Below are 222,150 nucleotides of genomic sequence, written 5' to 3' on the forward strand. Positions count from 1 at the left end.
GTTATCGGCAGCTGACAAGGCTTAATCATAAAAAACTTACCAACCGCTCACTTTTCAAACCAAATGGGCTAAAAACGCTATTTTTTGCCTGGTTTATAAACAAAAATGGGCCCGAAGGCCCATTTTTTTATAACGCCGGCTTACTGATGCGCGGTAATGACGCCATCCTTCACGTCCATTTCTATCGTTTTACCCGGCACAAGCGCGCCAGAGAGGATTTGCTGCGCCAGCGGGTTTTCAATCTGCTGCTGGATTGCCCGTTTCAACGGCCTTGCGCCATATACCGGATCATAGCCGTTCTGACCAAGCAGCTGTAAAGCGGCTTCCGAAATGTGCAGCTGGTAACCGCGATCTTCCAGGCGGTCGTAAAGCCGCTGCAGCTGGATTTTAGCAATTGAAGCAATGTGCTGTTCACCCAGCGGATGGAAGACCACCAGCTCATCAATACGATTAATGAACTCAGGGCGGAAATGCTGTCCCACCACGGTCATCACCACTTCTTTCATTTCCGCATAGCTGAGGACACCAAAACGCTCCTGAATCAGATCCGAGCCAAGGTTCGACGTCATAATGATTACCGTATTGCGGAAATCCACGGTTCGACCCTGTCCATCAGTCAGGCGACCATCGTCCAGCACCTGCAACAGGATATTGAATACGTCCGGATGCGCCTTCTCAATCTCATCCAGCAATATCACAGAATAAGGACGACGACGGACAGCCTCCGTCAGATAACCGCCTTCTTCATAACCGACATAGCCGGGAGGCGCGCCGACGAGACGTGATACCGAATGTTTCTCCATGAATTCGGACATATCAAGCCGGACCATCGCATCGTCACTGTCGAACATAAAGTTCGCGAGCGCTTTACAGAGTTCGGTCTTACCAACCCCTGTTGGCCCCAGGAACAAAAACGACCCGATAGGTCTGTTTGGATCGGCCAGACCGGCGCGGCTGCGGCGAATCGCATTCGATACGGCTTCTACCGATTCATCCTGGCCAATCACGCGCTGATGCAGCTCCTGTTCCATCCGCAGCAGCTTGTCACGTTCACCTTCCATCATGCGGTCGACAGGAATACCTGTCCAGCGGGCCAGCACATCGGCGATTTCAACATCGGTTACCCGGTTACGCAGCAGCCGCATGGTTTTTCCTTCCGACTGCGTGGCCAGGGCGAGCTGTTTTTCCAGCGCTGGAATTTTCCCGTACTGCAGTTCAGACATCTGGGCCAGGTCGCCTGAACGGCGTGCCTGCTCCATCGCCAGCTTCGCCTGTTCCAGCTCAGCTTTCACCGTCTGGGTGCCGGAGAGCGAGGCTTTTTCTGCCTTCCACTCCTCTTCCAGCTCAGAGTATTCACGCTCTTTCTGCCCCAGCTCCTCTTCCAGCATGTCGAGACGTTTGATACTGGCATCATCAGCCTCTTTTTTCAGCGCCTGCTGTTCCAGCTTCAGCTGGATGATCCGGCGCTCGAGGCGGTCGAGCGATTCGGGTTTGGAGTCGATCTGCATACGAATGCTGGATGCCGCCTCGTCAATCAGGTCAATCGCTTTGTCCGGCAGCTGGCGATCGGCGATATAACGATGCGATAACGTTGCCGCTGCGACAATAGCCGGATCGGTGATCTGCACATGGTGATGCAGCTCGTAACGTTCCTTCAGGCCACGGAGGATGGCAATAGTATCTTCCACGCTCGGTTCAGCCACATAGACTTTCTGGAAACGGCGCTCAAGTGCGGCATCTTTTTCAATATACTGACGATACTCATCCAGGGTAGTGGCCCCTACGCAGTGCAACTCACCGCGTGCCAGCGCAGGTTTGAGCATATTACCGGCGTCCATTGCGCCATCGGCTTTACCTGCCCCGACCATGGTGTGCAATTCGTCAATAAACAGAATGACATTGCCTTCCTGTTTGGAAAGATCGTTAAGCACTCCTTTCAACCGCTCTTCAAACTCGCCGCGATATTTCGCGCCTGCCACCAGAGAACCCATATCCAGCGCCAGTACCCGACGCCCTTTCAGCCCTTCCGGCACTTCGCCATTAATAATACGCTGTGCGAGTCCTTCAACAATCGCGGTTTTACCCACCCCTGGCTCACCAATCAGAACAGGGTTGTTTTTCGTCCGGCGTTGCAGCACCTGAATAGTGCGGCGGATCTCTTCATCACGGCCAATCACTGGATCGAGTTTTCCCTGTTCGGCGCGTTCAGTCAGATCAATGGTGTATTTCTTTAAAGCCTGGCGCTGATCTTCCGCCCCTTGATCGTTCACGGTTTCTCCTCCACGCATCTGGTCAATCGCCTTCGTCAGCTTTTCACTGGTCGCGCCAGCAGACTTTAGTAAGTCCGCCAGCGAACCGCGAGAGTCGAGCGCGGCGAGGACAAAGAGTTCAGATGAAATGAAATTATCGGCGCGCTTCTGCGCCAGTTTGTCGCACAGATTCAGTACCCGCACGAGATCGGCAGAAGGCTGAACGTCGCCGTCGGTGCCCTCCACCTGCGGCAAGCGGCCGATCGCCTGCTCCACGCCATTACGCAAAGTGGCAACATCCACACCGGCGGTGGTCAGTAAAGGACGCACGGAACCGCCTTCCTGATTGAGCAAGGCGCTCATCAGATGCAGAGGTTCGATAAATTGATTGTCGCGTCCCAGTGCGGAAGACTGGGCATCGGCGAGAGCAAGCTGGAATTTGTTAGTAAGACGATCCAGACGCATAATTCCCCCTTTCAGGTCAAATTGCTACTGGAGATTAAATGAGGTCATACCTCAAATTTTCAAGTTTAATGACCCAAAATATTTGGTGAAATATACATCAACCTGGATCGTCTTATGCCGCTAGGTTATATCAGCCAGATCAAACTTGCCATACGTCCCGTTGCAGGTTCGCGCCGGTAAGAGAAGAATTGTTCTGGTTCAGAAAAGGTACATAGCCCGCCGCCCGTGATGTGGCGTACGCCTTTTTGCCTCAGGCGCCGCTGGGCCAGCTGCCAGATATCGGCAAAATATTTTTCTCCTGCCGGTCGAAAAGCATTGCAATCATGCTGGTCCACCGCCAAAAAGGCCTCTCTGACTTCGGGACCCACTTCAAAAGCAGCGGGTCCTATAGCGGGCCCCAGCCAGACCAGAATCTCTTCTGGCGGGACGATGAAAGCTTCAAGCGTCGCTTCAAGAACGCCTGCGCACAGTCCACGCCATCCGGCATGGGCCGCCGCCACTTCCTGACCATCAAGCGAAGCAAACAGCACCGGCAAACAGTCAGCGGTCATCACCGCGCAGACCTTACCCCGCTGGCGCGTGTAGGCCGCATCAGCCCGCAAAGAGAGTGGCGTTTTACCGGTCAGATGAAGCACCTCGGTACCATGAACCTGATCCAGCCAGCAAGGCGGAGAAGGCATGCCGGCCAGCGCAACCAGATGGTCGCGATTCGCCTGCACGCTTTCCGGAGAATCTCCGACATGCGTCCCGAGATTCAGCGAATCCCAGGGCGCCCGGCTGAAGCCTCCCCGGCGCGTTGTGGAGCAGGCCTTGACGCCAGCCGGAGCAGCCCACTGCGGCGTAATAAGACTCATTACCAGTCCATCTGCTCTTTAAACTCTTCCGTATCCACCTTCAGGGCGTTGATCAAATCAACCATGTCCTGTGGTAAAGGCGCATGCCACTCCATCTCTATGCCGGTGATCGGATGGTAGAGACGAAGCATGGTGGCATGAAGAGCCTGGCGATCAAATTTACGCAGTGTGCCAATGAAGGCTTCAGAAGCCCCTTTAGGTGGACGCGGCCGACCGCCATAAAGCTGGTCGCCCACCAGCGGATGAGCAATGTGGGACATATGCACACGGATCTGGTGGGTACGACCGGTTTCAAGACGCAAACGCAGGCGGGTGTGGGCGCGAAAATGCTCCATGATCCGGTAGTGCGTGGTTGCAGGTTTCCCCATAGGGTGGACGGCCATATGGGTACGCTTAGTCGAGTGACGACTAATAGGTTCATCTACCGTTCCGCCCGCCGTCATCCGGCCAATGGCGACAGCTTCATATTCACGCGTGATTTCCCGCAGTTGCAGGGATTCCACCAGGTGAGTCTGGGCGGGAACGGTTTTGGCGACCACCATCAGACCAGTGGTGTCTTTATCCAGGCGGTGTACAATTCCCGCCCGGGGCACATCAGCGATAGCAGGGAAATAATGCAGTAGGGCATTCAGCACCGTGCCATCAGGGTTGCCAGCACCGGGATGCACAACCAGGTCGCGCGGTTTATTGATCACCAGGATATCGTCATCCTCATAAACAATCGTCAGAGGAATATCCTGCGCTTCCCAGCGCGCTTCCTCTTCAATTTCCGCGTCGATAGCGATTTGTTCGCCGCCGAGGACTTTTTCTTTGGGTTTGTCGATGATTACGCCATTTACGCTGGCGCGACGGTCGAGAATCCACTCTTTTATACGAGATCGGGAATAATCAGGGAACAATTCGGCCAAAGCCTGATCTAAGCGTTGTCCGAGTTGCGATTCGGAGACCGTTGCGTTGAGTTTTACTTGTTGTGCCATAAACAGCTTCTTCGTTAACGTTGGGTTTTCACGGCGATGCCGTTTAATATAATGTGCTATTGTACCTGGTCACTATCGGGGGCTACATGGACAGCTTCCTGAATAACACTCTGAGGATAATCAAATCGTCATGACGCGTATGAAATATCTGGTGGCTGCAGCCACGTTGAGCCTGGCATTAGCGGGTTGTTCCGGCTCGAAGGATACGGTGCCCGATAGCCCGCCTTCTGAGATCTATGCCACAGCCCAGCAAAAACTGCAGGACGGTAACTTTAAAGGAGCGATAACGCAACTGGAAGCGCTTGATAATCGCTACCCGTTCGGGCCTTACTCCCAGCAAGTTCAGCTGGACCTGATCTACGCTTACTATAAAAATGCCGATTTGCCGCTGGCGCAGGCTGCCATCGACCGTTTTATGCGTCTGAATCCCACCCATCCGAACATTGATTACGTCATTTATATGCGTGGTCTGACGGATATGGCACTGGATGACAGCGCGCTGCAGGGCTTCTTCGGCATCGATCGTTCCGATCGCGATCCGACACATGCGCGCGATGCCTTCCACGACTTCTCTCAGCTACTGCGCGGTTACCCGAACAGCCAGTATGCCACCGATGCCAGAAAGCGTCTGGTGTACCTGAAAGATCGTCTGGCGAAATATGAACTCGCCGTGGCGCAATTCTACACTAAGCGCGAAGCTTATGTCGCAGTAGTTAACCGCGTTGAGCAAATGATGAAAGACTACCCGGATACGCAGGCGACCCGCACGGCGCTGCCGCTGATGGAAAACGCCTACCGTAAGCTACAGCTGAATGCGCAGGCCGATAAAGTCGCGAAGATCATCGCGACCAATCAGGCTTAAGCGTCAGAAACAAAAAATGGCAGCCTTAAAAGGGCTGCCATTTTTTTTGCATCGCTTTCTACCAGTATCTGTTACTGCGTTAACTTATCAATCCTGCCCGGCTCAGAACAACTTCTCAACCCCTGAATGCCGGATTATCAGGCTGCCTCACAGAATTTTCAAACCTGACAAAAAGTGACAAAAAAACATGACCTGAATCACGCAATCCCCCCCTTTTCAGGGTATGCTGAACTTACACTCGACGGAAATGACTAGAGGTAAATACTATGGTTATCAACATTACCAGTAAGCACATGGAGATCACCCCGGCTATCCGCCAACATGTCGAAGACCGTCTCGCCAAACTGGAAAAGTGGCAAACCCATCTGATTAATCCTCATATTGTTCTCTCCAGAGAACCGAAAGAATTCGTTGCCGATGCGACTATCAACACGCCCAATGGCCCTCTGATTGCCAGCGCGAAACACGATGATATGTATGCGGCCATAAACGAACTGATTAACAAGCTTGAGCGCCAGCTGAACAAGGTTCAGCACAAGGGCGAAGCCCGCCGCGCTAACGCCAGCGTCAAAGACTTCAGCATTGTCGATGAAGAGCTATGACCGATATGAACGCGCCTCAGGGCGCGTTTTTTATTGACAGAAAGAAATTAGCGGTTACTTTAACCTCTTCCCGGTTACGGACATCATCATGAAAAAACGGCTGTTCTTCTTCGCATTCTTTTTTACCTTCCCCTGAACGGGAGGCCATTCGTCGTGAAAGAATAAATGCGAAGACGAACAATAAAGCCTCCCCAGCGGGAGGCTTTTTTTTATGGACATCTGACAGGTAGAACTATGACCGCTGAAAATCCACTGCTGAGCCTGCGCCACAAAATCAGTGCTCTGGACGAAGAACTGCTGGGCCTGCTGGCGCAGCGCAGGGCGCTGGCGATAGAAGTTGCCACGGCAAAAATGGCAACGCACCGCCCCGTCCGCGACATCGATCGCGAGCGCGATTTGCTTGAACATCTCATCACGCTTGGGAAAAATCACAAGCTGGATGCCCATTACATCACCCGCCTTTTTCAGCTGATTATTGAAGACTCCGTGCTGACTCAGCAGGCGCTGCTGCAAAAACATCTTAATCAAACCAGTGCACAGTCGGCCCGCGTTGCCTTTCTGGGGCCAAAAGGCTCCTACTCTCACCTCGCTGCACGACATTATGCCGCCCGCCACTTCGATACCTTTATTGAAAGCGGCTGCCTGAAATTTCAGGAAATTTTTAATCAGGTGGAAACCGGCCAGGCCGATTATGCCGTGCTGCCGATTGAGAATACCAGCTCGGGCTCCATCAACGACGTTTACGATCTCCTTCAGCAAACCAGCCTGTCGGTTGTAGGCGAGATGACCATTCCGATCGATCACTGTGTACTGGTAACGGGAAGTACCGATCTGCAGCAGGTCGAAACGGTCTACAGCCATCCTCAGCCTTTCCAGCAGTGCAGCCAGTTTATTAACCGCTTCCCACACTGGAAAATTGAGTATACCGAAAGCACCGCAGCAGCGATGGAGAAGGTCGCGGCCCTTAATTCACCGAAAGCGGCGGCGCTCGGCAGCGAGGCAGGCGGTGAACTTTACGGTCTTCAGGTGCTGGAGCGTAACCTGGCGAATCAGCAGCAGAATATCACCCGCTTTATTATTCTGGCCCGTAAACCGGTTGAGGTGTCGCTGCAGGTCCCGGCCAAAACCACCCTGATTATGGCCACCGGACAGCAGGCTGGTGCGCTGGTAGAAGCGCTGTTAGTACTGCGTCAGCACAATCTGGTGATGAGCAAGCTGGAATCGCGCCCTATTAACGGCAATCCATGGGAAGAGATGTTTTACATCGATTTTCAGGGCAACCTTCGCTCGGAAGAGGTGCAGCAGGCGCTGCGCGAACTGACGCCTATCACCCGCTCGCTGAAGGTGCTCGGCTGCTACCCAAGCGAAAATATCGTGCCGGTTATGCCTGAGTAATTCATCACCACGCCAGCCATCTTAGCGGATGGCTGTTTCCTGCCCTTTCCTCTGTTTCCTTCCCCTCTGCCGGAAGCCTCAGGCTGGTCTGGCCATCATTGATGACCACTTTCGCAGAACGGTTCCCTATTCTGGCGCAGCCGCTGGCGGCGTTTTTACTTTCAGCAAGGGCGCAGGAGATCCTTCAGGAAGAGGGGTTCAGCCACTAAGAAAGGCCGTTGCCGGCCTTTCAGATGCTCTGTTACTGGCGATTATCGTTCGCCTGGCGCAGCAGCGTACGGCTTTCCAGCATAAAGCGCTGGGCGTAGTCACCAAACCAGTGCTCCACTTTGCGGAAGCTGTCGATAAAGGCCTGTTTATCTCCCTGCTCAAGCAGTTTGATTGCCTCACCGAAGCGCTGGTAATAGCGCTTAATCAGCGCCACATTACTTTCTGAAGACATAATAATGTCTGCATATAACTGTGGATCCTGAGCAAACAGGCGACCGACCATGGCGAGTTCCAGCCGGTAAATAGGCGATGAAAGCGCCAGCAGCTGGTCCAGCTGCACGTTCTCCTCTGCCAGATGCAACCCATAGGCGAAGGTGGCAAAGTGGCGCAGCGCCTGGATAAAGGCCATATTCTGGTCGTGCTCAACCGCGCTGGTGCGGTGCAGACGCGCACCCCATACCTGAATCTGTTCAAGGAACCACTGATAGGCTTCCGGCTGCCGCCCGTCACACCAGACGACCACCTGCTTCGCCAGGCTGCCGCTGTCCGGGCCAAACATTGGATGGAGGCCCAGCACCGGCCCGCTGTGCGCGGCCAGCATCGCCTGCAGCGGGCTGTTTTTCACCGAGGATAAATCTACCAGAATGCAGTCTTCCGGCAGCGACGGCAGTTCAGCAATCACCTCTTCGGTCAGATGAATAGGCACACTGATAATCACCATACCGGCATCTGATAACAGGCTTTCAGACTGTGGCCACTCCTCCTTGTCGAGGATTCTGACCTGATAGCCTGAGAGCGTGAGCATTTTTTCAAACAGGCGGCCCATCTGCCCTTTACCGCCAACGATCACCACCGGACGCAGCGTCGGACAGAGCGTTTTAAAGCCTTTGTCATTCTCACTCGAATAGGACTCACGCATCACGCGGCGCAGGATGTCCTCTATCAGATCCGGCGGCACGCCGAGCCGCTCAGCCTCCTGACGCCTTGAGGCCAGCATTGAGGTTTCGCGTTCCGGCACATAAATAGGCAGGCCATACCGGCTTTTTACTTCACCCACTTCAGCAACCAGATCCAGTCGCTTAGCCAGCAGATCGAGCAGCGCTTTATCTACCTCATCAATTTTATCGCGTAGCGCCGTCAGTTCAGCGACCATAATTAATCCTCTTGTGACAGACGCGCCGTCAGCACGCCGTCTAAATCCCGATGCATTTCACGCAGCAGTTCTTCCGTCGTTTCCCAGTTAATGCAGGCATCGGTCACGGAGACGCCGTAGCGCATTTCACTGCGGGGCTGCTCGGAAGACTGATTGCCTTCATGAAGATGGCTTTCCAGCATCAGCCCAATAATGGAGCGGTTACCGTCTTTAATCTGCGCAACGGCCGATTCGGCCACGCCAGACTGACGACGGAAGTCCTTGTTCGAATTGCCATGACTGCAATCTATCATCAGGGAGGGGCGGAGTCCTGCCTGTTGCATCTCTTTTTCACACTGCGCGACGTCTTCCGGGCCGTAGTTAGGTTTTTTCCCGCCGCGCAGAATGACGTGGCCATCCGGGTTACCCTGCGTTTGCAGCAGGCAGACCTGGCCGCTCTGGTTGATCCCTACGAAGCGGTGCGGCATCGCTGCCGCGCGCATGGCGTTAATCGCCGTGCCCAGGCTGCCATCCGTGCCGTTTTTAAAGCCGACCGGCATGGAGAGGCCGGAGGCCATTTCGCGGTGGGTCTGCGATTCGGTAGTGCGGGCACCAATGGCGGACCAGCTGAACAGATCGCCGAGATATTGCGGACTGTTAGGATCCAGCGCTTCCGTAGCCAGCGGCAATCCCATCCCGGCCAGATCGAGCAGCAGACGACGCGCAATATGCAGCCCGGCTTCCATATCGAAAGAGTTGTCCATGTAGGGATCGTTGATTAATCCCTTCCAGCCGACGGTGGTGCGAGGTTTTTCAAAATAGACGCGCATAACGATATACAGCTGATCCTTCAGCTGCTCAGAGAGCGTTTTCAGGTGACGGGCATAATCGAGCGCGGCTTCGGTATCATGGATTGAACAGGGGCCGCACACCACCAGCAGACGGTGATCTTTACCGCTGATAATATCGGAAATTGTCTGGCGGGAAGCGGCGATCTGGCTCTCAAGCGCTTCCGTCAGCGGGAACTGTTTTTTCAGCTCTTCCGGGGTAATTAAGATCTGTTCGTCGGCGATATGGACGTTGTTCAGCGCGTCTTTTTGCATGGTCGTTATCCTGTTTGTTTCGCTATGCGTCGGTCACTGCTCAAGAAGTAACGGTTAATGTATCAGATTAGGTACATAACTCAATGCCAACATGTACACTTTATATTACTACTCTCCATCAATACTCAGAAATAAAGATATAATCAATTGATTTATAATGAAATATAAAACCAAATGCCCCACGCTACAGCAAACCTGATTGTAATCATAACTTTACAGTACTGAGTGTTCATTCTTATTATGCTGGTCCGGTTTACTGAATTGTGCGCTGTTATAAACGCCTGTGCATAAGCATCTTTATTCAGCACGCCCATTGCCTATGCACAGCCCGGGATGACAGGGCCCTTTCTCATGTTTTCCTTTTTCTCCATGAGCAGGATTATCCTGCCCCCGCCTGTCAGGCTATCTGCCGCCTGGTGATTCTGGATATCTGTCTCAGCGGCTGGCTGCTGACTGAGGCCGCCAGCGCTGTCCGGTTTCGCCATCCATTCTTAAAAAGCGTTTTATCAACGTTCCGGCTTAGGTTATACAGAAAAGAGACAACCTTAACCGCCCTGACAGGATGATAAGGAGAGTGACGTTGGATATGCAGTTTCGCCCTTTCAGAAAAGAAGATGCTCCGGCTTTTGCCGCCGCAGTAAACAACTCCCTGGACACCCTTTTGCCCTGGCTGACATGGCCCCATGCGGGATTTAGCGAGGAGGAAGCCCGTGGCTGGTTTGCCGTGACTCACCTGATGCGGGAGAAAGGCAGCGCAAATGAACTGGGGATTTTTGCCGGAGATGGTCGCCTGCTCGGCGGTGCCGGACTGCGCTACTCCAGCGAACAAAGCAATCTCTGCTCCATTGGCTACTGGGTGCCGACCTGCGAGCAGCGTCAGGGGGTTGCCAGCCAGGCAGTACGCTATTTTCTTGAAATGGCCTGGCAAAGCCCGGAAAGAGATACGGTGGAAATTCTGGCCGTCGAAGATAATATCGCCAGCCGGAGTGTGGCAATGCGCTGCGGGGCTGAGTTCAAGGGGATTCAGTACGGTCTGGTGGTGCTGGATAGTGGACCAGTTAATACGGCGGTTTATCATTTTTACCGACCTTAACCGCGAATATTAACGACCCGTGCTTAACAGCATAAACGTCATACTTCTGACACTGTCGCACCGTTGCTGCGGTGTAACTTCGCGGCTGTCCCACCTCAACAGATTGTTGCCGCAATGTTATTTTTGCTATAGCCTCTTCCTTTCCCTGCAAAGGATGCCGCTATGAAATCCCCTGTCCGTATTGCGCTGGTGGGTGATTATCGCCCCACAGCTGTTGCTCATCAGGCCATTCCTCCCGCTATCGACCTTGCCGCTGCTTCACTGAATCTGCCGGTGACTGCTGAATGGGTGGCGACCGATACCCTGACCCATCCCGCCTTATTGGAAAATTTCGATGCTATCTGGGTGGTTCCCGGAAGCCCCTACAAAAACGATCGGGGTGCCTGGCTGGCTATCACTTATGCGCGCCAAAATAATCTGCCGTTTCTCGGCTCCTGTGGCGGCTTTCAGTATGCCCTGATTGAGTATGCCCGTAACGTCATGGGCTGGAGCGATGCTGCTCATGCTGAAACGGATACCAGCGGCCGTATGGTAATAGCACCGCTCAGCTGCTCGCTGCTCGAAAAGATGGGCGATATCGTGCTTGAGCCTGGCTCGCTTATCGCCAGCGCCTATGGCAGGCTGGAAACGCACGAAGGCTATCACTGTAATTTTGGCGTTAACCCGGACTTTGTTCAGGCACTTTCTGATTTCCCACTGCGCATTACGGCATGGGATCGGGAAGGGGACGTGCGGGGTGTGGAGCTGCCCGGGCATAAGTTCTTTATCGCCACGCTATTCCAGTCAGAGCGCGCTGCATTGCGCAATGCCCTTTCGCCGCTGGTTGTGGCGCTAATCAACGCTGCCCGGCGCTAACCGCAGGCAAAAAAAAGGGCCGACCTTCCGGTCAGCCCCTTGTTCACTATTAACTTAGGATGCTGCTTTAGCGCCCAGACGTTCTTTGATACGTGCAGACTTACCGGTACGCTCACGCAGGTAGTACAGTTTGGCTTTACGCACGGCGCCACGGCGTTTCACAGCAATGCTGTCAATAACAGGTGAGTGAGTCTGGAATACACGCTCAACACCTTCGCCGTTAGAAATTTTACGAACAGTGAATGCAGAGTGCAGACCGCGGTTACGAATTGCGATAACCACGCCCTCGAATGCCTGCAGACGTTTCTTTGAACCTTCAACGACCCATACTTTCACTTCCACGGAATCACCCGGACGGAATGAAGGTACGTCCTGTTTCATCTGCTCTTCTTCGATTTGCTTGATAATGTTGCTCATAATTAAATCTCTTATCCTGGGTAAACTGATATTCAGGCGCTGCGGCTTCCGCCAGCATGCCCATCATCGTTATGTTGCTGGGCGAAGTCCTTTTGGAACTCCTTCAGCAACTTTGCTTGCTCTTCAGTCAGAGCCAGGTTTTCCAGAAGTTCAGGTCTTCTTAGCCAGGTACGGCCCAGCGACTGTTTCAGGCGCCACCGGCGAATCTCGGCATGGTTGCCCGACAGTAATACTGGCGGCACTTCCATCCCTTCTAACACTTCAGGTCGGGTATAGTGCGGGCAGTCCAGCAGGCCATCAGAGAACGAATCCTCATCGGCCGACGCCTGCTTTCCCAGTACGCCGGGTATAAACCGGGCGACTGAGTCAATCAGCGTCATTGCTGGCAGCTCCCCACCGCTGAGAACATAATCGCCAATCGACCATTCTTCGTCGATTTCGGTTTTGATTACGCGCTCATCAATCCCTTCATAGCGACCGCAAACCAGAATTAACTTCTCGTTTGTTGCCAGCTCGCAAACTCCATCTTGATCGAGTTTGCGCCCCTGAGGTGAAAGATAAATCACCTTTGCGCCCTCTCCCGCCGCTGCTTTCGCTGCGTGGATGGCGTCCCGTAAGGGCTGAACCATCATCAGCATTCCCGGTCCGCCGCCGTAAGGACGTTCGTCCACGGTACGGTGCCGGTCATGAGCAAAGTCACGAGGACTCCAGCTCTGAATGCTGAGCAGGCCGTTTTTTACTGCCCGGCCGGTTACTCCATAATCGGTAATCGCGTTAAACATCTCAGGGAACAGGCTGATTATGCCAATCCACATCGACTGCGCAGGCGTTTTACCGTCTCGTACGGAGCTCAAAAACCAGGATCCCAATCGACTTCAATCTTGCCGGTAGTGAGATCGACATTCTTGATAACCTGTCCATCAAGGAACGGAATCAGCCGCTCCTTCGCACCAAATGCATCCTTCAGGTTTGCTTTCACGACGAGAACGTCGTTCGAACCGGTTTCCATCAGCTCTGTGACTTTGCCCAGTTCGTAGCCCTGAGTGGTAACCACCTGGCAACCGATAAGGTCTTTCCAGTAGTAGTCACCGCTTTCAAGCTCCGGCAGCTGCCCGGGATCCACGACAATTTCGCAATTAGTCAGTAAACCTGCAGCATCACGATCGTCAATGCCTTTGACTTTGATGATCATGTCCTGATTGTGGCGCTTCCAGCCTTCCAGCTCGATAAGCTGCCATTGACCCGCCCGCTGGATAAACCACGGCTGATAGTCAAAAATGCTTTCGGCATCTTCGGTGGAGGAAAACACTTTGAGCCAACCACGGATACCATAGGCCGACCCCATCTTACCCAGTATTAATGGGTTTGCTGGGGGCTGCGCGGCGAGTTGCTTGCTCATGTTGACCACCGTGACAGATTAAGCTGCTTTCTTAGCTTCTTTGATCAGCGCACCAACGCGATCGGAAACAGTCGCGCCCTGGCCAACCCAGTGCTCAATGCGGTCCAGATCCAGACGCAGTGCTTCAGCCTGACCAGATGCGATCGGGTTGAAGAAACCAACGCGCTCGATGAAGCGACCGTTGCGAGCATTACGGCTGTCAGTAACGACTACCTGATAGAACGGACGCTTTTTAGCGCCGTGACGTGCCAAACGAATTGTTACCATAACATCCTCTTTAGTGAATAAAACAACCGGGCCCCATTGAGGGAACGGGGCCCGGGTGCAATATAAAAAGCCCGAAAATTTTACTCATTTTGGCGCAAAAAGCAATCTAATTCGCCCGAGTCTCTTTCCGGCTGATTTAGCGACCTGGGAAGCCCGGCGGCATCATACCTTTCATGCCGCGCATCATCTTCGCCATTCCGCCCTTTTTCATCTTCTTCATCATGCGCTGCATGTCGTCAAACTGCTTCAGCAAGCGGTTAACGTCCTGCACCTGCATACCTGAACCTGTTGCAATACGGCGTTTGCGGGAACCCTTAATGATTTCCGGCTTTTCGCGCTCTTTGCGCGTCATGGAGTTGATCATCGCCTCCATCCGCACCAGCACTTTGTCATCCATCTGCGACTTCACGTTATCCGGCAGCTGGCCCATGCCGGGCAGCTTACCCATCAGGCTGGCCATGCCGCCCATATTACGCATCTGCTTAAGCTGATCGAGGAAGTCGTTCAGATCGAAGCCGTCGCCTTTCTTCATTTTGGTGGCCAGCTTTTCAGCCTGCGCACGGTCAACTTTGCTTTCGATATCCTCAATCAGCGACAGCACGTCGCCCATACCCAGAATACGCGAGGCGATGCGCTCCGGGTAAAATGGTTCCAGCGCCTCGGTCTTCTCACCGACACCCATGAACTTGATAGGCTTACCGGTGATATGACGAATCGACAGCGCCGCGCCGCCGCGCGCATCACCATCCACTTTGGTCAGGACCACGCCGGTCAGCGGCAACGCTTCGTTAAACGCCTTCGCGGTGTTGGCGGCATCCTGGCCCGTCATCGCATCGACCACAAACAGGGTTTCTACCGGATTAATCGCGGCGTGAATCTGTTTGATCTCGTCCATCATCGCTTCGTCAACGTGCAAACGGCCGGCGGTATCCACCAGCAGCACATCGTAGAATTTCAGCTTCGCCTGCTGGAGAGCATTATTGACGATATCGACCGGTTTCTGGCTGAGATCGGAAGGGCAGAAATCAACGCCAACCTGCTCGGCCAGCGTCTCCAGCTGCCTGATCGCCGCCGGACGATAAACGTCAGCCGAGACGACCAGCACTTTTTTCTTGTGCTTTTCGCGCAGGAATTTACCCAGCTTACCGACGCTGGTGGTTTTACCCGCACCTTGCAGGCCAGCCATTAACACCACGGCCGGCGGCTGGGCCGCCAGGTTGAGGGTATTATTCTCTGCCCCCATCGCGGTAACCAGTTCGCCCTGCACTATTTTGACGAACTCCTGACCCGGCGTCAGGCTTTTATTAACATCATGTCCTACCGCCCGCTCTTTAACGCGGCTGATAAAATCACGCACTACCGGCAGCGCAACGTCCGCTTCAAGCAGTGCCATGCGCACTTCGCGCAGGGTATCTTTAATATTGTCTTCGGTCAGCCGTCCACGGCCGCTGATATTGCGCAGGGTTTGCGACAATCTGTCGGTTAAATTATCAAACATCGTCTCTCGCTCGCGTAATGAGAGGTCGCCAGGCGACACAATTGCGCGGATTATAACATGAAGCTGTGGCGATCTCAGCCATCAGCGATGAGATCGTTTGGAGCCAGAAGCCGCTGGCGCTATACTGGTTTTTTTCTTATCTGGTCGGTACCTGACACTTCTTATGTCCGTTTTTTCGATTCTGGCGCTTCTCGCCTACTCTTGCAGCCTTGCACTGATCGTTCCGAGCCTGTTACGCAAGCAGAGCGGCTGGCGACGGCTGGCGGTTATGTCGGCAATCGTTGCGCTGGTTTGTCACGCTGTTGCCCTGCAGCAGCGCATTTTTGCCTTCGACGACGGCCAGAACCTGAGCCTGCTGAATATCGGCTCGCTGGTCAGCCTGCTGATTTGCGCCATTATGACCCTTGTCGCCTCCCGCAACCGTGGCTGGATCCTGCTGCCGATTGTTTACAGCTTCGCGCTGATCAATCTCGCCTTCGCGACCTTCGTCCCTAATGCATTTATCACGCATCTGGAAACGACGCCGGGCATGATGGTGCATATCGGCCTGGCGCTGTTTGCCTATGCTACGCTGATTATTGCCGCGCTTTATGCGCTACAACTGGCGTGGATCGACTATCTTCTTAAGAATAAGAAGCTGGCATTCAGTCAGGATATTCCTCCGCTGATGACCATCGAACGTAAAATGTTCCATATTACGCAGGTTGGCGTCGTCCTTCTGACGCTGGTACTCTGCACCGGATTGTTTTATATGGATAACTTATTCAGCCGCGAGAATATTGATAAGGCCGTTCTCTCTATTCTTGCCTGGTTTGTCTATATCGTTCTGCTCTGGGGTCACTATCATGAAGGCTGGCGGGGACGCCGCGTCGCCTGGTTCAACTGCGGCGGAGCCTTTTTGCTGACCATGGCCTACTTTGGTAGCCGGATGCTGCAGCACTTTCTGACCACCTGATCCTAAACTTTAAGGAATTCCCTCGTTGGAACAAGTTTCGACCACCACGCTTATCATTACGCTGGTTATCATGATTGTGGTTTCCGCCTACTTCTCAGGCTCGGAAACCGGCATGATGACGCTCAACCGCTACAAACTGCGGCACCTCGCCAAAAACGGCAATCGCGGCGCCCGTCGCGTTGAAAAACTGCTGCGCCGTCCTGACCGGCTGATAAGCCTGGTGCTGATTGGTAATAACCTGGTCAATATCCTGGCGTCGGCGCTGGCGACAATTGTCGGCATGCGCCTCTATGGCGATGCGGGTGTGGCGATAGCGACCGGTATTCTGACTTTTGTCGTGCTGATTTTTGCTGAGGTGCTGCCTAAAACCATCGCCGCGCTCTATCCGGAAAAAGTCGCCTTCCCGAGCAGCGTCTTATTGGCCCCGCTGCAAATTGTGATGATGCCGCTGGTCTGGCTGCTGAATACCATCACCCGCCTTTTAATGCGTATGGTGGGGATTCAGGCCGATGGCGCAATGAGCGCTGCGCTGAGCAAGGAGGAGCTGCGCACTATCGTTTACGAGTCCCGCTCGCTGATGTCACGCCGCAACCAGGACATGCTGCTGTCGGTACTCGATCTGGAAAAGGTCAACGTTGACGATATTATGGTGCCGCGTAACGAAATCGTCGGCATCAACATCAACGACGACTGGAAGTCGATCGTACGTCAGCTGACCCACTCTCCTCATGGCCGCATCGTGCTCTATCGCGACTCGCTTGATGACACCATCAGCATGCTGCGCTTGCGGGAAGCCTACCGGTTGATGACCGAGAAGAAAGAGTTCACCAAAGAGGTAATGCTCCGCGCGGCGGACGAAATTTACTATGTGCCTGAAGGCACACCGCTTAACGTGCAGCTGATAAAATTCCAGCGCAACAAAAAGAAAGTGGGCCTGGTTGTTGACGAGTACGGCGATATTAAAGGGCTGATCACCATTGAGGACATTCTCGAAGAGATCGTCGGTGACTTTACCACTTCCATGTCCCCTTCTCTGGCGGAAGAAGTGATGCCTCAGAATGATGGCTCAGTGCTGATTGAGGGTAGTGCTAACGTGCGTGAACTGAATAAAGCGTTCAACTGGACGCTGCCTGAAGAGGAGGCGCGCACGGTTAACGGTATGGTGCTGGAAGCGCTGGAAGATATTCCCCTGCCGGAGACAACGGTGCAGATTGGCAACTATGCGATAGATATTCTCGACGTGCAGGAGAACATGATCAAGCAGGTCAGAATCCGTCCGCAGCAGTCGTTAAAGGAATCGGTAGGATCCTAGAAACAGACAGGGGCGGAAAATATTCCGCCCCTGCGTCGCGCAACGTCCTGGGGCATCAGCAGCGCCCCGCCCGGACTAGATATGCAGCTCTTTCAGCTTTTCTTTCGGCAGTGCCAGTTCGTCGTTATGGTTAACGCGAATATCATTCTCAATGATGTGGCGCGCAATGTCCTGCGCCTCGTCCAGCGAGTGCATTTCATAGGTGCCGCACTGATACTCGTTCAGCTCCGGGATGGTACGCTGGTCGGTCACTTTCAGTACGTCCTGCATGGCGGCTTTCCACGCAGTTGCCACACGCTGCTCATCCGGCGCGCCAATCAGGCTCATATAGAAACCGGTGCGGCAGCCCATCGGGGAGATATCAATGATCTCCACGCCATCACCATTCAGGTGATTACGCATAAACCCGGCGAAGAGGTGCTCCAGCGTATGGATTCCGCGCTCCGGCATCACCTCTTTATTCGGCTTGCAGAAGCGCAGGTCGAACACGGTCAGCGTATCGCCATGAGGTGTGGTCATGGTTTTGGCAACGCGTACCGCAGGTGCCGCCATAATCGTATGATCGACGGTAAAGCTATCCAACAATGGCATATTGTTACCTCAACTGATGAAATTATTTATAGAACGTTGAAACTTTCTCTGTCGTACCCGGTCTTAATCTGTGAAAGACGCGCATTTTGTTATCATCATCCCTGACAACAGAGATGTTATTTTGGCCACAGTGATGTGGCCTTTTTCTTTGGTGCTAACTGCGGCTCTTCAGAAAATCCTCAAAGCTAAGCGTATCACTTTCTTCGATTTCCTGCTGGCTAACCTGCGAACGCGCAGCTTCCTCTGCAAAGCGATCTTCGCTCAGGATGGCCAGAGGCTCCTCTGCCAGCTGATGGCGATACTGTTCCGCCAGCGCCAGCCCCGTTCCGCTGATGCCGTTCTCTTTCATCGTTTTCAGAATGCGGGCCGAGTAGGTCAGCTCCGGATCGTCAAAACAGGCGACCAGACGATCGCAAACTTCCTGATACTGATGATTGCCGTGCTGGCTGTCCAGCGTCTGCGCCACGCGGCGAAGATCGCTGAAAAGCGTTTTGCCAACTTCCGCCAGCGGGCTTTGCGCTTCGCCGCAGCCAATGCCCAGCATCAGGCCCGGCTTGCGCCCTTCCAGAATCACCCGGTTCCAGTTTGCCCGCGTGCACTGCAGCTCATCGCTGCTCATCTCTGGCGCTTCCGCCAGCGTGCACCAGATCAGGAAAAGATCGAGGAAGCGGACCTGGTTGGCATCCACGCCGGTTGGCGAGAATGGGTTAATATCCAGCGAGCGCACTTCAATATATTCAATACCGCCGCGCAGCAGGGCATCAGAGGGATTTTCGCCGGGGCGCGTCACGCGCTTAGGACGAATGGGCGCATACAGCTCATTCTCAATTTGCAGAACGTTAGTGTTGAGCTGAAGCCAGTTGCCCTGCTCATCCTTCGTTCCCATCCGCGCATACTCTTCTGAAGGCGTTTTAATCGCCGCCTTCAGCGCTTTCACATAATCGGGCAGATTATTGAAGGTGATGCCCAGTCCGCTCTGAGACTTATTGGTATAGCCCAGATCGCTCAGCCGTAACGAGGTCGCATAAGGCAGATAAAGCATTCCTTTGTCGGTACGCTCAAAAGGCAGCTTCGTCTCTTTTCCCTGCAGGAAAGAGGAGCAGATCGCCGGCGAAGCGCCAAACAGGAAAGGAATGATCCAGCCAAACCGATAATAGTTACGGATCAGGCGCAGATAACCGTCTGAAATCGCCTCATGACCGCTCTGCTCATCCACAACCCCCGCTCTCGCCTGCCAGAAGCTCATCGGCAGAGAGAAGTTGTAATGAACGCCTGAAATTACCTGCATCAGGGCGCCATAGCGATTTTTCAGTCCCTGACGGTAGAGCGTTTTCATCCGGCCAATGTTGGAAGTGCCGTACTGAGCCAGTTCTATCTCACTACTGTCTTCAATCAGGCACGGCATACTCATTGGCCACATGCGCTCCTCGCCTAAGTCGCGGGCGACGTGGCGATGAATGTCACGCAGAAAAGCCAGCAGACGATCGATATCGTCATGCACCGGCGTAATAAATTCCAGCAGCGTTTCCGCAAAGTCAGTGGTAATCCACTTATGCGTTAAAGCGGAGCCAAGAGATTGGGGGTGCCCGGTAGTGGCCAGGTGCCCATCGGGTCTGACGCGTAGCGTCTCGCGTTCAATACCGCGACCAATGCCTTTGAGTGCGTCAGGATGAGCTTCCAGCCAGGAAAGCGCCTGTGATACATCCGGGATCAAATTGACCTCCCGCTCGGAGAAATTTTTATTGTTTAGCATAATGTTAACCGCAGCGCCGATTATTCGCGAATCAGTGCCACCATTCCATGCCCTGTAATGTTGCGAAAGCCAGCGCAACGTAACGTAAGGTCTTGCCGACGGCGAGAAAAATCACCGAAGGTAGCCAGGCGAAACGAAGCCAGCCGGCGAGAACGCACAGCAGGTCGCCCATTACGGGTAACCAGCTGAGGAGTAATGCAGCAGGCCCCCATCGGTGCAGCCACGCTGTTGCTGTGTCATGCCATCGCCCCTGCCCTTTTACCGGCAGACAGCGACCAAGGATAATATTTGTCAGGCCACCAAGTGTATTACCAAGTGCGGCAATCAGGATAATGGCGCTGATTGAGACTTTTCCGTTTATCAGCAGGCCCGCCAGCAGCACTTCCGAACTGCCAGGCAGCAGCGTGGCGCTCAGGAAACTGCTGGCGAACATTGAACCGTAGGTCAGCCACTCGCTCACAGCAGACGAACGTCAACAAAATCCATCCCCGCCGCCTTCGCCGCCTGAATGCCGAAATCAGCATCTTCAAAAACGACGCAGCGAGTAGGCTCCACGTTCATCAACTCGGCGCAGCGCAGAAAAGTATCAGGTTCCGGTTTGTGGCGGGTGACATCATCTGCCCCGACGATGGCATCAAAATAGTCACGCAGCCCCAGATGCTGGAGAAGCGCTTCCGCCATGGCATGTTCGCTGCCCGTGCCCACGGCCATAGGACGCTGCCCTTTCCAGGCCTTAACCACCTCAATCAGCGGTAGCGGACGAACGGTATCGAACAGCATCGTCCTGAGCGCGGCGGTTTTCTCTTGTGCCAGGGTAACAGGATCGAGATCGCTCTGATGGCTGGCGATAATGACCTCCGCGATACGCCAGCTGGGCGAGCCGTTGAGGCCCGTTATCGTGCGCTCGTCAAAGGTCAGCCCGTGACGGGCCAGAACGGTTTGCCAGGCTTTACGGTGCGTCGGTTCAGTATCCAGAATGGTGCCATCCATATCGAATATCAAACCTTCATATTGACCGTACATACTCACCCCTAACCCCGATTAACCGAACGGTTACTTTAGCGCAAAGCTCTCTACTTGTCGCTGTCGGCATGGATCCGCAAATGCCTTGAAATAATTGAGGATTTTCATTATCAGAATTTGTCGTTGGGGAAAATCCAGCCGGCTGAACGTTATAAAAACTGGATAATCAGCGAGATAAGCGAAAATCAGATGACAGAAGCCTTTATCTGCAATGGTCACGTTACCGAAACGAGTAAAATGGTAAGCGCTGAACGCGATAAAGATTAACGGGATAAGTAACAGGGATGGTAAGCGTAACGACGGGAAGTGGTGAAGCAGAAATGGTGCATCCGGGAGGATTCGAACCTCCGACCGCTCGGTTCGTAGCCGAGTACTCTATCCAGCTGAGCTACGGATGCATCGGGTAATACAGGGGAACTGCCGCATCGAGGCGTTAAAGACCCAACTCAGTGCGTTTTGAATAATGGTGCATCCGGGAGGATTCGAACCTCCGACCGCTCGGTTCGTAGCCGAGTACTCTATCCAGCTGAGCTACGGATGCATCGGATAATACAGGGGGAGATAACGTGACAAGCCTGAGGAGATACTGAAGAAACTGACACTCCACTTTACGCCGTACGGGGATAAGCCCTTTCGGTATAAAATGGTGCATCCGGGAGGATTCGAACCTCCGACCGCTCGGTTCGTAGCCGAGTACTCTATCCAGCTGAGCTACGGATGCATTGCAAATTCTGGTATAACGCAGGGTGCTAACGACTCACCTTGATACAGGCTGCTAACACCGTATCCTGAAACTAAAACAGGTTGTGTCCGTTCTGAACGAGAAGGCTTAACATCTCCATCTTCATTCCTGTTCTGCCTGGGCCAGTGCTGCAGCTGACAGTTCAGTGGAACAACATGCTCTTCTAAAGTGGTGCATCCGGGAGGATTCGAACCTCCGACCGCTCGGTTCGTAGCCGAGTACTCTATCCAGCTGAGCTACGGATGCAAATGGCGGTGAGGCGGGGATTCGAACCCCGGATGCAGCTTTTGACCGCATACTCCCTTAGCAGGGGAGCGCCTTCAGCCTCTCGGCCACCTCACCATACGCACTCTTGCGAGTTGTGCTTCAGAACGTTGTATCTGCTCATCGGCACTGCGTGGCGCACATATTACTTTGGCGGACTTATAAGTCAAACAATTTTTCCCCTTCCGTGTTTAATTGCACAATTCCCACGCAATAAGGGCATTTTGACGGCAAAAAGAGTGAATTATCAACAAAGAGGATATTGCCGCGCGCTAAAAAAACGGCATAAGCAAATCAGAGGGAAAAGAAAGAAAAGGAAAGGCTGAGGGAGGAAAGCGTGAAGAAACCGGTAGCGCCTCGCTGCAGATAGCGAGGCGCTGGATCCGTTAGTAACTCGTTTGCTGAGTTTTTTCGGCCTGGATACGCTGATAGATCTCTTCACGATGGACCGATACTTCTTTAGGGGCGTTCACACCGATGCGAACCTGGTTCCCTTTCACTCCCAGCACCGTTACAGTCACCTCATCGCCAATCATGAGGGTTTCACCAACTCGACGAGTTAGAATAAGCATTCTTTGCTCCTTGAAAGATTAAAAGAGTCGGGTCAACTGTCTCCCGGCATATCCATCGTATTACGCTAAATGTAGACCATGACAAATACATCACAAGCACATCATCATACCAATACATTCTGCTGATACTAAGTTTAGCCGAAATACACGCTATCAACCCGACTTTATGATTTTATGGGCGCACCTGACAGAAAACGCTGCCTCAACCTGCCACAACGCTTTCTGAGATGCATTTTTTTAAGGGCTTACAGTTTTTCTGCAACCCATGATTCAACGCCACCCAGCGCAGCAGGCAGCGCCTGAGCGTCCGTGCCTCCAGCCTGAGCCATATCCGGTCGTCCGCCACCTTTACCGCCAACCTGCTGAGCCAGGGTGCCCACCAGCTCGCCAGCCTTGACGCGGTCAGTCAGATCTTTGGTCACCCCGGCGATCAGGGAGACTTTGCCATCGGAAACCGTTGCCAGCACGATAATCGCGGATTTGAGCTGATTTTTCAGCTCGTCAACCATCGTACGCAGCATTTTGGGCTCCACGTTAGCCAATTCGCTTACCAGCAGCTTCGCCCCTTTCACATCAATGGCCTTGCTGCTCAGCGAGGCGCTTTCCTGGGCCGCCTGCTGATCTTTCAACTGCTGTAGTTCCCGTTCCAGCGCGCGCGCATGATCGATCACCCCACGCACTTTCTCACTCAGATTACTGCTGTTCGCCTTCACCAGCTGAGCAATATCCTGCAGCTGCTCACTCTGTGCATAAACCTGATTCAGCGCCCTCTCGCCGGTAACCGCCTCAATACGGCGAATGCCTGCGGCGGTGCCGGACTCAGTGAGAATGCGGAACAGGCCAATATCGCCCGTGCGGCTGGCGTGTGTCCCGCCGCACAGCTCGGTAGAGAAGTCGCCCATCGACAATACGCGCACGCGATCGTCATATTTCTCGCCGAACAGCGCCATTGCGCCGTGCGCTTTGGCTGCCTCAAGATCCATAATGTTGGTCTCAATGGCCAGATTGCGGCGCACCTGAGCATTGACGATCTCTTCAACCTGGCGGATTTCCTGCGGCTTCATCGCCTCAAAATGAGAGAAGTCGAAGCGCAGATATTTATCATTAACCAGTGAGCCCTTCTGCGCCACATGATGGCCCAGAACCTGACGCAGCGCAGCATGAAGCAGGTGCGTTGCCGAATGGTTCAGGCGAATGCGGGCACGGCGCGCCTCATCCACGTGGGCAGCCAGACGGTCCCCTACGCGCACCTGGCCCGAGGCCAGCTTGCCGATATGACCAATCGCCTGACCATATTTCTGGGTGTCGGTGACGGCAAACAGCGCGGCATCGCTTTTCAGCTCGCCGGTATCGCCGACCTGGCCGCCAGACTCACCGTAGAACGGCGTCTCGTCCAGAACAATCACCCCTTCCTGGCCTGCGGTAATGGCCGTGGCGGGCTGACCGTCCACGAAAATCGCCTTAACGGCGGCGCTCAGCGCCAGCTGCTCGTAGCCTTTGAAGCTTGAGGCTTCATCAATGCGGATCACATTGTTGTAATCGGTGCCGAAACCACTGGCTTCACGGGCACGCTGACGCTGCTGCTCCATCGCCCGCTCAAAGCCAGCTTCATCGATTTTCAGATTACGCTCACGGCAGACATCCGCCGTCAGATCGACCGGGAAGCCGAAGGTGTCGTAAAGGCGGAAGACCGTTTCGCCATCCAGCGTATCGCCCTGCACTTTTTCCAGCTCTTCATCCAGCAGCGCCAGCCCACGCTCAAGCGTTTTGGCAAACTGCTCTTCTTCGGTTCGCAGGATCTGCTCGACCTGTGCCTGCTGCTCCGCCAGCGCCTCACCTGCCGCGCCCATCACCTCAATCAGGGGCGCAACCAGCTTCCAGAAGAAGGTGCCCTGCGCGCCCAGCATATTGCCGTGACGGACAGCGCGACGAATAATGCGGCGCAGCACGTAGCCACGGTTTTCGTTAGAAGGTGTGACGCCGTCAGAGACGAGGAAGGCACAGGAGCGGATATGGTCAGCAATCACGCGCAGTGATTTACTGGAGAGATCGGTAGCGCCCGTCACTTCCGCAACGGATTTGATCAGCTTCTGGAACAGATCGATTTCGTAGTTGGAATTCACATGCTGCAGAACGGCCGTAATACGCTCAAGTCCCATGCCGGTATCGACGGAAGGTTTCGGCAGCGGCAGCATGGTACCGTCAGACTGGCGGTTGAACTGCATAAAGACGATGTTCCAGATTTCGATAAAACGATCGCCATCTTCTTCCGGGCTTCCCGGCGGGCCACCCCAGATATGCTCGCCATGATCGAAGAAAATCTCCGAGCAAGGGCCGCACGGGCCGGTATCACCCATCTGCCAGAAGTTATCTGACGCATAAGCGCTGCCCTTGTTATCCCCGATGCGGATGATGCGCTCACGCGGCACCCCCACTTCTTTTTCCCAGATATCGAAGGCTTCGTCGTCAGTCTCGTAAACGGTGACCCACAGCTTCTCTTTCGGCAGGTTAAACCACTGCTCGCCGGTAAGGAGTTCCCAGGCAAAGCCGATCGCTTCGCGCTTGAAGTAATCACCAAAGCTGAAGTTGCCCAGCATTTCAAAGAAAGTGTGGTGACGCGCCGTGTAGCCCACGTTTTCTAAATCGTTGTGCTTGCCGCCCGCACGCACGCAGCGCTGGGAGGTGGTGGCGCGGGAATAGTTGCGCTTATCCCCGCCCAGGAAAACGTCTTTGAACTGGTTCATGCCGGCGTTGGTAAAAAGCAGCGTCGGGTCATTGGTCGGAACAAGGGAGCTGCTGGCTACAACCTGATGTCCCTTGCTCTGGAAAAAGTCGAGAAACGCCTGGCGAATCTCCGCAGTGCTCTTGCTCATAATTATCCTGGAATCACGCTTGCGAATATTTCGTGGGTTGTTTCACCGGCAGGGAGGCCCTTTTCCCGGCAACGCACGAACAAAAAGTGATGAATAAGATAAATTTTCTTCGGGGGGAAGTAAAATCCCATCGCAGGTCATTCGTCAAAATTAGAGAAAATCCCACGAATATCTTCTGAAAAGAAGCCTTTGGTCATCAGATAGCGCTGTACTTTGGCTTTTTCCTTCCAGTCGGTGGGCAGTGGCAGACCAAACTTGCGTACCGCCACTTCATAAGCCTCTCTTTGCCAGTCGATATCGGCTCCGGCGAGCGCTTCATCCGTCAGGGATTTATCCACGCCCTTCTGCCCCAGCTCCATGCGGATACGCTGCGGGCCATAGCCTTTCCGGCTGCGGCTCGCCACGAAGCGCCCGGCAAAGTGGGCATCATCCAGATAGCGATTCTCATAACACCAGGCCACCACGCGGTCGATCTGCTCCGGCGTGATAATTTCCGGCTCCTGGGCTTTATTTTTAGCAAACATGGCTGCGCGTTCAGCCGACAGCGACAGCTTGCGGCGTAATTCCGTCTCGCTGTGGTCGCGCATCGCCAGGATGCGCATCGCCCTGTCAAGCAGGCGCGTAAACTGGTTACGTTCAGTGGCGTCAGACATCTTACTCCACGGGGTTTTCAGGTAAATGGTGCGGTCAGGCTAAGGGTAGCGGTGAACGTGCAAAGAAACAAAGGTGTTTAGCGGAGGCATCGGGAGGTAAAGCTTAAGCATAAAAAAAGAGCGGCTGTTAAGCCGCTCTTAGATGTTCAGTCTGGCCCCGGTAGAAAATATACCGCCGGGAGCTGAGGATCAGAATTTCTCGCTGGCTTCGCTGGCATCGTCAGCTTCCGCTGCCGTTGGCGTAAAATCAGGCTTGTCGTCCGGATTGCTCAGCAGCGTGGCACGCAGCTTCGCATCAATCTCGTTAGCAATGGCCGGGTTTTCCTTCAGAAAGTTACCGGCGTTCGCTTTACCCTGACCAATTTTATCGCCGTTATAGCTGTACCAGGCACCCGCTTTTTCGATCAGCTTGTGCTTCACGCCCAGGTCAACCAGCTCGCCGTAAATGTTGATGCCTTCGCCATACATAATCTGGAACTCGGCCTGCTTGAACGGGGCGGCAACTTTGTTTTTCACCACCTTCACGCGGGTTTCACTCCCGACCACTTCATCGCCCTCTTTGATGGCGCCGATGCGGCGGATGTCCAGGCGAACAGAGGCATAGAACTTCAGCGCGTTACCGCCGGTCGTGGTTTCGGGGTTACCGAACATCACGCCGATTTTCATACGGATCTGGTTGATGAAGATCAGCAGGGTGCCGGAGTTTTTCAGGTTGCCTGCCAGCTTACGCATCGCCTGACTCATCATACGCGCCGCCAGGCCCATGTGAGAATCACCGATTTCACCTTCGATCTCCGCTTTCGGCGTCAGTGCCGCCACGGAGTCAACGATGATGACGTCAACCGCACCGGAACGCGCCAGCGCATCGCAGATTTCCAGCGCCTGCTCACCGGTATCCGGCTGCGAGCAGAGCAGATTATCGATATCCACGCCCAGCTTTTTCGCATAGACCGGATCAAGGGCGTGTTCCGCATCGATAAAGGCACAGGTTTTTCCTTTGCGCTGTGCAGAGGCAATCACCTGCAGCGTCAGCGTGGTTTTCCCTGAGGATTCTGGTCCGTAAATTTCGACAATACGTCCCATTGGCAGACCGCCCGCGCCCAGCGCGATATCCAGCGACAGGGAACCGGTAGAGATGGTTTCCACGTCCATGGTACGGTCTTCACCCAGGCGCATGATGGAGCCTTTACCAAACTGTTTTTCAATCTGGCCCAGCGCTGCTGCCAGTGCTTTTTGTTTGTTTTCGTCAATAGCCATTTCAACTCCTAATCATGCGGGGTAAAGACGCGCTTGGCGGCTTTGCTCATGTTCAATACGGGGATAATTATACTGTATAGTCATACAGTATCAAGTTTATTTTTTGAGAAAATACGTACGGAGGTTCAGCAGCGCGCAGGCCGTGGCCTGACGACGAACGGCCTCGCGATCGCCGCTAAAAACCTCCCGCAGCGCCAGCGTCGGCTCTCCCTGGGCGGCGAAGCCGAACCAGACAGTACCCACCGGTTTTTCATCGGAACCGCCGTCAGGCCCGGCAATACCGCTTACGGAAAGGGCGAATTGCGCCTTCGCTGCTGCTCTTGCCCCTTCAGCCATCTCTTTGACCACCTGCTCGCTGACGGCGCCCGCCTGCTCAAGCGACGCCGTCGTGACGCCCACCAGCTCCTGTTTCGCCTCGTTGCTGTAGGTTACAAAGCCGCGTTCAAACCACTGCGAGCTACCGGCGATATCGGTCAGCACTTTTGCTATCCAGCCGCCGGTGCAGGACTCCGCCGTGGTCAGGGTGGCGCCAAGATCCCTCAGGCGCTCGCCCACATCGGCGCTCAACTGCGCCAGTTCCTTATCCGTCATCATCATTCAGAGGCTCCCTTAGCGAAATGATCGTCAGATTAACATTATTCCAGGTCGTCACGCTCGGAAATGGCCGGCTATGCGATCGCCTTTCCAGTCGCAGCGGCGGCTTGCGAAACCGTCACCGGCGTTCAGCTTTTCTTCGCCACCATAAACAGCCGCGGATAGGGCATCAGCACGCTACCATCCTGGCGGGGCTGATAAGCGGCCGTAAGTTCTGCGAGGTAGTGCGCAAGATAGGCCGCCTGTTCCTCTTCTTGCAGCGGCGAAAGAAAAGGCCGCAGCCCGGTGGATCTTAGCCACTCAACCATCGCAGAATGAGAAGACATGACGTGATAGTAGGTGGTTCGCCAGATATCCACCGTGCAACCCGCCGAACTCAGCAAATCATAGTAGGCTTCCGTCGTTAGCAGGCGTTTCCGGTGGCCAGGATCGTGATTAATTTTATCCTGCCAGGGTCCGTTTTCAGCCACTTTGCGCATCAGGCTATGGGTGGGTTGATCGAGGTTATCCGGCATCTGCACCGCCAGCACGCCCCCTTTGGCCAGTTGTTCAACCAGTGACGGCAGCAGCGTGTCATGATCGCTCAGCCACTGTAATGATGCGTTGGCATAAATAAGGTCCTGCGGCGAACTGGCTTGCCAGGCCTGGATATCCGCCTGCTCGAACCGACAGTCGGGAAGACGCTGAAGCGCCTGTTCCAGCATAGCCTGCGAACTGTCCAGGCCGGTGATGCGCGCCTGCGGCCAGGTCTGATGAAGCAGCGCGGTACTGTTGCCCGGGCCACAGCCCAGATCGGTGATATGCTGTACGTCACGTAGCGGGATCCGGGTAACTAGCTCTTTTGCCGGCCGGGTCCGCTCAGCTTCAAACTGCCGGTAGAGATCGGGGTTCCAGTCTGTCATCTTTTTCTCTTATTTAAGATCGACTCTGCCTGATTAACTTTAGAAGCTCTTTGCGTCAGGGCAAAGGCGCAATTACCGCAGAACGCCTTTTCATCACGCTGAGCGGGCCCAGCCCACTTCAGATTCACGCATTACTGGAACAGGGAAATGCAGGAAAATGCGTACGGCCTCACTCTATTTTTCTTTTTTGATCATGCTGATGCTGGCAGGTTGCTCCGGCTCTCCGCCAGCATTACCGCCCTCCGGCCAGATCACTTTCGCGCAATATCAGCATGACATCACGAGCTGGGTGCAGCAGCACAGACAGTTTCAGAGCCAGGACAGGCAAACGGAACTTCGCTGGAACACGCCACAGGAGTGGCGCCCGGACGGCCCGGCGAAAAAGGGCATACTGCTGATCCACGGTCTGGGCGACGCCCCCGGTTCCTTTACGGATATTGCGCCCGAACTGGCAAAGCAGGGTTTTCTGGTACGCAGCGTACTGTTGCCCGGACATGGCACGCAGCCAAAAGATTTGAGCGCCATCTCCGTGAATGACTGGCGACGCGTGGTCAATGAGCAGGCGGCGATTCTGCAAAAGGATTCAGGTAAAATCTGGCTGGGCGGTTTTTCCACCGGGGCTAATCTGGCGATTGAATATGCCTACCGTAATCCTGAGGTTCAGGGGATGGTTCTGTTTTCCCCCGCCGTCAGGGCCAACGAACCGCTGGTCGCTCTGACGCCTTTCATCGTGCCTTTCCGTCAGTGGCTGAAGGCGCCACGCGACGGTTACCCTCAACAGCGCGCCACGCGCTATATGAGGGTGCCGACCAACGGGTTTGCCCAGTTCTGGTACTCCAGCCGTGCAGCGCAGGCGGTGCTGAACCGTCATGCTTATGATAAACCGGTGCTGATGGTCATGACTGAACATGATTCGGTGCTGGATACGCCGGGACTGCTGAAAGATTTTGACCGCCAGTTTACCTCGCCGCGAAGCCGCCTGATCTGGTACGGCAATCCCCAACCCGAGCGGGTGCTGTCACGGCGGGTGCTGGTGCGGCCGGATACCCTCCCCCGTCAGCACATCAGTCAGTTTTCGCATATGTCGGTGCTGTTTTCTCCGCAAAACCCGGTTTACGGCATTAGCGGAAGCGATCGGATGTGTGAGAATGGGCAGCGCGACGAGGATTATCTTGCCTGTCGTCAGGGGGCGGAAGTGTGGTTTTCGGCCTGGGGCTATCGGGAAAGCGGGAAAATTCACGCCCGGCTGACCTGGAACCCCTGGTTTAGCTGGCAAAACGGCGTAATGGACCAGGTCGTGAACGGAGAAGAGGCTAAGCCGGATGCAGAATAGCTCGCTGTGAAAAAGACCGGCCTGGCTGGCCGGTCACTGTAGCGACGACAACGGCCGTAAAGCCGTTACAGACCGCCTCTGGCATCGCGTACCGCCAGGCCCAGCTGCCAGACGGCCATTGCGTAATGGGTACTGTGGTTATAGCGGGTAATGGTGTAGAAGTTCGGCAGACCGAACCAGTACTGATAGCTTTTACCCATATCAAACCGCAGCAGGCTCACCTGCTGGTTATCATCCAGCCGGACTTCCGACCTGTAGCCCGCCGCAGCGAGGAATGAGACAGAGTAACGGGCGTTAAAGCCGGTCTTCAGTTCGCTGTCGCTCTCGCTGACCGGCAGCGCTACCGTGCCATCCTTCAGCCAGCCATGCGCGCTGAAATAGTGCGCGACGCTGCCGATAGCATCGACCGGATCCCAGAGGTTGATGTGCCCATCACCGTTAAAATCCACCGCGTAACTTTTGAACGAGGAGGGCATAAACTGGCCGTAGCCCATCGCGCCGGCATAAGAGCCCCGCAGATCCAGCGGATCGTCACCTTCCTCACGCGCCATCAGCAGAAAGGTTTCCAGCTCGCTGCTGAAAAAGGCGGCCCGGCGCGGATAGTTAAACGCCAGCGTGGCGAGCGCATCAATAATACGCGTTTTACCCATCACGCGTCCCCAGCGGGTCTCCACGCCGATAATGCCCACAATGATTTCCGGCGGTACGCCGTAGGTTTGATAAGCACGCTGAAGCGCGTCCTGGTACTGATTCCAGAATGCCACACCGTTCTGCACGTTCGAGGGCGTGATGAATTTCGCACGGTAGCGTATCCAGGCACCGTTAGGCCCGGTGGGGCCCTGCGTTGTTGGTGCCTGGCGATCCATCAGCCGGATCACCCAGTCCAGATTTTTGGTCTGCGCCAGCACGTTATGCAGCTGCTGACGGTCAAAGTTATGTTCGCGCACCATTTTATCGATAAACGCCTGCGCGGCCGGACTGGTGGCAAAGTCGCCATTCAGCGGAGCCACATTGTGCGAAGGGTCTAACAGGAAACGGTCGCCGCCCTGAAAAGGGTTGCCGTGCGGTTCAGGCGGCGGCGCTTTGCTGCTACAGGCGGACAACAGAAGCAGCGCAGGTAAAAATGTGGCCAGATGACGCATTCAATATCCAGTTTGGAGAGCGGAACAGTAGCACTTATGTTAGAGCATCGCCCTCAAACTTGAAAACAGATGTTATGTAAATCTCCCCCTGCATTTGCCCTTTGTTTGGATCGCTTTCACGGCCAGAAACCCATTGACACTCTAAAAATAAAACGCTATTTCATTTATTGGGAAATTTGCGTTTAATCAGGAGGAGTAATGAGCAAACAGGCTGCTGTGCTGCTGGCCCCGGGCTTTGAAGAGGCGGAGGCATTTATTCTGATCGACGTGCTGAACCGTCTGCACGTTAAGGTAACGACCGTTGCCTGCCACGATTCCCGCGAGGTGCTCAGCTACCATGCCGTACCGGTGGTAGCCGATGTGCTGCTGGCGGGGCTGGAGCGGGAATTTGATGCCGTGGTCATCCCTGGCGGCCCGGAAGGGACCGTCAACCTGGCGGCGAACCCGCTGGTCACTGACTTTATTCGTCGACACGACGAGGCGGGAAAATGGATCGCGCCCATCTGTTCCGCAGCGGCCCGCGTGCTGGGCGGCCATCACCTGCTGAAAGGACGCCGCTATACCTGTTCCGGCGACCTTTATAAAGGCGTCAGCGATGGCGTCTACACCGGCGAAGATGTGGCGGAGGAGGGTAATCTGATCAGCGGAAAAGGCCTGGGGGTAACCTTTGACTTTGCCTTCCAGCTCGCCTGGCGGCTGACCGGCGACACGGCGACCGCCGATTTCCAGGCAGAGCATATCTATTACGATAACTGGCGCTCCGACAGCGGTATCAACGCCCGGTAGTTATGCCGTCGGCAGGGCTGCCCCGCCGACGCACTTCCTACACCGGAACCAGCGAATCACGGCTGATGTCGGCCACCGATTTGGCACCGGTCAGGGTCATCGCCACGCGCATCTCCTTCTCAATAAGCGTCAGCAAATTCACTACCCCCGCTTCACCCGCCGCCGCTAAAGCGTAAACAAAGGCCCTGCCCAGCAGCACGCTGTCAGCGCCCAGCGCGATCATCCGCACCACGTCCAGTCCGGTACGAATGCCGGAATCCGCCAGAATGGCGATATCGCCTTTTACCGCATCGGCAATGGCGGGCAGCGCGCGGGCGCTCGAGAGCACCCCATCCAGCTGACGACCGCCGTGGTTGGAGACCACAATGCCGTCTGCGCCAAAGCTCACGGCATCCTTCGCATCCTGAGGATCAAGGATGCCTTTGATGATCATCGGGCCTTTCCAGAACTCGCGGATCCACTCAAGATCTTTCCAGGAGATGGAAGGATCGAAGTTGGCGCCCAGCCAGCCGATATAATCTTCCAGCGTGGTGGGCTTACCGCGATAGGCGGAAACGTTGCCCAGATCGTGAGGTTTGCCGTTCAGCCCGACGTCCCAGGCCCACTGCGGATGCATCATCGCCTGAACCATACGCCGCGACGCCGCTTTCGGTCCGCTCATGCCGGAGTGCGCATCACGGTAGCGTGCGCCGGGAACCGGCATATCGACCGTGAAGATCAATGTTTTCACGCCGGCAGCCTGCGCCCGCTCCAGCGCGTTACGCATAAAACCGCGATCTTTCAGCACGTAGAGCTGGAACCACATTGGCCGGTCAATGGCCGGGGCCACCTCTTCGATCGGGCAAACGGAAACGGTAGAAAGGGTAAAAGGGATACCTTTACTGGCGGCGGCGCGGGCCGCCTGCACCTCACCCCGCCGGGCATACATGCCGGTCAGGCCGACCGGTGCCAGGATCACCGGCATCGCCAGTTCTTCGCCGAACAGCGTGGTGTTCAGGCTCAGCTCAGACATGTTTTTCAGGATGCGCTGGCGTAGCGCGATATCGGCGAGGTCGCCGGTATTACGCCACAGGGTATGTTCTCCATAGGCTCCACCATCAATATAGTGAAACAAAAAGGGGGGCAGCCTGCGCTGCGCTGCCGCCCGATAGTCCGTTGATGCAGATATGATCATCTACTCTCCTGCCTGTTAGTGATGCGCTCGCTGCCGGAGTCCGTAAGCCAGTACCACAGCGAAACAAAGTAAGGGTAAAGCATAGGCGACTGCGGTACTGTACCGGTCCGCGACAGCGCCCATCAGGTAAGGCATGATCGCGCCCCCCACAATCGCCATAATCATCAGCGAGCTGGCGCGCTTTGTCTGTTTGCCCATGTTTTTGACACCCATGGCGAACAGCGTGGGGAACATAATCGACATAAAGAAAAATACCGCGACCAGCGCAATCACCGACAGGGTCTCCACCCCCGAGACCACGACGGCGCAGAGCAGAATATTGATGGCGGCGTAGACCACCAGCAGCGTGGCCGGACGCACGCGTCCCATCAGCCAGGTGCTGAAAAAGCGCCCAACCATAAAACTAATCATCGCAACCGAGAGCAGATAAGAGGCGTTCTGGTTAGAGAGGCTCTGCCAGTGCTCGGTAGTGTAGTTGATAAAAAAGGCGCCTACGCCGACCTGGGCCGCAACATAAAAAAATTGTGCGATCACGCCGCCGGTAAAATGGCCATGCTGCCAGAGGCTTTTGCTCTCTCCGCTGCTCTCCTCCGCCTCCTGCGCACGAATATCCGGCAGGCGCGTACGGCCAAACACAAAGGCAATCACCAGCACCAGTACGGCGATGACCACATAGGTGGTTTTTACCGAGGCCAGTCCTTCTGTGGTGGTCCCCTGGGTGGCGGAAAAGAACAGCGAGCCGCCGATCACCGGCCCGATAAACTGCCCCAGGCCGTTAAAAGATTGCGCCAGGTTCAGACGCCGCTCTGCGCCGGAAGGATCGCCCAGCACCGTGGCATAGGGGTTTGCTGCCGTCTCAAGGCATCCGAGGCCGAGTGCGATGACAAACAGCGCTAACAAAAACAGCGTAAAGCTGGCCGCCGCCGCCGCAGGGACAAACAGCAGCGCGCCCAGCGCATAGAGGCAAAGCCCCACCAGCACGCCCGCCTTATAACCGTAACGGTCCATAAAGAAGCCAGCCGGCAGCGCGATCACAAAATAAGCGCCAAAGTAGGCCGCCTGCAGCAGCCCGGACTGCGCCTTGGTGACGTGAAGGACCTCCTGAAAATGTTTATTCAGCACGTCCAGCAGGCCGTAAGATAGCCCCCACAGGAAAAACAGGACGGTGACCAGGGTAAAGGCTACCCGGTAGTTTGAGACGGCGTTCTGCCCGCGCCATGCCGGTGCAGTCGTTTTATTAACGAGCATATTTCGTTCCTCGGTAGCTGTTGCCAGTACAGCGAAAAACACCGGCAGAGAGATTAGGGTTTCTGCACAACGCAGCGATTCAGTAGTCGGACCGGTCCTGCTCCCTGAGGCAAAATATTTTCTCCATCGCCCGCCATTTTTCCCCCGGCGGCGTCCAGGGAGTGGGACGCTGGTACTTCCACATCAGCGCCTCCCACTCGCACACTTTTGGGTCGCGCTCGCTTGCACGGGCGAAGCGTTCGCTGTCGAAACCGGCGGCGGTTTCCATCACCATCACCAGCCGGTTGCCCAGCAGATAAATCTCCATATCGACGATGCCATACTGCCGCAGATGCTGCGTAATCTCGGGCCAGATACGGCGATGATGCTGGCGGTATTCCGCTATCAGCTGCGCATCATCGGCCAGATCCAGCGCCTGGCAATAGCGCCGCCCGCCCTTCACGTTAAGGCCCTGTCGAGGTGGGTGTAGCCGCCGTCAACCATCAGCCACTGCCCGGTGGTATGGGATGCCCGTGCCGAGAGCAGGAAAACGGCGGTATCGGCAATTTCACGCGGCGTGGTCATCCTTCTGCCCAGCGGGATCTGGCTGGCGATCTGCCGCAGCTTCTCATCCGGGCGGTCGAAGCTTTTGATCCAGTTTTCGTAAAGCGGCGTCATCACCTCCGCCGGGATCACCGCGTTAACGCGTATCCCATCCTGAAGCAGCGAGGCGGCCCATTCGCGCGTCAGCGCCAGCACGCCGCCTTTGGCAGAGGCGTAGCCGCTGGTATTGCCCTGCCCGGTCAGCGCCGTTTTCGAACTGATATTGACGATGGCCCCTTTGCTGGCCCGCAGGCTATTAAGGCAGAGATGGGCCATCAGGTAGTAATGCACCAGATTTTTCTCCAGTGAATGCACAAAGGCCTCACGTCCGGCCTCAAGCCCGACGCCATCGTTTACCCCCGCGTTATTGACCAGGCCGTCGATGCGGCCAAACTGCGCCAGTACGGCGTTTACCGCGCTGACGCAGCTGCTTTCGTCCTGTAACTCGGCCAGATGAAACAGCGCGGCGGGCTGCTTTTCGCGCAGCTGTGCCATCAGCTCAGCGGCGGGTTCGCTGTTGCTGACGATGACCGGTATCGCCCCCTCTTCCGCCAGCGTGAGCGAAATCGCCGCGCCGATGCCGGAACCGCCGCCGGTCACGATAAAAACTTTATTCTCAAGATGAAGGTTCATGCCGTTACTCCGTTTATCCCGTAGATGCGGCAGGCATTTTCGCCGAGAATGGCCGCCCGCTCGCTGGCAGAGAGATCCGTAAAAGCCTGTTCGCCAGACTGCCATGCCGCCTCATAGCTTTCCGCCAGCAAACAGACCGGCCAGTCCGACCCCATTAACAAACGCTCGCTGCCGAAGGCCGTCAGCGCGGCATCAATAAAAGGCCGCAGATCGCCAGCGCCACAGCCGGGCGGTCTGGGTTCGGTCAGCAGGCCGGAGATTTTACAGCTGACGTGCGGCAACGCGGCCAGCGGGGCAATCTGCGCAGCCCAGGCTTTCGCGCCTGCGGCAATATTGGGTTTGCCCAGATGATCAAGCACTACCGGCGCGCTGTCGTGGCGCGCGGCAAAGCGCGCGGCTTCAGCCAGATGGCGGTGCGTGACCAGCAGATCGTAAACGTAACCCTGCGTCTGAACCTGTTGCAGCCCGGCGTTCACCTCATCCAGCCTCATCCATCCGTCAGGATCGACCTCATCCTGGATCAGATGGCGAAAGCCGCGCAGCAGCGGTTCCTGTTGGTACGCATCCAGCTGCTGCGGCAGGTCGCGCGCCGTCAGCGCCACCCAGCCCACCACGGCGCGTACCTGCTCACCCCCTTTTGCCTGACCGAGCAGCCAGGCCGTTTCCTCAGCCGTCTGTCTCGCCTGTACCAGCACGGTGCCGTCAATCTGCTGTGCCGCCAGCTGTCCCGTCAGCTGCTCCGGCAAAAAATCGTGCTTCAGTGCCGGCATCTCATCGCTTATCCAGCGATAGTCTTCCGGGCTGTAGCGCCAGAAATGGTGGTGGGCGTCAATTTTCAGCGTCATCAGAGCGGCGCCTGAGTGACAAACCGGTATTGTTCAATCGAGGCCGGGAACATCTCGATGGAGAAACCGGGATGCTCAGGCGGCATGTAGGCCGCGTCTTTGATGACGCACGGATGAATAAAGTGTTCGTGCAGATGGTCGACATATTCAGTCACCCGCCCTTCATGCGTGCCGGCGATGCAGAGATAGTCGATCATCGACAGATGCTGAACGTATTCGCAAAGGCCAACGCCGCCCGCATGTGGGCAGACCGGCAAATCATATTTTGCCGCCATCAGCATGACCGCCAGGATTTCATTGACGCCGCCCATGCGGCAGGCATCTATCTGCACCACGTCAATGGCTTCCCGCATAATGAACTGCTTGAACATGATGCGGTTCTGGCACATCTCCCCGGTAGCCACCTTGACCGGCGCGATATTCTCGCGGATGCGCCGGTGGCCCTCAATATCGTCCGGGCTGGTGGGCTCCTCAATAAACCAGGGCCTGGCAAAGGCCAGCTTATTGACCCAGGCAATCGCCTCACCGGTTTCCCAGACCTGATTGGCATCAATCATCAGCTTGCGATCCGGCCCAATGACTTCGCGGGCGATGGTGACCCGGCGGATATCATCTTCCAGATCCCGGCCCACCTTCAGCTTCAGGTAGTCGAATCCGGCATCCACCGCCTGCTGGCAAAGGTGGCGGAGTTTATCGTCCGGATAGCCCAGCCAGCCCGCTGAGGTGGTGTAGCAGGGATAGCCTTCCTCCAGCAGCGAGGCGAGACGCTGAGCTTTATTATCCGCGCGCTGTTGCAGCAGCGTCAGCGCCTCCTCCGGCGTAATGCAGTCGGTGATGTAGCGGAAATCGACGCAGCGCACCAGCTCTTCGGGGGACATATCCGCCACCAGCCGCCACAGCGGTTTGCCCTCCGCCTTGCTCCATAAGTCCCAGACGGCATTGATCACCGCGCCGGTAGCCAGATGAATAGCCCCTTTATCAGGGCCAATCCAGCGCAGCTGGCTGTCACTGGTAAAATCACGCCAGAACGCGCCCATATTCGCCGCAATGTCCGCCAGGTTACGCCCCACAACCTGATGCGTCAGCGCGCGGATTGCAGCGCAGCAAATATCATTGCCGCGCCCGATGGTAAAGGTCAGGCCATGTCCGCTCAGGGTCGGATTGTCGGTTTCCAGAATCACATAGGCCGCTGAATAGTCGGGATCGGGGTTCATGGCGTCGGAACCATCCAGCGACAGGGAAGTGGGAAAACGCACGTCTTCGACGCGCAGTGCCGTGATCGTTGTCATGAGAGCTTCCTTTAGGGCGGATTCAGGCCTGTCTGGTTAACTGGTGCTGCTCACCCAGTCCTTCGATGCCGAGGCGCATTTCCTGACCGGCGCGCAGATAGACCGGCGGCTTCTGTCCCATTCCGACGCCCGGCGGCGTACCGGTTGAGATGACATCGCCCGGCTGCAGGCTCATAAAGCGGCTGAGATAGCTGATAATTTCCGGAACCTTAAACACCATCGTGCTGGTGTTGCCGTTCTGATAGCGTTTGCCATCGACTTCCAGCCACAGATTCAGGTTGTGCGGATCGGGGATCTCATCCGTGGTCACCAGCCAGGGGCCGAGCGGACCGAAGGTATCGCAGCCTTTGCCCTTATCCCAGGTGCCGCCCCGCTCAATCTGAAACTCACGTTCTGAAACGTCATTGATTACGCAGTAACCGGCAACGTGCGACAGCGCATCGGCCTCGCTGATGTAGCGGCCACCGGTGCCAATCACCACGCCCAGCTCCACTTCCCAGTCGGTTTTCACCGAGTCGCGCGGGATCTCGACCGCATCGTTCGGCCCGACGATAGCGCTGGTCCACTTGCTGAAAATAACCGGTTCTTTCGGGATTTCCGCTCCGGTTTCAGCGGCGTGGTCAGCATAGTTAAGGCCAATGCAGATAAACTTACCGACCTGCCCCACGCAGGCACCGATACGCGGCGAACCGTCCACCAGCGGCAGCGTGTCGGGCGCAATCTGACGAAGTTTATCCAGTGACGCGGGCAGCAGCGCGCCCCCGGCCAGATCGTCAATCACATCTGACAAATCGCGCAGCCTGCCCTGTGCATCAAGCATCGCCGGACGTTCCTGACCAGGCTGGCCGTAGCGTAATAATTTCATGACTTCTCCTCAGATCGGTAAAAGGCTAAAAGGCGGATTAATTGCTCCAGCCGCCGTCAATGATGTGCACCGCACCGGTGGTGTAAGCGCTGGCATCCGAGGCGAGATAGCGGGCAAGTTCGGCGATCTCTTCGGTTCTGCCGATGCGGCCAATCGGCTGCCTCGCCACAAACGCCTGGTAAACTTCTTCTTCGCTGCGCCCTTCCGCCGCCGCCTGCGCCGCGATGCGCTGCTGAAGCGAGGGCGATTCGACCGTACCGGGACAGATCGCGTTACAGCGGATACCCCGGCTGACATAGTCGGCGGCGACCGAGCGCGTCAGGCCGATCACGGCGGCTTTCGAGGTGCTGTAGGCGAAGCGGTTAGGTACCCCTTTTACGCTGGACGCCACCGAAGACATATTGATGATGGAGCCGCTTTGCTGCGCCAGCATGCCGGGGAGAAACGCCCTGATGGTATGGAACATCGCCGTTACGTTCAGATCGAGTGCGAACTGCCACTCCTCTTCTTTGCAGCTAAGAATGTCGCCGCTGTGCACTACGCCGGCACAGTTGAACAGCACATCTATGGTGCCCACTTCTTCAGCCAGCGCCCGGATGGCGGCACTGTCGGTGACGTCCAGCACTCTGCCGGTGATGCCCTGAATATCAGTAAGACGTGAAATATTGATGTCCGTCGCGATAACGTCGGCACCGGAGCGGGCAAATAAAATAGCCGTGTTCAGGCCTATTCCCTGCCCCGCAGCGGTGATAACGACTTTCTTACCTTGAAGATCCATACTGTTTCCTTGCGTTAAAGGACTAATGGTCAGGCCATTAAGGGCGCAAAAAAGCGCTTTAAAGATTGCCCTTTTGCTACGATCATGGGCATATACAGACTTAAAACGCGTTTTATTTAACTAATTCTTCACATTTTAAAAACAAAGCGGCAAGGAAATTTTCCGGTAAATGCTGGCTGAATCGCTTAACTAAAATATCCGCTGGTGGGCTATGCCAATAAAAAAATTAGAGAATCCAAGGATCTACCGACAAATTGCCGATCAGCTTAAACGGCTGATCGAAAGCGGCGAATTCCCGCCCGGCAGTCGCCTGCCCGCCGAGCGCGATCTGGCGAGCCAGCTTCAGGTCAGCCGCGCCTCGGTGCGGGAAGCGCTGATTGCGCTGGAGGTCATCGGCCTGGTTGACGTGCGTGTAGGGAATGGGGTGATTGTCAGGCCACAGCCTGCCAGCCCCACCTCCGGGGAGCCGGTGATGGCGCAGGCAGGGCGTAATCAGTGGGCCGATGTGGATGATGAACTGGCTATTCAGCTCGACTTCAGCGCCGAGCTTCCCCCGTTTTCCCTGCTGCAAACGCGAAGGCTGATCGAGCCTGAAACGGCTGCGCTGGCGGCCCGCTACGCGTCGGATGAAGAACTTGCGCTGATCGTGCAGGCTTTTGAGCAGAACTGTCGTGATAACCGGCAAGGTTCCGCGACGCATCCCGGCGATCGGCTGTTTCATATCCGCATCGCTCAGGCCAGCGGCAATCCGGCCTATGCTTTTATCATCGCCCACCTACTGGGCCACCGTTACGGCACGATGTTTCGCAGCCTGCAACAGTATTATACGCCGCAGGATATGCCCCACCGGTCGGAATCTGAACACCTTGCCATACTGAATGCGCTGCAAGCCCGCGATCCCCGCGCGGCGAAAAAAGCGATGAAGACCCATCTGGATTCGGTGATCGCCATCTTTGGCAGAGGTTGAAACGGAAGCGACGGAAAGCTGGGTGGAAATACGGCGGGCGCGGGGAGATGCCATGCCTGCACTGGGCTGGGCTGGGCTGGGCTGGGCTGGACTGGACTGGACTGGACTGGACAAGTTTACAGGAGCGCTGCTGCAAGCGCGTTTTTTTTCGCTCAACGTACGGGTTTTCTTTCAGTAAGCGGGAAACAAAATAGAGCTATATAGAGCTATCAGGCAGAAAAAAGGCCGGAATATCCGGCCTCAGACTGCTGACAAAAGTAAAGCGAAGGGAACAGGGACGGGGAGTAAAGCGTCCCGCGCCATGGACGGCGCGGGCCGAGCTATCAGGGACGATGCTTTTTGCGTCTTTACAAGCAGGCCCTGTTCCCGGAGCCAGCACTTAGTCATTAGCCTACGGCGCCTCGCTGGAGGTTATCCGCTAGCGACGGTTACGCACCAGCTGATAGCGACGGGTAAGATACTCTACCGGCGCGCTCCAGATATGCACCAGGCGGCAGAACGGGAACAGCAGGAACAGCGTCATGCCCAGCACCATATGCAGGCGGAAAATCGGTGCCACGCCCTCAAGATGCGCTGAGGCGTTCCCCTGGAATGTGACCACGGCCTGCGCCCAGCCCACCAGCTTCATCATCTCACTGCCGTCCATATGCTGGGCGGAGAACGGGATTGTCAGCAGACCCAGGCACACCTGCACCACCAGCAGCGTGATGATCATGATATCGCCAAAGCTGCTGGTGGCCCGCACGCGGGGATTGGTCAGACGGCGTTTAAGCAGCAGCCCGCCGCCCACCAGCGTCATCAGCCCGAAGATCCCTCCGGCAATCATCGCCAGCTTCTGCTTCACGTCGATCGGCAGGAAGGATTCGTACATCCAGTGCGGCGTCAGCATGCCGACGATATGGCCGAAAAAGATGCCGATGATACCGATATGGAACAGGTTAGAGGCCAGACGCATGCCTTTTTTATCGAGCATCTGGCTCGATCCTGCCCGCCAGCTGTACTGACCGTAGTCATAGCGCAGCCAGCTGCCCACCAGGAATACCGTACCGGCAATATAGGGATAAATATCAAAAAAGAACTGTGATAAGAATTGCATGATTAGCTTCCTGTGGATCGCGTTGTGGCCTGGGCCACGTCCAGATACTGAGGCGCAACCGCTCCGGCAAAGCGACGCTGATGCGCGGCCTGCTGCGCCGACGCGCAGCCCTGCTCACCGAGGAACTTAATCTGCTCCTCTTCCCAGACGGCATCCAGCGCTGCCGGGGTGTCATCACGGGCCTCTTTCTCTACCTGCGTTTGCAGGCTCTCCGTCGCCACGTCCGCTCCCGACAGAGAGAGCAGCGCATCAAACAGCACTGCGTACGGGCTTTCACGCTGTTGCAGCCTTGCGGCGAGCAGCGCCAGAATCGGCACGATGTCATTCAGACCTTCGCGCGCGCGGTCAGCGCTGCCGTTCGCCAGATATTCCAGATAGAGCGGCAGGAAATCCGGCAGCTCTCTGGAATCCAGCTCCAGGCCATCAGCGCGGTACTGCTCCAGCAAATCAACCATCGCCTGACCGCGATCGCGCGACTCGCCGTGAACGTGTTCAAACAGCAGCAGCGAGGTGGCCCTGCCGCGATCGAACAGCTCGCAGTATTCGGCCTGCACGTCCAGCAGCGGCCGGGAACAGAGCGTCTGGATAAAAATCACCAGGCGGGCGCTGTGCCGCAGGTTCATTTCGCTTGCCGGCTCCAGCGCTGCAATCAGTTCGGCACGGTGGTTAAATAACGCCTCGTCCGGATAGTCCAGCAGGCGGGCAATCACGCGAAGGGCAATCATGAGGCATCCTCCCGGCGCGCCGTTTTCTGCGATACGTCGATCGCATCGATGCGGCGGCTGTTAAACAGGTTGAACTTGCCGTCGCTGCCGTGGCAGCCGTCGCCGAAGCTGAAACCGCAGCCTTTACTTTCAGGGAAGGCTTCACGCGCCAGCTCGCGGTGGCTGGAAGGGACCACGAAGCGATCCTCGTAGTTGGCGATAGCGAGATAACGGTACATCTCCTGCGCCTGCGCTTCGGTCAGACCCACCTGCTCCAGCGCACGGGTATCGACTTTCCCCTCTACCGTTTCGGCACGCTTATAGTGGCGCATCGCCAGCATACGCTTCAGCGCCAGCAGCACCGGAGCGGTATCGCCAGCGGTCAGCAGGTTAGCGAGATACTTAACCGGAATACGCAGGCTTTCCACATCCGGCAGCACGCCGGTATGGGCCAGCGCGCCAGCATCTGCAGCAGACTGAATCGGCGACAGCGGCGGCACATACCAGACCATCGGCAGCGTGCGGTATTCCGGGTGCAGCGGCAGCGCCAGCTTCCATTCCATCGCCATTTTATAGACCGGCGAACGCTGCGCGGCGTCGATCACGCTCTGCGGAATGCCCGCTTTAAGCGCCTCTTCGATCACCGCTGGATCGTTGGGATCGAGGAAGATATCCATCTGACGCTGGTAAAGATCTTTTTCATGCTCCGTTGATGCCGCTTCTTCAATGCGATCGGCGTCATAGAGCATCACGCCCAGGTAACGGATACGGCCCACGCAGGTTTCCGAGCAGACGGTCGGCTGCCCCGCCTCGATGCGCGGATAGCAGAAGATGCATTTTTCGGACTTGCCGCTTTTCCAGTTAAAGTAGATTTTTTTGTAAGGACAGCCGGTCAGGCACATGCGCCAGCCGCGACATTTATCCTGGTCGATCAGCACGATGCCATCTTCGCCGCGCTTGTAGATCGCCCCGCTCGGACAGGTCGCCACGCACGCCGGATTCAGGCAGTGCTCACACAGGCGCGGCAGATACATCATGAAGGTGTTTTCAAACTGGCCGTACATCTCTTTCTGGATATGATCGAAGTTTTTATCCTTGCTGCGCTTTTCAAACTCGCCGCCGAGGATCTCTTCCCAGTTCGGGCCATTTTCAATCTTTTTCATCCGCTGACCGGTGATCAGCGAGCGTGGACGGGCGATCGGCTGGTGCTTACCCGCCGGGGCGGTGTGCAGATGCTGATAGTCGAAGTCAAACGGCTCGTAGTAGTCATCCAGCGCCGGAACATCCGGGTTGGCAAAAATCTTCGACAGCAGACCCACGCGGTTGCCCATACGCGGTTCCAGCTTACCGTTGATTTTACGGATCCAGCCGCCCTTCCACTTCTCCTGATCTTCCCAGGCCTGGGGATAGCCCACGCCTGGCTTACTTTCAACGTTGTTAAACCAGGCGTACTCCATCCCTTCCCGGCTGGTCCAGACGTTTTTACAGGTAACCGAACAGGTATGGCATCCGATGCATTTGTCCAGGTTCAGCACCATGCCGACTTGCGAACGAATTTTCATTGCTTTTTCTCCTGCTGGCTGCCCTGGCAATCGTCGTTACCTTCGCCGTCTAACCAGTTAATGTTGTTCATCTTTCTGACCACCACGAACTCATCACGGTTAGAGCCGACGGTGCCGTAGTAATTAAAGCCATAGGAAAGCTGCGCGTAGCCGCCGATCATATGGGTCGGTTTCGGACAGGCTCGCGTCACCGAGTTGTGTATCCCGCCACGCTGGCTGGTGATCTCAGAGCCGGGGATATTCACAATGCGTTCCTGGGCGTGATACATCATGGTCATGCCGGCTGGAATACGCTGGCTGACCACTGCGCGGGCGGTCAGCGCGCCGTTGGCGTTGAACGCTTCGATCCAGTCGTTATCCACGATGCCCAGCTCTTTCGCGTCATCTTCACTCATCCAGACGATAGGACCGCCGCGCGACAGCGTCAGCATCAGCAGGTTATCACTGTAGGTGGAGTGGATGCCCCATTTCTGGTGCGGCGTCAGGAAGTTAAGCGCCTTCTCCGGGTTGCCGTTCGGCTTTTTATTCAGCAGCGGTTTGGCCGCATGGGTATCGATCGGCGGACGGTAAACCAGCAGGCTTTCACCAAAGGCGCGCATCCATTCGTGATCCTGATAGATCTGCTGGCGGCCGCTGAGGGTTCGCCACGGGATCAGCTCATGAACGTTGGTATAACAGGCGTTGTAGGAGACATGTTCATCTTCCAGACCTGACCATGTTGGGCTGGAGATAATCTTGCGCGGCTGCGCCTGAATATCGCGGAAGCGGATCTTCTCATCTTCTTTATTCAGCGCCAGGTGAGAGTGATCGCGACCGGTGATGTCACTCAGCGCCTGCCAGGCTTTCACCGCGACCTGACCGTTGGTTTCGGGCGCCAGCGCCAGGATCATCTCCGCCGCATCAATGGCGGTATCGATGTTCGGGCGACCTGCCGCCGGGCCGTCCGCCTTGACGTAGTTAAGTTTTTTCAGGAAATCGACTTCGGTCTGGGTATTCCAGCTGATGCCTTTGCCGCCGTTGCCCAGCTTATCCAGCAGGGGGCCGACGGAGGTAAATCGCTCCCAGGTCGCCGGATAGTCACGCTCCACCGCGATAATGTGCGGCGCGGTTTTACCGGGGATCAGATCGCATTCGCCTTTTTTCCAGTCTTTAACGTCGAACGGCTGCGCCAGCTCTGCCGGTGAATCGTGCTGAACCGGCAGCGTAACGATATCGGTCTCCTGACCGAGGTGGCCCACGCAGACTTCCGAGAAGGCTTTGGCGATACCTTTATAAATTTCCCAGTCGCTTTTCGATTCCCAGGCGGGATCGACGGCTGCGGAAAGCGGATGAATAAACGGATGCATATCCGAGGTATTCATATCGTCCTTCTCATACCAGGTCGCCGTCGGCAGCACGATATCGGAATAGAGGCAGGTGCTGGACATGCGGAAATCGAGCGTCACCACCAGATCCAGCTTGCCTTCGCCGCCGTTATCCAGCCATTCCACCTCTTCCGGCATCACGCCGCCCTGTACGCCCAGATCTTTACCCTGAATGCCGTGCTCGGTGCCCAGCAGGTATTTCAGCATGTACTCATGCCCTTTACCGGAGGAGCCCAGCAGGTTGGAGCGCCAGACAAAGAGGTTACGCGGGAAGTTCTGCGGGTCATCAGGCTGTTCAGCCGCGAAACGAAGCGTGCCCTGCTTCAGGCTTTCAACGGTAAAGTCGACCGGCGACTGACCGGCGGCTTTCGCCTGTGCGGCCAGATGCAGCGGGTTGGTATTAAGCTGAGGCGCAGATGGCAGCCAGCCCATCCGTTCGGAACGCACGTTGAAGTCGATCAGGCTGCCGGTAAAGCGGGTTTTATCCGCCAGCGGCGAGAGCAGATCGCGGGTGGCTACCGTTTCATAGCGCCACTGGCTGGAGTGGTTATAGAAGAATGAGGTGCTGTTCATATGGCGTGGCGGACGCTGCCAGTCCAGGGCAAACGCCAGCGGGGTCCAGCCGGTTTGCGGACGCAGCTTTTCCTGCCCCACATAGTGCGCCCAGCCGCCGCCGCTCTGACCGACGCAGCCGCAGAAGATCAGCATATTGATCAGGCCGCGGTAGTTCATATCCATGTGATACCAGTGGTTCATACCGGCACCAACGATGATCATGGAGCGACCGTGGGTTTTCTCCGCATTTTCCGCAAATTCGCGGGCGATGCGGATAATATTCTGTCGCGATACGCCGGTGATCTGCTCCGCCCAGGCGGGGCTGTAGGCCTTCACATCGTCATAGCTGCCTGCGCAGTTCGCATCATCCAGACCGCGCTCGAGGCCGTAGTTTGCCAGCGTCAGGTCATAAATGCTGGCGACCAGCGCTTCGCTACCGTCAGCAAGCTGGAGCCGTTTAACCGGCAGCTTATGCAGCAGGATCTCTTCCAGCGCCACGCTGTTAAAGTTTTCACTTTCCGTGCCGCCAAAGTAGGGGAAGCCGACGTCGGCGACCGCATCGTGGCTGCCCAGCAGGCTGAGCTGCAGCTCCACTTCCTGCTGCGATTTACCCTCGCGCTGCTCAAGGTTCCATTTGCCCTTCTCACCCCAGCGATAGCCGATGGACCCCTGCGGCGCAACCAGCTCACCATCGGCCTGATTGATGGCGATGGTTTTCCATTCCGGATTATTTTCCTGGCCCAGATTACCGACCAGATCGCTGGCGCGCAGCATACGGCCTGCGGCGTAATGACCGCCTTCACGCGGCTCCAGCAGCACCAGCATCGGCATATCGGTGTAGCGGCGTACGTAGTCGCGGAAATAGCTCACTTCACGATCGAGATGAAACTCTTTCAGCATAACGTGGCCCATCGCCAGCGCCATTGCGCTGTCCGTCCCCTGTTTCGGGTTCAGCCACTGATCGCACAGCTTGGCGACTTCCGCATAGTCTGGCGTGACCGCCACGGTTTTGGTGCCTTTATAACGCACCTCCGTGAAGAAATGGGCATCCGGCGTACGGGTCTGCGGCACGTTAGAGCCCCAAGCCATAATGTAAGAGGAGTTATACCAGTCGGCGGATTCCGGTACGTCAGTCTGTTCGCCCCAGGTCATCGGCGAGGCGGGAGGCAGGTCACAGTACCAGTCATAGAAGCTGAGGCAGGTTCCGCCAATCAGGGAAAGGTAACGTGCCCCGGCGGCGTAGGAGACCATCGACATTGCCGGAATAGGCGAGAAGCCCATAATGCGGTCCGGGCCGAAGGTTTTTGCCGTATAGACGTTGGACGCGGCAATCAGCTCATTCACCTCCTGCCAGCTTGAACGCACGAAGCCGCCGCGCCCGCGGGCGATTTTGTAGCTTTTGGCCTTTTCAGAATCGCTGACGATAGAACCCCAGGCGTCAACAGGATCGCTATGCTGCGCCTTTGCTTCACGCCAGAGCTTAATCAGACGCTTACGCATCAGAGGATACTTCAGGCGGTTGGCGCTGTAGAGGTACCAGGAGTAGCTGGCGCCGCGTGGGCAGCCGCGTGGCTCATGGTTAGGCAGATCGGGGCGGGTACGCGGATAGTCGGTTTGCTGAGTTTCCCAGGTTACCAGGCCGTTTTTTACATAAATCTTCCAGCTGCACGATCCGGTACAGTTCACACCGTGAGTCGAGCGGACAATTTTATCGTGCTGCCAGCGGCTGCGGTAACCATCTTCCCAGTCACGGTTGGCATTAAGGGTCTGGCCATGATTGCCAGAAAAGGGTTCCGCTAACTGTTTGAAATAGCGAAACCGATCGAGAAATTTGCTCATCCGGAATTCTCCTGAAGGCCCTGTAGTGACAGGGATACTCAAATGACATTGCTTAATCTGTGGGCAAGCGTACTGGTCGTGCAGAAGCGGCAGATTGATAGGGATCAACAGAAACCAGAGGAAAAACCGAGGATTTTAGTCAGGATACCACTAAAGAGTTAGCGTAAATCACCCTGTCAATTTACTGATATATAAAACAAAAATCGCTAAACTATCGGTTTCTCAATTACGCCGCGCCACCACCGGCTATTTAGGAGTAGTAGCCATCCGGCGCGCTGCTGAAGCTCAGGCCAGCGCGCCGGTCACGGTCATCAGGCGGCTTTTTTACGTCCGTAAACCAGCCAGGTGATCGCCACACAAACGACGTAGAAAACCAGGAAGACTTTCATGGCGTTAGCCGGAGAACCGGTCATGGCCAGCGACATGCCAAAGGTCTGCGGAATAAAGAATCCCCCCAGCGCGCCAATGGCAGAGATGAAACCCAGCGCCGCAGAGGTTTCCGTCACCGCTTCACGCTGCGCTTTGTCATCGCTGCCGCCTTCAGCCTTCACGCGTTCAAGAGTTTGCTTACGGAAGATCACCGCAATCATCTGGAACGTGGAGCCGCTACCCAGCCCGGCGTTGATAAACAGCACCATAAAGACGGCATAAAAGGCGATAAAGGAGCCAGGCTGACTGCCGTCCGGCAGCGTGAAGAACAGCAGCGCGGTAAAAATGGCCATCACGATAAAATTGAGCAGCGTGACGCGAATCCCGCCGAACTTGTCGGACAGCATTCCCCCCGCCGAGCGGGCCAGCGCCCCCAGCAGCGGACCAAAAAAGGCGTAGCGCAGGATCACCACATCAGGAAACTGGGTTTTTGAGAGCATCGCAAAACCGGCGGAGAAGCCGATAAACGAGCCGAACGTCGCCAGATAAAGCAGGGCCATCACCCACAGATGAGGGCGCTTCAGCACCGGCAGCTGCTCTTTGAGCGACGATTTAGCCGCCGTAAGATCGTTCATACCGAACCAGGCCGCCAGGGTGGCGACCACCAGGAAAGGTACCCACATCCAGGCCGCATTTTCCAGCCAGAGCATCTCACCGTTACCGGCCTGCTGGGCACCGCCGCCGAAGAAGCTGAAAATGCCAAACGAAATCGCCAGCGGCGCGAAGAACTGCATCACGCTGACGCCAAGGTTCCCCAGGCCGCCGTTGATGCCAAGCGCCCCGCCCTGCCGCGCTTTCGGAAAGAAAAAGCTGATGTTGCCCATACTGGAGGCGAAGTTCGCACCGGCAAAACCACACAGAAGCGCAATCAGAATGAAGGTGAAATAAGAGGTGTCGGGATTCTGTACGGCAAAACCGAGCCACAGGCAGGGGATCAGCAGAATACCGGTACTGAAGGCCGTCCAGCGACGCCCCCCGAAAAGGGGAATCACAAAGGAGTAAGGGACACGCAGCAGCGCACCGGAGACGGCAGGCAGCGCGGTCAGCAGGAAGAGCTGGTCTGTTGTAAAATTAAAACCGACCTTATTAAGATTAACGGCCACGGCGCTGAACAACATCCAGACGCAGAATGAAAGCAGCAGGCAGTAGACGGAAATCCAGAGGTTACGGTTGGCAATGCGTTTACCGTATTTTTCCCAGAACTCCGGATTATCGGGTTGCCAGTCCTCAATCACCGGACCGCTGTGCTTAGTGGGTGAAGATGAAATTTGCGACATAATTTTCTCACAGACAAGGTAATATCGCCTCACATCCTGCGCACCGCACCACACCAGCAGGTTGACGTACATCAACGAGACGGCGGGTAATTTAGCGCCATAAATCTTACCCACACCCTTAGTGAGTAGTTGGCACTGTGAATTAAAGACATGCCGCATCAAAGGGTTAAAAACAAAACCTCTTTTATAGCTTCAGCATAACGCCAGTAATGGAAATTGATGATTACCTCTTTAGTAGTATGGGGTTAGCGGGAACAACAGGTAAAATAGCGCTAAATCTGAGTAATTCCTGCCCGGTAAGCCGCGGCACCGACCAAATGGGACCGATCCAAGTGAGAGAAGAAGCCGCCTCCATATTACTGATTGACGATCACCCGATGCTGCGTAACGGCGTAAAACAGCTGATCGGACTGGATGACCGTCTGCAAGTCGTGGCCGAAGCCAGTAATGGCGTACAGGGCGTGGAGCTGGCCGGCCTGCACGATCCCGATCTGATACTGCTTGATTTGAATATGCCCGGGATGAACGGGCTGGATACGCTGGTTCAGCTGCGCACCATCGACCTTTCTGGCCGGATTGTAGTGTTCAGCGTTTCTAATCATGAGGATGACGTAGTGAATGCCCTCAAGCGCGGCGCGGATGGCTACCTGTTGAAGGATATGGAACCGGAAGAGCTGCTGAAGTCACTTCATCAGGCAGCGGCGGGACAGATGGTGCTGAGCGAAACGCTGACCAACGTGCTGGTGGCAAGCCTGCGCGAAAACCGCCCAGCCGAAGAGCGTGATATTGAGCAGCTGACCCGCCGCGAGCGCGACATCCTTAAGCTCATCACGCTGGGGATGACCAATAAAGCGATCGCCCGCAAGCTGTCGATAACGGAAAGTACCGTTAAGGTTCACGTTAAGCATCTGCTGAAGAAGATGAAGCTGAAATCGCGGGTGGAGGCGGCGGTATGGGCGCTACAGAGTGGTCAGGCGTAGATGAAACGGTAATTCGCTGTCTGGCCCAGGCGAGCCAGACAGCGTCAGACATTTATTCCTTCACGGCCTCGACTTTCTGACCGCCACGCAGGTATTCCTGCAGAATGTTGTGTTTCACAATCAGGTAGAAAATCCCCGTACAGATAAACACTTCGGCGATGACCATCGACCATGCTGCGCCGATCGCGCCGTACTGCCAGGCCAGGAAGCAGCAAACGGGAATATTCAGCAGGCCAGCGGCGACGATAATCACCGTACGCTGACGCGACAGCCCGTGCGGGATCAGGATCTGCAGCCCTGCCGGATAGGCGATATTGCCGAACAGGAAGCAAAGCACCAGCACTTTCAGGACGTCCACCGACGGCAGAAAATCTTTGCCCAGCAGGATACGGACAATCTCATCGGCAAAGCACCAGGTAAAGATAACGATAGCCAGGCTCAGCAGGAACGACAGGCTCAGACTCTTGCGGCTGGCGGCGATCGCCGCATTTTTATCACGGCCAAAGAGATAGCTGACGCGCGGGAAAAAGGCGTTGCCGATCTGCTCCGGTACCGAATTTGCCGCTTTGCGCAGCCTGTCCGCTCCGTTGTAAATACCGATAGCATAGTGCGAAGTAAAGATCGCCAGAATCAGTACGTTAATGCTGTTAAACAGATTGGCACCGGCAATGGCGATAAAGATATCGGTACTTTCCGACAGGCGTTTGCGGATTTCAGCAAACTGGAACCGGTAGCGGCCAATAACCTTCATATCGACCACGAATTTCAGCGTGATCAGCGCGCTGATTACCGACGTCAGGCCCGGGATCAGCGCGGCCAGCCAGGTATCTTCCGGACCGTGCACCAGCAGAAAAGTCAGCGGGATGGCGCAGAAATTGCCCAGCGTGGAGATCGTCGCCGTTTTACCCAGCTTTTCGTAGCCCTGCATCAGCCAGCCGAATGAGAACAGCGAGCCAATCAGCGTGGTCGCGTTCGCCAGCACCACCCAGAACAGATAATGCCAGTCAGGGTTAAACCAGGTTACCGCCAGCAGGACGCCGGCCGTCAGCGTAATCAGCATCAGCTTGGCGTTAAACGTCGACCAGAAAATGTTCGTCACCTGCTCTTTATCATCGCGGTAATGAGCAATGCTCTTGGTGGTAAAGACGTTAAAGCCCCAGTCTGCAATCGTACTGCAATAGAGGACGCAGGCAATCGCCAGCGCCAGTACGCCCATCTGGCTGACGCCGAGCGTTCGGGCCAGATAGGGCAGCGTAAGCAGCGGGAACAACATGGAAGTCCCGCGATAGGCTAATAATGAAAATATGTTGATAAGTAAGGACTTATCGAGAACTCTTGCCACATAAACCTCAACGTTAATTTTTTAAGCAGTCAGTAACCCAGGCCGGCTCAGGCGGTCGCCGTGCGTCTCATTTCATTAGCGGTTTTAATTTTCTGTAGCAAAATAAATTGCTTCGGATGCCGTAAAAGAAGCCTCTCTTTCAGATTTTCAGGACGGATATTACGGCCCAGAACGCGAATCGCATCGATCACCGGAGGCGGCACATCGGTACGGTTGTACATCGAGATATAGATCATCAGCCGGAACGAATGCAGCAGATAGTTTCTGCGGATGCGCTGTGACAGCGGGCTGTTGTCCGTGTTGGCGCTCAGCACATCGAGAGATTGGGTAAAGGCATCATAGCGCGCCTGAAAATAGTGGTCCGGTTTATGGCTGTTGGTCAGGGAACCGTTGCGGATACGCTGCCTGTAGTAGGTTTCCTTACTCACCCATGCCTGGCCGGCGTGCAGAAATGCGCCGAGCGTAAAGCAGTGATCCTCATGAACCCGATCGTGGAAGCTCAGCTGATGCTTAATAACCAGCGCTTTTCTGACGATATAGTTCCATGCCGCAGAAGTGTAGCGACCGCTTGCCAGCAGGGAGGAAAGCACCTCGCGGGCCTGCGTCAACCCTGACAGCGTATGCCTGACCTTAAACTGGGTTCTTTCAGGCTGCTCTTCAACGAAGGTTATTGAGTTAAAGCAAAACAGGTCCGTTTCAGGATGGGCGTTGATAACGTCGCTAAACTCGCTGAACATCCCCTCGCACACAATGTCGTCCGGATCGCAGAAAAAGAGATAGTCTCCCTTTGCCGCTGCGATACCAGTATCTCTGGCTAAACCCGCGCCCTGATTCTGGGTGGTGATAACGGTAACCGAGTCGTTAGCGGCGTAATGCTGCTCAACAAGCGTCCCGGTGCCATCCGTGGAACCATCGTTAACCACGATGATTTCGTAAGGAATGGAAACCTGCTCTGTCAGTGAGTCGATACATTCAATTATATACTCACGCACATTGAATGCCGGTATGATCACCGATAACAAGATGGAATTCATTGGCTTACCCTTGATTTCTTAATATAAAGCATAAAATAGATTATCCACTGAAAATGGGAAGTGAAATGAAAAACGTCACTCATGATGGCGAGCAGGAAACCGGCAGCACTATAGGAATATTCTCACCAATGCGCATCCTGCTTACATCATTTACTGAATCAATGAACGCCTTTTCGCGTTTTCACTTCCCCTCGTAAAAAAATCGCTTTTTAACAGAAGCGTTTTGTTATGGTCATAAAAGCACGTATCGTAAATACTCTTTTACTTATGCTGTCGCTTCTGCTTGGTTAAGCTTCCCACGTTGTTCAGGATGCTGCTTCTGACAACCTTAAAAAGGCAGCCTACAGGATCTGCCGATACGTTATTTACTGATAGCGGGAGAAGTCTTAAAAACGGGTTTATGGCCACACCTTTTAAGGCGGTTTTACTCAACCGGGCGAAGCCTGTCCGCTTCCTGAACAAAAGATCGGCATTGGGAGTGCGACTTTTCTTAATACACCTACGCGGCGTCCACGTTGACGCTGGCTGAATTCTGCGTAATGCAATCAATAAAGAATAGTTTTTGATAACAATGGCAGCATTTCTTTCAGGATGAATAGCCGGACATTTGCAGGAAAAATAGCGCCTCCCGTCAAGAATAAAGAATATTCTGATTGCTCTGGCCGCGCTCATTTTTTGGTTTGATACAGATAATTCACCGCTTCCCGCACCGGGAACCCGAGGTATGATATTTGCGGTTTGAATTTTTCTTGCCGCAGGTCCGCTCTCGCAAACGCCAATTATCATATTGCCACCATTTTAATCAGTGTCGCAGTCAGGCCAGTCTTCAGGATACTATGAAAAAGTACCGCAATTATTTGGTGAGGTCTAGCACAATAATTTGAGCCATGCCTTTTAAGAAAAATCTCAGGGCGAGATATTTATAATATATATTTCTATCAGGCTATATCGGATAACTATTTATTCCAAAAATAAACCCTTAAAAAAATTAATTAAAACACTTCACAGTGAATGACATTATTCACGCCACTCCTGTTACGACCTGCCCTGCTGTAAGAACAGCGGCAGACAGGCTTCCGCTCCAAAAACGCCGCCCGGATAACGCCTACCCTACCTATAAATCAGAAAACATAATAAAGTTAATACGATGAAAATCGTAAATTCCGGATTGAAGATATAAACAATGGGCAAACCTTATGTAGCAAGAATTTACAAGCAACTTTTACACAGATATTCCCCTAAATAGCCGATTTGTTATTTAGGAGGTTGCGTTATAAATGCGGCATGGCTCGGTTTTTAAAGAAAAAATAAGACTATAGAAATACGCAGGCCGCTCAGTAGCGGGTAAACTGATGCCACGATCGCGACAGCAGGAAAAAGCGGCGTCTGCGCTGTCGAACTGGCAACTGTAGTGGTATGGCCCATCGGCCGTGAAGTTTACAGGAAATCTCTTTTTACCTGTGACAGCCCGTTACTCGCCAGGCTAATATAGCGGGAGAAAATGCCTGACGCTCCTGCCGGGTAAGCCCCGGCCTTCACCGACGTCTGCGTCCGTCGCCCTCTTTTCTTCTCCCCGGATGACGAGGATTTGCCAGACCCTTTCGCTGTCTGACAGGCGCCTTTCAGGCTACCAGCTGATTAATCAAGCTACAGCCACCCTGCTGCGCTAAATCGACCTGATGTCTGGTGAGAATGATAACATTCATATTTAATTTAAAATTCAATGGACTGGAGAGCTCGACCCGATGAACAACACCGAAAAGCTATCCTCACACACTCCAATGATGCAGCAGTATCTGCGCCTGAAGGCCGAGCATCCGGAAATCCTGCTGTTTTATCGTATGGGGGATTTCTATGAGCTGTTTTACGATGATGCCAAACGTGCTTCTCAGCTGCTTGATATCTCGCTGACTAAACGCGGCGCTTCCGCCGGTGAGCCAATACCGATGGCGGGCGTCCCACATCATGCCGTAGAGAACTATCTTGCCAGGCTGGTCAACCTGGGCGAGTCGGTGGCGATCTGTGAACAGATTGGCGATCCGGCGCTCAGTAAAGGGCCGGTTGAGCGTAAGGTGGTGCGCATCGTGACGCCTGGCACCATCAGCGATGAAGCGCTGCTTCAGGAGCGCCAGGATAATCTGCTGGCGGCGATCTGGCAGGATTCACGCGGCTTTGGCTACGCGACTCTGGATATCAGCTCCGGCCGCTTCCGCCTCGCGGAACCTGGCGACCTTGAAACCATGGCCGCCGAGCTACAGCGTACTAACCCGGCTGAACTGCTCTATGCGGAAGATTTCCCGGCGATGTCGCTGATTGAGAATCGCCGCGGCCTGCGCCGGCGTCCGCTGTGGGAGTTTGAAATTGATACCGCCCGGCAGCAGCTGAATATGCAGTTTGGCACCCGGGATCTGCGCGGCTTTGGCGTTGAAAAGGCGGAGCTGGCGCTGCGGGCAGCGGGCTGTCTGCTGCAATATGCCAAAGACACTCAGCGTACCTCACTGCCCCATATCCGTTCGCTGATGATGGATCGCCAGCAGGACAGCATCATTATGGATGCTGCCACCCGGCGCAACCTGGAGCTTACCCAGAACCTGGCGGGCGGCACGGAGAATACGCTCGCCTCGGTGCTGGACAGAACCGTCACGCCGATGGGCAGCCGTATGCTGAAGCGCTGGCTGCATATGCCGGTTCGCCATCAGGAAACCCTGACGCACCGTCAGCAAAGTATCGGCGCGCTGCAGGATATTTCCGCCGAGCTTGCGCCTCTGCTGCGCCAGGTGGGCGATCTTGAACGTATTCTTGCCAGGCTGGCGCTGCGTACCGCCCGGCCACGCGATCTGGCCCGGATGCGCCATGCCTTCCAGCAGCTGCCTCAGCTCGACGGCCTGCTGGCCGATGCAGAAACGCCGCATCTGCAAAGCCTGCGCAGGCAGATGGGGCAGTTCGACGAACTGCGCGATCTGCTGGAAAAAGCGGTCATTGAAGCACCGCCGGTGCTGGTACGCGACGGCGGCGTAATTGCGCCTGGCTACAATGCAGAGCTGGATGAGTGGCGCGCGCTGGCCGATGGCGCGACGGATTATCTCGATAAATTGGAAATTCGCGAACGCGAGAAGCTGGGGCTGGATACCCTGAAGGTGGGCTTCAACGCCGTACATGGCTACTACATTCAGGTCAGCCGCGGACAGAGCCATCTGGTGCCGATCAATTACGTTCGCCGCCAGACGCTGAAAAATGCCGAGCGCTACATTATTCCCGAGCTGAAAGAGTATGAAGATAAGGTACTGACCTCCAAAGGCAAGGCGCTGTCGCTGGAAAAAGCGCTCTATGAAGAGCTGTTCGACCTCCTGCTGCCACACCTGGAGGCGCTACAGCTTAGCGCCGCTGCCCTTGCGGAACTGGACGTGCTGGCGAACCTCGCCGAACGCGCCTGGACGCTGAACTACACCTGTCCGACGCTGACCGATAAACCGGGCATTAAGCTGACCGGTGGCCGCCATCCGGTGGTTGAACAGGTGCTGAAAGAGCCGTTTATTGCAAACCCGCTCTCGCTCTCGCCTCAGCGACGTATGCTGGTGATCACCGGCCCGAATATGGGCGGCAAAAGCACCTATATGCGTCAGGCGGCGCTGATCGCGCTGATGGCCTATATTGGCAGCTATGTGCCTGCTGAGCAGGCCGTTATCGGGCCGGTCGATCGCATCTTCACCCGCGTGGGAGCCGCAGACGATCTCGCCTCCGGTCGTTCAACCTTTATGGTGGAGATGACCGAAACCGCCAATATTCTGCACAATGCCACCGAGCACAGTCTGGTGCTGATGGATGAAATAGGTCGGGGCACCTCCACTTATGACGGCCTTTCGCTGGCCTGGGCCTGCGCCGAAAGTCTGGCAAACCGCATTAAAGCGATGACGCTCTTTGCCACCCACTATTTTGAACTGACCACCCTGCCGGATAAGATGGAAGGCGTGGCGAATGTGCATCTGGACGCCATCGAGCACGGTGACACCATCGCCTTTATGCACAGCGTGCAGGACGGCGCCGCGAGCAAAAGCTATGGCCTGGCGGTGGCCGCGCTGGCGGGCGTACCTAAAGAGGTGATCAAACGGGCGCGCCAGAAGCTGAAAGAGCTGGAAGCGATGTCGGGTAGTGCTGCGGCAACTCAGGCCGATGGCCCACAGCTGCCCTTGCTGGTAGAGGAAACCTCTCCTGCCGTAGAGGCGCTGGAAGCGCTGGACCCGGATTCGCTCTCTCCACGCCAGGCGCTGGAGTGGATCTACCGGCTCAAATCGCTGGTTTAAAACGCCCCACAGGCCCGTGGAGAGCAGCGGGCCTGCCCTCACTCAATTCAGTTTTTTGCCGTACGTTTACCCTCAGGAAGGTAAAGATCGCTGGCTGGCTGGCTGGCTGGCTGGGACAATATAAAGGGAAGATTCCGGGAACGACAGGCAATAAAAAAGCGGTGGTTTGCACCACCGCTTTTCGCATTAACTACCGAAGTATCTGACGTTTACTCGCGAAACAGGGCTTCAATATTCAGACCCTGCGCCTGGAGGATTTCACGCAGACGACGCAGGCCTTCAACCTGAATCTGACGGACACGTTCGCGGGTCAGACCAATTTCGCGACCCACATCTTCTAACGTGGCCGCTTCATAGCCTAACAGGCCAAAGCGACGAGCCAGTACTTCACGCTGTTTGGCGTTCAGTTCGAACAGCCATTTGACGATGCTCTGCTTCATGTCATCGTCCTGTGTGGTATCTTCCGGACCGTTGTCTTTCTCATCGGCCAGAATATCCAACAGCGCTTTCTCAGAATCCCCGCCCAGCGGCGTATCTACTGAGGTAATGCGTTCGTTGAGGCGCAGCATGCGGCTGACGTCGTCAACAGGCTTATCGAGTTGTTCTGCAATTTCTTCCGCACTGGGTTCATGATCCAGCTTGTGCGCCAGTTCACGTGCGGTGCGCAGATAAACGTTCAGTTCTTTAACAATGTGAATCGGCAGGCGAATGGTACGGGTTTGGTTCATAATAGCCCGTTCAATCGTCTGACGAATCCACCAGGTAGCGTAGGTGGAGAAGCGGAACCCTCTTTCCGGGTCAAACTTTTCTACCGCACGGATTAACCCGAGGTTACCTTCTTCAATCAGATCCAGCAAAGCCAGACCGCGATTGCTGTAACGACGGGCGATCTTCACTACCAGACGCAAGTTACTTTCGATCATGCGGCGGCGTGATGGTACATCACCACGGAGTGCACGACGAGCGAAGAACACTTCTTCCTCTGCCGTTAACAGGGGAGAATAACCGATCTCTCCCAGGTAGAGCTGCGTCGCGTCCAGCACGCGTTGCGTTGCGCCTTGTGACAGCAGCTCTTCTTCAGCTAATTCATTATCAGCAGGTTCATTTCCGACAAGAGCCTTCTCATCAAAAATCTCAGCTCCGTTTTCGTCGAATTCCGCGTCTTCATGTAACTCGTTCACTTTCAGCGTATTCTGGCTCATAAGCGGCTCCTACCCGTGATCCCAGGGCAGAACACCAGGGTTCTGCCGGTTTATCGCTGCGGTAAATAACGCAACGGGTTTACGGATTTCCCCTTGTAACGAATTTCAAAATGCAATCTAACAGAACTTGTTCCTGTGCTCCCCATCGTTGCGATTTTTTGACCCGCTTTGACTTCCTGCTGTTCGCGGACCAACATCGTATCGTTGTGAGCATAGGCACTCAGGTAGTCATCATTATGCTTAATGATGATCAGATTACCGTAACCGCGTAGGGCATTACCGGCATAAACAACCCGCCCGGAAGCGGTTGAGATGACAGCCTGACCTCGCGACCCCGCGATATCAATCCCTTTGTTGCCTCCTTCAGAAGCAGAAAAGTTATCGATAATCTTACCGCTAGTTGGCCAGAGCCAGCTCCCCACCGGGGCTGAACTGGTCGTTGTGCTGCTAACGGTCGGAGCGGTAACCGGCGCTGTTGTCGTCGCAACAGTATTTGTACCGGATGAAGGCAACATCTTGCCCCCACTTGATTTACCTGAATTTCCAGAATACGTAATAACTGGCTGCTGTGCAACCGTTCCGCCTTTAATTTGTGCGCTTCCAGGAGTAGTCGGAACGCCGCCTGCCGAATCATCCGCCGCGGTAATGGCATTGCCACCGGTGAGGGTGCCACCTGAGCTGTTACTAACCTGCAACTGCTGGCCCACATTCAATTCATAAGGCGCAGGAATGTTGTTTCGCTGCGCTAAATCGCGGAAATCATTGCCGGTAATCCAGGCAATATAAAACAGCGTATCGCCGCGTTTGACGGTATAGGACTGACCGCTGTAGCTACCTTTAGGAATATTCCCATACGAACGATTGTAAACAATACGCCCATTTTGCGTCACGACGTTCCCATTCGTTCCCGTACTGCTTGCGGAAGAAGCGTTACCGGAAATGGAGGTGGGGCGATTAATCAAGCCGCCGCCGTTTCCCGCAGTCGCGTCGCTGCGGCTGCCTACGGCGCTGATGGGTGCCTGTGCGTTGTCTGTGCTGGAACAGCCAGCAAGCCAAAAACCAACAAGTGAAACGGCCGCAATCCGGCTCAAATTGAATACTGGGCTTCCCGTGCTCATTTATATCCCCCGCTACGGCAAAACGTTGGCGACTGACCGTGACAAGCGCTGCCGGTCAGTCACCGATGATAACTGATAAAACTAAATGGAGATGGTAACAATATCGCTGACCAGGTGCCATTAACAGATGTATGTAAATGCGTATGGTGCTGGGCGCGGCAAGTCAGGCCAGATCGCCTTTCACCAGCGGCACAAAGCGCACCGGCTCCACCGTTTCGACGCAAAATTCGCCGGCCCGGCGGCGTATACGCTTGAGCTGCTGCTGCTCTTCACCCACCGGCAGCACCAGAATGCCCCCTTCATCCAGCTGGGACATTAGCTCAACCGGGATTTCCGGCGGCGCGGCGGTGACGATAATGGCATCAAAAGGCCCGCGCGACGGCCAGCCCTGCCACCCGTCGCCGTGGCGCGTAGAAACGTTATGCAGATCCAGCTGCTTCAGACGGCGTTTCGCCTGCCACTGTAGTCCCTTGATGCGCTCAACAGAATAGACGTGCTCGACCAGGTGCGCCAGTATCGCGGTTTGATAGCCAGACCCCGTACCAATCTCCAGCACGCGTGAGGCGGGCGTCAGCTCCAGCAGTGAGGTCATTTTTGCCACCATATATGGCTGGGAAATGGTCTGGCCCGAGCCAATTGGCAAAGCCATATTATCCCAGGCTTTGTGCTCAAATGCTTCATCGACGAAACGCTCGCGCGGCACCTCTTCAATGGCTTGCAGCAACTTCTCGTCATTAATGCCCTGCTGGCGAAGCTGCGCCAGAAGCGTATCAATACGTCGGGTTATCATTCGCAGCTGACTCCGGCGCTGGTCAGCCAGTCTGCGACCACAGTTTGTGCGGCGTGCGCCGTCAAATCCACATGCAGCGCCGTCACCGAAACGTAGCCTTCATCAACGGCGGCGAAATCAGTATCGGGACCGGCATCCAGCTTCTCGCCGGGCGGTCCAATCCAGTACATCATATTACCGCGGGGATCCTGCTGAGGAATCACCTGATCGCTGGGATGGCGGCTGCCACAGCGGGTGACCCGGATCCCTTTAATTTCAGAGAGCGGCAGATCGGGCACGTTGATATTGAGGATGCGGCCGGTGCGTAACGGCTCACGCTGAAGCCCACGCAGGATAGAACAGGTTATCGCCGCCGCGGTGTCGTAGTGCTTATGTCCATCCAGCGAGACGGCAAGCGCGGGCAGCCCAAGGTGACGCCCTTCCATTGCCGCCGCCACCGTACCGGAGTAGATAACGTCATCGCCCAGGTTTGGTCCGGCGTTAATACCTGAAACCACGATATCCGGCCCCGGCCGCATCAGCGAATTCACGCCCAGATAGACGCAGTCGGTTGGCGTACCCATCTGCACGGCAATATCGCCGCCGGGGTAGCTGAACGTCCGCAGCGGCGTCTCCAGCGTCAGAGAATTAGAGGCGCCGCTGCGATTGCGATCGGGGGCAACTACCTGCACCTCAGCAAATTCCCGCAGCGCCGCCGCCAGCGTCTGAATGCCTGGCGCATGAATACCGTCATCGTTACTCAGCAATATTCGCATTTTTATCGTAACCCATTGAATATGTTAGAGCAGCCATGATAACCGATAATTTCTTGTCCTGCTGGTTATCCTGTTTTAAGTTTGCTGCTCCGTTTTTGCGATCATCGGCAGCTTTTGAATGGGGGTATTCTAGCCGCTGGGTGGGGTTAGTGGTAGAGGGAAATTCTTTACCTTATATTGTTGGCCGGCCATCAAACACCTGGATGGTTTTCAGCACAACCTTACCGAGGATGATCACCTCGTTCATCAGATCCCCTTCAATGACCTCTCCGTCCGGCGTAACGATGCACCCACCCATAATCTTCCCGAGCTGCTGTTCTCCAAATAACTCGAAGCACATCTCCTGCCCCTGCCCTGGCTGAACCGAAGCATCAACAAAATAGCGCGTGTCGCCATCTTCAAACATCGAGGTGGCGGAAGGGTGCCGGATGAACAGCTCGTTCAGATCCAGGCGAGTTTCCACGTAATCCGTGGCCGATGACGGGAACCCCATATCAGTATCCCCCATTATTCGGGTTAATGAGCATGAACGTCCGCCGCTCTCCCTCTTCGGTCGAAACGTCTTTAAATGATGACTGGTAATGCTCTACCCAGCGGTTAGCCTCCTTCAGCCCCCACTCATGCCCGTACAGTGACAGGTTACGCACGAAATCAGCCGTGCTGACCGTACGCCAACCCTTCTCGCTTATCCTGATGCTCGCCCTGAATGCCGCCGGTATATCGTCTCTGCGCCCCATAATCACCTCCTGTTTTACTGTTTTTATATACAGTATTTTAAGCTGTGGGTTTTATCAAGGCAGCATTGCTTTGGTGGAGCGACAGAGATAGTTTATGATGTGTAAAACTTCCCAGATAAAGGATTGTTATCATGGATAAATTTGAATTACTACGACGCTCGATAGTCATTATTCCAGACGCAGAAATAAAGAAGGAAATATCAAAATTACGATCGGCGTTTCACCGGATAACCAAAGCCCCCAGTACATACACTGAAGGTGGGGATGCCGGATTTTTTGGTGGAAGCTTCTATGAAACAAGCTCCGTATCTGCGGTAACAAAACAACCTGCCTGTGCTTCATTCTCTTTTGTATTCACAGTGTTAAATTCCAGTGATTCACCTCTGTACAATTTCACCGTGCCGATGCAGATCAGAAAGGCTAGCTCTGGAAATGAAGTTTCGGTGAGCGGAATGGATTACCGGAATACAAACGATAAAGAATATGAATATTCCATTATTGATGACATCGTTAGCTTCGCCCTGAAGCAGTGCTGAATAAAAAGGCGGAGTTAACCGCCTAATGTTATGAGTTTTAATTCAGGCCTTTTCAGCCTTACCACTGCTTGCTTTGATGATAATTTGTGAAATTATTTTTTTTAGTTTATCTCTGAGGTGGAACTCTGAATATCGCGATATCAAAAAAGCAATAGCGTTACACATTATAAAAGAAAAAAGGAATCCAATATATTTATTCTGAAAATCACAGGTCCTGACTATAAAGTCAATTATAGAGTAGTGCACAAGATAAAGTGTAAATGAGTAGCTGGCTATAATTCTTATTGATTTATCAAAAACATCAATTCTTATGTAGTTGCACATATTAACAAATGAAACTATTGAGACAGCAACAAGTAATGCGAACTTAAAATCATAGCCATTTATTACGCCAGACTGGACATACACGCATGATAGCAAGGCTGAAGCAAGTATAATGGAATTGCCAGCAAACCCTTTGATAGTCTCCTTGTAGCTAGAATAGCAAAGCATCAACGCCATGCCAAACGTCCAATAGATAGTTAAATGGCCGCCGCGAGATCCGTACAGGTAATGAGCGACAACAAAGCATGAAATTAGAAATAGACCGATATTCGCAAAGGAAAGCTTTTCTTTTTTTATGAGACTAAAGAACAGGACACCAAAAAACATGTATATCCACCACTCTACTGAGATGGTCCAGAAAATTCTGGCAGACCCAAAAGAAGTGTGATTTAGACTTTCAATGCCTATCAGGCTCCATAATGGATAGTCCTGTAGCATTAATATATTATGGAAAAGAGTAGCCAAGTTGAAGGCTGCCTTATAAGCATATCCATCTGCATTAATATAAACAGAGAGGCTATCCAATAAAATAACAAACAAAATAGCTACAAGGTAAGCTGAAAATATTCTGGAGAAACGGTCTGAGAAGAAAGCAGAAAACCCGTAACCAACAGTGGCTGATTTTAGTTTTGTGCTATATGTAATGACAAACCCTGAAAGGATGAAAAAAACAACAACGGCAATATTTTGCATCCATGGGATGTTTGGCTGATGCAAAAATTTAAAAATACCGAAATAACTGATCCCATGCCCTATCACAACAGCCAGTGAGGCAAGAGCCCTGATAAAATCAAGGCCCAAGGACTCTCTTTTGCTCAATTTCATAACATGCCCACAATGCCATCCTTAAAGGTTGGACATAGTATAACATGGGAAATGTTAATCAAGCTTTCCACTGAAACGATATCCGCGTTTTGTGCTTCGGACCTATTCCCCGGCGATATATGTGATAATGGCCTGTATCCTGTCACCTGACAGTGTGGCATTTGTAAGCTGTCCAACCCCAGCAAAAAACCTTGCAGTTTTACCTGATGAACTCACAACCCCCCTGTTCAGGGATAGCTCTGAACTTAACGCGATCAAGATGCCCCCAACAACAGATGAGCTGGAGGCGGAGGTGAAAGGAAGCCCGCTAACCTGGGCAAGGCCTGCACCTGATGTGCTGGGATAAGTTATATCTAAAATGCAGGTGACCACATCCCCGTTTCGGGTATATGTCTGGCTTCCGTTTAGCGTTAATGGAAGGGAGTCAACTGATGAATCAACTGGCGTCCATGTTCCCTGAGCATCATACCGCCTCGCAACACCTGCACTATTCCCGGAATCAAACAGATTTTTAAATTTCCGCCAGCCAGTACGAAGGCCGGTTTCCTGGTTAATTATTTCTGCTAATGCTGAGTTGCTTGCCCCTGCCGCTGGATCACAAATTCCGGCGAGCGTGGCCACACTGAAATTCAGAGTACATTCTATCTTGTGGTTGCCGAACTGAGCGCCGCTCACTCCTTTAAAAATGTAGTCAAGGTTGGCCTGGCATTCGATATCGGAAGTTATATCAGAAACGTGCTCAGCATTGGACGGTGAACCAAACCCGACTGGAGTATGGTCAATAATAGAGACCGCTGAGGAGGTATAAAGTCTCGCTTTATATACCCTCACCCCAAACATAGAGCCGCGGAAAAATGAACCGATTGAGTTATATGACAGGTCATTAGCAACAAAAATACCGTTTACTACTAGACCGCCCCCCCTGTCTGAGCAAATTATCCCTCCAGCCGTTGCCGAACCGAATCCGCTAACAGCTCCGCAGTTGTGCGCCACCACATCCGATGCAAATATGCTCATGGTGGTGGGGTTATTGGTTTCAGGATTATTGTATTGCGCGTACAGCATGAAAGGGATGTTAACGTTTTCGAATTTCGGAGATATCAATTGAATCCATGCGCTGACCTTAGAGCCATTAGGTGCACCCTGCGCCGCAAATCCTATCGATGAGTTTCTGATGACTGGATTTTTTACGATGATATCTTTTGCAATATTCCCTTCGAAATGAAACCCCTTACCACCACCGTTTTCAGATGTGTAAACGCAGTTTTCCATTATCGGGCTGTCTATAACTAAACGCTGAACACCTATGCCGCTAAATGCATTCTCCCCCACAAGAGAAGAGCAGTTCAATTGGGGCCTGATCAAAGATATGTCGGTGACATTTGCAGTATTTAAATCTTTGTCATACCCGCAAAATAGAAACCCACCTACGGCCACCATAGGATTTGATGGCTTATACGTATTGTGGGTTAGTACGAATTTTGCATTGTATGAAAACTCAATGGCAAGATTAGACACTCCAATACAAATGCAGTTATCAAACTCATAGACACCATCTGGCACGTATAATGTTTTGCCAGACGCTGCACATACTGCCATCGCCGTGTGAATGTTCTCGCGGTTTTCTGTTGCGCTGGCACCATCCATGCCGACATATTTCAGCCCCAGATCGAGAGCGCTGATCCGCTCTGCATTAACATCATGCTGAGTGCGCGGAAGGGAACCGGAAACAGGCTGCTTTACGCCTATCAGCGCGTCGCCATCTCCGTCCTCGGTACTGCTTAATCGCCGATCCAGTCGGGCTGGGTCATAATTCAGCACGTTGGGAAAGTAGTGCTCCAGTGACCCATAGGCATCATATACAGCCATGGCGTGGCCGGAAACGGTCACTAGCTTAACGATTTGCCCGCCATATACCGGAAAACCTGCCGCATTGATAATGATGGGCTGAGCAATTGGTACATTACCTCCATCCTCATTTTCAATATAAACCTGAATCTGGTTGGCCGGAATGGTTGGGTCTTTATCGATTACTCCAATAAAGATACGACCATTTGCGAGCGCCTTAAACGATCGCGAAGCAGTAAAGAGCTGTGAAGGCATTGAAACGACAACGTTTGCAGTAATATCTGCCATTATTTTCTCCGTGCAAAAAAATGCCCGCGCAGTGGCGGGCTATGTTTGTGTTTTCCGCGTATTACTGTGAAGCGTTTTCCCTTGCGCCCTGCAATACAGGCAGAGAAATATCATTTACCCGCTGTAGCTGCTGCTCAAACTGCGTTGATCCGGCTGGCGTACCGCTGAGGCGGATTATGGCATTCCTGACTGGCTTACTTTCATAGAGACGCGTCAGTGCGCCGTAACTCAGTGCTGCAGCTGTTCCAGCCCCTCCGGTGCCAATGACGTCGCCCGCCACAGCTGCCGGAGCCGCAAGCTGGAAAAGCTCCTGTCCGTTAGCATTGAGCACTCCGGCTGTTGAAGCCCGTCGCGTTGCTTCCAGATAGTTAGTCAGGCCGTTCAGATACTGCCTGTCGGCACCTTTAAACAAAATTCCGGTCTGAGACGACATGCGGTTAATCTCATTCAGGAATTTATCCGGGCTGCCGCCGGCTTTCTCGTATGCCTTCCCAATCACGGCTGCTCGTGCGGCGTTGCGACCGCGCTGATCTAGGGATGAATACAGTTGCCTCACTTCGCTGGGCTTATTGCTGAACAGCAGGTTATTAGCCACCTCGGGTGTGAGGTCGCCTTTTTGGAGTATGGTTTTCAGCCGGGTGTTGTTAATGGTTTGAGCCTCATTAGCATACGCAGCATTGGCCTGTCGGTAGCGCCGGGCAGTTTCCTCGCCGAGGTTATCCTTAACTGCACTGTCAAGATCATTGGTCAAGGATGAGTAAACGCGATTTACTGATGCCTGAGACTGACTTGGCCACACAACCCGCTCACCTTTGACGTCCTGCCGGAACTGAGTTCGAAGGTCTCGCAGTAAGCCATAATCTGCGCCGCCTGCGAGTTCAGTGCGATAGGCTTCAAGCTTGCTTATCGTCTGTCTGTCAGCCGCCCCTCCCAGCCGGGACAGCCTGTTTATTTCGCTATCGATGGTTGCTATAGCATTAGTAGGTGTGATCGGGCCTGCCGGTTCCATGGCGGAGTTTATTTGCTGCAGTCGCTGCCCTGCCGCATTTTTCACGCGGCTATTAGTACGCTGTAAACTCTGGACGATTTCCTCTGGTGCCGGCGCTGAAAATCTCTCTGAATACTGCTGAACAAGTGCGCTGCGCGCTTCCTGCTGTGCACGTCGAGGTGAGCCGGTGCCCGTCAATGGAATTTTCTCGCCCGCCGCCTGCGCAGACTTACCTACAAACGAGCCCGGCTGAACGACATCACTTGTCATCAAGGGTACGTCATTCTGTTCAGCAAACCGGGACAACTCCGCACCACCTGCCCCAGGAGTGCCACGCAGGCCGCGATAGACAGCGCCAGCCCCCGCAGTTAACCCCCTCACAGCTCCGCTTGTCGCTGCGCCAGCTGCCAGATCTGTTGCCAGATCCTGCGGACTTGAGTTAGTGCCACTATTACTTGCCAGAGCGCCCACGGCATTTTCCGCAACCAATCCGGCCGCACGCGCACCTAATCCAGTAGCCGCCCTACCCGCCGCCGCTGCGGGGTTTGCGAAATACGGAATGGCCTCTGCGGCTACCTGCCCCGCCGTGGTTTTAGGCTGCCAGCTCTCAGGTAATTCAAGGCGTGGCGCGGGATTATAAGTTCCATCGCCCAGCCCTAATTTCTCGCCCGCCCACGTCCCGGCACTGGTTAAAGCGTCTGCCACTGTCGGAACAATATTGCCGATGTTCACTCCGGCCTGAGCGGCGGCCCTACCAGCCTCAGCGACACCCATTGCCGCCTGGTTCAGAAAACCTTCATCACCCGCTGAGTCGGCCTGTGCCGGTAAAGGATAAGCTGAATAAAACGCCTGACGAGCCTGCTCTGCCTGACTGCCAGCCTGTGGAGCCACAACCTCACTGAAATACTGCTGTTGTGCTGCTGCCTGCTGTTCCGGAGGGAGCGCCTGATATTGTGGCGAGGCGATTACCTCGCGCCACGGCTTAGCCATTAATCACCCCATAAATTAGAGAAGCTACCGCCAGCTGCCGTCGTGGGTTGCTGGGCTGGAGTCACGTTCGTGGACTGGCTGGGCGCTTGACTGCTGACGCCGCCGGTTATGTCCCTCTCGTTGGTCTTCATAAAGCGCTTGGCTGCCTGGTTGAATGACTCCCCTTTCTGGATATCCATGCCGAGGATGCTCGTCTCTTTCCGGGACTGGCCGGGGTTACCATTTGCGCTTAGCCATTCGGCTTTGAAATCGTTAAACGCCGCCGCTCTTTTCTCTGTACGTGACATAGCATCAAGCCAGCGGGCAACAACTTCAGGGTTGTCGAATTTGCTTGGGGCGCCCTGCCTTGCAATTTCAATATCGCGATCGGTTGCAGGGCCGGGCGGCAGGAACTTCAGAACCTGAGAGTTAATGAGCGCATTCTGTCGGATCCGCAAATCACGCAGCGTTGAATCTGAGCCCGTAAGCTCCGACATGCGGGTTTGCAGGTTTCCGAATATGCCTGCCGTTGGTTTCTGCGTCCGGAACTGTTCTGCCAGCGCACCCATTGAGGTAGCGCTATTTCGGCTTGAGGTGGCGTCGGTCATGGCCTGATCAATACTTTTTTCCATGTTCACCGATAACTTTGGCGCGCCTTCTATCAGCTGCTGCGCCTTCTGCTGGGCTACCTGCATATCAAGGCCGAACTTATCCTTATCCAGTGCAAGGCGCTGTGAAGCGATATTGTGACCGGTCATTGATGAAGAGTAAGACATATCCTGACCGCGCCGCGTAGTGGCCGCCGATACATCCTGCCCACGCACCTGAATGGCCTCGCCAGCCTGGTTGCTACGGATCGCCTCCTGAAGACGTCCGGCGTCAATCTGTCTTCCCTGCTGCTTATCAACCGTGTCGAAGTAGTCCTTTCCACCCAATGAAGACATTCCGAGGGTGTCAACAAACTGCTGCGCCTGCTGCGGATCGCTAACCCCCATCTGCAAAACAGTATTCGGGTCAGCGCCAACGCGATTCAGGCTGCTGGCATTTTCGTTCACAAACTTACTGAACGCCTGCGGGCCCTGGGAAAGAGATACGCGCATCCCGGCGGCAAGGTTGCCAATGTCAGCTCGCTGCTGCTCATCCAGGTGGGATACAGCCTGCTGAGCCTGCTGTACAAATGCTGGGTTGCTCACCGAAAACTGGCGCAGCTTGTCAGTATTACCCGTCGCCCATGCCTCTGCATGCGCCTGATTGAAAGCTTTTTGCGCATCCTGTTGAGCTGACTGCTGATATGCCTGAGCAATACCACCAATCCCTTGCAGCGCCTGAAGTCCAATATTGTTCGCTCCACTGCGCTCAATGTCGTTATTGTTGCGAATAAGGGCCAGAGCGCCGTTAGCATCATTTACCTGCGGGGCATTGGCATTCATTCCGCCGACCCCCGCCAGCAGGCCGCCAGAGTTTCCCTGCTGCCATGTAGCCATAAGCCCTCCTTAAAAAAGTGAACCAAGAATGCCGAGCCCGCCGCCAATAGCAGCGCCCCACGGGCCACCCAGAGACATTCCCGTGCTTGCGCCGCCCATTCCGCCCGAGATGGCACTGGAAAAACCGGATGGCTGATTTGAGTTAGCTGCTGCCAGGTTGGCCTGTTGCTGATAGAGGGCCCCGGCGTTATTGGCATAGGTCTGCCCGGCGTTAGCCTGGCCCTGCAAAGCACCCAGCCCAATATTCGCCAGGTTCTGTGAGTTTTGCATTTGACCGGAAAGCCAGTTCTGACCCAGAGTCGGAGCGATTGTTGCCAACTGATTGCTGGTCGCTGTTGAACCCAGTCCGCCCGTAGCCTCTGCACCTGCCAGTGACTGATAGCGAGCCTGATTAGCCAGCTGCTTGTACTGGTCAGATCCGTAATAGCTATTGAGTGCTGAATTCTGGCCCTCGAGCGAAGACAGCCCCTGAAGTTGAGACACGTACTGCTGTGCAAGGGGGGTGAATGGGGCCAGGTTATTCATGACCGTCTGCCACTGCTGCTTCTGTAGCTCAGTTGATTTATTCATTGCATCGGCCTGAGCGCCAGCGCCATTATCACCGCCCTTTCCGCCCCCACCCTCTGGATATAAGGGCTCCTCTCTGCGCAGTTTCCTGCCCAGCTTCATTGCATAAAACATGGTTATCTCCCGCGATTCAGGAATTCAGTTAAATCCTGCCGGGTGGCAGAGTAGAAAGTGACGTCATCAACGCCTTTGAAGTATTTCCGAATGGTTCCCACACGCTGAAGGCCGATCATCGCGCAATACATCTGGCCGTGACGAAATTTGCGGGCGGCAAACGAGGTAACGCATTGCACATTGGTGGTTGAAAGGAGCAAGCGCCAGAAGGCCAGGCCAATTTCTTTACTGAATCCACGTATCTCAGGCAAATACATCGCGTGGCAGTCAAAGCTCATTGGCTGGATTTCTTGGTAATAAACGATGCCGCCAAATTCACCATGCACACTGACCTCGAAATAGAGGCATTCAGGCCGGTAATCGTAACCATCGCCGTTATTGCTTCCAGCTATGATTTCTGGGTGATTTCCAACGCCCTCAATCAGGTCGATGTTTCTCGTGGGCTTGAAAGTAATCATCAGTTAATCAACCCGTGCGCCCGTAACGCATCCTCAAGTGCTTTAACGCGCTGCCTCGTTGCTCTCAGGTCATTAGCTATGGCCTGAACTTGTGACTGCGTATAGGTGGCCGAAACGGAGTAGGATGTGTCTGCATTGAAGCCACCTTTATTTGCCGCTCCGGTAGCGGCGGTGAAGCCTGTTTGCCGGGCACCAACCACTTTCGTCCCATTAACTGAAAGAGATGTCTGGATATTAATAGCAGATGAGAGAGACTGACTTTCGCTGGCGCTTTTGGATACATAGTCCCCTTGCAGGGATGTAATAACTCCTTCCGCCGATGACAGCCTTACTTCCTGTGAAGATATGGCGCCTTCTGCAGATTCAAGCCTGGTATTCAGCGCTCCTATTTCTTCACCGTTGGCGATTATCCTTATCTCGTGATCGTCAACTTCTAACCTCAGGGAAACAATTCGGCCTTCATGATCATCAAGGATTAAATCCTGCTCCTGGTTCCTGATGGTCGCCTGATATGCAAGGTCATTCGCGTTATTGGATGCATCCGCAATGTTCTGCATGTCAGTTGTCTGCTGAATCACATAGAGCTTGTATGCCAGCGTGAAGCCTGGCGGAAGGATGGTTGTGTCAATCCTGTTTGATTGCACTATGACTTTTTGTGGTTCAGCCATCATTCAATCCTTATCTGGCAGCCAGAAAGCGTGACAGGCGCAGAGGTAATTACCCGCAACTTGAAACCGATGTTTTTCCTGATGCGCCCAATGCGTCGCCAGAGCACCCTTCGATCGTAAGCAAACGGCTCGTCGCGACTTACCATCTGCTCCCGTCCATAGTTAATTCCATCTGCGGTGGCAGAGATAAATAGCCGGTCAGCCACCTGAACCAACCCCGACGAGGATTCAATCTCAAAATCGAACACGCGGGCGTTATCGGCTTTAAACATTGGCGTGTACAGTAGGTGCTCCTGCTCTTCGCCATATTGTGCCGATGAGGACATGGTGAGGGTACCGGTCGCCGGTGACGACTTATCGCCACAGGTTATGGCACTCCCTTCGTAAATCAGGTCAATACCCCGCCAGGCATTATCAGCCAGGCCTGTTTTCAATATCGACCACTGCGGACCGGACTGAGAAACGGAGCCATCATAGACAAGGACGTGACGCACCAGGTGTATCAGCAGCAGTTCATGAGCCTCAAACCGGGTTGTCTCCATTACTCCGGCGGCCAATTCATCCGCTGTATAGCTCTGGAGTATCCGCTCAACTGATGCAGTAGCAATGGGTGTGGCCTGACCGGAGTTAATGAGGTAGACCGATGGCGCACCGGTTGCAGGGTGACTGATGATTGCATGAGAATCTGCAAATTTGGTCTTGCAGTACGTCCCAGCGATACCCTTTTGAACCATCATTGACGGTTGGGCCGTGTAAAGCGCAGCCCCTACAGCAGTGGATGCCCCCGTGAGTGAGAAATACTCAATGGTGGTGGCACCGAAGCAGATAACGAAGTCTCGCCAGTTATCAATGCCAACAATGCCATCCGGCTGGCTCTCAGCGCGATACTGTGCGCTGTAACGGTCGGGTTTGGACTCATCCTCCAAATCGCTTACGAAGAAAGAATCCGTTCCGTCCTTGCTCCACACATATCTAGATCGGTTTCTGCACAGGTCCCTGAGCCTTCCCAGATCGTACTGAATGTATCCGGTGGATTGGTCCCAGTTAGACAGAGATTTAGTAGTGTTGTCATAGCGGAACAGCATCATTGTGCCGTTTGCGCCCACAGCCTGGCTGTTGTAACTGCATGCCATGCTGACTCGTTTGTTGCCAGAGACTGATCCTATAACCTCTTCACCACGATAAAGCTTTTCGCCACATACGCGATATACCACGCTCTGATTCGAATTGAACATACCCCCTCGTGACGGGCCATCCACTTCCAATTTCTTAGCAATACCGGGGAATGAACGCAGGTATCCATTTGCCCCAAGGACTTCCTTTGGTGTCGCCAGCATGTTTACGGGCAGCAGGTCCACGTAGTCAGTATTTCGGAAATCCTTACCCGTTCCCTTCATCAGGGGTAGTTGCTGAATCGGCATCAGGTATTTCTCCGGGGTAAAAATGAATTTCGTTCAGTGTGACAGCGCGATTACCGCTACCGATTGGCATGCGTGATGGATATGGCGACCGCCGGGCCCGGCCAATCGCGGATGATTTATAAAGCAGTTCTTTGCCATGTCGCGCAGCGAAAACCACTTTAGCCGCGGGCTCTACGGTGTAATCAGGTGCAATACGGACAGCCAGGTTATGCATCACCGCACTGATGGAGCTCGTTCGCATGCCATGCGCATCACCATCAGAAGGCGGAGTATCGAGATCTGAAAACGTGTAACCCGTCAGGATGCCTTTCCCGTCCTGATACCATTCGGCCATCATCATCTCAAGGTCTTCCACTGCATCCTGCACTGACTGCGGCTCTACGTCAGTCAGTGTTGCGTCCGATGCTACGCCCAGCTTTCGCAACGCAGCCCGGACAATGTCACCCTTCGTTGTCAGATTCATCGCTTACCTCTTCTTGAGGTTCTTCCGCCGCCTCTGCGCTGGTTTTGCGCGTACGCTTGATCTTTGCGGTTTCTACTGGCTTTGCATCAACCTCATCTGGGTGCTTGCACCAGCCATCCGCAAGATATGACGCAATATCACTCTCACTCACAACCGTGGTTTTATACTGCTTTCCCCAGACGCGAGTGCCTTTCCCTTCTCTGTAGAGCATTACGCCCATAGTTACCTCCTGCAAAGGTGGGGCCGAAGCCCCAGCCTTATTAGCCTTCGATAGCGGTCGCTACGTCCTGATTAGCCAGGCCAACGCCGATTGCCTCAGGGCGAACAGCTGTTGCTGCATACCACAGAGCAATACGGCACTTGCCGCCCAGAATGTCGATATCACCCTGGAAGGCGATAACGCCATTGAGGCCAGTACCCGGCACACTGAAGCTTTGTGACTTCATGCCCGCAAAGAGATCGTGGTTTAGTGGGATCGGCTGTGACAGCAGGCGGATAGAGTCATCAGCCCAGAACACGTTGGTTGGTGCGGTATCGGTGTTCAGCACGCTGATAGCGGCACCGTCTGCCAGTGAGGTGTTCACGTTTGCATACGCACGTTGCTCAGCGGTCAGGGCTGTGTCATCCAGCGCAACCGGCTTAGGCGTGATTGTCAGGCTGTCACCGTTCACCGCAACCACTGAGAACGTGGCATCCTGTACCAGTACGTTTTTAGCCATCTGAGACAGGAATTTGACGCCCGCAAAGCTGATTTTATCACCGCGTTTGAAGCCAGCACCTGCACTGACCGTCACGGTAGCAAAGCGGTTATCGACGTTTTCACGGTTGCCATCGTTATCTAGTCTCCATGCCTCGGGCTTGAACTTCTGAGCGCCGGCGACAGTGACTCCAGTGACAGAGGAACCAACCAGAGTTGGAAGCTTCGGAGAGCGCAGGACATCATTGAATCCCGCGACCTGCTTCTGAATAACGCCCTTGGAGTAGGCATCATCCTGAATGCGGCCGTAGAAGTCCTTACCAGCCAGATCACGGCCGGCGCCGCGGTAGTCGTTGGCGTTGAAGAAGAATGACAGGCCAGCATCACGATTAAGCTCGCGAGCGAACATCAGGGATTCCGCTTCTGAGATGAAATCCCAGCCGGTATTGGCGTTGCCGATCGGACCGGTACTGGTGACTACCAGAGAGCCCATTTCAGCGGCCTGGCGGGCGATTTCCATTTCAACGTTGTTAGCCAGCTTTTTGGCTGACGCCTGAATGCGGCGGCGGTAAGAGGTTTCATCACGAACGTCATCGGCACGCAGCGCGAAGAAGTCGTTATCCGGCTCATTCATGTTGACCTTGACTGACAGCTCAAGGATATCTGTTTCCTTGTCAGTCAGGTCCCAACCGCGCTGGGTTGGTGCCTCCTGCTCCAGCGGCATCCATACGGTGTTGCCTGAGCGCTGCATAGATGCGCCTGGCGGAGTGTATTTATCAACACGCTCAGCCATAGGGGTGAGGTTCTGAATTGTTTCGATCACTTCGTCTACTGCGTAGGTGACCAACTGACCTTCTGAAAGTGCCATTATTTGATTCCTTGAATTTGTGCTTTAAGTTTGCGGTAGGTTTCCGTGTCGCCTTTGGCGGCCGCCGCTTCCATCTTCTTCTGCAATGAAGCGATGTTCGCCGCTACAACACTGCCCTGCACCGGTTCATCTACCGGCGGGGCTGCTGACACGGATTTGCCGCGAGGCTTGAGAGTTAAACGGTCTGAGAGGCGGGTTAATTCGATAATTACCTGCTGCTCATTCATTGACATCAGCTGTCGGACTTTCTCCGGGTTGCTACCCAGGTGGTAAATCATCGGTGCCGACTTCTCAGGGAAGAGGTTCATAATGGCAACATCCACACCGGCCGGAACCAGTTCGCGGAAAGCGTCCTCTTTGTCCTGATAGTCAGGCAGGTTGAGTTTTTCAGCGGCGTCATAGTGTTTGCGAGCCGCCTCGACATGCTGAGTTGATTGTCGGGTATAGTCCTGAGTCTTCCGGCCCTGCTCCGCCACAGCGTTGCTACGGGCATCCATAGCCTTCATCTGCCATTCGGTATTGGCAGAATTAAAAGCCGCCAGTGCGCGATTGGTGTCGTAATCAAACTTGGCGAGAGCCTCATCTGACAGATACTCATTCACGTCTGGCTGTTTTGGAAGCTCAGGGCTTACCCTGAGGTTTTCCGGAAGCTCACCACGCTGCACCGCTTCCATCTGCTGCTCCAGTTCACGCTGGCGCTTACGCGCAATGCGACGGGCTGCATGCTTGGCATTGGTTTCGTGATCTTGCTTCTGGGTTGTCTCATCGTCGTTCAGGACTACATCGAAGCCCTCATCCCGTCCTTCGGTGTCGGTGGCATTACCGTCAACCTGGCTTTCAACTGATGCCGCAGTCTGATCGCCGGGCAGGGTTGGTTCTTCAGCAGTCTGAATTTCGGTGGTATCGCTCATGTTGTTTAGCTCTCTCACATGGTTCGAGGAATCTCGCCGGGATTGGCGGTAGGGATTTTTTGTTGTTGCTGATTAGCAACCTCGTGCAGCAGTTTGATCGCCTCCATCACAGCCTTTTCGTCGATATTTCTGGCCTGAGCCAGCTTATAGACGGTGTTGGCTTGTGATTCCTGCGCATCCTGCTGAGCGGTGAATGCTTTGATCTGCGTCTGTGCGGTTTCGTTGCGGGCCCGTTCTGCCTCAGCCTGTGCAGCGATAATCTGCGCCTGCGCAATGAGAGCGTTAGGGTCTTGCTGATTCTGCTGCTGTTGCTGCGCTTGCTGTAGCCACTCCTGCTCCTCTGGTGTCTCAGGCTTCTTCAGGCCCATGGTGACAAGCTGACGATTTGCGTACTCGCGCATCATCTCTACGCCCTTGCCGTCGAGCAGCGTGAAGTACTGCAGAAGGAGCATCTGATACTCAGGAGTTCCTGGCTGCACCTTAGACAGCAGATCCAGAATCTCACTGCGGTTTTGCTGCTTCTGAGACTGGAATGACGGCCCGGTATCGGTATAGGTCTCATAGCGACCGCGAATGTCATTGAGAGTTACAGCCTCGCCAGATTGGAAGTCGATAACCTGCGTCATCAACTCCACGTCTTTTTCGCTGCCGTCTTCCAGTGTCATTGAAATGGTGCGTGGAACGTCATAGATATCGTTAACCATCGCTGCGTAGATTTCCCCGTCGCGCCTCATGGCGGTGGCAAGGTTATCCATGAACACGAAGGTTTCGAGATCGGATCGCATGTTCAGCTGATTGACGGTATCGAAAGCTACCTGACCGCCAGCCGCAGCCGCATCCACACCAACATCAGCCACCTCTTTAATGGCCGCTGTCGCCGCTTCAAGCATGTAGGCGTTGGCCTGCGGCACCTCTGGGTTCTCATAGTAACCAAGAGGCTGTACCGGCAAATCACCGTTGTTTTCATCGGTTCGGTTGATCAGGTAGTACGGATAGTCGTCATTACCGTTATACATGTGCTCATAACCGGCAATCTGCTCAGGGAAGAAGAACGGTTTCTTTTTCGGTGTCCGGGCAACGATATCCGCATTGAACGACATAATCATATTGCGCAGGCGCTGGCCGTCCTTGGTGAGGCGAACGACGCCCTCATAGACTTCTTTATCGCCAACAAATGACCACTCACCGAACACCGGCACGATCGGGATATGCTCGCCAGCTATCAGCTCGCGATTCTTGAGGATGCCAGACTGAGTAAGGAGAGTTTTATAAACACGGCGGCGCTTAACCTTGCGCTCACCAATTTTCTCCATGCCTTTATCAGCCAGATCGTCGATAACGTCAGCGATGTCACGTTTGAAGTAACTTGCAGGTTCGCCGGTCAGCGGGTCGCGGTAGATGAATACCAGCTCTTTCTTTTCCTCAACCTCATAGTACTCAGCGATGTAATAAATATCGTTGGTCGCCCAGGGGAATATCCAGTTGGAAGATGGCGACTGAAAGTCAGGTAGGTTTTCGCTATCCACGCCGCACTCTTCGGCGAATGCCTCCCATCCATCCTTACTGAGCGCACTGATGATTGTGCAGTGCTTGGCGTCGCTCTTGTCCATCTGCTTAGCATTGGCATCCCACACGACGTGAGAACATGCCTCATGGATAGGGACGCGGCGGATCACCTGGTTGTTACTGGTAGGTTGCTGGTCTTCGTAGTCAGTTACCAGCCGCCATGCACCCACGCCCGCTTCTATCTGCTCACGAACCGCCACGTTTACGGAGATTTTTGCGGTATTGTGGCGCATATCGGTGCGGTACATGCCCATCAGGATATCTGCTGAATTGGGGTCGGAGCCATCCTTTGGTTTGAACATCACATCAACAGGGTTCTGGCGCATCTCTGCAACCAGTTTCCGCACTACCGGGCGAACCACATCGAACTGCCCGCGATACTGCAACGTGGTGTATTCAGATAGCCAGTCATCCCACTGGCTGACTCGGCTAAAAAAGAGGTCGTTAACTGCCTCTGTTCTGGCCTCATCGCTTGCCGCCCAGTCCCTGTCAAACCGACTGAGAATGGTCTGCAATTTTTCATCTTTGTCGGCCATTATCTACTCCGGGGAATTGGGCGAATGGGCGCCGGTAATTTTTTCTCTTTAACCACACCTATATCCCCGTATCGCTTGGCAAAGCGTCGCATCATGTAGGCGTAGCGCGTGGCATCAAGTAAGTCGTCACGCGTCTTAACAATGCGACCGCGATCGTCACGGTGATAAAAGTTGAATTCTTCGAACCAGTCACGCAGGCCGGCGAACACTTTAAAGCGCCCCGTGCTCATGAGGTCGTGCAGCTCGAACAAACCAGCCTCTACTGAGCGGGAACCATCAGGCCACTGAGCGCAGTCAGGAAGCATCTGGAATCCGGCGTCAGAGTAGTAGGACTTCTGCTGAAGGCCGCTACCCTTCTCCGTCTGTAAGCCATCCTGAGGCCATGCCGTAGGAACTTTGTTAGCCCATGCCTTAGTAGCCCCCCACGCTTCAGCAGGTGAGGTTTTACTGGCCTTCCATGCCTTGGTGACGTAGTAGGTGTCGGAATCCATATCGATCGCCAGTTGGATGCGACTCTGAGGGTGATCCCAACCAAAGTCCATGCCGTCGATTACCATGTAATGCTTCGGTATCGGGAATGGCTCGATGGTGATGTTGTCTTCACTGAAGTCGAATATGCGTCCCTGGCCAAGCATCGGAATGCCTTTTGTTCGCATATCGCGCTGATGAGGCGGATATGACTCCAGCAGGCTTTTCTTTGTCTCTTCGGTTAGGTGCGGCGCGTCATCCCAGCCCACGTTCATGCAGGACTGAGATTCAGCAGGGTCGTCTAAGAGCTTGATAACCAGTTCGGTGCGCCCGTTCTCTGGCGTAAAGGTCAGAATGCCGCGTCCGCCCCGGCCTTTGTCGCCAGTCGCAGTTCGTGTCAGCACCTGTGGGTAAATCGTCTGATCTTCTGGCTCCTCATCGATATGAAACCAGTCGATGTCATCACCCATCAGTGCATGTTGCCCCTGAGTGTATGACCAGAACTGAATTTTGCTCAGGTCTCCGCTGCTGTGGCGGATGTAGGCAGAGCGCACAGCGTTGGGCGTACCGGTCATCGGTTCCGTTGACACAATCCTGTCAGGGGGGACCAGTCCGCCGGTAAACTCTCCATTAACCTTCCGGCCTATGATGGCTGCCTGAAGCAAGTCGCGGCACTTCTCGCCGGAGTATCCAAGGCACCACATCAACGGAGCGTGATCAAACTTATGCCCTTCCCAACCCTCAGGGTACTCACCCAGCAAGTGGATAGCGTCAATGTAGGTAGCAGTGTCTGTCTTTCCAACGCGGTTTGCAGCGATCAGCGCGCACTGGCGGTACTCTGCCGTCTGAGCGATGAACTTGCGTTGCCATGGGTAGCGAGTGTCGAAATAGGTTCTGTAGCGGTTAACAACTGCGCGACGGGACTTCTCTTCCAGCAGGCGAACTAACTCAAGCTTCTCCTCGCGGTTCAGATTGTGCATTAACAAGCCTCGCGAGTTTTGCGTTTAGTTCTTCGTCTGAAAGGGTTTCGATGCTGCCTGAGTGCTCCACTTTGTCAGTGAACAGCTTCAGGTGCTTGCCAAGCAGCTCGTAGCCTCTGAGCGCCGCGGAAGAGTCATAGCGGAACACTGCCGCAACCTCTCCATCCTCTGTTTCGCACATCATCGGCTCGCCATTCGGGTATGTGACTCTCTCACCCTGCTCGCACCGACGGATGTTTTTAATAACGCCCTCGATAACGAACTGCGCGCTCAAGCCCACTGCCTCATTGCGCTCTTTCGCCAATTCTTTAATGCGTGCGCGAATATGCGGTTTTCTCAGGTTTTCACTGGCTATCTGTGCTGCTGACTTTTCACTATAACCAGCCCTTACTGCGGACTGAGTGCCATTGAGATCGACAACGTACTCCTGACAGAAGCGCTCTTGTTGTTCGTTGAGTTCAGCCATCAGGTTTCTCTCTTACTGAAACAGCGGGAGAGCGTCTTTCACACCCTGAATCGCTTTGGTTGTGCGGGATACTGCGGTCGGCTCTGCCTGTGCCAGCGTGTACTGGCGTTTGAATAGTTCGAGCTTGAGCGCGTCGTCAGCAATGAAGTTGATAGCGTCCTGTGCCGCTGCAGTGTCGTTCTGTACCAGGTGGAGTACTTCAAGACGTAGTTGTTGCTGCTGAGTGAGGTCGGTCTGAATTGTTTCGCCCATTGTGATCTCCTGTTTTCATTATCGAGCACCCCAGGAGGTGCTCTGTAATGACTACGCGATTTCAACCCAATCAGTGGCGAGAATGTCTGTTTGTGAAGCCAGCCAGCCAGGTTGCATTTCACCGGTCGCTGTTTTCATATCAATATGAGGGTTGATGTCAACTACGCCATTAGGTGAAACCTTAAGATCCGCGTAAGGAGATCCTTCGTTAGGTTCAATTGACTTACTCCCAGCAACCAGGATTAGGAACATTCCCTTCCCATTCCATCCTTCGCGTGCGACCTTCTTACCGCTCTTGAGGGATTTAAGTGCTGACCCAAAGTCCATTCTTACAACCAGGTTTTTTTCTGTCATGGTCAGCCCTTATTTCATCAGTGAGTATTCGCTGGAGAACTCTTTTGCCTCCATGTACATCGGCTGGCCGTCGATTGACTCAACGTAGTAGCCTCCCTTCTCCGGCTTGTTGATGCTCATGTACTCATGGGAAACATCGAACTCCGGATAGAACTCATCTACCGGCACGATCACACCAGTACCATCAACAGCCTGCTTTACCTCTTTGATTTTAAGAGCCAGCACCTGTGTTTCTTTGCCCTTGTAGCGAGGCAACTCTCTGCGTTTAAGCGCCATTGTTATTTCCTCGTTCGTTAATCATCATCAGGCGCTCTGGTTAGAAAGCGCCTTGTGATGGTCACTTTGAGATGCCAGGCAGTGCAATCTGCCCTTGCTTCTCGATCCGCTCAATTCTCGCCAGAAGTGATGGCTTTTTCACCCTTCCCCAGCGATTAAGGAGGCGACCAGACATGCTGGCTACGTCCTTCTCTTTCATGTACTCAAGCATCACCGCGTTACGCTCTGCCTCATAGCTTTCACTGTGCTTGCGAAGTTCTGCGGTCATCCAGTTGAAGGCATTGATATACGCTTCTTTAACGCGGGCTGCGGCAGGCCCATTAAAGCCCATTACCACCATCACGAAACCACTGAAGTCGAGGCGGTAATACTTTTGCTTCTTATCAAAAATACCTAACTCATTGATTTTCTCGGAAGCCCAAAAGTGGGCCGTCGAGAATTCAGGTGAGCATTGAAGGTTTTCAATAGCTCTGATGACATGTTGGTGTCTTTTTCCAAATGCTTTTGCGATCTGGAACGTGTCTGTCACTGGCTCACCCTCAGCCGCGGTTACCAACTGACGAAAATCAAAATCAGGAGCAGCCTTTAATTCATTCATCGCGATTACCTTTTAGTGAATAAGCCTCGTTGCCCAGATAACCGCCCACAGAGAAGCCGCCGCTTATAACGGTTATCTCCGAAGCTGATTCCTGAAAGGCTCTGTGTTGTTGACTGCGCCGGGCATGGCGCGGAGGTTTACTGCATAAAAAAGCCCCGCACGATGGCGAGGCTCTTGTGATATGGACTTTTGGTTTAGCGGGACGATTCAATCTGCCTGATTGCAGCCCGGTCGATATTGGCCTGACTGAGCGCACCGTATAACTCAGCGCTTAGCTCTACTGCCTGGCCGAACGTCATGCCTTCCGGCACCGGCGGCACATCAATCGGAGTGGTTAACTCAGCGGGGATCGGCAGGTTTGGCTGCTTTACTGTCCGGTACTCCACCTGCGGCTTTTGCTGCGTCGCGCAACCTGTCAGCAGCATCAGCGGGAACAGGAGCAACAGCGCACTTGTCCGCCGCGAGATAGCGTTTAATTTCACCTTGAAGCTTCCTGTTTTGCTGTGCTGTTAATGCCCGTTGCTCAGTGACCTGAGACATGACGGCATTTTGTTTATTCACTGCCGTAACCAGAGCATCAACGCTGGATGCCAGGCCATCGTTCTTGGAACGCAGATCGTTTATCTGATCGTCTTTACTGTTTGCCAGTTGCTCCAGCCGCTCGTTTGTGGCGGTCAACTGGTCATTACGGGTGTTCAGCCCCCACAGAGCGAGGATGAACAGGCCGACAATGATCAGGCCGGTATTGTTTCGGATAATGCTGATTAACTTGAACACAGAACCCCCTTAGCTTGAGTGAGCCGGGCCTTCCTGTCCTGTATTCCGATAGTTCCGCCATTAATAACGCGGGTGATGCGGTCAACATCATCAGCGTCTGCCCTTTCGTTCAGTCCGTGCGTCTTCCACCATGCAGCTGCCGATTCAGCGGCCATTTTGAAGCCGGTCAGCAAATCAGGCTCAGCCACCACATCAACGCCCAGCGGTTTAACCAGTGCGGCATAGTTTGCCCTGCCGGTAATCTGAATAAGCCCACGCCCGCGATAACGGTAGCCGTCACCTGACGCGATATCACCGTTTCCAATCCGGCTGGCATAAATGATGTTGGCGATCATCCGCTTGTTGGCTGGATGCTCTGAGGTTCTGCCATACATCCTTGCCTGCTCTCTGGACATGCGATGGCCGAACATAGCGATCAGAGCTTCATCGCTATAATTCAGGTTCTCTTCGACATAACGAAACCCGCCTGACTCATGCCCTACCTGAGCAAGGAAATGCGCCTGGCGTAGTGGCGTATTGATGTCGTGCTTTTTCATCGCGTCACATACCGGCTGATGCCATGAATTCCTCAGCACATCATTCACGCCGGTAGCGCGCTGGAACTGGTCAGCTGTCAGCATTTGAACCTCCGTTAACCCCGTCCATACCTACCCGCCTGCGAACAGACGAGAAAAGCGCATCGACGCCGATGTAACCGACGAATGCAGAGAACGGCCAGCACAACTCCGGCGGGAAGGTCCAGCCGAAGATCGCACATATAGCCGTGAGTGTTGGCTGAGCAAAGAAACAAAGGATTCCGCACATCGCGGCGCCGGTCAGGCGGTCACGCCATATGGTTTTTTTGTTCCGCGAGGTGGTCAGGATTGACATAACGAATGCCAGGATTGAGTAGCCGACCTCGTTGCGGTGATTTGCCAGCCAGGCGAGCATTGCCGCCAGGTTATCAGGTCTGTCCGGCATACGTTTCATCTCCCACCTCTCTTTCAGGCGGCTGCGTGTGTTATTGAAAGGGAAAAAAGACGCCCGCTACCACACAGGGAAATCGCATGGATCGAAGTTAATTGGCAGGGGCGAAAACGAAAAAAGGCCGCTCTATGGCGACCTTCTGGAGTTATTTTGACTTGCTGTACAACGGAGAGAACACTCAGCGCCTCTGTGGTGTGCCAGGACACCCGCTAAATATTCTCACCGTTGTGCAGGCATAAAAAAAGCCCCAACCGGTTATAGTCAGGGCTTTCTATCGGTGATGCTTCAGCTCAAGACCGTCTATCGAGCGGAATTATATGCGCTGTTTACTTATTTCCTCACTATCACCGCGCTCAGTTCGCTTTACTTCCCGAGCATAGCTGCATTTAGCCAGGTTTCTTGCCCAAAGTCTTTAGCAATTCGTGCTGTCATGCTGCTAATGCAGAATATTCTTTCTCCATTTCACGTTTAACTGCGTAATACAATTCTCCCTCAAGGATATCCTGCGCCCATTCTATTCTGTTCCGGGCCTCTTTTGGTGTTACTCCGGTGAAGTAAATTAACGACTGCGCGATGTTTTGCGCGCTCTTGCACTTACAGTATCGTAATCTGGCTACAGAGCGGATCGGGTTATCCCGTCCAAACGTCTTCACGATTACCGATTCCATGAAGGCAGCATCATCTGATTCTTTGGCGAGAGCGATGATATTGCCAGCTGATGATTGTGGGACAAGGATATCTCTGGCCTTGCGGAGTAATTCATCCCCTCTGTAGCCTTCGCAGTGAAGCTCTGTGACGACTTTCTCTATCTGTCTGGCCTTCTGCTCACTCCATTCACAGCGCATCATGAGGCGGCCAAGGATGTTTATTTGCCCGCGTTCGTACTCATCGCCGGAAAGGTGCTCGCCCCATACAGTGAGCAGATTTCTAATCCACGCCTGCTGCGACCGGTTGATAGTCTTCCAGCCGGTGCCGAATAGTCTGCGCATGTCAGCGGCGGTCCGTACCCCAGCGAGGCGAACGATTTGCTGATAGTCACGCTCTATTCTCATTTCTGGCTCCCATTAGCTTTGCTGTGTTGTGCAGGATTTTGTAATCCAGCATGAAACTGGCTTTGGTGCGGTACATGCGGAGGTGAAGCCACTTGGTTCTGAGGTAATCGGTCATGCAATCCTCCCGTTAATAGAGCTGACCGCTACTGAAAGTCGATAATAATCCCCAGCGTCAAATACGAAGCCCTTCGCGATATTTGACCAGCCGCGTTTAATGGTGTCTCTTGCAAGGCGATCTGCTTCTGCTTGGGCCTGCCTTCTGTTCATCCGCAAAATGTTAAAGTTGGCGTCAGTTAATGGTCCACTTATGCCATATACCGGCTTGATCATGCCGCCTCCTTTTGCTTAATAATTTCCCGCAGCAAAGCCCTGTATTTCGCACGTAGCGCGTCCAGTTCCTCGCGGGTGTATCGGTGAGGGTTGTTGTCAGATTCGAGCGCCTCGACGCGCTGAAGGCCGATTTTCGCTATGAGGTTGAGCCTGTACGGCCCGATGGCTCCAGAGTGATGCACGTTGCAAGATGAACACTGGCTATGACAGTTGTCTTCGTTAAACCTTAACTGTGATGCCGCCGCAGTTGTCCGGTAATGCCCCGCGTGGTAACTCACCGCCGTCGTGCTGCCGCAACTGATACAGATATCCCCGTCCCGCGCCCTGATGTAATCGTTGAATGCCCGCTGGGTCATGTTCATCCAGTGGCTTAACGGCTTCACATCGGCCTTGCGTTTGCTCCATGCGGCGCGCTGCTCTTTTTCCAGGCGCTTTTGCTTGCGCTCGGATAACTGGTTAGCGAGTTGGATGGCACATTTGGGAGAGCAGACTGTTTGCAGGGTGTTGCGGGGGATAAATTTCTCAGGGCAGCATTTGCATTTACGGGGTTTCGGCGGCTTGATGACTGTTGCCATCTTCATCCTCCATCAGGTGATTCGGATCGAGCATTGAGTAAAATGCTGTTCAGTCTGAGCAGCACCACGTTTCATCATCGCTCAAGGCCATACCACAATCCGCGCAGGTCTGTTCTTTTGGCTCAGTCATACCCTGCTCCATATCGGCTGCTGCCACCTGCGTGACGGGACTGGCTCGTATTTGGTTTCAGGCAACAGAGCGCTGACCGTCCATGACTTGAAGTCGGCGGCGAGCTGCTTTTCGGTTTTGATGTTGCGGGATTGGTACTGAAGGATGAGGGCGTTTGCTTCTTCGGTGGTGCAGTTTGAGTGGTGGAACCAGGTCTTATTCGTCATCTGGCTCTCTCCGCAAGTTTCCTGCACGTTCCTACTGAGATTTGAAACCTTTCAGATATCATCTTCCAGGTCAGTCCCTGCTTCTTCAGGATGGATATTCTGTTGGCCTCCTGCTGCCCGTAATGCTCATATCTTCCTCTGCTCATGCTCTCACCCCGCGAAGCTGATCGAATAATTTCATAGCGCCTGGCTTATTCTTTTCGACAAGCTTGCAGCGCGTATGCCTTCCATAACCATAACTGACTACCTCGTCACGATATGCCATGCGAGCTAATGAGCTGTGGCTGCCATTGCGCTTGATTTTATGGTTGCTGCAAACATAATCGTGAATCTGCCCAGAAGGCACATACCCGGTTTGATGCTTGAGAAATTCAAGGATATGTTCACGTGCTGTCATGCTGCTCTCCTGATCAGTCTCGCCCCGAATGCCATCAGCGCATCACGATCGATAACCTTGAATTCACACTGAACTCGTGGCCACGGATGCCAGATGATGAACATCTGCCCTTTGTTATTGCCCGATACTGGCTTGCCGGTTCCTGCATTCAGGAATGCCAGCCTGCCGCCTGTGATAAAGCGGACTTCATGAGCGGTTGCGATCGCGTCCCTGAACCATCCAACTGAGGTGTCGACGTTTAGCAGCATCACGCATCCAATACTGCTCTTTGCGTTCTCTTCTGAAGCCTTGCGAACGAATGGGCCAACGTTGCTGTAAGGCGGGTTTAGCCACACGTATCCAGGCAGATCTGGCATCAGTGCTGCCCAGTCTGTTTCAAGTGTGTTTTGCTGCTCAGTGATGTATCTGGTGCAAAGCGCGTTCTGCACACTGGCTGCTGCATCCAGCACGAAGTTGAATTCAGCATGCAGCGCCTGAAATATCTCCGGTGGCGTCTGCCATGCGTCTTTGTGTTCTGGTGCGGTGTTTGATTTGTCGGTCATCTAAGCCACCTGCTTCTGTCTGAGCTGCATAAACTCAGAGTCGTTAGGGATAACAATGGGTACGCCTTTATCCAGGCACCATTGCTCATGTAGCTCCATCAGGTGGAGCATCCGGCCTTTGTCCATCCTGCTTGTCTTCTCCCGTTCTCCGTTCTCATCACGGCCCAGCCAGTGGCCCACGTAGTAATCGTGTACCTCTTCGTTGGTTATTGGCCTGCTGAGTACCACCACACCGCTACGGCTGCGGATATCCACAACAACGCCACGCGCACGCAGCCATTCGCCTGTGGTTTCTACCCACATTCGCCAGGTGCGATTCATTGGAATTGTTCGGAGGTCACGCCATTCGGTAAATTTGATGCGGTATTTTCTGTCGGTGGAAACGAGGTCGAAGATTAGTTTGGTGAACTGGCCGAGGGTTGTTTTGTGCAAACAGAAGTCCTGCACGGTCTACCTCCCGTTAATCTGCTCCCGATACTGCTGAAGGTCGATTTCCATCTTCTCGGAAATCAGCGCTCTGGTCTGAATGTTATGCCCGCCTGTGCGCTCTAACATTTCCAGAAGAGTCAGGCCAGCCTTCAACTCTTGAAGGTGATCGGGTTGCTTTAGGGGGATTACGTTGTCAGTCATCACTCTTCTCCATCTCAGCGCGGGTGTTCCAGACGGCAACGCAAAGCTCTTCTGACTTTCGCGTAAATTGAACCATCGAGCCGCCTGCTTCACACCAGTGCCTTAAGGTTGCACTTATCAAAACATTGCGCATACCCGTCCAGTGGTGGTTTTTATCAACCCTTGTTTCTCCGCCGCCGCAAAACGGGCACCGCTTTAAATCTTCAGTCATGATTGCTCTCCCGAAACGCAACCGCAGCGCTGGCAGACAAATCCAGAGCGAGGCACGGCATCTTTATTTTTTCCATAGTGATAGATATGCAGGTAAAGGCAGACCTGCCTGACCGTTATATTCATCCCAGGCCCATACTCAGCCCACTGATGCCCGAACAGACGGCCCATGATGCCAGTGCATTTATTCATGATTGCTCTCCTGCTTTGCGCGGCCCATCCATGCTGAGCGCATATCAAGCACAGATGCTTTGGCGTTGATTACCATCTCTTCCTCATCGTCTTCTTCCCACTCAAAGGCAAGTCGGTAAGTCGTACCGTGGTTTTTCTGCAACCAGCGCTCAAACGCCTGCCGCTCAAGCTCATCGTTGTTGTTCATGGTAGCCCCGCGTTGTCGCAGATGATTACGATTCCTGTTATCCCTGAATTTAATTCTCGGTCACCATCCTTGCTTGTAAGCATCCATTTAAAACCGTCGATGTTTTCCATCTGCGATTTTTCGCTAAAGATTTCCAATAGGTCGTCCGCAGTTAACTCAAGCCTGACTGTTCGCCTCGTCTTGTCCTGAATCTCCATCACTCTCCTCCCTTAAGCGCTGGCTGGCCTGCCAAGTAACCTGCTTCCCATATCGCATACGCTTCATCGATACGAAGAGGCCCGTCGTAATGGTTTATGAACCACTGAAAAAATTTAGTTCCGATGCTCATCAAAAGCCCCCTGCTTTTTGCTGTTTTCCATGCTGCTGCTGACGGGAGTCACGTTCCGCGCGCGCCGCTGCCTGGTCCATGTCGTAGATAGCGCCATCCTTCTGCATGCACAGGACGGTGCCGCTGTTGCCGTGACGGTTAAGCCTAAGGATCAGCTCAGTTTCGCTTGGTGGCACAGAATCGTCATAAGCGCCTTCACGGTGGATGCCCACCCAGTAATCACAGTCCTGCTCAATCTGGCCTGTGTCGCGGGAGTCGCTAGGCAGTGGTCGCTTGTTGACGCGCTTCTCCAGCTCACGGTTCAGCTGAGTAAGCAGAACAACTACACACCCCAATTCCTTGGCGAGGTTCTTCAGTCCCTTTGTGATCATCCCGTATGCCAGGTCATTGCGATCTGCTTTCTCAGCGGTCATCAGGGTGAGGTAATCGACCAGAATCATGCCCACGCAGCCTTTCTGCCGCTTCACTTTGCGGGCTTCAGCCACGATGTGAGCCAGAGACAAGCCGGGGGTGTCGTCGATGTACAGCATATCCTGCTCACGCAGACGGTTAGCAGTGGCGATCGCCTTACCAAAGTCCTCGTCATAGTTGCCCTGATAGGCATCATCGGCATGCTCAGTGGCCGGCATGTAGAAAATGCTCGGATTCACGCCGGACTTTTGCCCTACCAACTTCTCCAGGATCTGGTCAGAAGGCATTTCCAGGCTGAACATCAGCGATGGCTTGTTCTCACGGATAGCGCAGTTGATAGCCATCTGGCTGTACAGCGTGGTTTTGCCCATTTTTGGGCGCGCGCCAATGACAAACAGGGAGCCTTTCACCAGTCCTTTCGGTGCCAGCATGCGGTCCAGTGATGGAATGCCGGTACTCAGGCCGCGAGTTTCACCGTTCGGATCGAAGCGCTTCTCCAAATCCACTACCCAGTCATCCATAACCTCGCCAAACGAGCGCAGGCCACGACGATTGCCGGTCTTGGCATAGTCGCTAATCTGGCTGGTCAGGCTGTTAACCGCTTCGAGCTTGTCCGTAGCGCTCAGTGTGCTGCGGGTGTAGAGCATCTCAGTGGCTTCGGTAAGCTTCTGGATGGCGTAGCGCTCCATCGCCCTGTCACGAATGACCAGCGCGTAGTTCACGATGTTTGCAGCCGATGGTGTGTTCTTGCTCATCTCAGCCAGGTAACCGAAGCCGCCGGATTGCTGAAGTGTGGAACGGGACTCAAGTTCATCAGAGAGGGTCAGCAGGTCGATGGGCTGATTTCTCTTCAGCAGGTCACGCATTGCCTCAAAGATGGCTCCGTGCGATTTGTTGTAGAAACTTTCAGGCTTGAGGATTGCCAGCACCTTCTGGCTGCGTTCTTCGCCGCCATCCAGCATCAGGCCACCCAGAACCGCCTGCTCAGCGTCAATGCTGTGTGGGGGTGTCAGGTAATTATCGGTCATCCTTGTCTCCTTCACGAACTTCGAGGTAAAGCTTTGCGCTGAGGAACTGATCGAACTTCATCTTTCGCCAGGTCTTCCCGGACTTCATGTCAGGCCTGTCTTCCAACATCCATCGGCAGTTTTCGCGGATGTAAGTCAGGTATCCACGGAACCCAGCGATGTCCAAAGGCTTACCATCAAGGTCTTTGGCAATCTTGTTGGCTTTCGACCAGAAGGTTCGAATCGCGTTTCGGCGGGTGTCATCCATTGTTCTCCAGCCTCTGGCCTCATGAAGTTCTTCCTTCAGGCATTGCCAGACTTCTTCGCAGGATAATCTTGGTTTCTGCTCAGCCGTTTTAGTGCTGCGAGTTGCACACTCAATATCTTTAGATATTGAGTTAGTATTTAGTAATTCATTGTTTGTGGCACTTTGATGGCAATCTGTTGGCACAACCTCCCCCGCAGCCCTTTCCGGATAAGGGTTTGCGTTGGCACTCTGTTGGCATTCTGTTGGCACAATATTTGGCTGGTAATCATCGTATTTCGTGACTGAAACGCGGGTGAATTTCTTGTTGGAAATGCGACTTATCATGCTCAACTTTTCAAACTTATTGAGCAGGTACTTGATGCGATCACCAGTGATGCCAGTTTCAGATGCCAGCGTGTTTCTGCCGGTAATGAACTCTCCACGCTTTACCAGAATTTCTCCGAACTCAGTCGGCACGGAAGCTGGAGCGTGGTTAGCAGAAAGGATGATGTGAACCCAGAGGTGAACAGCTTGAGAATCCGTCCTGTAGAAAGGTAGCTCCTTGATTTTGCGATGCAGCAAGGCATACCCCTTACCGCCATGTTGCGGCGTCTCCAGAGGCTTTCTGGCCTCTCTTGCTTCAGCTAAACTTCTGACGTTACTCATTTACCATTCCCCTTAGTTTTGTGCTGCTCCAGAATCCATCTCAATTTTTCTGCGATGATTAATGGAAGCGACTTCAGGTACTGGTCACGGGTAATGATTTTATGAGTTCCTGTATAGTCAACATGCTTTCTCATGTATAATGACTCCATTGAAATTGCTGAGATTTCGATATCAGGCGTCGAAGCTGTTAGAGCAGCTCGGCGCTTTTTCTTTTGTCAGTAGCTGCTCTATGCGCAACAGACTTTTCGCCACTTCCGATTCCGGCGACACCACATCCAGATAAGCCATTGCCAGACTCATCATTTGAAAGAAGCTGTGACGTTGCTTTCCAGACGGGCGCTTCATTCTGCTTACAGCTGCCTCATCCAAATCCAATACTTTTGCCAGTGATCCCTGTCCACGTTCAGCCAGTTTGTTCAGTAACTGGCTTTCAATCTCTCTCGCTTTTTTGCGATAACTTGCAATTTCCATAATGTAAAATTCCTTTGTTGGTTAATTATTTGCGTGACTTTGCGGTGAGCTAGTCACTTGTTAATTGGTTAGGGACGAAGCATCCCTGGTCAGATTGTTTAAAGAGCGGTGTTACTTATGCTGCTTTTTCGGGATGCGGGAACAGGTCAGGCAGGTCAGGTCGGATTTCATAACCCTTGACGGCCCCACCAGTGGCTTCTACCAAAGCCTTTACGTTCTCTGGCGCCACCTTTGCCTTTCCGTGCAACCACTTCTGTACGGCGGCCTGGGTGACACCACATGCTTCGGCAAGGCTCTTTTGAGTCCCCACAATTCCGATTGCGGTTTTGATTACAGTATTCATCCTGATCACCTATGTTGTTTTACACTTCCAATATAATACCTCAGTTGTTTTAAAGCAACAACCAAGGTGATTTGACTGGAAATAACTGAGGTTGTATTTTTCCGCCATGGAAATGACATTCGCACAACGGCTCCAACATGCCATGGATACAGCAGGGCTTACCCAAGCAGCTCTTGCAGAAAAATCCGGCGTGTCTCAGGCAGCAATACAAAAGATCACCTCAGGCAAGAGCCAGAGCACTAAAAAGCTTCTGGAAATATCATCTGCCCTTGGCGTCCGGCCTGAATGGCTTGGTAAAGGGGTTGAACCTATGCGTGAGGGTGGTAGGATTCATAGCCAGGAATCAACGATTCCTCCGGAACATGAATGGTCAGCTGTAGACGGTTGGGATGACTCTTCCGAGCTACCAGATGATGAAGTTTACATTCCGCTTTATAAGGATATTGAGTTGGCAGCAGGACACGGCAGCTTATCCAGCGGGGATCACAACAGCTATATGCTCAGGTTCTCAAAGGCAACGCTACGGCGTTATGGAGCGCAGAAAGAGAACGTGGTTTGCTTTCCGGTTCATGGCGACAGCATGTCACCCGTGATGCCAGAGAGAACCACAGTGACGGTAGATACAGGCAATAAAAAAATTGTCGATGGCGGAATTTATGCTATCTGCCAAGATGGTCTATGTCGCCTGAAGTTGCTTTATCGCCTGCCTGGCAACAGGGTCAGCATCCGGAGCTATAACAAAGAAGAATTCCCAGACGAAGATGCCGATCTCAGTTCCGTTGAAATCATAGGCCGAGTCATTAACTGGTCCGTGATGGCCTACTAACCCACCCGCTAAAAACATTAAGCCGCCTACGGGCGGTTTTTTTGTGCTCCTAATATTCTCTGCGTAATTTTTTTTAAATTAAAACTCCTTAAATCTCAATAAATTAACACCTTTGTTTTAATTATTACAACCTTGGTTGTTGACACCAATACAACCTAGGTATTACTCTTATCCCATCAGCAGGACGCTGAAGCAGCACGACATGGAACGCAGTCACTTTAACAATCGGGATTTGGGGATGATTCGTCCCCACCAAAGAGCAGTTGGCTTTGGGATGCAGGCAGAAGCCAACCTCTTCGGCGGAGGCGCTTGGCAATGAGTACGCGACCGGAGTTAGTCGTCCGGCTGTCTGCATCACCTAAGCCAATTACCGGAGGTAAGCATGAAAGCAAGAGAGATCAGGAAGCTTAACCGGGCTAAAGAGCACCGCGTTGAAGTTCGCAAGGATGTGCAGCTGGAGAAGGCGGTAGGTATCGCGCTTTCTGGTTGCAGCATCAATGTACTCACAGCAGTAACAGCGGCACCGAACTGGCGCGTTAAGCCAGAGCCAGAATTTGTGACAAAAGAGAACCCTGAGTACCGGAAGGTGAATAACCCTTACGGCCAGCTCACAAATGCGCGTCAAAAGATGCGCGGGTGCAGCATTCCTTTAATTTAACAGCGTTACGCCGCTCTGGAGAAATAATGAGTTGGATTAAACCTGATGATCAACTGCCAAGTTATGGTCTTGATTGCCACGTAGTAAGAAAACATCGCGATGGTTCGCTTCATACAACAACAGCGAAAAGAAACAGCAGAGAGCCACTGACAATTTCTGAAGATGCCTCAATAAATTGTTGGTGGTTTAACACCTCCGGACGTGACAGTTACTTCTCCGACTCAACTGTTGTGGCATGGCAGGAAATAATCATTAAGGCTCCTGCATACAATGGTGAATTCCTTCCTGTTGAGCCGATTGAAATTGATGAACCCGAATGGGGCGAAGATAGCTAAACAGCGGCGCTGCCGTATGGAGATAGAGATGAAAGCAGAGAAAGGCTTGAAAGTGGAAATTGATGTGAAGCGAATTAAGACCTGCATCAAAGTATGCGACCGATTTACTGCGCAGGTGATCGATGCGGATGGTGTGGCTATCCGCTCTCTCGAAAACGAATATGTACCAGATTGCTTCCCCGGGCAGCATTACGGGGATTATCTGGAACTCGATATCGACATTGAAACGGGCCAAATCCTCAATTGGGAAAAGCCCACAACACAGCAACTCGCGCAGTTAATAGGCGAGGAAGACGACGAATAACAGGCTGCCAACAGGTGGCCTTTTTTATGCCCGGAGCAAACATGATTCAGGTGAATGGCGAGAAGAAGAGCGTAGTGAGAATGGCATGCGGCTACTTGTTTCGCCTCAAGCCTGAATCTGATGGCTCGGGTAAAACAATCAACCGTGACCAGCTCAGAGCAGCGGTCAGGAAGCATTATCTGGAGGGGAAATGAGCGAAGAGGATTATATGGCGATAGAAGCGGCGAGTCACAGCCGGGAAATGGCAACAGATGCAACCATCCGTGATTACTTCGCGGTTAAGGCGATGCAGGGTTATTTAGCAAATCCATGGCAGGCAGAGCAGCTTGAATCACTTGGTGAAAGCGCAGGAGAGCAGATGGCTACTGTCGCTGAAATTTCATATTGCATGGCAGACGCGATGCTAAGCGCTCGGGGCCAATAAACCTGAGTGACACCGCAATGCCCTTTCATGTAGAGGGCATGACGATGACACCCAGTCATCACAACGCGCTTTAGAGATAAGGTGGGTTGGATAAACAACGTGAATTGTCCTGAATCACTTGCCCTCTCCGGAGGGCTTTTTTATGCCCACAGGAGAGGAATATGAGCGAAACAACGGATATCGCAGTACTCGAAATTAAGCCGGATCAGGCGCCGGCTGTTTATGTACCAAATGGACTCGACCAGTACATTGAGCAGATTAAGCAGGCTGTGAACGAAGTGCCTGACCTCACCACGGCAAAGGGACGCGCTCGCGTAGCTTCACTGGCCGCTCAGGTATCGCGCAGCAAGACAGCTATTGAAAAGCCCGGTCGTGAGTATCTGAAGCGCCTTAAAGAAGCTGTGAAGCCAGCTGAAGCAGAAATCAAACGGTTCGTTGACGCATGTGACGAGCTGCGAGATGCCACTCGCCTACCGCTGACAGAATGGGAAGCTGAACAGGAAAGGCTTGCTGCTGAAAAATCCGCTGAGGAAGAACGCCAGCGTATCGCAGCAGAAGAGCTGGCAGCTGCTGAAGCGCTTAAAAAACAAATCGAATCCGATCACGAGATCGCCCTTCTCCTGAATGACAAATACGACCGTGACGCAGCTGAAGAGAAAGCCGAAGCCGAGCGGCAACGGATTGCCCAAGAAGAAGAATTAAAGCGTCAGGCAGTCGAGCTGGCCAAGCATGAAGCTGAAGTAGTGGCGCAGCGCGAACGTGAAGCCTCAGCCAGACGTGAAGCAGATTTAAAGGCCGCCGCTGAGCTGGCAGAGCGTAACCGCATCGAAGCACAGGAACGGTCAGAGCGTGAAGCCAGAGAGGCTAAGGAGAAGGCTGAAAGGGAGAAGCAGAAGGCCATTGAAGCTGAGCAGCTAAAGGCCCGTCAGGAAGCCGATCGCATCAAGCGCGAAGCTGATCAGAAAGAAGCTGCCCGCCTGGCTGAAGAGAAACGCATTGCCGATGAAGCTGCTGACCGCGCAGCTGACATTGAGCACCGCAAGACAGTAAACAACAACGCTCTGCTTTGCCTTGTTGCTGCCGGGCTTACGGAAGAAGCCGCCAAAATCGCAATCAACGCTATCGCAAAAGGCGCAGTCAGCGCTATCCGCATCACTTACTAATAACCCATTTAAGGAAACGCCATGCAACTCGCTATTGCAGGGTGGCCGGTTGCTGGCCGCTCTGAATCACTTTTAGAAACTATCACCCGCCGCCTCCGCACTGGCTGGCGATCGCTTATCGACGCATTAACCAGCCCAGGTAAACCCTAATGAAATCATCTTTCTTTCTTAAAGCTCAGGAGCTGTGCCGCGAAGCTCAACTCTATGGCGACAAAGTTAAGTGGGCTATGGCAATGCGGTTACTTCGCCGGGCGGTTAAGCCATGAGCCAGCCAGATAAGCAAACAGTTCGCAACATGGTGATGCTGGCCGTTGCGAAGAACGATAACGATATGCGTGTAGCAGCAAAGAAAATGTACTGGGAGGTGGCCTTATGAAGCTCACATTCAAAGACCGACAGGAAATCGAAAGCATCATCAAAGGGTTTGGAGAAACGGAGCACGAGCAGGTTTACGCGATGGTTGAGCAGACTGTTGAGCCGCTAAAGCACAGCCCTGTGGAAGCCGCCATGACGGTTTTCTTCTCGAAGCAAGGCGATGATATGGAAATGGTTGGCCGCGCTCAGGATGCATTAGACGCGCAGGATATGGCGCATAAATTCATGTGGGATTATGTGACTAAGGTCGAGCAGCAGCGGCTGGCTGAAAAAATATGGAAGCACCGGCATTCATACCGGGAGGTGGCGTGATGGAACCCGGCATCTATTACGACCTCAGCAATGAGAATTACCACGCAGGCGCCGGGGTAAGTAAATCACAGCTGGACGACATCCTCATTAACCCGGCGATTTTCAAATGGCGAAAGGATGCGCCGGTAGATACGGAAAAGCTCAAGGCGCTGGATATGGGTACGGCGCTGCACTGCCTGCTGTTGGAGCCGGAAGAGTTCGATAAGCGCTTCATCGTGGCACCGGAATTTAACCGCCGGAGCACGGCAGGCAAGGAAGAGGAAAAGCGATTCCTGAAGGATTGCGAAGGCAATGGCATGACGGTAATGGATGCAGAACAGGGCAGGAAACTTAAGCTGATGCGCGAAAGTGCGCTGGCCCATCCGGCCGCCCGGTGGCTGCTTGAAGCAGATGGACACTGCGAAGCGTCCATTTACTGGAATGACGAAGAGACTGGCGAGCTTTGCCGGTTCCGGCCGGACAAGTTCCTGAACGAGCAGCCAGTAGTTATCGATGTGAAGAAGGTGGCCGATATGGATCGCTTCCCGCGCCACGTCGAAGAGTTCCGGTATCACCTTCAAGATGCCATGTACCGCGAGGGCTTTTACCGGCACTTCAACGAATACCCGATGTTTATTTTCATCGCCATCAGCGAAACCATCGACTGCGGCCGCTACCCAGTCCGTGTTTACCAGCTCACTGAAGAAGACACCGCCGCAGGGTTTGAGCTGTTCCGCCGCAGCCTGGACACCTATCACGAATGCCGTACAACCGATAACTGGGGCGGCATTGAAGAAATCACCCGCCCTGCCTGGGCGAAGAAAAAGGATCAATCATGAGCACTGAAATTGTCCACGCTAACCACGGCGAGGCCGACACGAAAGCCGCCATCTTCAGCCCGTCCGGCCTGCAAAAGCTTCAGGCATTTGCTGATGTTATGGCCCAGGGTAAATCAACAGTTCCCGCACATCTGGCCGGTAAACCTGCTGACTGTCTGGCTGTAGCTCTTCAGGCGGCTCAGTGGGGTATGAACCCTTTCGCTGTGGCGCAGAAGACGCATTTGGTAAACGGTACACTGGGCTACGAGGCCCAACTGGTTAACGCCGTTGTTACCAGCTCTACCGCCGTTCAGGGGCGCTTCAAATACGAATACGACGGAAACTGGGATGCGTTCCGGCCGGGAGATAAAAACCCGAATGCAGAGAAGGGTCTTTGTGTACGCGTCGGTGCCGTGCTGCGAGGTGAGACGGAAATCACCTGGGGTGAGCCGCTCTATATGGAGTTCGTCACTACACGCAATTCCCCACTATGGAAGACAGCACCAAAGCAGCAGCTCGCATATCTTGCTGTTAAATACTGGGCCCGCCTCTACTGCCCGGACGTGATCCTCGGCGTCTACACCCCGGACGAGTTTGAGCAGAAAGAGCGGGTTGAGCGCGACGTCACCCCGGCCCGCACCCGGCAGGATTTGAACAACCTTATCAATCAGAAGCCAGCCGAAACCGATCACGTTGAGCGCGCCCAGGCGGACGAACGCACTCCGGATGAGCTTCTGAAGGACTTCACCGAAGCGGCCAGTAAGGCATCCAGTGCGGTCGAACTGGACAGGTTATACAAATACGCAGCCCGGGCGCTGGTATCCGCTCAGGAAAAGCTGGATATCGCCACCGACATTTACTCCATCCGTCGTGATGAAATGGCCGAAGCAGCGCAATAACCCTCCCCAGCTGGATTACGCTGGCCGACATCACGGAGCTATGAAATGACCCCAGAACAAATCCAGAAAATGGCAGAAGGATTCCCGCCATCATCAATCGGAAAGGATCACGAGGAAGTTATTGTTTGGCTGGCAGAGCAGCACGTGGCGCTGCAAGAGCAGGTGCAGAAGCTGGCGGCTTTAGCTGAAGAGCGAAGAGTATTTATCGTAAACGGCGCAGAGATGGGCTACATCCAATTGCCAGTCCTCGACGGTGACCCAGTAACTGCGACATACCAGCGCTGCCTTCTGAAGCCTAAATTCGCAGCCGACGCCGTGATCCGCGAGATTGGCGCTAAGGCGGTTGATGGGTTTATTTCCCATTGCCAATACCAGTTGAACGCCGGAAATTATACCAAGGCTGAACGCGATAAATTTAAAGGCGGCATTGATACGGCAGCACCTTACGCCGCCCAACTCCGTGCGGGGGAAGTTTCATGAGCTACTTAAATCATCTTAGAAGGCTGGCCCAATTCGGGGGTTTGGTGGAAATCAGGTCAGAGGTTGTCACCACCCTGATTGATCAACTGGAAGCCGCCAATGAGCTAAATAAACACCTTGATTTAGCAGTTAGAAAGGCCGAGGGATGCAGCGAGGCGCTGAGAAGAAGATCAGAAGCCGCAGAGAAGCGCATAGCAGAGCTTGAGGAAGATTCCCACAATTACGCAAAACTTGCTGGAGCCAATGCGGCGAGGGCTCAAAAAGCAGAGGCGCAGCTTGCTGAACTTGCGGCGCAGGAGCCGGTAGCCTTTAAAAAACGCTTAGTTAACCATCGCAGCGGAGTCGAACATCATTGGACATACGGTGAAAAAGCCAGTCCATCCCATGGGGATATATTCCGCGTTGAAGTGGTGCCGCTCTACACCCGCGCCGCGCCGCCAGCGCCTATCGTTGTTAAGTTGCCGAGTAAGGAGCATATCCCCGCAGGATGTGATACGCAGCAAATGACCATTCTGTTGACGCACAATGCCGCAATAGATGGATGCGCAGAAGCCTGTGCCGCCGCTGGCATCAAATTGCAGATAGAGGGGGAGTGAGATGTCAGAGCAAACAATTTTAGATATGTGCTGTGGTTCAAGGATGTTTTGGCTTGATAAGCAGGACAGTAGAGCCATTTATTCAGATATCCGCAAAGAGGAACATATCCTTTGCGATGGCCGGTTATTAAATATCTCTCCAGACGTTATAGCTGACTTCCGCTCGTTACCCTTCGCGGATAATACCTTTTCACAGGTTGTCTTCGATCCCCCTCACCTTGAGCGGGCAGGTGAAAATGGTTGGATGCGGAAAAAGTATGGCGCACTCAAGGAAGGTTGGCGTGACGACATTCGTGCGGGTTTTACAGAGGCTTTTCGGGTATTGCGGCCACAAGGAACTTTGGTTTTTAAATGGAATGAAACTCAGGTGCCGGTTAGCCAGGTTATCGCGCTGACTGACCAGAAGCCAACTATCTGGCAGCGCACCGGCAAAGGCGATAAGACCCACTGGATACTCTTTCTCAAACCGTGATAACCCTTCCCCACCTTCTTATCGCAATAGCATTCGTGATCGCCGTATGGGCGATATTCAAAATACTCTGAACGAGGTTAACTATGGAAAAGCTACTCAGCGTCAAAGCTGTGTGCTCGGTGCTGGATATGCACCGGGCAACCCTGTATCGAAAAATTAAGGCCGGAGAAATACCCCAGCCATTGAAAGACGGCCCGCGCTCTAAGTGGCCAGAGTCAGAAATTCAACCGTACATCGAACGGCTCAAGAATCAACGGGCGGCATGAAGCCGCAAAGCCATTCGTCATACGCCTGCATCATCTCCCTTCTCTCATTCAGATACTCGGCGTGGTTGTAAGCAGCTACGGTGCGGTTGTGTTCCGCATGTGCTAATTGCTTTTCCACAACTTCACGCCGATAACCCATTTCATAAAGCGTTGTCGATGCCGTGGCACGGAAGTCATGGCATGTTATCAGGGAAGATTCGAAGCCAAGATAGGTGATCGCCCTGTTGAGGGTGTTGCTGTCCAGGTGCTTCCTCGGGTTCTTTATGCTTGGCACCATAAGTCCCGTTTTGCCGGTGGCGGCATGAAGCTCTCTTAGCAGGGTGAGGGCTGTTTTCGAGATTGGCACACTGTGAGCGCGGCGCATTTTCATTCTGCTGCCGGGAATAACCCATAGCGCATTATCGAAATCGACCTCAGACCATAGCCCTTGCCTCAGTTCAACCTGCCGGACGAAAAAGAAGGGAAGTAGCAGCAGTGCATATTTTGTCTGTGGATAGCCGGTATACTCGCTGGCCCGGCCGAAATACTCACGCAGTTCATCTCCGGTCAGGCAGCGGGAGTGCATTGTCTTATTCGGGATAATGGCGCCCTTTAGTGCGGCAGCCGGATCTGAGTCAGCCCTTAGCGTGGATACGGCATAGCAGAATATGGCAGAGCACCATTGCCTCACCTTTAACGCTGAAGATACTGATCCGCGCTTTTCCATCTCACGCAGAACGGCAAGGATTTCATGAGCCGTCACTTCCCTGATGGGTTTACTGCCGAAAGCGGGATAACAGTTTATCGCCAGGAAGTTTTCAGTCTGCGCGGTTGTGCTGGCTACCCAGTGCGGCCGCTTCTTTTCGATCCACTCCCGGGCGACAAGTTCGAAGGTATTGGCGGACTCTGCCAGGTTGTGCTGCTTCTCCTGCTTTCTGACGTCCGTAGGGTTTCGCCCCAGCTTTACCTGCTCCCTTGCCCATTCTCTTTCGCGCCTTGCGTCAGATAGCGATACGGCTGGATACTCCCCTATGGTATAGCGTCCATCTTTTGAGGAGGTCAGCCAGTAACGATAGCGCCAGAACTTAGATCCGGATGGGCGGACTTCGAGATAAAGCCCCTGGCCATCCTGCAATGTGTATGGTTTTTCCTGCGGGCGGGAATTTTTAACTTTGGTGTCTGTGAGAGGCATACCGGATAACACTGGTTGTGATAAATGTTATCCGGCAGGTTGTCCGGTTTATGGTGCGCTGTCAATATTCATCATGCGACAACATGAGATCGCACATTGAGCATCAACAGGCATTGTGGCGGGATTTTGCGACAGTAAGCGAAACAGTGCGCCAGCGATGTAGGTTACTCAGCAATATTCGCATCGTCACCTTCCTGTTCCAGAATTTCACGCACCACGCTGGTGGCAAAGCTGCCCGCCGGCAGCCAGAACGTCAGCCCGAGAGTATGATCGTCCGACCACGTCCAGCGCAGATCGCGCGGGATAACCAGCAGCGCCCGTCGTGCTGCCTCCACCCGCTCGCGCTCAAGCAGCGTAATCAATTCGGCTTCCGCCGCCAGGCTTTGTTGTTCAAAGGCCAGCGCCTCTTCTTTACTGCCCCACTCTCCGCTGCCGGGAAGCGGTGCAGTCACCCGCAGTTCATGATTATTGACGCGGGTCTGGAGCGTCTCAAGCTCCGCTGCATCCGCCACAAACCAGCTGCCGCGTCCGGTCAGCTGTAATGCATCACCGGGCATTACGACGTTTAGCGAGCCCTGTGCAGCCAGCCGATCGCTGGCGACCTGATTAAACAGAGCGCTGCGGGCGGCGGAGAGCAAAAAGCTGCGTTTGCTGCGCTCTTTGACGCGTATCGCGTTTGCTGCCCAGCGCCGGGCAAGGGTCAGGTTACTGCCCTGATGACCAAAGCGCTGTTCGCCGAAATAGTTAGGCACGCCGGAGAGAGCCACCTGCTGCAGGCGCGCTTCTACCGCCGCACGATCGGAGATCTGCCGTAAAACCAGCGTAAAGGCGTTGCCCTGCAGCGCGCCTGTACGCAGTTTACGACGATGGCGGGCACTTTCCAGTACCTCGCAGCCTTCCAGGGTAAATGCAGAAAAATCTGGCGTGGTTTTACCCGGTACCCGCAGGCAAAACCACTGTTCGGTTACCGCATGGCGATCCTTCATGCCGGCAAAGCTGACGTCGCGCGCAGGGACGCCGGCGAATTTCGCCAGCGCTTCCGCCACAAAGCGGGTATTGCAGCCATTCTTGCGAACGCGAACCAGCACCTGCTCACCGTCACCGTCTGGCCGGTAGCCCAGATCTTCAATGACGACAAAATCTTCCGGACTGGCTTTAAGGACGCCCGTCGCGGCAGGTTTGCCGTGCAGCCAGTTCAGCGCTTCCGGGCCCATCAGGCTTGAACCCGGGTCAGCAGGGCCACCGCCTCACAGGCGATACCTTCACCGCGACCGGTAAAGCCGAGCTTTTCGGTGGTGGTGGCTTTGACGTTAACGTCATCCATATGGATGCCAAGGTCTTCCGCAATATTGATGCGCATTTGCGGCACATGCGGCAGCATTTTAGGGGCCTGAGCGATGATCGTGACGTCAACGTTACCTATCGCGTAGCCTTTTTTAGCGATCTGCCGCCATGCTTCGCGCAGCAGTTCACGGCTGTCCGCCCCTTTATAGGCCGCATCGGTATCCGGAAACAGCTTGCCGATATCGCCGAGCGCAGCGGCGCCCAGCAGCGCATCGGTCAGCGCATGCAGCGCCACGTCGCCATCGGAGTGCGCCAGCAGCCCTTTTTCATAAGGAATACGCACGCCGCCGATAATCAACGGGCCTTCGCCGCCAAACGCGTGTACGTCAAAACCGTGGCCGATACGCATTATGCGCTCTCCTTATTTTTTAATTGAGTGAGGTAGAAAGCGGCCAGCGCCAGATCTTCCGGCCGCGTAACCTTAATATTGTCGCTGCGTCCGACGATCAGTTCAGGATGATAACCGCAGTATTCCAGCGCCGAGGCCTCATCGGTAATGGTCGCCCCCTCCTCCAGCGCCCGCTGTAAGCAGCTACGCAGCAGCACAAGAGGGAAGAGCTGAGGCGTCAGCGCATGCCACAGATCTTCGCGATCGACGGTATGCACTATTGCTTCGCTGCCTGCCCCGCCCCGCTTCATCGTATCCCGCACCGGCGCGGCGAGAATGCCGCCGACGCTGCTGGTCGAGGTGATCGCCAGCAGTCGCGTCAGATCGTCAAGATGCAGACAGGGACGCGCCGCGTCGTGCACCAGCGCCCAGCTGGCAGAAGGCGCCGCCTGAAGCCCGGCAAGAACGGAATCGGCCCGCTCTTTGCCGCCTTTGACCACCGTAATACGCGGATCCCGGGCCACGGGCAGGCTGGCGAACAGCGGATCGTCCGGGCTGATGGCCACAATAATCTGGCCAATCACCGGATGTGCCAGCAGACTGGCAAGCGTATGCTCCAGAATGGTTTTATCGCCGATGGTGAGATATTGCTTCGGGCATTCAGACTGCATCCGGCTGCCGATACCCGCAGCGGGCACGACAGCAATGACGTCCGGAAAGGATGTTGCGATGTTCATGATTTATCGTAGCTGGCTGTTTGAAGCACCCTGCTGCGCGTTTCGTCTGTTTTGATCCGGCACAAGGCGATAGAAGGTCTCACCGGGTTTAATCATCCCGAGTTCGTTACGTGCGCGCTCCTCGATCGCTTCAGAACCGCCGTTAAGGTCGTCGATTTCCGCAAACAGCCGATCGTTTCGTGCTTTAAGCTTGCCGTTACTGGCCTGTTGCTGCGCAACATCGTCATTAACGCGCGTATAGTCATGTATGCCGTTCTTGCCCAGCCAGAGCGAATATTGCAGCCAGCCCAGTAGTACAAGTAACAGCAGCGTCAGTTTACCCATCCCCGCCCCCTGAAAAACGGCTCAATCATCCCACAACTTTCCCTCTGACTCCACCCTGGCAGTGAAATAGCCGTGGATTGCGGTTCAGGTGAGCAAACCGCCGGCGTGGGGCTGGTGAAGAAAGAAATGAAATGGCGGTAAGACGCCGCTTACCAGCCGGTCAGCAGGCTGAAAAGCAGCCAGAACAGGCAGATGACACTGAGTGCAGTAAGCAGCAGCGTCAGCAGAAGATGACCGCGCAGCAGCACGCTGGTCGCAATACCAACCAGTACGGAAACCGGCAGGAGGGCAAGGAAAAAAGGCCAGGTATAGAGGAAGAAAAACAGGGTATTGGAGCCATACAGGATGAAAGGGATCGCCAGCGCGATCCACCAGGAGGCGAATCCAGCCAGGCCACCGGGAAATGGCCAGGCACTCTCTTCCCGTTCTCGATCTTCTTTGCGGGCCAGCAAGGGCGTAACGTTATGCATAAGTATCCTGTTGACGCGTGACACGACCTGCTCTGAGGCATTTTCGCCGTGGCTTCTTAGTCAAAGATAATATCGTGCTCAGGCAGCAGATCTAACACTTGAACCCGCGATTTTGTTACTAATTGTTCGCTTTTTGCCGACGGACAGCGGGTATCCCGCCGCATCAGGCATGACTGTCTGGTTACAAAAGCGTTTTTTCTTAAGAGTATGACTGAAAAACTTTCTGACGCGCTGTGCGGGCAATAGCCTGTGCTGTTCTGCGTCACAAAAATGAACGCATTTCCATTTTCAGTACCACCTTAATACCAGGCGGTTCAGGAACCGGGAAAAATACGCACTAACAGCAGAAACCCCCGGAAGCGCTTTGACATGCTATGAAAGAAAATAACCAACGAAGCAGAGATATAAACGCGATAACGGCGCGCTTCAGAAGAAGCGCGAACCGTTGTCGTCAGGAGGTTACCGTTACGGAACGCAGGATTATCCTGTCCAGCCGGGAATAATCTGCCGGCTTTGCAGTACGGCGGCGATCTGTTCACACAGCGCGTCAACCGTCTCTTCGCCGTTCAGCACAATCTCCGCCCGCTCCGGCGCTTCATAAACCGCGTCAATGCCGGTGAAATTACGCAACTCCCCCGCACGGGCCTTTTTGTAGAGGCCTTTAGGATCGCGCGCTTCGCAGATGGCTAACGGCGTATCGACAAAAACCTCAATGAAGCGCCCTTCTCCCAGTAAATCGCGCACCATCTCCCGTTCGGCGCGATGCGGAGAGATAAAGGCGCTCAGGACCACCAGCCCCGCATCCACCATCAGCTTCGCCACTTCGCCCACGCGGCGAATATTCTCTTTCCGATCCGCATCGCTGAAGCCGAGGTCGCGACAGAGGCCGTGCCGCACATTGTCGCCATCCAGCAGATAGGTAGAAACCCCCGTCTGGTGCAGTCCCTGCTCCAGCGCGCCCGCCACCGTGGACTTGCCCGAGCCGGAGAGCCCGGTAAACCACAAAAGGACGCCCTGGTGACCATGCTGCGCCTCACGTTCGGCACGCGTTACCGCGTGCGGATGCCAGACGACGTTCTCATCATGTTCGGCGCCCATCTTACTGACCGCCCAGCAGGTCGCGCGCGCCCCAGTGCGGGAAGTGGCGACGAACCAGCTCGTTCAGCTCCAGTTCAAACGCGCTGAAGTTGCCCTGCGCCTGTGCTTTCTCCTCCAGCGGCTCACGGATCATGCCGGCACCGACGGTAACATTACTTAACCGATCGATGAATATCATGCCGCCTGTCACCGGATTCTGCTGATAATTGTCCAGCACCATCGGTTCGTCAAACGTCACTTCGACCAGGCCGATGCCGTTCAGCGGCAGGTTTTCCACGCTGTGCCGGGTCAGGTTATTGATCTCGACCTGGTGCTCGATGCGCTCAACGCGGGCGCGGGTTTTCTTACCGGCAATTTTCACGTCGAAGCTTTGTCCCGGTGACAGCGGCTGCTCGGCCATCCACACCACATCGACGCTGGCGGCCTGCACCGGCTTCAGCGTCGCGCTGGCGTCCACCAGCAGATCGCCCCGGCTGATATCAATTTCATCCTTCAGCACCAGGGTGATCGCCTCACCCGCCTGCGCTTCCTGAAGGTCGCCGTCAAAGGTGACGATGCGTGCAATGCTCGATTCAACGCCCGAAGGCAGAGCCTTCACGCGCTGCCCGACCTGCACCGCGCCGGAAGCCAGCGTCCCGGCGTAGCCGCGGAAATCCAGGTTCGGACGGTTGACGTACTGCACCGGAAAACGCATTGGCTGCTGCTCAACGATGCGCTTTATCTCGACGGTTTCCAGCACATCCAGCAATGTCGGGCCGCTGTACCAGCTCATCGCCTCACTCGGCGACGCCACGTTTTCTCCTTCCAGCGCGGAGAGCGGCACAAAACGGATATCCAGATCGGCCGGCAGCTGCGTGGCAAAATCAAGATAATCCTGTTTGATCTGTTCGAAGGTCGCTTCGCTGTATTCCACCAGATCCATCTTGTTGATTGCCACAATCAGATGCTTGATGCCCAGCAAGGTGGAAATAAAGCTATGGCGGCGCGTCTGGTCCAGCACGCCTTTACGGGCGTCAATCAGCAGAATCGCCAGGTCGCAGGTTGAGGCGCCGGTAGCCATATTGCGCGTGTACTGCTCGTGCCCCGGCGTGTCTGCGATAATGAATTTACGCTTCTCGGTCGAAAAATAACGATAAGCCACATCAATGGTGATGCCCTGCTCACGTTCGGCCTGCAGGCCATCAACCAGCAGCGCCAGGTCGAGCTTTTCGCCCTGCGTGCCGTGGCGCTTGCTGTCGTTATGGAGCGAAGAGAGCTGATCTTCATAAATCTGACGGGTGTCGTGCAGCAGGCGGCCGATCAGCGTGCTCTTGCCATCGTCGACGCTGCCGCAGGTCAGAAAACGCAGCAGGCTTTTATGCTGCTGCGCATGTAGCCAGGCTTCCACGCCGCCCTGGTCGGCAATTTGTTGTGCAATGACGGTATTCATCTCGGCTCCTCAGAAATAACCCTGGCGTTTCTTCAGCTCCATCGAGCCGGACTGATCGCGGTCAATGACGCGTCCCTGACGTTCGCTGGTCGTGGAGACCAGCATCTCTTCAATAATCTCCGGCAGCGTCTTCGCTTCAGACTCTACCGCGCCGGTCAGCGGCCAGCAGCCCAGCGTGCGGAAACGCACCATCCGCTGCTGGATCATTTCGCCAGGCTGGAGATCGATACGATCGTCATCCACCATCATCATCATGCCGTCGCGCTCCAGCACCGGGCGCGGCGCCGCCAGATAAAGCGGCACAATGTCGATATTTTCCAGAAAGATGTACTGCCAGATATCAAGCTCGGTCCAGTTGGAGAGCGGGAAAACGCGGATGCTTTCGCCTTTATTAATCTGGCCGTTGTAGTTATGCCACAGCTCAGGACGCTGGTTTTTTGGATCCCAGCGGTGAAAGCGATCGCGGAAAGAGTAGATGCGCTCTTTGGCGCGCGATTTCTCTTCATCGCGGCGGGCACCGCCAAATGCGGCATCGAAGCCGTACTTGTTCAGCGCCTGTTTCAGGCCTTCGGTTTTCATGATATCCGTATGCTTGGCGCTGCCGTGTACGAATGGGTTGATGCCCATCGCCACGCCTTCCGGGTTGCGGTGTACCAGCAACTCGGCACCGATCGCTTTCACGGTACGGTCGCGAAATTCATACATTTCGCGGAATTTCCAGCCGGTATCCACATGTAATAGCGGGAATGGCAGGGTTCCGGGATAAAAAGCCTTACGCGCCAGATGCAGCATCACGGAAGAATCTTTGCCGATCGAATACATCATGACCGGATTACCAAACTCCGCCGCCACTTCGCGGATGATATGGATACTTTCCGCTTCCAGTTGACGCAGATGGGTGAGTCGTTTCTGATCCATAACTTTTCCTCAAGCCAAATTCACAACGGCGGACTGACGTCCGGCCTGCTGCGCTGAATGTTGAAACCACGCCAGCTGCTGATGCAGGTTGACGACTTCGCCAATGACTAGCAGGGCGGGGCTGGGTGCGTGTTGCGCCAGGGCGTCGAGATTTTCCAGCGTGCCGGTCAGCACCTGCTGATCCTGACGCGTTCCGCGTCCAATAACCGCAACCGGCGTCTGCGCATCACGCCCGTGGGCGATAAGCTGCGCGGAGATATCGGCCGCCTTGACCGTGCCCATATAGATAGCCAGCGTCTGGCGGGCGCGGGCCAGCGAAGGCCAGTCCAGCCCGTCGCCGTCGGCGCGGCAGTGGCCGGTGATAAACAGGACGCTCTGCGCATAGTCGCGGTGAGTCAGGGGAATACCGGCGTAGGCGGTCGCGCCGGCGGCAGCCGTGACGCCCGGCACCACCTGAAACGGGATGCCCGCGTCTACCGCCGCCTGAAGCTCTTCGCCGCCGCGGCCAAAGATAAAGGGATCGCCGCCTTTGAGACGTACCACGCATTTCCCTTTCTTTGCCAGCGACACCAGCAGCTGGTTAGTCTCTTCCTGCGGCACGGTATGCGCGTGAGCGCGTTTGCCGACGCAGATGCGATCGGCATCGCGCCGGACTAAATCGAGAATTTCATCGCTGACCAGATGGTCATACAGCACCACATCCGCCTGCTGCATCACCTGCAAACCGCGCAGCGTCAGCAGACCCGGATCGCCCGGCCCTGCCCCCACCAGAATAATTTCGCCCTGGTTCTCCTGCGGCGCGTCCAGCTGCTCATCCAGCGTCTTTTTCGCGCCTTCAACGTTGCCGGAGGCGACCTGGCTGGCAAAAAGGCCGTTAAAGGCGGTTTCCCAGAAGCGGCGGCGGTCAGACATCTTGCTAAAGCGCGCTTTAACCTTACCGCGCCACTGACCCGCGATAGCGGCCATATTTCCCAGATTCGCCGGCAGCAGCGCTTCGAGTTTCTCGCGCAGCAGGCGGGCAAGCACCGGGGCCGTGCCGCTGGAGGAGATGGCGACCACCAGCGGGGAGCGATCCACAATAGAAGGGAAAATAAAGGAGCATTTAGGCTGATCGTCCACCACGTTTGCCAGCAGGTGCCGGGCGCTGGCATCGTCAAATACGCGGGCGTTCAGGTCGGTATCGTCGGTGGCGGCGATGACCAGAAAAACGCTCTCCAGCAGTTCGCTTTGATAGGCTTCAGCCCGCCAGACGACCAGGCCCTCTTTATGCAGCGCAGCCAGCTCATCGCATAACGCAATCGAGGCGATCTGCACCTGCGCACCTGCGCGTCGCAGCAGCTCAATCTTACGCGCGGCTATGTCGCCGCCGCCGACAACCAGCACCGGTTTGTTCCGGATATCAGCAAATATTGGGAGATAGTCCACGTCAGCCTTGTCGTAAATAACAAATAGTTAACGCGACTATACGACCCGCGCCGGAGGCTTATGAAATTACTAATTGGAATGAGTAGTTACCGAATGGAATAACGTCATGGTAAAGCGCGGTCAAAGATGCGCTTAACGAATGATATTGCGGGCATTTCAGCCCGACAGCAATTGTGCAACGCCGGTCGGGATCCCATAATAAAGAGGTAAAATAAACCCGCAGACTCACCGGATGTTGCTGTTCCGCTGAGCCGACAACCCGGCAGACACCTCCCCTGACAGGAGTACTTATGTACATTGTTTTCCTGAATTACACCCGCCCGCTTGATGAAGTGGAAGCCGTACTGGATGCGCATCTCCTCTGGCTGGACAAATATTTCGATGCGGGCGTCTTTATCAGCGCCGGCCGGAAAGAGCCACGCACCGGCGGCATGATCATGGTTAAAGATATCGATCGCGATCGGCTGAACACCATTCTGGACGAAGATCCGTTTCAGGCCGTGGCGGACTATGAAGTTACAAAAGTAAACGTCACCCGCGCCGCTGGCGACTTCACCTCGTTAACGGACATTTAGCAGGCCGGCGGGGCAAACAGAGGATAAGGCGAATTTCAGACCGCCTGAATGAAAAAACGGAAAACAGTTAGCCTGTTTTCCGTTTTGTCGGCAACGCTATGCCGGGAGTTACTGCCTGAGCAGAATCCGGCCTATTCGTGCAGTCCGCATTCGCGCTTCAGGCCGAAAAAGCGGGTCTCTTCTTCCGCCATTCCCGGTTCCCATTTACGCGTGGTGTGGGTATCGCCCACTGAAAGGTAACCCTGATCCCGGAGCGGATGGTAATCCAGGCTATTCTCTTTGAGATACTGATAAACCTGACGGTCATCCCAGTCGATAATCGGCAGAACCTTAAAGACGCCGCGCTGCACGGCCAGCACCGGCAGATGGGCCCGGCTGCTGGACTGATCGCGCCGCAGGCCGGCAAACCAGGTCTGACCGTTGAGCGTTTGCAGCGCGCGGTTCATCGGCTCCACTTTGTTAATCTGGTTGTAGCGCTCAATCCCTTCCACGCCCTGCTCCCAGAGCTTGCCGTAGCGCGCCTCCTGCCATGCCGCACTCTGCTCAGCGCGGAATACCTTCAGATTCAGATCGAGCTTCTCCGTCAGCGCATCGATAAACTGGTAGGTTTCCGGAAACAGATAGCCGGTATCGGTCAGAATAACCGGAATACCTGGTTTCACCTTATTGACCAGATGCAGGCTGACCGCGGCCTGAATACCAAAGCTTGACGAGAGCACAGCCTCGCCGGGCAGGTTCTCCAGCGCCCAGAGTACCCGCTCCTGCGCGGAAAGTTTATCCAGCTGATTATTCACCTCCGCCAGCGCCATAATGCGCTCGACTTTCGGTAACTCATTCAGTACTGCAAGATCGGGTAGCGCCATATCAAACCTCCGTTATTGCCAAAAATCGCGGGCCGGATCGAGGACCGGTTCGACAACGCCGGCACGGAGGGTAAAGTCGCCAAAACCTTCCCCCGCCTCACGCTCTGTTGCCCAGCGTCCCAGCAATTCATCCAGGTGAGAAAGAATTTCATCTTCGGTGATATTTTCGCGATACATCCGCGGAATGCGTGTACCGGTGCGGTTACCACCAAGATAAAGGTTATAACGGCCCGGCGCTTTGCCTATCAGGCCGACTTCAGCCAGCAGCGCGCGACCACAGCCGTTTGGACAGCCGGTTACGCGCAGGACAATGTGCTCGTCGCCCACGCCGTGCCGGTGCATGGTCTCTTCCACGCGGGTGACGAAAGCGGGCAGGAAACGCTCGGCTTCCGCCATCGCCAGGGGACAGGTCGGGAACGCGACGCAGGCCATAGAGTTTTCACGCTGGGCGGTCACGCTTTCCATCAGGCCGTGCTCGCGGGCCAGCGCTTCAATACGGGGTTTCTCCGCTTCCGGCACGCCCGCCACAATCAGGTTCTGGTTGGCGGTCAGGCGGAAATCGCCCTGGTGGATTTTGGCAATTTCCGCCAGGCCGGTTTTCAGCGGCCTTCCCGGATAATCGAGCAGGCGTCCGTTCTCGATAAACAGCGTCAGGTGCCATTTCTCATCAATGCCTTTCACCCAGCCGAAGCGATCGCCACGGGTGGTGAATTCGTAAGGGCGGATGGGTTCAAACTTGATGCCCGCACGACGTTCAACCTCTTCTTTAAAGGTCTCTACGCCCACGCGCTCCAGGGTGTATTTGGTCTTGGCATTTTTACGATCGGTACGGTTGCCCCAGTCGCGCTGGGTGGTCACCACCGCTTCTGCCACCGCCAGCGTTTTGTCCAGCGGCAGGTAGCCAAACTCGCTGGCGGTACGGGCGTAGGTCGCTTTATTCCCATGCTCAATGGAGAGCCCGCCGCCGACCAGCAGGTTAAAGCCGATCAGCTTGCCGTTCTCGGCAATAGCGATGAAGTTCATATCGTTTGCATGCAGATCCACATCGTTATGCGGCGGCACGACGACGGTCGTTTTGAATTTACGCGGCAGATAGGTTTCGCCCAGGATCGGCTCTTCGTCGGTGGTGGCGACCTTCTCCTGATCCAGCCAGATTTCCGCATAGGCGCGGGTCTGCGGCAGCAGATGCTCAGAGAGCTTCTTCGCCCACTCGTAGGCTTCCTGATGCAGTTCGGATTCAACCGGGTTCGAGCTGCACAGCACGTTACGGTTGACGTCATTCGCGGTCGCCAGCGCGTCCAGCCCCACCGCATGCAGCATCTGGTGCGCGGGCTTGACGTCGCCCTTCAGCAGGCCGTGATACTGGAACGTCTGGCGGTTGGTCAGACGGATACTGCCGTAAATCGTATGCTCTTCCGCAAACTTATCCACGCTCAGCCACTGCTGGGGCGTCATAATGCCGCCCGGCAGGCGACAGCGCAGCATCATGGCATGGCGCGGCTCCAGCTTCTGCTCCGCGCGCTCGGCACGGATGTCGCGGTCATCCTGCTGATACATGCCGTGAAAGCGGATCAGTAAAAAGTTATCGCCGTTAAAGCCGCCGGTCAGACCGTCGTCCAGATCTTCAGTAATCGTGCCGCGCAGATAGTTGCTCTGCTTTTTCAGGCGCTCGGCATCGGTCAGTTTGCCTTCAACCACCAGCGGGCCGGGATGTTTTTCGTTAGTCATGAGGCTCTGTCTCTCAATTGTTCGTCTGTGCCGCTGGCGGTCAGTCCGCACCAGCTGGGCAGCATGGGATGCAGTTCGGCTGGTAAGAGCCCTAGTACACGTCCCGCTGGTAACGGCGCTCAATGCGCAGCTCGCTCAGGAATTCGTCGGCGGTCTCCGTATCCATGCCGCCATGCTCTGCGACCACTTCCAGCAGCGCATGCTCCACATCTTTCGCCATTCTGTTTGCGTCGCCGCAGACGTAGATATGCGCCCCCTCGTTAATCCAGCGCCATACCTCCGCTCCGTTCGCGCGGATTTTGTCCTGCACGTAAACTTTGTGCAGCTGATCGCGCGACCAGGCCAGATCGATACGGGTCAGCAGGCCATCTTTAACATAGCGCTGCCACTCAACCTGGTAGAGAAAATCTTCCGTAAAGTGCGGATTGCCGAAGAAGAGCCAGTTCTTTCCGGCGGCGCCGTCGTTATCACGCTGCTGCATAAAGGCGCGGAAAGGCGCAATGCCGGTGCCCGGACCGATCATGATGACCGGCGTTTCGGGGTTGGCAGGCAGACGGAAATTATCGTTATGTTCAATAAATACGCGCACCTCGCCATCTTCGTCAAGGCGATCCGCCAGATAGCTGGAGGCGCCGCCCGCCCGCGGACGGCCATCAATTTCATAGCGAACCGCGCCCACCGTAATGTGGACTTCGGTGTCACTTTCCGCCTGCGAAGAGGCAATGGAGTAGAGACGCGGCGTCAGCGGACGCAACAGTGCGATCAGCTGCTCCGGATTGAGCTCCACCGGGGCCTGGCGAACCATATCAACAATCGGCGTGTTTTGCGCATAGTACTGGAGTTTGGTTTTTTCACCGAGCAGCGCCAGCAGTCGTTCATCACGGCAGAGACGGCCATACTGCTCAACGATCTGCGGCGTATTGACCGTCAGTTCGAAATGCTTTTGCAGGGCTTCGCTCAGCGTCAGCGTCAGGTCGTTAACCTGTACGCTTTCATCACCTTTCAGCCAGACCAGCCCGATCAGCTCTTCAACCAGAGCGGGATCGTTCTCATACCAGACGCCCAGCGCATCACCGGGGCGATAGCGCAGGCCGGAGTCGCCAAGATCGATTTCGATATGACGCACGTCCTTATCTGAGTCGCGGCCGGTAATTTTCTGGTTAACCGCAAAGCTGGCGGTCAGCGGCGCTTCTTTGGTGTAAGGCGTACTGAACACTTCATTGACGCTGCCCGCTGCGCTCGCTACCGCCTGAGCGGAGGAAGCATCCGGTATGCGGGCTTTCAGGATTTGTACAATCTGTTTGCGCCACGCTTCAGCTTCTGCCGCATATTCGACGTCAGCATCCACGCGATCCAGCAGGCGCTCACCGCCCAGCTCGCCCAGCTTGCTGTCGAAGTCTTTGCCCGCCTGGCTGAAATATTCGTAAGAGGTGTCGCCAAGGCCGAATACCGCAAAGGCGGTACCGTCAAGTTTTGGCGCTTTCTTCGACATCAGGAATTTATGCAGCGCCACGGCCTCTTCCGGCGGCTCGCCCTCTCCCTGCGTGGAGGTGACGACGATGAGCAGTTTTTCCTGCGCGATCTGCTTAAATTTGTAGTCACCGGCGTTAACCAGATTAACGTTCAGCTTTTCGGCCAGCAGCTCATCGCGCAGCTGCTCGGCCAGACGGCGGGCGTTCCCCGTTTGGGAGGCGGAAAGCAGGGTTACCGAAGGTGCTTCAGCCTGAGCCGGTGCGGGCGTGGTGGCCGCGCCAGGGGTCTGATTGACCATGCCCCAGAAATAGCCGGAGAGCCAGGCCAGCTGGGCCGTCGAAAAATCACCGGTGGCCGCCTGCAAGCGGGCAAGCTGTTCCGGATTAAGCGGAAGCAGTGAACCTGGGGGTACCTGAGTCGTCATTGCGTTGAGAATTCCAGTATCGGGAGCCGGGCCGTCAAGACAGCATAGTAAGCGTAGGGTAACGACTCGCCTGATAACCCTTAAATAAGGGTTGGTCATATTAAATAACCAAAAGAACTAAACGGTTTTCCGGGTAATATCTAGCGGGTAAACAGATTCATTATTAACTTAAATATCAAGTGGTTATATTTTGAAGCACTTTAACCGGCCGGGCGATGCCGCAGCGATGGGGGAAACGGATGCGTAAAAAAGGATTTTCCGGTAGACTTCGCCAGCTTTTTCCAGGAAATAAAGACTGAGACCGTCATATGGCTACCACGCTGTTTAAAGATTTTATGTTTGAGGCTGCTCACCATCTGCCTAACGTTCCCGCCGGCCACAAATGCGGTCGTCTGCACGGGCACTCCTTTCTGGTACGGCTTGAAATTACCGGCGAAGTAGATGCGCATACCGGCTGGATCATGGACTTTGCCGAGCTGAAAGCAGCTTTTAAGCCGGTGTATGACAGCCTGGATCACTACTATCTCAATGAGATCCCCGGCCTTGAAAATCCGACCAGTGAAGTGCTGGCAAAATGGATTTGGGATCGGATGAAACCGGCGCTGCCGCTGCTCAGCGCGGTGACGATCAAAGAAACCTGTACCGCTGGCTGCGTCTATAAAGGCTAAGCCCTCTCAGGATCGGCCTGGCCGATCCGCTTTCTCCGCTGTCATCTTGCTGTCATCCCGCTTCACTACGTTGTTGGCTCCTTCATTAAAGATCAAGAGAATCAACAATGAATCTGGTTAAAAAACTGACGACTGCCGCCCTGCTTATTGCCGCCTGTACGCAGGCCAGCGCCATGAATATTCTGGACTTCCCTCAGCCTGAAAATAACCCTGACGAATTCTATGCGCTGACGGAGATCCCGGCAGGCAGCATGATTAAATATGAAACCGACGCCGATACGGGCTTTATCGTGGCTGACCGTTTTCAGTCCATGCCGGTCGCTTATCCGGCGAACTATGGTTCCATCACGCAGTCTCTGGGCGGGGATAACGATCCGCTGGATGTGATCTTTTACACTCGCGCTCCACTGGCGCCGGGCACGCTGATCAAACTGCGTCCGGTTGGCGTGCTGAAGATGATCGATGGCGGGGAGTCAGACGACAAGATCGTTGCCGTTCCGGCCAGCAAAATCGACCCAACGTATGATGATATTCAGTCGCTTGACGATCTGCCGAAGATGGAAATAAAACGCCTTGAAGCCTTTTTCCGCGTCTATAAGCAGCTGCCGGAAGGCCGTAAACAAGTTGAACTGAACGGCTTTAGCGACGCCGCCGCCGCTAAAACCGAAATCAAATCCGCCTATGACGCCTGGAGAGCAAAATCGGGTAAGCCGCAGTAATCAGGCGATATTCAGATATTTGTGCGTCTGCATCGACAGACGCCAGTTGTACCTGATGCAGGTTTCGATACAGAGTCGGGTGGCGTCGTCTTTCTGACTGATCGGCTGTAGCGCAATAATCCGCGCCTTGTCATCTTCCAGCGTCTCCAGCAGCGCCTGTAGCGCCTCAATATCACGCTGGCGGGCGACGGGGTGCTTCACCTCATCGGCGCGCACCAGCGCCTGATTCAGCACATCATAGCCGCCGCGCATATTCACTTTCGGGGAAACGGTCACCCAGGTTTTCTCACTGCAACGCACCTCGTGCGTACCGCTGGTCTCAATCTGGCAGCTGAAACCGTGCTGCTCCAGCGCCTGCGTAAGGGGGACCAGATCGTAGATGGAAGGCTCACCGCCGGTGATGACCACGTGGCGCGCCGTCCAGCCGTTGCTGCGGATAGTCGCCAGCAGCGCATCCGCATCCGCACTTCCCCAGGCATCGGTTTCAACAGTTTTCAGCAGAATATCGCCCAGCGACGTCTCCCGATCGGCCAGCTTATCCCAGGTGTGTTTGGTGTCACACCAGCTACAGCCCACCGGGCATCCCTGCAGGCGGATAAATATTGCCGGGACGCCGGTATAAAACCCTTCGCCCTGCAACGTCTGGAACATTTCATTAATCGGGTACTGCATCACTTTCTCGACTGGGAGTTAAATTAAGGGCGCAGAGTATGGCAGATTGGGAAAGCATTACCAAATCGCTTTGTGCGCAGGCTGAAAGGGAAATAGTGCCGGTCAGCCTGCAATTCTGCACAAGGCTAATTGCTAGCAATCAGTAATCCTCTATGCTGGTCACTCTCTCCGTCACCGTAATAAAGGAACTACCGTGCACAATCCCTCTGAACAAAGTCGCAGACGCTTTCTCTCTCACAGCGCCAGAATAACGGCCGGCGGCGCGCTTCTCGCTTCTGGTATAGCCGGTGCTGTTGATGTCAGCGCCAGCGACCCCGCCTGCAAGGATGCGCGTCAGGTTACGTCCATTACGGAGCCGCGCTATCAGTTACGCAACGTTCGCCTGGAAGAAGGCTTTGAACGTGAGGACGGGATTGTGATCGCGACCAAAACCGCGCTTTACGATCTGGAAATCAGTCAGGGTAAAATTACCGCCATCCAGCCGGTGAAAAACCGCGTTGCCAGCTCCCTTCCGGCCTTTGATGCTCAGGAATTGCTGCTGTTGCCCGCCACCCGCGATATGCATATTCATCTGGATAAAACCTTTTACGGCGGCCCATGGGAAGCGCCGCGGCCGAGGAAGGGCAAAACCATTATGGATATGATCGCCCGCGAGCAGACGATCATACCCCGGCTGCTGCCGGATTCCGTCCAGCATGCGGAAGCCCTGATCGCCCTCTTGCAGGCGAAAGGCACCACCGTTGCCCGCAGCCACTGCAATATCGACCCGGTCAGCGGGCTGAAAAGCCTTGAGCATTTACAGACGGCCCTGGCAAAACATCAGCAGGATTTCAGCTGTGAGATCGTGGCGTTTCCACAGCATGGTCTGCTGCATTCAAAAGTGGACGCTCTGATGCGGGAAGCGATGCAGATGGGCGTTCAGTATGTCGGCGGGCTCGATCCGACCAACGTGGACGGCGCGATGGAAGCGTCGCTGGATGCGATGTTCGCTATCGCGCTGGACACCCACAAAGGTGTGGATATTCATCTGCACGAAAGCACGCCCGCCGGTATCGCCGCCATTAAGTATATGATTAAGACCGTGCAGCAGAATCCGCAGCTGAAAGGCAACGTTACGCTAAGCCACGGCTTTGCCCTGTCGGTAATGCAAGGCGATGAGCTGGCAGAGGTGATTGACGGACTGGCAGAGCAGCAGTTCTCGGTAGCGTCCACGGTCCCGATTGGGAAGCGGTCAATGCCGCTGCCGCAGCTGAGTGAAAAAGGGATCTTTGTGATGACCGGCACTGACAGCGTTATCGATCACTGGTCGCCCTTTGGCACGGGCAGTATGCTGGAGAAAGCGAACCTGTACGCCCAGCTCTATGGCAATCCCGATGAGTATGGTCTCACCCGATCGCTGGCGATCGCCACCGGTAATATTCTGCCACTCAGCGAGGCCGGAGAGCGTCAGTGGCCCGTGCTGAATACGGATGCGGAGATGATGCTGGTCGCCGCCAGCTGTTCTGCCGAAGCGGTAGCCCGCGTGCCGGAGGTCATTGCCACTTTCCGTCAGGGCCGGCTGGTCGCAGGGGCGGTGCAGAAGGCATAAAAAAAGCCAGGCCCGGATAATCCGGAGCCTGGCTTTCTGTCAGCGAGGATTTTCAGGCCTTAACAGGCCGGAAGATCGGGCTGTTACTGACCTTTGACTTCTTTCAGGCCGTTGAATGGCGCACGGCTTCCCAGCGCTTCTTCGATGCGGATCAGCTGGTTATATTTAGCAACGCGATCGGAACGGCTCATTGAACCGGTTTTGATCTGGCCAGCCGCCGTACCTACCGCCAGATCGGCGATGGTGGCATCTTCAGTTTCGCCTGAACGGTGAGAGATCACAGCAGTATAGCCCGCGTCTTTCGCCATTTTGATCGCCGCCAGCGTTTCGGTCAGAGAACCGATCTGGTTGAATTTGATCAGAATGGAGTTAGCGATACCTTTGTCGATACCCTCTTTCAGGATTTTGGTGTTGGTTACGAACAGATCGTCACCAACCAGCTGGATTTTGTCGCCCAGCACTTTGGTCTGGTAAGCAAAACCATCCCAGTCAGACTCATCCAGGCCATCTTCGATAGAAACGATAGGATACTGTTTGGTCAGATCTTCCAGGAAGTGGGTGAACTCTTCTGAAGTGAAGGCTTTGTTACCTTCACCCGCCAGCACATATTTGCCGTCTTTGTAGAATTCAGAAGCCGCGCAGTCCATCGCCAGGGTGATGTCTTTGCCCAGCTCATAGCCTGCTGCTTTTACCGCTTCAGCGATAACAGCCAGCGCTTCGGCGTTGGAACCCAGGTTTGGCGCGTAGCCACCTTCGTCGCCCACTGCGGTGCCCATACCTTTGGACTTCAGCACTTTCGCCAGGGTGTGGAACACTTCAGAACCCATACGGATGGCTTCTTTCAGCGTTTTTGCGCCAACAGGCTGAATCATGAATTCCTGGATATCAACGTTGTTATCCGCGTGCTCGCCGCCGTTGATGATGTTCATCATTGGCAGAGGCATAGAGAATTTGCCTGGGGTACCGTTCAGCTCAGCAATGTGCTCATACAGCGGCATGCCTTTTGCTGCCGCAGCGGCTTTGGCGGCTGCCAGAGAGACGGCCAGAATGGCGTTAGCGCCGAACTTGGATTTGTTCTCAGTGCCGTCAAGATCGATCATGATCTTGTCGATGTTTGCCTGATCTTTCGCGTCCTTACCGGTTACCGCGTCAGCGATAGGACCGTTAACGGCGGCAACGGCTTTAGTAACGCCTTTGCCCAGGAAGCGCGATTTGTCACCGTCACGCAGTTCCAGCGCTTCGCGAGAGCCGGTAGAGGCGCCAGAAGGTGCCGCAGCCATACCGACGAAACCGCCTTCCAGATGGACTTCTGCTTCAACGGTTGGGTTTCCGCGAGAGTCGATGATTTCACGACCGATGACTTTAACGATTTTGGACATTAGTTTTTCCTCAGTACAAGTTATCTATAAACTCAGACAAACAACGCCCGTTATCCTTTCTCTTTCAGAGTGCAGCCGTGTTGGCTGCTCTCTCACCCCTGTCACTTACCGGAGTAAGCTCCCGGGAACCCTTTCAGTTGCCGCCTTGCGCAACGTGAAATCTGAAGAATAAAGTCAGGCGCCGTTATGAAAATACTTAGTTTGCCAAACGCTTCTGGTACTCGCTGGCGGCTTTTACAAAGCCGGCAAACAGCGGGTGACCGTCTCGGGGCGTTGAGGTGAATTCCGGGTGGAACTGACACGCAACAAACCATGGGTGGTCAGGGATTTCAATAATCTCTACCAGCTGGTCATCCCCTGAGCGGCCTGCCACACGCAAACCAGCCGCTTCAATCTGCTTCAGCAGCATATTGTTGACTTCGTAACGGTGACGGTGGCGCTCAACGATGGTGTCGGAGCCGTACATCTGATGGACCAGGCTGTCTTTGGTCAGCTGGCACTGCTGGCTGCCCAGACGCATGGTGCCGCCCAAATCGCTCTGCTCAGTACGCACTTCAACATTGCCTTCTTCATCACGCCATTCGGTGATCAGCGCCACCACCGGATACTTACAGTCTGGCACAAATTCAGTCGAGTTTGCGCCCGGCATTCCGGCCACGTTACGGGCGAACTCCATCAGCGCCACCTGCATACCTAAACAGATGCCCAGATAAGGGATATTGTGCTCACGCGCGTAGCGGGCTGTCAGCAGTTTGCCTTCCACACCCCGGTAGCCAAAGCCGCCCGGGATCAGGATAGCATCCAAATCTTTCAGCATTTCGACACCGCGGCTTTCCACATCCTGCGAGTCGATCAGCTTGATGTTGACGGTCACGCGGTTTTTCAGTCCGCCATGCTTCAGCGCTTCAATCACCGACTTATAGGCATCCGGCAGTTCAACGTATTTGCCGACCATGCCGATAGTCACTTCGCCGCCCGGATTGGCTTCTTCGTAGATCACCTGTTCCCATTCGGACAGGTTAGCTTCCGGCGCGTTCAGGCTAAAGCGCTTACAGATATAATCGTCGAGTCCCTGGGATTTTAACATACCAGGAATCTTATAAATGGAATCAACGTCTTTCAGCGAAATGACCGCTTTTTCCGGCACGTTACAGAACAGCGCGATTTTCGCCCGTTCGTTGGCCGGTACGGCGCGGTCAGAACGGCAGATCAGCACATCCGGCTGAATACCGATAGAGAGCAGCTCTTTCACCGAGTGCTGGGTCGGCTTGGTTTTGACCTCACCGGCCGCCGCCATATAAGGCACCAGCGTCAGGTGCATATACATGGTGTGCTCGCGGCCAACGTCTACGGCCATCTGGCGGATCGCTTCCAAAAACGGCAGGGATTCGATGTCGCCGACGGTACCGCCGATCTCAACCAGCACCACGTCGTGGCCTTCGCCGCCAGCGATGATGCGCTCTTTGATCGCGTTAGTGATGTGTGGAATAACCTGAATGGTGGCACCCAGGTAGTCGCCGCGACGCTCTTTGCGCAGGACGTCTGAATAGATGCGGCCAGTGGTGAAGTTGTTACGGCGGCTCATTTTGGTACGGATGAAGCGCTCGTAGTGGCCCAAATCCAGATCGGTTTCCGCGCCGTCATCGGTGACGAACACTTCGCCGTGCTGAGTGGGGCTCATGGTGCCCGGATCCACGTTGATATACGGGTCCAGCTTCATGATGGTCACATTCAGACCACGTGCTTCAAGAATGGCGGCCAGGGAGGCTGCGGCAATGCCTTTACCCAGAGAGGATACGACCCCGCCGGTCACAAAAATATAGTTCGTTGTCATGCTGAACCTGAGAAAGTAGGTTTAAAGACGATGGAATAACCAGGACGGGAAAACAGTATACGGGAATCCCCTCCGTGCCACAATTAATCGTTTCTGGTTCTGCGCCTTCCATCGCACTGACCGGCCAGAGCCTACCGGAATCTGACGGCTATGAGGTTGATGCATGTCACATTTTTGTTGAATCGAGTCAGCTTTTTATTCTTGTTCTGTGCATTATGCGCGCTGGTTAAGCTCCCCAGGCGCAGTTTACGGCACTGAACCTGTTCGCTACCGGTCGGTAAAAAGCGGCGGATTATCAGATCTTTTTATGTCGATAATCCGCCCGGTGCGCCACGGATAGCCCGCCGCCTGCGCATAGCGCCGGTCAGCTGCCCTTCTCTTCCGATTTAACCTGCTGCCAGGCCTCTTCCATCTGTTCGAGCGTCGCCTGCTTCATCTCCAGTCCCTGCGCGGCGATAATCCGCTCAACTTCGCGGAAACGGCGCTCAAACTTATCATTGGCTTTTTGTAACGCAGTTTCGGCCTTGCTGCCAAGATGACGTGAAAGGTTAACCGTCGCAAACAGCAGATCGCCGATCTCTTCCTCCAGCTTGTGCGGATCGATAACCGCCTGCTGCGCTTCGTGCATCACCTCGTCGATTTCCTCGTGCACTTTGTCCAGTACCGGGCCGAGAGTGGTCCAGTCAAAACCGACATTACTGCATCGCTTCTGGATTTTATGGGCGCGCATCAGCGCGGGAAGCGCCCGCGGAATATCATCCAGCGCGGAATGCTGATCTTTTTCCGCCCGTTCGCTGCGCTTAATCTGCTCCCAGTTCACCAGCACTTCAGCGCTGTCGCTGACCGTCGCATCGCCAAAAATATGGGGATGGCGGCGCTCAAGTTTGTCGCTGATGGTGTGGCAGATATCGTCAAAATTAAAGCGTCCTTCCTCATTCGCCATCTGCGCATAAAACACCACCTGAAAGAGCAGATCGCCAAGCTCACCGCGCAGATCGTCAAAATCCTCACGGCTTATGGCATCCAGTACTTCATAGGTTTCCTCAAGGGTGTAGGGCGCAATGGAGGCGAAGGTCTGCTCGCGATCCCACGGACAGCCCCGCTGTGGATCGCGCAGGGTGGTCATAATGCCCAGCAGGCGATCAAGTGCGTTCATAGCGTTTTCCATTTTCTGAGTCATAAGTGCGAAGAGGTAAATATACGGCAAGGAAATAAGTCATTCATTGCCGGAGTAGAGGTGAGTTTCGGCATAAGGATTGGGTCATCAGCAGGCAACGTCGTGGCGTTACTGGCGCACTCAATTTGTGGCCGGCCAGCGCGCAATCTCCTGGGCGCATACTTGAGTATGTGACCAGGGGTGAGCACTGCCCGAACGCAAAGTGACAAGCAAAGTAGCCACTCCACAGATCAATGCAATCTTTTAGCATCAATGATATCGGGCACCTGATTCAATCGCGCCAGCACGCGGCCCAGCACCTGATGATTATAGATTTCAATATCCATATCAATCGTGGCCAGCTGCTTTTTGGTCTCGCTGCGGCTGGAAACGCCCAGCACATTCACCTTTTCATTGGCGAGGATGGTGGTGATATCCCGCAGCAGCCCACTGCGATCGTTGGCCGTCACGCGCACCACCAGCGAATAGCCACTGGAGTAGCTTTCCCCCCAGACGGCATCGACGATGCGCTCCGGCGCATGGGAAATCAGTTCGCTGAGCTGATCGCAGTCGGCCCGGTGAATGGAGATCCCCCGTCCCTGAGTGATAAAGCCAACAATGTTATCGCCGGGGATCGGCTGGCAGCAGCGGGCAATATGGTGCATCAGGTTGCCCACGCCCTCCACCACCACGCGACCACTCTCTTTACTGCGCGGTGCGGCGGATTTCTGGGTCAGCTGGCGCAGGGCCTCACGATCTTCCTCTTCCGCGCTGGGTTTATTCAGCTTCGACTGCAGGAAGTTGATCATCTGATTAAGACGGATATCCCCACCGCCAATCGCCGCCAGCAGTTCGTCGAGCGAGTTGACGTTATAGCGCGGCAGCAGCAGCTTTTCCGCCTCTTTGAGGCTGATATCCAGCTGGTCCAGCTCGCTGTCGAGGATCTGCCGGCCGGCCGCGATATTTTTGTCGCGGTCCTGCTTGCGGAACCAGGCGTGGATTTTTGAGCGTCCGCGGCTGGTCGTGATGTAGCCGAGATTGGGGTTCAGCCAGTCGCGGCTGGGGTTAGGCTGCTTCTGGGTAATGATATCGATCTGATCGCCCATCTGGAGCTGATAGGTAAAGGGCACAATGCGGCCGCCAACCTTGGCGCCAATGCAGCGGTGACCGATATCGCTGTGAATATGGTAAGCGAAGTCGAGCGGCGTTGAGCCGGCGGGCAGGTCAACCACGTCGCCTTTCGGCGTAAACACGTAGACGCGATCGTCAAAGACCTGGCTGCGCACCTCATCCAGCATTTCGCCAGAGTCGGCCATCTCTTCCTGCCAGGCGATCAGCTTACGCAGCCAGGCGATGCGCTCTTCGTGACCCGACGCGCCGCGGGCGCTGCCGCTGGTATTGCCCTCTTTGTATTTCCAGTGCGCGGCCACGCCCAGTTCCGCATCTTCATGCATCTGGCGGGTACGGATCTGGATCTCAACGGTTTTCCCGGCCGGGCCGAGCACCACGGTGTGAATCGACTGATAGCCGTTCGGCTTCGGATTCGCCACGTAGTCATCAAATTCGCTGGGCAGATGGCGGTAGAGCGTATGAACGGTGCCGAGCGCGCCGTAACAGTCCTGGAGCCGCTCGGCCACAATGCGCACCGCCCGCACGTCAAAAAGCTCATCAAACGACAGCGCTTTTTTCTGCATTTTGCGCCAGATGCTGTAGATATGTTTGGGCCGGCCATAAACTTCCGCCTTCACGCCCTCTTTCGCCATTTCGGTACGCAACGACTGAACGAAGGTATCAATGTACTCTTCGCGATCGATGCGCCGCTCATGCAGCAGTTTGGCGATGCGCTTGTATTCATCGGGATGCAGATAGCGAAAGCAGAAGTCTTCCAGCTCCCACTTAAGCTGGCCGATACCGAGCCGGTTCGCCAGCGGCGCGTAGATATTGGTACATTCCTTTGCCGCCAGCACGCGCTCATCTTCCGGCGCATCTTTCACTTCACGCAGGTGGGCAATCCGTTCAGCCAGCTTGATGACCACGCAGCGGAAATCTTCCACCATCGCCAACAGCATACGCCTGACGTTATCGACCTGCTCGGAGGCCATGGAATCATTATGGGTGGCTTTCAGCTGCCGGATGGCGTCCATATCGCGCACGCCGTGAACCAGCGAGACGATAGCACTGCCGAACTTCTCTTCCAGCACCGCTTCCGAGGTAACGCCTGCGTCGGCGAGGGGGAAAATCAGCGCCGCGCGCAGGCTTTCGCTGTCCATGCTGAGCATGGAGAGGATTTCGACCATCTCCACGCCGCGCCAAAGCAGCAGTGCGGCGTCAGGATGGTGCTGCGTCGCCGCTTCACAATAGCGCCAGGTGTCGGCCAGTCGTTCACATGACTGCGGGTTTGAGATCCCCAAACTGCTGATCCATTGGTCGAGCGCAAACTCGCCAGCCGTATTCATATGTGCACTTCTTACCGCAACCATAACCTCTCCTGGCCTGGCTCCCGCAACGGGGAACTATATTTGGCTAAACAGCACCATGGACTCCACATGCCCGGTATGAGGAAACATATCAAGCAGCGCGGACCTTTCCAACCGGTAGCCGGATGACAAAAGTTTCTGCGCATCCCGGGCAAGTGTAGTGGGATTACAGGAAACATAGACCACGCGTTCAGGCGCAAGTTTACTGATATGCGCCATAACGCCCGCCGCCCCCGCCCGTGCCGGATCCAGTAATACCTTATTAAACCCTTCTGCGGCCCATGGCTGAAGGGTGACATCCTCTTCCAGATTGGCCTGAAAAAAGGCCACATTATTAAGATTATTCTGCGCAGCATTATACGCACCCTTTTCCGCTAATGCTGTAACGCCCTCCACACCTGTGACGCTTTTAACGCATTTTCCTGCCGGCAGCGTGAAGTTCCCCATACCGCAAAACAGATCGAGCACCCGATCGGACGGCTGGAGATCGAGCCAGCTTAGCGCTGTGCTCACCATTTGCTGATTCAGCGCCGCGTTTACCTGAATAAAATCACGCGGGCTGAAGGCAAGCTTCAGGCCCTCAATCTGGTAGTAAGGCGCCTCGCCGCTCACCTGCACCAGGGTGTCACTGTCCGGGGCCAGATACAAGGCGACCTGGTGCTTATGCGAAAAGCGTTCCAGTTCTTGCCGATCGCTGGCGCTTAAGGCGTCGAGATGGCGTAAAACCAGCTGCGGGCCGTTATCCGCCTGCACCAGCTCAACGTGGCCGAGTCGCCGGACCGCCTGCAGGCGGCTCAGCATCTGGTGCAGCGGCTGGATAAGCGCATTCAGTTCGGGCACCAGAATGGGGCATTCGGTCAGGGTGACCAGATCGTTACTGCCCGCCTGGCGAAAGCCCATTTGCAGCGTCTGGCTACGCAGATGATAGTTCAGGCCCAGTCGGGCACGGCGCCGGTAGCCATAAGGCTCTCCCGCAATAATCGTCTCAATACTGACCGGCTGTCCGGTTTCCTGCGTCAGCAGTCGCGCCAGCGCCTTCGCTTTGCTCTGCTGCTGTAATGCCGGCGAGACGTGCTGCTGCTGGCAGCCGCCGCACTGATAAAAATGTACGCACCGGGGCTGCACGCGCTCAGGGCTGGCGGTGAGGATGCGTTTCGCCTTGCCGCGGGCGTAACCGCGTTTCTCTTCGGTAATCTCTACCTCTGCCTGCTCGCCGGGCAGTGCGCCGCTGACAAAAAGGGCTTTGCCGTTATGCCGGGCGACGCCCTGCCCCAGCCCGTCGAGGTCATTTATCGTCACCATCACCTTCTGACGGGTCGTCACGCGCCGTTTTGCAGAGTAGAATTGCGCCATTATTCAGTTTCCGAAAGTAGTTAGCGAAAAAACGTGCGTAGCCTACACCAGCAGCTGGATTAATTCGACCCGCGTTACGCGCCGCCGGTTGCCTACCCGTTTCAGGAAGAATATGACCAAATATAGCCTGCGGGCCCGCATGATGATTTTGATTCTGGCGCCGACGCTGATGATTGGACTGCTGCTGAGCACCTTTTTTGTGGTGCATCGCTTCAACGAGCTACAGCGCCAGCTGGTGGATGCCGGCGTCAATATTATCGAGCCGCTGGCCGTTGCCAGCGAATACGGCATGACCTTTAACAACCGCGAATCGGTTCGTCAGTTAGTCAGTCTGCTGCACCGGCGCCACTCTGACATCGTGCGGGCGATTACCGTATTTGATACGCAGAATCAGCTCTTTGTAACCTCCAATTACCATATTAATTCGGCAAGCCTTCGCCTGCCGGACGGCGCAAAGCTGCCTGACAGTTTTACCTCTGAACGAAAAGGTAATTCAGTGATCCTGCGTACGCCGATCGTGTCGGAAAGCTATTACGCGGATCAAACGCCGCCGAACAATGCTGAGCCCAGCGGCAACACCCTGGGCTATATTGCGATTGAACTGGATCTTCAGTCGGTCAGACTGCAACAGTATAAAGAGGTGTTTATCTCCACCCTGCTGCTGCTGTTCTGCCTCTGTATAGCCATGCTGTTCGCTTATCGCCTGATGCGCGACGTGACCGGCCCAATCCGCGACATGGTCAGCACCGTTGACCGTATCCGCCGGGGCCAGCTGGACAGCCGCGTCTCCGGGCATATGCTCGGCGAGCTTGATATGCTGAAGAACGGCATCAACTCGATGGCGATGTCGCTGACCGCTTATCATGAAGAGATGCAGCAGAACATTGACCAGGCAACCTCCGACCTGCGGGAAACGCTGGAACAGATGGAGATCCAGAACGTCGAGCTGGATCTGGCGAAAAAGCGTGCCCAGGAAGCAGCACGCATTAAGTCTGAATTCCTGGCTAATATGTCGCACGAGCTGCGCACGCCGCTAAACGGCGTCATCGGTTTTACCCGGCAAACGCTGAAAACCTCGCTGAATATCACCCAGCGCGATTACCTGCATACCATTGAGCGATCGGCGAATAACCTGTTAAGCATCATCAATGACGTGCTGGATTTCTCCAAGCTGGAAGCGGGCAAGCTGGTGCTGGAAACCATTCCGTTCCCGCTGCGGGCCACGCTTGATGAAGTGGTGGTGCTGCTGGCTCAGTCAGCCCATGAAAAAGGGCTGGAGCTGACGCTGAGCATTCAGCATGACGTCCCGGATAACGCCATCGGCGATCCGCTGCGCATTCAGCAGATTGTGGTTAACCTGCTGGGCAACGCTATTAAATTCACCGAGCGCGGCAATATTGATATCCGCGTTGAGAAACGGTCGCAGAGCAATAACCGGGTCGATCTGGAAGTGCAGATCCACGATACCGGTATCGGCATCTCAGAAAAGCAGCAGTCTCAGCTGTTTCAGGCCTTTCGTCAGGCCGACGCCAGCATCTCGCGCCGTCACGGCGGTACCGGTCTCGGTCTGGTCATTACCCAGAAGCTGGTCAATGAGATGGGCGGGGAAATCTCGTTCCACAGCCGTGTGAACCATGGCTCGACGTTCTGGTTCCACGTCAATCTGGCGCTGAATCCGAATGCGGCCAGCGATCCGCGGGCCACGGACTGTCTGCTGGGCAAACGGCTGGCCTACGTGGAAGCTAATGAAAGCGCGGCCAGAGCGACGCTGGATATGCTGGGCGCCACGCAGATGACGGTGAGCTACAGCAGCACGCTCGACGGCCTCCCCGAGGCGTATTACGATGCGCTGCTGATGGGCCTGCCCGTTACGCGGCAGCAGGAAAAAGAGATCCCGAATGAGCAGCTGTTGCCGGCTCTCCAGCGCGCCGATAATGTGATTATGGCGCTGCCCTGCCAGATGCAGGTTTATGCGGAAGAGCTTAAGGCGCGCGGCGTAAGCGCCTGCCTGATTAAACCGGTTTCGCTTACCCGACTGCTGCCGATCCTGATCGATCATCACACCCGCGAAGGCGAATATCTTCCGCGCCGTCAGCGGCTGCCGCTCAGGGTGATGGCGGTGGATGATAATCCGGCCAACCTGAAGCTGATCGGCGCGCTGCTGGAAGAGCAGGTGGAAACCATCATCCTCTGTGACAGCGGCGAGGCGGCCATCCAGCAGGCAAAAAATCATCAGCTGGATATCATCCTGATGGATATTCAGATGCCGGAAATCGATGGTATTCGCGCCAGTGAAATTATCCGCGAATATCCGCAACACGCCTCCACGCCGATCATTGCCGTCACCGCTCATGCGCTGGACGGCGAGCGGGAGCAGCTGATCAAAGCCGGCATGAACGACTATCTTGCCAAGCCGATTGACGAAGTAAAGCTGGGCCAGCTGCTGGCGTGTTATACGCCGGGCATCAGCCGGGCGGTGACAAAAACTCCCGGGCTCTCCCCTTCGCTTGACTGGCAGCTTGCGCTCCGTCAGGCGGCCAATAAGCCCGACCTGGCCCGCGATCTGCTACAAATGCTGGTGGACTTTCTGCCGGAGGTCACCCGGCTGGTGGAGAGATTTATGGCCGAAGACAATCTGCCGGAACTGCGTGATATTATTCACAAGCTCCACGGTAGCGCCAGCTATAGCGGCGTACCCCGGCTGAAGCAGCTCTGCCAGCAGCTTGATAAAAGCCTCCGCGCCCACAGCAGCATTGCTGACGTCGAGCCGGAACTGTTTGAGCTGCTTGATGAGATGGAAAACGTGGCGAGGCTGGCGAAAGAGAAGCTGACGCAGTCGCGGTAGACAGCGCCTCATCCCGCAAGCTGATAAGAAAAAAGGCTCCAGCCTGATACGGCGGGAGCCTGATTTCAGTCGCGCGGCATCTGTTGTCCGATGGCCAGCGAAGCGGCGATATTGCGTGCCGTCATCCGCACATTTTCCGCCGCGTTATCCAGCGCCTCCTCAAGCGTACAGATGCTGTAAAGTACGCTGAAGACCGCATCCAGCCCGTGCTGATGCACAACGCTAACATCCTCGGTCAGGCTGCCGGCAATGCCAATCACCGGCTTGTTATAACGCTTCGCGACTTTCGCCACGCCAATCGGGACCTTGCCGTGAATGGTCTGGCTGTCGATGCGCCCTTCGCCGGTGATCACCAGCGTCGCCTCTTTTACCAGTTCGTCCAGCCCCAGCGCTTCGGTCACGATCTCAATGCCGCGCCGCAGCTCCGCCTGACAGAACGCATGCAGCGCCACGCCCATACCGCCTGCCGCGCCGCCGCCGGGCACAGAGAGTACATCAATACCCAGATCGCGCAGAATAATCCCGGCATAGTGCGCCAGCGCGTTATCCAGCTGCGTCACCAGTTCAGGGGTGGCGCCTTTCTGGGGCCCGAAGACGGCCGATGCGCCCTCTTTACCCAGCAGCGGGTTGGTCACATCGCAGGCCACTTCAAACCGGCAGTGCTGGATGCGCGCATCGAATTCACGCATATCAATGCTGTCGATGCTGGAGAGCTCACCGCCGCCAAAACCGATTTGCTCTCCCCGTTTATCCAGCAGCTTCGCGCCGAGCGCCTGCACCATGCCGGCGCCGCCATCATTGGTCGCACTGCCGCCGATGCCGATAATAAAATGCTCCACGCCCTTATCCAGCGCGTTACGGATCAGCTCGCCGGTTCCCCAGGAGGTGGTGATCAGCGGATCACGCTTCGCGGCGGGCACCAGCTCCAGGCCGCTGGCGGCCGCCATCTCAATATAGGCACAGCTCCCGTCACCGGAGAGACCATAAAAAGCCGGCACGCTCTCCCCCAGCGGCCCGGTGACGTCCAGCCGGACAATATGCCCGTCCGTGGCGGCCACCATCGCCTCGACCGTTCCTTCGCCACCGTCTGCTACCGGCAGCTTAACGTAATGGGCATCGGGAAAGATTTCACGAAAACCCAACTCGATCTGCGTCGCTACCTGCTGAGCAGACAGGCTCTCTTTGTATGAATCCGGTGCGATTACTATTTTCATTCGTTATCCGGGCGCTGTTGAACCGGCCGGAGCCGGCGGTGCGGATCCCGGCTCTGCAACGAGCCGGATTGGGAACTATTTAGTGATTTCCACTTTCGCTAACTTTTCATAATAGCAAGCCAGCGCGCTGTGATCGGCGGTGCCAAGCCCATCAGCGCGTAACGCCTGCATCATCTCCATCACGGCAGCGGTCAGCGGCAGCTGGCTGCCCACGTCGTGCGAGGTTTCCAGCGCGTTAGCTAAGTCTTTGATATGAAGGTCGATGCGGAATCCAGGCTTGAAGTTGCGATCCATCACCATAGGCGCTTTCGCATCCAGCACGGTGCTGCCCGCCAGGCCGCCGCGAATCGCCTGATATACCAGATCCGGATTCACCCCGGCTTTCGTCGCCAGCGTTAACGCTTCCGACATGGCCGCAATGTTCAGCGCCACGATCACCTGATTTGCCAGCTTGGTGACGTTACCGGCGCCGATATCGCCCGTATGCACCACCGACCCCGCCATCGCTTTCATGATGTCGTAGCATTTGTCGAACAGCTCTTTATCGCCGCCCACCATCACTGACAGCGTTCCCTCTATCGCCTTCGGCTCGCCGCCGCTGACCGGGGCGTCCAGCAGCGCGATGCCTTTTTTCGCCAGCGCCTCGTGAATTTCGCGGCTGGCCAGCGGCGCAATGGAGCTCATATCGATCACGATGGTGCCGGACTTCGCGCCCTGGATTACGCTCTCCTCACCCAGCAGCGCTTCCTTCACATGCGGCGAGTTGGGGAGCATGGTGATAATCACATCGCTCTGCTCAGCGACCGCTTTAGCGCTCGGGGCGGAAGTCGCGCCCAGGCCAATCAGTTCCGCTTCGTTCTCCTGATGAGAGTCACGAACCACCAGCGAATAGCCAGCTTTCAGCAGATTTTTGCTCATGGGTTTGCCCATGATGCCAAGACCAATAAATCCAATTTTCATGCTGTTTCTCCTGAACGACGGGTTATTTTTTAAAGCGATCGCAAAGTGCCTGGGTGGCGCCACGGAACACGCCAACATCACTGCCTACGGCGACAAATCCGGCGCCCCATTCAAGGTAGCGGCGCGCATCGGCTTCCACCGGTGCCAGAATCCCGCTCGGCTTCCCGGCGGCCTTCGCACGATCGAAAATATATTTAATGACCTTAAGGACTTCCGGGTGGGCGGGCTGGCCCAGATAACCGAGTGCTGCGGAGAGATCGCCCGGCCCGACAAAGATCCCATCCACACCCTCGACGGCCGCGATGGCGTCAATATTGTCCACCGCCTGCTGAGTCTCGATCTGCACCAGCAGCGTGATGTTATCGTTGACGGTGGTGTTGTACTCCGGCACCGTGCCGTACATGTTGCTGCGGTGAGAGACGGAAACGCCCCGGATCCCCAGCGGGGGATAGCGCGTGGAGGCCACGGCCCGCACCGCTTCTTCTTCGGTCTCCACAAAAGGGATCAAAAAGTTTGAGAAGCCAATATCCAGCAGGCGCTTAATGATCACCGGCTCATTGCACGGCGGACGCACCACCGGCGCGCTGACGCTGCCTTTCAGGGCCATCAGCTGAGGCACAAAAGTTGTAATGTCGTTAGGCGCGTGCTCGCCATCAAGCACCAGCCAGTCAAAACCAGCCAGGCCTAGTATTTCGGTAGTAACAGGGTTGGCCAGCGCGCACCAGCTACCGATCAGCGTTTCGCCGGCCAGCAGGCGCTGGCGGAAGCTGTTTGGGTTACTTACATAGCTCATCAGTTTCTCCAGAAAGTAGTATTAGCGCACCAGGCAGGGGCGTTTGTTATCGAAGGTCCAGTCCGGCACCAGGAACTGCATAGCCTGCGCATCATCCCGCGCGCCCAGTCCATGTTTCTGGTAAAGCTCGTGAGCTTTCATCACCTGATCCATATCCAGCTCAACGCCCAGTCCTGGCTGCGCTGGCACCTCCACCATGCCGCCTTTGATCTGCAGCGGTGCTTTGGTCAGGCGCTGATTCCCTTCCTGCCAGATCCAGTGGGTATCAATGGCGGTGACGTTGCCCGGCGCAGCCGCCGCGACATGGGTAAACATTGCCAGTGAAATATCAAAATGGTTATTGGAGTGAGAGCCCCAGGTGAGGCCAAATTCATGACACATTTGCGCCACGCGAACGGAGCCCTGCATGGTCCAGAAGTGAGGGTCCGCCAGCGGAATATCGACGGATTGCAGCGATAAGGTATGCCCCATCTGCCGCCAGTCGGTGGCGATCATATTGGTGGCGGTCGGCAGGCCGGTTGCCCGACGGAATTCCGCCATCACTTCACGCCCTGAATAGCCCTGTTCCGCACCGCAAGGATCTTCCGCATAGGCCAGTACATCTTTCAGCTGCTTGCCAAGCGCAATCGCCTCATTCAGTGACCAGGCACCGTTAGGATCGAGGGTGATACGGGCTTCCGGGAAGCGCTTCGCCAGCGCCGTCACGGCTTCCGCCTCTTCACTGCCCGCCAGCACGCCGCCCTTCAGTTTGAAATCATTGAAGCCATATTTCTCATAGGCCGCTTCGGCCAGCCTGACCACGCTCTCCGGGGTCAGCGCCTCTTCATGCCGCAGGCGATACCAGTCGCACTGCTCGTCGGGCTGGCTCTGGTAATCCAGCGAGGTTTTGCGGCGATCGCCGATGTAGAAGAGATAACCGAGCATTTCGACCCGGTCACGCTGCTGCCCGTCGCCGAGGAGGGAGGCGACGTTCACCCCCAGATGCTGTCCGAGTAAATCCAGCAGGGCGGCTTCAATGCCGGTCACCACATGTATTGTGGTACGCAAGTCGAAAGTCTGGTTGCCCCGCCCAGCGGCATCGCGATCGGCAAACGTCTGGCGTACCTTGCTGAGCAGGTTTTTATACTCACCCAGGCCCTGGCCGACAATCAGCGCGGCGGCATCTTCCAGCGTCTTACGGATTTTCTCGCCGCCGGGAATTTCACCGACGCCGGTATGGCCGGAGTTATCCTTGATGATAACGATATTACGGGTGAAATAAGGCGCATGGGCACCGCTGAGATTAAGCAGCATACTGTCATGCCCGGCCACCGGAATGACCTGCATCTCCGTTACCCGCGGGGTTGAGTGAACTTGACTCATCATATTGTCCTTATAGCTTGTAGAATTCAGCGCCCGAAGGCGGGACGTTTGCGATCGAATGTCCAGCCGGGGATAAGGTACTGCATCGCCGTGGCGTCATTGCGCGAGCCGCCTGGCAGGGTTTTATAGAGCTGATGCGCTTTTTCAACCTGCGCCCAGTCCAGCTCCACACCCAGCCCGGGAGCGTCCGGGACGGCGATTTTCCCCTGGCGGATTTGCAGCGGCGCTTTGGTCAGACGCTGATCGCCCTCCTGCCAGATCCAGTGCGTGTCGATAGCGGTTGGCTTGCCGGGTGCCGCCGCGCCGACGTGGGTAAACATCGCCAGCGAAATATCAAAATGGTTGTTGGAGTGGCAGCCCCAGGTAAGGCCCCACTCGTCGCACAGTTGAGCAACCCGCACCGCACCGCTCAGCGTCCAGAAGTGCGGATCGGCCAGCGGGATATCCACGGCATTGAGCATCACGGCGTGATTCAGCTCGCGCCAGTTGGTGGCGATCATATTGGTGGCGACCGGCAGCCCGGTAGCGCGTCGGAACTCCGCCATCACCTCACGGCCCGAGTACCCCTGTTCCGCGCCGCAGGGATCTTCAGCATAGGTCAGCGTGCCCTGCATCTCCTTACAGAGCGCGATCGCCTCATCCAGATACCAGGCGCCGTTAGGATCAACGGTAATGCGCGCCTCCGGAAACCGCTTTTTCATGGCTTTAACCGCGTCAATTTCCTGCTCGCCCGGCAGCACGCCGCCCTTCAGCTTGAAATCTTTAAAGCCGTACTTATCCTGCGCGGCCTCGGCCAGCCTGACCACGGCGTCGCTGTCCATCGCTTTCTGGTGGCGCAGGTGATACCAGTCATGGCCTCCCTTCCCGCCGGGCAGATAAGGCAAATCAGTTTGCTCACGGTCGCCGATATAAAACAGATAGCCCAGCACCGTTACTTCATCACGCTGCTTGCCCGGCCCCAACAGTTCCGCAACCGGCACGTTCAGGCACTGACCCAGCAGGTCAAGCAGCGCCGCTTCCAGCGCGGCAACCGCATTGACGCGCAGCTCGAAAGTCCAGGCGCCTTTACCAAAGGTGTCGAAGTCGGCGGACTGATTGCCCAGGTGCACTTCCTGCACCAGGCGGTTCATTCTTGCCACCTCTTTCCCTTTCACCTGGGGAATAGCCTCCACCAGCGTCTGGTAAATCGTCTCTCCGCCCGGCGCTTCACCAACGCCGGTATGTCCGGCGCTGTCGGTCAGCACCACGATGTTGCGGGTGAAGTAGGCACCGTGGGCGCCGCCGATATTCAGCAGCATGCTGTCATGCCCTGCCACCGGAATAACCTTCATATCGGTGACGACCGGGCTGCTTTGCGTATTCATAACGCACCCTGATAAGGTTTTAATTCGATACGCTTGATGTCACGCACCAGCACCAGATAGCTCAGCACGGCGACAAAGGCATGGATACCGACGTAAATCAGCGCGCCGTTGTAAGATCCCGTGGTGGCGATGATGTAGCCGATAGCGATTGGCGTGATGATGCCGGAAGCGTTACCGAACATATTGAACAGACCGCCGCTCAGGCCGCTGATCTCTTTCGGTGCCGTATCGGCCATCACCGCCCAGCCCAGCGCACCCACGCCCTTGCCGAAGAATGCCAGCGCCATAAAGAACACGACCAGCCACTCGGTTTCAACGTAGTTACAGACCACCATCGAAATCGACAGCATCATGCCCAGCACAATCGGCGTTTTACGGGCGATATTCAGGGAACCGGTTTTGCGCATCAGCCAGTCGGAGATAACGCCGCCCAGCACGCCGCCGATGAACCCGCAAATCGCCGGAACAGAAGCGATGATCCCCGCTTTAAGGATGGACATCCCACGGTCCTGCACCAGATAAACCGGGAACCAGGTGATAAAGAAATAGGTCAGGGCGTTAATGCAGTATTGCCCCAGATAGATCCCCATCATCATCCGCGAGCTGACCAGCTGTTTAATCTGGTTAAGCTTGACGCTCCAGGGAACTTTGCGCTCGTCGGTTTTACGCTGATCCATATTGATCAACGCCCCGCCCTGCTCCATATACTCCAGCTCGGCTTTGTTCACGCCCGGATGATCGTTCGGATCGTGAATCACCTTCAGCCAGATAAAGCTGATGATGATGCCCAGCCCGCCCATGAACCAGAACACGTGTGCCCAGCCCACTTCGGAAGTCAGCCAGCCCATGATTGGTGCAAAGATAACCGTGGCGAAGTACTGCGCGGAGTTGAAGATGGCAACAGCGGTGCCGCGCTCCTGAGCGGGGAACCAGGCGGCAACGATGCGGCTGTTACCGGGGAAGGAAGGCGCTTCGGCAAGCCCCACCATAAATCGCAGCAGGAACAGCGCAGCAATGATGGTGAAGCCGCTAAACAGATCGACAAATCCCTGCAGCAGCGTAAACAGCGACCAGAGGAAAATACTCCAGAAGTAGACGCGTTTGGAGCCGAAGCGGTCCAGCAGCCAGCCGCCAGGGATCTGACCAATCACGTACGCCCATGAGAAGGCGGAGAAGATATAGCCAAGCCCGACAGGATCGAGGCCGATGTCTTTGGACATTGCGGAACCGGCGATAGCGATAGTCGCGCGGTCACCATAGTTAAAGGAGGTAACGATAAACAGCATCACTACTATCCAATAGCGGGCATTAGTTCTTTTTTGCACGGTGCCTGCTGTGCTACTGACTGAATTCATGGTGCACTCCTGAAATATAGCGGTCAGGCAAACTCACTCTGGACGGCATACACATCGCGTTGGGTATCAGAATGATGTTAGGTTTAACATAGCGATTATTTAGCAGAATAGTCGTACGCCAATTTAAATAGCTCATCGTCCTGTTCGCTAAAAAGTATAGGAACCGTGCAACCGGAACACATCGGGTAAATGCCCTACATAATGATTTAATATTCGCTTTTTCTGTGGCGCTTGCACAATCTCCTGCGGGCTGGCTCACGCTTCGTTGGCGTTATGAGGCCTCAGTCACACTCCGCTGCAAATGACCTTATCTTTGTGAGCCCTCTCACTGATATCTGTTCTTATGCCTGAAAAGCTGGCGTGATCTGCGCCATGATGTCGGACATATGCATAATGTGTTTCCCCTGGCCCGCTTCTATACTGGTTCCCAGCAGAATAGCGACTGGCGTCAGAAATGATTAAAAAAGGATGCACCTTCGTTCGGAAGAGAGAACTCTCCTTTACTACTATTTGATTCAGGACGTGTTGAGCAATGAACATTCCCTTAAACGATCGGCCTCTTTATATAAAAGTGCACGAAAACGATAACGTTGCCATTGTGGTAAATAATAATGGCCTGAAAGCGGGCACTGAATTTCCATGCGGATTAATCTTAAAAGAACATATTCCCCAGGGACATAAAGTTGCGCTGAGCGAAATAGCTCAGGGCGGAAATATTGTTCGTTACGGCGAGGTAATCGGCTACGCCCTGCGGGATATTCCTCGCGGCAGCTGGATCGATGAATCCCTGGTGGTCCTACCCGAAGCGCCGGCGCTCGCCAGCCTGCCGCTGGCCAATGCCGTTCCACCTGCCTTACCGCCGCTGGAAGGCTATACCTTTGAGGGGTATCGCAACGCTGACGGCAGCGTGGGCACCCGCAATCTGCTGGCAATCACCACCAGCGTCCACTGCGTCGCGGGCGTGGTCGATTATGTGGTCAATATTATTGAGCGTCAGCTGCTGCCTAACTATCCCAACGTGGACGGCGTAGTGGCGCTAAACCATCTGTACGGCTGCGGCGTGGCGATTAACGCCCCGGCGGCGGTGATACCGATCCGCACCATCCATAATCTGGCCCTGAACCCTAACTTTGGCGGAGAGGTGATGGTTGTCGGTCTCGGCTGCGAAAAACTCCAGCCCGAGCGGCTGCTGGAGGGCACGCCGGACGTTCAGGCGATCTCGCTGGGTGAGGAAGATGTGGTCAGGTTGCAGGATGAAAAGCACGTTGGTTTTGAATCGATGGTTGACGATATCTTGCAGGTCGCCGAGCGCCACCTTCAGCGGCTTAATCAGCGCCAGCGCGAGACGGTTCCGGCCTCGGAGCTGGTGGTAGGCATGCAGTGTGGCGGTAGCGATGCGTTTTCCGGCGTGACCGCCAATCCGGCCGTTGGCTTCGCCTCCGATCTGCTGGTGCGCTGCGGCGCGACGGTGATGTTTTCTGAAGTGACTGAAGTCCGCGACGCGGTGCATCTGTTAACGCCAAGAGTGGCGGATGAAGAAGTGGGTAAACGTCTGCTGGAGGAGATGGCCTGGTACGATGACTATCTCAATATGGGGAAAACCGATCGCAGCGCCAACCCTTCTCCGGGCAACAAAAAAGGCGGACTGGCCAACGTAGTGGAAAAAGCGCTGGGCTCCATTGCCAAATCGGGACGCAGCGCTATCGCGGAAGTGCTCTCTCCAGGACAGCGCCCTACCCGGCGGGGTCTGATCTACGCCGCCACGCCGGCCAGCGATTTCGTCTGCGGCACCCAGCAGATGGCCTCAGGCATCACGCTTCAGGTTTTCACCACGGGGCGGGGAACGCCCTACGGGCTGGCGGCCATTCCGGTTATCAAAATGGCAACGCGTAACGCGCTGGCGGATCGCTGGCACGATTTAATGGATATTAACGCGGGTACCATTGCAACGGGAGAAGAGAGTATTGAGCAGGTCGGCTGGCGGCTGTTTGAGCTGATTCTGGATATTGCGAGCGGACGCAAAGAAACCTGGTCCGATCGCTGGGGCATTCGTAATTCGCTGGCCGTATTTAACCCGGCGCCGGTAACCTGACGGCAACGCCCCTGTCGTCTGGACAGGGGCACATTCAGCGGGTCAGCCTAGTTGCCTGGCCCACGTCTCTACCCAGGGTGAGGCAATCTCTTCTGGTTCAGGATGCTCTGAAGCATCAATCATCAGCACATCCCCCACGCGCGTGGCGCCATGCTCCTGTAACAGCGCGTCAAATTTCTTGCCGCCGCCGCAGAAATCATCATAGCTGCTGTCCCCCAGCGCAATAAGGCCGTAGCGCAAGGCTGGCTGATGGCCCAGCTTCGCTTTCATCTCGCGATAGAGCGGTGCGATGCTGTCCGGTAATTCCCCCTGCCCGGTCGTGGAGGTCACGATCAGCACGACGTGATCAGCATAACGCTGCCAGTCGTCGAGGCCAGGATCTTCAAAAATTTTTACCTGGTGACCTTCATCAGTCAGTAAAGGCTCCGCTTCTTCAGCAACCAGCAGCGAGTTGCCGTACATCGTCCCTACAAAAATGCCTACCTGAGCCATATTTTTCTCCATTAGCCTGGGCTTACGTCAGGGAACTATCCTGAAGGCTTGCCGCAGGAAACTCAACCCTGGGAACCTCAGGGAGACAATCCTGCCAGCCGAACTGCATCATCATCTCCTGCCAGACGTTATCCAGGCCAGCCCGTAACAGCAGGGGTTCGCCGGTGACGGGGTGCGTCAGACTGAGTTCGCTGGCATGAAGCATCAGACGCCGCATGCCGAAATTGGCCGCTGCGCTGCGGTTTTGCTTCAGATCGCCATGCGCGCTGTCCCCGATGATCGGATGGCGCAGATGCGTCATATGGCGACGCAGCTGATGCTTGCGCCCCGTTTCAGGCAGCAGTTCGACAAGCGTATAGCGCGAAGTGTCATAACGGCTTACCGGAACAGGCAGCTCGGCGGTCGCCATAGCGCGCCAGTGCGTGACAGCGGGCTGTGGCGCTTTTTCCGGATTGCTGAACTTATCGGCAATTTTATCGAGTTCTTCGGTCAGCGGATAATCCAGCGTTGCTTCTCCTTCAAGCCAGCCACGCACAACGGCATGGTAGCGCTTCTGCAGCTGATGCTGTTCGAACTGCTGTGAAAGGAGGCGGCCCACCTCGCTGGAGAGCCCCATCAACAGGACGCCCGAGGTGGGCCGGTCAAGACGGTGCACGGTAAAAACATGCTGACCGATCTGATCGCGTACCGTTTGCATAACAAACACTTTCTCATGGCGATCAAGCCAGCTGCGGTGCACCAGCCAGCCAGCTGGCTTGTTCACCGCGACCAGCCATTCATCCTGATAAATAATCTCCAGCATCAGTTATCATGACCAAACAGCTGATCAAGCTGATTAAGCGCATGCAGTAATCTTGCGCGTCCCGGCAGGGCACCTTCCAGCGCGACCTCATAATAAGGCGCAATGGCCAGCTTTTCGGGCAGCGGCGATCCGGCATCAAGCAGCGCCTGCATACGCGGCAGGAACACCCACTGCAGCCACTGCTCCGGGGTCATGGTATCCATGCAAAAGGGCTCCTGGCTTTCAAAGGCCTGCGTAGTGGGCGCGCATGTTTGCCAGAGGCCTGCCTCATGTAACTCTTCTACTATCGCCGTGAGGTGGATCTGAACCTGCTGTTCATGTTCCATCAGCGGTCTCCTGTCATTCAGTATGATAAAAGGCCGCAAGCATAACATTCGCATGCGGGTCAGTAAGAAGTATGCACGAAAAAAAGGGAGCACTGTAAAAACAGTGCTCCCGGTTCGTTTGCAGCCATCCCGCTACGGTTGTGCTCCCTGCTCGTCCCTGATAACTAGGTCCTTGGTGTATTCCCTACTTATTCACCTTCACTGGTGATTGTCCTTTGCGTCCCCGCACGCTACCTATACTGGCAGCTCACATTCTTCATCCTGAAGGTGTCCCTTATCTCACTCCTGAGATATCCTCGCTTCGTCCTGAAGCCTTTCCGTGAAGCATCTTCCCGATGTGTCCTGACTCATTCCATAAGTCACGGAATCCTTTCCGATATGGCACAGTGTGCCCGAATATCAAAAGTTAACAATATGGCTAGCGCTGGATGAGCGGGCTGCGATCAATATTTGCGGTTGAGATAATTAACAACTGGTTGATTTCGCTCATTATCAGCGAAGCAGCATGCGTTATATTCATCAGCTTAAAAGCGATCTCGCACATGATATGTAAGAGATCTCTCACAATAACACTTCGTCATTCTCTTACAAATCGCGTACCGGGGTCAGGTTTTCAATAAAAAGCTCAAGCGTAGGCGCCAGCAATGTCCGTTGCGTCGTGCCTAACTGCTCAATAAACACTTCGCCGCTCAGGTTGCAGACGGAGACAATTTCCAGCTCAGAAGCCGTGGTCGCCACAAACAGCGTGGGTGAATGCTTAAGCCGCCGTTTCATTATCAGGTGACCAATCAGGTTTTCCTGCACGCGTAAAAAATCTTCTTCGCTCCAGGTCTGTAAAAGGGTAATAGATTTTCCGTCGATGCGGGCAGACATGTCCCCGGCAAACTGCGCCGTATACCAGGCCACCACCGATGGCTGAATACGTAGCTCCAGCGCCCGTTCCACCGCATCCAGGTTTTTCGCCAGCGTAAAGGGCTGAGGCAGCCAGTAAATCTCATCCTGCACGGTTTGCTGAGTGCAGGGAGAAGGCACGCCGGTCAGTTCACTGCTTGCCGGTGGATGGCCGCATTCGCGCTCCCACAGATCGCAGTAGCGGCGGGTAAATTCGGTTAGCGCCAGGGTGGTTTCTTCAATCATTGTTTTTTCACTCTCTACTGCCTGAGTTACACTAAGGCTATTATGTCTGCCGGGGTCGGGGGCTTCCCCGTCTTCCCTTTTCATCGGGCTTGAGCCGTAAATGAACGGATTTATTTGCGATGCTGCCCGTACGCACAAGTTATAAGGTAATTACGATGTCTTTACAGGATCCGCACCAGGCGTTAAACGGCCTGACTCTGGGGAAACCAACAGAATATCACGATCGCTACGATCCCTCTTTACTCCAGGCGGTACCGCGGAGCATGAATCGTGAACCGCTGGGGCTCTATCCTGACAGCCTTCCCTTTCACGGTGCCGACATCTGGACACTTTACGAGCTCTCCTGGCTGAACGCAAAAGGCCTGCCGCAGGTGGCCGTAGGGGAAGTGACCCTTAACGCCAGCAGCCTCAACCTGATTGAGTCGAAAAGCTTCAAGCTTTACCTCAATAGCTTCAACCAGACCCGTTTTGCCGACTGGGGAGAAGTCCGTGCCACGCTTGAGCGCGATCTCAGCGCCTGCGCCGTGGGTGACGTCAGCGTTTCGTTATTCCGTTTGCAGGAAATTGAGGGACAGCCGATTGGGCAATTTGCCGGTTACTGCATCGATGAACAGGATATCGCAATTGATAACTATCAGTTCACGCCAGATTATCTGCATCAGGCAACGCTGCCGGAAATCGTGGAAGAGCAGCTGGTGAGCCACCTGCTGAAATCGAACTGCCTGATCACCAACCAGCCGGACTGGGGTTCGGTACAGATTAGCTATCGCGGTCCACGCATTCAGCGTGAGGCGCTGTTGCGCTACCTGGTCTCCTTCCGCCATCACAATGAGTTTCACGAGCAGTGCGTTGAACGCATTTTTAATGACATTCACCGTTTTTGCCAGCCGGAAAGCCTGAGCGTTTACGCCCGCTATACGCGGCGCGGCGGGCTGGATATCAATCCCTGGCGCAGTAACGGTGACTGGAAGCCTGGCCATTCCCGTCTGGTGCGTCAGTAATCAGTAAGATTTGCGTGCCGCTGCGCAGATGTACAGGTTGCCCTATTGTTAAAGCCGTGCTGACGGGGCTACTCTGTGAAGGGGCGAAGGGAAAGCAATTCGCCCGGGGACATTTTATTTTCGCGGCGTTTTTCCCGGCGTAGCCGGATTTGTCAGCGTTTATCGGGGAGTGACCACCACCCGGACGGGTGTAAAGGAGTGAATTTGATCACACATATCAGCCCTCTTGGCTCAATGGATCTGCTGTCCCAGCTTGAAGTCGATATGCTGAAGCAAACGGCCAGCAGCGATCTTTACCAACTGTTTCGTAACTGTTCCCTTGCGGTCCTTAACTCCGGAAGCCAGACGGACAGCAGTCACGAGCTGCTGGCGCGCTTTGAAAGTTTTGATATTAACGTCCTGCGCCGCGAACGCGGCGTAAAGCTGGAGTTGATTAATCCGCCGGAAGAAGCCTTTGTGGATGGCCGGATTATTCGCTCGCTTCAGGCCAATCTGTTCGCGGTATTGCGCGACATCCTGTTTGTGAACGGCCAGGTCGATAACGCAGGCCATTTTCAGAACCCGAAGATCGAAGATTCCGTTCAGATAACTAATCTGGTCTTCTCCCTTCTGCGCAACGCCCGGGCGCTGCATGTCGGTGAGGAGCCGAATACCGTCGTATGCTGGGGCGGCCACTCCATCAACGCCGTCGAATATCAGTACTGCCGCAACGTCGGTTCACAGCTGGGCCTGCGGGAGCTGAATATCTGCACCGGCTGCGGACCGGGCGTCATGGAAGCCCCAATGAAAGGCGCCGCCGTGGGCCACGCGCAGCAGCGTTATAAAGAGGGGCGTTTTATTGGCCTGACGGAGCCGTCGATCATCGCTGCCGAACCGCCTAATCCGCTGGTTAACGAGCTGATCATTATGCCGGACATTGAAAAACGTCTTGAGGCGTTTGTCCGCATTGCGCACGGCATTATTATCTTTCCGGGCGGCGTGGGCACGGCGGAGGAGCTGCTCTATCTGCTGGGGATCCTGATGAATCCGCAAAACCAGGAGCAGGTGCTGCCGCTGATCCTGACCGGCCCTAAAGAGAGCGCCGACTATTTCCGCGTCATGGATGAATTCATCGTCAGCACGCTGGGCGAAGCGGCGCGTAAGCATTACACCATCATCATTGACGATGCCGCCGAGGTGGCGCGCCAGATGAAGAAAGCGATGCCGAAAGTGAAAGAGTACCGTCGCGAAACGGGCGATGCCTACAGCTTCAACTGGGCGATCCGCATCGCGCCGAACCTTCAGGTGCCCTTTGTGCCCACGCATGAAAATATGGCTAACCTCAATCTCTATCCCGATCAGCCAGCGGAAGAGCTTGCCGCTTCGCTGCGCCGGGCGTTTTCCGGCATCGTTGCCGGTAACGTGAAGGATGTGGGCATTCGCGCGATCAAAGAGAAAGGACCGTACAAGCTGAAGGGCGATCGGGAGATGATGCGCCGCATGGATGATCTGTTACAGGGATTTGTTGCTCAGCACCGCATGAAGCTGCCCGGTACTGCCTATATTCCCTGCTACGAAATCATTAAGTAATCCATCCGGAGCGGCGCACAGGCCGCTCCCACTTTATGTGTAACCTATGACGATTCACTTACTGATTGTTGATGCCCTCAATCTAATCCGCCGCATTCATGCGGTACAGGGATCGCCGTGCCGGGAAGCCTGCCTGCATGCCCTCCAGCAGCTGATCGTTCACTCTCAGCCGACGCATGCCGTGGCAGTATTTGATGATGATGAGCGTCACGAAGGCTGGCGTCACCAGCTGCTGCCGGAGTATAAGGCTGGCCGGGCGCCGATGCCGGAAACGCTACAGCAGGAGATGCCGTTACTCCGCGCCGCCTTTCAACAGGCGGGCGTTGCCTGCTGGCAGGCGGCGGGTGAAGAGGCTGACGATCTGGCCGCCACGCTGGCCACGAAAGTGGCTGAAAACGGCTGTCAGGCCACCATCGTCTCCACCGATAAGGGCTATTGTCAGCTGCTGGCGCCCCGTATTCTGATCCGCGACTATTTTCAGAAGCGCTGGCTGGATGTGCCCTTTATCGACAGCGAATTTGGCGTTGCCCCCGCCCAGCTCACCGACTACTGGGGTCTGGCCGGGATCGGCAGCAGCAAGATCCCGGGCGTGGCGGGCATTGGCGCGAAAAGCGCCACGCAGCTGCTGAAAACCTTTGGCTCACTGGATGCCATTTACCAGAACCTGCACGACGTTCCCGACAAATGGCGGAAAAAACTGGAGGAGCATCAGACTATCGCCGACATCAGCCGCCAGGTGGCGACGCTGAAAACCGATCTGGTACTGGAGGGGAATCTGAAAGCGTTAAGGCTGCCGGAACAGCAGCGCGGAATAGGCGTGTCCAGCCCGTAGGAATAGAGGCTTGCGAGGTGGGCTGCTATCAGCCCGCCCCGCAATCAGGATCGTTATTCAGGCCGTTCCGCCTTAGCGCTCATCACGCCGGCCCGGCGTCGCCCCCCAGACGCGGCGGATATGAACCGTCACCTCTTCACGGTCGTGATAAAGCTGACGCGCCCGGATCTGCGCATTGATGCCGTTGGCCCTGAGCTTTTCATCGATCATCGCCAGGTTCTGCGACACCTCTTCATAGCGCTTCTTCATCGGCAGCTTGAGGTTGAAAATGGCTTCGCGGCACCAGCCGTTCACCAGCCAGTCCGCCATCAGGTTCGCCACCCGCACCGGTTTTTCCACCATATCGCACACCAGCCAGTAAATGTTGCTGCGGGTGGGGCGATATTTAAAGCCGTCCTCACGGTGATGGAACACCTGCCCGGTATCCATCAGGCTCTGGGCCATCGGGCCATTATCCACCGAATGTACCATCATGCTGCGTTTAACCAGCTGGTAAGTCCAGCCGCCGGGGCAGGCGCCCAGGTCGACGGCGTAGAGGCCGCTGCCCAGTCGCTCATCCCACTCATCGGCCGGCACGAAAACATGAAAGGCTTCTTCCAGCTTGAGCGTTGAGCGGCTTGGCGCATCTGCCGGGAACTTCAGGCGAGGGATGCCCATAAAGAACGGCGAGTTGTTCTCCGGTAGCGAGTAGCCTACATAGCAATAACCCGGCGCAATAAAGAAGACGTGCACGACCGGCCGCTTCGCGCTTTCAAATTTCAGCAAAATGCCTGCGGCACGCAGGCTGGCCCGTAGGGGAACGGTGAACTTACGGCAAAACTTCAGCAGCTCTTTGCTTTCGTTGGTATCCGGCACTTCAACCCGCAGTTCGCCGCCCTTTTCAACCACACCGGTCAGCATGCCCGTAACGGGCGTCACGCGATCCTCCTGCGGTAAATCCCGCAGCAGCTCACCAACCACAATCATCTGGCGGGAGAAGATCAGCTCGCTGAAGGGGAGTTCTTTGATCAGCTTTTCCGCCTCTTCCGGCTGGTAGCACTCAAACAGCACGTAGCCGGAATCCTCTTTTACCCGCGCAAAACCGAAAACCTGGCGCTCCGCCGCTTTAGCGGTAATTTCCGCCGCACACTCTTTCTCAAAGCCCTGACGGCAATAGAGTAAAACTTTATTCATGGCGTTCTGCCCTTTTTTTCAGACGCAGTGCGCCAACCAACATCAGTATCCAGCCAATCAGGAAGCAGGTGCCTCCAACCGGCGTAATATAAACCCACATCTTAAGATGGGAGAGCGCCAGACAATATAAGCTGCCGCTGAACAGGAGCGTACCCAGCGCCAGAAACGCGCTGCTCCAGTAAAACCAGATATTCGCCCGGCGCAGCATCGCCGTTGCCAGCCCCAGAATCGCCAGCGTATGAAAAGCCTGATACTCCAGCCCCGTTTTCATCCAGGCCATCTCCGCAGGCCCGAGCGAGTGACTCAATACATGGGCGCCAAACGCCCCCAGAAGAACAAACATAAAACCGCTGATGGCGGCAAATATCAGCATTGCACGACTCGACATTAACGCTCTCCTCGGAGTTGCACGGGCCGCCGTGGCGGCGCGTCACAAAATAAAATCTCAGTGATCGTAGCGAAAGCGAAATTTTTCTTGTTCGCTGGCGGCTTTCGCCAGGATCCACTGCCGGAAGGCGGCTATTTTACCCAGTTCTGCCTGACTGTCATGACAAACCAGATAAAAAGCATTTTTACTGACCAGCACATCGTTAAAGGGGCAGACCAGCCGGCCGGCCTCAATCTCGGTTTGCGCCATCACATTATTGGCCAGCGCCACGCCCTGACCATGAATAGCCGCCTGTAAAACCATTGCGCTGTGGCTGAAGATCGGTCCCTGCTGCACGTTAATGTGCGCGACGCCGAGCTGGCGCGTATAGGACTGCCAGTCCCGCCGGGAAGCGTCATGCAGTAAGGTATGATGCATCAGGTCCGCCGGCGTCTTGAGCGGACGCTCGCCGGTCAGCAGCAGCGGAGAGCAGACCGGAAGCAGGTATTCAGCATAAAGTTTCTCAACCCGCAGTCCGGGCCAGTTGCCCCGCCCGTAGAAAATCGCCACGTCCACATCATCGGCAAGCTTCTCTTCCTCACGATCCACCGCCTGGATACGCACATCGATCCCCGGATAAGCTGAGTTAAAGCTTGAGAGCCTCGGCACCAGCCACTGAATAGCGAAGCTGGGCAGCAGGCTCACCGTTAACGCTCCCTTGGCGCTGCGCGCCTGGAGCTTGCGCGTGGCTTCATTCAGCGAGGTGAAAATTTCTTTAATATCCAGGTAATAGCTTTGCCCCTCCTCCGTCAGCAGCAGAGAGCGGTTGCGCCGCCGGAACAGCTTCAGGCCAAGGAAATCCTCCAGGGATTTGATCTGGTGGCTGACGGCAGCCTGGGTGACAAAGAGCTCTTCAGCCGCTTTGGTAAAGCTGAGATGACGAGCGGCGGCATCAAAAACCCGCAGTGCATTTAAGGGGGGAAGACGTTTAGACATGGTTACCGGATACAGTGTGACAGCAACGGGACGAGAGGATCCTGACGGAACCTTACGTATTAGTTTTTTTTATCCGAGGCATTATAAATTGTCCGTTGAGGATGCACCAGCAAATACCTATAGTTGCCGCACTTCCTGAGCCGGAACGAAAAGCAGTTTGAAATTTGGGCGAATACGCAGAGTTTTGAAAGGCTTTTGGCTTGTGGTCGTGATGTTGTGTTTGCAATTGGTCTGACGATTTTCAGACCGGTAGCCTGGCTACCATTTATTCCTGTAGATTTACCCTGTCTGTCCAAAGTCATTTATAGCACCGCAATTTGCGGTGCTTTTTTTTACCTGAGACTTACTGCCCCATTTCAACCATCTCTTTAACGTCTGAGCGGTTAATCTGCTGCTTGTTCCCGTTAGCATCCTGATAGCTAATCATGCCGGTATCATCATCGACCACGGGCTTGCCGTCGGCAACAATGGTACGACCATCATTTGTGTGCATTACGTAGTTGCTGGAACAGGCGGCCAGAGTAAAAGTCATGGCGCAGGCGGCCATAATAGCAGCGAATTTTTTCATCTTTATTTCTCCTTGCAGATTGTAATGCGATAAACCACCCGAAGAGCACGACCTGAAAGCAAAAAGCGCGTAAATTGCCTGCCGGTAGCGCTCATATTTGCGGGTAATAGTTTAAACCTTGCATAATCCAGCATAACGCGCTTTTCCAACATTGCCAGAAAACGGCCTAAAATTCAGTCTCGTCTCAGACGGGATGATGCACAGTCGGGGAGATTATGACGACATTTAACCCTGTTCAGTTTCGCCAGCAATTTCCGGCCCTGAAAGATGCCGGCGTCTACCTCGATAGCGCTGCGACGACGCTCAAGCCGCAGGCGGTGATTGAAGCGACACGTCAGTTTTACAGCCTCAGCGCGGGTACGGTGCACCGCAGCCAGTTTGCCGCCGCGCGCGCGCTGACGGAGCGCTATGAAGAGGCGCGGACGTCGGTCGCCCGCCTGCTGAATGCGCCTGATGGAAGAAATATTGTCTGGACGAAAGGCACCACCGAGGCGATAAACCTGGTGGCACAGAGCTATTTTCGTCCGCGACTGCAGCCCGGCGATGAGATTATCGTCAGCGAAGCGGAACATCACGCTAACCTGGTCCCCTGGCTGATGGTCGCGGCCCAGACCGGCGCAGAGATCGTCAAGTGGCCGCTGGGCGACGATCTCCTGCCGGATATGGCGCTGCTGCCAGACTTACTGACCGCCCGCACCCGCCTGCTGGCGCTGGGACAGATGTCCAATGTTACCGGCGGCGCGCCCGATATCGCGCACGCCATCCGGCTGGCGCATGATGCCGGCGCTAAAGTGATGATTGATGGTGCGCAGGGCGTGGTGCACGCGCCGCCGGATGTCACCGCGCTGGATATCGACTTCTATGCGTTTTCCGCCCATAAGCTTTATGGCCCGATGGGCATCGGCGCGCTCTTCGGCAAAACCGATCTTCTGGAAGCGATGCCCGCCTGGCAGGGGGGCGGCAAGATGTTAAGCAAAGTAAGCTTTGAGGGCTTCACGCCTCAGCCGGTGCCCTGGCGATTTGAGGCCGGGACGCCGAACGTGGCGGGCGTGATCGGCCTGAGCGCGGCGCTGAAATGGCTGGAAGATCTCGATATTGCTGCGGCAGAAAGCTGGAGCTGCGGGCTGGCCAATGTTGCTGAAGAGCGTCTCGCCGCTCTGCCCGGCTTTCGCAGCTTTCGCGCCAGCCGTTCCAGCCTGCTCTCTTTTGACATCGCCGGCCTGCATCACAGCGATGTGGTGACGCTGCTGGCGGAAAGCGGTATTGCGGTCAGAGCCGGCCAGCACTGCGCACAGCCCCTTGTTGAGCGGCTTGGCGTAAGCGGCACGCTGCGCGCCTCGTTTGCCCCTTATAATACGCTTAACGACGTCGACGCGCTGGTAACCAGCCTCGCGACCGCCATTGACCTTTTAGCGGACTGATTATGACAACTTTACTTGCCCCCCATCCCTTTGGCGATCTCATTACCGCTGAGGGTCTGAAACAGCAGTTTTCCGCCTTTACCCAGTGGGAAGAGCGCTACCGCCAGCTGATCCTGTTAGGCAAACAGCTGCCCGTCCTGCCCGAGGCGCTGAAAACACCAGAGATTGAACTGAGCGGCTGTGAAAACCGCGTCTGGCTGGGGCACCAGCAACGGGAGGATGGCAGCCTGCATTTTTATGGCGAGAGCGAGGGACGTATCGTGCGGGGACTGCTGGCGGTACTGCTGACGGCGGTCGAAGGACAAACGCCTGACGCATTGCAAAGCAGCGATCCCCTGGCGCTGTTTGAGACGCTGGGGCTGCGCAACCAGCTCAGCGCCTCGCGTAGCGCCGGGCTCAGCGCGCTGGCCGAAGCCGTACGCAAGGCCGCGATAAGCTAACCGCGCCGCCAGTCCGGCGCGGCGCGCCTCAGCTAGCGTCGTGCGGCCTTTGCCATCATCTTTTTCAGGACGTGAGAGACGGCAACAAAGCCAAACGTTGCCGTTACCATGGTGGCAGCACCAAACCCCGAGGCGCAGTCCATTCGTTTCGGTCCTTCCGCCGTGCTGCGTGAAGCGCAGACCGAGCCGTCAGGCTGTGGATACATCAACGCCTCGGTGGAAAATACGCAGTCAATACCCAGCTTACCTTTGCTGTTTTTCACGATATTGAAATCGTGCTTCAGCCGCTCGCGCAGCTTCGCCGCCAGCGGGTCCTGAATGGTTTTTGCCAGATCGGCGACCTGAATTTGCGTCGGATCGATTTGCCCGCCGGCCCCGCCCGTGGTAACCAGCGGGATTTTATTACGCCGGCACCACGCCAGCAGCGCCGCTTTCGGCCTCACGCTGTCTATCGCATCTATAACATAGCTGAAACCGGCGCTCATCAGCTCAGCAGTGTTATCTGCCGTAATAAAATCGTCGATGCAGGTGACGTTACACTCCGGATTGATCGCCAGAATGCGCTCCGCCATCACTTCGGTTTTCGCCTGACCCACCGTTCCCTTCATCGCATGGATTTGGCGGTTGGTATTGGTGATACAGACATCATCCATATCAATCAGGGTGATAGCCCCTATGCCGGTCCTGGCTAACGCTTCCGCAGCCCAGGAGCCGACGCCGCCAATACCCACCACGCAGACATGCGCGTCGGCAAAGAGTTGCAGCGCGGGCTGACCATAGAGACGCGCAGTTCCACCAAAGCGCTGAAGCCAGGCGTCAGAAAGAGAAGTCATGCTTTACCTCAGAATGAAAAAAGGGCTGGCGATCCAGCCCGCAGGGAAAAAGCTACTGGGTAACCAGCGCCGTTTTACCCGTACTGTTTTGTGCAGAAGAGAACAGCGGTTCGCCCGTACCGGGCGCGGTTTTCAATACCCATACCCGGCCATAATGGTTAAACCAGCCGGCCATATGGCCCGCCTCCTCGCCAATCCCCTGATAGATATCAAAGTGCTGTCCTTTAATGGCGCCACCGACGTCAAGCGAGACCATCATTCGCATCTCATATTTTCCGGTAAATTTACCGTTATTGTCCAGCAGCGGGATTTCCGCCAGCAAAGCGGTTCCCGGCGGGATCAGCGAGCGATCGGATGCGACAGACGCTTTGGCGATCAGCGGTACGGCGCTGGCGCCGCGCACCGGCGCAAAGTTTTCAGGCTTAAAGAATACGAATGAAGGGTTCTGCTCAAGAAGTTCCCTCACCTCGGCCGGACTGTGCTCTTCGCCCCACTTGCGGATAGCCTGCATAGACATATCTTCGCGTTTGACTTCGCCGCGATCGATCAGCACCTTGCCGATACTGTGGTAGGCATGACCGTTTTTCCCGCCGTAGCCGAAAAACATCAGTGGACGACCATCACCGAAGTTGACGTAGCCGCTGCCCTGGACATCCATAATGAAATTATCCATCAGCGAGTTGCTGTAACCGATGATGTAGCGATCGTCCAGCGCGCCGCTGTAGATTTGCGCGCGGCTGGGCAGACGTCCTTTATGGCGTGGCGGCAAACGGTAAAGCGGATACTGGAACTCCCCCTGCCGGGTGTAGCGGGCCTCGATCACGGGCGTGTAATAGCCGGTGAACTGGACGTTGCCGTAATTGTCTGTGCCTTCCATCTGATAAGCATTCAGGCCAAACTGGCGCAGCTGTCGCGTGTCGCCGCCCGCCATCAGCCAGCCTCTGATGGCGCTGTAAATTCCCGCCTGGCGTGAGAACATCGCCGGTGAGGCGTACTGCACTTCATTAACCTGATCGCTGAAGTCTTTACCGTTGACCGGACGGCCTTTGGCATTCGGCTGATTTACCAGCGCCAGCGGCACCTCAAGCTTGCCATCTTTATACTGCTGCCCGCGATCGGTCGGTTTTGAGGAACATCCCGCCAGCAGGGCGATAAATGCCCCGGTCACTGCATACTTTATCCAACGTCCTTTCATTGTTCTCTCTTACTATTAAGCGGAATTCCTGGCCGAAGATAGCAAAGCGCCCAGCAGATTTAAACGTGCTGCCGGAAAAGTTTCTGCCATGCCGGTGCAATAATTCAACATGATGAGGATAAATTAAGCAGTAAGGCGCATTTTCCTGACTTTATTGAAAAAGGGGGTTGCATCAAAAGCCATCCAGCGTATAGTGCGCTTCCACGGACGCGGGATGGAGCAGCCTGGTAGCTCGTCGGGCTCATAACCCGAAGGTCGTCGGTTCAAATCCGGCTCCCGCAACCAATTCTCCTCTGGAGAAAAAGCAGTAAACTGTCGTGACGGAAGCGACAGGTGTAGTATACGGACGCGGGATGGAGCAGCCTGGTAGCTCGTCGGGCTCATAACCCGAAGGTCGTCGGTTCAAATCCGGCTCCCGCAACCACTTCTCCTCTGGAGAAGAAAAGTGAGAAAGAACTGTCGTGACGGAAGCGACAGGTGTATTATACGGACGCGGGATGGAGCAGCCTGGTAGCTCGTCGGGCTCATAACCCGAAGGTCGTCGGTTCAAATCCGGCTCCCGCAACCAACACCCTTCTGGGTGTTTTTTTGTTTCTGGCATTCGCCAGTTTCCCCCTGAATCACAACGGATGGCCTCCTCTGCCACCCGCTTCCCCGGTTATTTTCTTGGTGCCAGCGGCGCGCCGTTAGCGAAATAGGCTTTAATACCCGCCAGAATAGAGTTCGCCACCTGCTGCTGAAACTTCCCCGTGCGCAGCTTACGCTCTTCTTCCAGATTACTGATAAACGCCGTTTCGACCAGAATGGAAGGAATATCCGGCGCTTTAAGTACCGCAAAGCCCGCCTGGTCTACCGTCTTTTTATGCAGATGGTTGATCCTGCCCATGCGGGAAAGCACTTCCTTGCCGAATTTGAGGCTGTCGTTAATGGTCAGGCTCTGCACCATATCGAACATGGTGTGATCGAGGTAGCGGTCTCCGCTCATGCTGACGCCCCCGATAAGATCGGATTCATTCTGCGTGCGGGCGAGATAGCGGGCGGCGGTGCTGGTCGCACCACTGGTTGAGAGCGCAAAAACAGAGGATCCCCGCGCTAACCGGCTGGTAAAGGCGTCGGCGTGAATAGAAATGAACAGATCGGCGCGCTGCTTGCGGGCCTTCGCCACCCTCACCTTCAGCGGAATAAAAACATCCTCATTACGCGTCATATAGGCGCGCATATTCGGCTCTTTGTCGATTAGCGCTTTCAGCCTGCGCGCGATCTTCAGCACGATATCCTTTTCGCGGGTTTTGTGTTTGCCGATCGCGCCGGGATCTTCGCCGCCATGTCCCGGATCGAGCATAACTACGATGGGACGATCCCTGCCAGCCTTGCCGGGTCGCGGCGCGGCAGCCGGCTGGTTCTGCTCAAGGTTGCCCTTATTGTAATCTTCCAGCAGCGCCAGCAGCGGATCGTCCTCATACTGCCTGCTGCTGGCGCTGGCAGGATAAAGATCCAGCACAAGACGGTTCTTAATGCCCGCCACGGGATCGAGAGTGAAAACCTTGGGCGTGACGTTCTGCTTGAGCTCAAGCACCAGCCGCACGGTGTTTTTATCAAACTGACCCACGCGGGCATTCTTTATATAGGGATCGTCACTGCGAACCAGGTTGCCCACTTTCTTCAATACCGGATTAAGGTGAATATTTTCGATATCCACCACCACTCGTTCCGGGTTACTCAGCGCAAACTGTTTATATTTCAGCGGCGAACTGGATTCCAGCGTGACGCGGGAATAGGTCGAGGAAGGCCAGATGCGAATGGCCACCATGTGGCTGCTGGCGGCCAGGCCAATTTTGCTGACGCTGAGAAGCCAGACCGCGCCCGCGCTCTTTAACCACCGGCGACGGCCGGGGGACTGTAAATCGGTCATGCCACTCCAGTCTGCTGTACTGTATAAAAAAAAGCCAAATGACTACCAAGGTGAAAAACTTTAACTAATCCGTCTGGCGGTGTCACCCATAAAAGCACCACATCGTCGCCTGTTGGTCCGGACCTGCCGTCCGGGCCAGTTAAAAATCGAACCAATTGCCGCTTGCACAAGACCGCCAAAAGAATAAAAATACAGTTTTAGCGAATAATAATTCATAGAGGTTTGCCGTGAAGGAACGGAGTACCGAGCTGGTTCAGGGGTTTCGTCATACCGTCCCCTATATCAATGCCCACCGTGGTAAGACCTTTGTCATCATGCTGGGAGGGGAAGCCATAGAGCATGAGAACTTCTCCAGTATCGTCAATGATATTGGCCTGTTGCACAGTCTTGGCATCCGGCTGGTGGTTGTCTATGGCGCCAGACCGCAGATTGATGCCAGTCTCGCCACGCAGCAGCTGGAACCGCTTTACCATAAGTATACCCGCGTGACGGATGCGCCGGCGCTTGAGCTGGTGAAGCAGGCGGCGGGCCGGCTGCAGCTGGATATTACCGCCCGCCTCTCTATGAGCCTGAACAATACGCCGTTACAGGGCGCGCATATTAATGTCGTCAGCGGCAACTTTATTATCGCCCAGCCGCTGGGCGTGGATGACGGCGTGGACTACTGCCACAGCGGACGCATCCGCCGCATTGATGAAGAGGCTATTCATCGCCAGCTCGACAGCGGCGCGATTGTGCTGCTGGGTCCGGTTGCGGTCTCCGTGACCGGCGAAAGCTTCAACCTCACTTCAGAAGAAGTTGCCACGCAGCTGGCGATTAAACTGAAAGCGGAGAAAATGATCGGCTTCTGTTCAGAGCAGGGCGTCAATGACAGCGAAGGGAAGGTCATTTCTGAACTCTTTCCGGACGAAGCGCAGAAGCGTATTGAGGAGCTGGAGAATGAAGATGATTACCTCTCCGGCACGGTACGCTTCCTGCGCGGCGCCGTTAAGGCGTGCCGTAGCGGCGTACGCCGCAGCCATCTGATTAGCTACCAGGAGGATGGCGCACTGTTGCAGGAGCTGTTTTCACGTGATGGTATCGGTACGCAGATCGTCATGGAAAGCGCCGAGAAAATTCGCCGCGCCAACATCAATGATATCGGCGGCATCCTTGAGCTGATCCGCCCGCTGGAGCAGCAGGGGATTCTGGTACGCCGCTCCCGCGAGCAGCTGGAGATGGAAATTGATAAATTCACCATTATCGAGCGGGACAATCTGACCATCGGCTGTGCGGCCCTTTATCCCTTCCCCGAAGAGGAGATTGGAGAGATGGCCTGCGTGGCCGTGCACCCCGATTACCGCAGCTCGGCACGCGGAGAGGAGCTGCTGGAGCGGGTCGCGCTGCAGGCCCGCCAGATGGGCCTGAAAAAGCTGTTTGTGCTGACAACCCGCAGCATCCACTGGTTTCAGGAGCGCGGCTTTATGCCGGTGGATATTGAGCTGCTGCCGGAAAGCAAAAAGGAGATGTATAACTATCAGCGTCGCTCCAAAGTGCTGATGGCGGACCTCCGCCACGCCCGGCAGGTTTAGCCGCCGCCTGCCCCGATCCGCCGGGGCGGCCGCCCGCACCGTTTTATCCCGCTCCGCCGGCGCCGGCGCGCCGCTTTAGCCTGCTGCGACGGCGCCCTCGCCCAGCCGCTCAACCAGCCCGCTTCGCCTGCTGGTGCGCATTTTCACCGCGCTGTGGAAGACGCCGCGATCCGCGTAGAGTGAAAGACGCTGCTTCGCGCGGGTAATCGCGGTGTAGACCAGTTCCCGCGTCAGCACCGGAGTGAACTGGTTCGGGAGTACCAGCAGCGTATGCTCAAATTCCGACCCCTGTGATTTATGCACCGTCATGGCAAACGCCGTGTCGTGCGGCGGCAACCGGCTGGGCTGAACGGCCTTAATGGTGCCGTCGGGCCGGGGGAAAAAGACCTTCAGTGACGCTTCCTCGTCACGCATCGCAATCCCGATATCGCCGTTAAAAAGCCCCAGCGAGCTGTCGTTACGGGCAATCATCACTGGCCGTCCGGCATACCATTTTCCCGCCGGGCCCGGCGCGCGATGCAGCAGCCTTTTCTGATGAAGGGCAGCCTCGATGCGCTCGTTCAGGCCCGTCACGCCAAAAGGCCCCTCGCGCAGCGCGCAGAGCAGCTGAAAACGGCCAAAGGCTTCAATTACCGCCTGCGGCTCTGTGCCACGGGCGATCAGCTGCAGATAAGCGCCATATCCTTCCACGCAGGCGTCAAGCAGCTGCTGATATTCCGGGCCGCTGCTCAGCGGAAAGCGGGCGATGTCGGTAAAATCCGCGCTAAACACTTTCTCTGCCTGGCGGGTATCACCCGCGTTCACGGAGAGCGCCAGCTGCCCGATGCCCGAAGAGGCGTCAAAGCGGTAGCTCTTACGCAGCAGACAGAGGCTGTCGCGCACCTCCGGCGCATGCTCTCCTTCCCCTGCCATCACCTCGCAGCCGGTAAGACGCGCCAGTTCCGCTGCACGGATGCTGCTGTATCCCGCCTCCGCGCAGCGGCAGATATCGCCCAGTATCGCCCCCGCCTCAACCGACGCCAGCTGGTCGCGGTCGCCCAGAAAAATGACTTTTGCCTGCTGCGGCAGCGCAGCAATCAGATTCGCCATCATCGGCAAATCAACCATTGAGGCTTCGTCCACCACCAGCAAATCCAGATGGAGCGGATTGCCCGCGTGATAACGTAGCCGCTGGCTGCCCGGCACCGCCCCGAGCAGGCGGTGCAGCGTGGTGGCCTCGGCAGGAAAGCGTCGTTTCTCTTCCTCGCTGACCTCAATACGCTGTAGCGCTTTCCCGAGAGACTCGGTCAGGCGGGCGGCCGCTTTCCCGGTAGGCGCTGCCAGCCGGATACGAAAGTTACCGTCCGAGAGTTCAAGCAGCGAGGCCAGCAGTTTGGCAACGGTAGTGGTTTTTCCGGTGCCGGGGCCGCCGGAGATAATGGAGATCTGCCGGGTAATCGCCACCGCGGCCGCAATTTTCTGCCAGTTGTCCGGCTCCAGGCCGAAGTGCCTGTCCAGCGCGGCCCGCAGTTTCTGCTCGGCAAAGGGGATCTGCGCGGCTTCACGGCGGATAAACTGGGCGACCAGGCCCTCCGACTGCCACATCCGGTGCAGATAAAGGCGCTGCTGATGCAGCACCAGCGGCGTGGCCGTGGTGCCGTCGCCCACCGCCTCTTCCGCGACCAGCAGTTTCTCCCACACCGGTTCACCCGCCGCCTGCCAGAGCTGTCGCGCCAGCTCCGGCTGCCGTCCGCCAAACAGCATCTGTTCGGTAAAACCCGCCAGCGGCAGACAAACGTGCCCTTCTCCCGCTTCGGCGCTGACGCAGGCCGCTGCCAGCATCAGCCAGGGGCGCTCTTCCGTCGCGACCATCAGGGCAAACTGCACGTCCAGCGAGCGCAGCAGGTTTTGCTGACATGCGGTCATCAGCAGCTGTGAGATATTACTCATACTTCCTCCCCGGACTGGCCGGCAAACAGGGCGTCCAGTGCGTTAACAAAAGCCACTTCTGGCCGCGTGCGGTAAAGTCCGTTGTCGCTGGACGTCCCGTCCACCCCGCGCAAAAAGAGATAAATAACGCCACCGAAATGCTGCTCATAATCATAATCCGCCAGGCGGTGACGCAGATAACGGTGCAGCGCCAGCGTATACAACTGATACTGCAAGTCGTAGCGGTGTGCCTGCATCGCCAGCGCCATCGCCTCTGGCGTATAGGCTTCCCCCGCCTCGCCGAGCCAGTTCGACTTGTAATCGAGCAGGTAATATTTATCCTGCCAGCAGAAAACCAGATCGATAAAGCCCTTCAGCATCCCCTGCACCTGATGAAAATTGAGCGGCGGGCAGCCCGCTGAAAGCGGATCGTAACGGCGGATCAGCCGGTCGAGCCGCTCCGCGTTCAGCATCTGCGCGATGGGTAAGTAAAATTGCAGCTCAACCTGCCGCTTATCGGGGCTCAGCTGGCTGAGGGTGACGCCGGTCTCATTCAGCGGCGTTTGCAGTACGCGAGTCAGCCACTGCGTCATAACCGGCAGCCACGCCTCACCATGCCCCTGAGCGGCCAGCTGTTCGGCCAGCCAGCTCTCGTCGAGCGGTCGGGTGAAATCGATGTTCTCGAATAGCCCGTGCAGAAAAGTGCCGGGTGAAGCGCCGCGTGGGAAGGTATGCGGCGTCAGCAGCGCCGCCTGCTGCGCCCGGGCCTCACCCGCAGCGTCAACGTCCAGCCGGGGCAGCAGCTCAAAAGTGGCGGAATGACCGTGCTGCTGAAGGCCGGAATAGCTGGTCACGCGCCATTCATCTCGCAGCTGCCGGGCCATATGCTGACTGCTCAGCGCCAGAGAGGGCGAAGGCTCTGGCTGCCAGGGATGCGCTTCTGGGGCTTCAGGAAGGATGAGCGCCATGGTCTCATTCTGCATCGCCGACAGCTGCTCACGCAGCGCGGAGGCGTCAGCGGCCTCCCCTTGCTGTATCAGGTAGCCGATCGCACTTTTATGCAGATCGCTGTTACCCTCTTTTTTACGGTTCCCTTTGACCAGCGGCGCAATGCCCAGGCTACAGTGCCAGACGGACCGGGTGAGCGCGACGTAGAGCAGGCGCAGATCCTCCGCCAGCCTCTCCTGCTCAGCCAGCGCAACACTTTCCTCGTCATCCCGCAAATCGAGCAGCGTCTGAAAGCTTTCCCTGTCATGATAAATGCCCTGGCCCGCTTCACGATAATTCGCAATAAACGGCAGCCAGACCAGCGGATACTGTAACCCTTTCGATTTATGGATGGTGACAATCTGCACCAGATGCCGGTCGCTTTCCAGGCGGAGCTGCTGGCTGGCGGACTGTCCGTTGGGCTGGGCGATCTGCTGGGCGAGCCAGCGCACCAGCGCATATTCGCTGTCTGTCTGGGCGGAGGCCTCCTGCAACAGCTCCCCCAGATGCAGTAAATCCGTTAACCGGCGTTCGCCGTTCTCCGAGGCCAGCAGGTTTTCCGCAATCTGCCGGGCGATCATCAGCTCGCGCAGCATGGGCAGTACGCCCCGCTTCAGCCAGCGCTGCCGGTAGCGGTCAAACTCATCGACGAGCGCATCCCAGGCGCGCTCGTTCTGACTCAGCGCGTCCAGCGTCAGGGCATCCAGCCCAAAGATACTGGTCGCGAGCGCGCTTCGCAGTATACGCTCCTGTTCCGGCGCCAGTACGGCCTGCAGCAGCCAGAGCATTTCCCGCGCTTCCTGGGTGGCGAAAACGCTGTCGCGGTTGGAAAGATAGACGGAGGGGATATTCAGCCCGTTAAGGGCCTCCCGGATCACGGCGGCCTCACCACGGCTGCGCACCAGCACGGTGATATCCGAAGCTTCAACCGGCCGTTGCCGATCGCCTTTACCGAGGAGGGCCGTTCCCTGCTGTCCGGCGGTGAGCCAGCGGCAGATATCGCTGGCGCACTGGCGGGCCATAAACTGCTGATAATCACTGACGCCCACCCCCTCGCCGGGCTGCAGAAACAGCGAAAGCGCGGGCTGTTCCTGTCCCTCTATGGTAAAGCTCAGCGAGGCGTTAGGCCCGGCGGAGTGGATGTCAATAAAGGGGATCTGGCTGAACAGGAAGGGATTTTCCAGCCGTGAGAACAGCTGATTCACGCTGCTCACCATCGCTGGCGATGAACGCCAGTTGGTATCAAGCGTATAGTGGGCGCTAACTTCACTCCGCGCTTTCATATAGGTAAAAATATCCGCGCCGCGAAACGCATAAATCGCCTGCTTTGGATCGCCGATCAGCAGCAGGGCCGCCTCAGGCTGCTGATGATAGAGCGTGCGGAAGATGCGGTACTGCTGCGGGTCGGTATCCTGAAATTCATCGATCAGCGCGACCGGATAGCGGGTGCGTATCGCCAGCGCCAGCGCGTCGCCCCCCGGCTGCTGCAGCGCTGCATCCAGCCGTCCCAGCAGGTCGTCAAAGCCCAGCAGCGCATTGAGGCGCTTCTCTTTTTGCGTCGCTTGCCGGATTTCGCTCAGGGCGCGGGCAATCACCAAATCGCGCAGCGACAGCGGCTCGGCCAGAAAACGGTCGATATCGCCAAACAGCGCATGGTGGGGCGGTTCCCCTTTTTTGGTTTTTTCCAGCAGCACCGCCTGCCCGAAGCGCTCCAGCTCCTTCGGAAACGTATAATCTTCCGTCGGTGCGGCGGCCCACTGGCTGATTTTCTCCAGCCAGTTAGGTAAGTGCTTACTACTGTAACTACGCTTATCCACGCCGGAGGCTGCGATCAGATCGTGCAGGTTTCCCGCGGCAAGCCATGCGGCCTTCAGCGCGTCAAGACGGGCTAACAGTTTTTCATGCCGCGCCTCAAAGCTCTCATTCAGATCGGGCGGGTACTTGAGCGCGGGCGCCTCGCCGTTCAGCCAGGGGGAGAGTGTGGCAAGGAGCTGCTCCGGCCCCTGCCACATCTGTGTCATAACGCGCGCCAGGGGCAGGGATAGCGGATAGCAGTGTCGCCGCCAGAAATCGGCTGCGGCCTGGCGGCGAAGCGGAAATTCATCCTCAATCAGCGTCTGCTCGAAAAGCATGCCCGACTCAAACGCGTTGAGGTTCAGCATTCGCTGACAGAAGCCGTGGATGGTAAAAATCCCGGCGTCGTCCATCTGACGCTCGGCGGCCAGCAGCCTCGCCGCCGCCTGGGGAAGATCCTCTATCTGCGCCAGAAGCTGAGCGAGCACTGGATCGGTGGCGTGCCCGCGCACGCAGGCGATCCGCAATTCATGAATATTGGCCCGGATGCGCCCGCGCAGCTCTGCCGTCGCCGCCTCGGTAAAGGTCACCACCAGGATCTCTTCAACCGACAGCGGCCGGTGATAAGCAGCCTCTTCCCCAAGGCCCAGCAGCAGCCGCAGATAGAGTAATCCGATGGTGAATGTTTTGCCCGTTCCCGCCGAGGCTTCAATCAGCCTCTCTCCCCGCAAAGGAAGCGTTAGCGGGTCCAGGCGCTCAACAACCTGCTTCATGACTTATCGCTTTTTACCGGAAATGACTGTTGTAACTTTGAGACTTCCTGCCAGGTGGTGAAACCCTCAGGCGTCGCGTAATCCGCCTTGCCGTGCTGACTGCCTGAAATTTGCGACAGCAGAGTCAGCCCCTGTGGCGCAATGACCGCGTTATGGAAAAAGGTTGCCAGCGCGTCGGGCGTCAGCGCCTGAATCTGGGCAATCACCTTCTCCCGCGTGTCGAAGCGGTAATTCCCCCGGTCGAAATCCTTATTAAAGCGGCCAGCCTCTTCATCGAGCGTCTGAGGCCGCTGCTTAAGTTCGTTGACCATCGCCGCCTGATACTGGGCAAAATCCTCTTTGCTCATCTCACGCAGCCGTTTTTCCGCCGCCGGATAGAATGCCCGGAAGCGGCTCAGCAGGTAAGCAGGCTGCTTCACGTTGCTTTGCAGCAGGAAACCGATCCCCCACTGGCGGCCAACCGGCATCTGGAAGGAGAAAACCGCATAGCCTAACTGCTCTTCGGTGCGCAGCTGGTTATAGAACCAGGGCTGAATAATCTGGCTCAGCATCGCGCTATTGGCCATGCTTTCATGCTCCTCATAGCCCAGCGGAACGTACAGGGCGGCCAGCGCGGAATCGGTACTGCTTCCCTCCTGCTCAAGGTTAGCGGCGCGCTTATTATTTACGGCGATATAGCGGCTTCGCCATCCGCTTTGACCTTCGCAGCTGAGCTGCTTTTTCAGCGCCTCTGCCAGAGTTGTGGTCTCCTGCGCCGTCATATTGCCGACAACCATCAGCTCAGGCAGGGACTTCTCCAGCAGCATTTTGCGGTAGGCGTTAAGCTCGTTCAGGGTAAGGCCAGCCACCAGGCTCCGCCGCTCGCTGCGCTGGGTATAAGGCAGCTGCGACAGCATCTGGGCCGGCTGGATCGCCAGCTCAAACGCTTTGCCCTTCTCTGCCGCATCCAGTCGCTCCAGATACCAGGATTTGGCCTGCTCCAGCTGCTGCTGGGTTGGCTGATAGGTGGCATACTGCTTCAGCAGCGCCTTCATCAACTCAGGTAAATGCTGCGTAAAGCCGCTGGCATTGAAGGTTACCCCATCATCCCCGCTGGTGGAGAAGCTGATACCACCAACCGATGCCTGAGAGCTCAGCTCATCCAGCGCCAGACCGGCCAGATAGTCATTGAGCGCAAAGAGCACCTGATGCTTCGCCGTGCTCATCGCCGCTTCGTTGCGCAGCGCAAGCGTGATCGTCGCTTTTGGCTCGCTGGTATAATAGCGGCTCGGCATATAGAAAACCCGCAGGCCCGGCCGATCCACCAGCTGCTGGGGATGCTTATACTCTTTCTCCGGCTTAATGAGCGAGAAGTCATCCGGGATCCAGGGGTTGAGTACCGGCAGCGAAAGATCGATTTTTTCACTTTCCGCACGCCAGGCGGCGAAGCGTTGCGGGGGTATAGTCTCCACCTGGTAAGGTGCCTCAACAAAGTAGGCCACTTTATTATGCGGTTCACTGGGGCTGATAAACCAGATGCGGGCCGCTTCGGGCGTCATCCCGTCGAGACGAGCTTTGATCGCCGCCGGATCGTAGCGGTCAGCAATATATGACGCATCCAGCGTATGTTCGACCGGGACGCGCAGCATGGTGTCCACCAGCCATTCGATGTAGTCCATATCACGGGTGATGGACGGATAGCGGAAATCCAGGTTCAGCACATGGGCCACTTCATCAAAGTAGCGTTTATCGATGCCCTCGTTACGCAGTTTGTTCAGATAGCTGAACACGGCAGCGATCACCCGATCGCGGTTGGCCTGGCCTTTATCCGTCAGCGACAGGGAGATGGAGAACACCCCGCCGTTGCGGTCAATAACCGGATCGGCGCCCGCCGTAACCGAATCGGCGAGCCCGTTATTCTGCAACCAGTCAGCAAGCGTGTTTTTGCTGCGGTTGCCGATCAGATAGGCGATGAGCGTATCGGTTTTACTGCGGAACTTATCGCTGTTGTTTTCAATGCGGAATTCAATTTTCAGCTGCTTGCGCGGCTGGGCAGGCACGTAATGAATGATGATGCCTTTCTGTTTATCCGTCGCCACCGGCACGGTGATAGCCGGCACCGTCGCATGGCGGTTTTCCACACGGCCAAAGGTGCTGACGGCAATTTTTTGCAGCTCTTCCATAGGTTTGCTGCTGTAGATCACCGCTTTCATCAGGTTTGCCGAATAGTAGCGATGGTAGAACGCCTTCAGCGCATCGTGCAGCTTGCTGTCAGGTTTATCCTTCAGGGTTTCCAGATTGCCGCCGGCAAAAAGCGAGCTTGGGTGCGCCGGATTAAGCGTTTCCGCGCCAACCTGCGACATACGCAGGCCGTCACGGGAGCGCGCCATGGTCAGCTCGGCATTAACCGCATGCCGCTCACGGTCGGCATTAACCGGGTCCAGCAGCGGCTCGGCGATGGCATCCGCCAGGCGATCTGCCGCCGGCTGGAGCGCCGCGTTCTCCACCTCCAGATAGAAAGCGGTACGGTAAGAGGCGGTGCTGGCGTTGTGGCTGCCGCCATGTTTTTTCAGAAACTCTGCAAGGTTATCCGGCTCGGGATACCGTTTCGACCCCATCAGCACCATGTGCTCAAGGTAGTGCGCCAGGCCCTGCTGGTTGCGGGGGTTTTCCAGCGAGCCTACCGGCAGCGTCAGCGCGGCGAGCGACTTTGTCGCCAGCGGATCCGACACCAGCAGCACCGTCATGCCGTTATCAAGTTTGATCGCCTGATAGTGACGGGGATCTTTTTCACTTTTACGGATGGTTTCAGGAATGGGCTGCCAGCCTTGCTGCGCCTGACTTAACGGGCTCCATAGGGAAAACAGCAGAAAAAGCGAGGTGAACCAGACTGCATAACGACGCATTCAAACTCCTTGACGATCTTATGTTCTCTTCTTTATGCGTTTAAGACCGCCATAAAGAAGAGATAAAAGCCCTGCAAAATGCCCTTCCGGCTGTGCACAAAGGCAGACATAAATCAGCACTAAAAATGGTTATAAAATAACACTACAGGATGAGATACCCCTTGTCTCTAACGTTACATCAGCGAGTTCCCCTACGCTGGCTGACGGCTCAGTCGTTGCCGGAAGATTTATCATTCATCTGTAGCAGCGGCAGCAGCCAGGCTTCAGCGCTACGGCTAATCTCCTGCATCTGCTCCTCGTCCAGCGTTCTGAAAAGCCGCGCCAGGTAGGGATCGCTGCCCTCCCCCTCAATCTGATAATTGCCCTGCCAGGCCAGCAACATTTTTATCCGCGCCTTCGCCTGGGAGCTTTCATCACGCAGCAGCACGCCATTTTTTTCGTCATAGCTGGCATCAAGCCAGGCACCACCCGTTTTTGGCAGCAGCAGCAGCGGCGCACTCATCCCCTGCAGATAGCCGGAGACGTAATGCTCAAGCCAGCCCTGGGCCCGATCCGTGGTGAGCGCAGGAAAACGCCACTGGCTCTCTTTGCGGCCATACATTCTGCTGGTACCGCCGCCTCCCAGCGTGCAGTAAACCAGATGCTCCAGCCATAACGCCAGTCCGTCGGTGTAGTTGAGATGCCCGGGCCGCCAGCGGAGCAGGCCATCTTCCTGAACCTGCGGCAGCCAGCCCGTCAGCTGAATCCCGCCGACGGAGAAATTGATTTCCCGGCTGGCAGAATCTCTTCGCTGTTCACGCACCCGGTCGGCCAGCCCGGTCATTTCATCAAGCTGCTCCTGCCAGAAGAGCTCGCCGTAGGCGCCATAGGGCAGATTGCCGGCGGCGCGCTGGCGCGCATAAAGCGGTTCGCTCGGCTCCCCCTCAATCAGCGTGTTCAGCAACAGCGTATTGACCTGGTAACGGCTGAGGTTATCCAGCGTGAAAGGTTCTGCATCGGGTAACTCCGTCTCCTCAAGCCGGAAGCTGACGCCCAGGCGCTGGCTGAAGAAGGCGCGAACCGGATGCCGCCAGAAGCGCACGAGCTGGTCGAGGTTAAGCTCTTCGATCGCCAGCGGAGGCAGCGGCTGCATAAAAGGCGGATGCGCCACGCCGCTCGCTTTGGCAGCAGGTAGCCATTCAGCGGCATAGCTTTGATATTCAGCCTCCGATGTGAAGTTCTCTGCCGCAAACGGCATCCGGCTGTGGAGATGCTTCAGGTGGGCTGCCACCGCTCTGGCGCTGCTGTCCACGTCACGATCCCGATCTTGCGGCAGGCAGAAACTCTGGCTGATGTATTCCACCAGTTCACTGACCAGTACCGAGGGAAAACGTTCCGAATTGTCCTGAATTGTCCGGCCAATGTAGCTGATATAGAGCTGCTGCTGCGCAGAATTCAGCGCTTCAAGGAAGAGATAACGATCGTCGTCGCGGCGGCTTCGGTCCCCTTTTTTCGGCTGCTGGCTCATCAGGTCAAAGCCCAGCGGCGGCAGCGTACGCGGATAGACACCATCGTTCATGCCGAGCAGGCAGACTACTTTAAATGGAATGGACCGCATCGGCATCAGCGTACAGAAGTTAATGGGCCCGGCTAAAAAGCGCTGGCTGATCCGCTCCTGATCCAGCCGGGAAGCGAGCTCATCGCGCAGCAGCGACAGCGGAACCGCCTGCTGGTAACCTGCCTGAATCCCATAGTTAATGGCCTGCTGCCACTGCTCTTCTATCAGCGCCAGCGCCACCTCGGTGTCGGCATCGCCAGCAAAGAAATCCTGAAGCAGCTCGCGGCAGAGCGGCAGCCACGCCTCCAGCGAACGGGCGAGAGAAAGCTGTTCACGCCAGCGGCGCATCTGCATCAGCAGTTCGGCCAGATTCCCCGCCAGCTCCGCGATCAGCCCGCTGGATTCGTCGTAGGGCAGAACGCCCTGCCAGTCGCCGGCGTCGCTGTTCATCGCATAGCCCAGCAGCATCCGGGTCAGGCCGAAATGCCAGGTATGCTGCCCGGTCGGCGGCAGATCCAGATTGCGTACGGTCTCATCATCCAGTCCCCAGCGGATGCCCGCTTCGCCCACCCAGTAGCGCAGACGCTTGAGCCCCTCTTCATCAATCATAAAGCGCTCAGCCACCGCCGGTACTTCCAGCAGCGCCAGCACCTCTTCACAGGGAAAGCGGCTGTCCGGCAGGCTCAGTAGCGCGAGAAAGGCCTGAAGCGCCGGGTGGGCCTGGCTGGCACGGCGATCGGAAATGGCAAAGGGGAGATAGCGTTCGCCCGGCGCATTGCCGAAGACGGCCTGAATAAACGGCGTATAGGCGTCAATATCCGCCACCATTACGATAATATCGCGGGGAGAGATCCCGGGATCGTTCTCCATGATCTTCAGCAGGCGATCCTGCAACACCTCTACCTCGCGCTGGGGACTGTGGCAAAGGTGCAGGCTGACCGATCTGTCTTCGGGATCCAGTACGCGTTTATGCCTGCTGCTCTGCCACTCTTCCGCCCTGAGCCCGATCACGGCGTTATCTTCCAGCTCAAGCAGATCGCGCTGAAGATTTTGCAGCAGCGTGACCGGCTCGATATCGACAAAGGCATCGATTTCCCGGCTTTCCATCTGCGCCAGTAAAAAGAGGTTGTCCCGGCCCAGCTTACCCCACGAGGCGAGGAGCGGATTGCTGAGTTCCTGCTCGCCCGCGTCGTTAAAGAGGCTGGCGGCGTCATCCTGCCGAAACAGGCCGCTTTCCCGTTTATGCTCAAAATGCTGCCGTCTGCGGTTCTGCAGCTTCGCCAGAAACGCATAATCCTGAATATCACCCCAGTAGTGGCGGCACGGATTGGTGAACAGCAGATGGATATCAATGTGCCGGCCCAGCGCCTGAAGCGCCTGGAGATAGACCGGAGGCAGCGCCGAAATGCCGCAGATGAAAACGCGGTCCGGCAGGCCCGGCGGGCGCCCGGTGCTGTTCTCCAGCGTCGAGATAAAGCGGGCGTAAAGATTGGCGCGGTGCCACTCCGGCTGCCCCAGCTCGTGAGTATACGCCACCAGCGCGGCCCAGAGCGGCGCCTGCCACAGCTGTGCCTCGCCCAGCCCGTCGATGCTGTGCCCTTTTTCCCACGCGTTCAGCCACGCCGGGCGGTAGACCAGGTACTGGTCATAAAGATCGGCCACGCGGGACGCCAGCTGGAAGAGTTTGCGGCTGTCGCCATCGTCGGTCAGGTAGTGCTGTAGCATGGCGAATTCGGGATGCGTGAGCATCTCTGGCAGAATCGCCATCAGCTTCCAGCTCATGCTGGCTTTGTTGAAGGCGCTTTCTTTCGGAATATCGGGCAGCACGCGAACGAACATGTCCCAGATAAAGCTCGCCGGCAGCGGAAAGTCGATATTGGCGGCAATGCCGAACTGCGCAGCCAGAGACATCTGTAACCATTGCGCCATGCCGGGGCTTTGCACCAGCACGACTTCCGACTGGAACGGATCGCGCAGTGGCTGGTTTTCAATTTGCCAGGCCGCCAGCGTTTTCAGCAAATCCAGCTGGTTTGAATGGTATACCGTAAACATGTCTGCTCCTTCTTCTGGCGTAATGCCGGACTCGCGCACACTTTACTCTCTCTCACCCTCGTTGCAAAACGGCGAACACTCACTTTACCGCGCCGCAGGCGCACAGCGTAGCAGCGTCAGGATGGCGCTTCGCCCCGCCGGCCCGGTTGCCTGAGAGGAGAGCAGCTTACAGCCGGCGGGCCCGGACTCCTCGCGCAGCGTGCCGCGCCAGCCGGATGACAGCTCGCCTTCAAAACGCTGCCAGGCCTGACGCCAGGCTTCCCGCTGCTCTGCCTGAAGCTGAAAGCCCTTTCCCAGCGCCAGCTGATACTGCATCATCGCCGTCGCGCCGGTGGCAAACAGCAGCAATGCCACCAGGGCTTCGGGCAGGCTGAATCCCTTCTGTTTATTCATCTCTGTTGCACCTTTCCGGCGGCGTAAGGGGGCAAAAATCAATCCAGCCGTGAGGCGCAGGCACCAGCCTTTCCGCTTTATCCTCTGCTTCCAGCCACTGATAGTGGGTCAGCGTCCCGGCACCGCTATCCCCGCTCAGGAGAGAACGCTGCGCCGTTACGCTGCTTATGCAGGCTCGCCAGCCATAGTGCAGGTTAGTTTTGCACTGCCAGTCCTCCTCCTGCCGGGACCAGACTTGCCGCCTGCCCCAGGCGAGCGCGGACTCCGCCTGGCTGTACTGCCGGATAAACTGCCGCTCGTCGGCAACCAGCCTCAGCGAGGCGTCAAGCTGCCGCCGTGTAGCGTTCAGAAGCGCCGCCGACATCGCCAGCAGCAGCAGCACGCCGATCAGCGCCCCGCCGCCCTGATAGTGGAAGTTCACAGGTTCACCGCCGTTACCCGGCGCGTAAGTGTGACGGGAGAGGAAGTAAAGGCGCGGGCAGTTCCTGTCAGAACCAGACGGAACTGATTCGCTTGCTGCACGATCTGAAAACCCCCGATGACGATTGTCGCCGGATCGTTAAGCTTCTCCCAGCCCCCTCCCTGGCAATTATCCACGCCTCGCTGCGTTTCAAGATTCCCTTCGCGCAGGCGAAAGCCATATTTTTCACTTTCCGTGGCACCGGCACCTTCCCATTTGCCGTTACTGTTATCATCCCAGCTGACCAGCAGGCAGGTTTCCACCGTGCTGCGCAGCGTGAGTGCCGTTCCTTCACAGGCGCCATTGCAGTAACCGGCCCGTCGTACCGCTTTTTCCAGTATGCTCATGATCTGCTGCATCTCTTCATGAAGTTGAAATCGCATCAGGTTGCGGAGATTGTGCTGCTGTATCTGCGGCAGCATCCGCGCCGTACCAAGGAGCAGAATGCTGCCGATCGCCATAGCGACAAGCATTTCCACCAGGCTGAATCCAGCCTGTCTCACTGGCAAAGCGCTTTTTCAGGCTGGCAAATCCGTACCCTTCCCCGGGAAGAGATAAGAATATGCCGCTCACCCACCTGCCCGGCAATAATGACACGGCCCGGTTTCGCCACGCTGCGACGACCATAAAATCCGGTCTCCGGCGTCAGCGACAGTAGCTGAATACCGCCGCCCGGTCCGCGAAAGGCGAGCCGGTTTTTCGGATCGCAAACCTGAGCGACCGGCCCGCTGCCCAGGCAGCCCGCGCCACCGGGCAGTAGCCAGAGCAGGCGCGGCACGTTGTGCCAGTTTGCCTCACTCCGGAGCCGCATCAGGAACAGCTGAACCTGACGGGCAGTGTCATTCAGCCGCTGCTGCTGCTGCCAGCGCTGCCAGCCGCTCACGGCAGAGGCCGACAGAATGCCGGCAATCACCATCACGATAAGAACCTCCCCCAGCGTAAAACCCTGCATCTTTTTCATCACTGCACTCTCCCGCATTGCCCGGATAGCGTCCATTGGTGAAAACGAGCGCTGCGCACACTCTTCAGATAAAACGGATGCGCTGAGCGGATTGGGCAAAAATTTTGCGGACTGATACGCAAAAAGCAGTGAGGGATTGGCGCGGACAAGAGCTGTTTTCAGCGACCGGAGAGGGAAAACGGGCGGGAAGCAAATGTGAGTCGCGGGCAATGAGTCGCGGCAAAAATACAGAAAAGCGGGAGCGGAATATTTCCGCTCCCGGTAAGGATCAGATAGCCACCGGCGCTTTGATGGGCGGATGCGGATCGTAACCTTCAATGTCGAAATCATCAAAACGATAGTCAAACAGCGAAGCGGGTTTGCGCTTGATGACCAGCTTCGGCAGCGGACGGGGTTCACGCGTCAGCTGAAGGTTAGTCTGTTCGAGGTGGTTGCTGTAGAGATGCGTATCACCGCCGGTCCAGACAAAATCGCCTACTTCCAGGTCGCACTGCTGCGCCATCATATGGACCAGTAACGCGTAGCTGGCAATATTAAACGGCAGGCCGAGGAACACGTCGCACGAGCGCTGATAGAGCTGGCAGGAAAGCTTTCCCTGCGCCACATAGAACTGGAAGAAGGCGTGACAGGGCGCCAGCGCCATTTGATCAAGTTCGCCCACGTTCCAGGCGGAAACGATAATCCGGCGCGAATCCGGATCGGTTTTCAGCTGCTGGATCACCTTTGCCAGCTGGTCGATCTGCTGCCCGTCCGGTGCCCCCCAGCTGCGCCACTGCTTGCCGTAGACCGGGCCGAGATCGCCGTTTTCGTCGGCCCACTCGTCCCAGATCGTCACTTTATTTTCTTTCAGGTAGGCGGTGTTGGTATCACCATTCAAAAACCACAGCAGCTCATGAATAATCGAGCGAAGGTGGCATTTTTTGGTGGTGACCAGCGGGAAGCCTTCCTGCAAATTGAAACGCATCTGATGGCCAAAAATCGACAGCGTACCCGTTCCGGTACGGTCATTTTTCGGCGTGCCCTCGTGGAGCACTTTCTGCATTAGTTCCAGATACTGTTTCATTTTTCCTCACGTAGTTGCTGCACGGAACGGCGGCGATAAGCCCAAATCATCATAATGATGCCCGCGATAATCATCGGCGTCGAAAGAATTTGTCCCATGCTGATAAAGTTGTCGAACAGGCCCAGCTGCGCGTCCGGCTGACGGAAATATTCGACGATAAAGCGAAAAACGCCATAGCCGATCAGGAATAAACCTGAAACCGCGCCCATCGGACGATTTTTGCGGATAAAGATATTCAGAATAATAAACAGCACGATCCCTTCCAGCAGCAGTTCATAGAGCTGGGACGGGTGGCGCGGCAGCACGCCATAGGTCGCGAGCAGCGACTGCCATTCAGGATGGGTAGCCACCAGTGCGACGTCTTCGCTGCGCGAGCTTGGGAAGAGCATCGCCCAGGATACATCGGGCGCCACACGGCCCCAAAGTTCACCGTTGATAAAATTGCCGAGACGCCCTGCACCCAGCCCGAACGGGATCAGCGGCGCAATAAAATCAGCTACCTGGAAGAAGTGGCGTTTGGTTCGCCGTGCAAACCACAGCATGACGCAGATCACACCAATCAGGCCGCCGTGGAACGACATGCCGCCATCCCAGACCTTAAACAGATAGAGCGGGTTATCCAGAAACAGCGGGAAGTTATAGAAAAGCACGTAGCCGATACGGCCACCGAGGAAAACGCCGAGGAAGCCCGCATAAAGCAGGTTCTCAACTTCGTCTTTTTTCCAGCCGCTGCCCGGTTTATTGGCGCGGCGTACGGCAAGCCACATGGCAAAAAGGAAACCGACCAGATACATCAGGCCGTACCAGTGCAGAGCGATCGGCCCGATGGAAAAAATCACCGGATCAAACTGAGGAAAAGCCAGATAGCCGTTAGTCATCTTTCACCCTTTATTACGTCTCTCCTGACTTGCAGGCGACAAGGAGTTAGCCAGTGCGCGCAGGGCGCTGCATTAAGCCGCGCATGATAGCACAGCAGGAATTAGGGTAGTTTGCCGGAACTGTAAACTTTATTAAGAGGCTTAGCGGCCGCCGCGGATCAGGCCGCCGAGCCCGCGCTGCTCCATAAAGAGCGCCACCCGTTGCCGGACTTCCACGGCCAGTTCAGCCTCAAGGCTCTGCTCCGCCAGCTTTTGCGCTGCTTCATAATCGAGGTGATTGAGCAGATACTTCACTCTCGCCACGTTACGTCCGTTCATGCTGAGATGATGGAAGCCCAGGCCAATAAGCAGCGGCACGCACATCGGGTCGCCCGCCATTTCGCCGCAGAGGCAGAGCTCAACGCCTGCCCGCTCCGCTTCCTGCGCAATCATTTGCAGCGCGCGCAGCACCGAAGGATGCAGGCTGTCATAGAGGCTGGCCACCCGCGTGTTGTTGCGATCGACCGCGAGCAGATACTGGGTCAGATCGTTGGTGCCGACGGAGATAAAATCGACCCGCTGCGCCAGATGGCCCATCATAAAGATCATCGACGGCACTTCGATCATCACGCCGATGCGCGGTCTGGGTATGGCATATCCCAGCATCTCCTCAACCTCAAGCGCGGCGCGATCGATCAGCCGTTTAGCTTCATCGATCTCCTCAATCCCGGTGATCATCGGCAGCAGAATGCTGAGGTTATTACTGGCAACGTTGGCGCGAAGCATCGCCCTGAGCTGAACCATAAATATCTCTGGCTGATCCAGCGTCAGGCGGATTCCGCGCCAGCCAAGGCAGGGGTTCTCTTCACTGATGGGCATATAGGGAAGCTGCTTATCGGCGCCGATATCCAGCGTGCGCAGCGTGACCGGCTTATCCAGAAACAGCTGTAGCATCCCCTGATACTGGGCGACCTGCTCCTCTTCTGAAGGGAAGCCGTTCTGCAACATGAAGGGAATTTCCGTGCGGTAAAGCCCGACCCCATCCACTCGGCTTCCCAGCGTTTTTTCATGTTCCGCGCTAAGACCGGCGTTAAGCATCACCTTCACTGGCTGGCCGCTGCTCAGCCGCGCCGGACGATCCACCACGTCTTCAGCCAGCTTGCTCAGCTCATTCTCTTCGCTGATCAGCCGCTGATATTCCTGCACCAGAACGGGCTCAGGGTCGACCAGCAGCTCGCCGCGGTAGCCGTCAACGATCAGCAGATGGCCGTTCAGCAGTTCGGGCTGAATGTCCGCGCCCATGACGGTGGGGATGCCCATCGCCCTGACCATAATAGCCGCATGGGAGTTAGAGGCACCGTCTCTGACCACCACACCGGCGAGGCGATCGTGCGGCAGCTCGGCCAGCGTCGTGGCCGTCAGCTCATCCGCCACCAGCACGAAGCGTTCCGGCCAGGTGTTGGTGCCCTGGATGGTGTCATCAAGGTGGAAAACCAGCCGCTGCCCCAGCACGCGCAAATCACCCGCGCGTTCGCGCAGATAGCTGTCCTGCAGGCTGGCAAACTGGGCGGCAAATTTCTCAATGACTTTCTTCACCGCCCACTCGGCTACCGATCCGGCGTCAATCTCCGCGTAGAGATCTTTTTTCAGCCGGGCGTCGCTGAGAAGGTGTGAATAGAGGTCAAAGATCGCCGCGCTCTCTTTATGCACGCTGGCGGTGAAGCGCTTGCTGTAGCGGCGAAACTCGCTGGAGGCTTCATCCATCGCCAGCGAGAGGCGTTCACGTTCGCGGTGGGTATCCAGCGTGGAAGCGGCAAAAATATTATCGAGCGAAGGCTGGGTGATATCTACCCAGCCGGGCGCCACCGCCACGCCGGGGGCTGCGGCAATCGCCCTGACGCGCGTTTGCCGGTATTGCCCGAACAGCGCGTTGAGCTGCGACTGGGAGAGAATAGCCGCCATCTGGGTGGCGAGCGTGACCAGGAAAGATTCTTCACTTTCATCAAACTGCCGGTGCTCGCGCTGCTGCACGACCAGCACGCCAAGCAGCTGGCGACGGCTGATGATCGGCACGCCGAGAAACGAGCGGAAACGCTCTTCTTTCACGGAGGGAATATATTTGAAGCTGGGATGACTCTGCGCATCCGCCAGGTTGATCGGCTCGGCCAGCCGTCCCACCAGCCCGACGATCCCTTCGTCAAAGGCCAGCGCAACGGTGCGTCCACGCGGCTTTTTCAGCCCGCGTGTCGCCATCAGGTAATAGCAGCGGCGATCGTGATCGGCAAGGTAGACCGAACAGACTTCGGTATCCATCGCAAGGCAAATTTCATTCACCAGGATATCGAGCGCTTCGGTAAGCCGGGGGGCGCCGGCCACTTTCTCAACTATTTCGCGCAGCTGTGTCAGCATCATCTATATGGCTTAACCTCGCTTCCGGCGCCAGGGGGCATTTCGCTGTACGGTATTCTCCTGTAGCGGCATTACCACGCTGGCAAACTCCTTCATCACCCGGCGGTAGACGTCCCGTTTAAAGGAAACCACCTGGCGCACCGGATACCAGAAGCTCACCCAGCGCCACCCGTCGAACTCTGGGGTGCTGCTGGTTTGCATATTGATATCCGCGTCATTGCACATTAACTGCAGAAGAAACCACTTCTGTTTCTGGCCGATACAGACCGGCTTTGTGTCCCAACGCACCAAACGTTTTGGCAATTTATATCGTAACCAGTTTCGGGTAGAGGCAAGAATGCGGACGTCCTTGCGGTGCAACCCCACTTCCTCAAAGAGTTCGCGGTACATCGCCTGTTCCGCCGTTTCCCCGGGATTGATGCCTCCCTGCGGGAACTGCCAGGAGTGCTGACCAAAACGTCTGGCCCACAATACCTGTCCCTGCCTGTTACAAATTACGATACCAACATTCGGGCGGTAGCCATCATCATCGATCACTGGACTACCTCAAACTAAAAACTCGGATGTTCTGATTGTTTCACACTCCTTACAGGCGGTAAACCACTGGTTTGTGCCCTTACTTCTCCTCTGTTACGGGATAACTTAGCTCAAAAGTCAAAGTTATAAACAGAAGAGGGCCAAGTTTGCCGATCTTATTCACGTTTTCTGTGGATAGCTTTGTGCAGAACCCGGTTAACAGATGGGGAAAACTTTCTTAACGCCTCAATCCCGACCGGCCAGGTTTTTATTTAACTAATTATAAATTATAGAAATTATTTGGTTATCCCGCGAATTTATTACGCGTTCATTCTGCTGTCATAACTGCCAGATCCGCAGGTGGCGAAAGATCCACCACCCGACGATTTATCCACAGCATATGCCGCTTCCTTGTGCACTTAAGGGTGAAAAAGCGAGAAAAGTCGTGCCGTCAAGGCTGTAAATCGAAACAGTGTTCAGTCTGAAAAGCAGTTATCCCATTTTTCTGTGGATAACAGGGTGTAAGATCCTGTTCATTGTCGGTGTCTAACCGGGCATAACCTGAAACGCGCTGAGAGCCTCTGGCGAGATCGGCAAAAAAACGCATGATTTATCATGCTATTATTGCCCTTTGTTCCCGTCAGCTCTCTTCTGACAGACGGGGGAAATAAGTGTGGTTATTTTTTGTACAGTGTGGGTAAAAATATGATCCAGGCTTTTCTGCCGGTGCCGCCACCGGAAAACGAGGCCCGGCTGCTTGAGCGGGCCAGCCAGCTTGCAGGCTATACGCTGGGGGAACTCGCGCTGCGTGCCCATCTTCCCATCCCAAAAGATTTGAAGCGGGATAAAGGGTGGGTAGGCATGATGCTTGAACTCTACCTGGGCGCCAGCGCAGGCAGCAAGCCGGAACAGGATTTTGCCGAGATCGGGGTTGAGCTGAAAACGATCCCGATTGATGCGCAGGGCCGCCCGCTGGAAACCACCTTCGTCTGCGTTGCTCCGCTGACCGGCAACAGCGGGGTTGTCTGGGAAACCAGCCATGTACGCCACAAGCTGGCGCGCGTCCTCTGGGTGCCGGTGGAGGGAGAGAGGCAAATCCCGCTGGCTCAGCGCCGGGTTGGCGCGCCGCTGCTCTGGAGTCCCGATGCAGAAGAAGAGAGCCTGCTGCGCCGGGACTGGGAAGAGCTGATGGATATGATTGTGCTGGGCCAGGTCGACCAGATCACCGCCCGTCATGGCGAAGTGCTGCAAATACGTCCTAAAGCCGCCAACAGTCGTGCGCTGACCGAAGGTATAGGCAAAGACGGCCAGCCGGTTATGACGCTGCCACGCGGTTTTTACCTCAAGAAGACGTTTACCGGCCCGCTGCTGGCGCGCCATTTTCTGCTGTAAGCCCTGCGCTGATTAACGGCGGGTTATACTTTTCTTTTTTTCAGGATACAGGATCTATATGTTTGACTGGATTGCAGATCCCAATGCCTGGCTGGCGCTGGGAACGCTGACGATTCTGGAGATCGTCCTCGGTATTGATAATATTATTTTCCTTTCTCTGGTGGTAGCCAAACTCCCCGCAGCTCAACAGAACGCCGCCCGTCGTCTCGGTCTGTGCGGCGCGATGCTGGTACGCCTTGGGCTGCTGGCATCGATTGCGTGGGTCATCCAGCTGACCGAACCGTTATTCACGCTGCTGGATCACCGCTTTTCCGTCCGCGACCTGATTTTATTACTGGGCGGCTTATTCCTACTGTGGAAATCCAGTAAAGAGATCCATGGAACCATTGAAGGCGAAGAGGAGCAGGAGAAAACTCACGTTCACTCATTTATCGGCGCTATTGTGCAGATTATGCTGCTGGATATTATCTTCAGCCTGGATTCTGTTATCACCGCCGTTGGCCTCTCCGATCATCTGATTATTATGATGGCGGCCGTGGTGATTGCCGTTATGATCATGATGTTTGCCGCCCGCACTATTGGCGAGTTCGTTGAACGTCACCCGACCGTTAAGATGCTGGCGCTCTCCTTCCTGATTCTGGTGGGCTTTACGCTGATCCTCGACGGCTTCCATGTACATGTGCCAAAAGGCTATATTTATTTCGCCATGTTTTTTTCAATGTCGGTGGAATGTCTCAACCTTATGCGCGGAAAAAAGCGTACTCTCTGAACAGAGGCTGGCCGGAGTATCCGTCCAGCCCCGCTCTGTAATATCACTTTACGAAAAAAGTCAATGGCGTGGCGTGCTTGAGGCCTGTTTTCAGAGTTATGAGGTTACTTCCGCGGCGCAAATACGTTATTAATAGCGCATTGGATCAACAATCTTCGGGAGCAGAGAATGAGATATGTGTTTGGCGCAGCGGCACTGATACTGACGATGCTGGTCAGCGGGTGCAGCAGCGATTACGTCATGGCCACCAGGGAAGGTAAAATGATCATGACGCAGGGCAAGCCTGAAATTGATGAAGAGACCGGCCTGGTCAAATACACCGACGGATCGGGACACGAGCTGCAAATCAACGGTGATGAAATTTCCTCCATCGTTGAGCGCTAAGTTGTATTACGCCACCTGCCCTTGTTCTTCAGGTGGCGAAGCGCACACTTCCCGATAAATCCCCCCTTCCCCCTGCTGCGCCCGGCGGTTATAGTCGATAGCCGGACCTGAGCGCGAGCCGCGATATGACGGCATACAGGCCATACGCGATGCTCAGGTTCTACCTTTAATAATGAAAAAAGGAAGCCGGCAAATGCACTATCATCGTATCCCCCACAGCACACTGGAAGTCAGCCAACTGGGGCTGGGCACCATGACCTTTGGTGAGCAGAACAGCGAAGCCGACGCTCACGCGCAGTTAGATCTGGCCGTTCGTTCCGGCATTAACCTGATTGATGTCGCAGAAATGTATCCGGTGCCGCCGCGCCCGGAAACCCAGGGATTAACCGAACAATACGTTGGCAGCTGGCTGAAGGCCCGCGGCAACCGCGATAAAATCGTGCTCGCCTCTAAAGTTTCCGGTCCGAGCCGGGGCAGCGACGCCGCCATTCGTCCTCATCAGGCGCTGGATCGCAAAAACATTCGTGAAGCGCTGGATGCCAGCCTGAAGCGGCTGAACACGGACTATCTGGACCTTTATCAGCTGCACTGGCCGCAGCGCCCGGCCAACTATTTCGGCAAGCTGAACTACGAATATAGTGACGCCACCAGCACGGTTACCCTGCTGGAAACGCTTGAAGCGCTGAACGAACAGGTTCGTGCCGGGAAAATTCGCTACATTGGCGTCTCGAACGAAACGCCGTGGGGCGTGATGCGCTATCTGCAGCTGGCGGAAAAGCATGAACTTCCACGCATGGTCAGCATTCAGAACCCCTACAGCCTGCTGAACCGCACCTTTGAAGTCGGGCTGGCGGAAATCAGCCAGCACGAAGGCGTGGAGCTACTGGCCTACTCCTGCCTGGCTTTCGGTACGCTGAGCGGTAAATATCTGAACGGGGCGAAACCCGAAGGCGCCCGCAATACGCTGTTCAGCCGCTTTACCCGCTACAGCGGTGAGCAGGCGCAGCTGGCGACCGCCGAATACGTGGCGCTGGCACAGAAGCACGGCATGGATCCGGCACAAATGGCGCTCGCTTTTGTTCGCCAGCAGCCGTTTGTGGCAAGCACTCTGCTGGGGGCCACCACGCTGGCGCAGCTGCAAAGCAATATCGACAGCTACAATCTGACGCTGGAGAACGAAGTGATGCAGGAACTGGAGGCGATTCACCAGCGCTACCCGTTCCCGGCCCCCTGAGGCGCCGGCAGCAGCCTGTCAACCGGATGCCTGACGTCCGGGGCAGATAAAGCCTCCCGCGCCGCCTGCGGCGCGGGGATTGCGGTTAAGATTTACGCCTTAATGCAGGAGGGAATCCACGATGTTTTCCCCGGAAACGCTAACTCTCAGATCCTTTTGCTACGCTTTTGCGCCAGCTGCCAGCCCCAGAGCACGGCAATAGCCAGCGCAAACAGCGCCCCGAAACCGACGCCTGTCGCCACCGGCGGCGCGCCAAGTTTCACCGCCAGCGAGTAGCAGCCGAGCATCAACAGCATGGCACCGTTTTCACCCAGATTTTGCACCGCTATCGCGTTTCCGGCCCCCACGCTCTCCTTGCCGCGCATTTGCAGCAGCGCGTTGAGCGGCACCACAAAAAACCCGCCCAGCATACCGATGACGATGAGCAACGCGTACGCGCCTGCGCTGGTATGTTGTAATGAAAAAGCGATAACCGCCACGCCGATTAATACGCCGGCAGGCATACAGCGCCCTACCGTTTTCAGCGTGACCAGCTTCGCCGCCGCTATCGCGCCCACCACGATGCCAATCGCCACCATCGCATTCAGCAAAGTGGGCGTTTTATTATCGGTAATGCCGAGCGCCACCGGCACCCACAGCACCAGCAGAAAGCGCAGCGTAACCCCCGCGCCCCAGAAGAGGCTGGTCCCGACCAGCGAAAAGCGTGTTTCGCCATCCCGCCAGAGCGTGCGACAGGCGCGGAAAAAGCTGAGGGACATCCTGTAGGGGTGCCACGGCTGACCCGGCCTGGCGGCCGTCAGCACTGGTATCAGCATATTGGCCGCCACCGCCAGACCGTAAGCCACCACGCAGGCAATCAGCGCGCCCAGCAGATGCCAGTCCGCCAGAACGCCGCCAGCGATGGAGCCCAGCAGAATCGCCGCAATGGTGGAGGACTCCATCAGCCCGTTTGCCTTCACCAGCGTGTCGCCGTTGGTGATTTCGCCCAGGATGCCATATTTTGCCGGCGAATAAGCCGCCGCCCCGATGCCGACCAGGCCGTAGCCAATAAAGGGATCAAAACCGAAGCAGATGGTCAGCGCGCCCAATAGCTTCAGGCCGTTGGCAAACATCATCACCCGCCCTTTGGCAAAGCTGTCCGCCACCTGGCCCACGAAGGGTGCCAGAATGATGTAAGTGGCCACAAACACCATCTGCAAAACCGGCTGGCTCCAGTCGGGATAGACCTGCTGCTTCAGCACCGCCAGCGTGGCAAAAAGCAGGGCATTATCCCCAAACGCCGAGAGAAACTGCGCGGCAATAACCGCCAGCATTCCCCGGGAAAAAAGCCCGTTATCGGAGGTGTCACGCATCGGTTTGCTCCGGCTGCTCCGCCATGCTGCGCAGGGTGACAAAATCAGGCTTGCCGCTGCCAAGCAGGGGAAGCTGCTGCAAGACGCGGATGTCGCGCGGCACCGCCAGTTCCGGCGCACCCAGCTCGCGTGCGGCGCGCAGAAGCTGTTCTCTGGTCAGCTCGCTATCGGTGGTGAAGAGCACCAGCGCCTCGCCACGGTTGCCGTCGGGCCGCATTGAGGCGGCGTGCTGTTTTTCACCGGAGGCGGTGAGGGCCAGCTGTTCAACCGTTTCCAGCGACACCATCTCTCCGGCGATTTTGGCGAAGCGTTTTACGCGCCCCTCGATCTTACAAAAGCCCTGCTCATCAAAGCTGACAATATCACCGGTATCGTACCAGCCCGGCTCCATCTGGCCTTCGCCGTTATCCGCCTGGGGCGTTTCCAGCACGCCGGGGTTCTCAACGCGCAGGTAGCCCTTCATGATATTGGGCCCCCGCAGCTGAAGCAGCCCGCCCTGCTCAATGCCCGGCACCGAAATCAGACGGGAATCCATACCTGGCAGGATGCGCCCGACGGTATGGTTTCTGGCCGCCATCGGCACGTTAATCGCCACCACGGGCGCGCACTCCGTGACGCCGTAGCCCTCCAGAATGCGGATGCCGAATTTATCCATCCAGGTCTGACGCGTACCTTCCTGAAGCTTTTCCGCCCCGGCGACCACGTAGCGCAGGCGGGCGAAATCATAAGGATTGGCGAAGCGGGCATAGTTACCCAGGAAGGTGGAGGTTCCAAAGAGCACGGTACAGTTACGGTCATAGACCAGTTCCGGCACGACGCGGTAATGCAGCGGGCTGGGATAGAGGAAAACCTGCGCGCCGGTCATCAGCGGCGTGAACAGCCCCACCGTCAGGCCGAAGGCATGAAACAGCGGCAGCGCTGACATAAAGCGATCGCGCGGGGTAAAATCCGCTACGGTGCGGATCTGTTCAACGTTCGCCAGCAGGCTTTTGTGCGAATGGACAACCCCTTTCGGATGCCCTTCTGAACCCGAGGTGAAAAGCACCATCGCGGCATCTTCAGGCTGCTGCTCTACCGCCGCCAGCCGTGGCAGCAGCAGGCGGCTCAGCACCCAAAGTTTATCCTGAGTGGTGACGGTGTCTTTTAAATCCTCCAGGTAGATCCAGGTTACCTGAGTCACTTCTTCCGGCAGATGCCAGAGCTTGCCCTTATCCAGAAACTGTCGTGAGGTGAATACGGTTTTCACCTTTGAAGCACTCAGCGCGCTGCTGAGTCCTTTCACACCGGCAGTATAGTTAAGCATGGCCGGCACGCGGCCCCGCATTGAGGCGCCGAGGATCGCAGCAGCGGATACCGTCGCGTTAGGCAGCAGCAGGCCGATATATTCCCCCGGCGCGGTGTAGCGTTCCAGAATCCGCCCCACGCCGAGCGCCTTTTTCAGCAGGCCGGTATAGCTGTCCGGCTTAAAATTCACATCTTCAATGCAGGGCTTGAACAGGCCGTAGCGCGTGCGGGCAGCCAGAAAAGCTTCATAGAGCGTTTCACGCGGGCGCACCGCCATGCGGGCTTCCATCATGATGTGATGAAGATGCTCGCCGGCCAGCCTGCGGCGCTCGCGCGCTTTTGGCGCTTCCGGCATCGGGATCAGCGTGGCGGGCAGCACGGTCAGGCTGATGCGGGGAAAGAGGCGGCGCTTGAAGATGCCCGCCAGGCGGCCAAACGGCGTGAACTCCGCCCCTTCAATACGCACGGGCACCAGGGTCGCCTGGGTTCTGGCAGCCACAAATCCGGCCCCGTCATAAATTTTCATTAAGGAGCCGGTGACGGTAATGCGTCCTTCCGGGAATATCACCACGGGCCGTCCCTGATTAATTTCCCTGATCAGGTGCTTAACGGACATTGGCCTGGCCGGGTCAAGCGGGACGATATTAACGACCTTGCGCACCAGCTTCATGTACCAGCGATCGCTGATGGAGCCGTAGATGGCAAAGGTGGGCTTCACCGGCAGAAAAGCCGCCATCAGCGCGCCGTCAAGAAAAGACATATGGTTAGGGACGATCAGCACCTTTTCCCGTGACAGCGGGGAGAGATCGCCCTTCAGTCCTGTGCGGTAAAAAAGCCTGAAAACCAGCCGTAAAAAAGAAAAAAGCATGCCAGCTCCTTAGCAGCAAAATGATGGCTATAACCATGCCGGATAAGGCAGTACAACTCAACGTTCAGAGGGGAATATTTGCAGGGAAGGAGGAAGCAGCCGCCGCGCTGCTGCACGGCGGGTTGTAATCGGCCTTTACGCATCAGCCGCTGTGGCTGGCATAAAGCGCGTCGGGAGCGATGTTCATATGTTTGAGGACGGGACCGATGATATTGCCAAAGATGGGCGCGGCGACCGTACCGCCGAAGTGGTCATCGCCGCCAGGATGGTTGACCACCACCACCAGCGCCACCTCCGGATGACTGGCGGGTGCCACGCCAGCGGTGTAGTTAATATAGCCGCCGTCATATTTGCCGCTATCACCCATCTTCTCCGCCGTACCGGTTTTAATCGCCATGCGGTAGCCTGGCACGGCGGCGCGTACCCCGCTGCCGCCGGGCAGCGCATCACTTTCCATCATATGGACGACCGCGCGCACCGTCGCTTCGTCGGCTACGCGTTTTCCTATCACCGGCGGCGTGACTTTGGTGATGGAAAGGGGACGGTAGAGGCCAAAGGAGCCCAGCGTGGCGTATTCGCGGGCAATCTGCAACGGCGTCACGCGCAGCCCGTAGCCAAACGAGAAGGTCGCCCGCTCAATATCGGCCCAGCGCTCGCGGTGCAGCGGAAAGTAGCCGACGCTCTCGCCGGTCAGCCCCAGCCCGGTCGGCTTGCCCAGCCCGAAAGCATGGTAGGTGTTCACCAGCGCTTCCGCCGGCATGGCCAGCGCGATGTGGGAGACGCCGATATCGCTCGATTTCTGCAAGATGCCGGTCATGGTCAGGCGCGGCCAGTGTCCGACATCGCGGATCAGATGGCCATTAACGCGATAGGGCGTGGTATCCAGCACCGAATCGGGCCGCACCAGCTTGCGCGCCAGCCCTTCCATTACCACCAGCGGTTTAACGGTGGAGCCGGGCTCAAAGCTGTCGTTGATCGCCACGTTGCGCATCTGGCTCGGCGAAACATCAGCAAAGTTATTCGGATTAAACGACGGATAAGAGGCCATACCGAGGATCTCCCCGGTGTCTATTTTGATCATCACCGCCGCGCCGGAATCTGCCTTGTTCAGCAGCACGCCGTCGCGCAGCGCGCTATAGAGGGTGTACTGATCAAATTTATCGATGCTGAGCTGTATCGTCGGGGCCTGACGTGGCGGCTCATAATTGAGCATAGCGATAATGTGCCCGTCGGCATCCTGACGGTATTTCTCCACGCCCGGCGTGCCCTGAAGCACCTTATCAAATCCTTTTTCCAGCCCGTTCAGCCCCTTATTATCCGCGCCGACAATCCCCAGCAGCGGTGCCGTAGCTTCACTCATCGGATAGAAACGGCTGTCGTCGTAGCGGGAGCTGATGCCGGCCAGGTGAAGTTTGGCGATATCCTTGGCGATGCCCAGCTCAATCTTGCGGCCAAGATAGAGGAAACGTCGCCGTGGGTTCGCTTTAATTTGCGCGGAGATTTGTTCAGGACGTTGATCGAGGGCGTTGGCAAGATAAAGCCATCTGGCGTCGGTAAAGTCGGGGTTAGCTTCCAGTACTCGCTTCGGATCGGCAATGATATCGCGCGACGGCACGCTCAGCGCCAGCGCTTCCCCGTTGCGATCCAGCAGCGTTCCCCGGTTGGTCGGCAGCGTGACGGTGCGCAGCGAGCGCTGATCCGCCTCCTTTTCCAGCATCGGATGGTTGATAAGCTGCAAATCGGCTACCCAGCCCAGTAGCAGCAGCATACAGCCGACCACGCCCAGGCACATCACCCGAAAACGGACGGGATTGAACGGCGAGCTGGCCTGACCTTTTGCCCCTGATTTTTTTAAGCGCGACATGATTTTTTTCTGCTGTGGTTAGCGGAGTAACAGGCGGTGAGTTATATAAAAAATGCGCCAGAGAGAACAGCGGAACTCTGTATCAGATCGTGATTCTGGATAAAAAAAACCTGCGCATCTGCGCAGGTTGGTGAAACAAAGTCTGAAAACTGTTTGATGTTCACCCATCAATACCTCTGGGACTGAAACTGTAGCAATCCGACGTGCCGCTTCGCCAGCCAGGATTCGCAACAGTTACCCGCAAAATGTAACCAGGCGTGTGATTCTTAAACAGTTTTGCAATCTTTCGCTTTTTCTATCTCAACCAGGCAGCTCATGGCGTTAGGTCCCTGGGTCAGCGACGAGGTGCCGATGTCCAGCGTCAGGACGTTGGGATTCCCGGCGCGGTCATAAGGCTGCCACGCCTGGCCAAACCCCGGGTCGAACCAGGCACCGGTGGCGATCAGGACGACGCCGGGCGTAACGCCATCGGTCAGCCTGACGCCCGCCAGCATCCGGCCCCGCTCATTCGTCACTTCAATCACATCACCGTCCGCGATTCCGCGCGGGGCGGCATCATCATAGTGCATCCTCAGCGTTTCATGACCGGCCGTTTTGGCGGCCTGTACCGACGGCGTGGCGTCCATCTGGCTGTGCAGCCGGTCAGCGGGTTGAATGGAGATCATATGCAGCGGGAAGCGGTCGCTGATTTCCGCGCCCAGCCACTCTTTCGGCGGCTGCCATTCCGGGTGTGGTGCAAAATCATCAAGCTGATAGCCAGCAATCGTCTCGCTGAAAAGTTCGATTTTGCCGCTGGCGGTGTTAATCGGATGGGCTACCGGGTCCTGCCTGAACTCTTCCATGAAGATAAAAGGTTTTTCGCCTTCCGGCACTTCCACATAGCCCTGCTCCCAGAAGCTCTGGAACGCCGGCCAGTGCATACCTTTACGCTCATGCGCAGCGGCACACTGCTGGTAAAGATGCTCGATCCACTGCGCTTCATTACGGTTTTCGGTAAAGGTGTCCCGGTAGCCCAGGCGTTCCGCCAGGTCGGCAAAAATATCAAAATCGTTGCGGGCCTGATGCTGTGGCCTGATTGCCTGGTGCATCGCCAGCACAAAGCGATCGCGGGAGGAACCGCCGATATCGTTACGCTCAAGCGAGGTGGTCACCGGCAGCACAATATCCGCCATCTTCGCGGCGGGCGTCCAGACAATGTCCTGCACAATAACCGTATCCGGGCGCTGCCAGCCTTCCACCAGCCGGTTAAGCTGCTGATGGTGATGGAAAGGATTGCCGCCTGCCCAGTGGATAAGGTGGATATCGGGGTAGTGATGCGTTTCGCCCTGGAAGCGGTACGGCGCGCCGGGATTAAGCAGCATATCGCTGATGCGGGCGACGGGAATTGCCTGGTCCGCAATCGGGTTCACGCCGGTCGACATCAGCGGCGCCGGGCCTTCAATACGCGGGTTTCCGACGCTGTTCATTGAGCCATGACCGAAAGAGAAACCGGCGCCCGGCAGGCCAGGCTGGCCCAGCATGGCGGAGAGCGCGATCATCATCCAGTAAGGCTGCTCGCCACGATGCGCACGCTGGACGGAATAGGAACAGGTGATAAAGCTGCGTCTGCCCGCCAGCTGTTTTGCCAGCTCAACAATGCGCGATGCCGGAATACCGGTGATCTCACTGGCCCACTGCGGCGTTTTTGGCGTGCCGTCCTCAACGCCGAGCAGGTAGCGACGCAGCTGAGGATAACCGACGCAGTGCGTTTGCAGGAAGGTCTGATCTACCGCGCCATTGCGCTCAATTTCATAGCCGATCGCCAGCATCAGCGCCACGTCCGTATTCGGGCGAATCGGGATCCATTCTGCATTGACGAATTCAGGGCAGTCATCGCGCATCGGGCTGATATTGATAACTTTAGTGCCCTTCGCCGCCAGCTGAAGCAGCGCCGGCTTCAGGCTGTGCTGACCCGCGCCTCCCGAGGCAACCTGGCCATTTTTCAGCGCCAGCCCGCCAAAGGCGACAAAGATGTCACAGTGTTCGATTACCTGCGGCCAGTCGGTCACGCGGCCGGTCAGCGGCATATAGGTACCAATCACATAAGGCAGGAAAAACTGCGCCGCACCCCAGCTGTAGTTGCCCTGCTGATCGATACCGCCGCCGCCCTGAAAGTAGAAACGGCGCACCAGCGTGCGGGCATGATTGACGCGTCCGGCGGATGACCAGCCGTAGGAACCGTTAAAAATCCCTGCCGCGCCGTAGCGATCGCGTACCCGCCGGTTCTCTTCCGCCACCAGATCCAGCGCCGTCTCCCAGTCCACTTCGACAAAATCTTCGCGCCCGCGCAGCGTTCTGTCGCTCTTTTCACGCGATTTGAGCCAGGAGCGCCGCACCATGGGCTGGCGAATACGCTTATCGGAATAGACCAGTTCCGGAATGGTATTCAGCATCGGCGACGGATCCTGGTCGGCAAAGAAGGGTTCACAGCGCAGCAGTTTGCCCGCTTCCACAACGGCGTTAAAGGCGCCCCAGTGGGCGAGATGCGGTACTTTTTTTACAGTCATGAGCGAGTCCGGCAGGCATTATCTTTTTCGTGAAGGTCAGAATACCATTTTTTCCCGGCCTTGCGTCCTCTGGCGCGCCGGCAATCATCTGCGACGCTCCGCCCCGGCGGCGGGAGAATTTATCCAGCTTTGCGACGTCGCTGGCATTCTGTCTGCTTGAAGTCATCCGGAAATTCCGCAACACTTAAGGCAATGTAAACGCTTACCCAGGAAGGCCCTTTACCCTATGGCTACCATTAAGGATGTTGCCAGACTTGCAGGCGTTTCCGTCGCCACCGTGTCCCGCGTGATCAACCATTCTCCCAAGGCGAGCGAAGCGTCACGGCTGGCGGTAACCCAGGCGATGGAAGAGCTTCACTATCATCCAAACGCCAATGCGCGCGCCCTGGCCCAGCAGTCGACCGAAACGATGGGGCTGGTGGTGTGTGACGTTTCCGATCCCTTTTTCGGCGCGCTGGTCAAAGCGGTGGAAGAAGTGGCCTATGGAACCGGAAATTTTCTGCTGATTGGTAACGGTTACCATAATGAGCAAAAAGAGCGCCAGGCGATTGAACAATTGATCCGTCACCGCTGCGGCGCGCTGATCGTCCACGCCAAAAAGATCCCGGATGCCGAGCTGATTGGATTGATGAAGCAGATCCCCGGCATGGTGCTGCTTAACCGCACGGTGCCGGGTTTTGAGGATCGCTGTATCGCCCTTGACGATCGCTACGGCGCCTGGCTGGCGACCCGCCATCTGATCCAGCAGGGGCATACCAATATCGCCTGGATCAGCTCCAACCATCCTATCTCCGATGCTGAGGATCGTCTCCAGGGCTATTACGATGCGCTGAAAGAGCATAATCTGCCCTGCAACGATCGTCTTGTCGCGCTGGGTGAACCGGATGAAGTCGGCGGCGAGCAGGCGATCACCGAGCTGCTGGGACGGGGGAAAAACTTTACCGCCGTCGCCTGCTATAACGACTCGATGGCGGCGGGCGCGCTGGCGGTGCTGAGTGATAACGCGGTGCGGGTGCCCGAAGAGATGTCGCTGATTGGCTTTGATGATGTGCTGGTATCGCGCTATGTGCGCCCTCGCCTGACGACGGTGCGTTATCCTATTGTCACTATGGCGCAGCAGGCAGCAGAACTGGCGCTGGCGCTGGCAAACAGTCAGCCCCGGCCGGAAGTTACCAATATGTTCAGCCCGACGCTGGTACGTCGGCACTCCGTCGGCTCGCCGGGTTAACCGGGACAGCGCAGCGCGGCTCATGGCCGGGTGCTCCCCCGCCCGGCGGGCTTCGTCGCTCAGGCTGGCTTATCCGGCCCGCAGCGGCTGGTGATAGAGCCGCACCGCCCTGTCGGGATAATCCAGCGCGTCGCCGATATAGCGCCAGCCGAAGCGTTCGTAATAGTCCGCACAGGCGGAATAGAGATAGAGATCCGCATAGCCGCGCTGACGGCTTTCTTCCCTTACCCGCTGCTGGAGCTTTTCGCTTATCCCGCGCCCACGGCAGCCCTCATCGACATAAAGCGCGGCCAGCCACGGGAAGAGATCCTGACGGCTGATCAGATCGCAGCGCCACAATCCCACCGTCCCCACCGCGCGATCGCCCTCAAGGGCGACGAAAGTGAGGGGCAGATCGCTTCCACTCAGGCTGCTTTGCAGGATGCTGGCAAAAAACGCCCGGCTGTTACCGCTGCCAAACGCCGTGAAAAGCCACTCCGTAATCTGATCACGGTGCGCCAGCGCTTCAGCCAGCGGCACGATGGTCAGCGCCGTCACACCAGCTTGCCCTGAAAAATAGGCACGGATTCAAACAGGTAGCCGTCAAAATCGGGCGCGTCCGCATCCGACAGTTCCAGCAGTGAATTTTTCACATTTTCGAGATGCTGCCACATCGCCTGCCAGGAACCCATGACGTCCCGGCGGCGCAGCGCGGCAAGAATGGTCTGATGATCGCCCAGCCATTTCAGGCGATAGGGGCGCGTTTCAATATGGCTGCGGAGCTGCTGCCACAGCGGATTGTTTTCATGGTGCCGCCAGATGCTGGTCACCGTATCCAGCAGCATCTGATTCTGCGTCGCCCCCGCCAGCAGCAGGTGGAATAACTTATCGTTATCCTGGCTGCAATCGTTAACGGCGATCGCCTTCTGTTCCTGCTCGAGAATTCGTTTGAGGTTTTCGATGTCGGCTTTAGTGGCCATTTTGGCGGCAAAGGCGGCGATATTGCTCTCCAGCAGTTGACGCGCCTGGAGCATTTCGAAAGGCCCCACGTCGCTGCGGAAGAACGCCTCTTCTTCATCGCTGCTTTCGGAAGGAATACGCATCACGTAGACGCCGGAGCTCTGACGAATATCGACGGTGCCCTCCAGCTCCAGCATCAGCAGCGCTTCACGCACGATGGTGCGGCTAACGCCCCAGGTTTCGGCTATATGCCGTTCAGGAGGCAACCGCGAACCGACGGGATACTTCCCGTCGGTAATTTGCTGGCGCAGATGTTGTCCAATTTCCTGATACTGCTTTTTTTCCTGTCCAGGCGCGCCCTTTTCCACTTCATTCACCCTTAACTCATTGACGAAAATCGCTATCCCGCCGCGCAGAGCCGTGTTGCCAGGCTTTTTTTCTGCGGGCCGGAACGCTTTCCTGCCCGCCACAGACGAGTTTCTGGTGCTAGTTTACCAAAGCCAGCGCCTGATCGAGGACTTTTGCGCCATTAAGAGTGCCATAAGCTTGAGTATCGATCACCGCAATCGGGATTTGATAGCCGTCGGTGAGCTTACGGTTTTCATCCAGCTTGAAGCGCACCTGCGGTCCCAGCAGCACAACCGCGACGTCTGCGCCGTAGCTTTGCAGTTCGTCACGCAGGTTTTGTTCAGGAATGGCATAGATCTGATACTCCAGGCCCCGCGCCGCCGCTTCTTTTTCCATCCGGGTCACCACCATGGAGGTGGACATGCCTGCCGCGCAGGCCAGAACGATACGTTTCATTGCGACTCCCTATTTCTCTTCATCATCAATATTAATCACCAGCTGGCGCGTGTCGCGAAGCTGCCGGTACCAGTGCGCCGACTTCTTCATCCGGCGCTGGCGCTGGTTTTCCAGCTCGATCTCAATCAGTCCGTAGCGGTTTTTAAACGCATTCATCGGCGAAACGTTGTCAGTAAACGCCCAGAGCATATAGCCCTGACAGTTCGCCCCGTCCGCCCGCGCCTTCAGCGCCTGGTGGAGGTGTTCCCCAATAAAGGCGATGCGGTAGTCGTCCTGAATTTCACCCTGTTCATTTTTAAACTGCGCTTCGTCCTCAATGCCCATACCGTTTTCGGCCACAAACCAGGGGATATTGTCGTACTCGTTCTTTAACCGCATCGCCATGTCGTAAATGATGCGGGGCTGGATTTCCCAGCCGCGGGACTTATTCATCCTGCGGCCCGGCAGCTCAAAAGGCTCATAGTAGAAGGCGGGATGAAATGGCGTTTCCGGGTTCCAGGCCCGCGAAGGCGCCTTCACCCGGTGCGGATAGTAGAGGTTAATGCCCACTTCATCGACGCGATGACGGGCTATCAGCGCCAGCTCCTCGTCATCGTAATCCCACTGAATTTGATGTTTCGCCAGCAGCGCCATCAGCTCTGCGGGATACTCTCCTTTGATCGCCGGGTCGAGAAATACGCGGTTGAAAAACAGATCGTAAATCCTGGCGGCTGTCACATCATGCGGGGCGCTGGAGCGAGGGTAAGTCACTTCCGGATTGAGAATGGTGCCCACCGTACCGCTGTAGCCTTTTTCACGAAACAGCTTGATCACCTTCGCCGTCGCCAGGTTTTTATGATGGTTCCACTGCATCCATTTGTCGGTGTTTTGCTCGTAAGGCCAGCGCAGCGCGTCAAGATAAACGCGGGTCTGTACCACTATGGGTTCGTTGAAGGTAAACCAGCGCGTCACTTTACCGGCATAGCGCTCAAACACCTTTTCCGCGTAGCGGACATACAGCTCCACGACCTTTTTTGATCCCCAGCCGCCATGCTGTTCCAGCAGCGCGGCGGGCAATTCGTAATGCTCCAGGCAGAGCATCAATTCAATCCCCTGCGCCTGCAACTCATCGATCAGCTTGTCGTAGTAAGCCGCGTACTCCTCATCCACGACAGCATTTTCATAGTCGGTCAGAAAGCGCGACCAGTTGATGGAGGTGCGGAAATGCGTCAGGCCAGACGCCTTCATCAGCGCCACGTCTTCCTGATAGCGGTTGATAAAATCCGTGGCGACCGCCGGACCATAGCCGTTATGCCAGACATGGCGATCGTTTTTGTACCAGCTATCCAGCCAGGAATCCTGCCCCGCTTTTTTCCCACTCCAGCCTTCGGTCTGCCAGGCCGATGCGGCCGCCCCCAGAATAAAATCATCAGGAATAGTTAGGGTCTGCTTGCTCATCCTTCCTCCTCAGTTCTGAACCAGTTCGGGCTGCATCGCTTTTGCTTCCGCCGCTTCTGCCCGCCGCGCAGCAATTTTTACAAACGGCAGATAGACCAGAATGGATACCAGTATGCAGATAATTTGTGTTACTACGGCGCCCATTGAGCCAGCGGTAGAGAGCCAGGCATTGATAATCGGTGGCGTGGTCCAGGGCACCATTACCACGGCCTTGCCGGCAAATCCCATTACCGTGGCGAAGTAGCCAATAGAACCGGTGATCAGCGGCGTAATGATGAACGGGATCGCCAGGATTGGATTAAGCATGATCGGCATCCCGAAGATGACCGGCTCGTTGATGTTGAACAGGCCGGGACCAAAGGAAAGCTTGGCGATCTCCCGCATCTCTTTTCGTTTGGTTGCCAGCATGACCGCGCTGAGCAGGCCGATAGTCAGTCCCGAGCCGCCGATGCTCATATAGACGTCCCAGAACGGCATCGTGATGATATTTGGCGCTTCAATGCCCTGCTCAAACGCATTCATATTGACGAGGATCGCCCCCAGCAGCAGCGGCTCGCGGATCGGTTTCACCATCTGGTTACCGTGAATACCAATAACCCAGAACAGCTGGGCAACGAACATCAGCAGCAGAATGCCCCAAAGGCTCTGCACGACCGACTCCAGCGGCTCCTGTACGACTTTATAAACCGCGTCGTAGAGATACATGCCGCTAACGCGGTGGAAGATAAAGCCGAATGTTGCAATAGCGGTGACGGTGATGATCGCCGGGATCAAGGCCGAGAAAGAGGCCGCCACGTTTGGCGGCACCGTATCCGGCATTTTGATTTTCAGCCGGTCAACATTTTCCAGGCGACAGTAAATCTCAACGGAGAGAATGGCGATAAACATGCCGAGAAACAGGCTCTTGGTATCCGAGAACTGTTTCGCCAGCACGTCAGTGACCACCTGCATCTGCCCTTCAACCAGCATTGTCAGGGTGGTCGGCGTGACGGCGATAAAACAGATGATCGCCAGCAGGCCCGGGAAAAGCGTTTTAATGCCGTTAATTTTGCCAAGCTCAATGCCGATCAGAAAGACGGCCCCGATATTAAGAAAGCTCAGCGTGGCGTAGTTGATGCTGGTGGTGATCGGTTTCAGCTCGGCCAGAAAGGCCAGCGACTGAAAGCTTGCCAGCCCGTTTTTGCTGTCCAGCACCATGTTGGACATCAGCACCGAGAACGCGCCAACGATGATTACCGGCATCAGGGTGATAAAGGAAGCCTTAATCGCCATGATGTAACGGTAGCTGTTGAATTTGGTGGCAAAACTTCCCAGAGAGTCGATAAGTCGATCCTGTAAAGACATGCGTCATACCTCAGAAGTAAGTGGTCAGGCGTCCCGGTTTTTTTAAGCGCTGGCGAATTTCCGTTCACTTGGCATACCAAAAGTAAACCAACTCACTTAATTTTCTGTGATTAAACTCGCAGAAGAGGATATTGGCATTCCGATATGATGTACTTACGATATTTGGCATACCAATAAACGGAGGCGGTGATGGATTTTGAGCAGACGATGATGGAGCTGTTGATTAATGCGGGCGAGGCACGCTCCCATGCGATGAACGCCATTCAGTGCGCACGCAAACGGGAGTGGCAGCAGGCTGACGACGCGCTCGCCGCCTCGCTCGAAGCCTCAAAGGGGGCGCATCATATTCAGACCCGGCTGATCGGCGCGGATGAAGGCTGTGGCAACGTGCCGGTGACGCTGATCCTGGTGCATGCGCAGGATCATCTGATGAACGCGATGCTCTGCCGGGATCTGGCTGAGGAGATCGTCCTGCTGAGAAAAGAGATGTTTAGCTAAGGCAGGATGCTTACAACGGAAAGGGACTGCCCGGGGTTTGCGAAATCAGGCTGACAACCCTCGCTCTTTGTTACGCGCTGAACGGCGGACAGTCAGGGGGCGAGCGGTAGAGTATAAAGGTGCCGCCGCGCCCCGTAGCCCGTTAAGGCTGATACGATCTGCCGGTTCAGGGAAGACGCGGGTAGGCATCCGCGATCGCATCGCCGGTGAACCTGGCAATCCACCCTTCCTGATTGTCGAAAATGCGTATCGCCGTAAAGTGCGGTGACGATCCCATATCAAACCAGTGTGGCGTCCCGGCGGGCACCGAGATCAGATCGTTCTTTTCACAGAGAATCTGATAAATGTGGCCATCAAGATGGAGGCAAAACAACCCGGCGCCTTCCACGAAAAAGCGCACTTCATCTTCGCCGTGCGTATGCTCTGAAAGAAACTTCGTGCGCAGCGTCTCCTTCTGAGGGTTGTCGGCGCGCATGCTGATCACATCCCAGCTCTGATAGCCCTTTTCCGCCACCAGCCGATCGATGGCGTGCTGATAGGCTTCAATCACTTTTTCAGGCGCGGGATCGGCCCCCAGATCGCGATCGGCCTCCCAGCGCTCAAAGCGCACCGCTTTGGCATTCAGCTTCTGGCGGATCGCGTCGGCGTCGGTACTCTGCCAGACCGGCGTGGTGGCTTCGCTGTCGGTAAAAATAGTCAGTGCGCTCATTGGGAAAACCTCTCCAGGTTGATCTGATCAAAACGGTTGACCTGCTGATGGCGGCTTTCGCTGTCCGCGTCGCCACGTATCAGCTGTAGGGTGTGCCAGCCCGCTTCCTGTGCGGCATCCAGCTCCTGACGGATATCGGACAGAAACAGCAGCGCGTCGGGTGGCAGCCCGGTTTTTGCGGCGATAGCGCGGTAGGCGTCCGTTTCACGCTTTGCACCTACGTGCGTGTCGAAATAGCCGCTGAACAGCGCGGTGATATCCCCTTCATCGCTGTAGCCAAACAGCAACTTCTGCGCGGCGACGGAGCCGGAAGAGTAGACATAGAGGTCAACGCCCTGCTGCCGCCAGGCCCGTAAGGCGGGCAGCACGTCCGGATAGAGATGACCGGTAAAGCGCCCGCTCAGATAGCCATCGCGCCAGATCATGCCCTGTATGGCCTTCAGCGCGGTGGATTTACGATCCTCATCCATAAAGCTGAACAGCACGCTAATCAGATCCTCAACGCCGGCCTCTGGCTGACCGATCTCATCGCGCAGATCGGTCAGCGCGCCAGCCACATCGTCTCGATGCTGAAAGCCCGCCACAAACGCCGCCATATTTTCGCGGGCGTAGGGAAAAAGCACGTTATGAACGAAGCGAATATCGCTGGTCGTTCCTTCAATATCGGTCACTATCGCGCGGATCATCTGGCCTCCAGCACACGACGTTGTAATTCACACTGGAAGAGAAATTCCAGCCCCTCAAGATGGCGTCTGGCCTCGTTCACGTCGCGGCCCCAGCAGGTCAGCCCGTGACCGCGCAGCAGAAAACCGTAGCGTAACGGCGACTGCTCTGCAAAACGGGCAATCCGCTCTGCCAGCGCCTCAATATCCTGATCGTTGTCAAAGAGCGCAACAGGTACAGCTTCAAGATGCGAGCTTTGTCCGGCGAGCGTTTTCTGCATTTCGTAACCTTGCAGAACAAGCGCGCTGCCCTTCTCAATGCGCGACAGCACCGTTGAGTTAACCGTATGGGTATGAAGCACCGCGCCCGCGTCGGGAAAGAGGCGATAAATCAGCGTATGCAGCCCGGTTTCCGCAGAAGGTGTGCGGCCCGAAGGCGCGCGGTTGCTGGCAATCTCAACCGGGATAAAATCATCGCGCGTCAGGATGCCTTTATCTTTACCGGACTCGCTCAGCAGGCAGAAAGCCGCATCCTGGCGTACCGACATATTGCCGCCGGTGGCGGGCGCCCAGCCTTTCTCACCAATCCAGTGACAGGCGGCTACCAGCTGATCCAACTGTGAACTTGTGGCCATAAGGTTCCTTATCGTGACCGGCGTTACCCGGCTCCGCAGCTGCATTTAGACGTCTAAGCGTCTTGATTGCCAAATAGTAGCATCGACGCTATAGTGGCAGCAACAGAGGTTTACCCATTCCCACGCCGGCAGCGGCGAAGAGACATAACGATTCGCAAGGTTACTTACCCATGAGCCAGACGTCGTTGACGCCAGAGAGCAAGTTACCTGCTCTTGGCACTACTATATTCACGCAGATGAGCACTTTGGCGCAGCAGCACAACGCCATCAACCTCTCGCAGGGCTTTCCCGATTTTGACGGCCCCGCCTACCTGAAAACCCGTCTGGCGCATCACGTCACCACAGGGGCAAACCAGTATGCCCCGATGACCGGCATGGCCCCGCTGCGCGAGGCGATTGCGGCAAAAACCGCGGCGCTTTACGGCCATCAGCCGGACAGCAACAGCGAAGTGACGGTGACCGCTGGCGCAACGGAAGCGCTCTACGCAGCGATTACCGCGCTGGTGCGGCCAGGTGACGAAGTGATCTGCTTCGATCCCAGCTACGACAGCTATGCGCCTGCGGTGACGCTGGCCGGTGGCGTAATGAAGCGCATCGCTCTCCAGCCGCCCGCCTTCCGCGTCGACTGGCAGGCCTTTGCGGCACAGCTCTCATCCCGGACGCGTCTGGTGATCCTCAATACGCCGCACAACCCTTCCGCTACCGTCTGGCAGAAAAGCGATATCGATTCCCTGTGGCAGGCGATTAGCGCACGGGAAATTTACGTGCTGAGTGATGAAGTCTACGAACATATCTGCTTTGCCGAAGCGGGTCATGCAAGCGTGCTGGCTCATCCACAGCTCCGCGAACGCGCGGTGGTGGTCTCCTCATTTGGCAAGACGTACCATATGACCGGCTGGAAGGTCGGCTACTGCGTGGCGTCCCCGGCCCTGACGGCGGAAGTGCGTAAGGTGCATCAGTATCTGACCTTCTCGGTCAATACGCCTGCGCAGCTGGCGCTGGCGGATATGCTGAACGCCGAGCCGGAACATTACCGGGAGCTGCCTGAGTTCTACCGGGCGCGCCGCGACCGCTTTGTGCAGGCGCTGGCGAAAAGCCGCCTTGAGATCCTGCCGTGTGAAGGCACCTACTTTCTGCTGGCTGACTACAGCGCCATCTCCGATCTGGACGACGTCGCCTTCTGCCAGTGGCTGACAAAAGAAGCGGGCGTAGCGGCCATTCCGCTGTCGGTCTTTTGCGCCGATCCCTTTCCCCATAAACTGATCCGCCTGTGCTTCGCCAAACAGGAAGCCACGCTGGACGCTGCCGCGGAGCGCCTGTGTCAACTCTGAAACTGACCCTGTTACAACAGCCGCTGGTCTGGATGGACGGAGAAGCGAACCTGCGCTTTTTCGACAGTGTGCTGAGCGATCTTAAGGATCGCGATCTGATCGTGCTGCCGGAGATGTTTACCACGGGCTTTGCGATGGAGGCGGCGAAAAGCTCGCTTCCTGAAGCCCGCGTTATTGCATGGCTGCATGAAAAAGCGCAGGCTGCCGACGCGATGGTCGGCGGCAGCGCGGCAATTCAGACCGGACGGGGAGCGGTAAACCGCTTTCTGCTGGTGACGCCGGAAGGCGTGGTGCATCGCTATGACAAGCGGCATTTGTTCCGCATGGCTGACGAGCACCACCACTATCTGGCCGGTGACCGCCGGGAAATTATCGAGTGGCGCGGCTGGCGGATCCTGCCTCAGGTCTGCTATGACCTGCGCTTTCCGGTCTTTTCCCGCAGCCTTAACGACTACGATCTGGCGATCTGCGTCGCCAACTGGCCTGCGCCACGCGCCGCACACTGGCAGGCGCTGCTGCTCGCCAGGGCGATTGAGAATCAGGCCTATATGGCGGGCTGTAACCGCGTCGGCAGCGACGGCAACCAGCATCACTACAGCGGCGACAGCCGGATTTTCAGCCCTCAGGGTGAGACGCTGGCCGCCGGCGAGCCGCATCAGCCCGCGATCCTGCATGCTGAGCTGTCGCTGGAGCAGCTGCGGGAATACCGCGAACGTTTCCCGGCCTGGCGGGATGCGGATGCGTTCAGCCTGACTGGCCTATAGCGTTTTCAGCACCATTCCGATCGCGGCCAGCAGCATCAGTATGCTGGCCGTGCCGTCAGACACGCTCCTGAGATGAACTGGTGCTGGCCGCGCTTCTGGCGACGCGGTTAAAGAGGATATTCAGCGTGACGGAGACCAGGCAGGCGGCACTGATACCGGAGTGAAAAAGGGTGCGGACCCAGCCGGGAAACTGATCGTAGAAAGTGGGCATAACGATCGGGATCATGCCGAAAGCGATGGAGGTCGCCACAATCACCAGATTCATATTTTCCCGGTAGTCCACCTTCGCCAGGGTGCGAATGCCGCTGGCCGCCACGGTGCCAAACAGCACCACGCCTGCCCCGCCCAGCACCGGTAGCGGGACAGCCGCCACGATGCGCCCGAGCACGGGCAGACAGCCGAGCAGTACGAGAATCACGCCGCCTGCGGCCACCACATAGCGGCTTTTGATGCCGGTGATCGCCACCAGCCCGATATTCTGGGCAAAGGCGCTCTGCGGAAAAGAGTTAAAAATGGGTGCCAGCGCGCTGGTCAGCATATCGGCACGTAGCCCGCGCGCGATGCGCTTCCCGTCCACCTCCGTCTCCACAATCTCACCAATGGCAATCAGTCCGGCGGTGGTTTCCGTCAGCAGGACCAGCACAATCAGCGTCATCGAAAGAATGGCAACCCCATCAAAGACGGGCAGGCCGAAGGTAAGCACGCCGGGCAGCGCGACCATATCGCCTTGTAGCACCGCAGAGAAATCCGTTTTACCGGACATTACCGCATACAGCGTGCCGCAAAGCATTGCCAGCAGGACGGCGAGCCGTTTGACTGCGGCGTTTCCCAGCCGGTTCAGCAGCAGCACCATACCCAGCGTCAGCGCCGCCAGGCCGATATTGGCGGGCGCCCCCCAGTCCGCCGCACCGGCATGGCCTCCCATCGCCCAGCGGGCCGCAACCGGCATCAGCGACAGGCCAATCACCGTAATCACCGTTCCGGTCACGACCGGCGGGAAAAAGCGGATGATATGCGCGAATAAAGGCGCCACCAGCAGCCCGATGAGTGATGAAGCCAGCACGGCGCCAAAAACCACCGGCAGCCCGCCGCCGCCGCTGACCAGCGTAACCATGGTGGCAACGCCGGCAAACGAAACGCCCTGTACCAGCGGCAGGCGGGCCCCAAAGCCGGGCAGGCCCAGCGCCTGCAATAGCGTGGCGAATCCGCTGACAAAGAGCGCAGCGGTCACCAGCAGCGCCAGCGCCTCCGGCCCCAGGCCCGCCGCCGAACCGATAATCAGCGGCGGCGCGATGATGCCACCGTACATGGTCAGCACGTGCTGCAATCCCCAGGCAAAGGTTTTCCCTGCCGGATAACGCGTATCTTCTGGCCTGACGCTCATCATGTCACCTTTCAGCGTGGCCTGCTGCCGCAGGCATTAGAGGTACTGTCCGTTCAGCGCAGCGCGATCGCTTTCTGAACGGGAGAGAGGCTGCCCGTCAGCTTCCGCGATAGGTCGACCACGACCAGGGCGAGATCAGAAAGGGCAGATGGTAGTGGCCGCCGGATTCGGGCAGCTTAAAATCGATACGGGCGCTGAGGTAGAGCGCATCGCGTCCGCCGGCGGCAAAATAGTCGCCGATTTCCGCCGTCAGGCAGTAGTGGCCCGGCGGCAGCGGCTCAGGGGACAGATCGGCGATCCGCCCGTTAGCATCGGTGCGGCCCTGCGCCACCGACAGCCAGTCCTGATCTTGCTGCCGCGACAGCAGGACCACCACTCCGGCAGCGGGTATGCCCAGTGCCGTATCCAGAATATGCGTGCTGACTGTGCTCATTGAAATGTCTCCTTCAGGCGAAGCAAGGTGATTTCACGCAGCTGGCTTATCGCTTCCCGCTGCTCCTGTTGCGCATCATTCGCCAGGCGGCGCTGGAGCGCGGCGAGGATCTCTTCTCCACTGCGTCCGCTGGCCCGGATTAAAAAGACCCGACCGAATCGCTGCTCGTAGGCAAGGTTGCCCGCCCGGAGTGCCTGCTTCAGCACAGTATCTTCTTCGCTAACGCTTCCCTGTTCGCGTCTCGACAGGTCAGCCTCTTTCCCGGCTCCCTGCGGCTTTTCGCCAATCCGGGGATGGGCGGAGAGCGCCTGGCCCAGCGCCCTGCCATCCCAGGCCTGTGCCAGTTTCTCAGCGTTCCGCAGCAGGGCATCCAGCGTCGCATAGGGACGACCTGCCACCACGGCGGCACACCAGTCGCTGAGGGCCACGCAGTGGGAAATTTGCCGGCGGGCTTCCTCCGCGGTGGCCTGATTAAAAGCCGTCAGCGCAGGGCTGGCCTCCGCCGGGAAAGGCTGTTCCGGCGGCAGATTTTCTGCGCCCGCCACCTCGCACACCGCCTGCAGATAAGCCCGGATAGCGAGCGCCACATCGCTTTCCATCACCGATTCGGCGGGATGATGGCTGATGCCCCTGTCGCACCGCACAAACAGCATCCCTACCGGCCAGCGCTCTGCAATCGCAATCGCATCGTGACCGGCCCCGCTCGGCAGCGACAGGCTGCGCCCCTGTACCTCCGTCACCGCACGGGTCAGCGCTTTTTGCAGAGCAGCATCGCACTCTGTGGCGGGGATCTGGTAATACTCCTCGCAGGTAAAATGCACGCCGCGACGCAGCGCAATGGCCTCCGCCTGGGTCAGCAGCTCAGAGAGCAGCTCCGCCAGCGCGCGATCCTCAGGCCCGCGCACGTCCAGCGACAGCATCACTTCGCCAGGGATAACGTTCACCGCGCCGGGCGAACAGCTCAATGTCCCCACCGTCGCCACCAGCTGAGGATGGTGCTTCGGGGTCGCCTGTTCTGTAAACACCATCCATTCGGCGGCGGCGGCAAGCGCATCTTTCCGCTGCGCCATCGGCACCGTTCCGGCGTGCCCCGCCTCACCGGTAAAGCGGCAGTTAAGGCGACGGGCGCCGTTGATGGCCGTGACCACGCCCATCGCCAGCCCTTCCTGTTCCAGGCAGGGGCCCTGTTCGATATGCAGTTCCAGATAAGCGGCAATGTCGTGCGCCTGACGGGCCGCCAGATGCACAGCCTCGCCGCTAAGGCCGGCATCCGCCATCGCCTCCGCCACGGTAATACTGTTGCCGTCGGGGTGGCTGAGCCAGCTTTCCGGCCAGCTGCCGGTGATGCCCCGGCTGCCAAGCAGCGTGATGCCAAACCGCGTGCCTTCCTCATCCGCAAAGCCGATGATTTCGATCGCCAGCGGCAGACGCTCACCGCGCCGGTGCAGCGCCTGGACGGTTTCGATCGCCGTCAGCACGCCAAGCATGCCATCGTAGCGGCCCGCGTTACGCACGGTGTCCAGGTGGGAGCCGAGCAGCAGCGCCTTCGCGCCCGGCTGCCGCCCCTCGTAGCGCCCGCAGATATTGCCGACGCTATCCTGCCAGACCTTCATCCCTGCCGCCGCCATCCACTCACCCACCAGCGCATTGGCGCGCAGGTGTTCCGGGGAGAGATAAACGCGCGTCAGGCTCCCCGGCGTTTCGCTGATGTCGGCCAGCGCATCGCAGCGGGCCATGACGCGGGCTGCGGCCTCAAGAGCCTCTGCCGCCTTCATCAGCGTTCCCCGCTGCCGTAATGATCCCAGGCAGCCTGCATCGCGGCACCCTGAGGCGTTTTATAGCCGAGCCCGTTCAGCACCGACTCCAGCGCGCTGAGGGTCAGCATGACGCAGTCTTTACGGGCGTTGTAGCCCATCGTCCCGATACGCCAGACTTTGCCGTGCAGCGGTCCGAAGGAGGTGCCGATTTCGATGCCGAAATCCTCCAGCATCCGCTGACGCACCCGATCGCCATTCACGTTTTGCGGGATGACCACGCCGAGCACATTATTCATCTTGTGCTTCAGGTCGCCGAAGGTTTCCAGCCCCATCCCCTGAATGCCTTTCAGCATGGCGTCACCGTGCAATTTGTGACGTTCGATGCCCCGATCGAGCCCTTCTTCAAGGATCAGGCGGGCGCACTCGCGGGCGGCAAAGAGCGCGCTGGTCGCCTCGGTATGGTGATTGAGCCGCTCCGGTCCCCAGTAATCCATGATCATGCCGAGATCGAAATAGTTGGAGTAGATCATCTCATCATCGCCGTCCTGATGGGCCGCCGTGCGGATCCCCTCCTCCACGCATTTGCGGCGGCGGATAACCTCCTCCATCTGCGGGCTGAGCGTCACCGGCGACGTGCCGGAGGGGCCGCCCAGGCATTTCTGCATACCGGCAGAGACGGCATCCAGCCCCCAGGCATCGGTTTCCAGCACGTTCCCCGCCAGCGAAGCGGTGGCGTCGGTATAGAACAGCACGCCATATTTTTTACAGATGGCACCCAGCTCTTCCAGCGGCTGAAGCATAGTGGTGGAGGTGTCGCCCTGTACCGTCAGCAGCAGGCGCGGGCGCACGGATTTGATGGCATCTTCAATACGGTCGGGCGTGAAGACTTCACCCCACGGCACCTCAATCGTATGCACCTCGGCGCGACAGCGGCGGGCGATTTCACACAGCAGATGACCAAAGCGGCCAAAGACCGGTACGAGCACTTTGTCGCCCGGGCGGATAGCCGAAAGCAGTATGGCTTCGATACCGGCGCGGGAGGTGCCGTCGACCAGCATCGTCCAGTGGTTTTCGGTGCGGAATACGCCCCGGTAGAGCGCCATCACCTCGTTCATATAGTGCGTCATTGCCGGATCGTACTGACCAATCAGCTGGCTGGACATCGCCCTCAGCACGCGGGGGTCCGCATTGATTGGGCCTGGCCCCATCAGCAGGCGCGGCGGGGGATTAATCTGGGAAAAGCGGGTTAAATCCATCTGTTTATCCTTCTCTTGTCGCTCCGGCGCTCAGTTAAAACGCACCGACGAGATAAATTGTTTCAGCTCCTGGGTCTGCGGCTGGGCAAACAGGGTCTTGCTGTCGCCCTGCTCCCAGACGCGCCCCTGATGCATAAATACCACGCGGTCGCCCACCTCGCGGGCGAAATTCATTTCGTGGGTCACCAGGATGAGGGTCATGCCCTCTTTTGCCAGCTGCTCCAGCACCTTGAGCACCTCACCGACCAGCTCGGGATCGAGCGCCGAGGTGATTTCATCGCACAGCAGCACTTTCGGGTTCATCGCCAGCGCCCGGGCAATGGCCACGCGCTGCTGCTGCCCGCCGGAGAGGCTCGCCGGGGCGTAGTCCATCCGGTCGCCCAGCCCCACTTTTTCCAGCATCCGGGCGGCCAGCGCGCGGCAGTCGGCCTCTTTCATTTTCAGCACGCGCCTCGGCGCCAGCATGACATTTTCCAGCGCGGTCATATGCGGAAACAGGTTGAAGTTCTGGAACACCATACCGATGGAACGGCTGATATCGCGCGCCTGAGAGTCGCGATCGGTAATGGTCATGCCGCCCAGTTTGATACTGCCTTCCTGATAGCCTTCCAGGCCGTTCATGCAGCGCAGCAGGGTGCTTTTTCCCGAGCCGCTGCGGCCGATAATCGAGATCACCTCGCCCATATCCACATCAAGATCCACGCCTTTCAGCACGTGATTGTCGCCGTAGTACTTCTGTACCTGATTAATGGTGATGAGCGGCATTGAATTTTTTCTCCAGGTACTGGCTGTAGCGGGACAGCGGATAACAGATCAGGAAGTAGCCCAGCGCCACCAGCCCGAACACTTTAAAGGGTTGATAAGTGACATTATTAAGAATGGTGCCTGCCTTGGTCAGCTCCACAAAGCCGATAATGGAGGTCAGCGCGGTGCCCTTGACCACCTGCACCGCAAAGCCGACCGTCGGTGCGATGCCAATACGCAGCGCCTGCGGCAGGATGACGCGGCTGAGCGTCTGACCAAAATGCAGCCCCAGACAGCGCGACGCCTCCCACTGTCCTTTTGGCAGGGCCTTGATGCTGCCGTACCAGATATCCGTCAGAAACGCGCTGGTATAGCAGGTGAGCGCCAGCGAGGCCGCCGTCCAGGGCGAGACGTTAATGCCGAACAGCGCCACGCCGAAAAAGGCGAGGAAGAGCTGCATCAGCAGCGGCGTTCCCTGGAAAAGCTCAGTCCAGGCGCGGATCGGCCACAGCGACCAGCGACGTCCGCCCAGGCGGAGCATGACCAGCGGCAGCGCCACCAGGGTGCCGCCCAGAAATGCGGTCAGCGACAGCAGAAGGGTCCAGCGCGCCGCCAGCAGCAGATTGCGCAGAATGTCCCAGTCGGTAAAAGTGGTCATCATGAGGTCACTCCCAGCCATTTGCGGCCCGCCGCCAGCAGCAGCTGCCGCAGGGTCACCGACAGAATCAGATAGATAAGCGTGGTCGCCAGATAGACCTCAAAGCTTAAAAAGGTGCGCGACTGGATCAGGTTGGCAGCAAAAGTCAGCTCCTCATAAGAGACCTGGGATACCACCGATGAGCCCAGCATTACGATGATGCACTGACTGACCAGCGCCGGATAAATCCGCTTCAGCGCGGGGGGAAGCACCACGCGCAGAAACGTCTGGCTGTGCGTCAGGCCAAGCACGCGCCCCGCTTCCCACTGCCCTTTCGGCGTCACCTGAATACCCGCGCGGATAATCTCCGTACTGTAGGCGCCGAGGTTGATCAGCATCGCCAGCAGCGCGGCCTCGCCAGCCGTCAGCTTCAGGCCAAGATTCGGCAGGCCGAAAACAATAAAGAACAGCTGCACCACGAAGGGCGTGTTGCGGATCAGCTCAACGTAACCTCCCCACAGGCGGCTTACCAGCGAGGGGCGACCGCTACGCAGCGCAGCACCCAGAATCCCCAGCGCCACGCCGCCGAGCGTCGCCAGCACGGTAAGCTGAATAGTGACCCGGAGACCGGCCAGCAGTTCAGGCCAGTAAGGCCAGAGCGCGGCAAAATCGAGTTGATCCATCATTGCCCGCCCTTACGCGCCGAGGTTCGCAGGCAGCGGCGCTTTCAGCCATTTTTCAGAGAGTCCGTTAAGCGTTTTGTCGGCAATAGCCTGCTCAATCAGCGCATCAACCTTCGCCTTCAGCGCCGGTTCACCCTTACGCATACCGATGAAGCAGGGAGAGTCTTTCAGCATAAATTTTGCGACCGGGGCTTTTTCTGGGTTCTGACGGGCGATGGCGGCAACGACCAGGTTGCCGGTAGCCACATACTGCACCTGACCGGAGAGAAAGGCCGACAGCGTGGTGTTGTTATCTTCATAGCGCTTCAGTTCGGTCCCTTCCGGCGCCACTTTGCTGAGCACCATGTCCTCCACCGCGCCGCGCGTTACGCCCACTGACTTACCGCTCAGCGCTGCGGCCTCCGTCAGCGTGGCATCCTTCGGGCCGAAGACGCCGAGAAAGAACGGCGCATAAGCGCGGCTGAAGGCGATCGCTTTTTCGCGCTCCGGGTTTTTGCCGAGGCTTGAGATCACCAAATCCACTTTATCCGTCTGAAGGTAGGGGACGCGGTTGGCGCTGGTTACCGGCACCAGCTGTAACTTAAGTTTCATCTCCTGCGCCAGGTACTTCGCCATATCAATGTCGTAGCCCTGCGGCTGAAGATCGGTGCCGACCGAGCCGAATGGTGGGAAGTCCTGCGGGATCGCCACCCGAAGCACGCCGCGTTTCTGAATATCCTGCAGGCCGTCCGCCACAGCATGAGGTAGCTGAGAGAGCATCAGCGCCGCGCCCACGATTGCCAGTAATACTTTTTTCATTTTCTCTACCCCGGTTAATCAATATGAAACGAAAGATTCCTGACAGGAGTATTTGCAACTAATGTGCCAGCGGGGTGGTTGAGGGCGTAAATTTATTGCCAGCCTTATTCTGCGGCTGAGAAAGTGAAAGAAACCCTCTGGTTAACCGCAGAAGTTTGGGCTGTCTTTGTTGAGCAACATTTTCGCTATCGGACTAATCGCGGCTTGAAAGCGGCCTGACGGGCTGGCAGAAAAGCGTCCAAAAGAAGGCAAAGCACCAAAATGGTGCCCCATCAGCGCTGTTCCAGCTCATCCAGATGGCCATAGAGTTCAGCAATCTGATGGATGCGCTGGCGGCCTTCGCTTAATAACTGATGCAATAGCGCGTTTGCCAGCAGATTAATCAAACTGTTGGCTGCCCCGTAACTGTCAAAGGCCGAGACGCTGTCCAGCGGTGCGCAAAGCTGCCAGCGGGCCAGCGCCAGTACGCTTTGCGCTTCGGGTTCGCAGATGACCAGCGTGGGGATGGCCGCGTTTTGCAGATGCAGCAGCAGCGGCCGGACAAGGCGGTGACGGCGGCGAAAGGCCAGCACCACTACGGTATCCTCCGGCGAGATGGCCACCAGCTCCTCCGACAAGGTTTGCCCCGGCTGCGGCAGAACCTGAACGTCGCCCCTCGCCTGAAGCAGCTGCTGGCGGAGGTGCAGCGCCAGCGGATAGGAATTTCGCATCCCGACAATAAAGATGCGTTTACTGACGGCAAGCTGCCGGACCACCTCGTTAAACTGCGCCGCATCAAGATCGTTCACCCAGCGGGTCAGATTAGCCATCTCCTGCTTGTAATGCCTGGCCAGCAGCGTGTTGCCCTGCACGGCGTCACGGTTATCCGTAAGCGGCATGCCGCTCTGACGCAGCGTGCGCAGCTCGTCACGCATATCTTTATATTTGTCATAGCCGAGATGTTTAAACAGGCGGCTGACCGTGGCCTTTGACACACCGCTTAGCCGCGCCAGTTCGGCGCTGTTGTAGCTGATCAGATCGTTAAAGTGGTCAAAAATAAAATCGGCGACGCGCTGCTCCTGCGGGGAGAGCTGCGGATAGTGGCTTTTCAGACGCTCATCAAGCTGCTTCATACGCTGGCCTTGTAACTTTTGTTTCAGGTGCTTCAGCATATACAAATAACGTGCCGGAAGATAAAAAAGGCCCGGGCGACGGCCCTCATTTCCGCTTCTCTTTTGCACCCTTTCACGGATCCTTCAGACAAACTGGAACAGCTCTTGCTTTAATTAAGCTCTCTTCCCTTAACCAATAAAAGAGACTGGCATGATCCAAAGTCATATTGCGCCGCGTGGCATGGCCGTGGCGCCCCATCATCTGGCCAGCCAGAGCGCGCTGGCGATCTTACGTGAAGGCGGCAACGCCATTGAGGCGATGGTGGCCGCTGCCGCGACCATTGCGGTGGTCTATCCGCATATGAACGGCCTGGGCGGCGACGGTTTCTGGCTGATTGTGCCGCCAGAAGGCGATCCGGTTGCGATTGACGCCAGCGGTGCCGCAGGCGCCCTGGCCAATTTTTCTTTTTATGGCGGGGCGAAGCAGATCCCCCATCGCGGGCCGAAATCTGCCCTGACCGTGGCGGGCACCGTCAGCGGCTGGGCGGAAGCGCTGGCGATTTCCGCAGAACGGAACGGTGCCACGCTGCCGCTTTCCCGGCTGCTCGCTGATGCCACCCGCTATGCGGCGGAGGGCATGCCAGTTACCCAGTCCCAGGCAGACGCGACCGCCAGCAAATATCATGAACTTCTCGATCAGCCCGGCTTTGCCGCCACTTTTCTGCCCGGCGGTGAACTCCCGCGCGCAGGCAGCCGCTTCACTCAGCCGGCGCTGGCCGAAACCCTTCGAGAATTAACCGTTCAGGGGCTGGAGAGCTTTTACCGTGGCCCGCTGGCCGGACGCTTTGCCGCTGAGATGGCCCGCCTGGGGATGCCCATTACGCTTGCGGATCTTAACCAGCATCAAGCCCGCCGCCGTACGCCGCTGCGCATTCAGCATGAGCATGGCGAAGTATTTAATATGACGCCGCCGACTCAGGGCATGGTTTCACTGGCGATCCTTGGCATTACCCGCCATCTGAATATGGCGGAAGCGGATGAGGCGCAAACCGTTCACCGCATCGTCGAAGCCACCAAGCTGGCGTTCAGCCTTCGCGATCGCTACATCACCGATCCGAGCCATATGCAGGAGGAGATGCAGACGCTGCTCGACTCTGACGTGCTGGCCACCATGGCGGCCACGATTGACGACAATCAGGCTGCGCCCTGGGGAAAGGGTAAGGGACCGGGCGATACGGTCTGGATGGGCGTGGTGGACAGCAGCGGCCTGGCCGTCTCTTTTATTCAGAGCATTTATCATGAGTTCGGCAGCGGCGTGGTGCTGCCCGGCACCGGCGTGACCTGGCAGAACCGCGGCGCGGCCTTCAGCCTCGATCCCGATCATCTGCTGGCGCTCGCCCCCGGCAAACAGCCTTTTCATACCCTGAACCCGGCCGCCGCCCGCCTGCGCGACGGCCGGACGATGGTCTATGGATCGATGGGTGGCGACGGTCAGCCGCAGACGCAGGCCGCCATCTTTACCCGCCATGTGGTGCAGGGACTCCCGCTCCAGCAATGTGTGAGCGCGCCGCGCTGGCTGCTGGGGCGTACCTGGGGCCAGACCTCCGACTCGCTGAAGCTGGAAGGCCGTTTTTCTCAGGAAACGTTCGACAGGCTACGGGCGATGGGGCATGAGGTGGAGAAATTACCCGACTTCAGCGAGGCCGTAGGTCATGCGGGCGCCATTGTCCGCCACGCTGACGGCATGCTGGAAGGCGCATGCGATCCCCGCAGCAACGGCAGCGCTGCCGGTTTTTAACAGGAGAAGAATATGACACACACCTCACCCGACTGGGCAACCTGGCTGGTACATATGGAGCAGGTTATGGGCGTCACGCTGGATGATGAACGACGGGCCGAACTGCACGTTCAGTTTACCCGCATCGCCGCCATGGCAGAACCGCTGATGGCTTTCCCACTGGACGATCGTCAGGAAGTGGCGGGGATTTATAAAGCATGAACCTCGCCACTTTTTCCATTGCCGGGCTGCGCGCCGCGCTGCGTCATGGCGAAATCAGCGCGCGTGAAATCGCCCAGCAGACGCTGGACGGGATTGAGAAACATAATCCGGCGCTGAATGCCTGGACGCACATTACCCGGGATCGTCTGTTCAGCGAGGCGGATCGTATCGATCGTATGCGCAAAACGGGGCAGGAACTGCCGCCGCTGGCGGCAATCCCTTACGCGGTGAAGAACCTGTTTGACGTTGCCGGAGAGACAACGCTGGCGGGCGCCCGCTTATTCAGCGATCGCCCTGCCGCTGCCCGTGATAGCTGGGCGGTCAACAGACTGGCAGGCGCGGGGGCGATGCTCTCCGGCATGCTGAATATGGATGCTTATGCTTACGGCTTCACCACCGAAAACAGCCACTACGGCGCTACCCGGAATCCTCACGATCTTAACCGCATAGCGGGCGGCTCGTCGGGAGGATCGGCGGCGGCAGTTGCCGCCGGGCTGGTCCCTTTCTCGCTGGGTTCCGATACTAACGGATCTGTGCGGGTGCCGGCCTCGCTCTGCGGCATTTTCGGCCTCAAGCCGACGTTTGGTCGCCTCTCGCGCGGCGGTACACACCCTTTTGTCGCCAGCCTTGACCATATCGGTCCTTTTGCCCGTACGACTGAGGATCTCGCCTCGGTCTATGATGCCCTTCAGGGCCACGATCCTGAAGATGGCTTTCAGGCTGAAAAACCCGTTCACCTTACCCACGCTCTTCTCGGACAGGGAGCGGAAGGCGTGCGCTGCGCCGTCCTCGGCGACTATTTTCAGACCTGGTGCAGCGATGAGGCGCGCGCTGCCGTAGCGGTGGCGGCCAAAGCGCTTAACGTGCAGGATGAGGTCAGGCTGCCCGACGCCGCGCTGGCACGTAGCGCCGCTTTTATCATCAGCGCTTCTGAAGGGGGCAACCAGTATCTTCCGGCGTTGCAGCATTCACCCGATCTCTTTGAACCTTTGTCGCGTGAGCGTCTGCTTGCGGGCGCGATGATCCCCGCCGCCTGGTACGTGCAGGCGCAGCGTTTTCGTCAGTACTTCAGGCAGCAGGTGCTGCCGCTATTTGAGCAGTTTGACGTCCTTATTGCCCCCGCCACGCCGCAAAGCGCCACGCTGGTGGGCCAGGAAACCATGCGTATTAACAATACCGATCTGCCGACCCGCGCCAGCATGGGTATGCTGACGCAGCCGATCTCCTTTCTCGGCCTGCCGGTTACCACGGTTCCGCTACAGGCGGGCGGCCTGCCGATTGGCTTACAGCTGATTGCAGCGCCTTTCCGCGAGGAGGCGTGCCTGCGGGTCGCCTGGACACTGGAAAAAATGGGCATTGCGCAAGCGATGCCCGCGAATCTGGAGGCGTTACGTTGAAAACGATGGAGATTAATCTTCCGGCGATTGTGGCCGAGGTCACCGCGGCCTTTTATCGCTATGAAGCGGCGCTGGTCAGCAACGATACGGCGGTGCTGGATGAGCTGTTCTGGCATGATGAGCGTACCGTGCGGCTGGGTGCCGGTGAAAATCTGTATGGCATCGGTGAGATCCGGGCGTTTCGCGCCTCACGTCCCGCTGCTGGCCTGATGCGACAGTTGCGTAAGACGACCATTGTCACTTTTGGGGAAGATTATGCGGTATGCAGTACGGAGTTTACGCGGGAAGGCAGTGAAAAAACGGGCCGCCAGCAGCAGACCTGGGTCAGGCTGCCCGACGGCTGGCGGATAGTTGCGGCCCAGGTCAGCCTGATGAGCTGAGCCTGGCGCTGCCGCAGGGAAGCGGCAGCGGGTAACATGCAGCGAGCGTTACGCCTGTGGTGCCGGATGCGTTTCCACCCAGTGCTCCGCAATCTGCTGGCGCGTGCAGATCCATACCTTATCGTGCTGCTGGAGATAATCCAGAAAACGCTGCAACGCCCGGAAACGACCGGGTCTGCCAAGCAGGCGGCAGTGCATGCCAATAGAGAGCATCCTGGGCGATGTCTCCCCTTCTTCATAAAGCACGTCGAAACTGTCTTTCAGATAGGTGTAAAACTGGTCAGCCGTATTGAACCCCTGCGGCGTGGCGAAGCGCATATCGTTCGCGTCCAGGGTATAGGGAATAATCAAGTGTGATTTTACCGTGCCATCCTGACAGGTGACCGGCATCCAGAACGGCAGATCGTCGCCGTAGTAGTCGCTGTCGTAGGTGAAACCGCCCTGCTCCACCACCAGCCGGCGCGTATTCGGGCTGTCTCGTCCCGTATACCAGCCCGTTGGCGCCTTGCCAAAAAGATCGCTGAGCGTATCCACCGCCTGCTGCATATGCTGCCGCTCGGTCCTGGCATCCATCCCCTGATAGTGGAGCCAGCGCCAGCCGTGGCTGACCACATCATAGTCAGCCTGTTTGATCGCCTCGACGATATCAGGGTTTCTGGCCAGCGCCATCGCCACGCCAAATACCGTCAGCGGAAGCCCGCGTTTGCAAAATTCATTATGGATGCGCCAGAAACCGGCCCGGGAGCCATATTCATACAGCGACTCCATCGACATATGGCGGTCGGGATAGCTCGCCGCACCGATAATATCCGACAGGAACTGCTCGGAGCCGGTATCGCCATGCAGCACGCTGTTTTCGGCTCCCTCTTCGTAATTAAGCACAAACTGCACGGCGATCCGCGCCTGGCCCGGCCAGGCCGCATCCGGCGGGTTGCCTGCATAGCCGCGCAGGTCGCGGGGATAGTTTTTATTAAAACTGTACTCTTTCTTCTCGCTAGCTTCTGTCATTTTCAGGGTCCTGTTGTCGGGCCGTTTTATTGTTTTAGTTTAGGCGGTCAAACTGACCCGACAGGCTTTTTCGGACGGGAAAGTCTAAATCACCATGCTTACTGGTCGTTAAACCCAGCGCCACCAGGGATTCCACCATTTTCACCGCTGCGCCTACGCCGTCGATGACCGGGATCCCCAGCTCGAAGGTCAGTTCGCGGGCGAGCGTCGCCATCCCGCCGCAGCCCAGAACAATTGCGCCGCTGCCATCCTCTTTTTTTGCCGCCAGGCAGCGTTCACGCACTTTTTGCTGCGCAAGGCCGCTGCCGTCTTCCAGCGCCAGCACCGGCAGGTCGATAGCGTGCAGCGCGGCGCAGTGATGTTCAAAGCCATACTGCCGCAGCAGGTGCCGGGCAATAATCAGGGTACGCGGCAGCGTGGTGACGACAGAGAAGCGCGTCGCCACCATCGTCGCCATATGCATGGCGGCCTCTGCAATACCGATAACCGGCCCCTGCGCCAGCTCGCGGGCGGCGAGCAGGCCGGGATCGCCAAAGCAGGCAATGACATGGCCGCAAACACCCTGCTCACGCCCGGCTTTTATCTGCTCAAGTACGCCGATCGCCGCGATCGCTTCGTCAAAGTGCCCCTCAATCGACGGCGCTCCCTGTGACGGATTTACCGCAACTATCTCCGTTTGCGGTCCAGCCACCGCGCGGGCGGCGGCGCCTATCGTTTCGGTCATGGCTGCGCTGACGTTGGGATTGATCACCTGAATAATCTGCTTTTCCTTCATCCTTTAACTCCCGTTGCTGCAAATAAGCTGGCGAAGTCCGGCACCGTCTCTCCCCCGCGTTCAAAGCGCAGGCTGGCCAGAATATGCTCAAAATGTTGCCGCATTGCGTCAGCAAGCGGGCCGCACGCTTTTTCCCTGATGAGCGTCGTCAGTCGTTCATGATCGTGACAGCGACATCCCTGCTGCCAGGGCGCGCCCCAGGCCGCAATCACCAGTGAAGAACGCTGGGTCAGGCGCGTCACCATTTCAGTGAGCACCTGGTTGCCCGCAATGGCCTGAAGCTGAATATGAAAGGCCGCAGAGTGGCGGATGGCGGCGGGGCCGTCGCCATCCGTATGCGCCTGCTGCTCCTGCCGGATAAGATTTTCCAGCGCGGCCAGATGCGGCGACCGGCAGCGGGCCAGTACATGCGGCAGATTGGCACACTCGATAAGCGAGCGGGTCTGAAAGATCTCCTTCGCCTCTTCAACCGATGGCGTGGCAACTTGCGCACCACGCCTGGGCAACAAGATCACCATCTGCACTACCGCAAGGCGCTGAAGCACTCTGCGGATACCGGTGCGGCTGACGCCAAAGACGCTGGAAAGCGCCTCTTCGGGCAGCCGGCTGCCGGGCGGAAGCTGATGCTCAACGATGGCGGACAGCAGCGCCTGATAGATCGCTTCATCCCTGTCCGTCAGGTCAGAGGCCGTTTTCAGGCCGGTTTTACTTATCATCACCCACTCCACTACACATCAATGTCGTCCTGGATCGTATACATGATGTTCAATTCTTGTATACAAAAAATCATATCTGGCCTGGATCCTGCACTGCTTTCCTTAACCCGAATGCGGGTCAATCAAAAGAGGAGCAGGTTTCATGCCAAATAGTCAAAGTGTCTCACCGGCGGCGTCGGCTGAAGCCCGCGCCCACTACAGCCCAAGGCTGTGTAATGAGGATCTCGCCCCGACGCGCCACCAAAGCTGGAGCTGGTATAATATTTTCTCCTTCTGGATGTCGGACGTGCACAGCATGGGAGGCTATGTGGTCGCCGCCAGCTTTTTCACGCTGGGTCTGGCCAGCTGGCAGGTGCTGCTCTGCCTGCTGGCCGGGATTTGCATCGTTCAGATTTGCGCAAATCTGGTGGCGAAACCGAGTCAGATGGCGGGGGTGCCTTATGCGGTAATCTGCCGTCAGGCGTTTGGCGTTTTTGGGGCGAATATTCCTGCGGTGATCCGTGGCTTGATCGCCTTCGCCTGGTACGGCATACAGACTTACCTGGCCGCCAATGCGCTGATGCTCGTCTCTCTCAAGTTCTGGCCAGCGCTCGCCCCAATGACCCAGAGTTCCTGGCTGGGCCTCTCCCAGCTTGGCTGGATCTGTTTTGGCTTTATGTGGTTTGCCCAGGCGATGGTGTTCTGGCACGGCATGAGCGCTATTAAGCGTTTTATTGATGTTGCCGGGCCCGCCGTCTATGTGGTGATGGTGGCGCTGGCGGGCTGGATTGTATACAAAACCGGTTTTGATGGCATCTCTTTCACCCTTGCGAGCAAGTCGCTTTCCGGCAGCGAGCAGGCGTGGCAGATGATCACCGCGACCGCGCTGGTGGTTTCCTACTTCTCCGGCCCCCTGCTTAACTTTGGTGACTTCTCCCGCTACGGTAAAAGCATGGACGAAATCCGGCGCGGCAACCGCTGGGGCCTGCCGTTCAATTTCCTGCTCTTTTCCGTGGTGACGGTGGTGATTGTCTCCGGTACGCAGTCGCTGTTTGGCCGCATGATCACCGACCCGATTGAAACCGTTAGCCTGGTGGGCAACGATGTGGCGGTTGCCATTGGGCTGCTGACGATGATTATTGCCACTATCGGCATTAATATCGTCGCCAACTTTGTCTCTCCGGCCTTCGACTTTTCGAACTGTTCGCCGCAGCGCATCAGCTTCCGCACCGGGGGAATGATCGCTGCCGTGGGCTCCGTTTTACTGACGCCCTGGAATCTTTTCCAGTCACCAGAACTGATTCACTATACGCTTGACGTGCTGGGCGCCTTTATCGGGCCGCTGTTTGGCATTCTGCTTTGTGATTTCTATCTGATTAAAGGCGGGAAGGTGTCGGTTGACGATCTCTTTAATGATACGCCCGCGGGCAAGTACTGGTATCAGGGCGGCTTCAACCCGAAAGCCATCGCGGCGCTGCTCCCTTCCGTGCTGATTGGGCTGGTCATCAGCTTTATCCCCTCGCTGCATGCCGTTGCCAACTTCAGCTGGTTTATCGGCGCGGCGCTTTCAGCAGGCTGCTATCGCTGGCTCGCCCGTGAAGAACGCCAGGTCAGCGCGGCAGGCTACGCGGGTAAGGTTGCCGTCGGGAAGCGGTAATCGCTTGAGAAGGCTATAAAACGTACATCGCATTTTACCGGGAAACGCTGCTTTGATTTTCAGGACAAAGTCGTCGTTCTCCCGGTTTCTGGTGTGAACAGCGCCCCGTGACCCATTGTTGCTCTGTTTTTTCTGGTAATGCCGTGCTTCTGCCAGGCAGAATTTGAACATACCTACCAGGCACTGCCGCAGGATATTGTCAGCAAAATAATGTCCGGGAAAATAGTAAGCAATTCAGAAGGAAACTCACAGGAAGAGTACGGGACAGGCGCGGTGCGCAAACTGAAAGAGTAGAAAAGCAAAAAGGCCATGTTAATTAATAACATGGCCCTAAATACTTGGCGGAACGGACGGGGCTCGAACCCGCGACCCCCTGCGTGACAGGCAGGTATTCTAACCAACTGAACTACCGCTCCGCGCTTTGTTCCCCGTCGGGAACGGAGCGAATATTACGGTGAGGCGATACGGGCGTCAACGCTTTTTATTCAGTGCTCTGACCGACTGCCTGTTTTTTCACCCAACGGCCCTTTGCTGCTGCACGTTATGCCATTAAGCACGCCAGAGACAGCTTCCGCCTTTTTTCATCACCAGATCCAGCCGCGCTTCATGGGCGGCAACTTCCTCTTCGCTGGCCGCCACTATCCGCAAACCCGATTCCGGCCTGGCAACGCGGTAGATGGTATCGCCATTGCTCTGCTGCTCACGATCGCCCTCCATTGAGAAAGCCAGCGAGGTCTGCCCACCGGTCATGGTCAGGAACACTTCGGCAAGAATTTCGGAGTCAAGCAGCGCGCCGTGCAGCGTTCGCTTGCTGTTGTCTATCTCATAGCGGGAGCAGAGCGCATCCAGGCTGTTTCGCTTGCCGGGATAGAGTTTTCTCGCCATCGCCAGGCTGTCGGTGATTTTGCAGAAGGTTTCCGTTTTGGGAATGTCGCGGCCCAGTTTGGAAAATTCATAGTCCATAAAGCCGATATCAAAGGAGGCGTTATGGATCACCAACTCCGCCCCGGAGATGTAGGCGAGGAACTCATCGGCGATATCGGCGAAGGTTGGCTTGTCTGCCAGAAACTCATCGGCAATACCGTGAACGCCAAAGGCTTCGGGATCGACCAGCCGGTCGGGCTTCAGATAAACGTGGTAGTTATTGCCCGTCAGGCGGCGGTTTACTACCTCAACGGCACCAATTTCGATGATCCGGTGCCCTTCATAGTGCACGCCGATCATGTTCATGCCGGTGGTTTCAGTATCGAGAACGATCTGACGCGTTGTATTTACTGTGCTCATAGGACCCGTTTATGTCAGACTTGGCGTTTTTCAGCAGGGAGTCTACCAGAGATGCCTAAGCAGGTAGAAATTTTCACCGATGGTTCATGCCTTGGCAATCCTGGTCCAGGCGGTTACGGTGCCATTTTACGCTACGGCCAGCATGAGAAAACCTTCAGCGCCGGCTATTTTCTGACCACCAATAACCGGATGGAGCTGATGGCCGCGATTGTGGCGCTGGAAGCCTTAACGCAGCAGTGCGACGTGGTAATCAGTACCGACAGCCAGTATGTTCGTCAGGGGATCACTAGCTGGATCCATAACTGGAAAAAGCGCGGCTGGAAAACCACGGATAAGAAGCCGGTAAAAAACGTCGATTTATGGAAGCGCCTCGATACCGCGCTTAGCCACCATAAAATCCAGTGGGAGTGGGTAAAAGGCCATGCCGGCCATGAAGAAAACGAGCGCTGTGACGAACTGGCCCGCGCGGCAGCAGGCAGCCCGGCCTTTGAGGATATTGGCTATCAGTCCGCTTCCTGATCGTTCTGGCGGCTGTGGTACTGACTTGTCGCCCCCACCGCCGCGCTGATACGACGCTTCGCAACCGCCTTTTTAGCCGGGTTCATGATCAGCGGAAAGGTACGCTTACGCGCCACAATAATGCTCAGACAGCCGAGCGCGGGAAAGTGCGTACTGATCACCTTTCCGCCCTGCCGGTTCCAGGGAAGCACCTGAAAACGCGTGCGCTGGACAACTTCGTAGTTCAGCAGGCCCAGCCAGTCCATCAGCCGCATCTGCGTGAACATCCGGCTGTTCCAGGGCACCCGCCGGTGCAGGCCGGGAATGAGTTTGCCTATCCCCAATACGCTGAAGGGGTTAAACCCGCTGATAATCATCCAGCCATCGTCAATCAGCACCCGGTCCACCTCACGAAGAATGTGGTGCGGATCGCTGCTCCAGGCGAGGCAGTGCGCCAGCAGGCAGGCGTCGACCGATTTAGACTCGAAAGGCAGGCTCATCGGATCGGCAATGACCTGGAGATGGTCGCCGCGCAGCCCAACGTTAACCTGATGTGATATCGCGCACGCCTCCGTATCGATCTCCGCGCTGAGATCGCCAATCTTCAGAAGATGAAAGCCATATATTTTTGCCAGGCAGGGTTGCAGATGCCGGGTCAACGCGTCACGGTAAAATTCGCCCCAGGGCATCTCTGCCCAGGCGTGCGGGACATGACGAATTTGGCGTGTTTTAGCAGGCTTCATGCTTTACCATCTTCTTTCCATTTCGATCATTCAGTGAGGCGATAATGAATCTTAACAGTATTCCGGCACTTGATGACAACTACATCTGGACATTAAATAACGAGGATGGTCAGTGCCTGATTGTCGATCCGGGCGAAGCGGCACCGGTGCTGGCGGCGCTTGAAAAAAATCGCTGGCAGCCCGTCGCCATTCTCCTCACCCACCACCATCACGATCACGTTGGCGGCGTAAAAGAACTGCTGTCTCATTTCCCTCAACTAACCGTTTATGGGCCTCAGGAGACGGCAAATAAGGGCGCTAACAGGGTGGTTCAGGAAGGTGAGCACCTCACTATTTTGGGTCTCGAATTTAGTGTGATAGCAACGCCGGGCCATACTTTAGGACATATCTCATATTACAGCCCGCCTTATCTTTTCTGTGGCGACACGCTTTTCTCAGGCGGCTGCGGACGTCTCTTTGAAGGCACGCCTCAGCAAATGTTTTCATCTTTTCAAAAGCTTAATAAGCTCCCCGACGAGACACTGGTTTGCTGCGCGCATGAATATACCTTATCAAACCTTAAGTTTGCTGCGCATCTTTTACCGCAGGACTCCGACATATCGGCCTATTATCTTAAAATTAAAGAGTTACGTGCAAAACAGCAGGTAACTTTGCCCACAAAGCTGTCGCTGGAGCGCCGTATTAACGTTTTCCTGAGAACGCAAGATGCTGAAATTAAAGCTATTTTAAAAGACGAAACGCCACAGGATGCGGAGTGGCAAATATTTGCGGCCTTACGTCATAAGAAAGACCATTTTTGATTTTTCAGGTTGTGCTGAGCCAGGCGAGCACGTATAGTTGCTCGTCTTTTAAGCGACAAATTGACACACACATGAAGGCTACAGCGATATTACTCGCCTCGGTCTTGCTGGTTGGGTGCCAGGCGTCAAGACATGACGCCAACCTGCCCGAACAGCATGCACAGAGCTTGTCTTCGGCTGGTCAGAATGAAGTAAAAGACACAGACCGTTTATTATCACCGCGTTGGCAGGACGATGGAACCAGCCTGACGCAGGATAAAAACCTGTGGAATTTCATTAGCGACGAGCTGAAGATGAAGGTCCCGGATAACGCCCGGGTACGCGAACAAAAGCAAAAGTATTTGAAGCACAAGAGCTATCTCCACGATGTAACATTACGGGCAGAGCCGTATATGTACTGGATAGTCGAGCAGATTAAGCAACGTAATATGCCGATGGAACTGGTACTGCTACCCATAGTGGAGAGCGCTTTTGATCCCCATGCCACTTCTTCCGCCAATGCCGCAGGCATCTGGCAGATCGTGCCGCAGACGGGGCGTAACTACGGTCTGAAACAGACCCAGTGGTATGACGGACGTCGCGATGTTGTCGCCTCGACCCGTGCCGCGCTGGATATTATGGAGCGCATGAACCGTATGTTTGACGGCGACTGGTTACTGACCATCGCCGCCTATAACAGCGGAGAAGGACGCGTTCTCAAAGCGATGAAGGCCAATAAAGCCCGCGGCAAGCCGACGGACTTCTGGTCGCTGTCGCTGCCGAAGGAAACGACGATCTACGTGCCTAAGATGCTGGCGCTGGGTGATATCCTTAAGCACAACAAACGTTATGGCGTTCGCTTACCGGCCCCCAATAAAACCCGCGCGCTGGCACGTGTTGAGGTGGGACAGCCGATTGAACTGACGCAGGCGGCCGAGATGGCCGGTATGTCAGTCAGCAAGCTGAAAAACTATAATGCGGGTTACAAGCGCGGCAGAACGGCACCGAACGGACCTCACTATATTATGGTGCCGAAGTCGAATGTTGCGAAGCTGCGCAACTCACTGGCAACGGGCGATATTTTAGCGGTACAGCCGGTCGCGCTCGCCAGTAACGGCGGCAAGACCTATAAAGTGCGCAACGGCGATACGCTCTCCGGCATTGCGCAGCGCAATAACGTTTCTGTGAAAGCGCTGAAGCAGGCGAATAACCTGAAAGGTGCCGTCATTAAACCGGGACAAACGCTGAGCCTGGGCGGCAGTAGCGCTATCAGTCTGGCCGATAATGGCAACAGCATCACCTATAAAGTCCGTAAAGGTGATTCTCTGGCCAGCATTGCGAAACGTCACGGGGTGAACCTGAAAGATGTGATGCGCTGGAACAGCGGCGGGTCGGAGAACATCCGTCCGGGCGATAAGCTGACGCTGTTTGTGAATAACAGCAGCACGCCTGATAGCTGACCGGTTTATCTGCACAAAAAAGCCAATCCCCGGATTGGCTTTTTTTATGCTTACTATTTTACTGCCCTGTTATAGCGCCTCTGCCCCACGCTCAGGCGACTTTTACCGCCTCGATAAAGAGCGTATCGGTGCTGAAGCTGCCGTCAGCCTGAAGCGCGTAATAGCGCTGAACTTCATCAGGCGCAGAGTGCTGATAAGCCCGGATAGCCGCTGTCATCACCTCGGGGGTACGCATACGTTCAATCCAGCTTGTAAAATCTAAATCCAGCCGGTCCTGGCTGACCGCACTGATTGTCAGCCCCGCGTCGGTGAACATCGACAGCCACTCTCCCGGTGAGTAGTCCCGCACGTGCGACGTATCCCGCAGCGCTTCTACTGTCTGTAACCAGATATCAAGCAGCGGATGTCCCGGCGAACTCACGTCCATAAAGATCACTCGCCCGCCAGGCTTAAGTACGCGTTTTACCTCACGCAGGGCGCTTCCCACATCGTGCCAGTGATGCGCGGAATAGCGGCTGATAACAATATCAAACTGTTCATCCTCAAAAGGCAGCTGCTCCGCGTAGCCCTGGCGGGTGGTTAACTGCGTATAGCCCCGCGCACTTGCCTCCACCTTAACCACTTCCAGCATTTCAGCCGAGAGGTCATAAGCCACAACGCTGCTGACGTGCTGAGCCGCAACGTAGCTGGCATGCCCTCCCCCACAGCCCAGATCCAGCACGCTGGCATCTTTCTCTGCGTTAAGCCGTTCGCCCAGGCGTTCAAGATCGCGGCCACCGGCATGCACGGCGCTGCTCAGATAGGCATCTGCCCGCTCGCCAAACTGGTTATTAACATGTTCATGATGGTGCGTTGCCATACTTAATTTCCTTATTACGTTTTTTTATGGGCAGAACGCATTGCTGGTCTGCCCGGGAAGGCAGGCCAGATGTTCCCTAGAGAAGCGCAGGCTTGCCGGGATGGAATTCAACGAGTAGCGGATTATGATCGGAGGCGCGGGTGACCAGTACGGACGCTTTGGCGACGCCCATCCCCCGATAGAAAACAAAATCGAGTGGCCGGCCAAAAGCTTTGCGACGGTGATCGTCGGTAAAGCCTACCTCTTCCAGGCCCATATCGCGGGCGAAGTTATAGAGCGCGTTAATGCGCTGGCGGCTCCAGGCATTGAAGTCGCCCGCCATAATGACCGGCCCCTGATGATGAATGATTTGCTCGCCAATAGGCCCCAGTTGCTTGCTGTAGACGTCAATACCCAGGCTGAAATTTACGGCGTGAATATTCACCACCATCAGCATCTCACTGTTGGGCAGCGGATAGGCGGTGACCAGCGCCGATTTTGCCAGACGTAACAGGGGCTCACGCTCACGCAGCGGGCAGCAATAAACGGGATGGGCCGATGCCAGCGTCATGACGCCTGAGGGATGCTGAGGCAGCACGAATGCGGGTACCTGATCGGCGGCCAGATAGTTGCTGGTGGCAAAGTCCACCAGCTCCGGCGTGGTTTGCGCCTCCTGCAACAGAACCAGATGAGCATCTTTACCAAAGCTCTGTAATACCGAGAGCCAGTCAGCACGCTGCTGCTTAAAAATATTCCACACCAGCACGCGCAGCGCCGATTCCGTGGTCAGGGGCTCGCCCGGCGGTAAAGCCTTTCCGACATGCAGCATCGCGCCAGGCGGAAATATTCGTTCCGCTGGCTGTCCGGCTACATATCTCATGGCATAGGTCTTTTTACGCACTTTACCGCCTGCTTCTGTTACCGCTAAGAATTTCGCTTAGTCATTCAGTTATAGGGGCTTTAAGGCGGAGTTTCAATCAGAGCCTGCTAATTACGCCGGATAGTCGGTAAACAAATGCAACCGACTCCCGTTACCGCTCACGCAGGATTTTTCCCGGCAGTAACGGCAGATGACCACGAAATGCGGTATTTTTACAGCGGATAGCGTTAGCCGCCAGCCCATGGTTAAATAACAAAAGAATAAAAAATGCAGCGGGAATTTTGCCACAGGAGCAAAAATGAGGGCGAATTCAGAAGAACTCCGGATTTTTGTGGCGGTGGTAGAAAGCGGCAGCTTCAGCCGTGCCGCCGGCCAGCTGGCAATGGCGAACTCTGCCGTAAGCCGCGCGGTAAAGAAACTGGAAACGAAGCTTGGCGTGGAGCTACTTACCCGCACCACCAGACACGTTAAGCTCACCCAGGAAGGGGAAACTTACTTCCGTCGGGTACAGCTGATCCTCCGGGAGATGGCCGCCGCAGAAAATGAGCTCATTGAGAGCCGCCAGACGCCCCAGGGCCTGCTGCGCATCGATGCCGCCACGCCGGTCGTGCTGCACCTGCTTATGCCGATGGTCAGCGCCTTTCGCGAGCGCTATCCCGACGTCAGGCTGTCGCTGGTTTCCTCAGAAACCTTCATTAACCTTATTGAGCGCAAAGTCGATATCGCTATTCGTGTTGGTAATCTGACAGACTCAAGCCTGCGCGCCCGGTCCCTTTTCACCAGCTACAGGAAAATCGTTGCCAGCCCCGCCTACCTTGAGCAGTACGGCAAGCCGCAGCGGGTCGGGGATCTGGCCGATCGCCACTGCCTGGGCTTTGTTGAGCCTCAGAGCCTGAATCGCTGGCCTGTGGCGCAGGAAGATGGGCAACTTTACGAAATAAATCCGACGATTACGTCAAACAGCGGCGAGACGCTCAGACAACTTTGTCTGACGGGGAACGGCATCGCCTGTCTGTCGGGTTTTATGATCGATCAGGATATTCAGGCTGGAAGTGTGGTGGAACTGCTGGCCGATAAGGTGCTGCCAGTCGGGATGCCGTTCAATGCTGTTTATTACAGCGATCGGGCCGTGAGTACGCGCGTCCGGGCATTTATTGATTTTATGGGCGAGTGGCTGTCAGTAAAGGATCGCTGATTGCCATTGCCCGCTGCATAAGGCTCACACTACTCTGTGCGCATCGCAGGCATACCTCTGAGGGGCTATTTAACATGGACAGAAGACCTGCTGTAGCAGGTGCATACACATCATTCGATTACCTGCGCGTAACATAATCTCACAAACCAATCCCGATTATTCCAGCGAAGCGCGTGCAGATACTACGGTTTTTATTAGGCTTGATTTACGTTCCTTTACATGAGAGGCGTTTGTGTCAGGTCAAAAACGTTCCCTTTTATCTACGCTAAGCGGCATCATTGTCACTTTATGTGGTTTGCTGCTGCTGGTGCTGGGCATATGGCTCACTATTGAAGGTGGCACGCCCTGGTATATTGTTTCCGGTCTCGGCATTCTGATTGCGGGCCTGCTGATATTACGAAGTAAACCGGCAGGGATTTGGCTCTACCTCGCATCGTTTATCGCCACAGCAGGCTGGGCGCTGTATGAAGTCGGCCTGGATGGATGGCAGCTCATGCCGCGTCTTTTTGCGCTGGCACTGCTCGGCCTCTGGCTCAGCATGCCATGGATAATTCATCGCATAATGCTTTCAAAAGCGCAGGCCCGTGCAGGAATAGCTTCCGGAATAGTCTATGTGACAGCGCTTCTGGTCATATTTTTTAGCGGTTGGCAAATTACTGATGCGCGGTTTGTGCATAAAACCCCCTTCCCCACCGCTACGCAGCCCGCTGCTGCCTCAGATGCTGATAATAATGAATGGCGTTATTATGGCCGCAACGCAGCAGGTCAGCGATTTTCACCGCTGGAGCAAATTACTCCGGCGAATGTGAGCCAGCTCAAACCGGTCTGGCGCTACGATAGCGGCGATGTTATGCGTAAGGGCGAAGACAAAGCGGGCAGAGAGTTCAGCTACGAGGCCACGCCGGTTAAGGTCGGCAACAGCCTTTATCTCTGCACGCCGCATCGCGAAGTGATCGCGCTTGATGCCACCACCGGGCGCGAACGCTGGAAATTCACGCCTGAAAATGACACTTCAGCCAACGAATATCTGGCCTGTCGTGGTGTGGCCTATAGTAATGTACCCACTGATGCCGTTTGCCCGGAAAAAATTATCAGCACCACGGCCGATGCCCGGATGGTGGCGCTCAATGCGCGTACTGGCAAACCCTGTGAGAATTTTGGTGATAAGGGCTACGTTAGCCTGACCAATCGTATGGGTAAGGTTCCACCAGGCTTTCATTTCATTACCTCTCAGCCGATGGTGATGAAGGGCAAAATAGTTCTGGGTGGCTGGATCTACGATAACCAAACCGAAGGCGAGCCGTCCGGGGTAGTACGCGCCTACAGTGAAACCACCGGGCAGCCCGCCTGGGCGTGGGATCTGGGCAGAACGCCGGCAACGGCACCGCTTAAGCCGGGCGAAACTTTTGCCCGTGGCACGCCAAATGGCTGGGGAACCTACACCGCCGATGCGGAATTGGGACTGATCTTTATTCCGCTGGGTAACGCAACGCCAGACTACTATGGGGGTAAGCGCCGGCCTTTTGACAACAAATACTCCAGCGCACTGGTCGCGCTTGATATCCAAACCGGTGAGGAGAAATGGCATTTTCAGACGGTGCATCACGACGTCTGGGACTTCGATCTCCCTATTGGTCCTACCCTGGTTGATCTGCCTGACGGTAAGGGTAACAGCATTCCGGCGCTGGTACAGACCACGAAAATGGGTCAACTTTTTCTGCTCGATCGTCGCAATGGTAAACCGCTGGCGCAGGTTGATGAAAAGCCTGTCCCTGTCTCCCCCTCTTTGCCCGGAGAACATCTGTCAGCAACGCAGCCGTTCTCAACCGGCATGCCCGATCTTGGTCCACCAGACCTGAAGGCCAGCGATACATGGGGCGCAACGCCATTTGATCAGCTCTGGTGTCGGGTGCAGTTTCATAAGTACCGCTATCAGGGCAAATACACGCCGCCAGCCGAAGGCACGTCGATCGCTTACCCCGCTTTTGATGGCGTGATGGACTGGTATGGCGCGTCGGTTGATCCAGAACATAAGGTACTTATTGCCAATACGACCTATATGCCTTTCACCATGCAGATGATGAAAAGTCAGCAGGCGATTGAGAAAGGGCTGATGGAGCGCTGGCAGGGTTGGGGAAGCGGACAGCCTTACCCTAAGCCTGAAGAGTTCGCGGTTGGTCCACAATATGGCACCCACTGGGCCGCTGTGGTCAGACCCTGGCTGAGTGTTTTAGGTGCGCCCTGTAGCGCGCCGCCCTGGGGGAAACTCTATGCTATTGATTTAAATACCCGAAAAATTATTTGGGAGCGTCCGGCAGGTACTACGCGGGATATGAATATTTTTGGTACGCATACTAATGCGCCGCTGCCAACCGGCATGTTTATGATGGGCGGGAATATCATTACCCGGAGCGGACTTATCTTTATGGGAGCGACCGCAGATGATTATATTCGGGCCTTTGATGAGAAGTCAGGCAAGGAGCTATGGCGCGCTCGTCTGCCAGCCGGGGGACAGGCAACACCCATGACCTATCGCGGTGAAGATCGGCGGCAGTATGTCGTGATTGCCGCTGGTGGGCATGGCGGCTTAGGCACGCGATCGGGTGATTCACTGATGGCTTATGCGCTGCCTGCAAAATAGGGCTGACACCGCCTGAAACAGCGCGGAGATGTCTGACACATTCCCGCGCGTGGAACCTGAGGTTATCTGACCGTTCGCCTCATCAGGTAACCTTCCCTTACATGGCGTGCTTGATACCGCGTTTTAACAGCAGATAATTTGCGGGTACGGAAATTACATAACCGAAAAACATAGCCACAATCATCTGGCCCCAGAAGGTGACCGATCCTGTTTCAGTGGCGCTGTTAATATCACCCCCCCGGAAAAACCACAGGCAAATAAACATTCCTGCCTGAAAAACGATCAGGGAGATCGTGTCAGCTTTGACCGCCTTCACTAAGGCTGCGGTACGCGATTTCTCACCCATCTCACGCATAGGCAGATATTGAAAAAGAATACCCAGTAAAAACGCCGCGATAAATGAGATCAGCGTATGCCCGAAAAACGCCGAGCCTGCGAGAGTTGCTTTTGTCAGGGCCGCAACGGGCGCCGCGATGATATCGCCAATAACACAACCTGCCCCACAGTGGGTTGCTGATACACAGGCATCCCGCCAGCTTATATTGTGATGCGTGTTGTGTTGAGAAGAATGAGAATGATGCTTTGAGGCGCGCTTACCCAGAGCCTGCCAGACAAACCAGCCAAACACAGGCATATAGAGCCCGGTTACTGGCCAGGTGACAGACATAACTTTCATATGCTGAGGGTGATGGCGGATATTCCAGGCGATCGCCAGAGCTGTGCAAAGGCTGGCGATAATAATCAGACTGTAAATAAACATTATTCCTCCATGGCTAAACTTTTAATTCTAGTCGTGTCTGCGGCTTCCATGCCAGTAGCGCGCCCATGTGTGCAAAAAAGAGGACTTAGACAGGGAAGCCAGGATAAATGACAAGCCACTACATTAGCAGCGCCACAAATGAGATATTTAACTACGATAATAGGGGCTAATTGGGAGGGACTTATCAAGACAGTGTGCAAACTGCCAGGAGGAGCAATGCTTACACGGCAAATACCTGCGTTATAAACTTGCCGCTTTTTCTTAGGCAAAAAAAAACCGCACCTCAAAGAGGTACGGCTTTCAATTTCAGACAGTTTATAAATAAACCTCTGAATAAATAAGTGGCGGAACGGACGGGGCTCGAACCCGCGACCCCCTGCGTGACAGGCAGGTATTCTAACCAACTGAACTACCGCTCCACCGATTCTGTACTGAACTCAGAATGTTGCTTCTGATATCAGGTGTTTCACCCTTTCCACGTCACTGGAAGGTCATGACCAGATAACTGGTCTAAATTGATGTCTGGCAGTTCCCTACTCTCGCATGGGGAGACCCCACACTACCATCGGCGCTACGGCGTTTCACTTCTGAGTTCGGCATGGGGTCAGGTGGGACCACCGCGCTACAGCCGCCAGACAAATCTTGCTGCCTGAAACAAATATTTTGTTCTGATACTTTGCGGGCTTTCCGCCGTTCTCAGCACAAATCTTCTGTTCCCGCTAAATCTTAACTTGTATCAAGTTAATAAATGGTGCTGATACCCAGAGTCGAACTGGGGACCTCACCCTTACCAAGGGTGCGCTCTACCAACTGAGCCATATCAGCACTTTGTTACTTACAACAAGCGGCAAAAACACGCTTACTGTTTAAT

The 222,150-nt window shown here is 56.0% G+C and carries 216 protein-coding genes, 11 tRNA genes, 1 rRNA gene, 1 pseudogene and 1 other annotated feature; of the genes and pseudogenes, 62 read left to right on the forward strand and 167 right to left on the reverse strand.

The window, feature by feature from the left end; translation table 11 throughout:
• Positions 1-140: 140 nt before the first annotated feature.
• The 3 genes from clpB to rluD form a co-directional block, all read right to left on the reverse strand.
• Positions 141-2,714: an ATP-dependent chaperone ClpB gene (clpB, locus tag AAH446_RS15730; RefSeq protein WP_342907629.1), complete on the reverse strand. Its 2,574-nt coding sequence runs from the start codon at positions 2,712-2,714 to the stop codon at positions 141-143.
• 125 nt (positions 2,715-2,839) lie between these two features.
• A complete protein-coding gene (gene yfiH / locus AAH446_RS15735; protein WP_342907630.1) occupies positions 2,840-3,568 on the reverse strand; it encodes a purine nucleoside phosphorylase YfiH in 729 nt (242 codons plus the stop codon).
• Complete coding sequence (rluD, locus tag AAH446_RS15740; RefSeq protein ID WP_342907631.1) at positions 3,568-4,545, reverse strand: 23S rRNA pseudouridine(1911/1915/1917) synthase RluD; 978 nt, start codon at positions 4,543-4,545, stop codon at positions 3,568-3,570. Before rluD ends, yfiH begins: the two co-directional genes overlap by 1 nt.
• A gap of 130 nt (positions 4,546-4,675) precedes the next feature.
• Between rluD and bamD the strand changes: the two genes are divergently transcribed.
• The 4 genes from bamD to pheA all read left to right on the forward strand — a co-directional run bounded on the left by bamD (position 4,676) and on the right by pheA (position 7,404).
• On the forward strand, positions 4,676-5,407 hold the full coding sequence (bamD, locus tag AAH446_RS15745) for an outer membrane protein assembly factor BamD (protein ID WP_342907632.1): 732 nt from the start codon (positions 4,676-4,678) through the stop codon (positions 5,405-5,407).
• 266 nt (positions 5,408-5,673) lie between these two features.
• The gene (raiA, locus tag AAH446_RS15750) at positions 5,674-6,009 is read left to right on the forward strand and encodes a ribosome-associated translation inhibitor RaiA (RefSeq protein ID WP_342907633.1); all 336 of its coding nucleotides are present in this window, start codon (positions 5,674-5,676) and stop codon (positions 6,007-6,009) included.
• An 87-nt stretch (positions 6,010-6,096) separates the two neighbouring features.
• Positions 6,097-6,221 (forward strand) — a sequence feature (Phe leader region).
• Positions 6,098-6,145, forward strand: coding sequence for a hypothetical protein (locus tag AAH446_RS15755; RefSeq protein WP_200868308.1), 48 nt, complete (start codon positions 6,098-6,100; stop codon positions 6,143-6,145). (Overlaps the previous feature by 48 nt.)
• A gap of 22 nt (positions 6,222-6,243) precedes the next feature.
• Positions 6,244-7,404, forward strand: coding sequence for a bifunctional chorismate mutase/prephenate dehydratase (gene pheA, locus AAH446_RS15760; RefSeq protein WP_342907634.1), 1,161 nt, complete (start codon positions 6,244-6,246; stop codon positions 7,402-7,404).
• Between the two features lie 241 nt (positions 7,405-7,645).
• Here pheA and tyrA read toward each other — a convergent pair whose 3' ends face one another.
• Positions 7,646-8,767, reverse strand: coding sequence for a bifunctional chorismate mutase/prephenate dehydrogenase (tyrA, locus tag AAH446_RS15765; RefSeq protein WP_342907635.1), 1,122 nt, complete (start codon positions 8,765-8,767; stop codon positions 7,646-7,648).
• 2 nt (positions 8,768-8,769) lie between these two features.
• Positions 8,770-9,849 carry a 3-deoxy-7-phosphoheptulonate synthase gene (locus AAH446_RS15770; RefSeq protein WP_342907636.1) on the reverse strand — a complete coding sequence of 360 codons (1,080 nt, stop codon included), beginning with the start codon at positions 9,847-9,849 and terminating at the stop codon, positions 8,770-8,772.
• Between the two features lie 586 nt (positions 9,850-10,435).
• On the opposite strand from AAH446_RS15770, the gene AAH446_RS15775 reads away from it, so the two are divergent.
• Positions 10,436-10,942: a GNAT family N-acetyltransferase gene (locus AAH446_RS15775; protein ID WP_342907637.1), complete on the forward strand. Its 507-nt coding sequence runs from the start codon at positions 10,436-10,438 to the stop codon at positions 10,940-10,942.
• A gap of 162 nt (positions 10,943-11,104) precedes the next feature.
• Positions 11,105-11,797 carry a CTP synthase C-terminal region-related (seleno)protein gene (locus AAH446_RS15780; protein WP_342907638.1) on the forward strand — a complete coding sequence of 231 codons (693 nt, stop codon included), beginning with the start codon at positions 11,105-11,107 and terminating at the stop codon, positions 11,795-11,797.
• Positions 11,798-11,851: 54 nt separating this feature from the next.
• Here AAH446_RS15780 and rplS read toward each other — a convergent pair whose 3' ends face one another.
• From rplS to ffh, 5 genes are all read right to left on the reverse strand, one after another.
• Positions 11,852-12,214: a 50S ribosomal protein L19 gene (gene rplS, locus AAH446_RS15785; protein WP_342907639.1), complete on the reverse strand. Its 363-nt coding sequence runs from the start codon at positions 12,212-12,214 to the stop codon at positions 11,852-11,854.
• A 32-nt stretch (positions 12,215-12,246) separates the two neighbouring features.
• Positions 12,247-13,029 (reverse strand): tRNA (guanosine(37)-N1)-methyltransferase TrmD, encoded by a 783-nt coding sequence (gene trmD / locus AAH446_RS15790; protein WP_342907823.1) that lies wholly within the window; start codon positions 13,027-13,029, stop codon positions 12,247-12,249.
• Positions 13,030-13,064: 35 nt separating this feature from the next.
• Entirely contained in the window at positions 13,065-13,613 is a 549-nt protein-coding gene (gene rimM / locus AAH446_RS15795) for a ribosome maturation factor RimM (protein WP_342907640.1), read from the reverse strand.
• 18 nt (positions 13,614-13,631) lie between these two features.
• A complete protein-coding gene (rpsP, locus tag AAH446_RS15800; RefSeq protein WP_024965505.1) occupies positions 13,632-13,880 on the reverse strand; it encodes a 30S ribosomal protein S16 in 249 nt (82 codons plus the stop codon).
• A gap of 136 nt (positions 13,881-14,016) precedes the next feature.
• On the reverse strand, positions 14,017-15,378 hold the full coding sequence (gene ffh / locus AAH446_RS15805) for a signal recognition particle protein (protein ID WP_342907641.1): 1,362 nt from the start codon (positions 15,376-15,378) through the stop codon (positions 14,017-14,019).
• Positions 15,379-15,541: 163 nt separating this feature from the next.
• On the opposite strand from ffh, the gene AAH446_RS15810 reads away from it, so the two are divergent.
• Both AAH446_RS15810 and AAH446_RS15815 read left to right on the forward strand, forming a co-directional pair.
• Entirely contained in the window at positions 15,542-16,333 is a 792-nt protein-coding gene (locus tag AAH446_RS15810) for a cytochrome C assembly family protein (RefSeq protein WP_342907642.1), read from the forward strand.
• A gap of 25 nt (positions 16,334-16,358) precedes the next feature.
• Positions 16,359-17,645, forward strand: a complete 1,287-nt coding sequence (locus AAH446_RS15815; protein WP_342907643.1) for an HlyC/CorC family transporter — start codon at positions 16,359-16,361, stop codon at positions 17,643-17,645.
• Positions 17,646-17,720: 75 nt separating this feature from the next.
• On the opposite strand, the gene luxS is transcribed toward AAH446_RS15815, so the two are convergent.
• The 15 genes from luxS to tam form a co-directional block, all read right to left on the reverse strand.
• Complete coding sequence (gene luxS, locus AAH446_RS15820; protein ID WP_342907644.1) at positions 17,721-18,236, reverse strand: S-ribosylhomocysteine lyase; 516 nt, start codon at positions 18,234-18,236, stop codon at positions 17,721-17,723.
• Positions 18,237-18,390: 154 nt separating this feature from the next.
• Positions 18,391-19,989 (reverse strand): glutamate--cysteine ligase, encoded by a 1,599-nt coding sequence (gene gshA, locus AAH446_RS15825; protein WP_342907645.1) that lies wholly within the window; start codon positions 19,987-19,989, stop codon positions 18,391-18,393.
• Positions 19,990-20,020: 31 nt separating this feature from the next.
• Positions 20,021-20,449, reverse strand: a complete 429-nt coding sequence (locus tag AAH446_RS15830; RefSeq protein ID WP_342907646.1) for a YqaA family protein — start codon at positions 20,447-20,449, stop codon at positions 20,021-20,023.
• Positions 20,446-21,012: a fructose-1-phosphate/6-phosphogluconate phosphatase gene (yqaB, locus tag AAH446_RS15835; RefSeq protein WP_342907647.1), complete on the reverse strand. Its 567-nt coding sequence runs from the start codon at positions 21,010-21,012 to the stop codon at positions 20,446-20,448. Before yqaB ends, AAH446_RS15830 begins: the two co-directional genes overlap by 4 nt.
• Positions 21,013-21,333: 321 nt before the next feature.
• Positions 21,334-21,410, reverse strand: a tRNA-Arg gene (locus tag AAH446_RS15840).
• Between the two features lie 66 nt (positions 21,411-21,476).
• Positions 21,477-21,553: transfer RNA gene (locus AAH446_RS15845), tRNA-Arg, on the reverse strand.
• Between the two features lie 103 nt (positions 21,554-21,656).
• Positions 21,657-21,733, reverse strand: a tRNA-Arg gene (locus AAH446_RS15850).
• Between the two features lie 190 nt (positions 21,734-21,923).
• A tRNA-Arg gene (locus tag AAH446_RS15855) sits at positions 21,924-22,000 on the reverse strand.
• A 3-nt stretch (positions 22,001-22,003) separates the two neighbouring features.
• Positions 22,004-22,096: transfer RNA gene (locus AAH446_RS15860), tRNA-Ser, on the reverse strand.
• A gap of 308 nt (positions 22,097-22,404) precedes the next feature.
• Complete coding sequence (gene csrA, locus AAH446_RS15865; RefSeq protein WP_004155916.1) at positions 22,405-22,590, reverse strand: carbon storage regulator CsrA; 186 nt, start codon at positions 22,588-22,590, stop codon at positions 22,405-22,407.
• A gap of 245 nt (positions 22,591-22,835) precedes the next feature.
• Positions 22,836-25,463, reverse strand: a complete 2,628-nt coding sequence (gene alaS / locus AAH446_RS15870) for an alanine--tRNA ligase (protein ID WP_342907648.1) — start codon at positions 25,461-25,463, stop codon at positions 22,836-22,838.
• A gap of 137 nt (positions 25,464-25,600) precedes the next feature.
• On the reverse strand, positions 25,601-26,116 hold the full coding sequence (locus tag AAH446_RS15875; protein WP_342907649.1) for a regulatory protein RecX: 516 nt from the start codon (positions 26,114-26,116) through the stop codon (positions 25,601-25,603).
• A gap of 189 nt (positions 26,117-26,305) precedes the next feature.
• A complete protein-coding gene (gene recA / locus AAH446_RS15880; protein WP_342907650.1) occupies positions 26,306-27,373 on the reverse strand; it encodes a recombinase RecA in 1,068 nt (355 codons plus the stop codon).
• A gap of 96 nt (positions 27,374-27,469) precedes the next feature.
• Positions 27,470-27,964 (reverse strand): nicotinamide-nucleotide amidase, encoded by a 495-nt coding sequence (pncC, locus tag AAH446_RS15885; protein WP_342907824.1) that lies wholly within the window; start codon positions 27,962-27,964, stop codon positions 27,470-27,472.
• Positions 27,965-28,095: 131 nt separating this feature from the next.
• Positions 28,096-28,869 (reverse strand): trans-aconitate 2-methyltransferase, encoded by a 774-nt coding sequence (tam, locus tag AAH446_RS15890; RefSeq protein ID WP_342907651.1) that lies wholly within the window; start codon positions 28,867-28,869, stop codon positions 28,096-28,098.
• Between the two features lie 157 nt (positions 28,870-29,026).
• On the opposite strand from tam, the gene AAH446_RS15895 reads away from it, so the two are divergent.
• Complete coding sequence (locus AAH446_RS15895; RefSeq protein ID WP_342907652.1) at positions 29,027-30,202, forward strand: alpha/beta hydrolase; 1,176 nt, start codon at positions 29,027-29,029, stop codon at positions 30,200-30,202.
• 65 nt (positions 30,203-30,267) lie between these two features.
• Here AAH446_RS15895 and mltB read toward each other — a convergent pair whose 3' ends face one another.
• On the reverse strand, positions 30,268-31,344 hold the full coding sequence (gene mltB / locus AAH446_RS15900) for a lytic murein transglycosylase B (RefSeq protein WP_342907653.1): 1,077 nt from the start codon (positions 31,342-31,344) through the stop codon (positions 30,268-30,270).
• Between the two features lie 198 nt (positions 31,345-31,542).
• On the opposite strand from mltB, the gene AAH446_RS15905 reads away from it, so the two are divergent.
• A complete protein-coding gene (locus tag AAH446_RS15905) occupies positions 31,543-32,130 on the forward strand; it encodes a DJ-1/PfpI family protein (protein WP_342907654.1) in 588 nt (195 codons plus the stop codon).
• A gap of 37 nt (positions 32,131-32,167) precedes the next feature.
• Here the strand turns inward: AAH446_RS15905 and lldD are convergent, their stop codons facing one another.
• The 8 genes from lldD to AAH446_RS15945 all read right to left on the reverse strand — a co-directional run bounded on the left by lldD (position 32,168) and on the right by AAH446_RS15945 (position 39,544).
• Complete coding sequence (lldD, locus tag AAH446_RS15910) at positions 32,168-33,304, reverse strand: FMN-dependent L-lactate dehydrogenase LldD (RefSeq protein ID WP_342907655.1); 1,137 nt, start codon at positions 33,302-33,304, stop codon at positions 32,168-32,170.
• 15 nt (positions 33,305-33,319) lie between these two features.
• Positions 33,320-34,552: an L-fucose:H+ symporter permease gene (gene fucP, locus AAH446_RS15915; protein ID WP_342907656.1), complete on the reverse strand. Its 1,233-nt coding sequence runs from the start codon at positions 34,550-34,552 to the stop codon at positions 33,320-33,322.
• A gap of 79 nt (positions 34,553-34,631) precedes the next feature.
• Positions 34,632-34,994, reverse strand: coding sequence for an L-rhamnose mutarotase (locus AAH446_RS15920; protein ID WP_342907657.1), 363 nt, complete (start codon positions 34,992-34,994; stop codon positions 34,632-34,634).
• Positions 34,991-35,767, reverse strand: coding sequence for an L-fucose dehydrogenase (locus AAH446_RS15925; RefSeq protein WP_342907658.1), 777 nt, complete (start codon positions 35,765-35,767; stop codon positions 34,991-34,993). Before AAH446_RS15925 ends, AAH446_RS15920 begins: the two co-directional genes overlap by 4 nt.
• On the reverse strand, positions 35,764-36,612 hold the full coding sequence (locus tag AAH446_RS15930) for an amidohydrolase family protein (RefSeq protein WP_342907659.1): 849 nt from the start codon (positions 36,610-36,612) through the stop codon (positions 35,764-35,766). Before AAH446_RS15930 ends, AAH446_RS15925 begins: the two co-directional genes overlap by 4 nt.
• Entirely contained in the window at positions 36,612-37,901 is a 1,290-nt protein-coding gene (locus AAH446_RS15935) for an L-fuconate dehydratase (protein ID WP_342907660.1), read from the reverse strand. Before AAH446_RS15935 ends, AAH446_RS15930 begins: the two co-directional genes overlap by 1 nt.
• Positions 37,902-37,923: 22 nt before the next feature.
• Entirely contained in the window at positions 37,924-38,766 is an 843-nt protein-coding gene (locus AAH446_RS15940; protein WP_342907661.1) for an ureidoglycolate lyase, read from the reverse strand.
• A gap of 37 nt (positions 38,767-38,803) precedes the next feature.
• On the reverse strand, positions 38,804-39,544 hold the full coding sequence (locus AAH446_RS15945) for an SDR family oxidoreductase (protein WP_342907662.1): 741 nt from the start codon (positions 39,542-39,544) through the stop codon (positions 38,804-38,806).
• Positions 39,545-39,755: 211 nt separating this feature from the next.
• Here AAH446_RS15945 and AAH446_RS15950 point away from each other — a divergent pair, with 211 nt between their 5' ends.
• A complete protein-coding gene (locus AAH446_RS15950; RefSeq protein ID WP_342907663.1) occupies positions 39,756-40,511 on the forward strand; it encodes a FadR/GntR family transcriptional regulator in 756 nt (251 codons plus the stop codon).
• A 418-nt stretch (positions 40,512-40,929) separates the two neighbouring features.
• Here AAH446_RS15950 and narI read toward each other — a convergent pair whose 3' ends face one another.
• The 5 genes from narI to AAH446_RS15975 all read right to left on the reverse strand — a co-directional run bounded on the left by narI (position 40,930) and on the right by AAH446_RS15975 (position 49,337).
• On the reverse strand, positions 40,930-41,607 hold the full coding sequence (gene narI, locus AAH446_RS15955; RefSeq protein WP_342907664.1) for a respiratory nitrate reductase subunit gamma: 678 nt from the start codon (positions 41,605-41,607) through the stop codon (positions 40,930-40,932).
• A gap of 2 nt (positions 41,608-41,609) precedes the next feature.
• Positions 41,610-42,332, reverse strand: a complete 723-nt coding sequence (narJ, locus tag AAH446_RS15960; protein ID WP_342907665.1) for a nitrate reductase molybdenum cofactor assembly chaperone — start codon at positions 42,330-42,332, stop codon at positions 41,610-41,612.
• A complete protein-coding gene (narH, locus tag AAH446_RS15965; RefSeq protein WP_342907666.1) occupies positions 42,329-43,873 on the reverse strand; it encodes a nitrate reductase subunit beta in 1,545 nt (514 codons plus the stop codon). Before narH ends, narJ begins: the two co-directional genes overlap by 4 nt.
• Positions 43,870-47,631 carry a nitrate reductase subunit alpha gene (locus tag AAH446_RS15970; protein WP_342907667.1) on the reverse strand — a complete coding sequence of 1,254 codons (3,762 nt, stop codon included), beginning with the start codon at positions 47,629-47,631 and terminating at the stop codon, positions 43,870-43,872. The genes narH and AAH446_RS15970 overlap by 4 nt, the downstream gene beginning before the upstream one ends.
• Positions 47,632-47,942: 311 nt before the next feature.
• Positions 47,943-49,337 (reverse strand): NarK family nitrate/nitrite MFS transporter, encoded by a 1,395-nt coding sequence (locus AAH446_RS15975; RefSeq protein ID WP_342907825.1) that lies wholly within the window; start codon positions 49,335-49,337, stop codon positions 47,943-47,945.
• A gap of 317 nt (positions 49,338-49,654) precedes the next feature.
• Here AAH446_RS15975 and narL point away from each other — a divergent pair, with 317 nt between their 5' ends.
• On the forward strand, positions 49,655-50,317 hold the full coding sequence (gene narL, locus AAH446_RS15980) for a two-component system response regulator NarL (protein ID WP_342907668.1): 663 nt from the start codon (positions 49,655-49,657) through the stop codon (positions 50,315-50,317).
• Between the two features lie 52 nt (positions 50,318-50,369).
• Here narL and AAH446_RS15985 read toward each other — a convergent pair whose 3' ends face one another.
• From AAH446_RS15985 to AAH446_RS15995, 3 genes are all read right to left on the reverse strand, one after another.
• Positions 50,370-51,659, reverse strand: a complete 1,290-nt coding sequence (locus AAH446_RS15985; RefSeq protein WP_342907669.1) for a flippase — start codon at positions 51,657-51,659, stop codon at positions 50,370-50,372.
• A gap of 47 nt (positions 51,660-51,706) precedes the next feature.
• Entirely contained in the window at positions 51,707-52,693 is a 987-nt protein-coding gene (locus tag AAH446_RS15990; RefSeq protein ID WP_342907670.1) for a glycosyltransferase family 2 protein, read from the reverse strand.
• A gap of 261 nt (positions 52,694-52,954) precedes the next feature.
• Complete coding sequence (locus AAH446_RS15995; RefSeq protein ID WP_342907671.1) at positions 52,955-53,479, reverse strand: hypothetical protein; 525 nt, start codon at positions 53,477-53,479, stop codon at positions 52,955-52,957.
• 959 nt (positions 53,480-54,438) lie between these two features.
• Here AAH446_RS15995 and mutS point away from each other — a divergent pair.
• On the forward strand, positions 54,439-56,994 hold the full coding sequence (gene mutS, locus AAH446_RS16000) for a DNA mismatch repair protein MutS (RefSeq protein ID WP_342907672.1): 2,556 nt from the start codon (positions 54,439-54,441) through the stop codon (positions 56,992-56,994).
• A 209-nt stretch (positions 56,995-57,203) separates the two neighbouring features.
• Here mutS and rpoS read toward each other — a convergent pair whose 3' ends face one another.
• The 6 genes from rpoS to AAH446_RS16030 all read right to left on the reverse strand — a co-directional run bounded on the left by rpoS (position 57,204) and on the right by AAH446_RS16030 (position 61,596).
• Positions 57,204-58,196, reverse strand: a complete 993-nt coding sequence (gene rpoS / locus AAH446_RS16005) for an RNA polymerase sigma factor RpoS (RefSeq protein ID WP_024965537.1) — start codon at positions 58,194-58,196, stop codon at positions 57,204-57,206.
• Between the two features lie 50 nt (positions 58,197-58,246).
• Complete coding sequence (gene nlpD / locus AAH446_RS16010) at positions 58,247-59,314, reverse strand: murein hydrolase activator NlpD (RefSeq protein ID WP_342907673.1); 1,068 nt, start codon at positions 59,312-59,314, stop codon at positions 58,247-58,249.
• 163 nt (positions 59,315-59,477) lie between these two features.
• Complete coding sequence (locus tag AAH446_RS16015; protein ID WP_342907674.1) at positions 59,478-60,104, reverse strand: protein-L-isoaspartate(D-aspartate) O-methyltransferase; 627 nt, start codon at positions 60,102-60,104, stop codon at positions 59,478-59,480.
• The gene (gene surE, locus AAH446_RS16020; protein WP_342907675.1) at positions 60,101-60,859 is read right to left on the reverse strand and encodes a 5'/3'-nucleotidase SurE; all 759 of its coding nucleotides are present in this window, start codon (positions 60,857-60,859) and stop codon (positions 60,101-60,103) included. The genes AAH446_RS16015 and surE overlap by 4 nt, the downstream gene beginning before the upstream one ends.
• Before the next feature lie 172 nt (positions 60,860-61,031).
• Positions 61,032-61,352, reverse strand: a complete 321-nt coding sequence (locus AAH446_RS16025; protein WP_342907676.1) for a S24/S26 family peptidase — start codon at positions 61,350-61,352, stop codon at positions 61,032-61,034.
• 1 nt (position 61,353) lies between these two features.
• Entirely contained in the window at positions 61,354-61,596 is a 243-nt protein-coding gene (locus tag AAH446_RS16030) for a DNA polymerase V (protein ID WP_342907677.1), read from the reverse strand.
• Between the two features lie 131 nt (positions 61,597-61,727).
• On the opposite strand from AAH446_RS16030, the gene AAH446_RS16035 reads away from it, so the two are divergent.
• Positions 61,728-62,132 carry a hypothetical protein gene (locus AAH446_RS16035; protein ID WP_342907678.1) on the forward strand — a complete coding sequence of 135 codons (405 nt, stop codon included), beginning with the start codon at positions 61,728-61,730 and terminating at the stop codon, positions 62,130-62,132.
• Between the two features lie 42 nt (positions 62,133-62,174).
• On the opposite strand, the gene AAH446_RS16040 is transcribed toward AAH446_RS16035, so the two are convergent.
• The 37 genes from AAH446_RS16040 to AAH446_RS16210 form a co-directional block, all read right to left on the reverse strand.
• Entirely contained in the window at positions 62,175-63,281 is a 1,107-nt protein-coding gene (locus tag AAH446_RS16040) for an acyltransferase family protein (RefSeq protein ID WP_342907679.1), read from the reverse strand.
• Between the two features lie 102 nt (positions 63,282-63,383).
• Complete coding sequence (locus AAH446_RS16045; protein WP_342907680.1) at positions 63,384-65,417, reverse strand: phage head-binding domain-containing protein; 2,034 nt, start codon at positions 65,415-65,417, stop codon at positions 63,384-63,386.
• 61 nt (positions 65,418-65,478) lie between these two features.
• Positions 65,479-67,395 (reverse strand): lytic transglycosylase domain-containing protein, encoded by a 1,917-nt coding sequence (locus tag AAH446_RS16050; protein ID WP_342907681.1) that lies wholly within the window; start codon positions 67,393-67,395, stop codon positions 65,479-65,481.
• Complete coding sequence (locus AAH446_RS16055; protein WP_342907682.1) at positions 67,395-68,858, reverse strand: phage DNA ejection protein; 1,464 nt, start codon at positions 68,856-68,858, stop codon at positions 67,395-67,397. The genes AAH446_RS16050 and AAH446_RS16055 overlap by 1 nt, the downstream gene beginning before the upstream one ends.
• 9 nt (positions 68,859-68,867) lie before the next feature.
• Entirely contained in the window at positions 68,868-69,539 is a 672-nt protein-coding gene (locus tag AAH446_RS16060) for a DNA transfer protein (RefSeq protein ID WP_342907683.1), read from the reverse strand.
• Positions 69,540-69,541: 2 nt separating this feature from the next.
• Positions 69,542-69,997 carry a DUF2824 family protein gene (locus AAH446_RS16065; RefSeq protein ID WP_342907684.1) on the reverse strand — a complete coding sequence of 152 codons (456 nt, stop codon included), beginning with the start codon at positions 69,995-69,997 and terminating at the stop codon, positions 69,542-69,544.
• Positions 69,997-70,665, reverse strand: a complete 669-nt coding sequence (locus tag AAH446_RS16070) for a phage tail protein (protein ID WP_342907826.1) — start codon at positions 70,663-70,665, stop codon at positions 69,997-69,999. The genes AAH446_RS16065 and AAH446_RS16070 overlap by 1 nt, the downstream gene beginning before the upstream one ends.
• A complete protein-coding gene (locus tag AAH446_RS16075) occupies positions 70,665-72,086 on the reverse strand; it encodes a packaged DNA stabilization protein (protein ID WP_342907685.1) in 1,422 nt (473 codons plus the stop codon). The genes AAH446_RS16070 and AAH446_RS16075 overlap by 1 nt, the downstream gene beginning before the upstream one ends.
• Positions 72,046-72,549: a packaged DNA stabilization gp4 family protein gene (locus AAH446_RS16080; protein ID WP_342907686.1), complete on the reverse strand. Its 504-nt coding sequence runs from the start codon at positions 72,547-72,549 to the stop codon at positions 72,046-72,048. The genes AAH446_RS16075 and AAH446_RS16080 overlap by 41 nt, the downstream gene beginning before the upstream one ends.
• The gene (locus tag AAH446_RS16085; RefSeq protein WP_342907687.1) at positions 72,527-72,769 is read right to left on the reverse strand and encodes a hypothetical protein; all 243 of its coding nucleotides are present in this window, start codon (positions 72,767-72,769) and stop codon (positions 72,527-72,529) included. Before AAH446_RS16085 ends, AAH446_RS16080 begins: the two co-directional genes overlap by 23 nt.
• A gap of 40 nt (positions 72,770-72,809) precedes the next feature.
• Complete coding sequence (locus AAH446_RS16090; RefSeq protein WP_342907688.1) at positions 72,810-74,114, reverse strand: P22 phage major capsid protein family protein; 1,305 nt, start codon at positions 74,112-74,114, stop codon at positions 72,810-72,812.
• Complete coding sequence (locus AAH446_RS16095; protein WP_342907689.1) at positions 74,114-75,025, reverse strand: scaffolding protein; 912 nt, start codon at positions 75,023-75,025, stop codon at positions 74,114-74,116. Before AAH446_RS16095 ends, AAH446_RS16090 begins: the two co-directional genes overlap by 1 nt.
• 14 nt (positions 75,026-75,039) lie before the next feature.
• Positions 75,040-77,127: a portal protein gene (locus AAH446_RS16100; RefSeq protein WP_342907690.1), complete on the reverse strand. Its 2,088-nt coding sequence runs from the start codon at positions 77,125-77,127 to the stop codon at positions 75,040-75,042.
• Complete coding sequence (locus AAH446_RS16105; protein ID WP_342907691.1) at positions 77,127-78,575, reverse strand: phage terminase large subunit family protein; 1,449 nt, start codon at positions 78,573-78,575, stop codon at positions 77,127-77,129. Before AAH446_RS16105 ends, AAH446_RS16100 begins: the two co-directional genes overlap by 1 nt.
• Positions 78,544-79,041: a terminase small subunit gene (locus tag AAH446_RS16110; protein ID WP_342907692.1), complete on the reverse strand. Its 498-nt coding sequence runs from the start codon at positions 79,039-79,041 to the stop codon at positions 78,544-78,546. The genes AAH446_RS16105 and AAH446_RS16110 overlap by 32 nt, the downstream gene beginning before the upstream one ends.
• A 12-nt stretch (positions 79,042-79,053) precedes the next feature.
• Complete coding sequence (locus tag AAH446_RS16115; RefSeq protein WP_342907693.1) at positions 79,054-79,293, reverse strand: DUF2560 family protein; 240 nt, start codon at positions 79,291-79,293, stop codon at positions 79,054-79,056.
• Positions 79,294-79,344: 51 nt separating this feature from the next.
• The gene (locus tag AAH446_RS16120; protein WP_342907694.1) at positions 79,345-79,647 is read right to left on the reverse strand and encodes a DUF2829 domain-containing protein; all 303 of its coding nucleotides are present in this window, start codon (positions 79,645-79,647) and stop codon (positions 79,345-79,347) included.
• Between the two features lie 9 nt (positions 79,648-79,656).
• Entirely contained in the window at positions 79,657-79,923 is a 267-nt protein-coding gene (locus AAH446_RS16125; protein ID WP_342907695.1) for a hypothetical protein, read from the reverse strand.
• A 61-nt stretch (positions 79,924-79,984) separates the two neighbouring features.
• A complete protein-coding gene (locus AAH446_RS16130; protein WP_342907696.1) occupies positions 79,985-80,521 on the reverse strand; it encodes a Rha family transcriptional regulator in 537 nt (178 codons plus the stop codon).
• Positions 80,522-80,715: 194 nt separating this feature from the next.
• A complete protein-coding gene (lysC, locus tag AAH446_RS19795) occupies positions 80,716-80,946 on the reverse strand; it encodes an Rz1-like lysis system protein LysC (protein ID WP_463322827.1) in 231 nt (76 codons plus the stop codon).
• Positions 80,861-81,298, reverse strand: a complete 438-nt coding sequence (locus AAH446_RS16135) for an Rz lytic protein (RefSeq protein WP_342907697.1) — start codon at positions 81,296-81,298, stop codon at positions 80,861-80,863. Before AAH446_RS16135 ends, lysC begins: the two co-directional genes overlap by 86 nt.
• Entirely contained in the window at positions 81,286-81,918 is a 633-nt protein-coding gene (locus AAH446_RS16140) for a glycoside hydrolase family 19 protein (protein ID WP_342907698.1), read from the reverse strand. Before AAH446_RS16140 ends, AAH446_RS16135 begins: the two co-directional genes overlap by 13 nt.
• Positions 81,905-82,267 (reverse strand): phage holin family protein, encoded by a 363-nt coding sequence (locus AAH446_RS16145; protein ID WP_342907699.1) that lies wholly within the window; start codon positions 82,265-82,267, stop codon positions 81,905-81,907. Before AAH446_RS16145 ends, AAH446_RS16140 begins: the two co-directional genes overlap by 14 nt.
• Positions 82,268-82,692: 425 nt before the next feature.
• Entirely contained in the window at positions 82,693-83,316 is a 624-nt protein-coding gene (locus AAH446_RS16150) for a hypothetical protein (RefSeq protein WP_342907700.1), read from the reverse strand.
• Entirely contained in the window at positions 83,300-83,431 is a 132-nt protein-coding gene (locus AAH446_RS19800; protein WP_463322828.1) for a YlcG family protein, read from the reverse strand. Before AAH446_RS19800 ends, AAH446_RS16150 begins: the two co-directional genes overlap by 17 nt.
• Positions 83,428-83,646 (reverse strand): hypothetical protein, encoded by a 219-nt coding sequence (locus AAH446_RS16155; RefSeq protein WP_342907701.1) that lies wholly within the window; start codon positions 83,644-83,646, stop codon positions 83,428-83,430. Before AAH446_RS16155 ends, AAH446_RS19800 begins: the two co-directional genes overlap by 4 nt.
• Positions 83,643-84,221: a recombination protein NinG gene (locus AAH446_RS16160; protein WP_342907702.1), complete on the reverse strand. Its 579-nt coding sequence runs from the start codon at positions 84,219-84,221 to the stop codon at positions 83,643-83,645. The genes AAH446_RS16155 and AAH446_RS16160 overlap by 4 nt, the downstream gene beginning before the upstream one ends.
• Before the next feature lie 126 nt (positions 84,222-84,347).
• Positions 84,348-84,557, reverse strand: coding sequence for a hypothetical protein (locus tag AAH446_RS16165; RefSeq protein ID WP_342907703.1), 210 nt, complete (start codon positions 84,555-84,557; stop codon positions 84,348-84,350).
• A gap of 142 nt (positions 84,558-84,699) precedes the next feature.
• Positions 84,700-84,954, reverse strand: a complete 255-nt coding sequence (locus tag AAH446_RS16170) for a hypothetical protein (protein ID WP_342907704.1) — start codon at positions 84,952-84,954, stop codon at positions 84,700-84,702.
• Positions 84,951-85,496, reverse strand: a complete 546-nt coding sequence (locus AAH446_RS16175) for a phage N-6-adenine-methyltransferase (RefSeq protein ID WP_342907705.1) — start codon at positions 85,494-85,496, stop codon at positions 84,951-84,953. The genes AAH446_RS16170 and AAH446_RS16175 overlap by 4 nt, the downstream gene beginning before the upstream one ends.
• Positions 85,497-85,928, reverse strand: a complete 432-nt coding sequence (locus AAH446_RS16180; protein ID WP_342907706.1) for a NinB/YbcN family protein — start codon at positions 85,926-85,928, stop codon at positions 85,497-85,499. It abuts the gene before it with no gap.
• Between the two features lie 190 nt (positions 85,929-86,118).
• Positions 86,119-86,337, reverse strand: a complete 219-nt coding sequence (locus tag AAH446_RS16185; RefSeq protein WP_342907707.1) for a hypothetical protein — start codon at positions 86,335-86,337, stop codon at positions 86,119-86,121.
• A gap of 183 nt (positions 86,338-86,520) precedes the next feature.
• Positions 86,521-86,715 carry a hypothetical protein gene (locus AAH446_RS16190; RefSeq protein ID WP_342907708.1) on the reverse strand — a complete coding sequence of 65 codons (195 nt, stop codon included), beginning with the start codon at positions 86,713-86,715 and terminating at the stop codon, positions 86,521-86,523.
• Positions 86,716-87,042: 327 nt separating this feature from the next.
• Positions 87,043-88,482, reverse strand: a complete 1,440-nt coding sequence (locus tag AAH446_RS16195) for a DnaB-like helicase C-terminal domain-containing protein (protein ID WP_342907709.1) — start codon at positions 88,480-88,482, stop codon at positions 87,043-87,045.
• Positions 88,472-89,374 (reverse strand): DNA replication protein, encoded by a 903-nt coding sequence (locus AAH446_RS16200; RefSeq protein WP_342907710.1) that lies wholly within the window; start codon positions 89,372-89,374, stop codon positions 88,472-88,474. Before AAH446_RS16200 ends, AAH446_RS16195 begins: the two co-directional genes overlap by 11 nt.
• Positions 89,375-89,545: 171 nt before the next feature.
• Positions 89,546-89,845 (reverse strand): CII family transcriptional regulator, encoded by a 300-nt coding sequence (locus AAH446_RS16205; protein ID WP_342907711.1) that lies wholly within the window; start codon positions 89,843-89,845, stop codon positions 89,546-89,548.
• Positions 89,846-89,960: 115 nt separating this feature from the next.
• Complete coding sequence (locus AAH446_RS16210) at positions 89,961-90,188, reverse strand: transcriptional regulator (RefSeq protein WP_342907712.1); 228 nt, start codon at positions 90,186-90,188, stop codon at positions 89,961-89,963.
• Positions 90,189-90,294: 106 nt separating this feature from the next.
• On the opposite strand from AAH446_RS16210, the gene AAH446_RS16215 reads away from it, so the two are divergent.
• From AAH446_RS16215 to AAH446_RS16285, 15 genes are all read left to right on the forward strand, one after another.
• Positions 90,295-91,014, forward strand: a complete 720-nt coding sequence (locus tag AAH446_RS16215; RefSeq protein WP_342907713.1) for an XRE family transcriptional regulator — start codon at positions 90,295-90,297, stop codon at positions 91,012-91,014.
• 382 nt (positions 91,015-91,396) lie between these two features.
• On the forward strand, positions 91,397-91,672 hold the full coding sequence (locus AAH446_RS16220; protein ID WP_342907714.1) for a hypothetical protein: 276 nt from the start codon (positions 91,397-91,399) through the stop codon (positions 91,670-91,672).
• Positions 91,673-91,698: 26 nt separating this feature from the next.
• Positions 91,699-92,007 carry a hypothetical protein gene (locus AAH446_RS16225; protein ID WP_342907715.1) on the forward strand — a complete coding sequence of 103 codons (309 nt, stop codon included), beginning with the start codon at positions 91,699-91,701 and terminating at the stop codon, positions 92,005-92,007.
• A gap of 28 nt (positions 92,008-92,035) precedes the next feature.
• Complete coding sequence (locus tag AAH446_RS16230; RefSeq protein WP_342907716.1) at positions 92,036-92,311, forward strand: hypothetical protein; 276 nt, start codon at positions 92,036-92,038, stop codon at positions 92,309-92,311.
• A 41-nt stretch (positions 92,312-92,352) separates the two neighbouring features.
• Positions 92,353-92,505: a hypothetical protein gene (locus tag AAH446_RS16235; protein WP_342907717.1), complete on the forward strand. Its 153-nt coding sequence runs from the start codon at positions 92,353-92,355 to the stop codon at positions 92,503-92,505.
• Complete coding sequence (locus AAH446_RS16240; protein WP_342907718.1) at positions 92,502-92,735, forward strand: hypothetical protein; 234 nt, start codon at positions 92,502-92,504, stop codon at positions 92,733-92,735. The genes AAH446_RS16235 and AAH446_RS16240 overlap by 4 nt, the downstream gene beginning before the upstream one ends.
• A gap of 161 nt (positions 92,736-92,896) precedes the next feature.
• Complete coding sequence (locus AAH446_RS16245; protein WP_342907719.1) at positions 92,897-93,898, forward strand: hypothetical protein; 1,002 nt, start codon at positions 92,897-92,899, stop codon at positions 93,896-93,898.
• 21 nt (positions 93,899-93,919) lie between these two features.
• Positions 93,920-94,048, forward strand: a complete 129-nt coding sequence (locus AAH446_RS16250) for a protease FtsH-inhibitory lysogeny factor CIII (protein ID WP_342907720.1) — start codon at positions 93,920-93,922, stop codon at positions 94,046-94,048.
• A 222-nt stretch (positions 94,049-94,270) separates the two neighbouring features.
• A complete protein-coding gene (locus AAH446_RS16255) occupies positions 94,271-94,585 on the forward strand; it encodes a hypothetical protein (protein ID WP_342907721.1) in 315 nt (104 codons plus the stop codon).
• On the forward strand, positions 94,585-95,403 hold the full coding sequence (locus AAH446_RS16260) for a PD-(D/E)XK nuclease-like domain-containing protein (protein ID WP_342907827.1): 819 nt from the start codon (positions 94,585-94,587) through the stop codon (positions 95,401-95,403). The genes AAH446_RS16255 and AAH446_RS16260 overlap by 1 nt, the downstream gene beginning before the upstream one ends.
• The gene (locus AAH446_RS16265; RefSeq protein WP_342907722.1) at positions 95,400-96,281 is read left to right on the forward strand and encodes a RecT family recombinase; all 882 of its coding nucleotides are present in this window, start codon (positions 95,400-95,402) and stop codon (positions 96,279-96,281) included. The genes AAH446_RS16260 and AAH446_RS16265 overlap by 4 nt, the downstream gene beginning before the upstream one ends.
• Positions 96,282-96,326: 45 nt before the next feature.
• Positions 96,327-96,761 (forward strand): hypothetical protein, encoded by a 435-nt coding sequence (locus AAH446_RS16270; protein ID WP_342907723.1) that lies wholly within the window; start codon positions 96,327-96,329, stop codon positions 96,759-96,761.
• Positions 96,758-97,357 (forward strand): hypothetical protein, encoded by a 600-nt coding sequence (locus AAH446_RS16275; RefSeq protein WP_342907724.1) that lies wholly within the window; start codon positions 96,758-96,760, stop codon positions 97,355-97,357. The genes AAH446_RS16270 and AAH446_RS16275 overlap by 4 nt, the downstream gene beginning before the upstream one ends.
• A 1-nt stretch (position 97,358) precedes the next feature.
• On the forward strand, positions 97,359-97,829 hold the full coding sequence (locus AAH446_RS16280) for a class I SAM-dependent methyltransferase (RefSeq protein ID WP_342907725.1): 471 nt from the start codon (positions 97,359-97,361) through the stop codon (positions 97,827-97,829).
• A gap of 83 nt (positions 97,830-97,912) precedes the next feature.
• Positions 97,913-98,095 carry a helix-turn-helix transcriptional regulator gene (locus AAH446_RS16285; RefSeq protein ID WP_342907726.1) on the forward strand — a complete coding sequence of 61 codons (183 nt, stop codon included), beginning with the start codon at positions 97,913-97,915 and terminating at the stop codon, positions 98,093-98,095.
• On the opposite strand, the gene AAH446_RS16290 is transcribed toward AAH446_RS16285, so the two are convergent.
• The 10 genes from AAH446_RS16290 to cysG form a co-directional block, all read right to left on the reverse strand.
• A complete protein-coding gene (locus AAH446_RS16290) occupies positions 98,073-99,266 on the reverse strand; it encodes a tyrosine-type recombinase/integrase (RefSeq protein ID WP_342907727.1) in 1,194 nt (397 codons plus the stop codon). The two genes, AAH446_RS16285 and AAH446_RS16290, sit on opposite strands and share 23 nt — an antisense overlap.
• A 164-nt stretch (positions 99,267-99,430) precedes the next feature.
• The gene (gene truD / locus AAH446_RS16295) at positions 99,431-100,480 is read right to left on the reverse strand and encodes a tRNA pseudouridine(13) synthase TruD (protein WP_342907728.1); all 1,050 of its coding nucleotides are present in this window, start codon (positions 100,478-100,480) and stop codon (positions 99,431-99,433) included.
• Complete coding sequence (gene ispF / locus AAH446_RS16300; protein ID WP_342907729.1) at positions 100,480-100,959, reverse strand: 2-C-methyl-D-erythritol 2,4-cyclodiphosphate synthase; 480 nt, start codon at positions 100,957-100,959, stop codon at positions 100,480-100,482. Before ispF ends, truD begins: the two co-directional genes overlap by 1 nt.
• Positions 100,959-101,675, reverse strand: a complete 717-nt coding sequence (gene ispD / locus AAH446_RS16305; protein WP_342907730.1) for a 2-C-methyl-D-erythritol 4-phosphate cytidylyltransferase — start codon at positions 101,673-101,675, stop codon at positions 100,959-100,961. Before ispD ends, ispF begins: the two co-directional genes overlap by 1 nt.
• 3 nt (positions 101,676-101,678) lie before the next feature.
• Complete coding sequence (ftsB, locus tag AAH446_RS16310; RefSeq protein ID WP_342907731.1) at positions 101,679-101,999, reverse strand: cell division protein FtsB; 321 nt, start codon at positions 101,997-101,999, stop codon at positions 101,679-101,681.
• 149 nt (positions 102,000-102,148) lie between these two features.
• Positions 102,149-102,469, reverse strand: a complete 321-nt coding sequence (locus tag AAH446_RS16315; protein ID WP_342907732.1) for a DUF3561 family protein — start codon at positions 102,467-102,469, stop codon at positions 102,149-102,151.
• 480 nt (positions 102,470-102,949) lie between these two features.
• Complete coding sequence (gene cysC / locus AAH446_RS16320; RefSeq protein WP_342907733.1) at positions 102,950-103,567, reverse strand: adenylyl-sulfate kinase; 618 nt, start codon at positions 103,565-103,567, stop codon at positions 102,950-102,952.
• A gap of 1 nt (position 103,568) precedes the next feature.
• A complete protein-coding gene (cysN, locus tag AAH446_RS16325) occupies positions 103,569-104,996 on the reverse strand; it encodes a sulfate adenylyltransferase subunit CysN (protein ID WP_342907734.1) in 1,428 nt (475 codons plus the stop codon).
• Positions 104,997-105,005: 9 nt separating this feature from the next.
• On the reverse strand, positions 105,006-105,914 hold the full coding sequence (gene cysD, locus AAH446_RS16330) for a sulfate adenylyltransferase subunit CysD (protein WP_342907735.1): 909 nt from the start codon (positions 105,912-105,914) through the stop codon (positions 105,006-105,008).
• 9 nt (positions 105,915-105,923) lie between these two features.
• On the reverse strand, positions 105,924-107,339 hold the full coding sequence (gene cysG, locus AAH446_RS16335) for a siroheme synthase CysG (protein WP_342907736.1): 1,416 nt from the start codon (positions 107,337-107,339) through the stop codon (positions 105,924-105,926).
• A gap of 290 nt (positions 107,340-107,629) precedes the next feature.
• Between cysG and AAH446_RS16340 the strand changes: the two genes are divergently transcribed.
• Positions 107,630-107,914 carry a YciI family protein gene (locus tag AAH446_RS16340; RefSeq protein WP_342907737.1) on the forward strand — a complete coding sequence of 95 codons (285 nt, stop codon included), beginning with the start codon at positions 107,630-107,632 and terminating at the stop codon, positions 107,912-107,914.
• A gap of 131 nt (positions 107,915-108,045) precedes the next feature.
• Here AAH446_RS16340 and AAH446_RS16345 read toward each other — a convergent pair whose 3' ends face one another.
• From AAH446_RS16345 to cysJ, 3 genes are all read right to left on the reverse strand, one after another.
• Positions 108,046-108,777 (reverse strand): phosphoadenylyl-sulfate reductase, encoded by a 732-nt coding sequence (locus tag AAH446_RS16345; protein WP_342907738.1) that lies wholly within the window; start codon positions 108,775-108,777, stop codon positions 108,046-108,048.
• Positions 108,778-108,789: 12 nt separating this feature from the next.
• Complete coding sequence (cysI, locus tag AAH446_RS16350) at positions 108,790-110,505, reverse strand: assimilatory sulfite reductase (NADPH) hemoprotein subunit (protein WP_342907739.1); 1,716 nt, start codon at positions 110,503-110,505, stop codon at positions 108,790-108,792.
• A 91-nt stretch (positions 110,506-110,596) separates the two neighbouring features.
• On the reverse strand, positions 110,597-112,402 hold the full coding sequence (gene cysJ, locus AAH446_RS16355; protein WP_342907740.1) for an NADPH-dependent assimilatory sulfite reductase flavoprotein subunit: 1,806 nt from the start codon (positions 112,400-112,402) through the stop codon (positions 110,597-110,599).
• Positions 112,403-112,710: 308 nt separating this feature from the next.
• Between cysJ and queD the strand changes: the two genes are divergently transcribed.
• Together queD and AAH446_RS16365 are read left to right on the forward strand one after the other, a co-directional pair.
• Complete coding sequence (queD, locus tag AAH446_RS16360; RefSeq protein ID WP_342907741.1) at positions 112,711-113,070, forward strand: 6-carboxytetrahydropterin synthase QueD; 360 nt, start codon at positions 112,711-112,713, stop codon at positions 113,068-113,070.
• A gap of 107 nt (positions 113,071-113,177) precedes the next feature.
• Positions 113,178-113,789 carry an inorganic diphosphatase gene (locus AAH446_RS16365; protein WP_342907742.1) on the forward strand — a complete coding sequence of 204 codons (612 nt, stop codon included), beginning with the start codon at positions 113,178-113,180 and terminating at the stop codon, positions 113,787-113,789.
• Here the strand turns inward: AAH446_RS16365 and queE are convergent, their stop codons facing one another.
• Positions 113,790-114,461, reverse strand: a complete 672-nt coding sequence (gene queE / locus AAH446_RS16370) for a 7-carboxy-7-deazaguanine synthase QueE (RefSeq protein WP_342907743.1) — start codon at positions 114,459-114,461, stop codon at positions 113,790-113,792.
• Positions 114,462-114,654: 193 nt separating this feature from the next.
• Here queE and AAH446_RS16375 point away from each other — a divergent pair, with 193 nt between their 5' ends.
• Positions 114,655-116,049: an amidohydrolase family protein gene (locus tag AAH446_RS16375; protein ID WP_342907744.1), complete on the forward strand. Its 1,395-nt coding sequence runs from the start codon at positions 114,655-114,657 to the stop codon at positions 116,047-116,049.
• An 83-nt stretch (positions 116,050-116,132) separates the two neighbouring features.
• On the opposite strand, the gene eno is transcribed toward AAH446_RS16375, so the two are convergent.
• From eno to rlmD, 5 genes are all read right to left on the reverse strand, one after another.
• Positions 116,133-117,428: a phosphopyruvate hydratase gene (gene eno, locus AAH446_RS16380; RefSeq protein ID WP_024965558.1), complete on the reverse strand. Its 1,296-nt coding sequence runs from the start codon at positions 117,426-117,428 to the stop codon at positions 116,133-116,135.
• Between the two features lie 196 nt (positions 117,429-117,624).
• Entirely contained in the window at positions 117,625-119,262 is a 1,638-nt protein-coding gene (pyrG, locus tag AAH446_RS16385; protein WP_342907745.1) for a glutamine hydrolyzing CTP synthase, read from the reverse strand.
• Between the two features lie 364 nt (positions 119,263-119,626).
• On the reverse strand, positions 119,627-120,418 hold the full coding sequence (gene mazG / locus AAH446_RS16390) for a nucleoside triphosphate pyrophosphohydrolase (protein WP_342907746.1): 792 nt from the start codon (positions 120,416-120,418) through the stop codon (positions 119,627-119,629).
• Between the two features lie 251 nt (positions 120,419-120,669).
• Complete coding sequence (gene relA, locus AAH446_RS16395) at positions 120,670-122,898, reverse strand: GTP diphosphokinase (RefSeq protein ID WP_342907747.1); 2,229 nt, start codon at positions 122,896-122,898, stop codon at positions 120,670-120,672.
• A gap of 33 nt (positions 122,899-122,931) precedes the next feature.
• Entirely contained in the window at positions 122,932-124,248 is a 1,317-nt protein-coding gene (gene rlmD / locus AAH446_RS16400) for a 23S rRNA (uracil(1939)-C(5))-methyltransferase RlmD (RefSeq protein WP_342907748.1), read from the reverse strand.
• 112 nt (positions 124,249-124,360) lie between these two features.
• Between rlmD and barA the strand changes: the two genes are divergently transcribed.
• Positions 124,361-127,093: a two-component sensor histidine kinase BarA gene (gene barA / locus AAH446_RS16405; protein ID WP_342907749.1), complete on the forward strand. Its 2,733-nt coding sequence runs from the start codon at positions 124,361-124,363 to the stop codon at positions 127,091-127,093.
• Between the two features lie 65 nt (positions 127,094-127,158).
• On the opposite strand, the gene AAH446_RS16410 is transcribed toward barA, so the two are convergent.
• The 6 genes from AAH446_RS16410 to AAH446_RS16435 form a co-directional block, all read right to left on the reverse strand.
• Positions 127,159-128,307, reverse strand: a complete 1,149-nt coding sequence (locus tag AAH446_RS16410; RefSeq protein WP_342907750.1) for a glycerate kinase — start codon at positions 128,305-128,307, stop codon at positions 127,159-127,161.
• A gap of 75 nt (positions 128,308-128,382) precedes the next feature.
• Positions 128,383-129,267 (reverse strand): 2-hydroxy-3-oxopropionate reductase, encoded by an 885-nt coding sequence (gene garR / locus AAH446_RS16415; protein WP_342907751.1) that lies wholly within the window; start codon positions 129,265-129,267, stop codon positions 128,383-128,385.
• 22 nt (positions 129,268-129,289) lie between these two features.
• Positions 129,290-130,060 (reverse strand): 2-dehydro-3-deoxyglucarate aldolase, encoded by a 771-nt coding sequence (gene garL, locus AAH446_RS16420; protein ID WP_342907752.1) that lies wholly within the window; start codon positions 130,058-130,060, stop codon positions 129,290-129,292.
• A gap of 21 nt (positions 130,061-130,081) precedes the next feature.
• Positions 130,082-131,422 (reverse strand): glucarate dehydratase, encoded by a 1,341-nt coding sequence (gene gudD / locus AAH446_RS16425; protein WP_342907828.1) that lies wholly within the window; start codon positions 131,420-131,422, stop codon positions 130,082-130,084.
• A 26-nt stretch (positions 131,423-131,448) separates the two neighbouring features.
• Positions 131,449-132,786: an enolase C-terminal domain-like protein gene (locus AAH446_RS16430; RefSeq protein WP_342907753.1), complete on the reverse strand. Its 1,338-nt coding sequence runs from the start codon at positions 132,784-132,786 to the stop codon at positions 131,449-131,451.
• Complete coding sequence (locus tag AAH446_RS16435; RefSeq protein ID WP_342907754.1) at positions 132,783-134,141, reverse strand: MFS transporter; 1,359 nt, start codon at positions 134,139-134,141, stop codon at positions 132,783-132,785. Before AAH446_RS16435 ends, AAH446_RS16430 begins: the two co-directional genes overlap by 4 nt.
• 532 nt (positions 134,142-134,673) lie before the next feature.
• Between AAH446_RS16435 and garD the strand changes: the two genes are divergently transcribed.
• On the forward strand, positions 134,674-136,233 hold the full coding sequence (garD, locus tag AAH446_RS16440; protein WP_342907755.1) for a galactarate dehydratase: 1,560 nt from the start codon (positions 134,674-134,676) through the stop codon (positions 136,231-136,233).
• 42 nt (positions 136,234-136,275) lie between these two features.
• Here the strand turns inward: garD and AAH446_RS16445 are convergent, their stop codons facing one another.
• From AAH446_RS16445 to syd, 4 genes are all read right to left on the reverse strand, one after another.
• Complete coding sequence (locus AAH446_RS16445) at positions 136,276-136,725, reverse strand: flavodoxin (protein WP_342907756.1); 450 nt, start codon at positions 136,723-136,725, stop codon at positions 136,276-136,278.
• A 22-nt stretch (positions 136,726-136,747) separates the two neighbouring features.
• Positions 136,748-137,527 carry a tRNA pseudouridine(65) synthase TruC gene (truC, locus tag AAH446_RS16450; protein ID WP_342907757.1) on the reverse strand — a complete coding sequence of 260 codons (780 nt, stop codon included), beginning with the start codon at positions 137,525-137,527 and terminating at the stop codon, positions 136,748-136,750.
• A complete protein-coding gene (locus AAH446_RS16455) occupies positions 137,527-137,853 on the reverse strand; it encodes a YqcC family protein (protein ID WP_342907758.1) in 327 nt (108 codons plus the stop codon). Before AAH446_RS16455 ends, truC begins: the two co-directional genes overlap by 1 nt.
• 585 nt (positions 137,854-138,438) lie before the next feature.
• On the reverse strand, positions 138,439-138,990 hold the full coding sequence (gene syd, locus AAH446_RS16460) for a SecY-interacting protein (RefSeq protein WP_342907759.1): 552 nt from the start codon (positions 138,988-138,990) through the stop codon (positions 138,439-138,441).
• A gap of 155 nt (positions 138,991-139,145) precedes the next feature.
• Here syd and queF point away from each other — a divergent pair, with 155 nt between their 5' ends.
• The 3 genes from queF to xni all read left to right on the forward strand — a co-directional run bounded on the left by queF (position 139,146) and on the right by xni (position 142,392).
• Positions 139,146-139,991, forward strand: a complete 846-nt coding sequence (gene queF, locus AAH446_RS16465) for an NADPH-dependent 7-cyano-7-deazaguanine reductase QueF (RefSeq protein WP_342907760.1) — start codon at positions 139,146-139,148, stop codon at positions 139,989-139,991.
• A gap of 204 nt (positions 139,992-140,195) precedes the next feature.
• A complete protein-coding gene (gene ppnN, locus AAH446_RS16470) occupies positions 140,196-141,560 on the forward strand; it encodes a nucleotide 5'-monophosphate nucleosidase PpnN (protein WP_342907761.1) in 1,365 nt (454 codons plus the stop codon).
• A 46-nt stretch (positions 141,561-141,606) separates the two neighbouring features.
• On the forward strand, positions 141,607-142,392 hold the full coding sequence (gene xni, locus AAH446_RS16475; RefSeq protein WP_342907762.1) for a flap endonuclease Xni: 786 nt from the start codon (positions 141,607-141,609) through the stop codon (positions 142,390-142,392).
• A gap of 72 nt (positions 142,393-142,464) precedes the next feature.
• On the opposite strand, the gene rlmM is transcribed toward xni, so the two are convergent.
• The 4 genes from rlmM to AAH446_RS16495 form a co-directional block, all read right to left on the reverse strand.
• Positions 142,465-143,565 (reverse strand): 23S rRNA (cytidine(2498)-2'-O)-methyltransferase RlmM, encoded by a 1,101-nt coding sequence (gene rlmM, locus AAH446_RS16480; RefSeq protein WP_342907763.1) that lies wholly within the window; start codon positions 143,563-143,565, stop codon positions 142,465-142,467.
• A complete protein-coding gene (locus tag AAH446_RS16485) occupies positions 143,558-143,953 on the reverse strand; it encodes a DUF423 domain-containing protein (protein ID WP_342907764.1) in 396 nt (131 codons plus the stop codon). The genes rlmM and AAH446_RS16485 overlap by 8 nt, the downstream gene beginning before the upstream one ends.
• A gap of 57 nt (positions 143,954-144,010) precedes the next feature.
• Positions 144,011-144,928 (reverse strand): glycine cleavage system transcriptional regulator GcvA, encoded by a 918-nt coding sequence (gene gcvA / locus AAH446_RS16490; protein WP_342907765.1) that lies wholly within the window; start codon positions 144,926-144,928, stop codon positions 144,011-144,013.
• A gap of 343 nt (positions 144,929-145,271) precedes the next feature.
• A complete protein-coding gene (locus tag AAH446_RS16495; protein ID WP_338557844.1) occupies positions 145,272-145,496 on the reverse strand; it encodes a YgdI/YgdR family lipoprotein in 225 nt (74 codons plus the stop codon).
• A gap of 215 nt (positions 145,497-145,711) precedes the next feature.
• Between AAH446_RS16495 and csdA the strand changes: the two genes are divergently transcribed.
• Together csdA and csdE are read left to right on the forward strand one after the other, a co-directional pair.
• Positions 145,712-146,917 (forward strand): cysteine desulfurase CsdA, encoded by a 1,206-nt coding sequence (gene csdA / locus AAH446_RS16500; protein WP_342907766.1) that lies wholly within the window; start codon positions 145,712-145,714, stop codon positions 146,915-146,917.
• Complete coding sequence (gene csdE, locus AAH446_RS16505) at positions 146,917-147,357, forward strand: cysteine desulfurase sulfur acceptor subunit CsdE (RefSeq protein ID WP_342907829.1); 441 nt, start codon at positions 146,917-146,919, stop codon at positions 147,355-147,357. The genes csdA and csdE overlap by 1 nt, the downstream gene beginning before the upstream one ends.
• Before the next feature lie 32 nt (positions 147,358-147,389).
• Here the strand turns inward: csdE and tcdA are convergent, their stop codons facing one another.
• On the reverse strand, positions 147,390-148,190 hold the full coding sequence (tcdA, locus tag AAH446_RS16510; protein WP_342907767.1) for a tRNA cyclic N6-threonylcarbamoyladenosine(37) synthase TcdA: 801 nt from the start codon (positions 148,188-148,190) through the stop codon (positions 147,390-147,392).
• A 52-nt stretch (positions 148,191-148,242) separates the two neighbouring features.
• The gene (gene mltA, locus AAH446_RS16515; protein WP_342907768.1) at positions 148,243-149,385 is read right to left on the reverse strand and encodes a murein transglycosylase A; all 1,143 of its coding nucleotides are present in this window, start codon (positions 149,383-149,385) and stop codon (positions 148,243-148,245) included.
• 208 nt (positions 149,386-149,593) lie between these two features.
• Here mltA and AAH446_RS16520 point away from each other — a divergent pair.
• The 3 genes from AAH446_RS16520 (at position 149,594) to AAH446_RS16530 (ending at position 149,953) form a co-directional block, all read left to right on the forward strand.
• Positions 149,594-149,670, forward strand: a tRNA-Met gene (locus tag AAH446_RS16520).
• Between the two features lie 62 nt (positions 149,671-149,732).
• A tRNA-Met gene (locus AAH446_RS16525) sits at positions 149,733-149,809 on the forward strand.
• Between the two features lie 67 nt (positions 149,810-149,876).
• Positions 149,877-149,953: transfer RNA gene (locus tag AAH446_RS16530), tRNA-Met, on the forward strand.
• Between the two features lie 90 nt (positions 149,954-150,043).
• Here AAH446_RS16530 and amiC read toward each other — a convergent pair.
• Complete coding sequence (gene amiC / locus AAH446_RS16535; protein WP_342907769.1) at positions 150,044-151,297, reverse strand: N-acetylmuramoyl-L-alanine amidase AmiC; 1,254 nt, start codon at positions 151,295-151,297, stop codon at positions 150,044-150,046.
• Positions 151,298-151,524: 227 nt separating this feature from the next.
• Here amiC and argA point away from each other — a divergent pair, with 227 nt between their 5' ends.
• Positions 151,525-152,868 carry an amino-acid N-acetyltransferase gene (gene argA, locus AAH446_RS16540; RefSeq protein WP_342907770.1) on the forward strand — a complete coding sequence of 448 codons (1,344 nt, stop codon included), beginning with the start codon at positions 151,525-151,527 and terminating at the stop codon, positions 152,866-152,868.
• Between the two features lie 75 nt (positions 152,869-152,943).
• Here the strand turns inward: argA and recD are convergent, their stop codons facing one another.
• The 12 genes from recD to rppH all read right to left on the reverse strand — a co-directional run bounded on the left by recD (position 152,944) and on the right by rppH (position 171,484).
• Complete coding sequence (gene recD, locus AAH446_RS16545; protein ID WP_342907771.1) at positions 152,944-154,797, reverse strand: exodeoxyribonuclease V subunit alpha; 1,854 nt, start codon at positions 154,795-154,797, stop codon at positions 152,944-152,946.
• On the reverse strand, positions 154,794-158,330 hold the full coding sequence (gene recB, locus AAH446_RS16550; RefSeq protein WP_342907772.1) for an exodeoxyribonuclease V subunit beta: 3,537 nt from the start codon (positions 158,328-158,330) through the stop codon (positions 154,794-154,796). The genes recD and recB overlap by 4 nt, the downstream gene beginning before the upstream one ends.
• The gene (ptrA, locus tag AAH446_RS16555; RefSeq protein ID WP_342907773.1) at positions 158,327-161,215 is read right to left on the reverse strand and encodes a pitrilysin; all 2,889 of its coding nucleotides are present in this window, start codon (positions 161,213-161,215) and stop codon (positions 158,327-158,329) included. Before ptrA ends, recB begins: the two co-directional genes overlap by 4 nt.
• A 208-nt stretch (positions 161,216-161,423) precedes the next feature.
• Positions 161,424-164,804 (reverse strand): exodeoxyribonuclease V subunit gamma, encoded by a 3,381-nt coding sequence (gene recC / locus AAH446_RS16560; protein WP_342907774.1) that lies wholly within the window; start codon positions 164,802-164,804, stop codon positions 161,424-161,426.
• An 84-nt stretch (positions 164,805-164,888) separates the two neighbouring features.
• Complete coding sequence (locus AAH446_RS16565; protein WP_342907775.1) at positions 164,889-165,197, reverse strand: prepilin-type N-terminal cleavage/methylation domain-containing protein; 309 nt, start codon at positions 165,195-165,197, stop codon at positions 164,889-164,891.
• Positions 165,190-165,618: a DUF2509 family protein gene (locus tag AAH446_RS16570; RefSeq protein ID WP_342907776.1), complete on the reverse strand. Its 429-nt coding sequence runs from the start codon at positions 165,616-165,618 to the stop codon at positions 165,190-165,192. The genes AAH446_RS16565 and AAH446_RS16570 overlap by 8 nt, the downstream gene beginning before the upstream one ends.
• Positions 165,615-166,166: a prepilin peptidase-dependent protein gene (locus tag AAH446_RS16575; RefSeq protein WP_342907777.1), complete on the reverse strand. Its 552-nt coding sequence runs from the start codon at positions 166,164-166,166 to the stop codon at positions 165,615-165,617. The genes AAH446_RS16570 and AAH446_RS16575 overlap by 4 nt, the downstream gene beginning before the upstream one ends.
• Positions 166,157-166,618 carry a prepilin-type N-terminal cleavage/methylation domain-containing protein gene (locus AAH446_RS16580; protein ID WP_342907778.1) on the reverse strand — a complete coding sequence of 154 codons (462 nt, stop codon included), beginning with the start codon at positions 166,616-166,618 and terminating at the stop codon, positions 166,157-166,159. Before AAH446_RS16580 ends, AAH446_RS16575 begins: the two co-directional genes overlap by 10 nt.
• Positions 166,619-166,886: 268 nt before the next feature.
• Positions 166,887-167,681 carry a thymidylate synthase gene (gene thyA / locus AAH446_RS16585; RefSeq protein WP_342907779.1) on the reverse strand — a complete coding sequence of 265 codons (795 nt, stop codon included), beginning with the start codon at positions 167,679-167,681 and terminating at the stop codon, positions 166,887-166,889.
• Positions 167,678-168,559 (reverse strand): prolipoprotein diacylglyceryl transferase, encoded by an 882-nt coding sequence (lgt, locus tag AAH446_RS16590; RefSeq protein WP_342907780.1) that lies wholly within the window; start codon positions 168,557-168,559, stop codon positions 167,678-167,680. The genes thyA and lgt overlap by 4 nt, the downstream gene beginning before the upstream one ends.
• Before the next feature lie 141 nt (positions 168,560-168,700).
• Positions 168,701-170,947 (reverse strand): phosphoenolpyruvate--protein phosphotransferase, encoded by a 2,247-nt coding sequence (ptsP, locus tag AAH446_RS16595; RefSeq protein ID WP_342907830.1) that lies wholly within the window; start codon positions 170,945-170,947, stop codon positions 168,701-168,703.
• 12 nt (positions 170,948-170,959) lie between these two features.
• Positions 170,960-171,484 (reverse strand): RNA pyrophosphohydrolase, encoded by a 525-nt coding sequence (rppH, locus tag AAH446_RS16600; protein ID WP_342907781.1) that lies wholly within the window; start codon positions 171,482-171,484, stop codon positions 170,960-170,962.
• Positions 171,485-172,168: 684 nt separating this feature from the next.
• Between rppH and mutH the strand changes: the two genes are divergently transcribed.
• The 4 genes from mutH (at position 172,169) to AAH446_RS16620 (ending at position 175,242) form a co-directional block, all read left to right on the forward strand.
• Positions 172,169-172,855, forward strand: coding sequence for a DNA mismatch repair endonuclease MutH (gene mutH / locus AAH446_RS16605; RefSeq protein WP_342907782.1), 687 nt, complete (start codon positions 172,169-172,171; stop codon positions 172,853-172,855).
• 58 nt (positions 172,856-172,913) lie between these two features.
• Positions 172,914-173,624: a TerC family protein gene (locus AAH446_RS16610; RefSeq protein ID WP_342907783.1), complete on the forward strand. Its 711-nt coding sequence runs from the start codon at positions 172,914-172,916 to the stop codon at positions 173,622-173,624.
• Between the two features lie 168 nt (positions 173,625-173,792).
• On the forward strand, positions 173,793-174,008 hold the full coding sequence (locus AAH446_RS16615) for a YgdI/YgdR family lipoprotein (protein WP_342907784.1): 216 nt from the start codon (positions 173,793-173,795) through the stop codon (positions 174,006-174,008).
• A 193-nt stretch (positions 174,009-174,201) separates the two neighbouring features.
• The gene (locus tag AAH446_RS16620; protein WP_342907785.1) at positions 174,202-175,242 is read left to right on the forward strand and encodes an NADP(H)-dependent aldo-keto reductase; all 1,041 of its coding nucleotides are present in this window, start codon (positions 174,202-174,204) and stop codon (positions 175,240-175,242) included.
• A 146-nt stretch (positions 175,243-175,388) separates the two neighbouring features.
• Here the strand turns inward: AAH446_RS16620 and lplT are convergent, their stop codons facing one another.
• The 4 genes from lplT to AAH446_RS16640 all read right to left on the reverse strand — a co-directional run bounded on the left by lplT (position 175,389) and on the right by AAH446_RS16640 (position 183,156).
• Entirely contained in the window at positions 175,389-176,594 is a 1,206-nt protein-coding gene (lplT, locus tag AAH446_RS16625; protein ID WP_342907786.1) for a lysophospholipid transporter LplT, read from the reverse strand.
• Positions 176,587-178,746, reverse strand: coding sequence for a bifunctional acyl-ACP--phospholipid O-acyltransferase/long-chain-fatty-acid--ACP ligase (aas, locus tag AAH446_RS16630; protein ID WP_342907787.1), 2,160 nt, complete (start codon positions 178,744-178,746; stop codon positions 176,587-176,589). Before aas ends, lplT begins: the two co-directional genes overlap by 8 nt.
• Before the next feature lie 142 nt (positions 178,747-178,888).
• The gene (locus tag AAH446_RS16635) at positions 178,889-180,610 is read right to left on the reverse strand and encodes a penicillin-binding transpeptidase domain-containing protein (RefSeq protein WP_342907788.1); all 1,722 of its coding nucleotides are present in this window, start codon (positions 180,608-180,610) and stop codon (positions 178,889-178,891) included.
• Between the two features lie 266 nt (positions 180,611-180,876).
• Complete coding sequence (locus AAH446_RS16640; protein ID WP_342907789.1) at positions 180,877-183,156, reverse strand: molybdopterin guanine dinucleotide-containing S/N-oxide reductase; 2,280 nt, start codon at positions 183,154-183,156, stop codon at positions 180,877-180,879.
• 226 nt (positions 183,157-183,382) lie between these two features.
• Between AAH446_RS16640 and galR the strand changes: the two genes are divergently transcribed.
• Entirely contained in the window at positions 183,383-184,384 is a 1,002-nt protein-coding gene (galR, locus tag AAH446_RS16645) for an HTH-type transcriptional regulator GalR (RefSeq protein ID WP_342907790.1), read from the forward strand.
• Positions 184,385-184,453: 69 nt separating this feature from the next.
• Here the strand turns inward: galR and AAH446_RS16650 are convergent, their stop codons facing one another.
• The 5 genes from AAH446_RS16650 to AAH446_RS16670 all read right to left on the reverse strand — a co-directional run bounded on the left by AAH446_RS16650 (position 184,454) and on the right by AAH446_RS16670 (position 188,908).
• On the reverse strand, positions 184,454-184,912 hold the full coding sequence (locus AAH446_RS16650; RefSeq protein WP_342907831.1) for a GNAT family N-acetyltransferase: 459 nt from the start codon (positions 184,910-184,912) through the stop codon (positions 184,454-184,456).
• 5 nt (positions 184,913-184,917) lie between these two features.
• Positions 184,918-185,691 carry an FCD domain-containing protein gene (locus AAH446_RS16655; RefSeq protein ID WP_342907832.1) on the reverse strand — a complete coding sequence of 258 codons (774 nt, stop codon included), beginning with the start codon at positions 185,689-185,691 and terminating at the stop codon, positions 184,918-184,920.
• Between the two features lie 118 nt (positions 185,692-185,809).
• A complete protein-coding gene (locus AAH446_RS16660) occupies positions 185,810-186,127 on the reverse strand; it encodes a PTS sugar transporter subunit IIB (protein WP_342907791.1) in 318 nt (105 codons plus the stop codon).
• Positions 186,128-186,136: 9 nt separating this feature from the next.
• Positions 186,137-187,564 carry a glycoside hydrolase family 1 protein gene (locus AAH446_RS16665; protein ID WP_342907792.1) on the reverse strand — a complete coding sequence of 476 codons (1,428 nt, stop codon included), beginning with the start codon at positions 187,562-187,564 and terminating at the stop codon, positions 186,137-186,139.
• A gap of 9 nt (positions 187,565-187,573) precedes the next feature.
• Positions 187,574-188,908, reverse strand: a complete 1,335-nt coding sequence (locus AAH446_RS16670; RefSeq protein WP_342907793.1) for a PTS sugar transporter subunit IIC — start codon at positions 188,906-188,908, stop codon at positions 187,574-187,576.
• A 189-nt stretch (positions 188,909-189,097) separates the two neighbouring features.
• On the opposite strand from AAH446_RS16670, the gene AAH446_RS16675 reads away from it, so the two are divergent.
• Positions 189,098-189,406: a PTS lactose/cellobiose transporter subunit IIA gene (locus AAH446_RS16675; RefSeq protein WP_342907794.1), complete on the forward strand. Its 309-nt coding sequence runs from the start codon at positions 189,098-189,100 to the stop codon at positions 189,404-189,406.
• A 166-nt stretch (positions 189,407-189,572) separates the two neighbouring features.
• On the opposite strand, the gene AAH446_RS16680 is transcribed toward AAH446_RS16675, so the two are convergent.
• The 3 genes from AAH446_RS16680 to AAH446_RS16690 are packed head-to-tail and all read right to left on the reverse strand — an operon-like array spanning position 189,573 to position 191,412.
• Positions 189,573-190,115 carry a 1,2-dihydroxy-3-keto-5-methylthiopentene dioxygenase gene (locus tag AAH446_RS16680; RefSeq protein ID WP_342907795.1) on the reverse strand — a complete coding sequence of 181 codons (543 nt, stop codon included), beginning with the start codon at positions 190,113-190,115 and terminating at the stop codon, positions 189,573-189,575.
• On the reverse strand, positions 190,112-190,801 hold the full coding sequence (gene mtnC, locus AAH446_RS16685; protein ID WP_342907796.1) for an acireductone synthase: 690 nt from the start codon (positions 190,799-190,801) through the stop codon (positions 190,112-190,114). Before mtnC ends, AAH446_RS16680 begins: the two co-directional genes overlap by 4 nt.
• Complete coding sequence (locus tag AAH446_RS16690; protein WP_342907797.1) at positions 190,798-191,412, reverse strand: methylthioribulose 1-phosphate dehydratase; 615 nt, start codon at positions 191,410-191,412, stop codon at positions 190,798-190,800. The genes mtnC and AAH446_RS16690 overlap by 4 nt, the downstream gene beginning before the upstream one ends.
• Positions 191,413-191,582: 170 nt before the next feature.
• Between AAH446_RS16690 and AAH446_RS16695 the strand changes: the two genes are divergently transcribed.
• Together AAH446_RS16695 and AAH446_RS16700 are read left to right on the forward strand one after the other, a co-directional pair.
• Positions 191,583-192,743, forward strand: coding sequence for a pyridoxal phosphate-dependent aminotransferase (locus AAH446_RS16695; protein WP_342907798.1), 1,161 nt, complete (start codon positions 191,583-191,585; stop codon positions 192,741-192,743).
• Entirely contained in the window at positions 192,731-193,507 is a 777-nt protein-coding gene (locus AAH446_RS16700; protein ID WP_342907799.1) for an amidohydrolase, read from the forward strand. Before AAH446_RS16695 ends, AAH446_RS16700 begins: the two co-directional genes overlap by 13 nt.
• A gap of 55 nt (positions 193,508-193,562) precedes the next feature.
• Here AAH446_RS16700 and AAH446_RS16705 read toward each other — a convergent pair whose 3' ends face one another.
• From AAH446_RS16705 to hpxU, 10 genes and pseudogenes are all read right to left on the reverse strand, one after another.
• Positions 193,563-194,891 carry a nucleobase:cation symporter-2 family protein gene (locus tag AAH446_RS16705; protein ID WP_342907833.1) on the reverse strand — a complete coding sequence of 443 codons (1,329 nt, stop codon included), beginning with the start codon at positions 194,889-194,891 and terminating at the stop codon, positions 193,563-193,565.
• A gap of 97 nt (positions 194,892-194,988) precedes the next feature.
• Positions 194,989-195,324, reverse strand: a complete 336-nt coding sequence (uraH, locus tag AAH446_RS16710; RefSeq protein WP_342907800.1) for a hydroxyisourate hydrolase — start codon at positions 195,322-195,324, stop codon at positions 194,989-194,991.
• The gene (uraD, locus tag AAH446_RS16715) at positions 195,321-195,878 is read right to left on the reverse strand and encodes a 2-oxo-4-hydroxy-4-carboxy-5-ureidoimidazoline decarboxylase (protein ID WP_342907834.1); all 558 of its coding nucleotides are present in this window, start codon (positions 195,876-195,878) and stop codon (positions 195,321-195,323) included. The genes uraH and uraD overlap by 4 nt, the downstream gene beginning before the upstream one ends.
• Positions 195,861-197,099: pseudogene (gene hpxK / locus AAH446_RS16720) on the reverse strand (allantoate amidohydrolase); the annotation flags it as partial. The pseudogene hpxK and the gene uraD, both read right to left, overlap by 18 nt.
• Positions 197,099-198,337: a pyridoxal-phosphate-dependent aminotransferase family protein gene (locus AAH446_RS16725; protein ID WP_342907801.1), complete on the reverse strand. Its 1,239-nt coding sequence runs from the start codon at positions 198,335-198,337 to the stop codon at positions 197,099-197,101. The pseudogene hpxK and the gene AAH446_RS16725, both read right to left, overlap by 1 nt.
• Positions 198,338-198,367: 30 nt before the next feature.
• Positions 198,368-199,102, reverse strand: a complete 735-nt coding sequence (locus AAH446_RS16730) for an amino acid ABC transporter ATP-binding protein (RefSeq protein ID WP_342907802.1) — start codon at positions 199,100-199,102, stop codon at positions 198,368-198,370.
• A complete protein-coding gene (locus AAH446_RS16735) occupies positions 199,083-199,739 on the reverse strand; it encodes an amino acid ABC transporter permease (protein ID WP_342907835.1) in 657 nt (218 codons plus the stop codon). The genes AAH446_RS16730 and AAH446_RS16735 overlap by 20 nt, the downstream gene beginning before the upstream one ends.
• On the reverse strand, positions 199,739-200,404 hold the full coding sequence (locus tag AAH446_RS16740) for an amino acid ABC transporter permease (RefSeq protein WP_342907803.1): 666 nt from the start codon (positions 200,402-200,404) through the stop codon (positions 199,739-199,741). Before AAH446_RS16740 ends, AAH446_RS16735 begins: the two co-directional genes overlap by 1 nt.
• 9 nt (positions 200,405-200,413) lie before the next feature.
• Entirely contained in the window at positions 200,414-201,199 is a 786-nt protein-coding gene (locus AAH446_RS16745) for a transporter substrate-binding domain-containing protein (protein WP_342907804.1), read from the reverse strand.
• Between the two features lie 272 nt (positions 201,200-201,471).
• Positions 201,472-202,311 (reverse strand): MurR/RpiR family transcriptional regulator HpxU, encoded by an 840-nt coding sequence (hpxU, locus tag AAH446_RS16750; protein WP_342907805.1) that lies wholly within the window; start codon positions 202,309-202,311, stop codon positions 201,472-201,474.
• Positions 202,312-202,501: 190 nt separating this feature from the next.
• Here hpxU and AAH446_RS16755 point away from each other — a divergent pair, with 190 nt between their 5' ends.
• The 4 genes from AAH446_RS16755 to hpxZ are packed head-to-tail and all read left to right on the forward strand — an operon-like array spanning position 202,502 to position 206,066.
• Positions 202,502-204,088, forward strand: a complete 1,587-nt coding sequence (locus AAH446_RS16755) for a gamma-glutamyltransferase family protein (protein ID WP_342907806.1) — start codon at positions 202,502-202,504, stop codon at positions 204,086-204,088.
• Between the two features lie 12 nt (positions 204,089-204,100).
• Positions 204,101-204,289: an oxalurate catabolism protein HpxX gene (hpxX, locus tag AAH446_RS16760; RefSeq protein WP_342907807.1), complete on the forward strand. Its 189-nt coding sequence runs from the start codon at positions 204,101-204,103 to the stop codon at positions 204,287-204,289.
• Positions 204,286-205,686, forward strand: coding sequence for an AtzE family amidohydrolase (locus tag AAH446_RS16765; protein WP_342907808.1), 1,401 nt, complete (start codon positions 204,286-204,288; stop codon positions 205,684-205,686). The genes hpxX and AAH446_RS16765 overlap by 4 nt, the downstream gene beginning before the upstream one ends.
• A gap of 5 nt (positions 205,687-205,691) precedes the next feature.
• Positions 205,692-206,066: an oxalurate catabolism protein HpxZ gene (hpxZ, locus tag AAH446_RS16770; protein WP_342907836.1), complete on the forward strand. Its 375-nt coding sequence runs from the start codon at positions 205,692-205,694 to the stop codon at positions 206,064-206,066.
• 48 nt (positions 206,067-206,114) lie between these two features.
• On the opposite strand, the gene puuE is transcribed toward hpxZ, so the two are convergent.
• From puuE to AAH446_RS16785, 3 genes are read right to left on the reverse strand one after another with little or no spacing between them, the layout of a single operon-like run.
• Complete coding sequence (puuE, locus tag AAH446_RS16775; RefSeq protein ID WP_342907809.1) at positions 206,115-207,074, reverse strand: allantoinase PuuE; 960 nt, start codon at positions 207,072-207,074, stop codon at positions 206,115-206,117.
• Between the two features lie 34 nt (positions 207,075-207,108).
• Complete coding sequence (gene hpxA, locus AAH446_RS16780) at positions 207,109-207,849, reverse strand: allantoin racemase (protein WP_342907810.1); 741 nt, start codon at positions 207,847-207,849, stop codon at positions 207,109-207,111.
• Complete coding sequence (locus AAH446_RS16785; RefSeq protein ID WP_342907811.1) at positions 207,846-208,565, reverse strand: GntR family transcriptional regulator; 720 nt, start codon at positions 208,563-208,565, stop codon at positions 207,846-207,848. The genes hpxA and AAH446_RS16785 overlap by 4 nt, the downstream gene beginning before the upstream one ends.
• A gap of 142 nt (positions 208,566-208,707) precedes the next feature.
• On the opposite strand from AAH446_RS16785, the gene AAH446_RS16790 reads away from it, so the two are divergent.
• Positions 208,708-210,201: an NCS1 family nucleobase:cation symporter-1 gene (locus AAH446_RS16790; RefSeq protein WP_342907812.1), complete on the forward strand. Its 1,494-nt coding sequence runs from the start codon at positions 208,708-208,710 to the stop codon at positions 210,199-210,201.
• 339 nt (positions 210,202-210,540) lie between these two features.
• On the opposite strand, the gene AAH446_RS16795 is transcribed toward AAH446_RS16790, so the two are convergent.
• Positions 210,541-210,617 (reverse strand) — tRNA-Asp (locus AAH446_RS16795).
• A gap of 133 nt (positions 210,618-210,750) precedes the next feature.
• Positions 210,751-211,485 (reverse strand): DNA polymerase III subunit epsilon, encoded by a 735-nt coding sequence (dnaQ, locus tag AAH446_RS16800; protein ID WP_342907813.1) that lies wholly within the window; start codon positions 211,483-211,485, stop codon positions 210,751-210,753.
• A gap of 51 nt (positions 211,486-211,536) precedes the next feature.
• Here dnaQ and rnhA point away from each other — a divergent pair, with 51 nt between their 5' ends.
• A complete protein-coding gene (gene rnhA / locus AAH446_RS16805) occupies positions 211,537-212,004 on the forward strand; it encodes a ribonuclease HI (protein WP_342907814.1) in 468 nt (155 codons plus the stop codon).
• Here the strand turns inward: rnhA and AAH446_RS16810 are convergent.
• Positions 211,989-212,726, reverse strand: a complete 738-nt coding sequence (locus AAH446_RS16810; protein ID WP_342907815.1) for a class I SAM-dependent methyltransferase — start codon at positions 212,724-212,726, stop codon at positions 211,989-211,991. The two genes, rnhA and AAH446_RS16810, sit on opposite strands and share 16 nt — an antisense overlap.
• Before the next feature lie 44 nt (positions 212,727-212,770).
• On the opposite strand from AAH446_RS16810, the gene gloB reads away from it, so the two are divergent.
• Positions 212,771-213,526: a hydroxyacylglutathione hydrolase gene (gloB, locus tag AAH446_RS16815; protein ID WP_342907816.1), complete on the forward strand. Its 756-nt coding sequence runs from the start codon at positions 212,771-212,773 to the stop codon at positions 213,524-213,526.
• Positions 213,527-213,597: 71 nt separating this feature from the next.
• On the forward strand, positions 213,598-214,965 hold the full coding sequence (gene mltD / locus AAH446_RS16820) for a murein transglycosylase D (protein ID WP_342907817.1): 1,368 nt from the start codon (positions 213,598-213,600) through the stop codon (positions 214,963-214,965).
• 91 nt (positions 214,966-215,056) lie between these two features.
• Here mltD and AAH446_RS16825 read toward each other — a convergent pair whose 3' ends face one another.
• Positions 215,057-215,824 carry a class I SAM-dependent methyltransferase gene (locus AAH446_RS16825; protein ID WP_342907818.1) on the reverse strand — a complete coding sequence of 256 codons (768 nt, stop codon included), beginning with the start codon at positions 215,822-215,824 and terminating at the stop codon, positions 215,057-215,059.
• A gap of 76 nt (positions 215,825-215,900) precedes the next feature.
• Entirely contained in the window at positions 215,901-216,704 is an 804-nt protein-coding gene (locus AAH446_RS16830) for an endonuclease/exonuclease/phosphatase family protein (RefSeq protein WP_342907819.1), read from the reverse strand.
• A gap of 277 nt (positions 216,705-216,981) precedes the next feature.
• Here AAH446_RS16830 and yafC point away from each other — a divergent pair, with 277 nt between their 5' ends.
• Both yafC and AAH446_RS16840 read left to right on the forward strand, forming a co-directional pair.
• Positions 216,982-217,878, forward strand: coding sequence for a DNA-binding transcriptional regulator YafC (yafC, locus tag AAH446_RS16835; RefSeq protein WP_342907820.1), 897 nt, complete (start codon positions 216,982-216,984; stop codon positions 217,876-217,878).
• Between the two features lie 232 nt (positions 217,879-218,110).
• Positions 218,111-220,519, forward strand: coding sequence for a membrane-bound PQQ-dependent dehydrogenase, glucose/quinate/shikimate family (locus tag AAH446_RS16840; protein ID WP_342907821.1), 2,409 nt, complete (start codon positions 218,111-218,113; stop codon positions 220,517-220,519).
• 97 nt (positions 220,520-220,616) lie between these two features.
• Here AAH446_RS16840 and AAH446_RS16845 read toward each other — a convergent pair whose 3' ends face one another.
• The 4 genes from AAH446_RS16845 to AAH446_RS16860 all read right to left on the reverse strand — a co-directional run bounded on the left by AAH446_RS16845 (position 220,617) and on the right by AAH446_RS16860 (position 222,104).
• Positions 220,617-221,279, reverse strand: coding sequence for a DUF4396 domain-containing protein (locus AAH446_RS16845; protein WP_342907822.1), 663 nt, complete (start codon positions 221,277-221,279; stop codon positions 220,617-220,619).
• A gap of 342 nt (positions 221,280-221,621) precedes the next feature.
• Positions 221,622-221,698, reverse strand: a tRNA-Asp gene (locus tag AAH446_RS16850).
• A 101-nt stretch (positions 221,699-221,799) separates the two neighbouring features.
• Positions 221,800-221,915 (reverse strand): 5S ribosomal RNA (rrf, locus tag AAH446_RS16855).
• Positions 221,916-222,028: 113 nt separating this feature from the next.
• A tRNA-Thr gene (locus AAH446_RS16860) sits at positions 222,029-222,104 on the reverse strand.
• Positions 222,105-222,150 lie beyond the last annotated feature (46 nt).

Source organism: Erwinia psychrophila (assembly GCF_039023475.1).
In the GTDB taxonomy this organism is placed as follows: domain Bacteria; phylum Pseudomonadota; class Gammaproteobacteria; order Enterobacterales; family Enterobacteriaceae; genus Erwinia.

Coding starts and splice junctions, on each gene's coding strand:
- clpB (WP_342907629.1), bottom strand. CDS start 2,714: ATGCGTCTGGATCGTCTTACTAACAAATTCCAGCTTGCTCTCGCCGAT.
- yfiH (WP_342907630.1), bottom strand. CDS start 3,568: ATGAGTCTTATTACGCCGCAGTGGGCTGCTCCGGCTGGCGTCAAGGCC.
- rluD (WP_342907631.1), bottom strand. CDS start 4,545: ATGGCACAACAAGTAAAACTCAACGCAACGGTCTCCGAATCGCAACTC.
- bamD (WP_342907632.1), top strand. CDS start 4,676: ATGACGCGTATGAAATATCTGGTGGCTGCAGCCACGTTGAGCCTGGCA.
- raiA (WP_342907633.1), top strand. CDS start 5,674: ATGGTTATCAACATTACCAGTAAGCACATGGAGATCACCCCGGCTATC.
- pheA (WP_342907634.1), top strand. CDS start 6,244: ATGACCGCTGAAAATCCACTGCTGAGCCTGCGCCACAAAATCAGTGCT.
- tyrA (WP_342907635.1), bottom strand. CDS start 8,767: ATGGTCGCTGAACTGACGGCGCTACGCGATAAAATTGATGAGGTAGAT.
- AAH446_RS15770 (WP_342907636.1), bottom strand. CDS start 9,849: ATGCAAAAAGACGCGCTGAACAACGTCCATATCGCCGACGAACAGATC.
- AAH446_RS15775 (WP_342907637.1), top strand. CDS start 10,436: ATGCAGTTTCGCCCTTTCAGAAAAGAAGATGCTCCGGCTTTTGCCGCC.
- AAH446_RS15780 (WP_342907638.1), top strand. CDS start 11,105: ATGAAATCCCCTGTCCGTATTGCGCTGGTGGGTGATTATCGCCCCACA.
- rplS (WP_342907639.1), bottom strand. CDS start 12,214: ATGAGCAACATTATCAAGCAAATCGAAGAAGAGCAGATGAAACAGGAC.
- trmD (WP_342907823.1), bottom strand. CDS start 13,029: ATGTGGATTGGCATAATCAGCCTGTTCCCTGAGATGTTTAACGCGATT.
- rimM (WP_342907640.1), bottom strand. CDS start 13,613: ATGAGCAAGCAACTCGCCGCGCAGCCCCCAGCAAACCCATTAATACTG.
- rpsP (WP_024965505.1), bottom strand. CDS start 13,880: ATGGTAACAATTCGTTTGGCACGTCACGGCGCTAAAAAGCGTCCGTTC.
- ffh (WP_342907641.1), bottom strand. CDS start 15,378: ATGTTTGATAATTTAACCGACAGATTGTCGCAAACCCTGCGCAATATC.
- AAH446_RS15810 (WP_342907642.1), top strand. CDS start 15,542: ATGTCCGTTTTTTCGATTCTGGCGCTTCTCGCCTACTCTTGCAGCCTT.
- luxS (WP_342907644.1), bottom strand. CDS start 18,236: ATGCCATTGTTGGATAGCTTTACCGTCGATCATACGATTATGGCGGCA.
- gshA (WP_342907645.1), bottom strand. CDS start 19,989: ATGCTAAACAATAAAAATTTCTCCGAGCGGGAGGTCAATTTGATCCCG.
- yqaB (WP_342907647.1), bottom strand. CDS start 21,012: ATGTACGGTCAATATGAAGGTTTGATATTCGATATGGATGGCACCATT.
- csrA (WP_004155916.1), bottom strand. CDS start 22,590: ATGCTTATTCTAACTCGTCGAGTTGGTGAAACCCTCATGATTGGCGAT.
- alaS (WP_342907648.1), bottom strand. CDS start 25,463: ATGAGCAAGAGCACTGCGGAGATTCGCCAGGCGTTTCTCGACTTTTTC.
- AAH446_RS15875 (WP_342907649.1), bottom strand. CDS start 26,116: ATGTCTGACGCCACTGAACGTAACCAGTTTACGCGCCTGCTTGACAGG.
- recA (WP_342907650.1), bottom strand. CDS start 27,373: ATGGCTATTGACGAAAACAAACAAAAAGCACTGGCAGCAGCGCTGGGC.
- pncC (WP_342907824.1), bottom strand. CDS start 27,964: ATGACGGATAAGGAACTGGCGCAGTTGAGCGCCGATGTGGGCGAGCGC.
- tam (WP_342907651.1), bottom strand. CDS start 28,869: ATGACAGACTGGAACCCCGATCTCTACCGGCAGTTTGAAGCTGAGCGG.
- AAH446_RS15895 (WP_342907652.1), top strand. CDS start 29,027: ATGCGTACGGCCTCACTCTATTTTTCTTTTTTGATCATGCTGATGCTG.
- mltB (WP_342907653.1), bottom strand. CDS start 31,344: ATGCGTCATCTGGCCACATTTTTACCTGCGCTGCTTCTGTTGTCCGCC.
- AAH446_RS15905 (WP_342907654.1), top strand. CDS start 31,543: ATGAGCAAACAGGCTGCTGTGCTGCTGGCCCCGGGCTTTGAAGAGGCG.
- lldD (WP_342907655.1), bottom strand. CDS start 33,304: ATGATCATATCTGCATCAACGGACTATCGGGCGGCAGCGCAGCGCAGG.
- fucP (WP_342907656.1), bottom strand. CDS start 34,552: ATGCTCGTTAATAAAACGACTGCACCGGCATGGCGCGGGCAGAACGCC.
- AAH446_RS15925 (WP_342907658.1), bottom strand. CDS start 35,767: ATGAACCTTCATCTTGAGAATAAAGTTTTTATCGTGACCGGCGGCGGT.
- AAH446_RS15930 (WP_342907659.1), bottom strand. CDS start 36,612: ATGACGCTGAAAATTGACGCCCACCACCATTTCTGGCGCTACAGCCCG.
- AAH446_RS15935 (WP_342907660.1), bottom strand. CDS start 37,901: ATGACAACGATCACGGCACTGCGCGTCGAAGACGTGCGTTTTCCCACT.
- AAH446_RS15940 (WP_342907661.1), bottom strand. CDS start 38,766: ATGAAATTATTACGCTACGGCCAGCCTGGTCAGGAACGTCCGGCGATG.
- AAH446_RS15945 (WP_342907662.1), bottom strand. CDS start 39,544: ATGGATCTTCAAGGTAAGAAAGTCGTTATCACCGCTGCGGGGCAGGGA.
- AAH446_RS15950 (WP_342907663.1), top strand. CDS start 39,756: ATGCCAATAAAAAAATTAGAGAATCCAAGGATCTACCGACAAATTGCC.
- narI (WP_342907664.1), bottom strand. CDS start 41,607: ATGCAATTCTTATCACAGTTCTTTTTTGATATTTATCCCTATATTGCC.
- narJ (WP_342907665.1), bottom strand. CDS start 42,332: ATGATTGCCCTTCGCGTGATTGCCCGCCTGCTGGACTATCCGGACGAG.
- narH (WP_342907666.1), bottom strand. CDS start 43,873: ATGAAAATTCGTTCGCAAGTCGGCATGGTGCTGAACCTGGACAAATGC.
- AAH446_RS15970 (WP_342907667.1), bottom strand. CDS start 47,631: ATGAGCAAATTTCTCGATCGGTTTCGCTATTTCAAACAGTTAGCGGAA.
- AAH446_RS15975 (WP_342907825.1), bottom strand. CDS start 49,337: ATGTCGCAAATTTCATCTTCACCCACTAAGCACAGCGGTCCGGTGATT.
- narL (WP_342907668.1), top strand. CDS start 49,655: ATGGGACCGATCCAAGTGAGAGAAGAAGCCGCCTCCATATTACTGATT.
- AAH446_RS15990 (WP_342907670.1), bottom strand. CDS start 52,693: ATGAATTCCATCTTGTTATCGGTGATCATACCGGCATTCAATGTGCGT.
- AAH446_RS15995 (WP_342907671.1), bottom strand. CDS start 53,479: ATGATAATTGGCGTTTGCGAGAGCGGACCTGCGGCAAGAAAAATTCAA.
- mutS (WP_342907672.1), top strand. CDS start 54,439: ATGAACAACACCGAAAAGCTATCCTCACACACTCCAATGATGCAGCAG.
- rpoS (WP_024965537.1), bottom strand. CDS start 58,196: ATGAGCCAGAATACGCTGAAAGTGAACGAGTTACATGAAGACGCGGAA.
- nlpD (WP_342907673.1), bottom strand. CDS start 59,314: ATGAGCACGGGAAGCCCAGTATTCAATTTGAGCCGGATTGCGGCCGTT.
- AAH446_RS16015 (WP_342907674.1), bottom strand. CDS start 60,104: ATGATAACCCGACGTATTGATACGCTTCTGGCGCAGCTTCGCCAGCAG.
- surE (WP_342907675.1), bottom strand. CDS start 60,859: ATGCGAATATTGCTGAGTAACGATGACGGTATTCATGCGCCAGGCATT.
- AAH446_RS16025 (WP_342907676.1), bottom strand. CDS start 61,352: ATGGGGTTCCCGTCATCGGCCACGGATTACGTGGAAACTCGCCTGGAT.
- AAH446_RS16030 (WP_342907677.1), bottom strand. CDS start 61,596: ATGGGGCGCAGAGACGATATACCGGCGGCATTCAGGGCGAGCATCAGG.
- AAH446_RS16035 (WP_342907678.1), top strand. CDS start 61,728: ATGGATAAATTTGAATTACTACGACGCTCGATAGTCATTATTCCAGAC.
- AAH446_RS16040 (WP_342907679.1), bottom strand. CDS start 63,281: ATGAAATTGAGCAAAAGAGAGTCCTTGGGCCTTGATTTTATCAGGGCT.
- AAH446_RS16045 (WP_342907680.1), bottom strand. CDS start 65,417: ATGGCAGATATTACTGCAAACGTTGTCGTTTCAATGCCTTCACAGCTC.
- AAH446_RS16050 (WP_342907681.1), bottom strand. CDS start 67,395: ATGGCTAAGCCGTGGCGCGAGGTAATCGCCTCGCCACAATATCAGGCG.
- AAH446_RS16055 (WP_342907682.1), bottom strand. CDS start 68,858: ATGGCTACATGGCAGCAGGGAAACTCTGGCGGCCTGCTGGCGGGGGTC.
- AAH446_RS16060 (WP_342907683.1), bottom strand. CDS start 69,539: ATGTTTTATGCAATGAAGCTGGGCAGGAAACTGCGCAGAGAGGAGCCC.
- AAH446_RS16065 (WP_342907684.1), bottom strand. CDS start 69,997: ATGATTACTTTCAAGCCCACGAGAAACATCGACCTGATTGAGGGCGTT.
- AAH446_RS16070 (WP_342907826.1), bottom strand. CDS start 70,665: ATGGCTGAACCACAAAAAGTCATAGTGCAATCAAACAGGATTGACACA.
- AAH446_RS16075 (WP_342907685.1), bottom strand. CDS start 72,086: ATGCCGATTCAGCAACTACCCCTGATGAAGGGAACGGGTAAGGATTTC.
- AAH446_RS16080 (WP_342907686.1), bottom strand. CDS start 72,549: ATGAATCTGACAACGAAGGGTGACATTGTCCGGGCTGCGTTGCGAAAG.
- AAH446_RS16085 (WP_342907687.1), bottom strand. CDS start 72,769: ATGGGCGTAATGCTCTACAGAGAAGGGAAAGGCACTCGCGTCTGGGGA.
- AAH446_RS16090 (WP_342907688.1), bottom strand. CDS start 74,114: ATGGCACTTTCAGAAGGTCAGTTGGTCACCTACGCAGTAGACGAAGTG.
- AAH446_RS16095 (WP_342907689.1), bottom strand. CDS start 75,025: ATGAGCGATACCACCGAAATTCAGACTGCTGAAGAACCAACCCTGCCC.
- AAH446_RS16100 (WP_342907690.1), bottom strand. CDS start 77,127: ATGGCCGACAAAGATGAAAAATTGCAGACCATTCTCAGTCGGTTTGAC.
- AAH446_RS16105 (WP_342907691.1), bottom strand. CDS start 78,575: ATGCACAATCTGAACCGCGAGGAGAAGCTTGAGTTAGTTCGCCTGCTG.
- AAH446_RS16110 (WP_342907692.1), bottom strand. CDS start 79,041: ATGGCTGAACTCAACGAACAACAAGAGCGCTTCTGTCAGGAGTACGTT.
- AAH446_RS16115 (WP_342907693.1), bottom strand. CDS start 79,293: ATGGGCGAAACAATTCAGACCGACCTCACTCAGCAGCAACAACTACGT.
- AAH446_RS16120 (WP_342907694.1), bottom strand. CDS start 79,647: ATGACAGAAAAAAACCTGGTTGTAAGAATGGACTTTGGGTCAGCACTT.
- AAH446_RS16125 (WP_342907695.1), bottom strand. CDS start 79,923: ATGGCGCTTAAACGCAGAGAGTTGCCTCGCTACAAGGGCAAAGAAACA.
- AAH446_RS16130 (WP_342907696.1), bottom strand. CDS start 80,521: ATGAATGAATTAAAGGCTGCTCCTGATTTTGATTTTCGTCAGTTGGTA.
- lysC (WP_463322827.1), bottom strand. CDS start 80,946: ATGCTGCTGACAGGTTGCGCGACGCAGCAAAAGCCGCAGGTGGAGTAC.
- AAH446_RS16140 (WP_342907698.1), bottom strand. CDS start 81,918: ATGCTGACAGCTGACCAGTTCCAGCGCGCTACCGGCGTGAATGATGTG.
- AAH446_RS16145 (WP_342907699.1), bottom strand. CDS start 82,267: ATGAAACGTATGCCGGACAGACCTGATAACCTGGCGGCAATGCTCGCC.
- AAH446_RS16150 (WP_342907700.1), bottom strand. CDS start 83,316: ATGAGAATAGAGCGTGACTATCAGCAAATCGTTCGCCTCGCTGGGGTA.
- AAH446_RS19800 (WP_463322828.1), bottom strand. CDS start 83,431: ATGACCGATTACCTCAGAACCAAGTGGCTTCACCTCCGCATGTACCGC.
- AAH446_RS16155 (WP_342907701.1), bottom strand. CDS start 83,646: ATGATCAAGCCGGTATATGGCATAAGTGGACCATTAACTGACGCCAAC.
- AAH446_RS16160 (WP_342907702.1), bottom strand. CDS start 84,221: ATGGCAACAGTCATCAAGCCGCCGAAACCCCGTAAATGCAAATGCTGC.
- AAH446_RS16165 (WP_342907703.1), bottom strand. CDS start 84,557: ATGACGAATAAGACCTGGTTCCACCACTCAAACTGCACCACCGAAGAA.
- AAH446_RS16170 (WP_342907704.1), bottom strand. CDS start 84,954: ATGACAGCACGTGAACATATCCTTGAATTTCTCAAGCATCAAACCGGG.
- AAH446_RS16175 (WP_342907705.1), bottom strand. CDS start 85,496: ATGACCGACAAATCAAACACCGCACCAGAACACAAAGACGCATGGCAG.
- AAH446_RS16185 (WP_342907707.1), bottom strand. CDS start 86,337: ATGACTGAAGATTTAAAGCGGTGCCCGTTTTGCGGCGGCGGAGAAACA.
- AAH446_RS16190 (WP_342907708.1), bottom strand. CDS start 86,715: ATGAACAACAACGATGAGCTTGAGCGGCAGGCGTTTGAGCGCTGGTTG.
- AAH446_RS16195 (WP_342907709.1), bottom strand. CDS start 88,482: ATGACCGATAATTACCTGACACCCCCACACAGCATTGACGCTGAGCAG.
- AAH446_RS16200 (WP_342907710.1), bottom strand. CDS start 89,374: ATGAGTAACGTCAGAAGTTTAGCTGAAGCAAGAGAGGCCAGAAAGCCT.
- AAH446_RS16205 (WP_342907711.1), bottom strand. CDS start 89,845: ATGGAAATTGCAAGTTATCGCAAAAAAGCGAGAGAGATTGAAAGCCAG.
- AAH446_RS16210 (WP_342907712.1), bottom strand. CDS start 90,188: ATGAATACTGTAATCAAAACCGCAATCGGAATTGTGGGGACTCAAAAG.
- AAH446_RS16215 (WP_342907713.1), top strand. CDS start 90,295: ATGGAAATGACATTCGCACAACGGCTCCAACATGCCATGGATACAGCA.
- AAH446_RS16220 (WP_342907714.1), top strand. CDS start 91,397: ATGAAAGCAAGAGAGATCAGGAAGCTTAACCGGGCTAAAGAGCACCGC.
- AAH446_RS16225 (WP_342907715.1), top strand. CDS start 91,699: ATGAGTTGGATTAAACCTGATGATCAACTGCCAAGTTATGGTCTTGAT.
- AAH446_RS16230 (WP_342907716.1), top strand. CDS start 92,036: ATGAAAGCAGAGAAAGGCTTGAAAGTGGAAATTGATGTGAAGCGAATT.
- AAH446_RS16235 (WP_342907717.1), top strand. CDS start 92,353: ATGATTCAGGTGAATGGCGAGAAGAAGAGCGTAGTGAGAATGGCATGC.
- AAH446_RS16240 (WP_342907718.1), top strand. CDS start 92,502: ATGAGCGAAGAGGATTATATGGCGATAGAAGCGGCGAGTCACAGCCGG.
- AAH446_RS16245 (WP_342907719.1), top strand. CDS start 92,897: ATGAGCGAAACAACGGATATCGCAGTACTCGAAATTAAGCCGGATCAG.
- AAH446_RS16250 (WP_342907720.1), top strand. CDS start 93,920: ATGCAACTCGCTATTGCAGGGTGGCCGGTTGCTGGCCGCTCTGAATCA.
- AAH446_RS16255 (WP_342907721.1), top strand. CDS start 94,271: ATGAAGCTCACATTCAAAGACCGACAGGAAATCGAAAGCATCATCAAA.
- AAH446_RS16260 (WP_342907827.1), top strand. CDS start 94,585: ATGGAACCCGGCATCTATTACGACCTCAGCAATGAGAATTACCACGCA.
- AAH446_RS16265 (WP_342907722.1), top strand. CDS start 95,400: ATGAGCACTGAAATTGTCCACGCTAACCACGGCGAGGCCGACACGAAA.
- AAH446_RS16270 (WP_342907723.1), top strand. CDS start 96,327: ATGACCCCAGAACAAATCCAGAAAATGGCAGAAGGATTCCCGCCATCA.
- AAH446_RS16275 (WP_342907724.1), top strand. CDS start 96,758: ATGAGCTACTTAAATCATCTTAGAAGGCTGGCCCAATTCGGGGGTTTG.
- AAH446_RS16280 (WP_342907725.1), top strand. CDS start 97,359: ATGTCAGAGCAAACAATTTTAGATATGTGCTGTGGTTCAAGGATGTTT.
- AAH446_RS16285 (WP_342907726.1), top strand. CDS start 97,913: ATGGAAAAGCTACTCAGCGTCAAAGCTGTGTGCTCGGTGCTGGATATG.
- AAH446_RS16290 (WP_342907727.1), bottom strand. CDS start 99,266: ATGCCTCTCACAGACACCAAAGTTAAAAATTCCCGCCCGCAGGAAAAA.
- truD (WP_342907728.1), bottom strand. CDS start 100,480: ATGGGCCCGGAAGCGCTGAACTGGCTGCACGGCAAACCTGCCGCGACG.
- ispF (WP_342907729.1), bottom strand. CDS start 100,959: ATGCGTATCGGCCACGGTTTTGACGTACACGCGTTTGGCGGCGAAGGC.
- ispD (WP_342907730.1), bottom strand. CDS start 101,675: ATGAACATCGCAACATCCTTTCCGGACGTCATTGCTGTCGTGCCCGCT.
- ftsB (WP_342907731.1), bottom strand. CDS start 101,999: ATGGGTAAACTGACGCTGCTGTTACTTGTACTACTGGGCTGGCTGCAA.
- AAH446_RS16315 (WP_342907732.1), bottom strand. CDS start 102,469: ATGCATAACGTTACGCCCTTGCTGGCCCGCAAAGAAGATCGAGAACGG.
- cysC (WP_342907733.1), bottom strand. CDS start 103,567: ATGGGCGCCGAACATGATGAGAACGTCGTCTGGCATCCGCACGCGGTA.
- cysN (WP_342907734.1), bottom strand. CDS start 104,996: ATGAATACCGTCATTGCACAACAAATTGCCGACCAGGGCGGCGTGGAA.
- cysD (WP_342907735.1), bottom strand. CDS start 105,914: ATGGATCAGAAACGACTCACCCATCTGCGTCAACTGGAAGCGGAAAGT.
- AAH446_RS16340 (WP_342907737.1), top strand. CDS start 107,630: ATGTACATTGTTTTCCTGAATTACACCCGCCCGCTTGATGAAGTGGAA.
- AAH446_RS16345 (WP_342907738.1), bottom strand. CDS start 108,777: ATGGCGCTACCCGATCTTGCAGTACTGAATGAGTTACCGAAAGTCGAG.
- cysI (WP_342907739.1), bottom strand. CDS start 110,505: ATGACTAACGAAAAACATCCCGGCCCGCTGGTGGTTGAAGGCAAACTG.
- cysJ (WP_342907740.1), bottom strand. CDS start 112,402: ATGACGACTCAGGTACCCCCAGGTTCACTGCTTCCGCTTAATCCGGAA.
- queD (WP_342907741.1), top strand. CDS start 112,711: ATGGCTACCACGCTGTTTAAAGATTTTATGTTTGAGGCTGCTCACCAT.
- AAH446_RS16365 (WP_342907742.1), top strand. CDS start 113,178: ATGAATCTGGTTAAAAAACTGACGACTGCCGCCCTGCTTATTGCCGCC.
- queE (WP_342907743.1), bottom strand. CDS start 114,461: ATGCAGTACCCGATTAATGAAATGTTCCAGACGTTGCAGGGCGAAGGG.
- eno (WP_024965558.1), bottom strand. CDS start 117,428: ATGTCCAAAATCGTTAAAGTCATCGGTCGTGAAATCATCGACTCTCGC.
- pyrG (WP_342907745.1), bottom strand. CDS start 119,262: ATGACAACGAACTATATTTTTGTGACCGGCGGGGTCGTATCCTCTCTG.
- mazG (WP_342907746.1), bottom strand. CDS start 120,418: ATGAACGCACTTGATCGCCTGCTGGGCATTATGACCACCCTGCGCGAT.
- relA (WP_342907747.1), bottom strand. CDS start 122,898: ATGGTTGCGGTAAGAAGTGCACATATGAATACGGCTGGCGAGTTTGCG.
- rlmD (WP_342907748.1), bottom strand. CDS start 124,248: ATGGCGCAATTCTACTCTGCAAAACGGCGCGTGACGACCCGTCAGAAG.
- barA (WP_342907749.1), top strand. CDS start 124,361: ATGACCAAATATAGCCTGCGGGCCCGCATGATGATTTTGATTCTGGCG.
- AAH446_RS16410 (WP_342907750.1), bottom strand. CDS start 128,307: ATGAAAATAGTAATCGCACCGGATTCATACAAAGAGAGCCTGTCTGCT.
- garR (WP_342907751.1), bottom strand. CDS start 129,267: ATGAAAATTGGATTTATTGGTCTTGGCATCATGGGCAAACCCATGAGC.
- garL (WP_342907752.1), bottom strand. CDS start 130,060: ATGAGCTATGTAAGTAACCCAAACAGCTTCCGCCAGCGCCTGCTGGCC.
- gudD (WP_342907828.1), bottom strand. CDS start 131,422: ATGAGTCAAGTTCACTCAACCCCGCGGGTAACGGAGATGCAGGTCATT.
- AAH446_RS16430 (WP_342907753.1), bottom strand. CDS start 132,786: ATGAATACGCAAAGCAGCCCGGTCGTCACCGATATGAAGGTTATTCCG.
- AAH446_RS16435 (WP_342907754.1), bottom strand. CDS start 134,141: ATGAATTCAGTCAGTAGCACAGCAGGCACCGTGCAAAAAAGAACTAAT.
- garD (WP_342907755.1), top strand. CDS start 134,674: ATGAACATTCCCTTAAACGATCGGCCTCTTTATATAAAAGTGCACGAA.
- AAH446_RS16445 (WP_342907756.1), bottom strand. CDS start 136,725: ATGGCTCAGGTAGGCATTTTTGTAGGGACGATGTACGGCAACTCGCTG.
- truC (WP_342907757.1), bottom strand. CDS start 137,527: ATGCTGGAGATTATTTATCAGGATGAATGGCTGGTCGCGGTGAACAAG.
- AAH446_RS16455 (WP_342907758.1), bottom strand. CDS start 137,853: ATGGAACATGAACAGCAGGTTCAGATCCACCTCACGGCGATAGTAGAA.
- syd (WP_342907759.1), bottom strand. CDS start 138,990: ATGATTGAAGAAACCACCCTGGCGCTAACCGAATTTACCCGCCGCTAC.
- queF (WP_342907760.1), top strand. CDS start 139,146: ATGTCTTTACAGGATCCGCACCAGGCGTTAAACGGCCTGACTCTGGGG.
- xni (WP_342907762.1), top strand. CDS start 141,607: ATGACGATTCACTTACTGATTGTTGATGCCCTCAATCTAATCCGCCGC.
- rlmM (WP_342907763.1), bottom strand. CDS start 143,565: ATGAATAAAGTTTTACTCTATTGCCGTCAGGGCTTTGAGAAAGAGTGT.
- AAH446_RS16485 (WP_342907764.1), bottom strand. CDS start 143,953: ATGTCGAGTCGTGCAATGCTGATATTTGCCGCCATCAGCGGTTTTATG.
- gcvA (WP_342907765.1), bottom strand. CDS start 144,928: ATGTCTAAACGTCTTCCCCCCTTAAATGCACTGCGGGTTTTTGATGCC.
- AAH446_RS16495 (WP_338557844.1), bottom strand. CDS start 145,496: ATGAAAAAATTCGCTGCTATTATGGCCGCCTGCGCCATGACTTTTACT.
- csdA (WP_342907766.1), top strand. CDS start 145,712: ATGACGACATTTAACCCTGTTCAGTTTCGCCAGCAATTTCCGGCCCTG.
- tcdA (WP_342907767.1), bottom strand. CDS start 148,190: ATGACTTCTCTTTCTGACGCCTGGCTTCAGCGCTTTGGTGGAACTGCG.
- mltA (WP_342907768.1), bottom strand. CDS start 149,385: ATGAAAGGACGTTGGATAAAGTATGCAGTGACCGGGGCATTTATCGCC.
- amiC (WP_342907769.1), bottom strand. CDS start 151,297: ATGACCGATTTACAGTCCCCCGGCCGTCGCCGGTGGTTAAAGAGCGCG.
- recD (WP_342907771.1), bottom strand. CDS start 154,797: ATGAGTAATATCTCACAGCTGCTGATGACCGCATGTCAGCAAAACCTG.
- recB (WP_342907772.1), bottom strand. CDS start 158,330: ATGAAGCAGGTTGTTGAGCGCCTGGACCCGCTAACGCTTCCTTTGCGG.
- ptrA (WP_342907773.1), bottom strand. CDS start 161,215: ATGCGTCGTTATGCAGTCTGGTTCACCTCGCTTTTTCTGCTGTTTTCC.
- recC (WP_342907774.1), bottom strand. CDS start 164,804: ATGTTTACGGTATACCATTCAAACCAGCTGGATTTGCTGAAAACGCTG.
- AAH446_RS16565 (WP_342907775.1), bottom strand. CDS start 165,197: ATGAATAAACAGAAGGGATTCAGCCTGCCCGAAGCCCTGGTGGCATTG.
- AAH446_RS16580 (WP_342907778.1), bottom strand. CDS start 166,618: ATGAAAAAGATGCAGGGTTTTACGCTGGGGGAGGTTCTTATCGTGATG.
- thyA (WP_342907779.1), bottom strand. CDS start 167,681: ATGAAACAGTATCTGGAACTAATGCAGAAAGTGCTCCACGAGGGCACG.
- lgt (WP_342907780.1), bottom strand. CDS start 168,559: ATGACTAACGGCTATCTGGCTTTTCCTCAGTTTGATCCGGTGATTTTT.
- ptsP (WP_342907830.1), bottom strand. CDS start 170,947: ATGCTGACACAGCTGCGCGAAATAGTTGAGAAAGTGGCCGGCGCCCCC.
- mutH (WP_342907782.1), top strand. CDS start 172,169: ATGATCCAGGCTTTTCTGCCGGTGCCGCCACCGGAAAACGAGGCCCGG.
- AAH446_RS16610 (WP_342907783.1), top strand. CDS start 172,914: ATGTTTGACTGGATTGCAGATCCCAATGCCTGGCTGGCGCTGGGAACG.
- AAH446_RS16615 (WP_342907784.1), top strand. CDS start 173,793: ATGAGATATGTGTTTGGCGCAGCGGCACTGATACTGACGATGCTGGTC.
- AAH446_RS16620 (WP_342907785.1), top strand. CDS start 174,202: ATGCACTATCATCGTATCCCCCACAGCACACTGGAAGTCAGCCAACTG.
- lplT (WP_342907786.1), bottom strand. CDS start 176,594: ATGCGTGACACCTCCGATAACGGGCTTTTTTCCCGGGGAATGCTGGCG.
- aas (WP_342907787.1), bottom strand. CDS start 178,746: ATGCTTTTTTCTTTTTTACGGCTGGTTTTCAGGCTTTTTTACCGCACA.
- AAH446_RS16635 (WP_342907788.1), bottom strand. CDS start 180,610: ATGTCGCGCTTAAAAAAATCAGGGGCAAAAGGTCAGGCCAGCTCGCCG.
- AAH446_RS16640 (WP_342907789.1), bottom strand. CDS start 183,156: ATGACTGTAAAAAAAGTACCGCATCTCGCCCACTGGGGCGCCTTTAAC.
- galR (WP_342907790.1), top strand. CDS start 183,383: ATGGCTACCATTAAGGATGTTGCCAGACTTGCAGGCGTTTCCGTCGCC.
- AAH446_RS16660 (WP_342907791.1), bottom strand. CDS start 186,127: ATGAAACGTATCGTTCTGGCCTGCGCGGCAGGCATGTCCACCTCCATG.
- AAH446_RS16665 (WP_342907792.1), bottom strand. CDS start 187,564: ATGAGCAAGCAGACCCTAACTATTCCTGATGATTTTATTCTGGGGGCG.
- AAH446_RS16670 (WP_342907793.1), bottom strand. CDS start 188,908: ATGTCTTTACAGGATCGACTTATCGACTCTCTGGGAAGTTTTGCCACC.
- AAH446_RS16675 (WP_342907794.1), top strand. CDS start 189,098: ATGGATTTTGAGCAGACGATGATGGAGCTGTTGATTAATGCGGGCGAG.
- AAH446_RS16680 (WP_342907795.1), bottom strand. CDS start 190,115: ATGAGCGCACTGACTATTTTTACCGACAGCGAAGCCACCACGCCGGTC.
- mtnC (WP_342907796.1), bottom strand. CDS start 190,801: ATGATCCGCGCGATAGTGACCGATATTGAAGGAACGACCAGCGATATT.
- AAH446_RS16690 (WP_342907797.1), bottom strand. CDS start 191,412: ATGGCCACAAGTTCACAGTTGGATCAGCTGGTAGCCGCCTGTCACTGG.
- AAH446_RS16695 (WP_342907798.1), top strand. CDS start 191,583: ATGAGCCAGACGTCGTTGACGCCAGAGAGCAAGTTACCTGCTCTTGGC.
- AAH446_RS16705 (WP_342907833.1), bottom strand. CDS start 194,891: ATGAGCGTCAGGCCAGAAGATACGCGTTATCCGGCAGGGAAAACCTTT.
- uraH (WP_342907800.1), bottom strand. CDS start 195,324: ATGAGCACAGTCAGCACGCATATTCTGGATACGGCACTGGGCATACCC.
- AAH446_RS16725 (WP_342907801.1), bottom strand. CDS start 198,337: ATGGATTTAACCCGCTTTTCCCAGATTAATCCCCCGCCGCGCCTGCTG.
- AAH446_RS16730 (WP_342907802.1), bottom strand. CDS start 199,102: ATGCCGCTCATCACCATTAATCAGGTACAGAAGTACTACGGCGACAAT.
- AAH446_RS16735 (WP_342907835.1), bottom strand. CDS start 199,739: ATGACCACTTTTACCGACTGGGACATTCTGCGCAATCTGCTGCTGGCG.
- AAH446_RS16740 (WP_342907803.1), bottom strand. CDS start 200,404: ATGATGGATCAACTCGATTTTGCCGCGCTCTGGCCTTACTGGCCTGAA.
- AAH446_RS16745 (WP_342907804.1), bottom strand. CDS start 201,199: ATGAAAAAAGTATTACTGGCAATCGTGGGCGCGGCGCTGATGCTCTCT.
- hpxU (WP_342907805.1), bottom strand. CDS start 202,311: ATGAAGCAGCTTGATGAGCGTCTGAAAAGCCACTATCCGCAGCTCTCC.
- AAH446_RS16755 (WP_342907806.1), top strand. CDS start 202,502: ATGATCCAAAGTCATATTGCGCCGCGTGGCATGGCCGTGGCGCCCCAT.
- hpxX (WP_342907807.1), top strand. CDS start 204,101: ATGACACACACCTCACCCGACTGGGCAACCTGGCTGGTACATATGGAG.
- AAH446_RS16765 (WP_342907808.1), top strand. CDS start 204,286: ATGAACCTCGCCACTTTTTCCATTGCCGGGCTGCGCGCCGCGCTGCGT.
- hpxZ (WP_342907836.1), top strand. CDS start 205,692: ATGGAGATTAATCTTCCGGCGATTGTGGCCGAGGTCACCGCGGCCTTT.
- puuE (WP_342907809.1), bottom strand. CDS start 207,074: ATGACAGAAGCTAGCGAGAAGAAAGAGTACAGTTTTAATAAAAACTAT.
- hpxA (WP_342907810.1), bottom strand. CDS start 207,849: ATGAAGGAAAAGCAGATTATTCAGGTGATCAATCCCAACGTCAGCGCA.
- AAH446_RS16785 (WP_342907811.1), bottom strand. CDS start 208,565: ATGATAAGTAAAACCGGCCTGAAAACGGCCTCTGACCTGACGGACAGG.
- AAH446_RS16790 (WP_342907812.1), top strand. CDS start 208,708: ATGCCAAATAGTCAAAGTGTCTCACCGGCGGCGTCGGCTGAAGCCCGC.
- dnaQ (WP_342907813.1), bottom strand. CDS start 211,485: ATGAGCACAGTAAATACAACGCGTCAGATCGTTCTCGATACTGAAACC.
- rnhA (WP_342907814.1), top strand. CDS start 211,537: ATGCCTAAGCAGGTAGAAATTTTCACCGATGGTTCATGCCTTGGCAAT.
- AAH446_RS16810 (WP_342907815.1), bottom strand. CDS start 212,726: ATGAAGCCTGCTAAAACACGCCAAATTCGTCATGTCCCGCACGCCTGG.
- gloB (WP_342907816.1), top strand. CDS start 212,771: ATGAATCTTAACAGTATTCCGGCACTTGATGACAACTACATCTGGACA.
- mltD (WP_342907817.1), top strand. CDS start 213,598: ATGAAGGCTACAGCGATATTACTCGCCTCGGTCTTGCTGGTTGGGTGC.
- AAH446_RS16825 (WP_342907818.1), bottom strand. CDS start 215,824: ATGGCAACGCACCATCATGAACATGTTAATAACCAGTTTGGCGAGCGG.
- yafC (WP_342907820.1), top strand. CDS start 216,982: ATGAGGGCGAATTCAGAAGAACTCCGGATTTTTGTGGCGGTGGTAGAA.
- AAH446_RS16845 (WP_342907822.1), bottom strand. CDS start 221,279: ATGTTTATTTACAGTCTGATTATTATCGCCAGCCTTTGCACAGCTCTG.